We start from the raw sequence: 228,014 nt of genomic DNA on the forward strand, positions 1-228,014 counted from the left end.
ATGCTGCTGTACCTGGGCGCGACCATCGGCTGCGTGCTGGCGGGCAGCGTCAACGAGCTGATCGCCTGGCGCTTCCTGCAGGCACTCGGCGGGGCCGCCGCTTCGGTGCTGGCCAGGACCATCGTGCGGGACATCTTCTCGCTCAACGAGGCGGCCAGGACCCTGTCGCTGATGCACCTGGTGACGATGGTCGCCACGCTGGTGGCCCCTTTGGCCGGCAGCTTCCTGATGCTGGTGCACGGCTGGCGAACGATCTTCGCCGGGCTGTTCTGCTTCGCCGCGATCTGCCTGGCCGCCAGCGCGTGGAGCATTCCCGAGACCCATCCCGCCGACAGACGGGCAGGCTCCCTGGGAGTGGCCCTGGCTGGCTACTGGCACATCGCGCGAAACCCGCAGGCGCTGGCGTTCATCCTGTGCATGGGGCTGTCGTTCGGCGGCATGTTCGCCTTCATCACCGCATCGCCGTACGTCTACATCGAATATTTCGGGGTATCGACGCACCTGTATGGCTGGCTGTTCGCCCTGAACATCGCCGGGGTGATCGTGGTGACCACGCTCAACGCCCGCCTGGTGAGCCGGCTTGGCCCGTTGTCGATGCTCGGTGTCGGTGCGGCGATCGCCAGCGTGGCGGCGCTGGGGCTGGGCATCTTCGGGGCTGCGGGTGTGCTCGGCCTGAGCGAGATCGTGGTGCTGGTGGTGCTGTATGTGAGCGTCACCGGCCTGATGGGGGCGAACTGCGTGGCGAGCCTGTTGAAGCTGTTCCCCGGCAATGCCGGCGCCGCCGCCGGCCTGGCCGTCTCGACCCAGTTCGCCATGGGCGCTGCGTTCAGTGCGCTGGTGGGCAGCCTGGCCGATGGCTCGCCGCAGCCGATGTGCCTGGTCATCGCCGGCGCCGGGGCAGGGGCTGCGTTGTGCTACCTGTGGCTCAGACGGCGGGCGAAGTTGCTCGGCGAGGCGCCGGTTCCACGACCTTGCGACGACCGCGCCAGCCTGTAGAGGCGCTCAGGGGCGCCCGTCACCAGTCGTGCCCCTGGCCCAGCGACTACAAGGCGTGGTGACGGAGCTCCAGCAGCTTGTACGGCCAAGTTTGCATTCATGTCCAAGCCACATAAGGTAGCCTTCTCAACTTGACATGGAGGAAAAAGTGCAAAACAGGTATGGAAAACTCGCTTCCTGGATTTATCACCTGGATAAACCCATCGGTCACTCCTTCGGTGATCTGGAATACTATCGGCAGCGTCTGGCTGGGTGTGATGGTCCCATCCTGGAACCTGCGGTCGGCAATGGCCGGATCCTCATCCCGATGCTCGAGATGGGCCTGGCCATCGAAGGTTTCGACGCATCACAAGACATGCTCGACTACTGTCGGCAGGAATGCCTGAGTCGGGGTCTTCTCCCTACGCTGACATGCCAGACATTCGAGCAATTCAGCTACGACCGACGCTTCGCGGCCATCATCATGCCGGCGGGATCGTTTCAGTTGATTACGCAGACCGCCTCGGCAATGGCCGTGCTCACGCGCTTTCGGGATCATCTGCTGCCCGGTGGAAGGCTGATCCTGGACATTGATCCCATCGAAAGCATCGTTGCACAGGCGAGCCCCGTGCGCAGTTGGGCAGTGGGAGGTGGCGATCTACTCACGATGACCTGCCATCGGGCCGAGATCGATTACGTCAAACAAACGACCCTTTCGCATCTGCACTACCAACACTGGCGAGATAGCACGTTGCTGTCGGCAGAGCTTGATCTATTTCATTTGCGTTGGTGGGGTGTCGATGAGTTGGCATTCGCGTTGCGCGAAGCGGGTTTCGTGGATGTCGTGGTGTCGGGCGATTACCAGCATGGACGCCAACCCCGCAAGGGCGATCGGATCATCAGCTTCGAGGCGAGCCGCCCTGATGGATGAGTCGCTGGCCTAACACCGCATTCACCATTGCCCACTTTCGACCGAGGCTGTGTGAAAACTTCGACGGCGCTCAGGCTGGTTAAAAAACAGCACGACACTGTGGGAGTGGCTTGCCGGAGTGCCGGACCATCGCGAAGCAGGCGCTGCGCTGGATGGCTCCGGCTGTGCCGGTGTTCGCGGCTCAAGCCCGCTCCCACAGCGGGCGCGCCGGCTTTTAGAGCTGGAGCAATGCCGCTGACTTTCGCTCACTACCACGCAGCCTTCTTCGGTCTCGAGGTGGGCGCAGGCGGTCGGGGCTGGGATGCGTGTCATGGGCGTCTCGGCGGCTGGCAAAAGAGGTACGGTAGCCAATGTCAGCGTTCAGTGCCTTCCCCTGGGCGTCAGCCAATAGAGAATGAGCGCCTTGCCAGGCGTCGAAGCGGCCGGCTGCCGGCCTCGACGCCAGGGGGGTCAGGCTTCGCGGTAGGTGCCTTTTTGCTTGGCGGCATGAATGGCCAGGGCGTCCATGAGCGCGGGCGACAGACAGTCGTAGGGCTCAAGGCCCAGCTCGCGCAGGCGCCCGCGGATCGCCTCCATCTGCGCCGGTGGCGTGCCGCTTTCGATCACCGAGGACACGAACGCGGCAAAACCCGGTGCAGACCAGCCGGTCTGCGGGGACAGCTCGGTATGCACGAAGTCGAGGCCGTAGAACGGGTGGCCAGTGTTCTCGATGCGGCCGAACAGGTGTGCGCCGCAATCGCGGCAGGCGTGGCGCTGGATCACCGCGTTCGGGTCCACCACCTGGAGCTTCTCGCCATGGGCCTGCACGCTGACCTTGTCGCGTGGGACCACGGCCACCACCGAGAAGATCGCGCCTGCGGGCTTCCAGCACTTGGTGCAGCCACAGGCATGGTTGTGCAATGTTTGTGCGTTGACGGCGACTTGCACCTTGTCGGTCGGGCACAGGCACTGGAGGGTGCCACCGGCGAAACCGGGCTGCTCTGGTCGGATACCCTGGTCGATCGAGGGGTGTAGGTGTATGGCGTTCATGGTACTGGTCCCTCCTGGTTCTGGCGTGATAGGCGTGGCCACGGACCACGCCCAGGGTGGTCAAGCGAAATGGATGACCGTGCGGATCGACTTGCCTTCGTGCATCAGGTCGAAGGCTGTGTTGATGTCTTCCAGCCCCATCGTGTGGGTGACGAAGGGCGCCAGCTCGATCTCGCCGCGCATGGCTTCCTCGACCATGCCGGGCAACTGGCTGCGCCCTTTGACCCCACCGAAGGCGGAGCCTCTCCAACTGCGGCCGGTGACCAGTTGGAACGGTCGGGTGGAGATCTCCTTCCCGGCACCAGCGACACCGATGACGATCGACTGGCCCCAGCCACGGTGGGCCGACTCCAGGGCGGCCCGCATGACGTTGACGTTGCCGATGCACTCGAAGGTGTGGTCGATGCCCCAGCCGCTCATGTCCACGAGCACCTGCTGGATCGGCTTGTCATGGTCGTTGGGGTTGATGCAGTCGGTGGCGCCGAAGGCGCGCGCCAGCTCGAACTTGGCCGGGTTGGTGTCGATGGCGATGATGCGCCCGGCCTTGGCCTGGCGCGCTCCCTGGATCACGGCCAGGCCGATGCCGCCGAGACCGAACACGGCGACCGAGTCCCCCGGTTGCACCTTGGCGGTGTTGTGCACGGCGCCGATGCCGGTGGTGACACCGCAGCCCAGCAGGCAGACATGCTCATGGTTGGCATTGGGATTGATCTTGGCCAGCGAGACCTCGGCCACCACGGTGTACTCGCTGAAGGTCGAGCAGCCCATGTAGTGGAAGATCGGTTGCCCCTTGTAGGAGAAGCGTGTCGTGCCGTCCGGCATCAGGCCCTTGCCCTGGGTGGCGCGCACGGCTACGCACAGGTTGGTCTTGCCGGACTTGCAGAACAGGCATTCGCCGCATTCGGCGGTGTAGAGCGGTATGACATGGTCGCCGGGCTCGAGGCTGGTGACGCCTTCGCCCACTTCCACCACCACGCCAGCGCCCTCGTGACCGAGCACGGCGGGGAACACACCCTCCGGGTCGTCGCCGGAGAGGGTGAACGCGTCGGTATGGCAGACGCCGGTATGGGAGATCCTCACCAATACCTCACCTTTGCGGGGCGGGGCTACGTCGATGTCCACGATTTCAAGCGGTTTGCCTGGCTCGAAGGCAACAGCGGCACGTGATTTCATGATGGGTCCTCGATGGGTTGCCTTACGCAGCTACGATCGATCGTCGATGTATTTTCATGCCGGAGGCGTTTGTCGGCTGGGATACCAGACATCCGGCGTATGGCCAGTGTGCAGGGGAGGGTTAAATCCTGTATATGGAATTGTATGGATTTTATTATTCCAAAATCAGGAATTATCATGGTCCCCAAAAACCCATGACAGGCTTTAATGGAGCAGCAGAGAACCCGAGCGCGCGGGCTTGCCCTTTCGATCTCTGTTCTCCAAAGGGCCAGGTAATCGCTCATGAACAACGAACTGGAACTTCTGCGTATCTTCCGCACCGCCGCCGAGCATGGCAGCTTCCGTGAGGCGGCCGTGCGCCTGGGGTCTTCTCCCCAGGGTGTCACGCGCGCCATACAACGCCTGGAGCGGCACTTTGGCGAGCTGCTGTTTCACCGCAACACGCGCCAGGTACGGATCACGGTCTTCGGCGAGGGGCTGCTGGAGCGCGTGCGGCCGGCGCTCGACCAGTTCGATGAGCTGTGGCGCCCGCCAGGCGTGGGGCAGGAGGTTTGCGTGGCCGGCACGGTGCGGGTCAGCGCGCCGCACAGCCTGGGCAACCGTGCGGTGCTGCCGGCGCTGGAGCGCGTTGCCGGGCAGCACCTGGGCATCACCCTGGACGTGCGGTTGTCCGACCGCCTGAGCGCTGTGGTCGATGAGCAGATCGATGTCGGCATCAGGGTGGGGTTCCTGCACGACAGCCGTTTCGTGGCGCGCCAGGCGAGCCATATGCGGCTTCCCATTGTCGCGGCGCCGAGCCTGATCGCGCGCCTGGGGGCGCCGCAGCGGGTGGAGGACCTGGCCGGCCTGCCGGTCACGGCGTCCCTGGACGTCAACACCGGCCGGCCATGGCCCTGGTATTTCAAGGCCGGCCGACAGTGGGCGCCCACGTCACAGGCGTTCGTCGCCGATGACGCTGACATGGAGATGGGGGCGGTGCTGGCCGGGGTGGGCTTTGCCCAACTGGCCGACTACATGGTCGCCCCCCATATCGCCAGTGGCAAGCTCGTGCAGGTCTTGCCGCACGAAGAGCCGGCGGCCTGGGGGCTGTATGTCTACCGTCCCCAGCGCGGCCCTGTGCCTGCGCGGGTCAGGGTGGTCTTCGACGCGCTTCATGAGGCCGTTGGCGCGCTGCCGCGGCTGGGGTGAGGGCGTATCTGGCCCGGGCAGGGCAAAAAGCAGGTAAACCCACTACAGGCCACCTTCGGGTGGCCTTTTGGCTTTCGCGGGCAATACTTCTCTGTACAGGCGGGCGGGCTGCTAGTGGCGCGCGCCGCGGGAGGTGAGAGATGAACAAACTATCCATTGTGGGTGCCGGTATGGTGGGCGAGGCGGCGGCTCAGATCATCGCCCGGGAAGAGTTCTGTCGTGAGTTGGTGTTGATCGATGTGCAGGGCGAGTTGGCCCAGGGCAAGGCGCTGGACGTCTGGCAGGCGGCAGTCGAGTCAGGTTCCGATACCCGGGTTCACGGTGGGGCCAATGCCCAATTGCTGCAGGATTCCGACCTGGTGGTGATCACGGCGGGTGTGCCCCGCAAGCCAGGTCAGTCGCGCCAGGATGTGTTGAGTATCAATCTGCCCATTCTCGATGGGATCATGCGCGACATTAATCGTCATGCCCCGGCGGCGACGGTGTTGGTGGTGTCGAACCCAGTCGATGTGCTGACCTATCGGGCATGGTCCCTCAGTGCGCTGGGACGTGACCGGGTGTTCGGGCAGGCGGGGGTGCTGGATACCGCGCGCATGAAGTGTTTCATTGCCGAGCAGACAGGGTTTTCTGCTCGGGATATCTCGGCGCTGGTGCTGGGAGGGCATGGCGATAGCATGGTGCCGCTGATGCGGTACTGCACGGTCGGCTCGGTGCCGCTGTCCCATTTCCTGTCCAGCGAGCAGATCGAGCGGATCGTGGAGCGCACACGCCAGGGTGGCGGCGAGATCCTGGGCTTGAAGAAGCTGGGGAGCGCCTGCGATGCGCCGGGCGTGGCGATTGCGCAGATGGTGGATGCCATCGCCAATGGGCGAAACCGCATTTTGCCGGCGGTCGCGATCCTCGAGGGCGAGTACGGGCGAACGGATATTGCCATGGGGGTCCCCTGCGTGCTGGCAGAGGCGGGGATTGCGCGGGTGATCGAGTTGCCTCTGGATGCGCAGGAGCAGGCGATGTTCGACCGCTCTGCAGACCATGTGGTGCGTGATATTGCTGAAATGAAGGCTTTGTGAGCGGGGCATGAGCGTTTTTTGGGCGCCCTCGAGTTAAGGGGGCGCCTAAGCTCAGCGCACGCTATGTCTAAATCCGCGCCAGCGCCTGGGCCAGGTCGGCGCGCAGGTCCTCGACATCCTCGACCCCCACCGACAAACGCACCAGTGCATCCCCAATGCCAAGTTGCGCGCGGGTTGGTGCAGGGATGCTGGCGTGGGTCATGATCGCCGGGTGTTCGATCAGGCTTTCCACCCCACCCAGGCTCTCGGCCAGGGCGAAGATCTGTACACCTTCGAGGAAGCGCCTGGCGCCGGCCAGGTCGCTGTTCAGGTCAAGGGAAATCATCCCGCCGAACCCGCGCATCTGCCGCCGTGCCAGTTCGTGCTGCGGGTGCGACGGCAAGCCCGGGTAATAGACCCGTGCAACCTGCGGCTGACGTTCAAGCCATTGCGCCAGCTCCAGCGCATTGCAGCAGTGGCGCTCCATGCGCAGTGCCAGGGTCTTCACGCCACGCAGGGTAAGAAATGCATCGAACGGCCCGGCGATGGCCCCCACCGCGTTCTGCAGGAAGCCCATTCGCTCGTCCAGTTCGGCATTCTGCCCGACCACCGCGATGCCACCGATCACGTCGGAGTGGCCGTTCAGGTACTTGGTTGTCGAGTGCAGCACGATATCGAAGCCCAGCTCCAGCGGACGCTGTACCCACGGGCTGGCAAAGGTGTTGTCGGCCACGCAGAGGATGCCGCGCTCGCGACAGGTGCGGGCGATGGCGGCAAGGTCGGTGAGGTGTAGCAACGGGTTGCTCGGCGTCTCGACCCAGACCATCCGTGTGTCTTCTTGCAGCGCCGCTTCGAATGCCGCCAGGTCGGCCAGGTCGACGAAGCTGAAGCGATGCCCGGCGCTGCGCCGGCGCACCCGTTCGAACAGCCGGTATGTACCGCCGTACAAGTCGTTGCCGGAGACGATGTGCGCTCCCGCCTCGAGCAGTTCGAGCACGGTGGAGATCGCCGCCAGCCCGGAGGCGAAGGCGAAGGCCTGGGTACCGCCCTCAAGGTCCGCCACGCAACGCTCCAGCGCCCAGCGCGTAGGGTTGTGCGAGCGCCCGTAGTCGAGGCCCTTGTGCACGCCAGGGCTCTGCTGCGCATAGGTGGAGTTGGCGTAGATCGGCGGCATCAGTGCCCCGGTGGAAGGGTCCGGAGCCTGTCCGGCATGGATCACGCGGGTGGCGAAGGCGCGTGGTGCGCCGGTTTCATCGTGCTGGCTCATGGTAGCGACCTGCGCAGGTGATTAAGCATGTCGACGCGGGTGATCATGCCGTGGAAGCCCGAGGCGTCTTCGATGATCGCCACCAGACCACGGTCGAGCTCGGCCTGCAGTTCGGCCAGACTGGCGCCGGGAGGCAAGGTTTCGAGCTTGTCGGTCATCGCGCTGGCCACGCTCATGAGGAAGTGCGAGGCGTCGTGGTGCACGCCCAGCAGAATATCGGACTCGTCGATCACGCCGACCAGGCGCTGCCCATTCTCCAGCACCGGCAGTTGCGACACATCGGCCAGGCGCATGCGCTGGAAGGCGGTGAGCAACGTGTCGTCCGGGCTCACGCTGATCACCCGGCCATCCTCGAAGCGCCGCGCGATCAGGTCGCGCAGGTCGCCGTATCGCTTGCGCGCCAGCAAGCCCTGGTCGGTCATCCACTGGTCGTTGTAGACCTTCGACAGGTAGCGGGTGCCGGTGTCGCAGACGAAGCTGACCACACGCTTGGGCTCGGTTTGCTCGCGGCAGTAGCGCAGCGCCGCTGCCAGCAAGGTGCCGGTCGAAGAGCCGCCGAGAATGCCTTCGGCGCGCAGCAGTTGGCGGGCATGATCGAAGCTTTCTTCGTCGCTGATGGAGTAGGCCTGGCGCACACTGGAAAGGTCGGCAATAGACGGAATGAAGTCCTCGCCGATGCCCTCCACCGCCCAGGAACCGGCGGTACCGAGGGTGCCGCTACGGCTGTATTCGGCGACCACCGAGCCGAGCGGGTCCGCCAGCACCATGGCCAGGTTCGGTTGCACCCGGCGAAAGAAGCGGGTCAGCCCGGTAAGCGTGCCGGCCGAGCCGACGCCGATGGCATCCAGGTCGTGTTGGGTTTGCGCCCAGATCTCCGGCGCGGTGCTGCACTCATGGGCCAATGGGTTGGCCGGGTTGTTGAACTGGTCGGCGAAGTAGGCGTCGGGAATCTCCTGTGCCAGCCGCGCAGCGACATCCTGGTAATACTCGGGATGGCCCTTGCCGACGTCGGAGCGCGTGATGTGCACCTCGGCGCCCATCGCCTTGAGGTGCAGGACCTTCTCGGTGGACATCTTGTCCGGTACCACCAACACCACCCGGTAGCCCTTGGCGCGGCCGACCAGGGCCAGGCCGAGCCCGGTGTTGCCGGCGGTGGCCTCGACGATGGTGCCGCCAGGCCGCAGGCGGCCGTCGCGCTCGGCGGTGTCGATCATCGCCAGGCCGATGCGATCCTTGATCGAACCACCGGGGTTTTGCGATTCGAGCTTGAGGAACAGTGTGCACGGGCCGGTATCGAAGCGGCTGACGCGCACCAGCGGTGTATTGCCGATCAGTTCGAGCACGGCGGGGCGGGAGTCGTTCGGCATGTCGTCACCTCGCTGCGGGCATTCGCATTGGATGGACGGTAGCCTGCGGCGCGTCGTTGCGTGCCGGCCGCAGGTGAAGCCTCGCTTGGAACATAGGCCTGGATGGCACCGCCCGCAACCGTTGGCAGCTGGCCGGTAGCGTTGCCCGTTCTTACAGACACTGCAGTACAGTGAGTGGCGTGCCCCGGCTAGTGCGCAGGGAAATCAGGGAATCCGGATCCCCAGCGCATTCAGCGTTGCCGTATCCATTCGACCATTCACCGTCAGCGCGCTGTCCATCTGAAACGCCATCAGCGCTCCTCGGGTCGCTTTGCCCATCACCCCGTGGCAGCGGAACCACTCTTCTCATCCAGGAATACAGCCTCACCGACGTGCTCGAAGCCACGCCAGGTATCACTGTGTTGCGCAGTCGAGAACGATACAAAGCATGGCGATGTACGACCGCGTCTAGTGCTAGAGCCTATTTCGTTCCTTAATGGTTATGTTATAACATCTTTTTAAAGTGCATTGTCGAGCATACAGCAGCTACCCGTTAGCCCAGTCGCGCCTGTCGGCAAGCACCAGACGCATCACATTTCACCTCACATCAGGTGCGCCATCCCGGTGCGCAGGCTGATTACTGGAAGGATCACCATGGCCGTATCGAAGATGCGCAGCTTAGCGCTGCGCCGTCCTCTATCGTTGCTTGCATTCGGGCTTTTCCCGCTAACCGGCCTGGCCGAGGTGCTCGAGCTGGGGTCGACGGTAGTGAGTGCCACCAATACCGAGCGAACGCTGAAGGACGCCCCTGCCAGCGTGTCCGTCATCACCTCCGAGGAGCTGAGCAAGCGGCCCGTGCGGAATCTGGAGGATGCCCTGCGTGGCAGCGAAAGCCTGCAGTTCAATGGCGTTGGCATGAGTCGCCGGGGGATCAGTATCCGAGGCATGTCTAGCGAGCACTCGCTGATGCTCATCGATGGCAAGCGCATCAGCACTTCTTCCGGTGCCATCGCCCACTCCGATTTCGACCTGGGCTGGGTGCCGGTGGAGGCCATCGAGCGTATCGAGGTCGTCCGAGGCCCGATGTCATCGCTCTATGGGTCCGAGGCGCTCGGCGGTGTGGTGAATGTCATTACACGCAAGGCCACCGATATCTGGATGGGCAGCGGGATATTGGACGGCGGTATCCGTGAAGATGGCCTTGGTGGGCAAACTCATCAACTGGCTGCATACGCTGGAGGCCCTCTGATTCCCGGCGTGCTCGGGCTGACGCTGAACGGTGAGACCCAGCGTCAACAGGAAACCCCCGACTTCGATAATCCCAAGCTGTCGGAGTTGGAAGGGCGCAATGCCAACAGTGGCGGTGCAACCCTGACCTGGACACCCGATGAGGCGCAGCGCATCGACCTGGGTCATGAGAGGGGGCGCGAGCGCCGCTGGCGAAACACCGAAACCGGTGGTTCACGGTCGAGCGACTACGAATCCACCGATGTCATCGAGCGCGAACAGTGGTCGTTGGCACATGCTGGCGATTGGCAATGGGGGCACACCCAGGTTCGAGCCTACCGAAACCGATTGGACCGGAAGAACTCCCGTAGCGATGCTGTGGCTCCCACCCGCCCGCAACGTCTGACTGACAGCGTGGTGGATGGAAACCTGAGCGTGCCTCTGTTCGACATGCAGCGTGTGACCATCGGTGGCGAGTGGCGAAAGGAGGAGCTGGAAGACAGCTCTGTGAGCCACAGCGGTGAGGACCAGGCGATCCACAGAGCGCTGTTCGTCCAGGACGAAATCACCTTCAATCCCGCTTGGTCGCTGACACTGGGCAACCGCTTCGACATTCACGAGGAGTACGGCTGGGAAAATAGCCCGCGCGCCTATCTGATTCACCACTTCAGCGATAAGTTGACGTTGCGTGCCGGTATCGGCAAGGGGTTCAAGGCACCCAGCCTGAAACAGTTGTCCCCCGAGTACTCCGCCGTCGGTGGCGGTGGTCGCTTCACGATCGTTGGCAACCCCGATCTTCACCCGGAAACCAATACCGCCTATGAGTTCGGCGCTGATTATCAGGCTGACGGCTGGTCGTTGAAGGGCATGCTGTTCGAGAACGATGTGAAGGATCTGATTCAGACGGTCTGTGTCGAGAACTGCGGCATGCGTGGTCGTGAGCTGCGCAACTACGAGAATGTCGAGAAGGCGCGTATTCGTGGCATCGAGCTGGGAGGGGGTGTCGATCTCATGGCAGACCTGCACTGGGCGCTCAACTACACCTACCTGGATGCTCGAAATCGGACTGCTGGACAGCGCCTGGGCGATCGCTCGCGGCACCTCGCTAACAGCGTGTTGAAGTGGAGCCCGACGTCTGCTTTCGAGGCCCAGTTGCGTACTGAATACGTGGGAAGCCAACTGACCTATAGCAGCGACGTGGCGTACTCCTTGCCAGCCTACACTTTGTGGCACCTGGAGCTGAGCCAGAAGCTGAGCCACAACCTGACGCTGCGCGGTGGCATCGAAAACATCGGCGACGAACGCTTGGCCGACCAAAGCGAGCGCTTCACATACGCCGAGCCGGGCCGTACTTACCACATTGGTTTGGTGGCCAGCTTCTGATGCGTAGCTTGATACTCCTGCTCTGCTGCTTGAGCTGTAGCCTTGCCGCAGGGGCCACTGAGTCGTCGGCGCAGGTGCGGATGCTCAGCAGCGACTTCGTCCTCGCCGGTAAGCATGCAAGACTTGCAACGTGGGCACAGCAAACCGGCGTTCGCTTTGCCAGCCTGCAAAGCAGTGCCCTGCAGGCGCCTGATGCCGACTGGCTGGCGCCAGCGGACCTGTTGATCCTCGATACGCCGCGTCCTTCCGACCTGGCTGTTGTTCAGCAGCGGCTGGGTGACGTCTTGGAGCGGCAACCGGTGCCTTGGATCCGCGTCGGAGGAGGGCCTCCGGCGTACGGTAATCTGCCTGCACCTATCGCCATGCGCTTGATCGGCTACTACAGCCATGGTGGGGAAGCCAACCTCAAACAGCTCTTCACGCTCGTACAGCGCAGGAAGGCGGGGCTGCCTTTCGACGACTTGGCAAGGCCTGCGGAGCTACCCAAGACGGGCTTCTACCATCCCGATGCACCATCTCCCTTCGCCCGTTTGGCCGAGTACCTTGCGTGGGGGCACGATCGTTGGGAGGCGCGAGCGCCTCGAATTGCTTTTGCCATACACCGAGGGGTGATCGCTGACGGGCAATTGCAGGCCATCGATGACCTGATCCGGCGTAGCGAACGCCATGGCCAGTTACCGGTAGTCTTCTGGTTCGATGACAATAACCCGAACGCTCTGACCGAGATCTTTGCTGGGGCCAAGATACAGGCGCTGGTGAATCTGCAACACATGCAGAACGGCCCTGCGCGCAAGGCGGAGTTCCTGGTGCTCGACATGCCCGTGCTGCAGACGTTTGGACACCGAGGAGGCACCGAGGAGCAGTGGCTGGCCAGCCCGAGCGGGGTGCAAGCGCGTACAGCGGCTGCCTTCCTCAGTGTTCCGGAAGCCTGGGGCATGAGCGACCCACTGGTGCTCACGGCGCTGGACGACGGTGATCCGGTGCTCATGGTGGATCAGGCCGAAGCCCTGCTGCGAAAACTGGACCGGCTGGTTCGCCTTCGCCAGCTTCCGGCGAAGGAAAAGCGTCTCGCGCTGATGTTCTGGAACCATCCGGAAGGTGAGCGTAATCTCGCGGCTTCCCATCTCAACGTTCCAGCCAGCCTGGCTGCGCTGAGTGCATCGCTCGAGCGTGCCGGCTACGAGGTTCCAGCCACTTCGGAGAAGGTGTTGATCGATTCGGGGCAGCGACTGCTGGCAGGCTACTATCGCCCGGAGACGCTGGACCAGCTCCTGCGAGAAGGCCTGGCTGACCGCTTCCCGCTGAAAGATTACCAGGCATGGTTCAATAGCCTCCCGCAGGCTACGCGCGATGCATTGATTGCACGCTGGGGCGACCCTGCCAAGCATTGGGCGCTTCGGGAGGTGAACGGTGAGCGCCAGTTCATCATTCCCGCGATGCATCTGGGCAAGCTGCTGCTGCTTCCTCAACCTCCCAGGGCTGGAAGGCCGGGCGAGTCATACCACGACAGTAAAGTTCCGCCGGATCATCTCTATCTGGCGGTCTACCAGTATGTTCGCGAGCGCTTCCAGGCGGATGCGTTGATTCACTTCGGCACCCACGGCACCCAGGAGTGGCTACCTGGAAAAGATCGCGGGTTGTCTGTCGCTGATTACCCATTCCTGGCGGTAGGAGACATGCCAGTCTTCTATCCCTACATCCAGGACAACATCGGCGAAGCCATCCAGGCACGCCGTCGTGGCCGCGCTGTGACGATCAGTCACCAGACCCCAGCCTTCGCTCCGGCAGGCCTCTATGATGAGTTGCGTGACTTGCATCATCTGATCCACGAGTACGAGCAACTGGACGAGGGCGCGGTGCGTGAAAGAAGCGCCGAACAGATCCGGGCGGCAGTATTGAAGATGGGCATGCAGTCCGACTTCGGCTGGGATGAGGCGTCGATGCGCAAGGATTTCCCGGCCTTTCTCGCGGCGCTGCATGATCATCTGCACGAGCTCGCGCGGGGCGCCAGCCCGCTTGGGCTTCACACGTTCGGCGAGCCGGCGTCCCCGGAACATCGCTTGAGCACAGTGATGCAGCAGTTGGGCGAGCCTTACTATCGGGTGTTGGGCCTGGATCCCAGTGAGGTCTTCGCTACGGATTACCAGGACCTCCAAAAATCGCTCCCCTATAGCACACTGAAGGTCTACCTCCGGGAGGGGCGCTCGATCGACGAGGTCCGTTCGCCTGAGCTGGGAGCGCTGCTGGCCAGGGGGCGTGAACTGGATCGTCATCTGAGCGATACCCATGAGATGGCGGCTCTTCTGGCAGGGCTCGAGGGGCGCTTTGTCGCGCCCGGTTCCGGAGGGGACCCGATCCGCAATCCAGATGTGCCTAGCGGTCGCAATCTCTATGCGTTCGAAGCAGACAAGTTGCCGACAAAGGCGGCCTATGAGGCTGGCGGGGAGGCACTGGCGCAACTGATCGAGCAGTACCGGCTCGATCATCGAGGGCAAACGCCACGGAAGCTGGCGTTCAGCCTCTGGTCCTCGGAGGCGATGAGGCACCTCGGGATCGTCGAGAGTCAGGTGCTGCACGCCATGGGGCTGCGGCCGGTCTGGGATGCCGGTGGTCGCGTTGTCGCGCTGGAGGTCATTGCGCTTGGCGAGTTGGGGCGCCCCAGGATCGATGCCGTCCTGCAGGTCACCAGTGTCTATCGCGATCAGTTCGACGGGTTCATGCGCTTGCTCGCCGATGCTGCCGAGCGCTTGGCCGAACGGGATGAGCCAGGCAATGCCATCGCAGAGAACAGCCGAGCGCTGGCGGCACGGCTTCAGCAGGAACAGGGGATGCCGGCCGACCAGGCCCGGCGTTTGTCCCGTCTTCGAGTATTTGGCAACGAGCCCGGTGATTATGGGACGGGTATGTCGCAATTGGCACTGGATTCGACGAAGTGGGAAAACGACGCCGAGCTTGCCAAGCAATTTCTGCAGCGCCTGCAGTATGGATACGGGAGCCAGGAATGGGGCGTGAAGCTGAAGGCAGGCAACCTTTTCGCCGAGCAATTGAAAGGTGTCCAGGCGGCCGTCATGTCGCGCTCCTCCGAGCTCAATGGCCTGTTGTCCACGGACCACCCATTCGAGTTTCTAGGTGGCCTCTCGGCAGCCGTGAAGCACCTCGATGGCCGCAGCCCATCGCTCTATATCTCCGATCTACGCAAGGCCACTCCCCGAACCACGGGGGCCGCCCAGTTCCTGTCCACGGAGTTGCGCGGTCGTTACCTGAACCCTCACTGGATTGGTGAGATGCAGAAGGAGGGCTACGCCGGCACGCTGGAGATGCTCGACCTGGTGAACAACCTCTGGGGATGGCAAGCCACCGACCCGAACATGGTTCGTGCCGATCAGTGGCAGGCGATACATGACACCTACGTCATGGACACGCGCAGGCTTGGTTTGAATGCCTGGTTCGAACAGCACAACCCCACTGCTCAGGCCCAACTCATCGAACGAATGGTCGAGGCGATCCGCAAGGGGTACTGGGACGCCAGCGAGCAGACCCGACGCGACCTCGTCGAGCGCCGGCTGCAGCTCGAAGCGACACAGGCTGGGCCGGTTGGCCAGGAAGCAACACGCACGTTCCTCGAACAGATGGCGGCTGGCTTCGGTTTGCAAAGTGAAGGCAATCCTTCGTCAGCAGAGCCAGCCGGCGTGGCGGCGCAGGTCGTCACTGGGCAAGTCCTCGAAGAGGTGAAGCCAGACGGCGAAGAGCAACCGCAGTGGCTGCTGTGGTCAGGCCTGGTGTGCCTGCTCGGTTTTTTCGTTGCCGGTGCTACCCGGCAACGCATGACAAATTCTCGGCTTACGGAAAACGCACTATGAATGGTCTTGAAACCAGCATCTACGAACTCACTCGGCTGTTTCTCGTGCCGGTGATGCTGCTGATCCTTGCCTCGCTGGCTTATGCATTCTTCGCGTTGGGCGCTTTTGCCCTGGAGGCTTGGCAACGCCACGCAGGCCGTTACAACTCGAGGCTGGCCAGTTGGCACTGGAAGCATGGCGGCACGAGCGACGACCTGGAACTGTGGATCATGAAGCAGTTGGAGTGGCTGCGTATCACTTCGCGCAGCGCACCGATGCTCGGCCTGGTGGCCACCATGATCCCGATGGGGCCCGCTCTTCTCGCGCTGACGCGCAGTGATTCCCAAGGTATCGGAGAGAACATGGTCGTGGCGTTTTCGTCTGTGATCGTGGCCCTGGTCAGCGCCAGTATCACGTTCTTCATCCTTACCGTGCGCCGACGATGGCTGCTGCAGGAACTACGTAGCCTCGAACGAGCACAGGAGAAGGGCTAATGCGCTTTCTGGACCATGACGAGGCCGATGACCCGATCATTTCAATGGTGAATCTGATCGACCTGTTCCTGGTGGTGATCGGCATCTTGATGGTAGTCATCGTGCAGAACCCATTGAATCCCTTCAGTAAAGACAAGGTAGTGGTCATCGAGAATCCCGGTGAGGCTGACATGCGCATGTTGGTGAAGGACGGGCAGGAGCTGAAGCGCTACGAGTCCAGCGGCGAAATTGGGGAAGGGCAGGGGACCAAGGCGGGTGTTACCTATCGCCTGGCCGATGGAAAGATGATCTATGTGCCAGAGGCTGCCGACACTGAGTGACAAAGGTATCGGCTTTATGAAGAAACGACCCGTGCAGCTTACATGACGATTGCGCTCGCATGCAGTGGGGGCGGGCCTGGTGCCGACAGGTCTGTGCTACCCGCTGAAGAGCGCAACCTCACCCTTGATAGCGTCGTCCAGGTTCACGCTGTGGCCGGCGTTGGCCAGTATCGTTTGAGCGAGGTCTTGCGGCAGTGCGCTGATGTTGCGGCCGGTGCGAATGTCGGCTTCCAGCAGGCTGAGAAATGCGCCGATGGCTGGGTCTTCATGAGCCTTGTCCGCGCGGGTGACAACTACCTCGCCAACTCGCACGTTCACAGTGGTGTGTCCATGATGCCGAGACTCTTTCACAGGCTGTCCGGGTCCCCGAAGAACATCTGTATCCTCGACCTCAACCAACGCTCCGCCGGGTCGTTGTCCTGTGCACCGCGCCAGGCCATGTGCAGCTCGAAGCTACGCACATCCAGGGGCAGGTCCTCGGCACGCAGGCCGCCGGCGGCGGTCAGGGCGTCGGCGGTGTAGTCGGGCACCGTGGCGACGATGTCGGTCCCCGCCAGCAGGCTGCCCAGGCCGTTGAACTGGGGCACGGCCAGGACCACATGGCGCTTGCGACCGACCTCGTCGAGGGCTTCGTCGATAAAGCCCGAGAGGTCGCCGGCAAAGGACACCAGGGCATGCGGGCGGGCGCAGAAATCATCCAGGCTCAGGCTGCCGGGCATGCTGTCGGCACGCAGCAGCTTGGGCATGCTGCGGCGCAGCACCTTGCGCTTGGCGTTGGCCGGCAGCTCGCTGGTGTAGCTCACGCCCACCGAGATTTCTCCCGAGGCCAGCAGCGTGGGCATCAGCAGGTAGTTGACCCGGCGCACCACCAGCACGATACCCGGCGCCTCGGCCCGGATGCGCTTGAGCAACTGCGGCAGCAGGGCGAACTCGGCGTCGTCCGACAGGCCGATGCGGAACACCGAGGTGCTGGTGGCCGGGTCGAACTCGGCGGCGCGGCTGACCGCGGTAGAGATCGAGTCCAGCGCCGGCGAGAGCAGGGCGAAGATCTCGTGGGCCCGCGCCGAGGGCTCCATGCTGCGCCCGGTGCGCACGAACAGGGGGTCGTCGAACAGGTTGCGCAGGCGCGACAGCGCGGCACTGATGGCCGGCTGGCCGAGGAACAGCTTCTCGGCGGCACGGGTCACGCTGCGCTCGTGCATGAGCGTCTCGAACACGATCAGCAGGTTCAGGTCTACGCGACGCAGGTCGTTACGGTTCATCGATGCGTTTCGCCTATTCGCCTAAAGTGGGGCAGGGGTGAATCTTAAGGCCAAAGGCTGTTACCCTGCACCGGTTTCCGGGTGCCAATGCACAGATACGCCGGGAGCCCAATCAATGACAGGCATGTCGACTATTAATGGCCACTGATGGTCTAACCGTGAAAGCCCGGATAAAGTCCGTGGTAATACGAGGTTCACACAGGCGAGGTATGCGATGTCCCGCATGATCCGATTCCACAAGTTCGGTGCGGCCGATGTGCTCCGCTGCGAAGAGCAGCCCGAGCCATCCCCCGCGGCGGGCGAGGTGCAGATCCGCGTCGAGGCGATCGGCGTCAGCTGGTACGACGTGCTCTGGCGGCAGAACCTGGCGCCGTCCCAGGCGCGCCTGCCGGCGGGGATCGGTCATGAGATGGCTGGCGTGGTCACTGCGGTGGGCGAGGGGGTCGAAGACATCGCGGTGGGCGACCGAGTCGCCAGTTTCCCGGCCACCAGTGCCAACGACCACCCGGTCTATGGCGACGTCATCGTCCTGCCGCGCACGGCCATCACCCGCTACCCCGACAACCTGACGCCGATCGAAGCCAGCGTTCACTACACGCCGATGCTGATCGCCTATTTCGCCTACGTCGACCTGGCCCGGGCCAAGGCTGGCCAGACTGCCCTGGTCACCGATGCCAGCCACTGCGCGGGGCCGGCGTTCGTGCAACTGGGCAAGGCCCTGGGGCTGAAGGTGTTCGCCGCCACCAAGGCGCCGGAGCAGCGCGAGTACCTGCTGGCCCTGGGAGCCGACAAGGTGATCGTCACCGAGGAGCAGGACCTGCTGCTGCAGATCAACAAGTACACCGATGGTCGGGGCGTGGACATGGTCCTCGATGGCATGGGCGGGCCGCAGATGTCGCTGCTCGGCGATGTTCTGGCGCCGCGCGGCAGCCTGGTGCTGTACGGCCTGCAGGGCGGCAACCAGACACCCTTCCCGGCGTGCGCGGCGTTCCAGAAGAACATCCAGTTCTACGTGCACTGCATCGGCAACTTCACCGGCAAGCCGGAGCTGGGCATCAGCCAGGACCAAGTGGCCCTGCAGCGGGCCCTGCGCGACATCAACCAGTTCACCGCCGACCAACTGTTGACGCCGCAGATCGTCAAGGTCTACCCCTTCGACCAGGTGGTGGAGGCCCATCGCTACATGGACGAGTGCCCTTGTGGCGGCCGTGTCGTGCTGGACATGGGGTGAGGGTGCGTTGACGTGTTAGTCGTCTGTGGGGGCACGAAGTTGCCCCCTTTGCATGTTGGCTTTCAGATATCTCCTACAGCCTTTAAATAAACTGCTGACAGATTTAAAGGCTGCTCTTTCTTTTTTGTCCTCAATTTTTCCGCGTTCCCAAGAAATTTAAAGCAGGTTCGACCGAGCATTGTCGAAGTCGGACAGGGCTGAATGGTTTTTTTCCCTTGATCTGTATCTTTTATTCGTGCTGCAACGCTTGATAATGGCGGAGTGATAGTCATTGCAAGGAGCACCGGATGAGCTGTGGAAGGCCTTGGGGTATGGGCGAGGCGGCGGTAAACAGGGGGGAGGGGACGTCGTTTTTCTCAATGGCTTGGCGACAGCATATTGTCACTTCGAACTTTCCCAAAGCTTTGTGGGAAAAGTCCTGATAGTTGATTTTTATGTGTTTCACGCTCGACAATTTTCGCCAAGACGGCATGTCGAGAAACATGGAGTGTTCCCATGAGCAATATTCACGATCAAGCCATGCACTATATCTACCAGCAAGTTCTGGAACGTTTGCTCGCGCATATGTCCCAGGCGCAACGTGCCTCGTTGCAGTTGCTGATCCAGCGCCTGCTGGTAGCCGCCGGGGGGCCGGAACACATCGGCAGGTTCCAGTTGCTGGTGGTACACGGCGGCGACCGGCGCAGTGCCCATTTGCTGGCCAGCCTGCGGGCCGCTCAACTGAGCATCGCCGTGCGCACCCCCGATACCTTTCGCCTGCGGGTGCTGGTCGCCTGCCTGCCCTACACGGGCCAGGAGGCCCTCGGTCACCATGAGCGCTGTTTCAGCGCGCTGTTCCTGCAGGACGACCCTCGGGTGGAACTGCTCATGATGGCGGACGACAGCCTGCAGCCCTTCGACAGCCGCAGCCCAGTGGCGATGCGGCCCTGGGCAAGCGCGCGCGAAACGCTGCTGTTGTTCGGGCACCTGGCCGAGAGAAGTCCAGAGGCCTTGCTGGGCAGCCGCCTGCACCTGCAACTGGCCAACGCCGTGCGCCTGGCACTTGGCTGGAACGGCGGGGCGAGCGCGTTGGTCACGGCGCTGCCCGAACGCCAGCGACGCCGATACCTGGCTTGGGGCCGGCGGGTCCTGCGCCTGGCCGGGGAGCCGGCCCCGCAAGCCCTGGCGCAGTGCGCGGCGGCCCTGGCCGAAGGGCTGGGGCGATTGCAGGCGTTGGCCGACGCGCCCCTGGCGCCGCCCGCTAACCCGGCGCAGCCGGCGGACACCGAGGCGCCGCTGCGGGTGATCGCGGTCGATGACCTGTTGCGCCACATGCTGGCGCAGGATGGGCTCGACCGTATGCTGGGATGCCAGGCGGTTGGCCAGGCCGCGCTGGCGGGCTGCTTCGAGCCGCACCTGGTGGCCAGCCTGCGGCACCTGCAGGCGCGGTTGACCGAGCGTTATGCCCAGCGGCAACCGGCACGGTTGTCCCTCAGGGAGGCCCAGCGGGGCTGGGCGCAAAGGGCCCATGAGCCGGAGCGGGCGCGCTTTCTGCAAGCCCAGGGTCTCGACGAGGCGCAATTGGGCTGCCTGCTGTTCGCACCGTTCGCCGAGCGTGGGCGCGGCCTTGCGTTCTTCGTGCAGTGCTGCCATCCGCGCATGCGTGTGGCCCTGCCTTACCTGCACAGGGCATTGCAGGGCAAGCCGTGCCCCGAGGCGGTGAAGCGCTGGCTGGTGGATATCAGTGGCCTGTCCCTGGCGCAACTGCAGGCGATCTACCTGGGGCGGCTCGAGCCATCGGCCAGTCGATTGCTGGCTGGCCTGGCACGGCGCAGCGCCGACCTGCGGTGGCTGGCGTGCCCGTCATCGGCCTGGGAAACGGTTCGTCAGGCGGCGCCTTGATGGGCCGGTCAGTACGGGGTGAGTTCGCTTACCAGGCGGTGTACCGCTACCTCGAGGCCCTGATCGCCCAGGTCGACCCCGATGGAGACGGGCGCTTGCCCTCGCTGCGTGACCTGGCGCAACGGCTGCGTGTCTCCCTGGCCACGGTGCAGAGTGCCTACGGCCTGCTGGAGCACGAGGGACGGGTGCGCTCGGTACCCAAGTCTGGCTATTTCGTACGATTCGGCTCCAGAGAGACCGGGGTGACCTGGCCCAGGCCACAGGCCCGGCCGCTCTTCGCCTTGCCGATGCCGTCCCCGCCACCGCTCGAGCGCGCGCTGCTCGCCCAGGAACGGCGCCTGTCGCGTCAGGCAGCCCGGCGCGGGGCAGGGGACGCGCTGCTACGCAATGCCCTGGCTGCGCGCTACACCCGGTCGTCCGGGCACTACTGGAGTGCGGAGCATGTCCACCTGGGTAGCGACGTACAGGCGCTGCTGGAGACCGTGCTGCTCGCCTTGCGCTTGCGTGGGGCGACAGCACTGGTGGCTGCGCCTTGCTGCTTGCGTCTGCTGCAGGCGCTACAACGGGCCGGGATGCGTGTGATCGAGGTGCCGCTGGAGGCCGGCGGCGGTCTGGACCTGGACAGCCTGGCGCGCCTGCTGGACCGCGAACCCGTGCGTCTGGTGGTCATGCCATCGTGCCTGGGCATGCCCCTCGGGCATCTCATGCCCGTGGGCGATCAGCAGGCGATCGCGGCCTTGCTGGCGCAACATCCGGCCTGGCTGTTGGAAAACGACCTGGACAGCGAGCACTGCTACGACGGGCCGCCGGCCTCACGCCTGCGTGACTTGGCCGCCCCGCGCAGGTTGCTGGTGCTGGGGACGCTGGAGGCCACGGTCGGTGCCGAGGCGCCTTACGCCTATGTGCTGTGCCGCCACGCCGGGGTGGGCGAGGCCTGCGCCAGGCGTGGCTTCCTGCTGCCGCCCCTGCGTCAGCAGGCTCTCGCGCACCTCTATGCAAGAGGGGACATCGATGCCTGCCTGCCGGCACTGCGTGCGGCGTTGCGAGCCGGGATGGAGCGGTTGTGCCAACGGGTCGAGGCGTACCTGGGCGACCAACTGACCTTTGCCATGCCCCAGGGCGGCTGGGCGCTCTGGGTGTGCCTGCGCTACCCGGCGGACCTGCAGCATGTCCAGGAGGCGGTGGCCGGCACGGCCTTGTTGGTTGTGCCGGGCAGGTCGTTCAGCCTCCAGGGGCGCTATCGGCAGCATTTGCTGCTGATCTGGCAGGGAGAGTGTCGCGATGCGTTGGACAGGGCGTTGCGCGCGCTGGGTGGAGCCTTGGCCCAGGCACCAAGGCCGGCCAGTTGAATGTGCGGCTGCAAGGCAGCCCCAAAAATGACAACGCGCCACCTGAGTGACCGGCATCAGGGCGTCGAGGCGCATGACCGCTGATCCACGGGGCTTGCCAGTGCGCTTGGTCTGTATGTATAACCAGTGCATTTCCAGTGCCCGATCCAACACCGTGATTGCCCATTCCGTCGACGATCCCCTCTACTACCTGCACAACTTCAGGCAGGTGCTGGCCTGGGTCGAACAACGCTACGCCGACCTGCTCGATGCCCCTGAGCAGGCCTTCCTGGACGCCTTCGCCCGCCTGCCCGAGCCGGCCCAGGCGCTGCTGGTGCGCATGGTCATGCGCAAGGGCGAGCTGTTTCGCAGCGACAGGCTCGTGTATGCCGAGATCGGCGACTGTGACGTGGCGTTGCAGCCACTGATCGCGCTGGGCTGGGTCAGCGAGCACACGCCGCTTGCCCTGGAGCAGGTGTTCGCCCTGCTGCGCAAGGACGAACTGGCACAGTGCTTCGCCGCGCAACTGGAGCGACCGCGGGCGGCCAAGGCCGACCTGCTGGCGCAACTGCTGCCGCTGGAGCTGGCGGCCAGGCCCCTGGGCGAATGGTTCCCGGGGTTTGCCCCACGCATCCTGCACTGGCGCCTGCAGCCGCTGTGCGACCGTCTGCGCCTGCTGTTCTTCGGCAACCTGTACCAGGACTGGTCGGAGTTCGTCCTTGCCGACCTGGGCCTGCTGCGCTACGAGCAGGTGCCGTTCGCTGCCGATGCCCGGGCCTGGCACCAGCGCGCCGAAGTCGACCTGGCGATGGCCCTGCATGCCTGCGCCGAAGGCCTGGAGCAGGGTGAGGCCCCGGCCACGGTGCTGGCGGCGCTGGATGGCCTGCACAGCGACACGCCGTGGCTGGCCCGGCGGCGTGCGCGCCTGCTGTTCGGCCTGGGCCAGCACTGCGAGCGGATGGGTGACTGGGAGCTGGCCCTGACGGTATATGCCCGCAGCCAGCACCCTGAAGCACGGATCCGCCAGGTGCGGGTCTTGGAGCGTAGCGCTCGTTGGGCGCAGGCCCAGGCGTTGGCGCTGGAAATGGCCGAGGCGCCCGGCAACCCTCTTGAAACCCAGGCCCTGGAGCGCATGCTGCCGCGCCTGGCGCGCAAGCTCGGCGGGCCGGCGCAACCCCGCCGTCGCCCTGCGGCTTTGGAACTGATCGAACTGGAGCTGCCCGCCGAACAGGCCGGGCTGGGTGTCGAGGAGGCCGTGCGCCTGCACCTGGAGCAGGAGGGGGGAGAGGCCCATTACGTGGAAAACACCCTGTTCAACGGCCTGTTTGGCCTGCTGTGCTGGGACGCGATCTTCGCGCCGGTGCCCGGTGCTTTCTTCCACCCATTCCAGGCGGCACCGCAGGACCTGCTCGACGCCGATTTCCAGCAACGCCGTGGCGCACTGTTCGACGCCTGCCTGGGCCGGCTCGACGATGGCAGCCATCGCCAGGCCATCCGTGAGTGCTTCACGGCCAAGCAGGGCGTGCAGTCACCCTTCGTGGCCTGGTCGATGCTGACCGACCCATTGCTCGAGCAGGCCCTGGCCTGCGTGCCGGCGCAGCACCTGAAGCAGTGCTTCCTGCGCCTGTTGCAGGACATCCGCAACAACCGTGCCGGCATGCCCGACCTCATCCAGTTCTGGCCGCAGCAGGGGCGCTATCGCATGGTCGAGGTCAAGGGCCCCGGCGATCGCTTGCAGGACAGCCAGTTGCGCTGGCTGGATTTCTGCCGTGAGCACGGCCTGCCGGTAGCGGTATGCCATGTGCGCTGGCGCGAGGCGGCGGCATGACCTATACCGTGGCCGTCCGTGCCCTGTGCGAGTTCAGCGCCAAGGTCGGCGACCTTGACCTGCGCTTCACGCCATCGCCCACGGCCCAGGAGGGGATTGCCGGTCATCGTCGGGTGGCGGCCCGGCGGGGGGAGGGCTACGAGGCGGAAATAGCCCTCGAAGGGCACTACTCGGGCCTGCGGGTACGTGGTCGGGCCGACGGCTACGACCCGGAGCTCAACCGCCTGGAGGAGATCAAGACCCACCGGGGCGACCTGGGCCGCCAGCCGGCCAACCATCGCCAATTGCACTGGGCCCAGGCCAAGGTCTATGCCTGGCTGCTGTGCCAGGCCCGGCAACTGGAGGCGATCGAGGTAGCGCTGGTGTACCTGGACGTGGACAGCGACCGCCAGACCCTGATCAGCGAGCAACACCGTGCAGCAGAGCTACAGCGCTTCTTCGAGGCCCAGTGCCAGGCGTTTCTCGCCTGGGCCCAGGCGCAGTCGCGACGCATCGCCGAGCGCGACCAGGGCCTGCAGGCCCTGGGCTTTCCTTACCCGCAATTCCGCCAGGGCCAGCGTCAATTGGCCGAGACCCTGTACAAGGCCGTGAGCACCGGCCGCTGCCTGATGGCCCAGGCCAGCACCGGCATCGGCAAGACCCTCGGCACCCTGTTTCCGCTGCTCAAGGCCATGGTGCCGCAACAACTGGACAAGCTGTATTTCCTCACCGCCAAGACCCCAGGTCGGGCGCTGGCCCTCGATGCCTTGAAGCAGATCACCCGAGCCACGCCGCAACCGGCCTTGCGCACTCTCGAGCTGATCGCCCGCGACAAGGCCTGCGAGCACCCGGGCAGCGCCTGCCATGGCGAGTCGTGCCCGTTGGCCAGGGGCTTCTACGACCGCCTGCCGGCTGCCCGCGAGGCCGCCTCGCAGCAGCCATTGCTGGATCGCGCAGGCTTGCGCGAGGTGGCCCTGGCGCACCAGGTCTGCCCTTACTACCTGGGGCAGGAGATGGCCCGCTGGGTCGATGTGCTGGTGGCCGACTACAACTACTACTTCGATGCCCACGCCTTGCTGCACGCGTTGGCCCAGGCCAACCAGTGGCGGGTCGCGGTGCTGGTGGACGAGGCGCACAACCTGGTCGAGCGGGGCCGTGGCATGTACAGCGCGAGCCTCGACCAGGGCCAGTTGCAGGCCTTGCGCCAGGGCAAGCCGGCTGGGCTGGGCAGTGCCCTGGACCGGCTGAACCGGCAGTGGAACGCCCTGTACAAGACGCAACGGGCGCCGTACCAGGCCGTCGAGCAGTTGCCGGAGGCCTTCGTACGTAGCCTGCAGCACTGCATCGGGCTGATCCAGGAGCGCCTCGAGCAGGCACCCACCGAGGTGGATCCCGCGCTGTTGCAGTTCTTTTTCCAGGCCTTGCAGTTCACCCGGGTCGCCGAGCTGTTCGACGAGCACTTCATCTTCGATATCAGCCTGCGCAACGGGCCACGCAAGCGCCGCCTGGCTACCCTGTGCCTGCGTAACGTGGTCCCGGCCCGGTTGCTGGGCCCGCGCATGCGTGCGGCGCGTAGCGTGACCCTGTTTTCCGCGACCCTTGGCCCCCGGCATTTCTATGCCGACCTGCTGGGCATGCCGCCCGACACCGCCTGGCTGGAGGTTGCCGCGCCGTTTCGTGCCGAACAGCTCGAGGTGCGTATCGTCAGCCAGGTGTCGACCCGTTATCGCGAACGCCAGGCGTCGCTGGCGCCGATCGTCGAGCTGATCGCCGGGCAGTATCGGCGGATGCCCGGCAACTACCTGGCGTTCTTCAGCAGTTTCGAATATTTGGGGCAGGTCGCTGGGCTGCTGGCCGAGCGCTACCCCGACATCCCGCGCTGGGAGCAGGCGCCGGGCATGGACGAGGGCGCGCGCGAGGCCTTTCTCGCGCGCTTCGTGGCCGACGGGCAGGGCATCGGCTTCGCCGTGCTGGGCGGCGCTTTCGGCGAAGGTGTCGACCTGCCGGGCACCCGCTTGGTCGGGGCGTTCGTCGCCACCCTGGGCCTGCCCCAGGTCAATCCGGTCAATGAACAGTTCAAGCTGCGCCTGGGCAGGCAGTTCGGCGCGGGGTTCGACTATGCCTATCTCTACCCTGGCGTGCGCAAGGTGATCCAGGCGGCTGGCCGGGTCATCCGGGGCGACCAGGACCGTGGCGTGCTGCTGCTGATCGACGAGCGCTTCGCCGAGCCACGGGTGCAGCAGATGTTCCCAGGCTGGTGGCAGGCGGTTTGACTCAGCGGCCCTAATCTTCGCAAGCGTCATCGCACAGGCTTGCAACTCCCAGTACACTGCGCGTTCCAACACCTACATCCCGTTGATCTCGAGGTTCTTGCATGACGCTCAGTCCTTTGGCAGGCAAGCCGGCTCCGGCCAGCGTGCTGGTCGATATCCCCCGCCTGCTCACCGCCTATTACACCGGCCGCCCCGACGCTGCCGTGGCGGCTCAGCGCGTGGCCTTCGGCACCTCCGGGCACCGTGGCACGTCACTGGAATTGAGCTTCAACGAACACCATGTATTGGCCATTACCCAGGCCATCTGCCTGTACCGCCAGGAGAATGGCATCGACGGCCCGCTGTTCGTCGGTGCCGACACCCACGCACTGTCCGCCCCGGCCGCGGCCAGTGCCCTGGAGGTGCTGGCGGCCAACGGCGTGCAGGTGATGCTGTCCAAGGACGACGAGTACACGCCGACGCCGGCGGTGTCCCATGCCATCCTCTGCCATAACCGTGGCCGCCAGCGAGGCCTGGCCGACGGCATCGTCATCACTCCGTCGCACAACCCGCCACAGAGCGGTGGCTTCAAGTACAACCCACCCAATGGCGGCCCGGCCGACAGCGACGTGACCAAGTGGATCGAGGCCAAGGCCAACGAGTTGCTGGCCGCCGGGCTCGAGGGCGTCAAGCGCATGGACCATGCCCAGGCATTGCAGGCCAGCACCACCCAGCGCCATGACTATGTGAACAGCTACGTGGCCGACCTGGCCAACGTCATCGACTTCGAGGTGATCCGCAAGGCCGGCCTGCGCCTGGGCGTCGACCCGCTGGGCGGGGCAGGGGTGCGCTACTGGCAGGCGATCGCCGAGCACTATCGCCTGGACCTGGAGGTGGTCAACACCGAGGTCGACCCGACGTTCCGCTTCATGACCGTCGACTGGGACGGGCAGATCCGCATGGACCCTTCCTCGCCCCACGCCATGCAGGGCCTGATCGGCCTGCGCGAGCGCTTCGACGTGGCCTTCGCCTGCGACCCGGACCACGACCGTCATGGCATCGTCACCCCCGACGGCCTCTTGCAGCCGAACAACTACCTGGCGGTGGCCATCGACTACCTGTTCCGCCACCGGCCGCAGTGGCGCGCCGATGCCGCAGTGGGCAAGACCGTGGTCAGCAGCGGCCTGATCGACCGTGTCACGGCACGCCTGGGGCGCAAGCTGCATGAGGTGCCGGTGGGCTTCAAGTTCTTCGCCCAGGGGCTGTTCGATGGGACGCTGGGCTTCGGTGGCGAGGAGAGTGCCGGGGCGTCGTTCCTGCGTCGCGATGGCTCGGTGTGGACGACCGACAAGGACGGCCTGATCCCGGCATTGCTGGCGGCGGAGATGACGGCCCGCACCGGGCGCAACCCGAGCCAGGCCTATGCAGACCTCACCGAGGCGCTGGGCCGACCGTTCGCTACCCGTGTCGAAGCCAAGGCCGATGCGCGGCAGAAGGCCCTGCTGGGCAAGCTGGCACCGGAGCAGGTCACCTCCACCGAGCTCGCTGGCGAGGCGATCGAGGGGATTCTCAGCCATGCACCGGGGAATGGGCAGGCCATCGGTGGGCTGAAGGTGATGACCGCCAACGGATGGTTCGCCGCGCGGCCGTCCGGGACCGAGGATATCTACAAGATCTATGCCGAGAGCTTCGTCGACGAGGCGCATCTGCAGCGCTTGGTGCAGGAGGCGCAGGTATTGGTCGATGCTGCCATTGCCTGAGGCTGTGGCGATTCAATGATTCGGGGGCGCGAAACGCCCCCGAATGGCAGAGATGAAGTCGATCCAGCATGCCGGGGCGCGCAGGCCCCTGACGGCGCAGCCCAAGCCGCCGCGGTGTCGGTGCTGGCCAAGCCTATCGCCAGCAGCAGGCCGGCCAACAGCGTTGTAGTCTTCTTCATCGAGGCCTCGTCGGTAGCCGTTCCTTGGGTCCGGGCAAGTGTAGACGACGAGGCCCACGGGCCTGGCGGGCCCGCGTCAGACGCGGAACTGGTCCATCAGCCCCTGCTGCTGGTTGGCCAGGCTGTTGAGCGACTGGCTGACCCGCGCCGACTCGTTGGCCTGCCCGGAGAGCGACTCGGTGACGTCGCGGATGGTCGCGACGTTCCTGTTGATCTCCTCGGCCACTGCGCTCTGTTCCTCGGCCGCCGAGGCGATCTGCAGGTTCATGTCGGTGATCACCGTCACCGCCTGGCCAATGCGCTGCAATGCGGTGACCGCCTGGCCGACCTGCTCGACACCGCCCTGGGCCTGGCGGTGGCTGTTGTTCATGGCGCCGACCACCTCGCGGGTGCCGGCCTGCAAGGCCTCGATGACCTGACGGGTTTCCTCCACCGACTCCTGGGTACGCCGCGCCAGGTTGCGTACCTCGTCGGCGACCACGGCGAACCCACGCCCGGCCTCGCCGGCGCGGGCGGCTTCGATGGCGGCGTTGAGCGCCAGCAGGTTGGTCTGCTCGGCGATCGAGCGGATCACCTCCAGCACCGAACCGATCTTCTCGCTGTTGTGCGCCAGGCCCTCGACCTGGGTCATGGCGCTGCTCATGTCGGCGGCCAGGGTGTCGATGCTGCGGGTGGTGCTGTCGATCACCGCCAGCCCCTCGCGAGTGGCCTGGTCGGCGTCACGGGCCGCCTGCGCGGCCTGGGAGGCGCTGCGGGCGACGTCCTGGGCGGTGGCGCTCATCTCATGGGAGGCGGTGGCCACCTGGTCGACCTGGCGGTACTGTTGCTCCATGCCGGCGCTGGTCTGGGTGGCGATGGCCGAGGACCGGTCGGCAGTGCCACGGGCGGCCTGCACCGAGCGTTTCACTTCGGCGATGGTCGGCTGCAGCTTGTCGAGGAAACGGTTGAACCAGCCGGCCAGCTCGCCTAGCTCGTCGCGCTTGTCGTAGGCCAGGCGGCGGGTCAGGTCGCCTTCGCCGCTGGCGATATCCTTGAGCATGGCGGCAACGTCGAGGATCGGCCGGGTCACCCCGCGGGCCATCAGCCAGATCAGCAGCAGGCCGGCGAGCGCCGCCGCCAGGCCCAGGCCGAGCTCGAGCAGGGTGCCGCTGGTGTTGAGGGCATCGAGCTCCTGCTCGAGCGCCTCGGCCGGCCCGGCCAGGGCGCTTTGTGGTACGTCGAGCAGCACGCCCCATGGCCGGGCACCAGGAATCGGCGCGAAGGCGGCCAGCACTTTCAGGCGCTGCTGGTCGGCCAGCACCTGCAGCTTGCCGTCGGCGAGCCTGCGCACCAGCTCGGCGCCCTGGGCCGGGTCGGCTTGCTCGAGGCGCTGGGCCAGCTTGCTGGCATCTGCGCTGTAGCCGGCCAGCAGGCCTGCGGGGCTGAGGATGCCGACCGTGGTGCGGCCTTCGTAGAGGCTGCGGCTGGCGGCCTGGCTCAAGGCCTGCAGGCTGTTGAGGTTGATGTCCACGGAGAGGGTGGCGATCACCTTGTCGGCCACCATCAGTGGGAACACGATGCTGGTCATCAGCACCTGCTGGCCATCGATCTGGTAGAAGTATGGCTCGATCACGCAGACCTTGCGGGTACTGCGCGGGCAGGCCCACCAGCTGTTGAGCGGCTCGCCGCTGGGGCCGACCTCGGTGTTGGCCAGGTCTTGCTCGGGCAGGGCCATGGCGGTCAGTTGGCCGGCGCGCGGCTGCGACCAGTAGAGGGAGAAGCGCCCGGTCTCGTTGCTGCCCAGTTCGCTCTGGCCGGTGAACAGGTCGTCCTTGCCGTCCAGGGCGCCTTGTTCGAACACCAGGGACAGGCCGAGTAGATCAGGGTTGGCCTGCAGGGCAGTGCGCACCTGGCGGGTGAGGTCTTCGCGCAAGTCGTAGGCGTCGAGGAAACGCTTTTCGGCCTGTTCGCGCAGGAACAGCACCTGGCGGGCGAAGCCAGCCCCGTACTGGTAGGCATCCATGAACTGGCGGCTGATGTTCAGGGCCTGCACCTCGCCTTGCGACGCGATGCGCGCCTGGGCCGCCTCGCCGAGCATCTGCATGCTGCTTGCCTTGACCAGGTCGGAGCTGTGCGCCATGCGGTACAGCGAAAGGCCGACCAGCAAGGTGACGATGCCCGCCAGGCACAGGCCGGCGAGCAGGGTGATCTTCCACTGGATGGACAGTTGTCGCAAAGGCATTGGGCGAATCCCTTGTAATAGGTCTTGGGGTGAACAGTGTTTCGGCAGGATGGGCATTTTCTTTATTCAAACGTTCAATTGAATCACCCCGGCTTGCTGCCCTGTTGCGGCGCAGAGGGCTTTGACATCCGCCGGCCGCTGCTTCAGAGTGTGCGCCCTTCATAACAACATCCCCACGCCCGGCCGCTGCCTGCCCGTAGCCTGTCGCCGGTGCGCCCGCTTTTTGTCTGTCGCAACGAGGTAACCCACACCATGAATGCAGTCATTGCCGCGGTCGGCATCATGCTGATATTGAGCCTGTCCCGCGTGCATGTGGTCATCGCCCTGATCGTCGGCGCACTGGTCGGTGGCTTGGTCGGCGGCCTAGGCACCGAGGGCACGCTCAAGGCCTTCAACAGTGGTTTGGGCGGTGGCGCCACGGTGGCGCTGTCGTATGCGTTGCTGGGTGCGTTCGCGGTGGCCATCGCCAAGTCGGGCCTGGCCCATGCCCTGGCGGATCGTGCCCTGGCGGTGATCGACCGCCAGGGGCATGCCAATGGCAGCTCGCTCAAGTGGCTGCTGATCGGCCTGATGCTGGTGGTAGCGGTCTCGTCGCAGAACATCCTGCCGATCCACATCGCCTTCATCCCGCTGCTGGTGCCGCCACTGCTGTACGTGCTGACCCGCTTGCGCATCGACCGCCGGCTGATCGCCTGTGTGATCACCTTCGGCCTGATCACCCCGTACATGTTCCTGCCGGTAGGCTTCGGCAACATCTTCCTCAACGAGATCCTGCTGGCCAACGTCAGCCGCGCGGGCGTGGATGTCAGCGGGGTCAACGTCACCCAGGCCATGGCCATCCCCGCCGCGGGCATGCTCGTGGGCCTGCTGCTGGCGGTGTTCTTCAGCTACCGTCGCAAGCGCGACTACGACCTGGCGCGCATCGAGCAGGTCGAGCAGGTCAGCGTGCGCTACAACCCCCTGACCCTGCTGGTGGCGGGCGCGGCCATCGCCGCGGCGTTCATCATCCAGCTGTGGCTGGACTCGATGATCATCGGCGCCATGGTGGGCTTCCTGATCTTCTCGCTGTCGGGCATCGTGCGCTGGAAGGACACCGACGACCTGTTCACGGAAGGCATGAAGATGATGGCCATGATCGGCTTCATCATGATCGCGGCCTCGGGTTTCGCCGAGGTGATGAAGGCCACCGGCGAGGTGAAGAGCCTGGTGGAGGCGTCGGCGCGGTGGATCGACCACAGCAAGGGCATCGGCGCCTTGCTGATGTTGTTGGTGGGGCTGCTGGTGACCATGGGGATCGGCTCATCGTTCTCCACGGTGCCGATCCTGGCGGCGATCTTCGTGCCGCTGTGCGTGCAACTGGGCTTCGATCCGCTGGCCACCGTGTGCATCGTCGGCACCGCCGGGGCGCTGGGCGACGCCGGTTCGCCCGCTTCGGACTCGACCTTGGGGCCGACCTCGGGGCTCAATGTGGATGGGCAGCATCACCACATCTGGGACACCGTGGTGCCGACCTTCATCCACTACAACCTGCCGTTGCTGGCCTTCGGGTGGTTGGCGGCGATGGTGCTCTGAGGTATCGAGCCCATTGGGGGCGCGAAGCGGCCCCAGTATCGAAAAGGCTCAGCCCTTGTCCGGGAGCGGCGAGATACGGTTGAGGACGGTGCCGCCGTCCTTGCTGCGGGTCAGGTAGACGGGCAGTACCTGGGGCAGGTTGTCCACCAGCCGGTGCACTTCGCGGGTGTTGTACACGCCACTGACGCGCAGCTTGCCGGTGTTGTCGTCGGCCAGTTGCAGCGGCTTGTCCAGGTAGCGGTTGATCACCGGCAGGGCCTGGCTCAGGCTGAGGTTGTCGAGGATGAGCTTGCCGTTGCGCCAGGCCAGGTCGTTGCCGTAGTCGCCGCTCTGCGCAAGGGTCGGCTCGAAGTCGCCGGCATGGTAGCTGGCCTGCATGCCGGGGCCGAGGCGGTAGCCGCCGTCGCTGCCATTGCTGCTGACCAGCACCGAGCCTTCCACCAGGGTCACCTCGACCTGGTCCTGATACTTCCAGACGTTGAACTGGGTACCGGTGACCCGCGTCTGGCCATGCCCGGCGCGGACGATGAACGGGTGCGCGCTGTCATGTTCGACCTTGAAGAACGCCTCGCCCTTGATCAGGGTGACCTGGCGCTGGTCCTTGTAGTTCAGGTAGCGCAGCTCGGTATTGAGGTTGAGCTCGACCACGCTGCCATCGCCCAGCGTTACCTGGCGCACCTGGTCGGTGCTTTCGAAATGCTGGTAGCGATTGGGCACCCAGCCTTGTTCCCAGCCCACCCAGCCGGCCAGGGGCAAGGCGAGCAGGGCGATCGCCGCGGCGCAGGCGAACGGGCGCCAGTTGCGCTGCCGGGCGCGGGGCTTGAGCTTGGTCACGGTCGCGCTGCGTGGCAGCAGGTCGGCGGTCTGCCAGATGTCCAGCATCGCCTGGTATTCCTCGAGGTGCCGCGGGTCGGCCGCCAGCCACTGGGCGAATGCCGCCTGCTCGGCGTTCGTGCAGTCATCGGCATGCAGGCGCATGCACCAATGGGCGGCGGCGTCGGTGATGGCATCGTCTGGAGTGGGGGTGAAGCGGTCGTGGTTCATTGCGGCTCCCGGTTTTGCGCATTCTACCCCTGCGAAGGGGCTGCGAGAACCGAGATAATGGCGAATGACTATCAAATGTGCGTTTTTTCGTCTGAATAAAGGGCCGGTTCTGACACTCAACCGGCCCAATCCCGCACAGCCCGAGTTCAGAACTGCCCTGGCGCCATGCCATAGAGGCTGGCGCTACCGGCCTGGATGCTGGCTTCCAGCGCCAGGCTGCGCGGCAGCAGGCGCTGGAAGAAGAACTCGGCACAGGCCAGCTTGGCACCAAGGAACGCCGGATCCTCGTCGAGCTTGCGCTGGGCTATGGCCGCCATACGTGCCCACAGGTAGGCGTAGGCGGTCAGGCCGAACAGGTGCAGGTATTCCACTGCCGTGGCGCTGACCAGGTTGACGTCCCGAGGCGCCTGCTCCAGCAGCCATTGGCTGGTGCGCTCCAGACGCACCAGGGCCTCCAGCAGGGCATCGCGGTGCAGTGGGGCGTCGACACAGAAGGCCCGGACCTCGCTGGTGAAGGCGAACAGGGCCTGGCCGCCGTCGGCAAGGACCTTGCGCCCCAGCAGGTCGAGGGCCTGGATGCCGTTGGTGCCTTCGTAGATCTGCGCGATACGCACGTCGCGCACCCGCTGCTCCTGCCCCCATTCACGGATATAGCCGTGGCCGCCGAATACCTGCTGGCCGAGCACGCAGCTTTCCAGGCCGTTGTCGGTGAAGAACGCCTTGGCCACCGGAGTCAGCAGGGCCACCTGGCGTTGGGCGCGCTCACGCTCGCCGACGTCCTCGGCGTAGCGAGACAAGTCCAGTTGCTGGCCGACATAGGCGGCGAAGGCACGGCCGCCTTCGGTGAGCGCGCGCATGGTCAGCAGCATGCGCCGTACATCGCCGTGGTGGATGATCGGGTCGGCGATCCCGTCGCGTACCTGCGGTCCTGCGGCGGCCCGGCTTTGCAGGCGTTCGCAGGCGTAGCGCGCGGAGCTCTGGTACGAGGCCTCGGCGCAGCCGAGGCCCTGGATGCCGATGGACAGGCGCTCGTAGTTCATCATGGTGAACATCGCCGCCAGGCCGCGGTTCGCTTCGCCGACCAGGTAGCCGGTGGCCGCGTCGAAGTTCATCACGCAGGTGGCCGAGGCCTTGATACCCATCTTGTGTTCGATCGAGCCGCAGTGCGCCCCATTGCGCGCGCCCAGGCTACCGTCCGCCTCGACCAGGTACTTGGGCACCAGGAACAGCGAGATGCCCTTGGGGCCGGCCGGCGCGTCCGGCAGCCTGGCCAGCACCAGGTGGACGATGTTCTCGGTCAGGTCCTGCTCGCCGCCGGTGATGAAGATCTTGCTGCCACTGATGCGGTAACTGCCATCGACCTGGGGTTCGGCACGGGTGCGGATCAGGCCCAGGTCGGTGCCGGCCTGGGGCTCGGTCAGGCACATGGTGCCCGCCCACTGGCCGCTGTACAGCGGCGCCAGGAAGGTGGCCTTCAAGGCCTCGTCGGCATGGGCATCGATGGCCAGGCAAGTGCCGGCGCTCAGCGCCGAATACAGGCTGAAGCTGCAATCGGCGGCGTAGAGCATCTCCTCGAACAGCACGGCGAGCATCTTCGGCATGCCCATGCCGCCGTACTCGGGGTTACCGCCCAGGCCAACCCAGCCGCCTTCGCGGTAGGTCCGCCAGGCCTCGCGGAAACCGTCGGGGGTGGTCACCTGGCCGGCCTCGAAGTGCACGCCCTGTTCGTCGCCGTTGCGGCTGAGCGGGGCGATCAACTGGCCGGTGATCTTCGCTGCCTCTTCGAGGATGGCGTCGGCGGTGTCGGCATCGACCCGCTCGGCCAGCGCCGGCAGGCGGGCCCACAGGGCTTGGGCATCGAACAGGTCATGGAGAACGAAGCGCATGTCGCGCAAGGGGGCCGTGTACTGGGTCATCTGGGAGCTCTCGAATGCAAGGGAGGAATCCGCGGCGCAGGGTCGCCCACCCTGGTAGGGGGGCGACATGGCCGGTGAGGCAGGCGTTGGGGTCAGAGGGCCCTGGCCTGGTCGCGCAGGAGGTACTTCTGGATCTTGCCGGTGGAGGTCTTGGGCAGCTCACCGAAGACCACCGTCTTCGGCACCTTGAAACCGGCCAGGTGCTCGCGGCACCAGGCGATGATGTCCGCCTCGCGGGTGGCGCCGTGGCCGGGCTTGAGGGCGACGAAGGCGCAGGGCGTCTCGCCCCATTTCTCGTCCGGGCGGGCCACCACAGCTGCCTCGAGGACAGCCGGATGCCGGTAGAGGGTATCTTCGACCTCGAGGGTGGAGATGTTCTCGCCCCCGGAGATGATGATGTCCTTGAGCCGGTCCTTGATCTCGACATAGCCGTCGGCATGCCACACGGCCAGGTCGCCGGTGTGGAACCAGCCGCCGCGGAAGGCCTCGGCGGTGGCCTCGGGGTTCTTCAGGTAGCCCTTCATCACCGTGTTGCCACGCATGAAGATCTCGCCCAGGGTGTTGCCATCGCGGGGCACCGGCTGAAGGGTCTGCGGATCGGCGACCATCAGGCCATCGAGGGTCGGGTAGCGCACACCCTGGCGCGACTTGATCCGTGCTCGCTGCTCCAGGGGCTGGTCGTCCCATTCGGCGTGCCAGGCGCACACGGTCACCGGGCCGTAGACCTCGGTCAGGCCGTAGGTATGGGTGAGCTGGATGCCCATTTCCTCCACCGCGCCGATCACCTTGGCCGGTGGTGCGGCGCCGGCGACCATGGCCTGCACTGGATGGTCGATGGCCGCCTTGTCGGTCTCGGGCATGTTCACCAGGGCATTGAGCACGATGGGCGCGCCGCACAGGTGAGTGACCCGGTGCTCGCGGATGAGGGTGAGGATCTTCTGCGGGTCGACCCGGCGCAGGAACACATGGGTGCCAGCCAGGGCGGTGATGGTCCAGGGGTAGCACCAGCCGTTGCAATGAAACATCGGCAGGGTCCACAGGTACACCGGGTGATGGCCCATGGCCCAGGTGATCTGGTTGCCCAGGGCATTGAGGTAGGCGCCGCGATGGTGGTAGACCACGCCCTTGGGGTTACCGGTGGTGCCGGAGGTGTAGTTCAGCGAAATGGCCTGCCATTCGTCCTCCGGCCATTCCCAGGCGAACGCCGGGTCGCCCTCGGCGAGCAGGGCCTCGTAGTCCAGCTCGCTGACCGCGCGGCCTTCGCCGTACTCCGGGTCGTCCACGTCGACCACCAGGGGCGGGTGTTCGAGTAGGGCGAGGGCGGCTTCGATCACGGCGTGGAACTCGCGGTCGGTGATCAGCACCTTGGCCTCACCGTGCTGCAGCATGAAGGCGATGGCTTCGGCATCCAGGCGCACGTTCAGGGTGTTGAGCACCGCGCCGATCATCGGCACGGCGAAGTGCGCCTCGAGCATCGCCGGGATATTCGGCAGCATCACCGCCACCGTGTCGCCACGGCCGATGCCACGTCCGGCCAGGGCGCTGGCCAGGCGGCAGCAGCGCTCGTAGGTCTGGCGCCAGTCGCGGCGCAGGGCACCGTGGATCACTGCCGGGTAATGACCGTACACCCCGGCGGTGCGTTCGATGAAGCTCAGCGGCGTGAGGGCGACATGGTTGACAGGGGCGGGCATCAGGCCCTGGGAGAAGATCGACATGCGGTGGTCCTGTAGGGGAGGCAGGCGCAGCCTGTGCGCATGGCCCCCGGTGGCTGATTGTTAGCTCTGATCAGGGTGGGGAGCGCGCGTGGGCGCCGCTTCCCCTGTCGCATTTTTAAGCGAACCGCTATGGTAGATGGAATATCGACTATAGCAATATAGTAAAACTACTATAAGAACGAGCCCGAAACCGTGGACAAGCACCTATCCCCCTTGCTCGCCAAGGATCCCCAACCCAGCCTGCTGCTGGCGCCCGATGCCCGTCCGCTGGCCCTCAACGCGGCCCTGCAGGCGCTGATCGAAGCGGGGCCGCCGCTGGCGCGCTGGTTGCCGGCCAACAGCGCGGCGCTGGTGCGTGCCTGCCTGCGCCAGGGGCGGGCCATCGCTGAGGTGGAGGCCGAGCAGGGCGAGCGCATCCTGCTGTGGACCTTCATCCCCGACGACCGCGGCCAGCAGGTGCTGGCCCGCTGCCGCGACGCCAGCGAGGAGCGCCACGGCGCCCGCGAGGCCAGCCGAGCCCGGCGCCTGTACCGCTTGATCATCGAGAACACCACCGACCTGATCTCCCGGCACAGCCCCGATGGCCGCTTCCTCGATGCCTCGCCCGCGGCATTTCGCCTGCTCGGCCTGTGGCCGGAGCAACTGCGCGGCATGCCGGTCCGAGCCTTGCTCCATCCCCGCGAGCGGCGCCAGGCCCTGCAGCAGGCCGCTGCCGCCCTGGACCAGGATGGCTACCACACCATGACCTGCCGGGTCCGTCATGCCGCTGGCGGCTATCGCTGGTTCGAGATCGCCAGCCGGGCCATCCGCGAGACCTACACCGGCGCGGTGGTGGAGATCGTCAGCGTGTCCCGCGACATCAGCCTGCGCATCGAGGCCCAGGAGAGCCTGGCCCATGGTGCCCGGGTGGCCACCCTTGGCGAACTGGCGTCGGGCATCGCCCATGAGATCAACCAACCGCTGGCGGCGGTGGTCAACTACGCCAACGCCAGCCAGCGCTACCTGCAAGGGCTGGAACGCGACCCGCAGGCCCGCGAGCGGGTCGGCCAGGGGCTGCAGCGCATCATCGAGCAGGCTACCCATGCCGCCGAGGTCATCCGCCGCTTGCGGGCCTTTCTGCGCAAGGGACCGCGACACTTGCAGGCACTCGACATCGTCGAGGTGGCCGGCGAGGCGATGCGCCTGTGCGCCTGGGAGGCGGCGCGTGAGCAGGTCAGCATCGAGCTGCGCATGAGCGGGACCTTGCCGAGCGTGCATGCCGACCGCGTGCTGCTGGAGCAGGTACTGCTCAACCTGCTGCGCAATGCCATCGACGCCAACCGCGAGCGGCACGATGGCAAGCCCTCGCGTATCCTGCTGGGCGCCGTGCGCCAGGGCGACTGGCTGCAGGTGGAGGTCGCCGACCAAGGGCCGGGCGTGGCTGCCGAGCGTCTGGACGAGATCTTCACGCCGTTCACCACCAGCAAGGCGGACGGCCTGGGGCTCGGCCTGAGCATGAGCCGCAGCATCGTCGAGGGTTTCGGTGGCAGCCTGCAGGCGCGGCCGGGCGAGGCGGGCGGCTTGGTGTTGTGCTGCCGCCTGCCGGCGAACAAGGGATGAGGGAGGGTGAAGGTGCAAGCGAAGGTCTATGTGGTCGATGACGACCAAGGCATGCTCGATTCGACGGTCTGGCTGCTGGAGTCGGTGGGGCTGTGTGCGCTGCCGTTCACCAGCGGCCAGGCGTTCCTGGACGCCTGCGACGACCGGGGGCCGGCCTGCGTGCTCCTGGATGTGCGCATGCCTGGCCTGGGCGGGCTGGCGGTACAGGAGGCGTTGCGCGAGCGTGGGCGGCGGATCCCGGTGATCTTCGTCAGCGGGCACGCCGATGTGCCCATCGTGGTCCGTGCCTTCAAGGCCGGGGCCTGCGATTTCATCGAGAAACCCTACAACGACCAGTTGCTGCTCGACAGTGTCCAGGCGGCCTTGGGCCACGCTCGCCGCGAGCACCAGGGCAGCGAGGCGCTGGCCGCCGTGCAGGCGCGCATCGATGGGCTGACGCCGCGCGAGCGGGATGTGTTCATCCCGTTGGCCCAGGGCCTGAGCAACCGCGAGATCGCCGAGCAGCTCGGGGTCAGCGTCAAGACCGTGGACCTGTACCGGGGGCGGGTGATGAAGCGCATGCAGGCGGCAAGCCTGGCGGAGCTGGTGGGGATGGCGATTGCCTGTGGGCAGGTGCAGGCGCTGGGCTTGGCGGCTGCCCGGGTGGTTTGAGTAGCCACCTAATAAAGGTTTTGACATTCACTGCCTAGGCAGTAATATTTTTACACAATTGTTCGAGCCGACCCCGATGTCCCATTTCACCCCGGAAAATTTCCAGAGCTGCACCCTCGGCATGCTGCTGGGCCGTGCCACGTTGTTGAAGGACCGCATCCTCGATTCGCACCTGGAGGCCGACGGCATCACCGCCGCGCAGTTCAAGGTGTTGATCATCGTCGCCCAGTACCAGGTGGACACCCCGGCCGAGCTGTGCCGCTACCTGGGCCTGGACAGCGGCTCGATGACGCGCATGCTCGACCGCCTCGAGCAGAAGGGGCTGGTCCTGCGCAATCGCTGCCCGCAAGACCGTCGCCAGGTGCGCCTGGCCTTGACCCGCGAGGGCCAGCGCCTGGCCGATCGCCTGCCGCAGATCGGCGCGGCATCGATGAACGAGCTGCTCGGCGTGCTGCAACCGGAAGAACTCAAGACCCTCGAAGGCCTGTTGGCCAAGGTGCTGATCAGCGCCGGCGACCCCCTGACGATCCGCCGCTTCGGCGATCGTTGATCCCTGTCACGATTCATCCAAGGTACCGTCATGGCCACTCCCGTCGACACCACCTCCACCAGCGCGACGCCTGAAGCCTCGCGCAAGCGCAAGACCTGGCTGCTGGGCCTGTTGCTCGTGCTGGTTCTTGCCGGCGCCGCCACCTGGGCCTGGTACGCCCTGGTCGGGCGTTGGCACGAGAGCACCGACGACGCCTACGTCAACGGCAACGTGGTGGAAATCACTCCCCTGGTGACCGGCACCGTCACCAGCATCGGTGCCGACGATGGCGACCTGGTCCACGCCGGCCAGGTGCTGTTGCGCTTCGACCCGGCCGACAGCGAGGTCGCCCTGCAATCGGCCGAGGCCAGGCTGGCGCGCACCGTACGCCAGGTGCGTGGCCTGTACAGCAACGTCGATGCCCTCAAGGCCCAGGTACAGACCCGCCAGGCCGAACTGAAGAAGGCCCGGGAAAACTACCAGCGGCGCAAGGTGCTGGCCGACAGCGGGGCGATCGCCGCCGAGGAGCTTTCCCATTCCCGCGACGACCTGAGCGCCGCCCAGAGCGCCCTGGACAATGCCCGTCAGCAGCTCAGCACCAGCACTGCGCTGGTCGACGACACCGTGGTCTCCTCGCATCCCGAGGTCATGGCCGCCGCCGCCGACCTGCGCCAGGCCTACCTCGACCACGCTCGCACCACCCTGGTGGCGCCGGTGACCGGCTACGTGGCCAAGCGCACCGTGCAACTGGGTCAGCGCCTGCAGCCGGGTACCGCGACCATGGCGGTGATCCCCCTGGACCAGGTGTGGATCGACGCCAACTTCAAGGAAACCCAGCTGCGCGACATGCGCATCGGCCAGCCGGTGGAGGTCACCGCCGACCTCTACGGCAGCGCCGTGAAGTACAGCGGCACCATCGACAGCCTCGGCGCCGGTACCGGCAGCGCCTTCGCCCTGTTGCCAGCGCAGAACGCCACCGGCAACTGGATCAAGATCGTCCAGCGGGTGCCGGTACGTATTCACCTCGACCCCCAGCAACTCAAGGCGCACCCGCTGCGCATCGGCCTGTCCACCGTGGTCGAGGTCGACCTGCACGACCAGAGTGGCCCGGCCCTGGCACAGCAACCGCCGCAGCAGGCCAGCTACACCACTCAGGTGTATGACCGCCAACTGGTCGAGGCCGACCACCTGATCGCCCGGCTGATCCACGAGAACAGCGCGTCCGGCAAGACGGCCCAGCGATGAGCGACAACGCACCCGCCCAGTTCACGCCGCCGAGCCTGCTGCTGACCACCATCGGCCTGTCGCTGGCGACTTTCATGCAGGTGCTCGACACCACCATCGCCAACGTGGCCTTGCCGACCATCTCCGGCAACCTGGGGGTGAGCTACGAGCAGGGCACCTGGGTGATCACCTCGTTCGCCGTGAGCAACGCCATCGCCTTGCCGCTGACCGGTTGGCTGAGCCGGCGTTTCGGCGAGGTGAAGCTGTTCATCTGGGCCACGCTGCTGTTCGTGCTCGCCTCGTTCCTGTGCGGCATCGCCCAGTCGATGCCCGAGCTGGTGGCCTTCCGTGTGCTCCAGGGGGTGGTGGCAGGCCCGCTGTATCCGATGACCCAGACCTTGCTGATTGCGGTATACCCGCCGGCCAAGCGGGGGATGGCCCTGGCCCTGCTGGCCATGGTCACGGTGGTGGCGCCGATCGCAGGGCCGATCCTCGGCGGCTGGATCACCGACAGCTACAGCTGGCCATGGATCTTCTTCATCAACGTGCCTATCGGCCTGTTCGCCGCCGCCGTGGTGCGCCAGCAGATGCGCGCGCGGCCGGTGCTCACCAGCCGTCAGCCGATGGACTACATCGGCCTGCTGACCCTGGTCATCGGCGTCGGTGCGTTGCAGGTGGTGCTGGACAAAGGCAATGACCTGGACTGGTTCGAGTCGTCGTTCATCGTCGTTGGCAGCCTGATATCGGTGGTGTTCCTGGCGATCTTCGTGATCTGGGAGCTGACTGACCGCCATCCAGTGGTCAACCTGCGGCTGTTCGTGCACCGTAACTTTCGCATCGGCACGTTGGTGCTGGTAGGTGGCTATGCGGGGTTCTTCGGCATCAACCTGATCCTGCCGCAGTGGCTGCAGACGCAGATGGGCTACACCGCCACCTGGGCGGGCCTGGCGGTGGCGCCGATCGGCCTGTTGCCGGTGCTCATGTCGCCCTTCGTCGGCAAGTACGCCCACCGATTCGACCTGCGCCTGCTGGCGGGGCTGGCGTTCCTGGCGATCGGCACCAGTTGCTACATGCGGGCCGGCTTCACCAGCGAGGTGGACTTCCAGCACGTGGCACTGGTGCAGTTGTTCATGGGGATCGGTGTGGCGCTGTTCTTCATGCCGACCTTGAGCATCCTGTTATCGGACCTGCCGCCCCACCAGATCGCCGATGGCTCGGGCCTGGCCACGTTCCTGCGCACCCTTGGCGGCAGCTTCGCCGCCTCGCTGACCACCTGGATCTGGATTCGCCGGGCCGACCAGCACCATGCCTACCTGAGCGAGAACATCAGCCAGTACGACCCGGCCACCCGTCATGCGCTGGAGCAGTTGGGTGGGGCGAACCCGCAGAGCTACGCGCAGCTGGAGCAGATCCTCAACGGGCAGGCGTACATGATGTCGACGGTGGACTACTTCACCCTGATGACCTGGATATTCGCCGGCCTGATCCTGCTGGTATGGCTGGCGCGTCCGCCGTTCACGGCCAAGGCCGGGCCGGCTTCGGCGGGGCATTGAGCCGGTGAGCGCCCTTTAGGGGCGCTGCCCCGCCGGCATTCACAATCGGGCGCTTTTCCCCTATTGTCGAAGGTTCATTCCCAGGCAATTGGCAGGCTCATGGAGAAAGTCATCGTGATCACCGGTGCCAGCCGTGGCATCGGCGCCGCCACCGCGTTGCTGGCGGCCAGGCAAGGTTACCGTATCTGCATCAACTACCACGCCGACGACCAGGCCGCCGAACAGGTGCTCGGCCAGGTCCGCGCGCTGGGTGCCATGGCCATCGCCGTGCGTGCCGACGCCAGCGTCGAGGATGAGGTGATGCAACTGTTCCACCGTGTCGACCAGGAGCTCGGCCCGGTCACCGCGTTGGTCAACAACGCCGGCACCATCGGCCAGCAGAGCCGGGTCGAGGAAATGTCCGAGTTCCGCCTGCTCAAGGTGATGAAGTCCAACGTGGTCGGCCCGATGCTGTGCGCCAAGCATGCCCTGCTGCGCATGGCCCGGCGCCATGGCGGCCAGGGCGGCGGCATCGTCAACGTGTCGTCGGTGGCCGCGCGTCTCGGGGCGCCCAACGAATATGTCGACTACGCGGCCTCCAAGGGCGCACTGGACACCTTCACCATCGGCCTGGCCAAGGAAGTGGCGGGCGAGGGCGTGCGGGTCAACGGCGTGCGGCCGGGTTACATCCATACCGGTTTCCATGCCCTGAGCGGCGATCCCGAGCGGGTGGCCAAGCTCGAGCCGGGGCTGCCCATGGGGCGTGGCGGGCAACCCGAGGAAGTGGCAGAGGCGATCCTCTGGCTGCTGTCGGACAAGGCGTCCTATGCCACCGGCAGCTTCATCGAGCTGGGGGGCGGGCGCTAGTGTCCTGTCTCGGGAATACGCTGTTCGCTTTTGGCGGCGTCTTGGGCGCCCGGCCGGCGTTGCCACTGCTCGCCATAGCCCTGCTATGACTCGTCGCGGCGCCTTGGCCGAACACCCAAGCCACTCGCCAAAAGAGAACGTATTTCCGAGACAGGACACTAGGGCGTTTTGGGGGCGCTGTCAGCCGAACGTTCCCTGTGCCCCAGCGCAGCCCGAAGGGTCGTGTAATCCCTGCTGTCAAAACGATCGTGCGATCCGCCCCAGGGTTGCCATCGCCTGCTCCGCGCCATCGCTCCAGGGGCTGCCATAGTTCAGGCGGATGCAGTTGCCAAAGCGCCGGGTGGGCGAGAAGATCGGCCCCGGGGCGATACTGATACCCTGGGCCAGGGCCATGTGGAACAGCTTGAGCGCATCCATCCGTTCGGGCAGCTCCAGCCACAGGAAGTAGCCGCCTGTGGGCTGGCTGACCCGGGTCTGGGCCGGCAGGTGGCGGGCGATGGCGGCGAGCATGCTGGCCTGTTGCCCTTCCAGGGCGTACCGCAACTTGCGCAGGTGACGGTCATAGCCGCCATGCTGCAGGTAGTCGGCGATCGCCGCCTGGGCTGGCATCGATGCACACAGCGAGGTCATCAGCTTGAGCCGCTCGATCTTGCGGGCGAAGCGTCCGGCGGCCACCCAGCCGATGCGGTAGCCCGGTGCGAGGCTCTTGGCGAAGGAGCCGCAGTGCATCACCAGGCCTTCGCTGTCGAAGGCCTTGGCCGGCTTGGGCGCCTGCTGCGAGTAATAGAGTTCGGCGTAGACATCGTCCTCGATCAACGGCACCTGGTGGCGGCGCAGCAGCTCGACCAGTGCCTGTTTCTTCGCCTCCGGCATGCTGGCGCCCACCGGGTTCTGGAAGTTGGTCATGCACCACACGGCCTTGACCGGATGCTGCTCCAGGGCTTGCGCCAGGGCGTCCAGGTCCATGCCTTCGCGTGGTTGCACCGGGATCTCCACGGCCTTGAGCTTGAGCCGCTCCAGCACCTGCAGGCAGGCGTAGAAGGCCGGCGCCTCGATGGCCACCAGATCGCCAGGTTCGGTGACCGCCTGCAGACACAGGTTCAGGGCCTCCAGGGCGCCGTTGGTGATCAGCAGTTCCTCCATCGGCAACATCAATCCGCCAACCATGTAGCGCAGGGCGATCTGCCGGCGCAGTTGCGGGTTGCCCGGCGACAGGTCGCTGACCACCATGTGCGGGTCCATGGCCCGGCTGGCGCTGGCCAGGGAGCGTGCCAGGCGTTGCAGCGGGAACAGCCCCGGGCTGGGGAAGGCCGAGCCGAACGGCACGGTGTGCGGGTCCTTGATCGAGTCGAGGATGGAGAACACCAGGTCGCTGACGTCCACGTCGGTGGAGCCGCCGGCCGGCGCCAGGGCCTGGGGCTCGCTGAACTGGCGGGGCGCATGGGCATTGACGAAATAGCCCGAGCGCGGCCGGGCGCGGATCAGCCCACGGCGCTCGAGCAGGTAGTAGGCCTGGAACACCGTGGACGGGCTGACCCCGTGGGTTTGGCTGGCATAGCGTACCGATGGCACGCGCTGGCCCGGGCCGAGCACCCCGGAGCGGATCAGTTCGGCAATGTCGTCGGCGAATCGTTCGTAGCGTTTCATTGTGGCTGGGCCAGGCGGGGTGAAGGGCGTAGGAATGCCGCCCGGCCCAGGCAGTATGGGGTGTGCCCTGTTTTCAGTACAGACTCAGCTTGCGCGATGAAAACCGTATCAGATTGTCGCTAGATCACCGAGCCTGGCGTGCTGGCCTTCAGGTGCCGGCGGCTGTCCAGCGCGCCTGCGACGGTGAGGGCATCGGCCTCGGCTTCGGTGATCGGCACGCGCTGGCCGGCGAGCAGCGCCACGGACATGCGCAGTTGCTCGTCGGTGACGATCTCGATATCCGGGCCATCGCCCTCGATGCGCAGGTCTTCGCCGATCAGGGTGCAGCGGCGGGTGCTTTCGTCGATTTCAACGGGCATGGCGGGTTCCTCCTGGTGGCGGTCATTGGTTGTGACCGCGCAGGCATTGGGGTTGCTGCATCGTTCCGCTCGGCGGATCCGGTCGCACTCCCGGGTAGCGGTATGGTCAACGTCTTAAAGCCGTGCGGGCTCTTTCGCGGGCAAGCCCGCTCCCACATGGCCTTTGCAAACCGCATCATGTTGGCCGACTCGGAACCTGTGGGAGCGGGCCTGCCCACGAAGGGGCCCGCAACGGCGCTGGTGCGTTGCCCGATACGAGAGGGTTTCCATGGATATCTGGCCCACGGTATGGCAGGCCATTCAAGCCGAGTTCGCCGATATCGCCGACGAGCGCGAGGTCACGCAGATCCTCGTGCGCCTGCTGATGGCGGCGCTGCTGGGCGCGGTACTGGGCTTCGAGCGCGAGCACAAGGGCAAGTCCGCCGGCGTGCGCACCCATATGCTGGTGTCGCTGGGGGCTGCGTTGTTCGTGCTGGCGCCGAGCATGGCTGGGGCCGACGAACAGGCACTCAGCCGGGTGATCCAGGGGATCGTCGCCGGTATCGGTTTCCTCGGTGCCGGCACCATCCTCAAGGGCAACGGGCAGGACACCAGCCACGTGAAGGGGCTGACCACCGCCGCTGGGTTATGGATGACCGCTGCCATCGGTACCGCCGCCGGCATGGGCCGCGAGGCCACGGCGCTGATCAGTACGGTCATGGCACTGCTGGTGCTGGGCACCATGCCGCTGCTGGTGGACAAGCTGGAAGGGGAGAATGGGGAGAAGCAGGAGGAAGAGGAGGGCGGGAAGCACTGAGGGGAGCCGAAGCTCCCCTCAAAGCGTTGTTGCCTGCTCTTTTTATTATTGGAGACCGGCTTGTTGTTGTTTTTGTCAGCCCGTGCCTCGGTGTAGCGGGAGGCCCCCATCCGGGGCCAAGAGCAAACGTATTTTTTTGAGCGCTGACCTGCTTTCATCATTGCTGATCCGACCCTGACCGTCGCTACCTCGTGGTAGTTTTATTGTTCTGTGCCAGGTCGCGGGGGCATGCCCCCTGGAATGCATGTCTACTCCAAAAAAATCTGCTTGCTACGCCTCTGCCGTGTTGTTCTTGTTATGTCAGAGCCGTCATCTGTTGTTTTTATTGGGTGTCACGTTTTTGTTCTTGTTATGCCAGAAGATATAGCAGGTGCCGTGCCAACTTTTCTAATTCCTTTGAAATCAATAGCTTGCTGTGTTTGGCGAAAATCGCACCACCTGAAAATCTGTCGAATTGTTTCCCTGTTACCCGATTTTTCGCTGCCAGGTGTGTGGGCGGTAACACTCACCCACACCTATGTGACACCCGTATGACTCACTGCGCGCTGCGTGCCCGTGCCACCCGCGAGCCGTTGGCCCGGCCCAGCACGTCGCTGATGCGCTGGCCGGCGGCGATCAGCCGTTGCAGGTCGATGCCGGTGTCGATACCCAGCCCCTGCATCAGGTACACCACATCCTCGGTGGCCACGTTGCCGGTGGCACCCTTGGCATAGGGGCAGCCGCCCAGGCCCGCCACGGAGCTGTCGAACACCCGGATGCCTTCGAGCAGGCTGGCATAGACATTGGCCAGTGCCTGGCCATAGGTGTCGTGGAAATGCCCGGCCAGCCGCTCGCGCGGTACCTGCGCCGAGACCACCTCGAACAGGCGCCGGGCCTCGCCGGCGGTGCCGGTGCCGATGGTGTCGCCCAGCGACACCTCGTAGCAGCCCATGTCATGCAGGGCCCGGGCCACCGGGGCGACCTGCTTGGCGCTGACCTTGCCTTCATAAGGGCAGCCGAGTACGCAGGACACATAGCCGCGCACCTGGATGCCATGGCTACGTGCGGCCTCCATGATCGGTTCGAAGCGCTTGAGGCTGTCGCTGATCGAGCAGTTGATGTTGCGCTGGGAGAATGCCTCGGACGCAGCGGCGAACACCGCCACTTCCTTCACGCCCGCTGCCAGGGCGTCCTCGAAACCGCGCAGGTTGGGGGCCAAGGCCGCGTAGGTGACGCCGGGACGTTGCTGGATACCGGCGAACACCTCGGCGGAGCCGGCCATCTGCGGTACCCACTTGGGCGAGACGAAGCTGCCCACCTCGATATAGGAGAGCCCGGCCTCGCTGAGGTCGTCCACCAGGCGCACCTTGTCGGCGACGCTGATGGGCTGGGCTTCGTTCTGCAGGCCGTCGCGTGGGCCGACTTCGACCAGGCGGACGTTCTTGGGCAATGACATGGCGGGCTTCCTGTGGCGGGTCAACGGTTGGCGTTCTGCGTGTTCAAGGTGGCGGCCAGGGCCTGTTCGCAGCGCTCCTGGGCGGTGTCCAGCTCCAGGTGCATCTGCTGGATGTCGAGCATCTGCTGTTCCAGCTGGGCGCGGCGTTCGGCGATCTTCGCCAGCATGCTGTTGAGCTGCTTGAGGTTGCCGCTGCTGGGGTCGTACAGCTCGATCAGTTCGCGGCATTCGGCCAGGGAGAAGCCGATGCGCTTGCCGCGCAGGATGAGTTTCAGGGTGACCTTGTCACGTGCCGAGTAGATGCGCTCCAGGCCGCGGCGCTCCGGGCTCAGCAGACCCTGTTCCTCGTAGAAGCGGATCGCGCGGGTGGTGATGTCCAGTTCGCGGGACAGGTCGGAAATGCTGTAGGTCTGGCTGCTCATGCTCGGGCTCGAAAGAGGGTATGGCAGTAACCTAAATGCAGGTTGACGTATACGTCAAGCAGGCGCGTGCCGTGCCGACTGTCGATAACCCTTGGGCGTCTGCCCGCTCAGGCGCTTGAAGAAGCGCGCGAAGTAGGTCGGGTCGCTGAACCCCAGGCTGTCCGACAACTGGCCGATGCTCATGCGCGTATACACCAGGTTGCGCCGGGCCTCGAGCAACAGGCGCTGGTGCACGACCTGCAACGCGCTCTGCCCGGCCAGGTCCCGGCATAGCTGGTTGAGGCGCAGGCTGGAGACCCCCAGGCGGGCGGCGAAAGTGTCCACCGAGAGGTGCTCGCGGTAGTGCGCCTCGACCAGGCGCAAGTAGCGACCGAGCAGTTGCCGATCACGTTCGTCGCGGTTGCGCGGCAGTTGGCCGGACTGCTGGCGACGGCTGATCCAGACCATCAGCGCGGTCACCAGCGCCTGCAGCATCGCTGCCCGGGAGGGGGCGTTGCCCTGGTATTCCTGTTGCAGCGTGTCGATCAGGGCATGCAGCCGATGGCGGTCGCTGCCCAGCGGGTAGCAGGTGGCCGACGCCAGCACGGCCAGCGGTGCGCCCAGGCGTTGCTCCAGGTCCGCCACCAGCGCCGTGCCGAAGGTCAGGACATGCCCCTGGATATCGGCGCTGAAACGAAAACCATGCACGGTCAGCGGCGGCACCACCTGGATGGCCGCTTCGCAGATCTCGCTGCGCTTTCCCTCGATCTCCACCTGGGCCTGGCCGCGCTGCACGTACAGCAGCTGGAACAGCTCGGCGTGGCGATGGGGCTTGATCTCCCAGTGGTGCAGGCGGCTGCGTGCCGGGATCGACTCGCAGTGCAGCAGGTCGGTCCCCGGCCAGGCGTGGTTCTCGCCATAGAGCTGGAACAGCGGGACACCGGGGAGGCCCGACATCATGCGCGTACCTGTCCGTTAATCGAACACAATATGTAAAAGTGCAGGTAATCCATGGAATATCACACTTAATGGCCGGTTCTTGATCGTAAAAATGCAGGGGCAAACCCTAACAGCAGATGCCTGGTCACTGCCAGTCGCAGGCCGGCATCGACACGACGAGACAACAACAATGAAGACTCAGGTTGCAATCATCGGCGCCGGCCCGTCTGGCCTGCTGCTCGGCCAGCTGTTGCACAAGGCCGGTATCGACACGCTGATCCTCGAGCGCCAGACGCCCGACTACGTGCTCGGGCGCATCCGTGCCGGGGTACTGGAGCAGGGCACGGTCGAGCTGTTGCACGAGGCGGGGGTGGCCGCGCGCATGGCGCGTGAAGGGCTGGTCCACGAAGGGGTCGAGCTGCTGGTCGGCGGCCGTCGCCAGCGCTTGGATCTCAAGGCACTGACCGGCGGCAAGACGGTCATGGTCTATGGCCAGACCGAGGTCACCCGCGATTTGATGCAAGCTCGCCAGGAGAGCGGGGCGCCGATCATCTACTCGGCCAGCAACGTGCGACCCCATGGACTGGAAGGCGTGCATCCGTACCTGACGTTCGAGAAGGATGGCCAGGTGCATCGCGTCGACTGCGACTACATCGCCGGTTGCGACGGCTTTCACGGCGTGTCGCGCCAGAGCATCCCCGACGGTGTGCTCAAGCATTACGAACGGGTCTATCCGTTCGGCTGGTTGGGCCTGCTGGCCGATACGCCACCGGTCAACCACGAACTGATCTACGCCCACCACGAACGCGGTTTCGTACTGTGCAGCCAGCGCTCCCAGACCCGCAGCCGCTACTACCTGCAGGTACCGCTCGGCGAGCGGGTCGAGGACTGGAGCGACCAGCGTTTCTGGGACGAGCTCAAGACACGCCTGCCCGAGGACGTGGCGGCGCGACTGGTCACCGGCCCTGCGCTGGAAAAGAGCATCGCCCCGTTGCGCAGCCTGGTGGTCGAACCGATGCAGCATGGCCGGCTGTTCCTGGTCGGCGACGCCGCCCACATCGTCCCGCCCACCGGCGCCAAGGGCCTGAACCTCGCGGCCTCGGACGTGAACTACCTGTACCGGATCCTGGTCAAGGTCTATCGCCAGGGGCGTACCGACCTGCTGGCGCAGTACTCGCCGCTGGCCTTGCGGCGGGTGTGGAAGGGCGAGCGCTTCAGCTGGTTCATGACCCAGTTGCTGCATGATTTCGGCGAGCACAAGGATGACTGGGACCGGAAGATGCAAGAGGCCGACCGCGAGTATTTCCTGGGGTCGCCGGCTGGCTTGGCGAACATTGCCGAGAACTACGTGGGCTTGCCGTTCGAGGTGGTGGAGTAGGGCGGGGCTTGCCGGCGATGGGCGCGAAGCGGCCCTATCTCTCCAGCACTTGCACCATCTGCTGGTAACCCCGCTGCCGTGCATGCTCCAGCGCAGTGACACCATCCTTGTCGGCGATGGCCGGATCGGCCCCGGCGGCCAGCAGCCGGCGGACGATCTCCACATGGCGCGGGCCGCCATCGCCGAGGATCACCGCCTCCAGCAGGGCCGTCCAGCGCAGGCGGTTGAGGTGGTCCACGTCGACACCGGCGTCGATCAGCATCTGCACGGTCTGCACATGGCCGCGCTCGGCGGCGGGAATCAGCGCGGTACCGCCGTAGCGGTTGGTGCTCTCGAGGTCGGCGCCATGGTCCAGGGTCAGGCGCAAGATCTGGTCCAGGCCACGGGCGCCAGCATACAGGTAGGGGCTGTCGTGGATGTTGTCCTTGGCATTGACGTCGGCACCGGCCTCGATCAGCGCCTTGGCCGCCTGCACCTGGTTGGCCTGGGTCGCCACCAGCAACGCGGTGCGGCCCTGGGCATCGCGTGCCTCCAGGGGCGCGCCCTGGTCGAGCAATTGGGTGATGGCAGCTGTGTCGCCACGCTGGGCGGCCCCGTGCAGCCGGGTATCCAGGGCAGCGGCCCCGGCGTGGGCGACTAGGCTGGTGAACAGGGCAAGCAGAAGAACAGGCAGGCGCATGCGACGGGCTCCAAGGTGACGAGGCTTCATCCTAGGCAACCCGTGCAGCGGCTAGAAGTGAATTATCCGGATGACAGGCAGTGCGCTTTCGAATACCGGCCAGGCCGGTTGCCCGGCAGGGATGGCCGTGCTAGAAGTCAGGCTTGTCATTCAGAAGTTGAATGTGAACATGTCTATCAGCGTTAAATCGAATAGGGCCCTGTTCGACCTCGACCTGCTGCGCGCCATCGTCGTGGTGGCCGACTGCGGCAGCTTCACCACCGCAGCGGCGCGCTTGCACTCGACCCAGTCGACCATCAGCCAGAAAGTCCGCCGCCTGGAGGACATGGTTGGTCACCGCCTGCTGGTACGCGGCAACCGCGACGTGCTGCCCACCGACGCCGGCCAGACCCTGCTCGGTTACGCCCGGCACATGCTGGCGCTGAACGACCAGATGCTCGAGGCGCTGGCCGGGGCCATGGTCGGTGTGACCGTACGCCTGGGCGTACCCGAGGATTTCGTCGGCGGCCGTACCACCAATGCCCTGTCGGCGTTCAGCCGGCGCCATCCGCAGGTCAAGCTGGAAGTCACCAGCGGCCTGTGCCGCGACCTCAGCCAGGCCTACGACAACGGCGAGCTCGACCTGGTGCTGCTCAAGCAGCGGCGCAACAGCCGGGAGGGCGTAGCCTGCTGGCCGGAGCGCCTGCAATGGATCGACAGTGCGCGGATGCCGTCGTTCGAGCTCGACCCCATCCCCCTGGTGACCTTCCCCCCCCGTGGGCTGTACCGCGACGACATGATCACCGCCATCGAAGGCATGGGGCGGCGCTGGCGTATCAGTTTCACCAGTTCGAGCCTCAGCGGCATCCAGGCGGCTGTGGCCGATGGCATGGGCATCAGCCTGCTGCCGCCACGTGCCGCCACCGGTGAGCACCGGGTGCTGGGGGCCCAGCAAGGGCTGCCGGAGGTGGACAGCTACGAGATCGTCGTGGTGCACCGGCCGACGGCCGACGCGATGGTCAAGTCGCTGGCCGAGGTGCTCATGGAGCTGCTTGCGGCGCATGCGATCTGAGAACAGGTAGGAATTGGGGCCGCATAGCGGCCCCAAGACGGCTACAAAGGCTCAGGCCTGAACAGCGGCTTCTTCATCACCCCCTTGATCCAGACCACGGCGATCAACGACACCACCGCCAGCACCAGGCCCGCGGCGCCGAAGATCTGGGCGCTCATGTCCGGGCTGGGCGAGGCATTCCAGATCGCGTACAGCATGCCGCCGATGCCGAACAGCTGCGGCAGCGGGTAGAACGGCGTGCGGAACGGGCGCTCCAGGTGCGGGTAGCGATGGCGCAGGGCGATGACGTCGAGGTGAACGATGATGTAGGCCAGCAGCCAGGCCAGGGCAGCGGAAAGCAGCAGCAGGTTGATCGCGGCGGCATCCTGGCCCATCAGCAGGATCGGCAGGCCGGTGATCGCCGCGACGAACAGCACGGCCACCCAAGGTGTGCGCGCTCGCGGGCTGAGCTGCTTGAACTGAGGAAAGGCCTGGCCGTTGCACGCCATGCCGTAGAGCATCCGCGGGATGGCCGCCAGCGAGGTGTTGAGGGTGCTGCAGGTGGCGGTGACCGCGGCGATCACCAGGAACACCTCGCCGGTCTTGCCGAACACCGTGGTGGCGAACAGGTAATGGGGCAGGGCATCGCTGCCCAGAGCGTGCTGCGGTACCAGGAACAGCGCGCCCAGGCCGTACAGGGCGATGGTGGCGAAGATCACCGTGAGGCCGATGATCATCGAGCGTGGGATGTTGCGCTCGGGCTTGCGCGTCTCCTCCACCAGCGAGCAGACGAACTCGGCGCCGACGAAGCCCCATACCGCCAGGGCCGTCAGGGCCAGTACCCCTGCGCCCATGGGGTTCCAGTCGCCCTGCAGCAACGTGGTGGTGGTGCCGCTGGCATGGCCTTCGGCGATCGCCGCGATGCCCAGGATCAGCAGGACCACGACCATCACCACGGCCATGGCGTTCTGCAGCTTGGCGAAGACGTCGATGCCCATCAGGTTGAGCACGGTGAACAGGCCGAGCACCGCGAAGGCCACGCTGAACGGCGGGAACACGCCGGGGTAGACCTTGCCGACGATCAGGTCGAGCAACAGCAGCTCGGCCGAGAGGGCGAACATGGCCACCACCACATAGCCGGAAAAGGTCGCCAGGATCGCCGGAAAATGCCCCAGGGCCACTTCGGTGTAGCTCGACAGGCTGCCGGCGCGGGGCACCAGCAGGGCCAGTTCGGAGAACGAGCAGGCGTAGCTCAGCGCCAGCAGGTAGGCCAGCCCCAGCGGCACGATGAAACCCAGGCCGGCGGCGCCGACGCCTTGCAGCATCATCACCATCACCCCCTGGGACACCACCAGGCCGACCGCCACCGCGAGCAGCGACCCCAGCCCCAGGACCCGGCGGAAGCCGGCTTGATTCGCCTGCGCGGTGGCAGGCACGGACGCACTTGCACTCATGATGTTTCCCCGCTCGTTGTTGTTGTAGTCGCGGCAGATACTGGAGCAGGGGGCGGGATCGGAAAATTATTAAAAATGTGTTCGTTGCACAGGAAAAAACTGGGTAGGCAGGGGGCCATTGCGGGCCAGCCCCGATGCCAGGTAGTTAGGCGGCGCTTTGTCATTATTGGGGCTGCAAGGCAGCCCCACCTCCCAAAGGCCCCTACAAGGGTTCAGAAGGTCGCCTTGACCTGCAACCCCACCACCAGTGCGTTGTCGATGCTCTGCCCGGAGAATGCCCCCGGCTCGATGATGTACTGCACATCCGGGCGCAGGTTCAGCCAGGGCGTGGCCTGGTAGCCATAGCTCAGCTCGATCAACTGTTCGGCGCTGTCCAGGTCGGGGAAGTCCTGGCCGGCCTCTAGTGCGGCGTCCTGCAGTACGTCGCGGCTACGCGGGTTGGGCACGGCGCGGCCATAACCCAGCGCCAGGGTATCGCGCGGGCGCCCTGCGAACGGCTGGTACAGCACCACGCCGGCGCCATACCAGCGGGTGAATGGCGAGGCGGCCTTGCTCGAGGCCGAGTACTGGCCGAAGGCATGTAGGCGACGGCCCGGTAAACCTGGATCGTTCCACACGGCCTGGTCGACCAGCAGGTAGTGCCCGCCACGGCCGGCGACCTCCTTGTCGCTGCCGATGCGCTGCACGTTCGAGCTGTCGTAGTAGTAGCCGAGCTTGTACTCGCCCGGCAGTTCGCCCGGCAGCGTGTACACCAGCTCCACCGGGACCACGGTGCCTGTGCTGTGCTTGGGCCCCAGGTGCCAGGCGCGGCTGGAGTTGCCGTTGCTTTCTGGATCGACGTTGAACGCCGCTACGCGCAACTGCCAGGACGGCGAGAAATCGTATTTGACCCGCACGCCCAGGTGGGCGTTGGGGTAGTTGGTCCAACCGCTGCCGCCGGACATGTTCAGCGGATGGCCGCAGAAGCCGGCGTTCATGAAATTGCACAGGATGCCGCTGTCCAGGCCGCCCAGGTCGTTGCCCATGGCCATGTAGCCAAGCTTGACGTTGAGTGCCGGGGTGAAGAGGGTGCGCTCGTAGCTCAGCTCGGTCAGGCGGGTATAGAGGCCGCCGTAGTTTTCCTGGATCGGCAGGCGGTTGCCCACCAGGTCCTCGGAGGCGCTGTTGCCGCGGCGGTCGTTGATGGTCAGCTGGACCTTGCCGCCGTTGTCCAGGCCGTACAGCCTGGAGAGGTCGAACTGCACGCCGAGCTTGAGGTTCTGCGAATAGCGCGCCGAGCGGTGCAGGCCGCCGTGGGCGTTGTAGGCGGTTTCGCCGCTGTAGTCGCCGGTGAAGGTGATACCGTCCTCCACGAGTTGGTGACGCAGGCCGCCCCAGTCGCCGGTCATCGTGCTACGGGTCATGAGGTTGCCGTCGGCCAGGGCGGGGGTGCTGGCCAGGGCCAGCAGAAGGGCGGTGGGGGTATAGCGAAAAGCGCGGGACATTGCGAAATCTCGGGTGATCTGTGAAGGCGCCATCGCCGGCAAACCACCCCCCCACAAGCTGTGGAGAGCAGGTTTGCCGGCGATGGGGGTAACGCGGTCTATGGCAGTGCGTAGGCCATGACATAGTCGCCACGGTCGGTCGACTGGCGCGCGCCGCCAGCGGTGACCACGACGTACTGCTTGCCGGTCTTCGGCGACACATAGGTCATCGGGCCGCCCTGGCTGCCGACTGGCAGGCGAGCCTTCCAGATCTCCTTGCCGTTACCGCTGTCGAAGGCGCGCAGGTAGAAGTCCTGGGTGCCGGCGATGAACACCAGGCCGCCCTGGGTCGACAGGGTACCGCCGAGGGTCGGCAGGCCGATCTTGATCGGCAGGTGCATGCGGATACCCAGTGGGCCGGTGTCCTCGACGGTGCCGACCGGCACCTGCCAGGCGATCTGCCGGGTCTTCATGTCGATGGCGGTGAGGGTGCCGAAGGGTGGTGCCTGGCACGGGATGCCGGCCACCGAGAGGAAGCGGTTCTTGTTCACCGCATACGGGGTGCCTTTGAGCGGCACGGCGCCCATGCCGGTGTTCAGTGCCTCGCCACCGGAGGCGGCCTGGCCCTGGTTCTGCGAGGGGATCATCTGGATCCACAGGCCCAGGCGCATGTCGTTGACGAAGATGAAACCGTGCACCGGGTCGGTGGAGATACTGCCCCAGTTCATGCCGCCCAGCGAGCCGGGGAAGCTCAGCGACAGGTCGGTGCCTGGCGCGGTGTACAGCCCATCGTAGCGCATCTTCTTGAAGTCGATGCGGCACAGCAGTTGGTCGAACGGGGTGGCGCCCCACATGTCCGACTCGGTCAGGGTCTGCGCGCCGATCTGCGGCATGCCCACCGAGCGTGGCTGGGTTGGCGCGTAAGGCTCGTTAGGGATGTTGCCCGGCTTGACCGGCACTTCGTCGACTTGGGTCAGCGGCTGGCCAGTGGCGCGATCGAGCACGTAGATCTGCCCGGCCTTGGTGCCGATCACCAGGGCGGGCACGGTCTTGCCGTCGTCCTTGGTGAAGTCGATCAGGCTCGGCTGCATCGGCAGGTCGAAGTCCCACAGGTCGTTGTGCACGGTCTGGTACACCCACTTTTCGTTACCCGTAGTGGCGTCCAGGGCCAGCACCGAGGCGCCGTAGGTGTGGTCCAGTTTGCTGCGCTCCACGCCGTAGATGTCGGTGGACGAGGAGCCCATCGGCAGGAACACGGTGTTCATCGCCGGGTCGTAGGACATCGGTGCCCAACTGTTGGGGGTGCTGCGCACGTAGGTGCTGCCTTCGGCCGGGGCGTTGCGATCGTCCGGGTTGCCCGGGTCGAAAGCCCAGCGCATGGCCCCGGTGATCACGTCGAAACCACGGATCACGCCGCCTGGCATGTCGGTCTGGACGTTGTCGGCGACACGGCCGCCGACCACCACGGTGGTACCGGCCATCAGCGGTGCGGAAGACAGCTGGTAGTAGGAATCCGGCACGTCACCCAGGCCGGCTTTCAGGTCGACCTGGCCGTTGTTGCCAAAGCCCTGGCAGAACGCGCCGGTATCGGCATCGACGGCGATCAGGCGGCCGTCGATGGTGTTGGTCAGCAGGCGGCGCTGGCAGTTGGCGCCGGCCGGTACGCTGGCGACGGTGATCGGCGAGCTGTTCGGCTGGGTCGGCTGGGCGATCGGCGCGGTGGCGTCGAAGTAGGCCATGCCACGGCAGCGCTGCCAGACCTTGGACTGGGCATTGATCTCGTTCTTCCACAGCTCTTTGCCAGTGTCGGCATCGAGCGCGATCAGGTTGTTGTGCGGGGTGCAGATGAACACCTTGTCGCCGACCTGCAGTGGGGTCAGCTGGTCCTCGGCGCCATTGCCGTCGCTGATGGCCACGTCACCGGTGTTGTAGGTCCAGGCGACCTGCAGCTTGTCGACATTGCCGCGGTTGATCTGGTCCAGGGCGGCGAAGCGGCTGCCACCTTCGGTATTGCCGTAGTGGGCCCAGTCCTTCTGCGCCTTGCCAGGCTCGACCGGGGTCAGGCCCGGGCCGTTGCCGGTCGGCGCGACGCTCGGGTGAGCGACGAACATGTTGCCCGCGGCAACCACCAGCGCCACCGCCAGCACCCCGGCCACGCCGTAGGCACCCCGGCCGGCGCTGGCGCCGTTGGCGCGCACCAGCATCGGGTAGACCAGCGCCACCACCAGGCCGATCGCGCCGAACATGAACAGCCGCGAGAACAACGGCCAGAACTCAAGGCCGGCGTCGATCACGGCCCAGATCGCCGTGCCGACCAGGAAGGCGGCGAACAGCCAGGCCCCGGCCGGCTTGCGGCGAGCGATGAGGATACCGGCGAGGGCCATGGCCAGGCCGCCGATCAGGAAGTACCAGGAGCCGCCCAGGCCGGCCAGCTTGATGCCGCCGGCAGCCAGGAGGAGGCCGAGCAGGGCGATGATAACGCCCAGGCCGACCAGGATGAATGTCGAGGCGCCAGAGGCGCGCGGTGTGTGCTTCATTGCAGGAGTTCTCGCAGGTGGACTGCGCCCAGTTTATGCCCTTAGCAAGCTAATTAACAAGTTAGTACATAATTTCGTGAGGCTGATTGTCGCAGATGGAAAAGGGCTGAGATGATGCTAAAAGCTTGTATCGGGCTGCGAAAAGTATAGAAGACGTTGGGTTCGTGAGTGTCTTGGCGCTGTGAACTATTTGGCCTGATTCGTAGCCAGCGTTTGCTCGTAGAACACAGCCAGCCACACGGTGGTAGTACCGGCTTCGGTCCACTCCACCCGGTGTCGGCAGTGGGCCGGGATGTCCAGATGGTCGCCAGGGCGCAGCAGGCGTACCTCGGTCTCATGCTCCAGGCGCAGCCCCGCGCTGCCGCTGAGCAGCAGCACCCATTCGCCTTCGGGTTGGTCGTACCAGAAACCTGGCGGGCTGGCCTGGCCGTTGGAGACGATACGCTCGATGCGCAGGCCCGGGCGGCGCAGCAGGTCGTCGATCTGTTCGGCGGCCTGCGGATCGGGAGGGGGCAGGGCGGTGAACAGGTTGTCGGGCATGGCGCGGTCCTCGTCTTCCTGTCCTGATTGTAGGTGAGCTTCGTGGGTAGATCTTGGTGTCGGCCCGTCAGGAGATCGATCGAGGCCGCTGCGCGCCTCCAGATCTACAAAACGCCGCTTAACGAACCGGCCCCACCCTCAACGCCCCAGCGGCAAGGCCACGCCGATCAATGCGAACAAGCTCCCACAACTGCGGTTGAAGCCCCTGCCACCTTTGGCCAGCCAGGGCCGCACGCGAAACGCCAGGCGTGCCAACAGGTACTCGACAAGAAACTCCACGCTGGCGAAGGTCGCCGCCATGACCACGAACTGCAGCGCCAGCCCGCGCTGGGGGTCGATGAACTGCGGCAGGAAGGCGCCGTAGAACAGCAATACCTTTGGATTGGCCATGGCCGACAGGAAGCCCTGGCGGAACAGCCCTGCATTACCCAGGCGTGCCCCGCCGTCGGCCAGTTCCAGGCGCATCGCCGGGCTGCGCCACAGCTGGATGCCCAGCCATACCAGGTAGGCGCCGCCGACCCACTTGAGTACCTGCAGCAGCGAGGCCGAGGTGTGCAGCAGGGCGCTGAGGCCGAACATGGCCAAGGCGATCAGGGCGCTGAAGCCGAACACCCCGCCGACGATGGTGAACAGGGTGCGCCGGGCGCCGTACAGCGCGCCGTGGGTCAGGGCCAGCAGACTGTTCGGGCCAGGGGTCAGCGACAGGCCGATGCTCGCCAGCAGGTAGATGAGCCAGGTATCCAGTGCCATGGGAAATGCCTTCGTGTTTCGGGTGGCGTCAGTCTAGGGGACGGCGGCCCGATCGAAGGGTAATATCTGGACATTCTTGAGTAGTAACTGGACATGCCTGCCATGACCCCCGACATCCGTCTGTTGATCCTGCCGCTGCCGGAGTTCGCCTTGCTGCCGTTCGGTGCGTTCCTCGACAAGCTGCGTTTCAGCGCCGACGACGAGGACTACAGTCGTCAGCGCTATTGCAGCTGGACCTTGCTGGGCCTGACCGACGAGCCAGTGACCTCGAGCAGCGGGGCGGTGGTGCAGGTCGACATGACACCCGCGCAGCTCGACCTGCGCGGCTTCGACTACCTGGTGCTGTTCGGCGGGCGCAGTGCCGGTGCCACCGCAGCCCTGGCACCGCGCTACAAGGCCCTGCTCAAGCGTGCCGCCAAGGCCGGGGTGAGGTTGGTGGGAGTGGACAACGGCGCCTTTCTGCTGGCGGCCTGCGGCTTGCTCGATGGCCACAAGGTGGTGGTGCACTGGCGCCACGAGGCGGAGTTCCGGGCCTCTTTTCCGCATCTGCAGGTGTTGCCCGAGCAGTTGTACTGTTTCGACGGTGCGCGTATCACCTGCGCAGGCGGCACCGCGGCCATCGACCTGGCGGTAGAATTGCTGTCCCGTGCCTGCGGGCGGGCGCGGGCGCTCAAGGGGCTGGCCGACATGCTGGTGGACGAGACCCGCGACAGTCGCCATGCCTTGCGCTCGCTGGAGGCCGGGGCGGGGCAGGGGCGCCAGGTGCAGCGGGCCACGGCGCTGATGCGCCACCACCTGGGGGCTCGGTTGTCGATCGAGGAGGTGGCGGCGCAACTGGGTGTCAGCCGGCGCCAGCTCGATCGCCAGTTCCAGGCCAGCCATGGCATGAGCGCCAAGGCCTGGTGGCTGGAGATGCGCCTGCAACAGGCGCGTTGGCGGCTGCTCAACTCAAGCCATGGGCTGGCGCAGATTGCCGATGAGGTGGGGTTGGGGGATGCCAGCTACCTGGGCAAGTGCGTGCGGCGGCGGTTCGGCTGCTCGGCCCGGGCGTTGCGTAGGCATGGTGGCGGCGCATGAATCCATGCAGTTGGGGCCGCTTCGCGCCCCATCGCCGGCAAGCCGACTCCCACAGGGGGCTGCGGTGTTCACGAATCATGTGCCATGCAGAGGACTGTGTGGGGGGCTTGCCGGCGATGGGCTGCAAAGCAGCCCCGGGCTCGCGAAGAAACTCGCAGAGAACTTGCCTACTTTACTGCGGGGTGCCGAACAACCCGGTCCAGTAGATCCCGGCATCGCTCTTGGGGTCTACCGCATAGGCCGCGCCCAGTTCGCTGAAGTCCGGATTCATCAAGGTGGCGCAGTGCCCCGGGCTGGCCAGCCAGCCGTCGACCACCTTGCGCGGCGTGTCGCGGCCGGCGGCGATGGTCTCGCCGATCTGCCGGTACAGGTAGCCGGCCAGCTCCGCGCGATCGCCCGGGGTACGGCCGTCGTGGTCGATATGGTCGAAGAAATTCTGGTTGGCCATGGCCCGCGTGTGGTTGGCGGCCACCCCGGCCAGGGTGTTGTTCCAGCCCAGTGCCGGAGCGGCGGCGAACGGCTGCCCGCCACACTGGCGTGGTACCTTGCGGGCAGCGTTGACCTCCTGCAGCAGCTTCTGGCCCTCTTGCTGCCAGTCGCCCAGGCGTGCGCTGAGCAACGGGCGGGCCAGAACGATGCGCCAGTCGCGGCCTTCCTGGCTGACGCCGATGTCGACGAACTGCGGGTCGAGCACCACCTGGCAGAAGCTTTCCTCGATGGCGCCCATCGCCGCCCGGGCATCGCGCGGGCCCGACAGGCTGATGGCCTGGACATTGACCATCGGGTAGGCGGCGCGCGTCATGGCCTGCTGCAGGTCGCGGGTACCCTCTGGCGACAAGGCCAGGCGGGTGTCGCTGTTGAGCGGCGGCAACTCCAGCGAGGCCTCGCCGCCGCAGGGTTGGGCCTGGCTGCGGTAGGCATTGATCGAGTCGATCAGTTGCCCTTCTTCGCCGCTGAACGCCAGGGCGCTGGCGGACACGGCCAGCCCCAGTGACAGGGTGGAAAACCGGGCAACGGATGAGAGGACGCGCATGAAGATCTCCCTATGACTGGCAACGCCTCGGTGTGCGCTGCTCATCGTACACAAGCGCAGGGCTTTTGGCCCGGCCTTGTGCATGGCAAAAACGGCCGGCAATCGATTGCGCACGGCAAAAGGGTCAGTAGACCACTGGTCGCCGAGAAAGTGCAGTCATTTGCTAATAATTCGTAATTTCGGCTAGAAACAATACTCAGTCGCTGATGCGCGCTCATTTGCCAGGAAGGCCTCCACCCATTTGCACCAGGAGCCTTTCATGGCCCGAACCTGTCCTTCTCGTCCGACCTTGCTGGCCCTCTGCTGTTCCGTTGCCATCACCGCCCAGGGGGCCGATGGCCCCATCGAATTGGACCCCACCGCCGTCAGCGCCGACGCTGTCAAGGCCCCACCCGGCGCGCTGCCTGAGCCCTTCGCCGGTGGCCAGGTGGCCCGGGGCGGGCAGATGGGCGTGCTGGGCAACCAGGACATGATGGACGTGCCGTTCACCATGACCAGCTACACCTCGCAACTGATCGAGGAGCAACAGGCCGAGGACATCGGCGACGTGCTGCTCAACGACCCCTCGGTGCGCCAGTCGTTCGGCTTTGGCAACCAGTCGCAGATCTTCGTCATCCGCGGCTTGCCGCTCAATGGCGACGACGTGGCCTTCAACGGCCTGTACGGTGTGCTGCCACGGCAGATGATCGCCGCCGACGCGCTGGAGCGGGTCGAGGTGTTCAAGGGCCCCAACGCTTTCCTCAACGGCGCCAGCCCCACGGGCTCCGGCCTGGGCGGCAACGTCAACCTGCAGCCCAAGCGTGCCGGCGACACCCCGACCCGGCGCTACACCCAGGACATCAGCACCGATGGACGCCTGGGCGAGCACCTGGACCTCGGCCAGCGCTTCGGCGCCGACAACCGCTTCGGCGTGCGCCTGAACCTGTCCCAGCGCGAGGGCGAGACCGCCGTCGACGACCAGGACCAGCGCAGCAAGCTGTTCGTCGCGGGCCTGGACTACCGTGGCGAGGCCCTGCGCCTGTCCGCCGACATCGGCTACCAGAAGCAGCGGGTCAACCACATGCGCAACTCGGTGCGCCTGAACGCGGGCCTGGATGACATCCCACGGGCACCCGACGCCGACCACAACTACGGGCAGAAGTGGGCGTGGACCGAGACCGAGGACACCTTCGGCATGCTGCGCGGCGACTACGCCTTCGACGACAACTGGAGCGGCTACCTGGCCGGCGGGGTCAAACACACCCACGAGAACGGTTTCTACGGCACGCCGATCCTCACCGATGCCGGCACTGGCGCGGCCACCATCGGCGGTTCGAAGATCCCCCACAACGAGGACAACACCAGCTTCATGGGCGGCATCAACGGCCGTTTCCAGACCGGCCCGGTCAGCCACCAGCTCAATCTCGGCGCGGCGATCATCTGGACTCAGCAGGAAAACGCCTTCGTCTTCTACAACTCGCAGGCCACCAACCTCTACCGCACCGACCCACTGCCCAAGCCGACCACGCCGTCCTTCGTCGGCGGCAAGCTGGACGACCCGGGCGTGACCGGCAAGACCCGCAACCGCAGCATCGCGCTGTCCGACACCTTGGGCCTGTTCGACGACACCCTGCTGCTCACCGCCGGTGTGCGTCGCCAGCAACTGCGCGTGGAGGGCTATGCCTATGACGGCGAGGGCCCGGATGCCGGCCGTACGGCGTTCTACGACGAGTCGGTCACCACGCCGGTGTACGGCATCGTCTACAAGCTCAACCCGTCGATTTCGTTGTACGCCAACCGCATCGAAGGCCTGGCCCAGGGCCCGACCGCCTCGGGCGAGGTGGTCAACGCCGGCGAAGTCTTCCCGCCGGCCAAGACCAAGCAGATCGAGGCCGGCGTCAAGTTCGACTACCAGACCTTCGGCGCCAACCTGGCGCTGTTTCGCATCGAGCGCCCCACTGACGGCTTCGTCCAGGGCAACGTGTTCGTCCAGGATGGCGAGCAGGTCAACAAGGGCATCGAGCTGAGCGTGTTCGGCGAGCCAGTGCGGGGTTTGCGTCTGATGGCCGGCGGCACGCGCATGGACACCGAGCTGAAGAACACCCTGGACGGTGCCAACGATGGCAACCATGCGGTCGGTGTGCCGACCTTCCAGCTCAACGCCAGCGTCGACTGGGACGTCCCGGGCCTGGACGGGGTATCGCTCAATGCCCGCATGCTGCGTACCGGCGGGCAATACGCCGACCCGGCCAACAACCTCAGCCTGCCGACCTGGAACCGCTTCGACGTCGGCGCCCGCTACCGCTTCAAGGTGCAGGAAAAGGACATCACCCTGCGGGTCAACGTCGAGAACCTCAGCGACAAGAACTACTGGGCCTCGGCCAACGGCGGCTACCTGACCCAGGGCGATCCGCGCTTGGTCAAGTTCTCCGGCAGCATCGACTTCTGAGGGGGCCGCAAGCTTCAAGCCGATCGGCGCAGGATGTGATGCCTATGCCCGGCCCCACAAGCGCCGCCTGCTTTTTCTTGCAGATAAAAAAAGCCCCGCAGACCAAGGCCGGCGGGGCAAAGCGGTTGGGGGAGGAGCCAACCAAAGGAGTCGTTGAGGCGTTGAAGATCAGTGCGCGCTGGCCAGTGTCTCAGGCTGCCAGCCGCCACCGAGCGCCTTGTAGATGGCCACGATGCCCTGGTACAGCTCGACCTCGCCCTGGGCCTGGGCATCCTCGGCGCCCAGCCGTTCGCGCTCGGCATCGAGCAGCACCAGGTAGTCCACCGTCCCCTCGCGGTAGCGCACCGAGGCCAGGTCCGCCGCCTTGCGGCTGGCCTCGCTCTGGCGTATCAGCGCCAGCAGGCGTTGCTGGCGCTTGCCGTAATCGCTGAAGGCATTGGCCGACTCTTCCAGGGCCAGCAGCACCTGCTGCTCGTAGTTGGCCAGGGCGCCCTCGGCATCGGCCTTGGCGCCGCGCAGGCGGGCGCGCACGCTGCCCAGGTCGAAGGCCGCCCAGGTAATGCTCGGGCCCAGTGCCCAGGCATTGGCCGCCGACGAGCCGATCTGCGAACCACGGGCGGCGGTAAAGCCGAGAAAGCCGCTGAGGCTGACCCGGGGGAACAGGTCGGCGGTGGCCACGCCGACAGTGGCCGTGGCCGCGGCCAGTTGCCGTTCGGCGCTGCGGATGTCCGGGCGGCGGCGCAGCAGTTCGCCCGGGTCGCCCACCGGCAGGGCCTTGGCGATCGCCGGCAACTGCCGGGGCGAGAGGTCGACACCCAGGTTGTCGGGGCGCTGGCCAAGCAGGGTGGCGATGCGGTTGCGCGCGCGCACCTGCTCGGCCTGCAACTGCGGCACGGTGGCCTCGACGGCCGCCAGACGCGCATCGGCACGGACCACGTCCAGTTCGTTGCCGACCCCGGCATCGCGCAGGGTTTCGGTGATGCTGCGCGATTCCAGCTGGGTCTTGAGGTTGGCCAGGGCGATCTTTTCACGCAGCTGCGCACCACGCAGTTGGCCATAGGCGTCCACCAGCTCGGCGATCAGGCTGACCTGCAACTGCTGCAGATCGGCCGCGGCCGCGGCTTCCTGGGCTTCGCTGGCCTCGATCTGGCGTTGGATGCGGCCGAACAGGTCGAGCTCCCAGGCCATGTCCAGGCCCAGGTCATAGCGCTCGCTGTTGACCCGCCGCTCGGTCTGGCCTGGCACCTGGCCCTTGCCGATCTCGCTGCTGGCGCGGCTGGTGACCACCGGGAACGGGTCGTTCTCGGCATCCTCGCGGATCGCCCGCGCCGCCTTGAGCCGGGCGAAGGCCACGCGCAGGTCGCGGTTGCCTTGCAGCGAGGCCTGCACCAGCTGGTTCAGCACCGGGTCGTCGAACTGCTTCCACCACAGGCGCTCGAAGCGGTCGCGGTCGAAGGCCTTGGCCTGCACCGCGCTGTCGAAACGCGCAGGCTCGGTGGCCGGTGCCTGGTAGTCCGGGCCCACCGCGCAGGCCGCCAGGGCCAGCGCCAGCAGGCTCGGGGTCAGGGGTTTGAGCAGGTTCATGCATGGCTCTCCAGCGGTTGTGCGGGGGCGGCCTTGCGGGCCTGCCGGCGCTCGACGAAACGGCGGATCAGGAAGAAGAACACCGGGGTCAGGAACAGGCCGAACACGGTCACCCCGATCATCCCCGAGAACACCGCGACCCCCATGGCATGGCGCATCTCGGCACCGGCGCCGGAGGAGAACACCAGCGGCACCACCCCCATGATGAAGGCGATCGAGGTCATCAGGATCGGCCGCAAGCGCAGGCGGCAGGCTTCCAGTACCGCGGCCAGCGGGTCGAGGCCCTCGGCCTGCTTGTCCTTGGCGAACTCGACGATGAGGATGGCGTTCTTGCACGCCAGGCCCACCAGCACGATCAGGCCGATCTGGGTGAAGATGTTGTTGTCGCTGCCAGAGAGGATCACCCCGGTGATGGCCGACAGCAGGGTCATCGGCACGATCAGGATCACCGCCAGCGGCAGGCTCCAGCTCTCGTACTGGGCGGCCAGCACCAGGAAGGCCAGCAGCACGCAGAGCGGGAAGACGAACAGCGCGGTGTTGCCCGCCAGGATCTGCTGGTAGGTCAGGTCGGTCCATTCGAAGGTCATGCCGTTGGGCAACTCCTCGCGCAGCAGTTTCTCCATCGCCGCCTCGGCCTGGCCGGAGCTGTAGCCGGGCGCCGCGGCGCCGTTGATCTCGGCGGTGATGAAGCCGTTGTAGTGCATGACCCGGTCAGGCCCGGAGGTGTCGCTGACCTTGATGAAGGTCGCCAGTGGAATCATCTCGCCCAGGTTGTTGCGCACCTTCAACTGGCCGATCTGCTCGGCATCGAGGCGGAACTGCTGTTCGGCCTGGACGTTGACCTGGTAGGTACGGCCGAAGCGGTTGAAGTCGTTGGTGTACAACGAGCCCAGGTAGATCTGCAGGGTCTCGAAGATGTCGTTGATGGCCACGCCGTGGGTCTTGGCCTTCTCCCGGTCGATGGCGGCATCGACCTGCGGCACGTTGACCTGGTAGCTGGTGAACAGGCCCGCCAGTTCCGGCACCTCCTGGCTCTTGGCGATGATGTGCTGGGTCTCCTTGTACAGCGCCTCGTAGCCCAGGTTGCCGCGGTCCTCGATCTGCAGGCGGAAGCCGCCGATGGTGCCCAGGCCCTGCACGGGCGGTGGCGGGAAGATCGCGATGTAGGCGTCCTGGATGTCGGCGAACTTGGCGTTCAGCGCCGCGGCGATGGCAGCGGCCGACTGGCTCGGGTCCTTACGCTCGTCGAACGGCTTGAGCGGGGTGAACACGATGCCGCTGTTGGGGCTGTTGGTGAAACCGTTGATCGACAGGCCCGGGAAGGCCACCGAGTCGGCCACCCCCGGTTGTTCCAGGGCGATCTCGCTCATCTTCTTGATCACCGCCTCGGTGCGGTCGAGGCTGGCGGCATCCGGCAGTTGGGCGAAGGCCACCAGGTACTGCTTGTCCTGCGCCGGGACGAAGCCGGTCGGGGTGGACGAGAAGCCCAGGTAGGTCAGGCCCATGAGCCCGGCATAGACGAACAGGGCGATGCCGCTGGAGCGGATGACCCGGCGCACGCCGCCGACATAGCGGTTGCTGGCGCGATCGAAGAAACGGTTGAACGGGGCGAACAGCCAGCCGCCGAACAGCCGCTCGAGCAGGCGCGAGAAACGGTCCTTGGGCGCATGGTGTTCCTTGAGCAGCACGGCGGCCAAGGCCGGCGACAGGGTCAGCGAGTTGAACGCCGAGATCACCGTGGAAATGGCGATGGTCAGGGCGAATTGCTTGTAGAACTGCCCGGTGAGGCCGGAGATGAACGCCGCCGGCACGAACACTGCACATAGCACCAGGGCGGTGGCGATGATCGGCCCGGTCACTTCGCTCATGGCCTTCTGCGTCGCCTCCAGGGGCTTGAGGCCCAGGCCGATGTTGCGCTCGACGTTCTCCACCACGACGATGGCGTCGTCCACCACGATACCGATGGCCAGCACCAGGCCGAACAGCGACAGGGCATTGAGCGAGAAGCCGAACAGGTGCATCACCGCGAAGGTACCGATCAGCGAGACCGGCACGGCCATCAGCGGGATGATCGAGGCGCGCCAGGTCTGCAGGAACAGGATCACCACCAGCACCACCAGCACCAGGGCCTCGAACAGGGTGTGCACCACCGCCTCGATGGAGCCGCGGACGAACACGGTCGGGTCATAGACGATGCTGTAGTCCATGCCTTCGGGGAAGTCCTTCTTCAGCTCGGCCATCTTCGCCCGCACCTCGTCGGAGATCTCGATGGCGTTGGAGCCCGGGCGCTGGAAGATCGGAATGGCCACCGCCGGCTGGTTGTTCAGCAGCGAGCGCAGGGCGTACTGGCTGGAGCCCAGCTCGATGCGGGCGATGTCCTTCAGGCGGGTGATCTCGCCGTCGCTGCCGGCGCGGATGATGATGTTCTCGAATTCTTCCTCGTTGACCAGGCGGCCCTGGGTGTTGATCGACAGCTGGAAGCTGGTCGAGCCTGGGGCGGGCGGTGCGCCCAGCTGGCCGGCGGCGACCTGGCGGTTCTGCTCGCGGATCGCCGCGACCACGTCGCTGGCGGTCAGGTTGCGCGAGGCGGTCTTGTTCGGGTCGAGCCATACCCGCAGGGAGTAGTCGCCCATGCCGAACAGTTGCACGTCACCCACGCCGCCCAGGCGCGCCAGCTCGTCCTTGATGTTGAGGATGGCGTAGTTGGACAGGTACAGCATGTCGTAGCGGTCGTCCGGCGAGGTCAGGTGCACGACCATGGTCAGGTCGGGCGAGGCCTTGTCGACGGTGATGCCGATGCGCGTCACTTCCTCGGGCAGCTTGGGCTGGGTCCGGGTGACGCGGTTTTGCACCTGCACCTGGGCGTTGTCCAAGTCGGTGCCCAGGGCGAAGGTGATGGTCAGGGTCAGCTTGCCATCGGCGGTCGATTGGGAGGACATGTACAGCATGTTCTCGACGCCGGTGATGGCCTGCTCCAGGGGCGCGGCGACGGTCTCGCCGATCACCTTGGGGTTGGCGCCGGGGAAGTTGGCGCGCACCACCACGGTCGGCGGCACCACTTCCGGGTATTCGCTGATCGGCAACTGGAACAGCGAGATGCCCCCGGCGATCACCAGCACCAGCGAGAGGACGGCGGCGAAGATCGGCCGGGTGATGAAGAATTTCGAAAAGTTCATGGGTGTCGTTCCTTAACCGCGCGGTGCCTGGGCACTGGCGACTTTCACGCTGGAACCGGCCACCGCTGGCGCCGGGTTGCTGGCCTCCAGGGCCTGGCGCTGGCGGGCGAGGGTGGCGAGGGTTTCCTCGCTGGCCATCGGTGTTTCCTCGGGGGTGACCGGCGAGCCGGGGCGCACCCGCTGCAGGCCCTTGACCACGATGCGGTCGTCCTTGTGCAGGCCGTTGCGCACGATGCGCAGGCCTTCGAGTTTCGGGCCCAGCTCCACGGCGCGGTAGGTCGCCTTGTTGTCCTCGTCCATGACCAGCACGAACTTCTTGCCAAGGTCGGTACCCACGGCCTCGTCGTTGATCAGTACCGCCGAGTAGGTGGCGCTGCCGACCAGCTTCAGGCGCACGTACAGGCCCGGGGTGAACTGGCCGTCGCGGTTGTCGAACACCGCCCGGCCACGGATGGTGCCGGTGCGCGGGTTGACCTGGTTGTCGACGAAGTTCATCTGGCCCAGGTGCGGGTTGCCAGCCTCGTTGGACAGGCCCAGGTACACCGGGGTGCTCTGGCCGCGCTGGCCGTTGCGGGCCAACTGGCTGTACTTGAGGTAGACGCGCTCGTCGGCGTCGAAGTAGGCATACACCTTGTCGGTGGACACCACCGTGGTCAGCGGCGTGACGTCGGCGGTGACGATGTTGCCGGCGGTGTACTCGGCGCGGCTGACGCGGCCACTGATCGGCGCGGTGACACGGGTGAAGCTCAGGTTCAGGCGGGCCAGGTCCAGTTGTGCCTGGATCGCCGCGACACCGGCACGGGCTTCGGCGGCGGCGCTGCTGCGCGACTCGGCAAGCTCTGCGGAGATGGCGTTGCTGTCGCGCAGGCGTTCGCCACGGCGGGCCTCGTTCTCGCTGCGAATGGCGGTGGCGCGGGCCTGTTGCAACTGCGCCTCGAGGCGGCGGACCTCGGCCTGGAACGGGCGTGGGTCGATCTGGAACAGCAGGTCGCCTTGCTTGACCTGGGCGCCTTCGGTGAAGGCCACCTGGTCGATCTGCCCGGAGACGCGCGGGCGTACCTCGACGGTTTCCGGTGCCTCCAGGCGGCCGGTGAACTCGTCCCATTCATTGATCGGCTGTTCGATCACCTTGGCCACGCTGACCTTGGGCGCGGCGGGGGCCTGCGCGGCGTCCGGGGTTCGGCCGCAGGCACTGATCACCAGCACTGCCAGGACAGCGAGGGGATAGCGCAAGGGTTTGAGTGATTGTTCCATGGAGAACTCCGCCAATGTATAGAGATAGTGGGCGGATTCTGCGGGGCTGGCGCGTGGGGAACGAATCGAATGGGGCGAAGGTTATTATCACGCGCAATGATATGTCCGCTGGTGGGTAGGTCTGTTAGGAGTTCGGCGCCAAGGGCGTGCTCTATACGCTGTGCGGGTTGGCGTTGGTGAACCTGGTTGCAGATCGTGCGCAGGCAGGGCTGAGCTGGGGTTGAGGTTCCAGTCTAGTGGTGCCAGGGCGGCGCTGTCTGTCAGCGGAGGATTTGGTGAACTTGCAGCCCCTTCGCGGGCAAGCCCGCTCCCACATGGTCCTGCAAATCACATCATCTGTGAACGACTCAGCCCTGTGGGAGCGGGCTTGCCCGCGAAGGGGCTGGAAGCAGCCGCCATCCTATGAACGCTCAACCCTCGGCAAAGCGCACCAGGCGTTCCCCGTCCAGCCGGTAGCGGACCCACTCGTCCTGCGGCTCGGCCCCGAGCGACTGGTAGAAGCCGATCGCCGGCTCGTTCCAGTCCAGCACGCTCCACTCCAGGCGGCCGCAGCCGTTTTCCACGGCCTCGCGGGCGATGTGCCGCAGCAACTGGCGGCCAGCACCATCCCCACGCTGTTCAGGGGTCACATACAGGTCCTCCAGGTAGATACCATTGCGCCCCAGCCAGGTGGAATAACTGTAGAAATACACGGCAAAGCCAATGGCCCGACCATCCCGTTCGCAGATCAGGCTGCGCACCGCGCTGCCTTCGCCGAACAGGCTGTGCTCGATGTCGGCGAGGGTCGCCACCACCTCGTGGCGGGCACGCTCGTAGTCGGCCAGCTCGGTGATGAAGGCCAGGATCTGTGCGGCATCGGCAGGCACGGCGGGGCGAATGGTCAGGCTCATGGGGCTTCCTTGTGCTGGGGCAGGTTCTATCTCTGGCTCTGAAACTGTAACGGTACAGTGAGGTGTATTGGTTTAATTTCTTGTAACTGTATAGGTTGTAGGAAAAATCACTCCGCTAGTGTGGCAACACAACCCTCCTTCTGGAAGCCCGCCATGCTCGGTTCTCTCGATCTGCTCACCGCCTTCGTGCTCTTCGCCTTCGTCTCTTCGATCACTCCCGGGCCGAACAACACCATGCTGCTGGCCTCGGGGGTGAACTTCGGGGTGCGGCGTTCGATCCCGCACGCCCTGGGTATCAGCATCGGCTTCATGGTCATGGTGCTGGCGGTGGGCTTTGGCTTGGGCGAGTTGTTCAAGGCCTGGCCGCCGCTGTACAGCATCCTGCGCTACGTGGGCGCCACCTACCTGCTGTACCTGGCCTGGAAGATCGCCACCGCCGGGCCGATCGGCGGCGAGGCCGCGGGCACGGGCAAGCCGCTGGGCTTCTGGGGCGCGGCGGCGTTCCAGTGGGTCAACCCTAAAGCTTGGGTGATGGCGGTGGGGGCGATCACCACCTACACGCCGGCCCAGGGCTATGTCCTCAACGTCATCGTCATCGCCGGGTTGTTCGCCCTGGTCAACCTGCCCAGTGTCGGGGTCTGGGTGATGTTCGGCAGCGCCTTGCGCAACTTCTTGCAGAACCCGCGTTGGCTGATGCTGTTCAATGTCCTGATGGCCCTGTTGCTGGTGATTTCGCTATACCCGCTGCTGTTTGTAGAATCGGCGTTTTCTTGAACCGATGAGTACAGCAGGACGATGCAGCTGATCCCCTGGTCCCATGATTGCGCCGAAGGCTTCACCCTGCGTGGCTGGCGTTCGCCGGCAAGCGGCCGGCCATTGCTGCACTTTCTGCATGGCAACGGCTTCTGCAGCCTGGCCTACCAGCCTTTGCTGATGCGCCTGGGCGAACACTTCGACCTGTGGCTGAGCGATGTCCAGGGCCACGGCGACAGTGACCATGGCGGTGCCTTTCGTGGCTGGAACCGTAGCGCTGCGCTGGCGGTGGAGGCCTTCGAGTCCGGGCGCGGCGAGTACGGCGAGGTGCCGCGCATGGCGCTCGGCCACAGTTTCGGTGGCGTCTTGACGGGTCTGATCCTGGCGAGCGAGCCGCAGCTGTTCAGCCGCGCCGTGCTGCTCGACCCGGTGTTGTTCAGCCGGCGCATGATCGGCGTGATGGGCGCTGCCGCCCTGGTCGGCCTGCATCGGCGCCATGCCCTGGCACGCAAGGCCGCCACCCGCCGCAGCCACTGGCCCGACCGCGAGGCGGCGCTGGCTTCGCTGCAGGGGCGGGGCATCTTCAAGGGCTGGAGCGATGCGGCATTGCAGGCCTATGTGGAACACGCCATCGGCGACTGCGGCGAAGGCGTGGTGCTCAAGTGTCGTCCCAGCCGCGAGGTGGAGATCTTCAGTTCGTTCCCAGCGCGGATGTGGCCGAGCCTGGCGCAAATCCGCACACCGACGCACATCCTGCATGGCGAACAGAGCTACCCCTTCGTCGCACACTCGGTGCGGCGCCTGGCGGCCATCAACCCACAGGTGAGCGCCCAGCAGGTGCCCGGCGGGCACTGCTTCATGCAGGAAGATCCCATGGCGGCGGCGGAGCAGGTGCTGGCCTTCCTGCAGCCTTGAGCGCGTGAAAGGTCGGCTGTCCATTTCGCGACGATAGCGCGACGATTCGCGTGCGAACGACACGCGCGGATTGCTTACCCTGCCGCTCCTGCCAACCCGGATGGAGCCCTGCATGAACCAGGCGGTAACCCCCGATCCCCAACGTGCCCTCGACGATGCCCGCACCCGGCGCCGCCAGCGCTGGTGGCGCGTTGGCCTGGCTGGCTGCGCCGGCCTGGCGCTACTGGCCTACGGGGCCTACTGGTGGTTGGACGGGCGCTTTCTGGAGCAGACCGACGATGCCTATGTCCGTGCCGACTGGGCGCCGATCAGTGCCCGGGTCAGCGGCTACGTGGCCGAGGTGACGGTGGCGGACAACGCCCGAGTCAAGGCGGGCGACCTGCTGCTGCGCCTGGATGCGCGGGACTTTCGCGACCGCCTGCGCAAGGCCGAGGCGCGCCTGGCGGTGAGCGAGGCGGCGGTGCAGGTGCAGCGCATGCGCCTGCGTGCCTTCGCCGCCGAACAGGACGAGCAGGTGCAGGCCATCGCCCGTGCCGAGGCCGAGCGCGGCGCCAGCCGTGGCGAGGCGCAGCGCGCCGAGGCCGACTGGCAACGCTACCAGCGCCTGGCCCAGTGGCAGGCCACCAGCGTGCAGCGCATGGAGCAAGCCAGGGCCACGCGCATCCAGGCCCAGGCGCTGCAACGCGCCGCCGATGCCGAGCTGGCCCGCCAGCGCGCCCGGCAGCAGGTCTTGCAGCAGCAGGGCAGGCAACTGCAGGCGCAGCTGCAGCAACGCCAGGCCGATCTCGACCAGGCCCGCGCCGAGCGCGCCCTGGCCCGTAGCGCCTTGGCCGATACCGAGATCCGCGCCCCGTTCGACGGCGTGGTCGGCCAGCGCAAGGTGCGCCAGCAGCAGTACGTCACGCCAGGCTTGCCGTTGCTGGCGGTGGTACCGGTGGAGCAGGCCTATGTGGTGGCCAACTTCAAGGAGACCCAGCTGGCGCACATGCGCCCCGGGCAGCCGGTGACGCTCGAGGTCGACACCTTCGGCGAACATTGGCAGGGCACGGTGGACAGCGTCTCGCCCGGCTCCGGTGCGGTGTTCGCCTTGCTGCCGCCGGATAACGCCACCGGCAACTTCACCAAGATCGTCCAGCGTTTCCCGGTGCGCATCCACCTCGACCCCACGGCGCAGGACGCGCCCCGGCTGTTGCCGGGCATGTCGGTGATCGCCACGGTGGATACCCGAGAGACGGGCCATGGACACTGAAGACAAGGTCTCCCTGCGCGCCTGGGTGGCGGTGATCGGCGGCCTGTTCGGCTGCTTCATGGCCGGCATGAACGTACACGTCACCAGCGCCGCCCTGCCGGAGATCGAAGGGGCCCTGGGCGCCAGCTTCGAAGAGGGCTCATGGATCTCTACGGCCTACCTGGTGGCAGAGATCAGCATGATCCCGCTGACCGCCTGGCTGGTGCAGGTGTTCTCCCTGCGCCGGGTGATGCTGCTGGGTTCGTTGGTGTTTTTGCTCAGCTCGGTGAGCTGTGCCTTGGCGCCGAGCCTGGAGACGATGATCGCCCTGCGGGTGATCCAGGGGGCGTCCGGGGCGGTGCTGATCCCGCTGTCGATGCAACTGATCATCACCGAGCTGCCGGCCAGCCGCATCGCGTTGGGCATGGCCCTGTTCAGCCTGTCCAACAGCGTGGCCCAGGCGGCCGGGCCGTCCATCGGCGGCTGGTTGACCGACATGTACTCCTGGCGCTGGATCTTTCTCCTGCAGTTGCCGCCAGGCGTGGCCTTGCTGGCAGCGGTGGCCTGGTCGATCAAGGGCCAGGCGGGCGACCGCAGTGCCTTGCGCGGGGCTGACTGGCTCGGCATCGTGGCCATGGCCCTGGGGCTTGGCGCGTTGCAGGTCGTGCTGGAGGAGGGGGGACGCAAGGACTGGTTCGACTCGCGCTTCATCGTTGCCTTCAGCCTGGTGGCGGCGCTCGCCCTGGCCCTGTTCATCCAGCGCCAACTGTGGGGCGCACGGCCGTTCATCAACCTGCGCCTGCTGGGCAGCTACAACTTCGGGGTGTCCAGCCTGGCCATGGCCATCTTCGGCGCCGCGACCTTCGGCCTGGTGTTCCTGGTGCCCAACTACCTGTCCCTGGTGCAGGGCTACAGTGCCAGCGAGATCGGCAAGAGCCTGGTCGCCTATGGTCTGGTGCAGTTGCTGTTGGCGCCACTGCTGCCGCGCCTGATGCGCTGGCTCAACGCCAAGCTGCTGGTGGCCAGCGGCTTTGCCATCATGGCCCTGGGCTGCTGGCTGGGCGCGCACCTGACGGTGGATGCCGGCAGGAACGTGATCATCCCCTCCACCGTGGTGCGTGGTATCGGTCAGCCGCTGATCATGGTGGCCCTGTCGGTGCTGGCGGTGAAGGGCCTGGACAAGGCACAGGCCGGGTCTGCTTCGGCGCTGATTTCCATGCTGCGCAACCTGGGTGGCGCCGTGGGGACGGCGTTGTTGACCCAGTTGGTGTCCCTGCGCGAGCGGTTTCATTCGGTGCGGGTAGGGGAGAACCTGACGATGTTCGACGGTGCCCTGCAGCAGCGGCTGCCCATGGGCATGCTCGACCCGCAGTCGCCGGACGTGATGCAGGCCTTGGCGCTGATCGACCGCAGCGTGCGGGAGCAGGCGTACCTGATGGCGTATTCGGATGCGTTCTACCTGTCTTGCGTGGCGTTGCTGGGGTGTGCCCTGGCGTCGTTGTTGTTGCGGGGGCGGTAGCGTGGGGTTCGTTCCGGGGGCTGCTATGCAGCCCATCGCCGGCAAACGCTATCGACCTGCCGGCAGACGCCTGCCACTATTCCTTCTCCACTTCCGCCTGAACACTCGCGATGAACCGACCGGCCATTCTCCCGTTCGCCGAGAACTACCGCCACGGCGAGCGCATCGCCCCGCACTGCCACGACCGTGCCCAGTTGATCCATGCCCTGAGCGGGGTGATCACGGTCAATTCGCGCCAAGGCAGTTGGGTCGTGCCGCCCGGGCGCGGGGTATGGGTGCCGGCGGCGGTGGAGCACGACCTGCGGATCGCCGGCATGGCCCGCATGCGGACCCTGTTCGTCGACCCCGGAGCGCGTCCCGATCTGCCGGGCGAATGCCAGGTGATCGAGATTTCGCCACTGCTGCGGGAGTTGATCATCCGCGCCATGGATATCCCACCCGAGCATCCCGCCCAGGGGCGTGAAGCACGCATCATGCAGTTGATCCTCGACGAGATCCGCGTACTGCCGATCATGGCCCTGCATGTGCCCAGCCCCCGCGCCCCGCAACTGCTGGCCCTGTGCGAGGCCCTGCGCGAGGCGCCGGCCGAGGCCTGGAGCCTGGCCCGGGCAGCGGCGCACAGCGGGATCAATGGGCGAACGCTGACCCGCGCCTTCCAGCGGGAGACGGGGCTCAGCTTCGTCCAGTGGCTGCGGCGCATGCGCCTGCTGGCCAGCCTGGATGCCCTGGCGGCAGGGGCGTCGGTGCTCGAGGTCGCGCTCGACCTGGGGTACGAGAGCCCCAGTGCCTTCAGCGCGATGTTCCGCAGGACGCTGGGGGTTTCGCCTTCGGCCTACTTCGGGCGGGATCGAGCCTAGGCGATCGTCGGCTTATCGTCCCATGTGTGGAACGAACAATGCCATTTCAGCTGTCTAGCGAAAGATTGGTGCCGCCGATAAGGTTATACCCAGCCAAGAGAGGAGACTTCTCATGAAAAAGATCCTGGGTATCCACCGCAGCCCCCATGCCCATTGGGTGGGTGACGGCTTTCCGGTGCGCAGCCTGTTCACCTACGACAACCTGGCCCGGCATATCAGCCCGTTCCTGCTGCTCGACTACGCCGGCCCCCACGACTTCACGCCGACCGACGCCCGCCGTGGGGTCGGCCAGCATCCGCACCGGGGCTTCGAGACCGTGACCATCGTCTACCAGGGCGAGCTGGAACACCGTGACTCCACCGGCGCCGGCGGCCTGATCGGCCCGGGCGATGTGCAGTGGATGACCGCCGCCAACGGCATCCTTCACGAGGAGTTCCATTCGCCGGCCTTCGCCCGCAGCGGCGGTACCCTGGAGATGGTGCAGCTATGGGTCAACCTGCCGGCCCGGGACAAGCGCGCCGCCGCGGGTTACCAGACCCTGCTGGCGGCAGACATCCCGGTGCTGGCGCTGGAAGGCGATGCCGGCAGCCTGCGGGTGATCGCTGGTAGCTACCAGGGCCACCCCGGCCCGGCGCGGACCTTCACCGCCATGGATGTCTGGGACCTGCGCCTGAAAGCCGGTGCCCGCGTGCAACTGCCGGTCGCCGAGGGGCGCAATGCCGCCCTGGTGGTGTTGCGCGGTACCGTGCAGGTCAACGCTGAGCGCGAAGCCGGGCCGGCCAGCCTGGTGCTGCTGCAGCACGAGGGGGCGCATGTGCAGGTCGAGGCCTTGGAGGATGCCAGCGTGTTGCTGCTCAGCGGCGAGCCGATCGACGAACCCATCGTCGGCTACGGACCGTTCGTGATGAACAGCCAGGCGGAAATCGCCGAGTCGTTCGACGATTTCCACGCCGGACGTTTCGGCCAGATGGCCGGCGCCGGAGAGGGGGCTCGCCACTGAGGCATCGCCCCGCTGGCGCCACGGGTTGATCAACCCGACTGGCGCCAGTGCACCTCGCTGATGCCGTAGCGCTCGGCCACCGGCTTGCTGACCTTCCTGATCTTCTCCCGCCCATAGCGACCGATGCGGCCAACCCCCGCATCGCAACTGGCCCAGTGCCAGGCCTCGGCGTTGTCCATGCGCTCGGCACGAATCACGAAGGATTTGTGCTGGCCGTGCAGTTGGTAGTCGATCACGAAGAGTTTTGCGTCGATCATCGGGCATCCACATCCTTTGCGCAGGCTCGGTCACAGGCCAGGTACGGACGTACCCTGGCCCTGTCCGTGGGAATGCGCAAGGCCCGCAAAAGTTTGAAAAATATTCCCAGGGCACGACGAATGGCAACGCGGCGACCGCCCGTCGTCCCGTGCAGGCATCCGATCGAACAGTCGCCGCGCGCCTGGGTTCTTCCACTAAGGTGCTAGAGGATTCGTGCACGATCATTGTCCTGGCGCATGGTCCGCCGCTTGGATATGTGCAATATCAATTGGCACCCCGCCCGCTTAAGGCGTACTCACACACAACAGGCCATCCAGTACAGAGAGGGTCGTACCATGTCGTTGATCGGAGTTTCGATGCTAGAGCTGCGTCAGTTGATCGAGCAGGCCTGCCTGCCGGACCGCTGCGAAGTCACCTGCCCGGATGGTGTCAGCCTGACCATCCGCCTCGGCCAGGGCGACAGCCTGGACGATTGCCTGACCGTGAGCGGGATCGCGCTCGACAGCCTCAACAGCTGCCGGGACATCGCGGAGCTGGTGGCGCAGTTGCGCAAGGAACAGCGCGCGAACCACAAGCCACCGCTCAAGGCCATCGCCTGACGGCGGCCGCAGCCCGGTCAGCCAAGGCTGGCCGGGCGCACGTACTCTGGCATCAAGCCGTTGAACCAGAACAGGATCATCGACACCAGGATGGTCACCAGCACCAGCAGGCCCACGCCCCAGACGCAGGTGGCCAATAGCATGGCCTGTTCCTTGTGCAGCCGCAGGAAAGTCTGCAACCCGCCATACAAGAGCACAGTGGCATAGGCCGAGGCGGCCAGCAGGGCCACGACCGCCAGCCAACGCATCGGCACCAGGCCGACGACCCCGGCGATGAACCAGGGGGTGGCGCAGTAGGCGGCGAAGCCGATGCACTGGTTCAGGCTGGGCTGCGCATCGACCCCCCGGGACATCCAGCGAATCATCACGCCCATCAGCATCACCCCGACCACGGTGGTCGCATACAGCAGGCCGGCCAATTGCGCGGCGCTGGCCATGCTCAGGCGCACCTGTTCTTCCCCTGCCAGGCTCCAGCCGAAGGTGGTGGTGCCGACGAACAGGCACAGGGCAGGGATCAGCGCCAGGGCCAGCAGGCGGGGCAGGTATTGTTGCGGGTGGGCTTCCTCGGCGCGGCGGATGTCCAGCCAGGCTTCGGCGGGGTGGGTGAAGAGCTTGAGCAAGGGACTGTTCATGGCGTTCTCCTCGGGACGCTTGGCGAGCGTGTCCTCTTGTTATGGAGAAGCGGGTGCCCTTGGGGGTTCAGACTGTTTCGCCGCCGTTGATCGCTTCACTGCAGTTCCAGCACCAGGTTCAGGCTGCCGTCGCCACATTTGCCATGATCGCGTACCACGCCATGATAGCTGCGCCCGTCCCAGACGAAGGCGACGCTGTGGGCGCGCTCGAGCTTGTCTGGCAGTGGCGGGTTGATATGCAGGCGCAGGGCGGGGCAGCCCTGCAGGTTGAGGGCGGCGACCTGGACATGGCACTCGGCACGCTGGGCCACGGGGCCGAACAGGGTGTCGCGGACGAAGTCCAGTTCCAGGCAGGCGCTGGGCGCGCGGCAGCTCATTTTCATGGCAGCAGGCCCCGGGCATGGCACTGGGGTGACGGCATGGGCTGGCTCCTTGCGTGAAAAAATGGGCTATCTCTATTTCGATAGCCTGCTCTGGGGTGGCGTTCAAATTATTTCTGCCCATCAGGGGGCGGGGCCTGATATCGCCTGTGCATGGCAAGGGCCCTCAGGGTTGCCGCTCGGCCACGGCCCTGAGCGTGCGCAGGGTCACCATGGGGGCATCCACCACGAAGCGGTTGGCCAGCCAGCCCGGCACGTCCCCGGCAGGGTCGGCCTGCAGCTGGTAGGTCACCTCGGTCTCGCGCGCGCCCAGGGGGCGCATGATCCACTCCCCGCGCAACCGCCGTACGCGGATCTGCCCAGGCACTACCGGCACCTTGCCCGGCTCGGCGCTCAGGTGGCGCAACAGGGTGCCGTCGTCCAGCCGTTCGCTGCGTACCCGCAGCACCATGTCACGCGGGCGTGCCGGCCAGGGCAGCTCGGTGGTCAGGTAGACCCGGGTCGTGTCGCCATCGACCTCCAGCAGGCGCATCGTGGCGCAGGCGTACAGCCATTTGCAGGCGACCCGCAGATTCTCCTGCAGGTCGGCCAGGGTGCGTACGCTGGCCTTGATGCGGGTGACGCCGCGAAACCGCTGGTAGGGCGAGCCGGGTACCGCGCTCAGGTAGACATCGATGCCGTCTTCCTGGTGCGCCAGGCGCCAGTCGTCGGCCAGCAGCGTGGGCGCTGCCAGCAGGAGCAGCACGGCGAGCAATCGGTGCAAGGAGGGCATGGGGCGGCGGCCGGGTGGGAAGGCGTCAGGCAAGTATGGCCGCTGGAGGCAGAGGTGCCATGAAGATCTGCGCTGTCGAGCTGTTGGGCTGTGTTGCAGCCCGCGAACAGGGCGCCAAGCGCGCCCTGTTCGCTTACCTCAACGTTGGGGGTTGAGGGTCAGGTGCACGTGGCGGTTGACGTCCTTGTACAGCAGGTAGCTGAACGGGCCCGGGCCGCCAGAGTAGCAAGCCTGCGGGCAGAAGGCGCGCAGCCACATGAAGTCGCCGGCCTCGACCTCGACCCAGTCCTGGTTCAGGCGGTACACCGCCTTGCCTTCCAGCACGTAGAGGCCGTGTTCCATGACATGGGTCTCGGCGAACGGAATCACGCCGCCGGGCTGGAAGGTCACGATGTTCACGTGCATGTCATGGCGCATGTCGGCCATGTCGACGAAGCGGGTGGTGACCCAGCGGCCTTCGGTGCCCGGCATCTCGATGACCTGGGCCTTGTCGCGGTGGGTGACGAAGGATTCCGGAACGGCCAGGCCCTCGACCTTCTGGTAGTGCTTGCGCAGCCAGTGGAAGGTGACGTTGGCCTTGCTGTTGTTGCGCAGGCTCCACTCGGCGCCTGGGGCCAGGAAGGCATAGCCGCCCGGGACCAGGGTGTGGTGCTTGCCTTCGACGGTGATGTCGATCTCGCCTTCGACCACGAACAGCACCGCTTCGGCGTTCGGGTCCAGTTCCGGCCGCTCGCTGCCGCCTTCCGGGGCGACTTCGACGATGTACTGCGAGAAGGTCTCGGCGAAGCCGGTCAATGGGCGAGCGATGACCCACATGCGCATCTTGTCCCAGAACGGCAGGTGGCTGGTGACGATGTCACGCATCACGCCCTTGGGGATGACGGCATAGGCTTCGGTGAACATGGCACGGTCAGTCAGCAGCTCGGTCTGGGCTGGGTGCCCACCGTGGGGGGCGAAGTAGGAATGGTTCGACATGGAGGGTCTCGACTTGTTGTTCTGTCCCCGTGCCGTAAGCCGCACCGGCCGGTGCGCCGCAGGGGATGCACGGACAGAATATGAGCCTTTGCCGGGTATCCACAAATTAAATGTTGAAATATCCGGTATTCATTCACTGAATGTCGACCTGGCGCCCCGCGTGCTGTTCCGGCAGCCGGTTGCCACGGCCGAACAGCTTGTGGCGCAAGGTGCCGTCGGTATAAGCCCGAGGGTAGCGGCCACGGCGTTGCAGCTCGGGCACCAGCAGTTCGACCACGTGGCGCAGGTCGTCCGGCTGTACGGCGTAGGTCAGGTTGAAGCCGTCGATGCCGGTCTGGTCGAGCCAGTGTTCCAATTGGTCGGCGACCTCTGCGGGCGAGCCCACCAGTACCGGCCCGCGTCCGCCGAGGCCGACGAACGCGGCGGCCTCGCGCACCGTCCAGCGGCGGTTCGGGTCGGCGGCGGTGAACGCGGCCAGGGCGGTGCGGCCAGCATCGTTCTCCACGTACTCGATGGGCGCGTCGGGGTCGAGGCCGGCGAAATCGATGCCGGTCCAGCCCGACAGCAAGGCCAGGGCGGCGTCCAGGTCCACGTGCCGGCGGTAATCGGCAAAGCGCGCCTGGGCCGCTTCGTGCGTGTCGGCGACGATCAGCAGTGCCTGGGCATAGATCAGTACGTCGTCGCGGCCCCGGCCGGCCGCTTCGCTGGCCTGGCGGATACCGTCGGCGTAGCGGCGCAGCACGGTGGGGGTCGGCCCGCTGATGAACACGCACTCGGCGTGCCGCGCGGCGAACTGTTGGCCACGGGCCGAGGCGCCGGCCTGGAACAGCACCGGCGTGCGCTGGGGCGAGGGCTGGCACAGGTGCATGCCGGGCACCTGGAAGTGCTCGCCATGGTGGCCGATGGGGTGCACACGGGCAGGGTCGAGGTAGCGGCCAGTCTCGCGCTCCAGTAGCACGGCGTCGTCGTCCCAGCTTTTTTCCCAGAGCTTGTACAGCACCTGCAGGTACTCCTCGGCCAGGTCGTAGCGCTGGTCGTGGCCGAGCTGGCGCGCCAGGCCCAGGTTGCGGGCGGCGCTGTCCAGGTAGCCGGTGACGATGTTCCAGCCGACCCGGCCATCGCTCAGGTGATCGAGGGTCGACATGCGCCGGGCGAAGGGGTAGGGGTGCTCGTAGGTCAGCGAGAAGGTCACGCCGAAGCCCAGGTGCCGGGTGACGCCGGCCATGGCCGGGACTAGCAGCAGCGGGTCGTTGACCGGCACCTGCACGCCGCCGCGCAGGGCCGCCTCGGGGCTGCCCTGGTAGACGTCGTAGATGCCCAGCACGTCGGCGATGAACAGGGCATCGAACAGGCCTTGCTCGAGCAGGCGGGCCAGGTCGGTCCAGTAGTCCAGGCGGTTGAAATCCACGCTGGTGTTGCGGGGGTGGCGCCACAGGCCGGGGGACTGGTGGCTGGCGGCGTTCATGCTGAAGGCGTTGAAGCGGATCGGGCGTGGCATGCGCATCTCCTTGTCGTCAGGGCAGCACGGAAGCCGGGTAGACCGCGTCGGCCACCTGCAGCTTGCGTGGGATCAGGCCCAGGCCCTGGAAGGTATCGGCCAGCTTCTGTTGCTCGGCGACGATCTGCGGGGTGATGGCCACGGCGTTGTAGTTGCGCCGCTCGCTGGCCACTTCCAGGATGTCGGCGCTGATCCCCAGTTGTGGTGCCAGCAGGCTGGCGACTTCGGCAGGCTTGGCATTGGCCCACTGGCTGACCTTGCCCAGTTCGGCGAAGAAGGTCTTGAGCAGTTCGCGGTGCTGGTCGGCGAAGCGGGCGGTGGAGAGGTAGAAGGTGCGGTTGTTCGACAGGCCGCTGCCATCGCGCAGGTTCTTCAGGCCTGGCTGTCGCTGCGCGGCGGCGAGGAACGGGTCCCACAGGGTCACGGCCTGCACGCTGCCCGACTGCAGCGCCGCCACGGCATCGGCGGCGTTGTTGACGTAGGCGGGGGTGATGTCCTTGTAGCTCAGGCCGGCCTGCTCCAGGGCGACGGCCAGCAGGTACTGGGCGTTCCAGCCGCGGCCGGTGGCCACGCGCTTGCCCTTGAGGTCCTGGACGCTGGCGAGGTGGTCCTGCTCGCGCACCACCAGGCCGATGCCGCGCGGGTAGGGCTGCTCTGCCGCCAGGTAGACCACCGGCTTGCCGGCTGCCTGGGCGAACACCGAGGGGGCGTCGGCGGCATGGCCCAGGTCGATGGCGCCGGTGCTCAAGGCTTCGAGCAACTGCGGGCCGGCGGCGAACTCGTGCCAGCTGACCTTCACGCCCTGTGGGGCGAGGGCCTTCTCCAGGGCTCCACTGCCCTTGAGGATATTGATGCTGTTGAACTTCTGGTAGCCGATGCGCAGGGTCCTGGCCTCATCGGCCAAGGCGCTGGACCAGGGTAGCAGGGCGCTGGCGACACCGGCCAGCAGGCCGCCGAGGAGCAGGCGGTGCAGGGGAGAGAAGGCACGGGCAGGCACGGGAAGATCTCCTGGAGGGCAAGGAAAATGGCCTGCCCAGCCTAAGGAGGCGTCTGGGTGCTTTCAATTTTTTAATTCCAATTTGTTAGATTGTTTTGTTCTTTATATATCGTTTTGTTTTTCAAGGTATCCCTGCCTCCGGTGCTGCTACTGCCGTGAGCAGCAACGATTGTGGCAGTGCACGCTGCGGGTGTTGCGGCTCCTGCAGGCCGGCAAGGCGATAGCCCGCCATCTCCAGGGCGTTCAACCAACTGGACAAGGTGCGGAAATACCACGGCATGGGTGCCCACTGCCCGGCGAGCGCCACGAACGTCTCTTCGCGCCAGCCATCCTGGTAATCGCCCTCGGCCATGCTCCACGGATGCAGCGTCTGGATGATCAGCGCGCCGTCTGCGGCGAGCAGCGCGTTCAGGGCGGCGAGCAACGGAATGATGTCCTGGTGCAGCAAGGCGAAGTTGGCACAGACCAGGTCGTAGCCGCGGCCAATATCCACCTGGGACTCGGTCAGTTGCGCGTAGGTAGCCAGGTGCACGCTGGCCGGACCCGCCGCCCGCGCGGCCTCGACCAGCGTCGCATCGCCGTCCACGCCCACCGCCTCGATGCCGCGCTCGCCCAGCGCACGTAGCAGCCAACCCTCACCGCAGCCGAGGTCCAGTACCCGTTGTGGCTGCCGGCCGAGTATGGCCAGCAGGATGGCCTGGTCGGTGACTTGGCGCCGGCTTTCGATGCCGCCCTCGCGCACGGCCTGGATCCAGGCCTGCGCGTTGTGGTGCCAGGTGTGCAGGACCGTGGTTTCGCTAGGTGACATGGCGGGCGCCCGATCTGGAGGGTTGGCTGCAAAAGGATAGGCCAGGTTCGTGACCTCGTCGCAGTCGTGCCCTGGCGTCTGGGGCGTTATACTCGCGGCCCCGTTCCACTGTATCTGAGTATTCCGATGGGTCTTTGCGCAACTGCCACACCCGAACCGCGCCGCCTCGGCGCGCCGCTGATCGCCCTGGCCCTGCTGCTGGCCGGCGCCTGGTTCCTCAACCTCAACGCCGGCGCCAAGCAGGTGCTGCTGCTGATCGTCGGTGCCGCCCTGGGCTTGACGCTCTACCATGCCGCCTTCGGCTTCACCTCGGCCTGGCGGGTGTTCATCAACGAACGCCGTGGCGCCGGCCTGCGTGCGCAAATGGTCATGCTGGCCCTGGCCGTGCTGCTGTTCTTCCCGGCGCTGTCGGCTGGAAGCCTGTTCGGCACCCCGGTCACCGGGCTGGTGGCGCCGGCAGGGGTGTCGGTGGTGTTCGGTGCGTTCATCTTCGGCATCGGCATGCAACTGGGCGGCGGTTGCGCCTCCGGCACGCTGTTCACCGTCGGCGGCGGCAATGCCCGGATGCTGGTCACCTTGCTGTTCTTCATCATCGGTTCGGTGACCGCCACCCACCATGTCGACTGGTGGTTCGCCCTGCCTTCGTTCCCGGCCACGTCGATCGTCCAGACATGGGGCGTGGCGCCGGCGCTGCTGGCAAGCCTGGCGCTGTTCGGGCTGATCGCCTGGGCCACCGTGGTGCTGGAGAAGCGCCGCCACGGCCAGCTCGAAAGCCCGGTGCGCAGCGAGCACCAGGGCCTGCGCCGCTTCCTGCGCGGGCCCTGGCCGCTGCTGTGGGGCGCCGTTGCCCTGGCGTTGCTCAACTACGCCACCCTGGCCCTGGCCGGGCGCCCCTGGGGCATCACCTCGGCCTTCGCCCTGTGGGGCGCCAAGACCCTGGGCGGCCTGGGCATCGATGTCGGCAGCTGGGCCTTCTGGCAGATGCCGGGTAACGCCAAGGCCCTGGCCGCGCCCCTGTGGCAAGACATCACCACCGTGATGGACATCGGCATCGTCCTCGGCGCGCTGCTGGCCGCGGGTCTGGCCGGGCGTTTCGCACCGAGCCTGAAGATCCCGCTGCCGTCGCTGGTCGCCGCGGTGATCGGCGGCCTGTTGCTCGGCTATGGCTCGCGCCTGGCCTATGGCTGCAATATCGGCGCCTATTTCAGCGGCATCGCCTCGGGCAGCGTGCACGGCTGGCTGTGGTTGGTAGCGGCCTACACCGGCAACTTGGTCGGCGTACGCCTGCGACCGCTGTTCTTCGCGGGCGAGCGACGAGCACCGGCGCTGAGCGGCTGCTGAGCCTTCCCCCGCGCGCTGGCCGTTCAGGGCCAGCGCCACCCCGCGAGCCTGACCTGTGAGGTCAGGCTTGAGTGGAGCATCTTGAGAAATTACATTAACTAAATCTCGTAATTACTTTATAAAAATCAATTAACTTATTGTTTTCATGGAGAATTATCTTCTGGCGACAGCATGCTGGACGCACTGCTCGTAGTACGTCTGCTTGATCGCTGCCGGCTTGAGCCGCGAGCGGCTGTTGTAGGTTTGTTCGGTAATCCCGAAGGCGGTCATGCGCATCCATGGCTTGGGGAACTTGCGTGCCTGCAGTTTCTTGCGTGTGGCATACAAGGTAACGCCAGAGAGCTTGGCGTGCTGCGCCTCGGCGGCGATCTGCGAACCCCAGTTGCAGACATGGCGATCGTTCTGGTTCAAGGCCCTGGCCTGGACACCGGAAGCCACCGTGATCAACAGGCAGCCGGCGACCGTTGCTAGAAATACCCGCATGTTGCTGTCCTAAGCTTATGAAGGAAAAGGGAGTTTGCCTTCGCTTGGAGTGGCCGGGGGCCAGCAATTTGCCGTCAGGGGCCTACCAGCAGCATCGTCAGCAACACGATCCCCAGCAGTACCAGGTAGGCGCGCGCGTGCAGGCCATCGGCGATCCGCCCGACCAGCGGTGCGGCCAGGCGCATGCCCAGCCAGGCGCCGAGCACCAGGGCAGCCGCGGCCGGCAGGTCGATGAAGCCAAGATAACCATCGCCCAGGCCTCGGCCCGATGCCGGCAATACGGCATAGACCAGCGTGGCCGCCAGCGCCATGGGCAGGGAGAGCGGGTTGGCCATGGCCGTGGCGCTGAGCATGCTCGCGCCACGCCTGCGCATCAGCGGCACGGTCATCACGCTGCCGCCCACGCCGAGCAAGGCTGCCAGCGCGCCAATGGGCAGGCCGGCCAGGGTCGCACCCGCTCGGCCCAAGGGGCGCAGCCTGGCCCCTTCGTGAAGGAAGCCTGGGCGCAGCCAGCCATCGAGCAGGCTGGCCACCAGGTAGGCGACGAACACCCAACGCAGCCAGGTGCTGTCGAGGTGCAGTGCCGCGAAGGCACCGAGCAGGGCGCCCAGGGCGATGCTGGGCGCGAGCGGGCGGACCAGGCCCCAGCGCAGGCTACCCGCGCGATGATGGCGCCAGGTCGCCAGGGCGCTGCTGACGATCATCACGGCGGAGGAGGTCGCGACGGCGACCTGCATGGCGTGCTGGCCGACCAGCGAGCTGGCTTCATGGTTGGCCAGCAGCAGGGCATACAGCAGCGGTACGGCGAAGAAACCACCGCCGAAGCCGAACAGCAGGGTGGTGATACCGGCACACAGGCCGAATGCACCGAGCAATGGATACAGCATCGATCTGCCTCCCAGGCGTATGGAGGCCGGCAGCGTAGAGCGAGCAGGCTTGGCCGGCATGCGCGAATCGGCCAATAATCATCGTGTTCAGGCCAGAGGCTTCAGCCATGCGCAACATCCCCTTGGCCCAGGTCGATGCCACCCCCCGGCCTGTGTTGGCGATCGGCACCGATTACGCGCCGGGCACGCTGTTGCCCAGCCACACCCACCGGCGGGCCCAGTTTCTCTATGGCATGAGTGGGCTGATGGAGGTGCAGACCGACGATGGCTCCTGGGTCATCCCGCCGCACAACGGCGTCTGGATCCCGCCGGGCAAGCCGCACCAGGTGCGCATGCAGGGGGTGAGCACGCGCAGCCTGTACATCGAGCCGCAGGCGGCGCCGCGCGCGGGCACCTCGTGCGAGGCGCTACGGGTCAGCCCGTTGTTGCATGAGTTGCTGCTGGCCAGCGTGGAGATACCGCCGTTGTATGACGTGCAGGGGCGGGACGGGGTATTGCTGGCACTGATTCTCCATGAGCTGAGCCTAGCGCCGCGCCTGCCACTGTTCGCGCCGATACCCGCCGAGCCTCGGCTGGCGGGGCTGTGCCGGGCGTTCCTGCGTGCCCCGGACATCCGCGTCGATGCCGAGGGCTGGGCCCGGCAATCGAACCAGAGCCTGCGCACCTTCAATCGCCGGTTTCGCCAACTGACTGGCTTGTCGTTCGGTGCCTGGCGCCAGCAGGCGTGTGTGATGGCGGCAGTGACCCGGTTATCGGCGGGCGAGGCGGTCACCCGGATTGCCCTGGACCTGGGCTACGACAGCCCCAGCGCTTTTTCCAGCATGTTCCGCCGGGTCATGGGGCGGGCGCCGTCGGCGTTCAGCCGGCGCGAGGGGGGCTGAGAGAGCATTTGGGCCGCCTTGCAGCCCCAGGAGCAGGGCATTGGCAGTAGGGATAAAAAAAGATCGCGCAGACAGGCACAAGCCCGCCGCCCGTTTCCACAGGAGATGTTCTGGGACCAGCAGAGGGTGACCTGGGGAAACGGGGGCGACCTTGCGCCGCCCCGCGATCAAAGCTAACGAAGAACGGGTCAGGCCGCCTGGTTGCGCTTGACCTGGGCCTTGCGCACCTGGGCGCGGCAGGCGTCGCCGAAGGCCTGGAAGATCCTGATCGAGTCAGGGTTCTTCGCGGCCTGCCATTCCGGGTGCCACTGCACGGCGAACAGGAACGGCGAGATGCCCGGGGCGTGGATCGCCTCGACCAGGCCATCCTCGGCATGGGCGATCGGCTCGATGCCCTTGCCCAGGTTGCGCAGGCCCTGGCCATGCAGCGAGTTGACGCGGATCTCGTCGGTGCCGAGGGTCTCGCGCAGCCAGCTGCCAGGCTGGATCTTCACGCTGTGTACGGCCTGGTACTGGATCTCGACCGGGTCCTCGGGGTTTTCCCGATGGTCGTTGAAGCCAGGCTCGGCGTAGACCTTCTGGTAGATGTCGCCGCCCAGGGCGACGTTGATTTCCTGCATGCCCCGGCAGACGCCGAAGATCGGCAGGCCACGGGCGATGGCCATCTTCACCAGGGGGATGTCGAACAGGTCGCGGTCCTTGTCCTGGGCCTTGCCCGGGGTCAGGTTTTCCTGGCCGTAGAGGGCCGGGTCGATGTTGCTGCCCGCGCCGGTGAGGTAGACGCCGTCGGCCATGTCGAGGTAAGTCTCGAGGTCTTCGGTCCCGCAGCAGGTGGGGACCAGGACCGGGACGCAACCGGAGAATTCGACCAGCGGGGTGATGTATTTGTGGGTCATGACCTGGTAGTCATGGCCTTTGCGCTCCTGGGTGCCCATGGTCATCAGGACGACGGGTTTGCGCAGGGTGGGTTGCTTGTTGCCAATGTTGCTGTTGGACATATGTCACCTTAGGACAGGTTCTACCTGTCGTTGTTGTGCAGGCGCACGGCCTGGGCCTTGTGTGCGGCCTGGGGCCCCGAGCACTGCCGGCTCGCCGGAGGGGCGTTTCCGGTCGGGGCTTGATTCATAGCTTGCCAGAGCCGTTCGATATGTCAAACGACTGGCAGGGCGGTCTGGCGCCGGTTTTCGGGGGCTGCAGGGCGTACAAGCCTGAGGTGGCAAGGGTTTGGCGGAGGTTGAGGTCAATAATATTTAACGATGCAGTTGGGTCTTTGCGTGGCTGCAATGAAAGGGCGGTGCGGGCTCATTCCTGGCGGTTCGTCGGCCCGACAAGCTTGGGGCTGCTTTGCAGCCCCCCTGGTCAGTGCAGGATCTGCTTGAGAAACGCCTGCGCCCGCACCGTGCGGGGCTGGTTGAAGAACACCTCCGGCGCGCTGTCCTCGATGATCTGCCCACCTTCGAGGAACAACACGCGCTCGGCCACCTGGCGGGCGAAGCCCATCTCGTGGGTGACGCAGAGCATGGTCATGCCGGTCTGCGCCAACTGCACCAGCACGTCCAGCACCTCGGCGACCATCTCCGGGTCGAGCGCCGAGGTGGGCTCGTCGAACAGCATGATCCGCGGCTTCATGCACAGCGCCCGGGCGATGGCCACGCGCTGCTGCTGGCCGCCGGACAGCTGGCTGGGGTACTTGTGCGCCTGGTTCTCGATACCGACCTTGCGCAGGTACATCCGCGCCCGCTCCTCGGCGTCCTTGCGCGACAGGCCACGCACGCTGGTGGGCGCCAGCAGGCAGTTGTCCAGCACGCTCATGTGCGGGAACAGGTTGAAGTGCTGGAACACCATGCCGATCTCGCTGCGCACCTGGGCGGCCTGGCCAGTGGTGGCGGCCAGGTCGGTGCCGGCAACCCGGATGCTGCCTTGCTCGGCGATCTCTAGGCGATTGATGCAGCGGATCAGCGTCGACTTGCCCGAGCCGGATGGGCCGCAGAGCACGATACGCTCGCCTTCGCGTACCTCCAGGTCGATATCGCGCAGCACGTGGAAGGCGCCGTAGTGCTTGTTCAGGCCCTCGATACGGATCAGCACCGGGCGCGGGTCGGTTTCAGGGGCGAAGCTGGCAAGGCTCAGTGGGGCGGTCATCTTGTTGTTCTCCCGCATAGGTTCAGTCGAAGCGAGTGGCGCTGTAGGGCGCCGGGTCGGTGAAGGGCGCCTGCCCGGTGACCAGCTCGGCCAGCAGGCGGCCGCTGACCGGGCCCAGGGTCAGGCCGTGGTGGGCATGGCCGAAGTTGAACCACAGGTTGGCGTGGCGCGGCGCCGGGCCGATTACCGGGCGCATGTCTGGCAGGCACGGGCGCCGGCCCAGCCAGGGCCTGTCGTCGAGGCGTTCGCCCAGCGCCGGGAATAGCTTGCGCGCCAGGGCTTCGCAGCGGCCTAGCTGGATCTCGTTGCCCGGCGCATCCGCGGCGGCGAACTCGATGCCGGTGGTCAGGCGCACGCCCCGGGCCATGGGCGCCAGCACATAACCGCCCTGGGTATCGCAGATCGAGTGGCCGAGCTCGGCACCGTCGCGGGTGGCGTAATGCATGTGGTAGCCGCGCTTGATCGCCAGCGGGAAGCGGTAGCCCAGCGGTTCGAACAGCTCGGCCGACTGTGGGCCGAGGCAGGCCACCACTTCGTCGGCCTCAAGCGGGCCACGGCGGCTGTCCACCTGCCAGCGCTCGCCGAGCCAGCGCAGGCTGCGCGCATCGCCCTGCAGGAACTGCCCGCCACGCTGGACGAACAGTGCGGCATAGCCGCGGGTCAGGGCGCCGGGGTCGCTCACGGTCTTCGGGTCGAGCCAGTGGATGCCGCCCAGCACGTCGCCCTCCAGGCGCTGTTCGCGGGCTTGCAGTTGCTCGCGCTCGAGGATTTCGTACTGCAGGCCGTAGCGCGCCAGGCCGTGCAGGTCGGCCTTGGCCCGGTCGAACAGGCGTGGGTCACGGTACACCTCGATCCAGCCCTTGGCCTGCACCAGTGCACCGAGGCCGGCGGCCTCGATCAGGGCGTCGTGCTCCTCGACGCAACGTTGCACCAGCGGCAGCATGTCGGCCGCCGCGCCGGCCAGGCGCCCTGGGGCCGATTGCTGCCAGTAGCGCAACAGCCAGGGCGCGGCCTTGGGCAGGTGGACCAGGCTGTAGCGCACGTCTGGCTGGCGGTTCAGGCCATAGCGCAGCAGGGCGCCGAGGTTGCGCGGGAAGGCATAGGGAATCACGCTGGAACGCTCGATCAGCCCGGCGTTGCCATGGCTGGTGCCGCTGCCGGGCGTGTCGCGGTCGAGCAGGATCACCTGGCGTCCGCGCGCCTGCAGGTGCAGCGCGGTGCTGACGCCGACGATGCCGGCGCCGAGGACAAGGGTTTGGCAGTGCATGGGGCGTATCCTTCGGTCAGTTCAGATGGCGGCCCAGGCGGGCTTCCAGGTGTTTCAGGGCGCGCCGCACGAGTTCCACGATCACCAGGTAGAGCACGGCGGCCCACAGGTAGATCTGGAAGTCGAAGCTGCGCGAGAAGGCCAGCTTGGTCACGCCCATCAGGTCGTAGATGGTCACTAGCGAGGCGATGGCGCTGGCCTTGATCATCAGGATCAGCTCGTTGCCCAGTGGGCCGATGGCCACCAGCAGCGACTGCGGCAGGATCACCTTGAAGAAGGTGGTCGAGCGCTTCAGGCTCAGGGCCCGCGCCGCCTCGTACTGGCCGGGGGCGATGGCCAGCAGGCTGGCGCGGAAGATCTCCGCCTGGTAGGCGGCGGTGTTCAGGGTGAAGGCCAGCAGGGTGCAGTACCAGGCTTCGCGGAAGAACCACCACAGGCCCAGCTCCTGCCAGAAGCCCTTGAGCGAGCCGAGGCCGTAGTACAGCAAGAACAGCTGGGCCAGCAGCGGCGAGCCACGGAAGAAGTAGATGTAGCCGGCGGCCAGGCGTTGCAGCAGTTGGCTGCGCGACAGGCGCGCCAGGGCCAGCAGTAGGCCGAGCGCCGCGCCCAGGCTGAAGGAGATCGCCACCAGCTTGGCGGTCACCAACAGGCCGTCGAGAAAGCGCGGGCCGTAGCGCTCCAGCAGGTCGGGGTCCAGCACCATGGCCAGCCATTGTTCGACGCTCATGCCCGGGCTCCTTGCAGGTGGCGGTTGCAGCGCCGTTCGATGAGGGCGAAGACCCTGCCCGACAGCGCCGAGAACAGCAGGTAGCCCAGGCAGGCCACGCCGTAGAAGAACATCGGCTCCTTGGTCACGCTGACCGCCAGGTTGGTCTGGCGCATCAGGTCGACCAGGGAGATGGTCGACACCAGCGAGGTGTCCTTGAGCAACGACAGCCAGTTGTTGGACAGACCAGGCAGGGCGATGCGGGTGAGTTGCGGCAGCACCACCTTGAAGAACCCCGTGCGCCGGCTCAGGCCCAGGGCGGCGCAAGCCTCCACCTGGCCCTTGGGCAGGGTCTTGAAGGCGGCCAGCCAGATCTCGCTGGAAAAGGCGGCGAACACCAGGCTGAAGGCGATCATCGCGGCGAGGAAGGTGTTGATCAGCACCTCGCCTTCATAGCCCAGGGCCGCCAGCAGCGTCTGCGCGGCGATCTGGCAGCCGTAGTAGATGATCAGCAGGGTCAGCAGCTCGGGCAGGCCACGGAACACGGTGGAGAACGTGGTCGCCCAGGCGCGGGGCAGGCGCTTGCGCGAACGCGCGGCGAGGGCCACGAGCAGGCCCAGGGGCAGGCCGATGGGCAGGCAGGCCAGGGCCAGCGACAGGGTCACCAGGGCGCCGGCCAGCAGCGCCTGGCCCCAGCCGCCACTGGCGAAAGACAGCAAGGACAATTGATCGAGCATGGTGTATCTCCACACTGTCGCTATCGGGGGCGCTTCGTGCCCCTTTCGCGACGCAAGGCCGCTCCCACAGGGGTGGCGCCGAGCTCAAGAGCGGCGCAGCCTCCATGGGAGAGGGCGGTCGCAGGTCAGTTGTAGATATCGAAGTCGAAGTACTTGCTGGCGATCTTCTGGTAGGTGCCGTTGGCGACGATCTCGGCCAACGCCTGGTTCAGGCGCTGGCGCAGGGCGTCGTCGTCCTTGCGCACGGCGATGGCGGCGTTGGCCTTGGTGCCGGCGACGTCGCCGAGGATCCGGCAGCAGGCCTGGCCGTTCTTGTCCATCCACTCGTGCAGGGGGAACTTGTCGGCGATCACCCCGTCCAGGCGGCCGGAGGCCAGGTCGGCGTTGGCCTCGTCCATGGTGGGGTAGAGCTTCACGTCGGCGCCGGCCCTGGCGTAGACGTCCTCGGCGTAGATGGCCTGGGTCGAGGAAGACTGGGCGCCGATGGTATAGCCCTTGAAGTCGGTCTGGGCATCGGTGATCGGGCTGTCCTTGGCCACCGCGACGGCCAGCGGGGTGCGGTAGTAAGGGTCGCTGAAGGCGATTTTCCTGCGCCGTTCCTCGGTATCGATCATCGAGGCGACCACGGCATCGTACTTGCGGGCCATCAGCGCCGGGATGATGCCTTCCCAGTCCTGGGCCACCAGGGTGCACTCGACCTTCATCTGCGCGCACAGGGCATGGGTGATATCGATGTCGAAGCCATGCAGCTTGTTATCGGCGTCGACATAGTTGAAGGGCGGGTAGGCGCCCTCGGTGGCGAACCGCAAGGTCTCGGCACTGGCGGCGCCCGCCAGCAGCAGGGCGCACGCACCCACCACAGCCATGGTCTTTTTCATTTCGCACCTCTGTACTTGCACTCTTGCTATTGTTGTTTGCCCGCTGGCCACGAGGTGTAGCCGACGAACTCGTTATGTAGAGCGGCAGTCGCTTCCAAGCGTCTTTCAACATCGGGCCCGAGTTTCCTGCAGACCTCATTGACCATCAGGTGCACCCACGACAGCATCGCCGAGGTGGACTCCCAGAACAGGTTGAATTCGGTGGGGATGCGGAACACCTCGTCGGCGTTGGCCTCGGCCCAGTCACAGAAGGTGTCGGTCACCAAGGTGACCGGAATGCCGGCCTGGCGTGCCTTCTGGCACAGCTGCAGGGCATGGCGTGAATAGCGGCGCGCCTCGAACACCAGCAAGGCGCTGTCCTCGGCGCGGCCAAGCAAGACCTCGCCGAAGTGCCCGGCGCTGCCATCGACCAGTTGCACACCGTCGCGCAGGTACTGCATCAGGTGACTCATGCACATGGCGATGCCGCGTTCGGTCTGGAAACCGGCGACGAACACCCGCGGCTTGTCCGCCAGGCGCTGGGCCACCTGCTGCCAGGCCTGGCCACGGCTGTATTCGTGCACCCGCACCAGTGCCGCGATCTCCAGCTCCAGGCTGCCGGCGCTGTCGGCAGCTTCGCGGTTCTGGCGGTAGGCTTGCAGGCGATCCCCCACCAGCCAGGGGCCGTCGCCCAGGTCGCTCTGCAGGTCTTGCTTGAGCGCCTTGAGGTGGGCATAGCCCAGGGCGCGGCAGAAGCGGCCGACACTGGACTCGCTGACGCCCAGCTTGGCGGCGATGCTGGCCGAGGTCTGGAACGGCAGCTCGTGCAGGTTGGCGAGCATGTAGCTGGCGATCTTGCGGCCCGAGGCGGTGGCGCCGTGCAGGCTGTTCTCCAGGCGTTGCTTGATCGGTTGGCTCATGTCGCGGCTCCGGGCTGGCTGAGGCGTGGGATAGAAAATGGATGTTTTCTGTCACTAAGTCAATATTTGACAGATAACTGCCATTCGCGGGAAAGTCTTCGCCATTGCCTTACGCTGTAGCCATTCCAATGCCAAGAAAGGAGCTCCAGATGTCCGCACCTTCCGCCAGCCCCGTCGTGCGCGTGCCTTTTGCCGAGCTGCAGGCGCTGCTGCAACGTATCTTCCTGCGTCACGGCTGTTCCGAGGCGGTGGCCGCGGTGCTCGCCCACAACTGCGCCAGCGCCCAGCGCGATGGCGCCCACAGCCATGGCGTGTTCCGCATGCCCGGCTACGTCTCTACCCTGGCCAGCGGCTGGGTCGATGGCCGTGCCCAGCCCCAGGTGAGTGACGTGGCGTCGGGGTACGTGCGCGTCGACGCCGCTGGCGGTTTCGCCCAGCCGGCCCTGGCGGCGGCCCGGGCGCTGCTGGTAGAGAAGGCTCGCAGCGCCGGGATCGCGGTGCTGGCGATCCACAACTCGCACCACTTCGCCGCCCTTTGGCCGGACGTGGAGCCCTTCGCGGACGAAGGGCTGGTGGCGCTCAGCGTGGTCAACAGCATGACCTGCGTGGTGCCCCATGGGGCGCGTAAGCCGCTGTTCGGCACCAACCCCATCGCCTTTGCCGCGCCTTGCGCAGGGCATGATCCGATCGTCTTCGACATGGCCACCAGCGCCATGGCCCATGGCGACGTGCAGATCGCCGCCCGGGCGGGCGAGACGTTGCCGCCGGGCATGGGCGTGGACGCCGAGGGCCAGCCGACCTGCGACCCGGCGGCGATCCTCGAAGGCGGCGCGCTGCTGCCGTTTGGCGGGCACAAGGGCTCGGCGCTGTCGATGATGGTCGAGTTGCTGGCGGCGGCGCTGACCGGTGGGCATTTCTCCTGGGAGTTCGATTGGTCCGGGCATCCGGGGGCGAAGACGCCCTGGACCGGGCAACTGATCATCGTCATCGACCCGAGCAAGGCACAAGGGCAGCGGTTTGCCCAGCGCAGCCGGGAGCTGGTGGAGCAGATGCAGGCGGTGGGGCTGACCCGTATGCCGGGGGAGCGGCGCTACCGCGAGCGGGAGGTGGCCGAGCGGGAAGGCGTGGCACTGAGCGAGCAGGAGTTGCAGGGGCTCGAGGCGCTGGCTGGCTGACACGGCCCAATGGCCGCTCAGAGCATACCGCTGTCCTTATGTCGTGCAGGCCTGCACTGAACACCTTGCACATCAGTGATGTTCCTGCGGCGCCACTGCAGGTATCCTCGGGGGCAGCATTTCCCGAACTGTCCTGATCCAAGGAGCTGTGCGCTGTGTTCAAACATGTCGATGCCTATGCCGGCGACCCGATTCTCTCGCTGATGGAGACCTTCAAGGCCGACCCACGTGCCGACAAGGTCAACCTGAGTATCGGCCTGTACTACGATGAGGCTGGCGTGGTGCCGCAACTGGCGGCGGTGGGCGAGGTGGAGAAGCGCCTGGCCGGCCAGCCCCACGAGGCTTCCCTGTACCTGCCGATGGAAGGTCTGGCCAGCTATCGCCAGGCGATCCAGGCCCTGCTGTTCGGTGCCGATCACCCGGCGGTGGCAGGCGGTCGCGTGGCCACCGTGCAGACCGTGGGCGGCTCCGGGGCGCTGAAGGTCGGTGCGGACTTCCTCAAGCGTTACTTCCCGCAGTCCGAGGTCTGGGTCAGCAACCCGACCTGGGACAACCACCGGGCGATCTTCGAGGGCGCGGGCTTCAAGGTCCACACCTACCCGTACTTCGACCCGGCCAGCCGTGGCCTGGACTTCGCCGGCATGCTCGCCACCTTGCAGGGGCTGGCGCAGAACAGCATCGTCCTGCTGCACCCGTGCTGCCACAACCCCACTGGCGTCGACCTGGACCAGAACCAGTGGCAGCAGGTGGTCGAGGTGGTCAAGGCGCGCCAGCTGATCCCGTTCCTCGACATCGCCTACCAGGGCTTCGGCGAAGGCCTGGTGGAAGACGCCTACGCCATCCGCGAAATGGCCCGCGCCGGGGTGCCGTGCCTGGTCAGCAACTCGTTCTCGAAGATCTTCTCGCTGTACGGCGAGCGGGTAGGGGGCCTGTCGGTGGTCTGCGACGACGACGCCACCGCTCAGAGCGTGCTCGGCCAGCTCAAGGCCACCGTGCGCCGCAACTATTCCAGCCCGCCCTGCCACGGCGCCCAACTGGTCGCCGGCGTGCTCGGCGATGCCGCGCTCAATGCCCAGTGGGTGGCGGAAGTGGAAGCGATGCGCAAGCGTATCCTCGACATGCGCCAGGGGCTGGTGGACCTGCTCGGTGAACTGCTGCCGGGCCAGGACTTCCAGTTCTTCCTGCGCCAGCGCGGCATGTTCAGCTACACCGGTTTGAGCGTCGAGCAGGTACGTCGCCTGCGGGACGAGTTCGGCGTGTACCTGATCGACAGCGGCCGGGTGTGCATGTCGGGCCTGCGCCCGGCCAACCTGCGCCGTGTGGCCGAGGCATTCGCGGCCGTTCAACAGGGTTGATGCAGGCGGGCACCCTTTCGGGGTGCCTGGTCGATCACATTCGCGGGCAAGCCCGCTCCCATGATCCTGCCAGTCGTATCGTTGGCGACCGGCTCGGCCCCTGTGGGAGCGGGCTTGCCCGCGAGTGCGTTCGCCGCCAGGCTTCCTGGGTGAAGGTGCAACCCATTCCTCCAATCAGGTAACGCCTGGTTTCAGAAAATTCCCACTCAAGGTGCAACCGTCCCTCGGGCAGGGCTATGCAAGTGCAACCCAATCAGCGCACAATCGCGCCCCTCTTTTTCGGTTGAGGTGCGCGAGGCCTTGTGTTTCGCCGCTCTCAGCCTGTTGCAGTCTTGCGAGTGGAGTTGCACCCGGAATGAATGAGCAGGCCCCAAGCGTCGAACGGCGCTTCGAAGAATCGACCCCCGCCACCCTCGGCAGCTGGTCGCGACAAGACACCACCTGGATGCTGGGCCTGTTCGGCACGGCGATCGGCGCCGGAACCCTGTTCCTGCCGATCAACGCCGGCCTCGGCGGTTTCTGGCCGCTGCTGATCCTGGCCGTGCTGGCCTTCCCCATGACCTACTACGCCCACCGCGGGCTGACCCGCTTCGTGCTCTCCGGGCGCAACGGCGGCGATATCACCGAGGTGGTCGAGGAACACTTCGGCATCACGGCCGGTGCCCTGATCACCGTGTTGTACTTCTTCGCCATCTTCCCGATCCTGCTGATCTACAGCGTGGCCTTGACCAACACCGTCAGCAGCTTCATGGAACACCAGTTGCACATGACCCCGCCACCGCGGGCGCTCCTGTCGTTCCTGCTGATCTTCGGCTTGCTGCTGGTGGTGCGCTGCGGTGAACAGGCCACGGTCAAGGTCATGAGCCTGCTGGTGTACCCGTTCATCGTCGCCCTGGCGCTGCTGGCCCTGTACCTGGTGCCGCACTGGAATGGCGGCATCCTCGACAGCGCCACCCAGCTGCCGTCTGGCTCGGCCTTCCTGCACACCTTGTGGCTGGCGATCCCGGTGATGGTGTTCTCCTTCAACCACTCGCCGATCATCTCGGCCTTCGCCGTCGACCAGAAGCGTCGCTACGGCGAACATGCCGATGAGCGCAGCGGCCAGATCCTGGCCCGCGCCCATCTGCTGATGGTAGCCATGGTGCTGTTCTTCGTCTTCAGCTGCGTGCTGACCCTCAGCAGCGCCCAACTGGCCGAGGCCAAGGCGCAGAACCTGTCGATCCTGTCGTACCTGGCCAACCATTTCAGCAACCCGACCATCGCCTTCGCCGCGCCGTTGATCGCGTTCATCGCCATCGCCAAGTCGTTCCTGGGGCACTACATCGGGGCCAGCGAAGGCCTCAAGGGCATCATCGCCAAGACCGGCCTGCGCCCAGGCGCCAAGGCCATGGACCGTGTAGTCGCTGCGCTGATGCTGGTGGTGTGCTGGATCGTCGCCACCCTCAACCCGAGCATCCTGGGCATGATCGAGTCCCTCGGCGGCCCGATCATCGCTGCGCTGCTGTTCCTCATGCCGATGTACGCCATCCGCCGCGTGCCGTCGATGCGCAAGTACAGCGGCGCGCTGTCCAACGTCTTCGTCGTGGTGCTTGGCCTGATGGCCATGTCCTCGGTGGTCTACTCGGTGGTCGATAGCCTGCTGGGGTGAGGGGGCGGCTTCGAGCTGCAAGCTTCAAGTAAAAGCGACGTGGTGCGCCTTGGCTTGTCGCTTGCAGCTCGAGGGGCCACTAGGCACCCGGGCGCCTTCGTGCTTAACTCGGTGTCCTTTTCAAACCTCGCATAAGGATTCATGTCATGGCTCAAGTGACCCTCAAAGGCAGCCCCGTACAGGTCAACGGCAACCTGCCGCAGGCCGGTGCCCAGGCGCCGGCCTTCTCCCTGGTTGGCGAAGGCCTGGCCGACAAGTCGCTGAAGGACTACGCCGGCAAGCGCAAGGTGCTGAACATCTTCCCGAGCGTCGACACCCCGACCTGCGCCACCTCCGTGCGCAAGTTCAATGCCCAGGCCAACGACCTGGCCAACACCGTGGTGCTGTGCATCTCCGCCGACCTGCCGTTCGCCCAGGCGCGCTTCTGCGGCGCCGAAGGCCTGGAGAACGTGAAGAACCTGTCGACCCTGCGTGGCCGTGAGTTCCTCGAGAACTATGGCGTGGCCATCGCCGACGGCCCCCTGGCCGGCCTGGCTGCCCGCGCCGTGGTGGTGCTGGACGAGAACGACAAGGTCCTGCACAGCGAACTGGTCGGCGAAATCGCCGACGAGCCGAACTACGACGCGGCGCTGGCTGTATTGAAATAAATGTACCGGGGCTGCCGTGCAGCCCCCTGGGGTTACACCCTGTAACGGCCTGGAACGCTTTCCAGGCCGTTTTCATTTAAAGTTCAGCGTCTTGGCAACGTAAGCCGAAGGTAAATCCCTGGTAAAGGCCCTTTGCTAAAACGGTGCCAGTGCTTATCGTTCAACCTCCCCAAGCCGCCATTTCCTGAACAAGGTTCGTTCAACCCATGCAAGCTTCCGTCTCCCGTTCCCCTCGTCGCTGGCTCGTCGGCCTGCTGATCCTGCTGCTGGTGGCCCTGCTGGCCTGGTGGCTGTGGCCTGCATCGCCGGCCAACAAGGAAGCGAGCGGGCGCCCAGGCGGGCGTCCTGGCTTCGGCGCCTCCGCCGACCCGGTGCCGGTGCGCGTGGAGCCGGTGCGCGTCGGTGACTTCCCGCTGTACTACAAGGCCCTGGGCACGGTAACGGCGACCAACACGGTCAACGTGCGCAGCCGGGTGGCCGGCGAGCTGGTCAAGATCCACTTCAAGGAAGGCCAGCAGGTCAAGGCCGGCGACTTGCTTGCCGAGATCGACCCGCGCCCCTACCGCATCGCCCTGCAGCAGGCCGAAGGCACCCTGGCGCAGAACCAGGCCCAGTTGAAGAACGCCCAGGTCGACCTGGCGCGCTACAAGGGCCTGTACGCCGAGGACAGCATCGCCAAGCAGACCCTGGACACCGCCGAGGCCCAGGTGGCGCAGTTCCTGGGCCTGGTCAAGACCAACCAGGCGCAGGTCAACGATGCCCGTCTGAACCTCGAATTCACCCAGATCCGCGCGCCGATCAGCGGCCGCGTGGGCCTGCGCCAGCTCGACCTGGGCAACCTGGTGGCGGCCAACGACACCACCGCGCTGGCGGTGATCACCCAGACCGAACCGATCAACGTCGCCTTCACCCTGCCGGAGACGGAACTGGCCACCGTGCTCGAGCGCTACCGCAGCGGCGCCAGCCTGCCGGTCGAGGCCTGGGATCGTGGCGATGCCAAGCTGCAGTCCACCGGCGTGCTGGGCAGCCCGGACAACCAGATCGACACCACCACCGGCACCCTGAAGTTCAAGGCCCGCTTCGAGAACAAGGACCAGGCCCTGTTCCCCAACCAGTTCGTCAACGTGCGTCTGCTGGCCGATACCCTCAAACAGGTGGTCCTGGCCCCGGCCGCGGCGATCCAGTTCGGCAACGACGGTACCTTCGCCTACGTGGTCAATGCCCAGAACAAGGTCAACATCCGCAAGCTCAAGGTGGGTGCCAGCGATGGCGAGCGCAGCGTGATCCTCGAGGGCCTGGCCGCCGGCGATCGCCTGGTGCTCGAAGGCACCGACCGCCTGCGCGAGGGCAGCCTGGTGGACGTGGTGGAAGACAGCTCGCAAGTCCCGACCACCCCCGGCCAGCACCTGCAGGGCCAGGACGCCAAGGGCTCGGCCCAGGCCGATGAGCCGCGCAAGGCGGGCGCATGAACCTGTCGCGCCTGTTCATCCTCCGTCCAGTCGCCACCACGCTGAGCATGCTGGCCATCGTCCTGGCCGGCCTGATCGCCTACAAGCTGCTGCCGGTCTCGGCCTTGCCCCAGGTCGACTACCCGACCATCCGGGTCATGACCCTGTACCCCGGTGCCAGCCCCCAGGTGATGACCAGCGCGGTCACCGCGCCACTGGAGCGCCAGTTCGGACAGATGCCGGGGCTGACCCAGATGGCCTCGACCAGTTCCGGCGGCGCCTCGGTGCTGACCCTGCGCTTTAGCCTGGACATGAACATGGACGTCGCCGAGCAACAGGTGCAGGCCGCGATCAATGCCGCCAGCAACCTGCTGCCCAGCGACCTGCCGGCACCGCCGGTGTACAACAAGGTCAACCCGGCCGACACCCCGGTGCTGACCCTGGCCATCTCGTCGAAGACCATGCCGTTGCCCAAGCTCAACGACCTGGTCGATACCCGCGTGGCCCAGAAAATCGCCCAGATCAGCGGCGTGGGCATGGTCAGCATCGCCGGCGGCCAGCGCCAGGCGGTGCGGATCAAGGTCAACGTCGATGCCCTGGCCGCCAACGGCCTGAACCTGGACGATGTGCGCACCCTGATCGGTGCCTCCAACGTCAACCAGCCCAAGGGCAACTTCGACGGCCCGACCCGGGTGTCGATGCTCGACGCCAACGACCAGCTGCGCTCGCCCGAGGAGTACGCCAACCTCATCCTGGCCTACAACGACGGTGCACCGCTGCGCCTGAAGGACGTCGCCGAGATCGTCGACGGTGCCGAGAACGAGCGCCTGGCGGCCTGGGCCAACGAGAACCAGGCGGTGCTGCTGAACATCCAGCGCCAGCCGGGGGCCAATGTCATCGAGGTGGTCGACCGGATCAAGCAGATGCTGCCGTCGATCACCGACAACCTGCCGGCCGGCCTGGATGTCATGGTCCTCACCGACCGTACCCAGACCATCCGTGCCGCGGTCAAGGACGTGCAGCACGAGCTGCTGATCGCCATCGCCCTGGTGGTGATGGTCACCTTCGTCTTCCTGCGCCGCGTCAGCGCCACGATCATCCCGTCGATCGCCGTGCCGCTGTCGCTGATCGGCACCTTCGGCGTGATGTACCTGGCCGGTTTCTCGATCAACAACCTCACCCTCATGGCCCTGACCATCGCCACCGGTTTCGTGGTGGACGATGCCATCGTCATGCTGGAGAACATCTCCCGGCACATCGAGGAGGGCGAGACGCCGATGCAGGCGGCGCTCAAGGGCGCCCGGCAGATCGGCTTCACCCTGGTGTCGCTGACCTTCTCGCTGATCGCGGTGCTGATCCCGCTGCTGTTCATGGCCGACGTGGTCGGCCGGCTGTTCCGCGAGTTCGCCATCACCCTGGCGGTGGCGATCCTGATCTCCCTGGTGGTGTCCCTGACCCTGACGCCGATGATGTGCGCCCGCCTGCTCAAGCGCGAGCCCAAGGCCGAGGAGCAGGGGCGCTTCTACCGCGCCAGCGGCGCCTGGATCGACTGGCTGATCGAGCACTACGGCAGCGCCCTGCAGTGGGTACTCAAGCACCAGCCGCTGACCCTGATGGTGGCGGTGGCGAGCCTGGCGTTGACCGTGTTCCTCTACCTGATCGTGCCCAAGGGCTTCTTCCCGGTGCAGGACACCGGGGTGATCCAGGGCATCTCCGAGGCGCCGCAGTCGACGTCGTTCGCCGCCATGAGCGAGCGCCAGCAGGCCTTGAGCAAGGTGATTCTGCAGGACCCGGCGGTACAGAGCCTGTCGTCCTACATCGGCGTCGATGGCGACAACGCCACCCTCAACAGCGGCCGCCTGCTGATCAACCTCAAGCCCCATACCCAGCGTGACGTCACCGCCAGCGACGTGATCGACCGCCTGCAGCCGCAACTGGACAAGCTGGTGGGCATCCGCCTGTTCATGCAACCGGTGCAGGACCTGAGCATCGAGGACCGGGTCAGCCGCACCCAGTACCAGTTCAGCCTGTCCTCGCCCGATGCCGACATGCTCGCCGAATGGAGCGGCAAGCTGGTCCAGGCCCTGCAGCAACGGCCCGAGCTCATGGACGTGGCCAGCGATCTGCAGGACAAGGGCCTGCAGGTCTACCTGGTGATCGACCGCGACATGGCCAGCCGCCTCGGCATCAGCGTGTCGCAGATCACCAACGCCCTGTACGACGCCTTCGGCCAGCGGCAGATCTCCACCATCTATACCCAGGCCAGCCAATACCGCGTGGTGCTGCAGTCCCAGGCCGCGTCGAGCATCGGTCCGCAGGCGCTGGAGTCGATCCACGTCAAGGCCAGCGATGGCGGCCAGGTGCGCCTGTCGGCCCTGGCGCGCATCGAGCAGCGCCAGGCGCAACTGGCCATTTCCCATATCGGCCAGTTCCCGGCGGTGATGATGTCGTTCAACCTGGCCCACGGTGCGTCCCTGGGCGAGGCGGTCCAGGTGATCGAGCAGGTGCAGCAGCAGATCGGCATGCCGCTGGGCGTGCAGACCCGCTTCCAGGGCGCCGCCGAGGCGTTCCAGGCGTCGTTGTCGAGCACCTTGCTGCTGATCCTCGCCGCCGTGGTGACCATGTACATCGTGCTGGGCGTGCTCTACGAGAGCTACATCCACCCGGTGACCATCCTCTCGACCCTGCCATCGGCGGCGGTGGGGGCCTTGCTCGCGCTGCTGCTGAGCGGCAACGACCTGGGGATGATCGCCATCGTCGGCATCATCCTGCTGATCGGCATCGTCAAGAAGAATGCGATCATGATGATCGACTTCGCCCTGGAGGCCGAGCGCCAGCAGGGCATGAGCCCGCGCGATGCGATCTACCAGGCGGCGCTGCTGCGCTTCCGGCCGATCCTGATGACCACCCTGGCCGCGCTGTTCGGCGCCGTGCCGCTGATGCTCGCCACCGGCTCCGGCGCCGAGTTGCGCCAGCCCCTGGGCCTGGTGATGGTCGGTGGCCTGCTGGTCAGCCAGGTGCTGACGCTGTTCACCACTCCGGTCATCTACCTCTACTTCGACCGCCTTGCACGGCGCTTCGGCAAGCAGCGCCTGACGGAGGAGCCGGCATGAGCAACGGCAAGCTTCAAGCGGCCCGGGGTCGCCCATGAACCTGTCCGGCCCGTTCATCCGCCGGCCGGTGGCGACCATGCTGCTGAGCCTGGCGATCATGCTGCTCGGTGGCGTCAGTTTCGGCCTGTTGCCGGTTTCGCCGCTGCCGCAGATGGATTTCCCGGTGATCGTGGTGCAGGCCAACCTGCCGGGCGCGAGCCCCGAGGTCATGGCTGCCACCGTCGCAACGCCCCTGGAGCGCAAGCTTGGCAGCATCGCCGGGGTCAGCACCCTGACCAGCAGTTCCAACCAGGGCTCCACCCGGGTGATCATCGGCTTCGAGATGGGGCGTGACATCGACGGTGCGGCACGCGAAGTGCAGGCGGCCATCAACGCCACCCGCAACCTGTTGCCCAGCGGCATGCGCAGCATGCCCACGTACAAGAAGATCAACCCGTCCCAGGCGCCGATCATGGTGCTGTCGCTGACCTCCGACGTGCTGCAGAAAGGCCAGCTCTACGACCTGGCCGATACCATCCTGGCCCAGAGCCTGGCCCAGGTCAGCGGGGTAGGGGAAGTGCAGATCGGCGGCAGTTCCCTGCCGGCGGTGCGTATCTCCCTGGAGCCGCAGTTGCTCAACCAGTACGGCCTGTCCCTGGACGAGGTGCGCACCGCCGTGGCCAACGCCAACCAGCGCCGGCCCATGGGCTTCGTCGAGGACGCCGAGCGCAACTGGCAGGTGCGCGCCAACGACCAGCTGGAGAAGGCCAAGGACTACGAGCCCCTGGTGATCCGCCAGGAGAATGGCTCGATCCTGCGCCTGTCGGATGTCGCCAGCGTCACCGACGGCGTGGAGAACCGCTACAACAGCGGCTTCTTCAACGACCAGAGCGCCGTGCTGATGGTGGTCAACCGCCAGACCAACGCCAACATCATCGAGACCGTCGAGCAGATCAAGGCCCAGTTGCCTGCCCTGCAGTCGCTGCTGCCGGCCAGCGTCAAGCTGGACGTGGCCATGGACCGTTCGCCGGTGATCAAAGCGACCCTCAAGGAAGCCGAGCACACCCTGCTGATCGCCGTGGCCCTGGTGATCCTGGTGGTCTACCTGTTCCTCGGCAATCTGCGTGCCTCGCTGATCCCGAGCCTTGCGGTACCGGTGTCGCTGGTAGGCACCTTCGCGGTCATGTACCTGTGCGGCTTCTCCCTGAACAACCTGTCGCTGATGGCCTTGATCCTCGCCACGGGCCTGGTGGTGGACGATGCCATCGTGGTGCTGGAGAACATCTCCCGGCACATCGAGGACGGCCAGCCACCGATGCGCGCGGCCTTCCTCGGCGCCAAGGAGGTGGGCTTCACCCTGCTGTCGATGAACGTCTCGCTGGTGGCGGTGTTCGTCTCCATCCTGTTCATGGGGGGCATCGTGCGCGGCCTGTTCCAGGAGTTCTCGATCACCCTGGCGGCGGCGATCATCGTCTCGCTGGTGGTGTCCCTGACCCTCACGCCGATGCTCTGCGCACGCTGGCTCAAGCCGCACCGCGAGGAGCAGAACCGCCTGCAGCGCTGGAGCGAGCAGGTGCACCAGCGCATGGTCGGCGCCTACGACCGCAGCCTGGGCTGGGCCCTGCGCCACAAGCGCCTGACCCTGGTCAGCCTGCTGGTGACCATCGCCGTCAACATTGCCTTGTACGTGGTGGTGCCCAAGACCCTCATGCCGCAACAGGACACCGGCCAGCTGATGGGCTTCATCCGTGGCGACGACAGCCTGTCGTTCACCGTGATGCAGCCGAAGATGGAGGTCTATCGCCGGGCATTGCTGCAGGATCCGGCGGTACAGAGCGTGGCGGGCTTCATCGGTGGCAACAGCGGTACCAACAACGCCATGGTGCTGGTGCGCCTCAAACCGATCAGCGAACGCCGGATATCGGCCCAGCAGGTGATCGAGCGCCTGCGCAAGGAACTGCCCAAGGTGCCTGGCGGGCGCCTGTACCTGATGGCCGACCAGGACCTGCAACTGGGTGGCGGTGGCCGCGACCAGAGCACCTCGCAGTACCTGTACACCCTGCAGAGCGGCGACCTGGCGGCCCTGCGCGAGTGGTTCCCGAAAGTCACCGCGGCCCTGCGCGCCTTGCCGGAGCTGACCGCCATCGACGCCCGTGACGGCGCCGGCACCCAGCAGGTGACCCTGGTGGTGGACCGCGACCAGGCCAAGCGCCTGGGGATCGACATGGACATGGTCACCACGGTGTTGAACAACGCCTACAGCCAGCGCCAGATCTCGACCATCTACGACAGCCTCAACCAGTACCAGGTGGTGCTGGAGATCAACCCGAAGTACGCCTGGGACCCGAGCACCCTGGAGCAGGTCCAGGTGATCACCGCCGAGGGGGCGCGGGTGCCGCTGTCGAGCTTCGCCCGCTACGAGAACAGCCTGGCCAACGATCGGGTCAGCCACGAGGGGCAGTTCGCCTCCGAGGACATCGCCTTCGACGTCGCCGAGGGCTACAGCCCCGACCAGGCCATGGCCGCACTGGAGCGCGCGGTGGCCAAGGTCGGCCTGCCGGAGTCGGTGATCGCCAAGCTCGGCGGCACCGCCGATGCCTTTGCCAAGACCCAGGAAGGCCAGCCGTTCATGATCCTCGGCGCCCTGGTGCTGGTGTACCTGGTACTGGGCATCCTCTACGAGAGCTACATCCACCCGCTGACCATCCTCTCGACATTGCCCTCGGCCGGCGTCGGCGCTTTGCTCGCGCTCTACGCCACAGGCGGGGAGTTCAGCCTGATTTCGCTGCTGGGGCTGTTCCTGCTGATCGGCGTGGTGAAGAAGAACGCCATCTTGATGATCGACCTGGCCCTGCAGTTCGAACGCAACGACGGCATGAGCCCGGAGGAATCGATCCGCCGCGCCTGCCTGCTGCGCCTGCGCCCGATCCTGATGACCACCCTGGCCGCCATCCTCGGCGCACTGCCGCTGCTGCTCAGCCGCGCCGAGGGCGCCGAGATGCGCCAGCCCCTGGGCCTGACCATCATTGGCGGCCTGGTCTTCAGCCAGGTCCTGACCCTCTACACCACGCCTGTGGTCTACCTGTACCTCGACCGCCTGCGCCACCGCTTCAACCATTGGCGCGGCGTGCGCACCGACGCCGCACTGGAAACCCCGCTATGAACTTTGCCCAGACCCCACTTCATCGTGCCTTCACGCGGCTGACCCGCGGGCGCGGCTCGCGCCTGCTCGGCGCCGGGCTGTGCGTGGCGATGCTCAGTGCCTGTACCTTGAGCCCGGACTACCATCGGCCCGAACTGAGCACGCCGGCCCAGTTCAAGCAGGCCGAAGGCTGGACCCAGGCCAAGCCGTCCGACGCCCTGGCGCGTGGAGCCTGGTGGGAGATCTACGGCGATGCCGGGCTCAACGCGCTGGTCGAGGAGCTCAACCGCAACAACCAGACTGTCGCGCAGTACGAAGCCCAGTACCGCCAGGCCCAGGCACTGGTACGCAGCAGCCGTGGCGCGCTGTTCCCCAGCCTCGACCTGTCCGTGGGCAAGACCCGCTCGGCCCAGGGCACCGGCAGCAGCAGCTCGAGCCTGTCGAACAACAGCAGTGGTATCCGCAATACCTACAACGCCCAGCTCGGTGTGAGCTGGGAGCTGGACCTGTGGGGCAAACTGCGCGAAACGCTCAACGCCAACGAGGCCAGCGCCGAAGCCAGCTTCGCCGACCTTGCGGCGATTCGCCTGAGCCTGCAGTCGGAGCTGGTGCAGAACTACCTGCAACTGCGGGTGATCGATGAGCAGAAGCGGCTGCTGGAAGCGACCGTCGCCGCCTACGCGCGTTCATTGCGGATGAACGAGAACCAGTACCGCGCGGGCGTCGCCGGCCCGGATGCGGTGGCCCAGGCGCGGACCCAGCTCAAGAGCACCCAGGCCGACCTGATCGACCTGGCCTGGCAGCGCGCCCAGTACGAGAACGCCATCGCCGTGTTGCTGGGCAAGGCGCCGGCCGATTTCGCCCTGGCCGACAGCAACGACATCCCGGCCTTGCCGCAGATTCCCCTGGCGCTGCCGTCGCAGTTGCTGGAGCGGCGCCCGGACATCGCCTCGGCCGAGCGTAATGTGATGGCGGCCAACGCCAATATCGGCGTGGCCCGTGCGGCCTACTTCCCAGACCTGACGCTGAGCATGAGTGGCGGTTACTCCAGTAGCAGCTTCAGCAACTGGATCGAGCTGCCCAACCGCTACTGGTCGGTAGGGCCGCAACTGGCCATGACGCTGTTCGATGCCGGCAGGCGCAGTGCCGAAGTCGACCGCACGGTCGCGGTGTATGACCAGACCGTGGCGCAATACCGGCAGACCGTGCTCGATGGCTTCAGGGAAGTGGAGAACTACCTGGTGCAACTGAAGGTGTACGGGGACGAGGCGGTGGTGCGCCAGGAGGCGCTGGATGCCGCCCGCGAGTCGCTGCGCCTGACCGAGAACCAGTACCGTGCCGGGCTGATCGGCTACCTGGACGTGGTCAATGTGCAGACCACGGCGCTGAGCAACGAACGCAGCGTGCTGACCTTGCTGCAGGGGCGGTTGGTGGCCAGCGTGCAACTGATCGCCGCGCTGGGCGGCGGATGGGAAGCGCAGCAGGCGTTTGCCGAGGCGCAGGAGAGCGGACAGGACTGAGCCTGGGTTTTTTGGGGGGCGAAGCGGCACCAGTCCCCTTCCTAGAATGGATCCATTCTCATTCGCGAAAACCCGTGCGTTTCAGCAAGGCTTGAGTACAATCATCGGCTTTTTCCGGACCCACTCCGGGCCTGCCGCTGGAACTGCAAATGCTGATCGGTAGCTACTCCTCTTCGCTGGTGTTGATCTCGCTGTGCGTGGCCATCCTGGCGTCCTATACCGCCCTTGACCTCACCGGACGCATCGCCACGGCCAAGGGCCAGGCGGCCTGGCTGTGGATGGGCGGGGGCGCGTTCGCCATGGGCATCGGCATCTGGTCGATGCACTTCATCGGCATGCTCGCCTTCAGCCTGCCCATCGACCTGGGCTATGACCTGGCCCTGACCGCGCTGTCTTTGCTGATCGCCATGCTGTCGTCGGGCTTCGCCCTGTGGCTGGTCAGCCAACCGAGCCTGCCCTGGCCGTCGTTGGCGTTCGGCGCGCTGATCATGGGCGGCGGGATCGCCAGCATGCACTACACCGGCATGGCCGCGTTGCGTATGCAGCCGGGCATCGACTACGACCCGACGCTGTTCGGCGCCTCCCTGGCCATCGCCGTGGGGGCGTCGGCGGCGGCGTTGTGGATCGCCTTCCGCTTGCGCCGGCACACGCCCTACGTGCGCCAGGTACGTGGCGCGGCGGCGGTGTTGATGGGCATCGCCATCGTCGGCATGCACTACACCGGCATGGCGGCGGCCAACTTCCCCGAGGGCAGTTTCTGCGGTGCACTGGCCGGTGGCCTGCGCGGCGATGGCCTGGACTACCTGGTGCTGATCACCACCCTGGCGGTGCTCGCCGTGGCACTGCTCACCTCGGTGCTGGACGCCCGCCTGGAGGCGCGTACCGCGGAGCTGGCCCAGTCGCTGACCCTGGCCAACCAGGAACTGATCCAGCTGGCGCTGCACGACACCCTGACCGGGCTGCCCAACCGCACCCTGCTGGCAGACCGCATCGAGCAGGCCATCGGCAAGGTGGCGGAGCAGGGCGGTTGTTTCGCCCTGATGTTCATCGACCTGGATGGCTTCAAGCCGGTCAACGATGCCTTCGGTCACCATGTCGGCGACCAGTTGCTCAAGGCCGTGGCGGCGCGCCTGCGCGGCCACTTGCACAGCCAGGACACCCTGGCGCGCATCGGCGGCGATGAGTTCGTCCTGCTGGTGCAACTGCGCGAGCCGGACGATGCCATGGACGTGGCGGTCAAGCAGGTCAACCTGGTGTCGCGCCCGTTCCGCGTGGCCGAGCACGACCTGCAGCTGTCGGCGAGCCTGGGCATCGTGCTCTACCCGGGCAATGGCCAGGACCAGCACGAACTGCTGCGCAACGCCGATGCCGCCATGTACCACGCCAAGAGCGCCGGCAAGAACGGCTACAGCTTCTTCGACAGTTCGATGAACAGCAACGCCCGCCAGCAGCTGCAGTTGCTCCAGGACCTGCGCGCGGCCCTGGAGCTGGGCCAGTTCCGCCTGCACTACCAGCCCAAGTTCGATGCCGTCGCCCGCCAGCCGATCGGTGCCGAGGCATTGCTGCGCTGGGAACACCCGCAGCACGGCCTGTTGCTGCCGGAGCGCTTCATCGGGCTGGCGGAGAAGACCGGGCTGATCATTCCCATTGGCGAGTGGGTGCTCGACGAGGCCTGCCGGCAGATGCGTCAGTGGCTCGACCAGGGGCACGAGGGCTGGCGCATGGCGGTCAACCTCTCGGCCATCCAGTTCTGCCACGCTGGCCTGGTCGCCAGCGTGGCCCGCGCCCTGGAGGCCAACCGCCTGCCGCCGAACCACCTGACCCTGGAGATCACCGAGACCACCGCCATGCGCGATGCCGACGCCAGCCTGACCGTGCTGCAGAAGCTCGCCGACATGGGCGTTGACCTGTCCATCGACGATTTCGGCACGGGCTATTCCAGCCTGATGTACCTCAAGCGCCTGCCGGCCAACGAGTTGAAGATCGACCGTGGCTTCGTCCGCGACCTGGAGCAGGACAGCGACGACGCCGCGATCGTCTCGGCCATCGTCGCCCTTGGCCAGGCGCTGGGCCTGCGTATCGTCGCCGAAGGGGTGGAAACCGACCGTCAGCAGGCGTTCCTGACCCGCCTGGGATGCGATTCGCTGCAGGGCTACCTGCTCGGCCAGCCAGTGCCGGCCGAGCAGTTCATGGCCGGGCTGGACGCGACGCGCCAGCCCGAGGCGAGCTAACTGGCGTCACGCAAGGTACAGAACGGCACGAACGCCTCCATCTCGGCCTCCACGGCCTCGATGATGCGCTCGACATCGGCGGCGGCCATGATGGTCGCGCAGGGGATACCGGCGATGGCCAGCAAGGTCTCGCCGGTGGCGCGGTCGAACAATCGGGCGACCATGCTGCGCGGCGCATCCATGCTCGCCTCGAAGCCCAAGGGGTGGAAATGCCAGCGCATCACCTGGCAGGCGTTGGGGAACGTCATCTTGTTCATGCCAGCCTCCTTGTCCTGATCCTGAACGCGGTGATCGGGCGGCCGTTCGCTTGGCCGGTGGGAATGTAACGATAGCAGCTGCATCGCCAGTGTCCCGTGGAAAACATGACAAATGTGCGAACGCATGATGTCGATCACAGCCCCGGTAGGGATGACCAGGGCCAGGCCGAAGGCCCTGGCAAACGTTTTCTGCGGTGAGCGGCGGCCGAGGCGCTTGGGGCGACGTGAGTTCACTGCCCAGCGGGGTTTCGGACCAACGGTGCCGCTCGCCCGGCCTGCGTCACCCCGGCATGCCGTCGATCCGCGGGCGCAGCAGGATCGGTAGGTAATGCCAGAGGAACAGCAGCAACGCCAGGCTCCAGCCCAGCACCGACAGGCTCAGCCCCAGCGGTGTGAAAGGCGCCAGCAGCACCCGCGCCAACGCCGCCAGCTGCATCAGGGCGAAGGCCCAGGCGATGAGGGCGGGCACCTGCAGCGGGCGGCCGGTATGGCCGAGGCTGACTCGCGCCATCATCGCCACGATCAAGCCGGTCATGGCGCCGACGCTCAGGGCATGAGTGGCCAGGCTCGGGTTCAGTGCCAGCCCGGCGTGCCACAGGGCCATGCCCAGGCAGGCCAGCAGCAGCCAGGCATAGGCCAGGTGCAACGACCATAGCAGCGGTACCCGCCAGATACCCCGGGCGTGCCAGTGCGCCAAGCGTACCGCATGAAGCACGGCCAGGGCGGCGAACAAGGCGGCCAAGGGCAGGCGAGGCGTATCGCCCAGGCCGGCGACGAAGGTCAGCGGCACGGCGACGCTGAGCGCCAGGCACAGCCGGTCCAGCCAGGGGCGGGCGGGGGCGGGTGTCATATCGCCCAGGCCGCGGCGGGTGAAGAACGGAATGACCCGCCCGCCGATCACCGTCATCATCGCCGCCACCAGCCACAGGCCGGCGAAAACCCCGCGACGTTGCCACAGTTCGTCCTGGCGCAGCCAGCCAACCAGGGTCAGCCACTGGCAGGCGGCCAACAGCAGGACCAAGCCGACGATCGGGTAATTGTTGCGCAGGCGCCGCCGCACGATGGGCTGCGCCAGGGCCAGGGCGACCAGGGGCAGGAAGCTGCCTTGCACCAGTACCAGCAGCCAGCCCGGCAGGGGCAGGAACCAACTGGCCCGGCCCAGCAGCCAGAGCAGGAACAAGCCTGCCAAGGGCCGCCCGCTCAGGCCCGCGATGCCGCTCCAGTTCTGCACGGCGGTGAGCAGGAAGCCCGCGACGATGGCCGCGGCGAAGCCGTAGAGCATCTCGTGGCGGTGCCAGGCCAGCATGCCGCCGGGCGGCGTTGGTGCGAGCACGCCAAGCAGCACGCCGCTCCACAGCAGCAGGGCGACCAGGGCGAACAGGCTGCCGCCGAGGAAGAACGGACGAAAACCCAGGGCCCAGAGGGCCTGGCGCGGGCGGGAAGCGATCGGCTGGGCGAGCATGGCGGACCTTCGTTCGAACAGTGGGCATCTAATGAGGTACCATCACGAACCGTGCCATCGGCAAAAGCCTTGTATATCAAGGTGATGGCATGGTGCGGAGTCGCTATGACTCCATGTTTCGCTGTCAATTCGACATCCATAAAGGTCGAAATGACTCGCTTGATGCATTGCAGCCCCCTGCTGCGCTACAGGATCCACGTTTTGTCCGATCTTCTGCTCAATCCACTGTTGCAGTACCTGGCCCGCCTGGCGCCTTCGAGCCAGCTGACCATGCGCTACATCCTCCAGGATGCCGCCGACCGGCTGGGCTTCGTCGACTGCGATATCGCCGAGGTGCCCTGGCACCGCCTCGAACCCGGCCACGTCGTTGCCCTGGTGGCAGCGCTGCGTGCCGATGGCTATGCGCCCAATACCTCGTCCTTGTACGTCAACGCCGTGCGCGGGGTGATGAACGAGGCCTGGCGCCAGGGCCTGATCGACCATGAGCGGCTGCTGCGCATCCGCGAGGTCAAGCCGGCCAGCGGCAGCCGCCTGCCGCCGGGGCGCAACCTGCGGCGCAGCCTGATCCGTGAATTGATGGAGCTCTGCGCCGCCGACCCACGGCCGCAGGGTGTGCGCGACGCGGCGATCATCGCCTTGCTGTATGGCACGGGCATGCGCAAGTCGGAATCGGTGGACATCGACCTGGACCAGGTGGACTTCCAGGCGCGCAGCCTGCAAGTCGTGGGCAAGGGCAATCGCCAGCTGATCAAGTACGCGCCGACCTGGGCCTTCGAGAAGTTGCAGGCCTGGCTCGACCTGCGGCGCGCACAGTTGCCTGCTGGCGAGCCGGACGATCCGTTCCTGTTCAACCGTATCCGCCGTGGCAACCACATCACCCGCGCGCGGATCACCAAGCACGCCATCTACTACATCGCCCGCCAGCGCGGTGCCCAGGTAGGGGTGAAGATCATGCCGCACGATTTCCGCCGCGCCTTCATCACCCGGGTCATCGAGGAGCACGACTTGTCGATCGCCCAGAAGCTGGCGCATCACGCCAACATCCAGACCACCGCGAGCTATGACCGGCGCGACGACAACGAGCGGCGGCGGGCCGTCGACCGCTTCGACTACTGAGCTCCAGCGTGTAGTTTGAAGCGTGCAGCTGGCATTCAGTGAATGCTCGAGGCCAGTTCGAAGATCGGCATGTACATGAGGATCACGATCAGGCCGATCAGCAGGCCGATGAAGGTCATCAGCAGCGGCTCGAACAGGCGCACGAACCATTCCACCCAGCGGCCGATTTCCTGGTCGTGGAAGTCGGCGCAGCGCTCGAGCATCTCGCCGAGGTTGCCTGATTGCTCGCCAGCCCGCAGCAGGCGCAGGGACACCGGTGTCACCAGTTGCCCGGCTTCCAGTGCGTCGGACAGCGGCAGGCCTTCGCCGACCCGCTGACGGGCCTGCGCCAGGCCGGCCGCCGCGGCGCTGCCGAGCAGGCCGCGGGCCATGTCCATGGCGGTGAGGATGGGGATACCCCCCTGCAGGAGAATGCCCAGCGAACGGTAGAAGCGCGCCAGTTCGTACATCACCAGGCGTTGGTGCAGGGCGGGCCAACGGCGCACCTGGCGGCCTGCCCAGCGTCGTAGCGCTGGATGCCGGCGCAGCAGGACCAGGGCCGCGATACCGGCCAGCGTCGCCAGTGCCAGGGGCAGTCGCTGGGCGTGCAGGAACAGGCCGATCTGCATCAGCCCGCGCGACAACCAGGGCAACTCGCTGCCCATGCCTTCGAACACCAGGCTGAAGCGCGGCACCACATAGCCCAGCAGGAACAGCACCACGCCGCCGCCCACCAGCAGCAGGAGCAGGGGGTAGACCGAGGCGCCGACCAGCTTCTGCCGGACCAGGTCCAGGCGCTGGCGATAGCCGATGTAGCGGGCCAGGGCGTCGCCCAGGGCGCCGGTGCGTTCGCTCGATTGCACCAGCGCTACGTACAGGGCGGGAAACACCCGTGGCTGCTGCCCCAGGGCCTGGGACAAGGAGCGGCCCTCGTAGAGCTGGCGCACCAGCGCCTCGAGGACCTTGCGCGCCGACGCGCTGGGCGCTTTCTCGGCCAGGCTCTCCAAGGCATCGATCAGCGGCAGGCCAGCCTCGAGCAGGGTGCCCAACTCCTGGCTGAACAGCACCAGGTCGAAATCCGCCGCCCGGCGCCAGGGCAGGGCATGCAGCAGGCCGCCAGCGCCGCGCACGCTGACCACCCGCAGGCCCTGGTCCTCGGCCTGGCGGCGTGCCTGCTCGGCATCCTCGGCATCGACCTGCAACTGGACGATGCCATGCCGGCCCAGGGCCTTGAGGCTGTAGCGCATGGTTGCCTCTCCCTACTGCCAACTGGTGATTTCGGCGTTTTCCCCGTCGCCGCCAGGCTGGCCGTCCTTGCCCATGGACAGCAGGTCGTACTCGCCGCCGTTCTCGCCGGGCTGGCGATAGATGTACGGGCGGCCCCAGGGGTCATGGGGCACCGCTTTCTGCAGGTAGGGGCCCGACCAGCGTGGCTCGCCGCTGGGGGCGCTGACCAGCGCCTGCAGGCCTTGCTCGCTGCTGGGGTAGTGGCCGACCTCCAGGCGGTACAGGTCCAGGGCCTTGCCCAGGCCTTCGATCTGCGCCCGGGCCACCTTCGCTTCGGAGCGGCCGAGCTGGCTGAAATACTTGGGCGCGACGATGCCGGCCAGCAGGCCAAGCACCACCAGGACCACCAGGAGTTCGAGCAGGGTGAAGCCGCGTTGGCGGATGAATCTGCGCTGCATGGTGAAACCCTCCAGGGCGTGTGGGCAGGTCTTTGCCAGCACCATGCAACAGCCGTGCACGTCTGTTGCGCGGCCTTGCGCCATGCGGCACGGCAGGCGGCACAGTGCTTGCGTCGTAGCTGCAAACCCTGGGTTTTCCGGGGCATTTCCCCCACTTCGGGGGCTCGACGGGGAGGCGGCCGACATGCGTGGAGTCATCCTTGGGTTGATCTGGCTGGCGGCAGGGATCGCCCAGGCCGACGTGTACATTTCCCGCGACGCCCAGGGCGTCTATGTGCTGTCCAACGTGCATCGGCCAGGGCGGCACTACGAGAAGGTCATCCGCGAGTCGCTGGCCCAGGCCGGGCCCGTCGATGCCCAACTGGTCACCGGCCGGCCATACGCCGACCTGGTGGCCGCCGCGGCGCAGGCCCACGGTGTGCCCCAGGCCTTGTTGCATGCGCTGATCAAGGCCGAATCCGGCTACAACCCCAAGGCACGCTCGCCCAAGGGTGCACAGGGGCTGATGCAGCTGATGCCGGATACCGCGCGGGAAATGGGGGTCAAGGACGTGCTCGACCCGCAGGACAACCTGCAGGGCGGGGCGCGCTACCTCAAACGCATGCTCACCCTGTTCGACAACGACATCACCCTGGCGGTGGCGGCCTACAATGCCGGGCCCGAGGCGGTGCTCAGCCGTGGCCGGGTGGTGCCGCCGTTCGCCGAGACGCGCCGCTACGTGCCCAATGTGCTGAACGAGTACCGCCGGCTGCAGGGGCTGGCCGAGGATGCGCCGTTGTAGGGGGGAAAAACCACAAGAGCTCCATGGTTCCCCAACTCTGGGCTATAACCTTGAAAAAGGCGCCCACCGCTGGAGTCCGCCATGGACATCGCTCCCCGTTCTGACACTCTGGTTGTACCTAGCGACGGCGATGCCGGGGTGGTGCGCAAGCCGTTCGACCTGTTGCGCTGGTACGCCTGGGTCAGCCTGGCCATCATCGTCTCGGTGGCTGTCGGGCTGGGGCTGATTTCCAGCCGCTTCATCATCAACGAGAGCGTCGAGCGCGACGCGCTGCTCACCGCCCAGTTCATCCAGTCAATCGCCGATGCGGAAGTGCGCCATGTGGCGATCCCCAACGTGCGCACCATGGGCGAGCTGCTCGACCCGCGCATGGACCAGGCCATGCCCGACGTCGACCCGGATGCCCGGCGCAAGGCCCGGGGTGAGTTCCTCGACCACATCGCCCACCTGCCGGACATGCTGCTGGCCAACATCTATGCCCCCGACCGCACGGTGATCTGGTCGAGCAACCCGGCGCTGACCGGCAAGGTGATCGAGTCCGACGACGACCTGGAGCGGGCCTTCGAATACAAGATGCGGGTCTCGGCCAGCTACCACGACTTCGACGACGCCCGCAGCGAGCAGAAATTCGTGACCCCGCCCCAGCAGCTGTTCATCGAGAACTACATCCCGCTGTTCGATGCCGATGGCGAACGGGTTGCCGCCATGGTGGAGATCTACAAGGAACCCCACGACCTGATCGTGCGCATCGAGCATGGGCTGCTGCTGATCTGGCTGGCCATCGCCGTGGGCGCCGCGGTGGTGTACCTCGGCCTGTACGGGATCATGCGCCGTGCCGCACGCACGTTGGAGGTCCAGCAGAAGCGGCTGATCAGCAACGAGACCTTCGTGGCGCTGGGCGAGGTGTCCTCGGCGGTGGCCCACAGCCTGCGCAACCCGCTGGCCAGCATCCGTTCCAGCGCCGAGCTGGCCCAGGCCTTCGACGAAGGACCGGCGCAGAAGAACATCAGCGACATCATCAGCCAGGTCGACCGCATGGCCCAATGGGTGCGCCAGTTGCTGCAGTCGCTGCGTCCGCTCAACGACGAGGCAGTGCCGGTGGACCTGCCCCAGGCCTTGCAGGAAAGCCTGCAGGCGTTCTCCGTGCCTCTGGTGCGCAGTGGTGTGAGCCTGGATGTCTGCCCATTGCCGTCACTGCGGGTGCTGGGTCACCCGGTACTGATCGGGCAGATCTTCAACAGCCTGATCGCCAATGCCCTGGAGGCGATGGAGCAGGGTGGGCACTTGCGCGTGGAGGTGGTGCGCCAGGACCGGCGCAGCCTGACCCTGCGCCTGTCGGATACCGGCAAGGGCATGAGCGAGCAACAGCAACGCATGGCCTTTCGGCCATTCTTCACCACCAAGCAGGGTGGGTTGGGTGTGGGGCTGGTGCTGGTCAAGCGGATCATGGAGCGCTTCGGCGGCTCGATTCGCCTGAGCAGTCGTGAAGGCGAGGGGACCAGCGTCTCGCTCAGTTTCCGATTGGCCAAATCCTGATAGTTGACTTTCTATTTGCCTAGTAACTTATTGTTTTCAAATGGATTAACGGTTTTGGGGTGAACGTTACCCAAATGTGGGGAATCAACCTCGAATCAATGAGAAGTAATTTTTATATCTAATTGATAGTAAATAAAATTTTATTAAAAATCATTGCTGGCTGATTTCTTGCACAGCAGCCATGACGACCAACGGCGGCTGCAGCCGCTCTGGCGAACTGCTATCACCTTGCTACGTGCGGTAACGATACCGTGGCGACATCCACCGAAGGCCTCCAGGCGGGAACGACGCGATGCAGACGCTGGAACACGATGTCCCCGACAAGGCCTCCCTCCCATCCAGTGGGCTGGCTGCGCCGCTGCGCGAGTTCAACCTGCTGCGCTGGTTCTCCCTCATCAGCCTGCTGATCATCGCTTCGGTGGCCGGCGGGCTGGGCTACGTCTCGACCCGCTTCGTGGTGCGCGACAGCGTCGAGCGCGACGCCATGCTCACTGCCCAGTTCATCCAGGCCATGGCCCAGGCCGAAGTGCGCCATTCGCAGTTGCCGCCGGGCACCACCATGGGCGAGCTGCTCGACCCACGGCTGGACAGCCAGCACCTGCAGGTGAGCCCGGCGCTGGCGCGGTCGACCCGCACGGAGTTCCTCGACCATGTCGAGCACCTGCCCGATACCCTGCTGGCCAATGTCTATGCCCGTGATCGGACGATCGTCTGGTCCACCAATCCCCAGTTGATCGGCAAGCGCATCTCTGCCGATGGCGACCTGGACCATGCCTTCCGCTCGCGAAAGGCCGTCTCGGCGAGCTACCACCAGGCCGAGGACGACCGCGAGGAACAGAAATTCCTGCGCGAACCCCGCTACCTGTTCATCGAGAACTACATCCCGCTGTTCGACAGCCAGGGCGAGCAGGTGCTGTCGATGGTGGAGATCTACAAGGAGCCGCAGGACCTGGTGCGGCGCATCCAGCGCGGTTATGTGCTGATCTGGGTCTCGACCCTGCTGGGTGGGGCGCTGATCTACTTCGGCCTGTTCTGGATCGTGCGCCGCGCGGCGCTGTTGCTGCATCACCAGCAGGACCGCCTGGTGGCCAGCGAGACCTACGTGGCCCTGGGCGAGATGTCCTCGGCGGTGGCCCACAGCCTGCGCAACCCGCTGGCCAACATCCGCTCCAGCGCCGAGCTGGCCCAGGACATCGCCAGCGAGCCGGCGCGCAAGAACATCAACGACATCATCAGCCAGGTCGACCGCATGTCGCGCTGGGTGCGCGACCTGCTGGTGTCGCTGCGCCCGGCCAGCGACGAGGTCGAGGCGGTGGACCTGGTGGCGGCGGTGGAGGATACCCGCCTGGCCTTCGCCCAGCAGATCGAGCGCCATGGCGTGCAGTTCAGCTTCGCAGGGCCCGCATTGCAGTGGGTGGCCAGCCAGCCACTGCAACTGACGCAGATCCTCAACAGCCTGTTCGCCAATGCCCTGGAGGCGATGCCCCAGGGCGGCCACCTGCGGGCCGAGGTCAGGCGCCTGGAGGGGCAGCGGGTGCAGTTGCTGCTCAGCGACACCGGCAAGGGCATGAGCCAGCAGCAGGAGCGAATGGTGTTCAAGCCGTTCTTCACCACCAAGCAGGGCGGCCTCGGCGTGGGCCTGGCCCTGGTCAAGCGCATCATGGAACGCTTTGGCGGCTCGGTCAGCCTTCACAGCCGCGAAGAGGAAGGAACCCGCGTCAGCCTGATCTTCAATATCGCAGCGGGAGGGGACCATGGAGCCCAGCATTCTGGTGGTCGAGGATGACGAGATCCTCGCCGACAACATCCGCACCTACCTCGGCCTCAAGGGCTTCGAGGTCACGGTCTGCCACAGCGCGGAACAGGCCCTGGAGCAGGTCAGGCGGGTCCAGCCCGATGCGGTGCTGACCGACAACTCGCTGCCTGGCATGAGCGGCCATGACCTGTTGCGCAACCTGGTGGCCCAGGCGCCGGCGCTCAAGGTGATCATGATGACCGGCTATGGCAACGTCGAGGATGCCGTGCTGGCCATGAAGGAGGGTGCCTTCCACTACCTGACCAAGCCGGTGGTGCTGGCCGAACTCAAGCTGATGCTGGACAAGGCCCTGGCTGCCGAGCGCATGGAGCGCACCCTGTCGTTCTACCAGGAGCGCGAAGCGCAGCGCTCCGGCTTGCAGGCGTTGATCGGCGAATCCCCGGCCATGCAGGGCCTCAAGCACACCCTGCGGCAGTTGCTCGATGCCGAACAGCGCATGGCCAGCGGCGACCTGCCGCCGGTGCTGATCGAGGGCGAGACGGGCACCGGCAAGGAACTGGTGGCGCGTGCCTTGCATTTCGACGGCACGCGCAGCAAGGGGCCGTTCATCGAGTTCAACTGCGCCTCGATCCCTGCCAACCTGCTGGAAGCCGAGCTGTTCGGGCATGAGAAGGGGGCCTTCACCGATGCCAAGGAGCGCCGGGTGGGCCTGGTCGAGGCGGCGGACGGGGGGACGCTGTTCCTCGACGAGATCGGCGAAATGGACCTGGTGCTGCAGGCCAAGCTGCTCAAGCTGCTGGAGGATCGCTGCATCCGCCGTATCGGCGCGGTCAAGGAGCGCAAGGTCGACCTGCGGGTGATCAGCGCCACCAACTGCAACCTGGAGCAGATGGTGCAGCAGGGCAAGTTCCGTCGCGACCTGTTCTTCCGCCTGCGCATCATTGCCCTGAAGGTGCCACGGCTGTACGCCCGCGGCCAGGACATCCTGCTGCTGGCGCGGCATTTCCTCGCCTACCATGGGCGCCGCTACGGCAAGCCCAACCTGCGTTTCTCCACCGAGGCCGAGGCGCTGATGCTCGGCTACAGCTGGCCGGGCAACGTGCGCGAGCTGCGCAACATGCTCGAGCAGACGGTGCTGCTGGCGCCCACCGAGGTGATTGCTGCGCACCAGTTGAACCTGTGCATGACACTGGTCGACGAACCCCTGACCCAGGCTGCGCCACCGGTTTTCGAGGCGCCGCGGCACGAGCCGGAGGCGGGCACCAGCCTGCCGGACATGGAGCGCGACCTGGTGTGCCGGACGCTGGACCGTACCGACTGGAACGTCACCAAGTCGGCACGCTTGCTGGGGTTGTCACGGGACATGCTGCGCTATCGGATCGAGAAGCTTGGGCTGACGCGGCCGGACAAGCGGCAGTGGTGAGCGGTTGGGGCTGCACCGCAGCCCCAATGCCCCTAGCGCTGGCCATTGTCGTCAGCATCGTCCTGGCCCCGCATGCCCTCCGAACCCCCGCCATCCATCCCCGGCAGGTTGCGGTCGTCGGTTTGCTCGGCGGGCGGGCTGTCCGGGTCGTTGCCCTGGATACGCGGGTCGGTATCCCGGGGCATGGGCCTCTCGACCGGGTTGAGGGTGCTGTCGGCGCCCGGGTTGGGCGCCGGGGTGTGCGGATTGTCCGGATGGGTCGGGCCCGTGCCGACGGCAAGGGCCAGGGGCGAGGCGAGCAGGGCGGCCAGTAGGTAGGTGGCTTTCATGGGCAGGCTCCTTTGCTTGGGGAAGGAGGCCTGTAGCGCACGCGACTGCATGCGCAAGGCCTCTTCCTGCGTTGGGCCATGTCCTCGTCAGCGAGGTGCCATCACTGCGACAGGCGGTCAGACCACCAGCGACAGCAGCATGATGAAGATGATGCCGACCACCGACAGCAGGGTTTCCATCATGCTCCAGGTCTTGAAGGTCTCGGCCACGGTCATGTTGAAGTACTGCTTGACCAGCCAGAAACCGGCGTCGTTGACGTGGGAGAGGATCAGCGAGCCGGCGCCGGTGGCCAGCACCAGCAGCTCGCGGTTGACGCCCGGGACCAGGTCGATCACCGGTGCCACGATGCCCGCGCCGGTGATGGTGGCCACCGTCGCCGAACCGGTGGCGATGCGGATCACCGCTGCGACCAGCCAGGCCAGCAGGATCGGCGAGATCTGCGCCTGTACCGCCATTTCGCCGATCACGTTGCCGACACCGGTGTCCACCAGCATCTGCTTGAAGCCGCCACCGGCACCGACGATCAGCACGATCGCAGCGGTGGGGGCCAGGCTCTGGTCGAGCATTTTCATGATCTGCTGGCGCGAGAAGCCACGGGCCGCGCCGAAGGTGTAGAAGGCCAGCAGCAGGGCGGCGAGCAGGGCGCTGATGGGGTGGCCGATCAGGTCCATCCACTGGCGCACGATGTGCTCGGTCGGCAGCACCACGTCGGCGAAGGTCTTGAGCAGCATCAGCACCACCGGCAGCAGCACGGTGATCAGGGTCACGCTGAAACTCGGCAGGTTCTGCTGGTCCGACTCGCGGGCGATCTGGTCCATCAGCTCCTGGGAAGGGTTGCCGGGGATGTAACGGGAAATGAAGTTACCGAACAGCGGGCCGGCGATCACCGCGGTGGGCAGGGCCACCAGCAGGCCGTAGAAGATGGTCTTGCCGATGTCGGCGTTGAAGATGCCGATCGCCAGCAAGGGCCCCGGGTGCGGTGGCACCAGGCCATGGACCACGGACAAGCCGGCCAGCAGCGGGATGCCGATCTTCACCAGCGACACCCCCGAGCGCCGGGCGACGATGAACACCAGCGGGATCAGCAGCACGAAGCCGATCTCGAAGAACAGCGGGATGCCCACCAGGAAGGCGGCGAACATCATCGCCCAGTGCACTTTTTCTTTGCCGAAGGCCCGGATCAGCGTGCGGGCGATCTGGTCGGCGCCGCCGGAGTCGGCCATCAGCTTGCCGAGCATGGTGCCCAGGGCGAGGACGATGCCGACGAAGCCGAGCACGCCGCCGAAGCCGTCTTGGAACGACTTCATGACCTTGGCCACCGGCATGCCGGAGGTCAGGCCGAGAAAGCCGGCTGCCAGGGTCAGGGCGACGAAGGGGTGGACCTTGAAATGGGTGATCAGCAGGACGAGCCCGACGATGGTCACCAGGGCATCGAGCAGCAGGTAGGTATCAGTAGCGAGTCCGAACATGGTTCATGTGCCTCGATCTTATCGTTGTTCTTGGTCAAACGCTCGGTGCCTGATGGCACCGAGATAGCGCTGTCTTTGGTGAGCCGGGAAAACCACCGGTTCAGGCGGTCCGCGCCAGGCTCCGGTCACCGCAGGGCTTTAGCCAGGCGTGGGTCGCTTCGGCCAGGGCCTCGATCGGCCGCGTGGCATCCAGCGCCAGGGTCAGCGGTTCGCCATGGGGAGGCTCGAGGGCGGCGAACTGGCTGTCGATCAGGCTGGCCGGCATGAAGTGGCCTGGGCGGGCGAGCACGCGTTTCTCGGCTTCGGCCGGGCTCAGTTCGAGGAAGACGAAGGCCAGGCCGGGCACCGCCTGGCGAAGGGTGTCGCGATAGCGACGCTTGAGTGCGGAGCAGGTGAGGATGGGGCGTTCGCCAGCGGCGAGGGTGGCCTGCAGTTCCTGGCCCAGGCGCACCAGCCAGCCGGCACGGTCATCGTCGTCCAGGGGAATACCGGCACTCATCTTGCGGATGTTTTCGGCAGGGTGAAAGGCATCGCCTTCGATCAGGCGACCGCCGCTTCTGCTGGCAATGGCGGCCCCGACGCAGCTCTTGCCGCAGCCAGCTACGCCCATTACCACAATCGCGGACAGGGGAGAGTTCATCAGTACCTCCTGCGGGGTGAGATAGCGCTGTCTCGTGATTGACGAGGCGTTGTCGCGAGCGCCACCCTCCCGGGTGTTATTGGTCTTGTCTTTTCGCAGTATGGACGCTTGGCACATAGCCGCTACTCAAGATTACGTTGCCTGCGTCCTGAGACAGCGCTACCTTAGTGGCCGTTCCTTTTTCTGGCAAGTAGTAAAATTACAACACCCATGTCTCGCACAGGCTCGCGCACTACCGGTCGCCCCACCCTGGCTGAAGTCGCCAGGCTTTCGGGGGTTTCCCCCATCACCGCCTCGCGCGCCCTGCGCGGCGTCAGCACGGTCGCGCCGGCGCTGGTGGAAAAGGTCATGGCCGCCGCTGCCAGCCTGGGCTATGTCGCCAACCCGGCGGCACGCGCCCTGGCCTCGGCGCGCAGCCAATCGGTGGTGGTGTTGATCCCGTCGCTGTCCAACCAGTTGTTCATCGACACCCTGGAGGCCATCCACGAGGTGATGCGCCCGCGTGGGCTGGAGGTGCTGATCGGCAACTATCACTACGATATCGCCGAGGAAGAGAATCTGATCCGCAACTACCTGGCCTACCAGCCCTGCGGCATGCTGCTCACCGGCTTCGAGCGTAGCGACGCTGCCCGGCAGATGCTGGCTGCCAGCGGTGTGCCGTGCGTGCACATGATGGAGCTGGGCGGGCAGGCCGGTGCGCTGTCGGTGGGGTTCTCCCAGCAGCAGGCCGGGCGCGCCGCGGCCCGCCACCTGATCGAACGTGGCCGGCGGCGCCTGGCGTTCATCGCCGCGCAGCTCGACCCACGGGTGATGCAGCGTGCCGAAGGGTTCCGCCAGGCCCTGGCCGAGGCCGGCCTGCAGGCGCCGGAGCTGGAGTTGCTGACGCCGCAGCCTTCGTCGATCGGCCTGGGTGGCGAGTTGTTCAGCCGCTTGCTCGAGCAGGCGCCGGAGGTGGATGGGATTTTCTTCTGCAACGACGACCTGGCCCAGGGGGCGGTGCTCCAGGCCTTGCGCCAGGGCATCGAAGTGCCGCGCCAGGTGGCGATGGTCGGCTTCAACGACCTGCCGGCCTCGGCGCACATGGTGCCGCGCCTGACCTCGATCCGTACCCCGCGCGCCGCGGTCGGCCGGGGCGCGGCCCAGGCGCTGCTGGCACTGCTCGACGGCAAGCGCGTGGCGGTCGAGGAGCAGGACCTGGGGTTCGAACTGATGGTGCGCGAGAGTTCCTGAAGCCGGCGGGAGCTGGGTTGGGGCCGCTGCGCGCCCCAGGGTTTCATGACCTCGCTCAGCCGGCCCCGTCGATCGCCTCCAGCCCATCGCGCAACTGCCGCGCCAACCCCTCCAGGTTCGCCTCCAGCCGCTGGCACAGCCGCTCGGTCGGCTGCGCCTGGCCAATCGCCTGCTCGATGGCTTCGCAATCGCCTACCACGCCGCGTACCTTGAGCATCCTGGCACCACCCTTGATGCGGTGCACCAGGGCCCGCAGCGCCTGGATATCGGGTTGCGGGCCGAGACCGCGCAAGCCCTGCAGGTCTTCGGCGGTACTTTGCGCCAGTTGCGCGAGCAGGCGCCGGGTGAGTTGTTCGTCGCCCTGGGTCAGGTGGCGTAGTTGGCCGAGGTCGAACCCACTGGCGGGCTCCTCCTCGGGGGCAGCCATGGCGCCGTTGGGAGCGATCCGGGACAGGCGTGCCCTGAGCACCTGCAGGCCGATCGGCTTGAACAGGCAGTCGTCCATGCCGCTGGCCAGGCAGCGCTCGCGCTCTTCGGCCTGGGCGTTGGCGGTAACGCCGAGAATGCGGCAGGGCGGCCCTCCATGTACCTGCTCCAGCGCGCGGATACGCCGGGTCAGTTGATGGCCGTCCATCACCGGCATGCTGCAGTCGGTGATCACCAGGTCGAAGCGACCGCCCTGCCAGCGCTCCAGCGCCGCCTCGCCGTGTTCGGCCAGGGTGACCTTGTGGCCGAGGCTGCGCAACTGCTTGTCCAGCAGCATGAGGTTGGCGGGGTAGTCGTCGACTACCAGGATCTGTAATGGCCCGGCGCTCGGCTGCGCGACCGGCCCGGCTATCGGTTCGGCTACCGGCGCAGTGGCGGGCACCAGGCCAAGGTGCACCTCGACCCGGGTGCCGACCCCCGACGCGCTGTGCAGCTGCAGCTCGCCGCCCATGAGCTGGCACAGGGTGCGGCTGATCACCAGGCCCAGGCCAGCGCCCTGGCGGGCACGGTGGTTGTCGAGCTGGGCGAAGGCCTCGAACAACCTGGCCTGGTCCTGGGGGCTGATGCCGATACCGCTGTCCTGCACGTGCAGCGCCACCTGCGTGACGTGCCCGGGCGTGCTGGGGGTCAGCGCCAGCCTGACTTCGACATGGCCCTGGTCGGTGAACTTGATGGCGTTGCTCACCAGGTTGGACAGCACCTGCCTGAAACGCACCGGGTCGACCATCACCCAGGCCGGCGCCTGGGGCAGTTCGGCGCGCAAGGCCAGGCCCTTGATCCGCGCATTGCCCTCGAACACCCGCAGGGTGGCGCGCACCAGCTCGACCAGCTCGGTGGCGACCGGCTGCAAGGTCATGTGGCCGGATTCGATGCGCGAGATGTCGAGGATGTCGCCGATCAGCTCGAGCAGGCCGAGCGCCGAATCATGGGCGGTCTTGAGGCCCTGCGGGTCGCTGCGGCCCTGGCGGCTGTCCTCCAGGGCCAGCTCCAGCAGGCCGATCACGGCGTTCATCGGGGTGCGGATCTCGTGGCTCATGATCGCCAGGAAACTGCTCTTGGCCTGGCTGGCCTGTTCGGCATCGTCCTTGGCCTGGCGCAGTTGTTCGAGCAGGCCGCGGCTGAACGCCAACTGTGCCTGCAGGGCACGCTGGGCTTCGCCGCGCTGCTGGATCAACTTGCGCAGGTAGTTGTTCCAGAACACCACGCCGGCCAGCAGCGCGGCGGCCAGCACCAGCACCTGCAGCACCAGCGAGCGATAATCGCCCCACAGGCTGTCGCTGACCACCGTGCTGGTGCGCCAGCGATTGACCAACTGGTCCAGCTCCTCCGGGGGAATGCTCAGCAGGGCCTTGTCCAGGATCGATTGCAGCTGGGGCTGCCCCGGCGCCACGGCGAAGGCCGCGACCGCCGGGTCATCGCCCTGCAGCCCGGCGATGCGCAGCGTGTCCTTGAACACGTGGGCAATGTAGTAGGCCGCGGTGATATGGGGAATCAGGGCGACGTCGGCGTGGCCGCTGGCCACGGCTTCCATCAGCGTCAGGGCATTGTCCGTCTCGACCACCCGCGCCCGCGGCGCGTGCTGTTGCAGGGCGACGTGCTGGGAGGAGCCGCGCACCAGCGCCACGCGCTGCCCGTCGAGCAGCTCGCTCGCGCCGGCGTCACTGCGCGCCACTATCACCCCAGGGGTGACCAGGTAGGGGCGGGTGTAGCGCAGGCGTGCCGCTCGTCCGGGACCGTAGTCCAGCGCACCGATCATCTCGGCGTCGCCGCGCGCCACTTCGTCGACCATCTCCGGCACCGAGTCGCGCTCGAGCATCTGGAAGCGCAGCCCGGTGCGCAGGCTGATCTGCTTGAGCAGGTCGAGGGTGATGCCATTGGCCTGCTGTTGGCGATCGTTGAAGGTCAGCGGCGCCAGCGCGCTGTTGATCAGCACACGCACCGTGGGGTGGCGGGCGATCCAGTCGTGCTCTTCGTCGCTCAGGCTGGACAGGTGGCGCTCGAGCAGCAGGCTGGTGTTGCCGCTGGTCCAGCGACGTAGGATGGTCATTCGCTCGCTGTCGCTGATCCGTGCCAGCGCCTGGTCGACCAAGCGGCGCAGCCTGTGGTTGTCGTGGGCCAGGGCGAAGGCGAAGGCATCCATGGGGCCATGCACGAAGTGATCGATGCGCACCTGCCCCTGGTAGCTCTTGCCGATCAGGAAGTCGGTACTGATGGCGTCGCCGAGGTAGGCATCGGCTTCGCCCAGCGAAACGGCGGACAGGCCGGCCAGGGTCGAGCGATACAGCTGCAGTTGCGCCTGTGGGTAGAGCTCGCGCACCGAGGTTTCGGGCAGGTAGTGGTCGACCATCGCCAGGCGCAGGCCGGCCAGGTCTTCATCCTTTTGCAGCAAGCGGCCCTGGCGGGTGACGATCACCGGCAGGTCATCGGCATAGGATTGGCTCAGGGCAAGCTGGGCATCGGCCGCCTCGAAGCCGTTGGAGCTGCCGAGCAGGTCGATCTGCCCGGCATGCAGCGCCTCGATCGCCGCCTGGCGGCTGGCGAAGCGGCGGACTTCGATCGCCACGCCCAGTTGCTCGCCGATCAGCCCGGCATAGTCGGCGCTCAGGCCCTCGTAGTCGTGCTGGCTGACGTTGATCTCGAAGGGCGGGTAGTCGGGGCGGGAGCTGCCGAGCACCAGTACCTTGCGTTGCTGCAGCCATTGCCGGTCGTCCTGGGGCAGGTGCAGCGGCGGGGCGACGCTGGCCGAGCGGGCGAGCAGGTGGCGTGGCTCGGCATCGCCGAGCACCAGGCTCGGCACGCTCAGGAACATGGCCAGCAGCAGGCTCGGCAGCGTGCCTTTCATGGCGGTGGCATGGCTCAGGCGACGTTGTTGCGCTTGGCCAGGTCGACCATCTCGACCAGCGACTCGGTCTTGAGTTTCTCCATGATGCGGCCGCGGTAGGTGCTGATAGTCTTGGCGCTCAGGCTCATGCATTGGCCGATGTGCTTGTTGCTCTCGCCGCGTGCCAGTCGGCGCAGCACTTCCATCTCGCGGTTGGACAAGCTGTCCAGGCGTACGCTCTCGCTTTCCAGCGAACTGCTGTTGACCGACATCTGCGGAAAGGTCGAGTAACCCTTGACCAGGGCCTTGAGGGCGAAGACTGGCGCCTCCAGGTCCTCGTCCTTGCGCACGAAGGCGGAGATGCCGGCGTCCAGGCAGCGGCGCACGTAGAGGTCGGCGGGCTGGCCGGTCAGGGCCATGATCTTTGGCGCCGGCTCGAGCAGTTGCAAGCGCTTGATCACTTCCATGCCATCCAGCCCTGGCAGGCCGATATCGAGGATGACCACGTCGGGTTGCAATTGGCGAGCCATCTGTACCGCTTCGATGCCGCTGCCGGCTTCGCCAACGACCTGGAAGCGTTCGCGTTCGAGCAGCATGCGTACGGCCAGCCGAACGGTGGGGTGGTCATCGACCAACAGTACGGTTGTCATTGGGGAACTCCTGTCTGGGTGTGGTCCGTTTCCTGAAATCACCCAGGAATATGTCTGGGGGCCTGCGTGGCAGCGCGCAAGATACGTCGATTCAGGAGCGTTGGTAATGGCGAGTATAGGGGTGTTGAAAAAGCGAGGTTGGTTTGTTGAAAAACCCTACACGATTAAGGGGTTTCAGTAGGCGGGGGCTGGCAGCGTCTTCGGCTGATTCCTGCACAGGTATTCGCGTGCCGGAATCAGCCGACAGGTTATTGGTCCGCGGGGCGATAGAGGTGGGCGTGCCCGGCTCGGTACAGGGCTGACTCGGCGAACGGCGCATCGCCCAGCACATGGCCCACCAGGATCAGCGCCGTACGCCGGAAGCCCTTGGCCGCAGTGCGTTCAACGATGTCCTGCAAGGTACCCATGACCCAGTCCTGGTCGGGCCAGGTGGCACGATGGACCACGGCGATCGGGCAGTCGGCGCCGTAGTGCGGCAGCAGCTCGGCGATGATGCGTGCCAGGTGCTTGACGCCCAGGTGAATGGCCAGGGTACTGCGGTGCCGGGCAAGGTCGGCCAGTTGCTCGCCGGCTGGCATGGGCGAGCTGTCGCCGTAGCGGGTGAGGATCACCGTCTGTGCCACCGCCGGCAGGGTCAGCTCGCAGCCGAGCAGGGCGGCGCTGGCCGCTGTGGCGGTGACGCCGGGGACGATCTGGTAGTCGATGCCCAGCTCGCGCAGGTAGCGGATCTGCTCGCCGATGGCGCCATACAGGCTGGGGTCGCCGCTGTGCACCCTGGCCACGTCCTGGCCTTTGTCATGGGCACTGCGAATGGCGGCGATGATCTGCTCCAGGTGCAGTTCGGCGCTGTTGATCACTGTTTCGGCACGGTGCCCTTCGAGCACCGCCGGCGGCACCAGGGAGCCGGCATAGATGATCACCGGGCACTGGCGGATCAGGCGCTGGCCCTTGACCGTGATCAGTTCCGGATCGCCGGGGCCGGCGCCGATGAAGTAGACCGTCATGGGGAATCCTTGCGGGTGAGCGGGGGAGGCGATTATCCGCCACTGGCCAGGGCGAGGGTAGCCGGGCCGAGGACCTGGCGCGTTACCCGTAGGGCGGCCGGGCCCTGGGCCTGGCTGGCGAGGGCCAGGGCTGCGCTTTCGGCCACCCCCCAGCAGCCGCTGTGCTGGAAGGTGGTTGCCGAGCGGTGGCTGAGCTGGGGTTCGAAAGCGTGCAGTTGCGCGGGGCTGAACAGCACGAGGGGCAATGCCAGGCGCCTGGCCAGTTCCTGCAAGCCGGGTTCGTTGGCTTTGAGGTCGATGCTGGCGATGCCGCGCAGCAGCGCCGGGGCCAGCCCGTGCGCCGCGAGGGCCCCGCGCAGCAGGGCCTGCAGGGTGTCGGCCGGGCAGCCCTGGCGGCAGCCGAAGCCGGCGTACAACGCCGGCGCAGGAGGGGCGAGGCGCATCAGGCTTGGCTGGTGCGACGGTACAGCCAGGCGCTGAGCAGGCCCAGGGCGAGCCAGAAGGCGGCGTTGGTCACCCAGGAGGCGATCTTGAACTGGGTTTCCAAGGCTTCGGGCGCCAGGCTCTCGTGCATCGCCGGTTGCGGCGCGCCGATCAGGTGCGGCACGACCAGTAGGGCGAGGCCCAGTACCTTGAACAGCCAGTGATGGGCGAACACCAGCAGGGCCAGGCCTGCCGCGGTGGCGGCGGCGGTGCCGATCCACCAGCCCTGGCGCTGACCCAGGTCGGCAGCGGCGGTACCCGGCAGCTCTGGCGGCAGCCCCAGGGTCGGCGCCAGGCAGAACACCGCGAACCCGGCCAGGCCCCACAGTGCGCCGGTGGCCACGCGGCCCGGTTCGCGCAAGCTGTACAGGGCCGCGAGGATCAGGGCGAAACCGACCGCGACCACCAGGTTGCCGCCGGTGGTGGAGAGCAGGCGCTGCCAGCCGTCTTCCGGTGCCCAGGCTTCGGCGTCGTGTTCATGGGCGGCGACGGCATCGCCGTGGCCGTGGTGTTCGGCGACGGGGGCCGCGCTTTCATAGGTTTCCGCCTCGAGGATCAGCGGGCTGACCCACAGGCTTTGCAAGAAGGTCAGCAGCAGGGCGGCGAGCAGGCCGCTGAAGCCGGCGGTACGGGCGATGCGCTTGATCATGCAGGCGTACTCAGTGGCAAGGGAAGGCGGCGCTGTGGCGGGTATCGTGGGCGGCGTTGTGCACGGCCTCGATGTGCGAGAAACCGGCGAAGTAGATCAGGCACAGGCCCAGCAGGCTGGCGCCGGCGGCGATGACGATGCGTTGGCTGAGGCTGACGGGGGTGCTGATGCTGTGTTTGGCGCTGGTGACGGGCATGACGCTTTCCTCTGCTTTGTCATAGGCGGCGGACAAGCGCGACAGCCCCGGGCGCAACGGGCCCAGGGAGATGCGACAGCGCCCGCCCACCGCGGGGTGATCATTCGACGTCAGGCCGGTCTCCGGGCTTGCGAGGAGGAGCAGGGCTCCTGGGGGGGAGCGTCACCTTCCCATGCCCTACGACGTGGCACAGTGGTCAAGACGCTTCGCTCGCTTACCGTTGCGGGGGCAGCACCGGCGTTGTCCGACCCCTTGGGGGCCTGGGACGCACCGGTTTCCCGTTTCACCCCCGAAGGGGCACCTGAACGCAGTGCATTAGCAAATCATGGGGCGGTTTCCCCGTCAATCGCAGGATAGGCAAGGCTTTAGGGCTGCCAAGGTTGACCGCCTGCCAACCACTGCGTAGCCTTGCCGCTTCGAGGTTCTCCGGCCGCCGCCGGAGCTAAGATGGGAACGCGGTCCAAGCCGCGGCTGCCCCCGCAACTGTAAGCACTGAACAGGATCGACACAGCCACTGCGCCAGCGCGGGAAGGCGTCATCCAACCGGCCCGGGGCCGGTACGGTGCAAGCCAGGAGACCTGCCTCGAAACGCTTTCGACTTTCAACCGGGCGGGGTGATCCGGTGGCGAACGGGCCCGGCCGTGGTGGCACGAGGCTTTCGTCCTGCATGCCCGCGCCATCCTGCCAAGGGCATCGCGACATGAAAACACTGGCCAAGCTCCCCGTCACCATCGTCACTGGCTTCCTCGGCTCGGGCAAGACCACCTTGCTCCGGCACATGCTCGACAACGCCCAGGGCCGCCGCATCGCGGTCATCGTCAACGAGTTCGGCGAGCTGGGCATCGACGGCGAGATCCTCAAGCAGTGCAGCATCGGCTGCACCGAGGAAGAGGCCAGCGGCCGCGTCTACGAACTGGCCAACGGCTGCCTGTGCTGCACCGTGCAGGAAGAGTTCTTCCCGGTGATGCGCGAACTGGTGGCACGCCGTGGCGACCTGGACCACATCCTCATCGAAACCAGCGGCCTGGCCCTGCCCAAGCCGCTGGTGCAGGCCTTCCAGTGGCCGGAAATCCGCAATGCCTGCACGGTCGATGCGGTGATCACCGTGGTCGACAGCCCGGCGGTGGCGGCGGGTACCTTCGCTGCCTACCCAGAGCAAGTGGACGCCCAGCGCAAGCTCGACCCCAACCTGGACCACGAGTCGCCGCTGCACGAGCTGTTCGCCGACCAGTTGGCCAGCGCCGACCTGGTGGTCCTGAACAAGGCCGATCTGATCGATGCCGAAGGCCTGGCCAAGGTCCGCGCCGAGGTGGCCGAGGAACTGCCGCCGGCGGTCAAGGTGATCGAGGCCAGCAGCGGGCGCCTGCCGCTGGAGGTGCTGCTTGGCGTGGGCGCCGAGGCCGAGGCGCACATCGATGGCCGGCGCACCCACCACGATGCCCATCACGCTGGCGAAGATCACGACGATCATGACCATGACGCCTTCGACTCGATCTCCATCGACCTGCCCGAGGCCGACGAAAGCTTGCTGCTCGACGCCTTGACGCAACTGGTGGTGGAGTTCGGCATCCTGCGCGCCAAGGGCTTCGCGGCCATTCCCGGCAAGCCGATGCGTCTGCTGGTGCAGGGCGTGGGGACCCGTTTCGACAAACACTTCGACCGCGCCTGGCGTGCCGACGAGCCTCGCCTGACGCGCCTGGTGCTGATCGGCCAGGACCTGGATGCCGTGCAACTGGAGGCGCGCCTGCGCCAGGCCCTGGGCGCCTGATCCATGCACCTGCTGCGGACCCAGCCCGGCGGCTTCGTGCCGGACGACAGCATCGCCGACCTCGGCCAGACGCCCGCTGAGCTGGTGATCCTCTGCAGCGGCGACTCGCACCTGGCGCTGCTGGCGGAAACCGCCGAGCAGTTGCCAGACGACTTCCCCAGCCTGCGCCTGGCCAACCCCATGCAGGTGCAGAACCACGCCTCGGTCGACCTCTACGTCGACCAGGTGCTGCGCCACGCCAAGGTGATCCTGGTGTCGCTGCACGGCGGGGTCGGCTACTGGCGCTATGGCGTCGAGCAACTGGTCGAGCTGGCCAACCGCGGTGTACGGCTGATCCTGGTGCCAGGCGATGACCGCCCCGACCCCGAGCTGACCGGCCTGGGCACGGTGACCGGCGAGCAGGCCGAACGGCTCTGGCACTACCTGCGCCAGGGCGGCAAGGCCAATGCCCTGAACCTGTTCAACTGCCTGGCCAGCCTGTGGCTGGGGCGTACCTATGCCTGGGACGAACCGCAGCCGCTGCCGCGCACGGCGGTGTATCACCCCGCCAAGGCCAGCGCCACGCTCGAGGACTGGTACGGCCAGTGGCACCCGCAGCAGCCGGTGGCGCCGCTGCTGTTCTACCGCTCGCACCTGCAGGCGGCCAACACCGCCTTCATCGATACCTTCTGCACACGTTTGCAGGCGATGGGCCTGAACCCGCTGCCGATCGCTGTGGCCAGCCTCAAGGAGCGCGCCTGCCTCGACCAGGTCGAGGCCTGGCTGGACGAGGTCGGCGCCGACGTGGTGATCAACACCACCGGTTTTGCCCTGTCCAGCCCGGAGCAGCCCAACCTGCGCCCGTTGCGTCGCGACGTCCCGGTGTTGCAGGCGATCTGCGCCCAGGACAACCAGCCGGGCTGGGAGGCCAGCGAACAGGGCCTGGGCGCCCGTGACCTGGCCATGCATATCGCCTTGCCGGAGCTGGACGGGCGCATCATCACCCGGCCGGTCAGCTTCAAGGACCTGGCCTGGCGCAGCGAGCGCAGCCAGTCGGACGTGGTCTGCTACAGGGCCCACCCTGAGCGCATGGACTTCGTCGCCGAGCTGGCGCGGCGCTGGGTGGAACTGGCGCGCCTGCCCAACCCGCAGAAGCGCGTGGCGCTGGTGCTGGCCAACTACCCGACCCGCGACGGGCGCATCGGCAACGGCGTGGGCCTGGATACCCCCGGCGCGGCCCTGAACATCCTCCGCGCCTTGCAGGCCGAGGGCTACCCGGTGGCTGGCCTGCCCGACAGCGGCACCGCGCTGATCCAGCAATTGCTGGGCGGCGTGAGCAACGACCTGGAGCACCTCGACCAGCGCCCCTGCGCCCAGAGCCTGGCCCTGGCCGACTACCAGGCGGCCTTCGCCGACCTGCCCGAGGCCAACCAGCAGGCGGTGCTGGCGCGCTGGGGCGCCCCTGAACAAGACCCGATGTACCGCAGCGGGCGCATGATGATCGCCGGCCTGCGCTACGGCCTGACGTTCGTCGGCATCCAGCCGGCCCGGGGCTACCAGGTGGACCCCAGCGCCGTGTACCACGACCCCGACCTGGTGCCGCCCCATGGCTACCTGGCGTTCCACTTCTGGCTGCGCAATGGTTTCGCCGCCGACGCGGTGATCCACGTCGGCAAGCACGGCAACCTGGAGTGGCTGCCCGGCAAGGGCGTCGGCCTGTCGGCCCAGTGCTGGCCAGATGCCTTGCTCGGGCCGCTGCCCAACATCTACCCGTTCATCGTCAACGACCCAGGCGAGGGCGCCCAGGCCAAGCGGCGTACCCAGGCGGTGATCATCGACCACCTGATGCCGCCGCTGACCCGTGCCGAGACCTACGGCCCGCTGCGCGACCTGGAGCGCCTGGCCGATGAATACTACGAAGCGCAACTGCTCGACCCACGCCGTGCCCGGGAGCTGCAGCGCGACATCCTCGAGTTGCTCAAAGCCAACCACATCGACCGTGAGTTGCAACTGGAAGGCCAGTTGGACGATGCGGCACTCTGGCTGCCACGGCTGGACACCTATCTGTGCGACCTGAAGGAGTCGCAGATCCGCGATGGCCTGCATGTGTTCGGCCAATCGCCCGAAGGGCGGCTGCGCAGCGATACCCTGCTGGCCCTGGTACGTGTCGAGCGTGGTGACGGCAAGGGCGGCAATGCCAGCCTCATCCGTACCCTGGCCAAGGCCCTGGCGCTGAGCTTCGATCCCCTGGACTGCGACCTCGGCCAGCCCTGGCAGGGGCCGCGCCCGGCCATACTGGAGGCGCTGGCCCCACCCCCCTGGCGGACCTGCGGCGATACCCGCGAACGCCTCGAACTGCTGGCCCTGGCGCTGATCGAGCAAGGGCTGGACGGCTGCCTGCAACTGCCCGACGAGGCCCCCTGGCAGCCGGTGCGCAGTGTGCTGCAGACGCTGGTCGAGTCGGTGGCGCCGAACCTCGATGGCTGCGGTGCGGCTGAGCTCGATGGCCTGCTCGCCGCCTTGGCCGGGCGTTTCGTCCCGGCCGGCCCCAGTGGTGCACCGAGCCGGGGGCGCCTGGACGTACTGCCCACCGGGCGCAACTTCTATACCGTGGACGTGCGCAACCTGCCCACCACCACTGCTTGGCGCCTGGGTTTCGCCTCGGCCAACCTGATCCTCGAGCGTCACCTGCAGGACCATGGCGACCACCTGCGCCAGTTGGGGCTGTCGGTGTGGGGCACGGCGACCATGCGTACCGGTGGCGACGATATCGCCCAAGCCATGGCGTTGATGGGCGTGCGCCCGGTATGGGCCACTGGCAGCCAGCGGGTCGACGACTTCGAGATCCTGCCCCTGAGCCTGCTCGACCGCCCACGGGTGGACGTGACCCTGCGTGTCTCGGGTTTCTTTCGCGATGCCTTCGGCAACCTGATCCGCCTGTTCGACGCGGCGGTGCAGGCCGTGGCGGCCCTGGACGAACCCGACGACCTCAACCCCCTGGCGGCCCGGGTGCGTGCCGAGCGCGAGGCGCTGCTGGCCGCGGGCGCGGACGCCGAGCAGGCGGCGCGTCAGGCAGGCTGGCGCGTGTTCGGCGCCAAGCCCGGGGCCTACGGCGCCGGGGTGCAGAACGCCATCGATGGGCGTCTGTGGCACAACCGCGACGACCTGGCCGAGGTCTACCTCAACCATGGCGGTTATGCCTACGGCGGTGCCGACGACGGTACGCCGGCCCGTGCCGAATTCGCCCGACGCCTGGGCCAGGTGCAGGCGGTGCTGCAGAACCAGGACAACCACGAGCATGACCTGCTCGATTCCAACGACTACTACCAATTCCAGGGCGGCATGCTGGCGGCGGCCGAGACCCTGGCAGACGCCACGGTGGCCAGCTACCACGGCGATCACAGCCAGGCCGACCGGCCACGTATCCGTACCCTCAAGGAAGAACTCAACCGGGTCATCCGCGCCCGCGCGCTCAACCCCAAGTGGATCGAAGGCGCCAAGCGCCACGGCTACAAAGGTGCCTTCGAACTGGCAGCGACGGTCGACAACCTGTTCGCCTTCGATGCCACCACGCACCTGATCGACGACCATCACTATCAGTCCCTGGCCGACGCCTACGTGCTCGACCCGGCGACCCGCGATTTCATGCGCCAGCACAACCCCGACGCCTTGCGCGACCTCACCGAACGCTTGCTGGAGGCCCAGCAGCGTGGCCTCTGGCAGGCTCCGGGCGCGTATCGCGAGGCCCTCGAGGAGCAACTGCTGGACGGCGAGGAACAGGCCTGACATGAGCGAACCCCTGCAATTTCCACTGGCTGCCGTGGTCGGCGCCGACGACCTCAAGCTGGCCCTGTGCCTGACGGCCATCGACCCGAAGATCGGCGGTGTGCTGATCGAAGGCCCGCGCGGCATGGCCAAGAGCACCCTGGCCCGGGGCCTCGCCGACCTGCTGGGCGAAGGCCCCTTCGTGACCCTGCCGCTGGGGGCGACCGAGGAGCGGCTGGTCGGCACCCTCGACCTGGATGCCGCGCTGGGGCAGGGCAAGGCCCAGTTTTCCCCGGGCGTGCTGGCCCAGGCCGACGGCGGCGTGCTCTACGTCGATGAAGTCAATCTGCTGCCCGACCCCCTGGTGGACCTGCTGCTCGACGTGGCGGCCAGCGGCACCAATCGTATCGAGCGCGACGGCATTTCCCATCGCCATGCGGCGCGCTTCGTGCTGATCGGCACCATGAACCCGGAGGAAGGCGAGCTGCGCCCGCAGTTGCTCGACCGCTTCGGCCTCAACGTCGCCCTCGAAGGGCTGGCGCAACCCGAGGCACGTCAGCAGATCATCCGCCGGCGCCTGGCCTTCGACAGCGATCCGCAGGCCTTTTGCGCGCAATGGGCCCAGGCCCAGGCGCAATTGCGTGAGCGCTGCCACGGCGCGCGCCAGCGCCTGGAGCGCATCCCGCTGGACGACCAGGCCCTGGCCTGGATCACCGAACGCTGTTTCGCCGCTGGCGTGGACGGCCTGCGCGCCGACCTGGTCTGGCTGCGTGCGGCCCGGGCCCACGCTGCCTGGCGCGGGGGCGAAACGATCGGGCAAGACGACGTGCAGGCGGTAGCGGAGTTCGCCTTGCGTCACCGGCGCCGCGCCTCGCCGCCGGACACGCCCCCCCATGCGGCAACCAGTGCCGGCAATGGGCAGACCGAGCTTCAGGGTGGGCCGGGCGATTGGGGGGCGTTGCCGCCGCAGGCCGTGCCCAGCGGTGCCCGGCGCGAGGTGCCGAACTGGGCAAAAAAGCCCTGAGCATTCGCCAGCCCGACGCGTTGGCGGCGGATGCCAGGCCCCGCGTCGGAAAGCTGGCAGGTGCGCCCCGTGGACGAGCGCGGATGGCGGGTGCGGGAAAGGTGGCCTGGTTGCCGACCCTGCTCAAGGGCCGGCCCCGCCAGCGCCAGGACCTGTGCTGGCAGCAGCGCCAGGCCCAGGCGCCGGAATTATGGCTGGTGATCGTCGATGCCTCGGCCTCCACCCGTCGTCACCAGGCCTTGGCCCAGGCCAAGGGGCTGCTGGCCGAACTGTTCGATCAGGCCTACCGCCAGCGTGCACGCCTGGCCCTGGTGACCGCTAGCGGCGGCGCACCGCGCTGGCAGCGCCAGGGGCTCAAGGCGTCGGGGGCATTGCAACCCTGGTTGCAGGCGCTGGGGGCGGGGGGCGGCACACCGCTGATCGCGGCACTGGAGCAGGCGCACCAGTGGCTGCTGGCCCGGGGCAAGCGTCACCCCCAGGAGACACAACGCTGCCTGGTGCTCACCGATGGCCGCCTGCAACGCTGGAACGCACCACGGCCGATGCCCTGCGCGACCGTGCTGGTGGACATGGAGCTGACAGCGGTACGTCTGGGGCGGGCACAGCGGCTGGCCGAACAACTGCAGGCCGAATACCGGCACATCCAGCAGTTCAGGGTACGTGACTGATTAAAGAAGGGAAGTCGCGCCTGCGGCGCAATGTCGCAATAAAGAAAGTTGCCAGGCCAGGGCGGTAGAAAGTTGCACAAGTGCGTGGCTCGGCACGCACTTGCAAGTGGCCGCGATATTACTTGGGCATCGACCAGGGTTGCAGGTCGTAACCTTTTTCGCAAAGTTCGGCGCGTACTTCCTCGATCAGGCAGGCCCACTGCGCGGGGTCGGAATAGATACGCGAGGAAACTTGCTTGCTGCCGATACGGGTGCTGGTCCGGTCGATCACTGCCAGGCTCAGCTCACCAGTGCCATTGGGTGCATCCCAGGCTACGCACTGGAAGGGTTCGAAGGCGTGGTCGGCGATCAGCAGTGCTTCGTTGACACGGAGCGGGGCATTCATGGTTCGGTCTCTCTATGGTCCCAAACAGCGAAATGAAGTCCGCGTTGCTCAAGGTCGAAGGTAGGCAGCGCGGGGTTACTTGTACTGATGCTCCATGTTGGGGGTGAAGTCACAGGGTCGTTGAAATTTTTTTTAGTCTGCAAAAGTGTTGCCGTGGCCTGTGCCGCCTGTGACGTCGATAACTTTGAAAAATTCCCGGATGACCCGCTGATGACAGCAACCGGCAGACAAACGGTAGTGGGGAGCGTCAGGTTCATTGCTACTGTTAATTCGGGCGCTGCAACTTACTGTTTCTACGTGAAAAACCAAAAATTGGCGCCAAGGAACGGTCATGCTCGAAACCGCCTCTCAACGCCGCTTGCTGATCGTCGATCCCTGCGACGACTGCCACCGTCTACTACCGGGCCTGCGAAGCGTCGGCTGGGATGTACACAGCTGTACCCTGTCGGCCGCGCTGGAGCATCGCTGCGATGTCGGCCTGCTGCGTCTGCAGGCCTCGCACCTGCGTCACCCCGATGCGGTCAAGGACATGATCAAGCGCAGCAACACCGAATGGATCGCCGTGCTCAGCGCCGAGGAGCTGCGCATGCAGAACGTCGGGGATTTCGTCTGCGAGTGGTTCTTCGATTTCCACACCCTGCCGTTCGATGTGTCGCGGGTCCAGGTCACCTTGGGCCGTGCCTTCGGCATGGCGCGCCTGCGCGGCAAGGGCTCGGTGCGGGTGGACGAGCCGGAGCACGAGCTGCTGGGCGACAGCCGGCCGATCCGCGAACTGCGCAAGTTGCTGGGCAAGCTGGCGCCCACCGAGTCGCCGGTGCTGATCCGTGGCGAGAGCGGGACGGGCAAGGAGCTGGTGGCGCGCACCCTGCATCGGCAATCGCTACGGTGTGACAAGCCCTTCATCGCGATCAACTGCGGCGCCATTCCCGAACACCTGATCCAGTCCGAGCTGTTCGGCCACGAGAAAGGTGCTTTCACCGGTGCCCACCAGCGCAAGGTGGGACGCATCGAGGCGGCCAACGGCGGCACTTTGTTCCTCGACGAGATCGGCGACCTGCCCCTGGAATTACAGGCCAACCTGCTGCGCTTTCTGCAGGAGAAGCACATCGAAAGGGTGGGCGGGGACCAGCCGATCCCGGTGGACGTGCGGGTATTGGCCGCGACCCACGTGGACCTGGAGAAAGCCATCGAGCAGGGACGTTTCCGTGAAGACCTCTATTACCGGCTCAACGTCCTGCAAGTGGTCACCGCACCGCTGCGTGATCGGCATGGCGATTTGTCGATGCTGGCCAGCCACTTCGCCCATTTCTACAGCCTGGAGACCGGCCGCCGGCCGCGCTCGTTCAGCGACAGCGCCTTGGCGGCGATGGGCCGGCACGACTGGCCAGGCAACGTGCGCGAGCTGGCCAACCGGGTGCGGCGCGGGTTGGTGCTGGCCGAGGGGCGGCAGATCGAGGCCCAGGACCTGGGCTTGCAGACCCTGGAGCAGGAAGATCAGCCGCTGGGCACCCTGGAGGACTACAAGCACCGGGCCGAGCGCCAGGCCCTGTGCGACGTGCTCAGCCGGCACAGCGACAACCTGAGCATCGCCGCCAAGGTGCTGGGGGTTTCCCGGCCCACCTTCTACCGCTTGCTGCACAAGCACCAGATCCGCTGATAGCGTGGGCGGAGCCTGCCTGCGCAGCGTTCAGCCAGAGTGGGCGACTCGCCCGTCCTGGAATTCCTCGACCGTCTCGTCTTCCCCCGGCAACGCAGTGATCACACTGAAGTCGCTGACCTCGACCTTGCCTCCGCCATAACCCAGCAGGTGGAAGGAAAACGCCTTGCGCTGGGAAGGGTTGTCGAAGCTGAACTCCAGCACCAGCGGCTTCTTGGTGGTCACTCTCATCTCTTCGGGCAGCCCGAGCGGCACGTCCTGTTCGAACTCCTTGGCCTTGAGGCGGATGTAGGCCACGTGCCGTGGGTCGAGGGAGCGCACCTTGAGCCGTACGCGGGTATGGGAGCCTTCGGGCATCTCCAGGTACTGGGCGCCGATCAGGTTGTCGGCCCAGTCGTCGCGGATGCGCTTGTGCAGTGGGATGGCGGCCGGGCCACCGAACTGGTAGCGCAGGTTGAGCGGGGTTTGCAGCAGGGACTGGTCCAGTGCGCTGGCCAAGGCCGTGAGCTGCTGGCCTGTGGCTTCGTCACCGCGGCCGAGGTATTTGGCGCGATCGGCGATGAAGCCTTGGCTGGCATAACGCCGGCAGCGCTGCTGGAAATCGCACTCGGTCAGGGTGCCGTGGCCGTCGTGGTAGCGCAGCATGCCGTTGGTGAAGGAAATCATCTCGCGGCCGCTGTCGTAGTCGCGAAACAGCGAGCGGCCGCCCAGGGCTGCCGGGATCGGCAGGCTGAAGTAGTCGAGCAGGGAGGCGGCCAGGTCGACATGGCCATAGGTGCCCTGCTTGATGCGTGGCAACTGCGCCTGTTCCGGGGCCAGGGTCAGGTTGAAACCCCAGGACGAGGCCAGGCGTACGCCATCGATGCCGTGGGACTCGTCGGAGGTGATGACCACCAGGGTGTCTTTCAACACGCCCTGGCGCTCCAGGTCGTCGAGGAAGCGGCCCAGGGCATCGTCCAGGTAGGCCACTGCCGCCTGCTTGGGTGTGGCGTAGCGGCGCAGGTAGTGCGCCGGTGCCGAATAGGGCTGGTGCGTGCCGACGGTCAGCAGGGTCAGCATCCAGGGTTGTTTCTGCTTGCGCAGCTTTGCCACGTACGCCTGGGCGCCTTCGAAGAAGGCCCGGTCGTCCTTGCCCCAGGGGAAGTCGAGGTAGTTGGCGTTGCGGAACCATTCCTGGCCGTGGACCGAGTCGAAGCCGATGTGCGGCATGATCCGGTCCTTGGCCATGAAACGCAGGCCCGCGCCTTGCAGGTAGTGGGTGGTGAAGCCGGCTTGGCGCAACTGGGCCGGCAGGCAGGCCTGGTTGCGCAGGTCCTGGGTCAGCAGTTCGACGCCCTTGGGCGTGCCGTTGGCCATCTTGTCGTAGTCGCCGCAGAGCATGGCGTACAGGCCACGGATGGTCTGGTGGGTGTGCAACACGTAGTCGGGCGTGTTCATGCCGCGCTCGGCCCAGCGGCTGAGGTTGGGCATGAGCTCTTCGTCGAAGCGGCTGTGCAGGGCCTGGCGGTTGGCGCGTACGTAGGCGCCGGGGATGCCTTCGAGGGTGATCACCAGCAGGTTGCGGGCCTGACCGGGTGTGGCGAGCAGTTTGCGGCCGTTGAGGTCCGACTGCACCAGGCCGGCGGTGGGCAGGGGGGGGACCGTCGGCTCGTCGCCCAGCCAGCCACGGGCCTGGCGCTGCAGGTCGCCGACGCCAGCGGATAGAAGTTGGTGCGGCAGGTTGTACTGGCGCCACTGGTCGGCCTCGGAGGGGACCAGGTGCTGGCTGGCCCAGTGCGCGCCCAGCAGTAGCAAGGGGATGGCCCAGGCCTTGCGCGACAACGCCATGGCAGGCCGGCCGCGGCTGCGCCAGACGGCCAGCAGCCAGGCCGCCAGGCCCGCGACCAGGACCCAGGGCAGCCATGGGTGGGCGAGGGCGCCGCCGGTGGAATTCTCCATGAACTGTGGGTCGAGCAGGTAGGTCAGGTCGGCGCTGGTGGGCAGCCTGCCCACGGCACTGACCAGTTCCGCCGAGCCCACCATCAAGGCGCCCCAGGCCAACAGTACCGGCAATGCCAGCCACCAGGCACGGCGGTGCAGCAGCAGGAGCAGCAGGCTGCCGATGGCCAGGTCGGACAGGTAGCCGAGCGGGTCGGACCAGCCGAGCAGGGCTCGGATGCCCAGGGGAAGCGCCAGTACCAGGCCCGCCAGGGCGAGCAGCCGGGTGCGGGGATGGCCGAGCCTATCGTTCACAAAAAAAGTTCCTTCTTGCCATGAAGCTGTCACAGAGATGTGCTCCATGATAACAGGCGCTCGGCAGAAGGCGGGGGTTACAGGACGGCCTGCCGCTTGGGCGGGGCGTGGGTGGGGCAGAGGAACTGCGGGCCAAGCTCCGCTCTCCCTGCATAATCGCATCTTCAGACGATCCACTCGGACCTTGTGGGAGCGGGCTTGCCCGCGAACAAGGGCGAAGCCCTTGCCAGGCACCGGTGGTGTCGGGAGGGCCGCTGGCCGGCCAGGCAGGGCCTCCCGGGCCGGCTCAGAAGTAGTACGGGAACTTCAGGCTGAAGGTGAAATCCGGGGCGTCGTCGGTCAAGCCGATCGCCAGGTTCGGCACGATGGTCAGGTTGTCGGTGGCCGCCAGGGTCATGCCGATGTTGAAGTAGGCGGCGTTGGCGTCGCTGCTCTTGACGTCGGCCCAGCGGTCGCCGGTTTCCGCCGACTTGATCCGCGAGCGGCGGGCGATCAGGTCGGAGACCGAGAACGACATGGACATCTTCTCGTTGAGGGCGAAGGCGATACCGGCACCGATCTGGAAGCTGTCGCCGATCTTCACCTTGCCCGGCACTTTCTGGTTGACCGTGGAGCTGACGTCGCTGAACGACTCCTCGAAGGTGTGGGTATACGACAGGCTGCCGAACAGCACCGCCGGATCGTAGGTCTTGACCAGCGAGATCCCCGGGGTGATCGACCAGACACCGTTGCCGGTGGGCAGGTCCTCGGGGTAGCTGAGGTTGTCGTTCTCCGCGTCGCGCAGCAGCTTGATGCCGAACGGGTCCTTGCCGGTGGGCGCCTTGACCCGCACGCTGAACACCGCATCGGGGGTGTTCTCCGACTCGTCGAGGAACTTGTAGGCGATGCCGAAGTTGACGTCGCCCAGGGTCGGGTCGCGGGTGACGGTGTGCTCGGAAACCCCCTGGGCGTTGCCGCCGACGCCGCCGGATTGGTAGGTCGACTCGCGGTAGACGATCGGCACGTTGACGTCAAACTGCCAGCGCTGGTCGTAGTTGTAGCGGGCGGTCAGGTCCAGGGTCCAGTTGTCGGCCTTGATCCGGTCCAGGTTGATGTTGCCCAGGAAGATCGAGTCCAGCGCCAGGAAACCGTTGAGGATCAGCTGGCGGGTGTCGTAGCGGGCATAGGTGATGCCGGTCTCGACACTGAACTTGCCGCCGCCGAAGAAGCCGCTGGCCTCGTCGTACAGGTTGGAAACGCTCTGCGCCGGTTCCGAATCTTCCTTGAGCGACTCACCGTAGGAAGAGCCTGTGCCGGAGGCGGCGATGGCCTGGTTGTTGCGCGGCTGCGAGGCGGGTGAACGGGTCAGGCGTTGGGGTTGCGGCGTGGCGGGCTGTTCCTCCACCTGGCGGACCCGCTGTTCCAGGACCATCAGGGCCTGCTGTTGGGCCTCGTAGCGCGCCTTGAGCGCCGCCAGTTCGGCTTTGAGGGCTTCCACCTGGGGATCGGCTGCCGCGTACAGCAGCGAAGAAGGTAACAGGGTCCCCAGGCAGACAACTGCTTTCAACGACATCGAACGATGCATAAGTTAGCCGTCCCTTCCAACTGCGATGATTGAGACGAAGCGTAGATCAATATCCCGAGATCCGTAGGCCCTTGAGCTGATCAAGGTTGCAGTTCAGCGCACCGGCCGAAGGCAGGTTGTCGCGCAGCACCACGTTGAGCTGGGTCAGGTTGTTGACCGCGTTGCTGCCGCCGAGCAAGGTGGTGGTCTGCAACAGGCCGCCATTGGACAGGCGTTGCAGGCTCTGCCCCTGGTTGTTGTTGGCCTGGATGGACATCTGGATGCCCTTGCCGGTGTTCGACACGCTGAGGGTGCCGGCGTTGTTGCTGTTGGTCAGGGTGGTGCCGGCGGCCAGGACCTGGCCTTGCGGCACGGCCGTGGGCGCCTTGCCGCCTTCGCTGACGTTGATGGCCACGTCGTTGTAGGCGCTATTGTTGTCGCCGGCGGCACGTACCGATTGGGTCACCCCCTGGGTATTGACCAGCCCGGCGCCGCCGTTGACCAGGCCGTTGCCGCGCCCGGGCGCCGCGCCGCTGCCGTTGTCCCCGGACATGGACACGTAGAACTGGGGCTTGAAGGTGTTCTGCTGGACCTGCAAGGTCGTGGTCGCGCCGATACGGTCACCGGCGGCGTTCTGCCAGGTACTGCTCATGACCACGCCGAAACTGATGATCCGCCCGGGCATCACATAACGCCCACGCAGCTCGGCCAGTTCCTGGTCCTTGATCTCGATGGGCTTGAACAATTGCGCCTGGGCGGGGAGGCTGGTGGCCAGGCACGCGGCGACCAGCCAGGTGGTAGTCTTCATCGCTGCTCCCCGGGGCTCCATGCCCCTTGTAATCATTAGAAGAAATCGCTCTGGATGAAGCCGAACTCCATCAACTGCGCGTCATCCACCGGGTAGAAACCGTTGATACGGTTGCGGGCGGTCACCGGCGCCGGCGGGTCGAGTAGGGCGTTGGCCTTGTCGTAGCCAGGGCCTATGACGGCGAAGATGATGCCGTTCCAGCCTTTTACGAAATCGTCGAAGGTGTAGCGTTTGTGGCCCAGCACCGGGTCGCCGATGTAGACCCAGCCCTTGTCGATGCGCTGCAGCACGACGAAGTGCTTGTAGCCACGGATGTCCATCAGCACCACCACCGGGATGCTCACCCGGTGCAGGCTGTCGGGGTCGACGCGGTAGCCACGGGCACGCATGCCGATGCTTTCCACGTAGCGCTTCATGTCGAGCATGGAAAAGCCCTGGACCTGGACGGTGTCCTGGTCGGAATGGGCGAGCATGCCTTCGATGACCTGGTGCTCATCCACGTCCAGCCAGTAGGCCTGCTTGAGGATGGTCGCCAGGGCGGCGGCGCCGCAGCTGAAATCGGTCTTCTGTTGCACCAGGTCGGCGAAGCGCCGCTCCCGTATGCTCTGCACCGGCTTGTACACGAGGGTACCGCCAGGCAGTGCCGCGATAGGCATCTGCGCGGCCTCGACGATGCCGGCAAGGAACACGAGCGTGGCAAGCAGGACAATGCGCATGACCCTCTCCACCTGGCAGAGACAGGGAAAGGGGCCCCGAAGGGCCCCGATCGACTGGTGTTACATGCAGGCTTTGCAACCTGCGGCGATGGACAGCGAGTTGCTCTGCTGGTTGCCGGAACCGGCCGAGACGTTGGCACCGACGTTGCCCGACACGCCGTTGAGCGAGTTGGACATGACGGCAGTGTTGGTCACAGGGTTTTTCCAGCCGTTGGGGGTCAGGACCTGGTAGGAGGCGACGCCAGCCAGGCCGAAGGTGCCCTCTTCGTGGAACTTCAGAGGATCCTTGTCGACCTTGCCGCCTTTGTGGCCATGGCCACCGCTGCGTTCGTCTTCCACGTAGCCCCAGCCGTTACCCTCGTAGCTGCCCCAGGCGGCGAAGCCTGCATGCAGGGTGTCCTTGCTGTAGGTGCGGTCGGCGTTGTTCTGCACGTTCAGGCCACTGGTGGTCTGGTTGGCACCGGCGCTGGCCACGGCCACACGGCCGCCGGACACGGCGATCGCCAGGTTGTTTTTCTGCTGGTTGAAGTCGCCAGCGGTGACGTTGACGCCGATGTTGCCCGAGCTGCCATTGGCCGAATTGGTCAGGCTGGCGTTGTTGTAGGTGGAGTAGTTGGCAACGGTGTTGCCGCCGTTGGTCTGGGTCGCGGTGGACAGGGCCATGGCGCTGCCGAAGATGAAGTTTTCGTCGGCGGTGGCGATGGCGGCGACGTTGTCCTGCTGGTTGCCGTCACCGGCGGCCACGTTGGCGCCCAGGTTGCCTTGGGAGCCGTTGGCGGAGCTGTCCATCCGGGCATCGTTGCGGGTGGCCTGGTTGAGCACCTGGTTGCCACCATTGCTCTGGATGTCGGTCACGGTGGCGGCGGAGCCGGCAGTGATCAGCAGTTGCAGGAGCAGGTTGTCGTTGTTGTTGTGGCCGTTATGGCCGCCGTTGTGGCCACCGTGGTTGTCGTGACCACGTCCGCCGGCTTGTGCAGCAACTGCCATGACCGCAGCGAGGGCGAATACCAGAGGCTTGAGTGCCATTTTTGGTTTCATGGTGTTTCTCCGCTTTTCGTTGTTAAGTGTTGTGTTGCCACTCGGGTCAATCCGCGACCCGTACGCTCAGGGTGTTGGCCATTCGGTTGCCCACCCCGGCGCTCTGATTCAACTGGATCACTCCGCGGCTGCCGGTGAAGGCCTGGTCACTGGTGGTGACCTGGCGACTGCCGGGTGCGCGATCAGTTGCGTCGGAGCCGTTGGCCAGCGAGACGTTCTGCTGGCTGAGAAGGTTGTCGTCGATGCTTTGCGGCGCGGCGCTGATGCCGATCCGCACGGCATTGGCCTGTTGCGTGGCGGCACCGGCGGACTGGTTGATGCCGAGCATGCCGCTGCCGTGGCTGAAGGCATTGCCGCTGATGCTGGCGCGGGCATCCAGTGCCGGATTGGCCTGGAAGTCGCTGCGCTGGCGGATCTGCGTCGAGGCGTTGGCCTGGGTGCCGATGGCGATCGCCCGGGCGTTGGCCTGTTGCAGGGCATCGCCGGCGGCCTGGTTGATGCTCAGGTTGCCCTGGTAGGCGCGGCCACTGGCATCGAGGGTGGCGTTGTCCACCACCGGCGATGCGGCCAAGGCATGGCCTGCGGAGGCAGCCAGGCACAGCAGGGAGAGGGTGAGTGCGCGCATGTCATTGGCCCCGGGTCAGGATCTGCAGCGGCGCCAGGCCGCGCTGGACGTTCTGGTTGACCGTGTTGGCGATGCTGTTGCCGCCACTGGCACCAGCGGCCGAACCGCCGGCCATGCCCGGCAGTTGCGACTGGACGGTGCCCATGCCGCGCAGGTTGCCTGAGTGGTCGGGGGTGAGCATGCGGTTAAAGGTCGAGCCACTGGCCACGTTGGCGAAGTCACCATCGGTCAGCTCGTTGGTCTGGGCGATCACCCGAGGCGACTGGTCGGTGTTGACGGTGGTGGGGTAGGGGTCGGGTGTGCCGGTCGCTCGGGCGGCCTGGCGGGCCTGGACGTCGCGGGTCAGGACGATGATCCCGTTGCCGCCGGCCTCGGCCGGAAGAGGAAGGGTTGCGGCGGTCAGGCAACCCAGGACAAGCAGTGCAGGCAGTGTATTGTTCTTGTTCCCCACGGCGATGCTCCCTTTCTCTGTACGCTGGCCCTTGAGCGTTGGCAGAGGTAGAGCGAAAGCCGTGCCGCTTTTGCTTTTTGCTTGTTAATCAATAGCTTGTGGTGTGAACAGGGCGATGCCGGTGTTGACCTGTGTCACGGTTGATACACCACGGCCCCCGGTGAGCCGCCAAGCGTTGAAGAACCTGGCCCCGAGGGCTATTCGCAGCGCTGTATCAGCCCTGAGACACTTCCCCCGGATTTGCGTCAGCGGCCCCAGAAATGGGGCTTTGCGTCCCCGTCGCTGTATCAGCGCGTTAACACTCGGTGGCACAGGCTGGCAGCTGGCCATCGAGCAGCTTCGACACCGCGGCCAGGGCCTGGGCCTGACGTTGCGGCCAGCCGCCCTCGATCACCTGCAGCGGCTGGCGGTGGCGGCGTAGCCAGTCCAGGCTGTCGGCGAAGAACGCCTGGCGCTGCGGCAGGCCAGGCTGGCAGCGCTGGCCGTCGCCGACCCAGTCGACGCCGTGCGGGCTGAGCAGCAGGTGCAGGTCGTAGCGGCGTGCGAGCAGGGCTTGTTCGATCCAGGGCGGGCAGTCGCCGAACAGCACGCGGCTCCAGAGCAGGTTGCTGAGCAGGTGGGTGTCGAGGATCAGCAGTTCGGGTGCCTGCTGGCGGGCCAGGTCTTCCCAGGCGAGCTGGCCGCGGGCGATCGTCGGAATATCGGCGTAGCAGGTATCGCGTTGCTCGCGATCGATGAAGTGACGCACGTACTCGCCCACCACCAGGCCACCGAAATGCGCCTGGAGCTCGCCGCTGAGCCAGCTCTTGCCGCTGGACTCGGGGCCGCACAGCACCAGGACCTTCATGCGGCGCAGGCCAGCGCCGGGTCGCGCCGCCATTCCAGCCAGCCGCGCAAGGCGATGAGGGTGAACAGGGCATAGAGCGCGGCGGTCAGGTACAGGGCCTTGTGCAGGAACAGGCCGACGAAGACCACGTCCACCACGACCCACAGCGCCCAGCACTGCAGGCGCTTCTGCGCCATCCACAGCTGCGCCACCAGGCTCAGGCCGGTCAGGGTGGCATCCAGCCAGGGTTGGGCGGCGTCGGTCCAGTGCGCCATGGCCGCGCCCAGGCCCAGGCCGGCCAGCAGGCCGATCCCCAGGCCGCCAAGCAACGGCGCGGTGCCGAGGCGGGTCACCTGGCGCGCGTCCTCGACCCGGTCCGGGCGCGTCCATTGCCACCAGCCATAGAGCTGCAGCACGGCATAGACCAGTTGCAGGAGCATGTCGGAATACAGCTTCACCTCGTAGAAGACCCAGCTGTAGAGCAACACCATCACCAGGCCGATCGGCCAGCACCAGGGGTTCTGCTTGACCGTGAGCCATACGGCGATGACGCCGAGCGCGGCGGCGAAGAGTTCGAGGCCGGACATCGGCGATCCTTGGGGGAGGGAAAGGGCGCGATTGTAGCTTGTGGGGCGGGGAAGGTGAATCGTGGGGCGGCTTCGAGGTGACCGCCTTATGCAGGAGGTGTTCGGTCTGGCCTATTCGCGGGCAAGCCCGCACCCACATGGCCCTGCAAGCCGCATCATACGCGATCTACTCGGAACCTGTGACGGTTGACGCAGGACCCTGTGGGAGCGGGCTTGCCCGCGAAGGGCCGCAGAGCGGCCCCAGGCTACAAGGCTCAGACCCGAAACTGGCGCAGCAACTGCTCCAACTCCTCGCTCAGCCGCGCCAGGGCCGCCCCGGCATCGCGCGACTGCAACGCCGCCTCGGCGGTCTGCTGGGACAACCCGGCGGTATCGAGGACATTGCGGTTGATCTCTTCGACCACATGGGACTGCTGCAAGGTCGCGCTGGCGATCGAGGCATTGAGCGCGGTCAGGTTGTGCAGCGCCTGGCTGATCGCGTCCAGGCTGCTGCCGGCTTCGCGGGCCTGCTCGACGGTCTGGCGCGAGGCCTCGGCGCTGGTGTCGATGGCCCTGACCGCCGCTTCCGACTGGCCTTGCAGGTGCTCGATCATGGTCTGGATCTCGGCGGTCGACTGCGCGGTGCGCTGGGCCAGCAGGCGCACCTCGTCGGCGACCACGGCGAAGCCACGGCCCTGCTCGCCGGCGCGAGCCGCCTCGATGGCGGCATTGAGGGCGAGCAGGTTGGTCTGTTCGGCGATCGAGCGGATCACTTCCAGCACGCCGCCGATCCGGGTGCTGTGCCCGGCCAGTTCACGGATCACCTGGACTGCCTGGTCGATCGTGGTCGAAAGCCGGTCGATCTGCTGCAGGCTGCCGTGGATCGCCTGCTGGCCGTGGCCGACCTGCTGTTGCGCGGCGCGCATCTCGCTGGCGGCCTGTTCGGCGGTCTTGGCCACGTCCTGCACGGCGTAGGTGACTTCGTTGACAGCGGTGGCGACCTGGTCCATCTGCAGCGACTGCTGGGCGCTGCGCTCCTGGGCGGAGCCTGCGTTGTCGCCGACGTGGCTGGCGGACTGGGCCAGGGCATGGGCGGCCCCCTGCAGTTGGCCGACCACGCCCTGCAGCTTGCCGTTGAAGTGATTGAAGTGCTCGCCCAGGTGGGTGATCTCGTCGCGGCCATGGGTGTCCAGGCGCCGGGTCAGGTCGCTCTCGCCGCTGGCGATGTTGCCCATGGCGTGCACCGCCTCCTGCAACGGGCGGGCGATGCTGCGGGCGATGAGCACGACCAGCAGGGCCATCAGCAGGGCGATCCCCAGGCCCACCAGGGACGCATCGCGCACCTGGCGGGCGAATTCGGCCTGCACGTCATCGATGTACACGCCCGAGCCGATGATCCAGCCCCAAGGCTCGAACAGTTGGATGTAGGAGGTTTTGGCCACGGCCTCGCTGGCGCCGGGCTTGGGCCAGCGGTAGTCGACCGGGCCTGCGCCCTGGCTGCGGGCCAGGGCGACCATCTCGTTGAACACGGCGAAGCCGTCGGGGTCGCGGACGGCGGAGAGGTCCTGGCCGTCGAGCTTGGGGTTGACGGGATGCATGACCATCCTCGGCCCCAGGTCATTGATCCAGAAATAGTCGTCCTTGTCGTAGCGCAGGCCGCGTATCACCTGCAACGCCTGTTGCTGGGCGGCCTCGCGGCCCAGCGTGCCGGCCGCTTCCAGGCCCTGGTAGTAGGCCAGCACGCCGGCGGCGGTCTGCACCACGTGGCGGGTCTTCTCGGCCTTGGCCTGGTACAGGCTGCCGTGCAACTGGCGCAACATCAGCAGGCCGAGGATCACCAGCATGGCCACCGCCACCACCAGGATCAACGACAGGCGCCGGCTGATCGACATCGACCTCAGGGTCTTCATGAGTGCTCACTCCCGTATTCGTTCTTGTTATCAGGCGCATCCAAGCACGCTTTCGCGGCGGCCACACACTCGACCAAGGGCTAAGTGCCTGGCGCGGCGATCCGTGTTGCATGCGGCACAAGCCATTGGCAGGCCGCTCTGATAGGATCTCGGCCGCGCAAGATGAAACCTTTAGGCTCGCCGAACTTTTCCACTGGCTTGGCGATCGACTGTCGCTGTAATACAGCCGGGCCGTGCGCGGCAATTCATAAGCAAATCAAGAACAAGGGGCCTGCACGCCGCAGTGCCTCATTGGGGGAACGATGGATTTTTGGAATGCCTTCCAGGCAATCATCTTGGGGATCGTCGAGGGATTGACGGAGTTTCTGCCGATCTCCAGTACCGGCCACCAGATCATCGTGGCCGACCTGATCGGCTTCGGTGGCGAGCGCGCCATGGCCTTCAACATCATCATCCAGCTGGGGGCGATCCTGGCGGTGGTGTGGGAGTTTCGCCGCAAGATCTTCGACGTGGTGCTTGGCCTGTCGAGCCAGCCCACGGCGCGCCGTTTCACCAGCAACCTGCTGCTGGCCTTCCTGCCGGCGGTGGTGCTGGGGGTGCTGTTCGCCGACCTGATTCACGCCTACCTGTTCAACCCGATCACCGTGGCCGCGGCCCTGGTGCTGGGCGGGGTGATCATGCTCTGGGCCGAGCGACGCGAGCATCGCATCGAGGTCGACCATGTCGACGACATGCGCTGGAGCCATGCCTTGAAGATCGGCTTCGTCCAGTGCCTGGCCATGATCCCAGGGACCTCGCGCTCGGGCTCGACGATCATCGGCGGGCTGCTGTTCGGCCTGTCGCGCAAGGCCGCCACCGAGTTCTCGTTCTTCCTGGCGATGCCGACCATGGTGGGTGCTGCGGTGTATTCGGGCTACAAGTACCGCGAGCTGTTCCAGCCGGACGACCTGCCGGTGTTCGCCATCGGCTTCGTGGTCTCGTTCATCTTCGCCATGATCGCCGTGCGTGGCCTGCTCAAGTTCATCGCCAACCACAGCTATGCGGTGTTCGCCTGGTACCGTATCGTCTTCGGCCTGCTGATCCTGGCGACTTGGCAGTTCGGCTGGGTCGACTGGGCCACGGCGCAGGGCTGACATGGCGCGGGTGCAGAGTGCGGCACGGCGCGGCGCCGGCCGCGAGGCAGCGGGCGTGCGCAACCTGCGCCTGAAGCTGCTGGCGTTGGCCGGATTGTGCCTGCTGCCGGGGCTGGGCGCGGCGCAGATGGCCTGGAGTGGGCAGTCCTGGCTGCCGCTGGCGCTCTATCCAGCGGTGAGCCTGGTCAGCCTGCTGCTCTACTGGCAGGACAAGCACCAGGCCCGTACCCAGGCCTGGCGTACGCCGGAGAAGGTGTTGCATGCCAGTGAGCTGTGCGGCGGCTGGCCGGGGGCTCTGCTGGCCCAGCAACTGTTCCGCCACAAGACGCGCAAGCTGTCGTATCAGTTGACCTTCTGGGGCATCGTTGGCTTGCACCAGGTGTTCTGGATCGACCATCTGGTGCTGGGCGGGCGCTGGCTGGGGTTCATGGGCGTTAGTGGTTGAGCTGGCGTCGTCCCCATCGCCGACAAGCCCCCACGGATTTCTGTGCATGGCGCAGATTCGGGAACACCGCTGGCCCGTGTGGGAGCCGGCTTGCCGGCGGATGGGCCGGCTCTGACAGCATCGGTGTATGGCAAGGGCTGCGCCCTTGTTCGCGGGCAAGCCCGCTCCCACACGGGCCCTGCAAGCCACCCATGCGTGATCGGCTTGGCGCCACAGTGGCACAGGGCTCGGATTTGCGAGCAGCACTGCTTCACCGGGGTGAGTCGAGCACACATGATGCGGTTTGCAGGGACCTGTGGGGGCTTGCTGGCGATGGGCTGCAAAGCTGTCCCCAAGCCCCCTCACTCGATCAGCAACCCCGCCTGCAACCGCCTGGGCAGCCGCCTCACCACCAACTGGTGCGAGCGCTGCAACAGCTCGCACAGCTCTTCGCGCCCCATGGGGTAGGGCGGTGCCATGCTGATCCAGCGTGCCCGTGCCAGGTAGGGCGCCGGGCGGATGCCAGGGCGGTCGCAGTAGCCGAGGAACAGGTCGTCGGCCACCTTGAACGACAACCCCGCTCCCGCCAGGTCGAGCACCGCGAACATCTTGTTGCCTGCCACCGAGAACACCCGGATACCGCCCCACTTGTAGTCTTCCCGTGCCCCGGGCAGCCCCAGGCAGAAGGCCGCCACTTCGTCCGGTGTCATCTTCCTAGACATAGCGCTCTCCACAACCCTCGAACGACGCCGCCAGGTGGTCGATCCACACGCGCATCGCCGGCAGCAGCCCACGCCGGTGAGGGTAGACCGCCTGCAGCCACCCGCCTGGCAGCGACCAGTCAGGCAGCAGGCGTACCAGTTCGCCACGCTCCAGTTCCTCTTCGCAGAACATGCTCGGCAGGGCCGTGAAGCCCAGCCCGGCGCGCACGGCCGCCTTGCGCACGACGAAGTCGTCGATGGCCAGGCGTGGCTCCAGCGCCACTTCCTGTTGCTGGTCATTTGACCCGATCAGGCGAAAATGCACCAGCCGATCGGCCTCGGTCGCCCCCAGCACCGGCAGGCTGGCCAGCTCCGACGGGTCTTGCAGGTGGTCGGCGAAGCCCGGGGCGGCCACCAACTGCATCTGTGCCTGGCGCAGCCGGCGCGTGACCAGGGCCGGTTCTTCGTCGCCCAGGTCCCGCACCCGCAGGGCCACGTCGATGCCCTCGGAAATCAGGTCGACCCGGCGGTTGAGCAAGACCATGTCCAGCTGTACCAGCGGGTACTGTGCGAGGAAGCGGCTGATGACCTCTGGCAGCAAGGCATGGGCCAGGGCCACCGGGCACGACACCCGCAGGCGCCCGCGCGGCTCGCTGCTCATGCTCGCCACCACTTCGTCGGCGGCCTCTGCCTCCAGCAGCATCGCCTGGCAATGGTGCAGGTAGCGCTCGCCCACGACGGTCAGCTTCAGTTGCCGGGTGGTGCGCTGCAGCAGTCGGGTGCCCAGGCGCTCTTCCAGCTCGGCGATACGCCGCGACAGGCGCGACTTGGGGATGCCTAACTGGCGGCCGGCGGCGGCGAAACCACCGGCCTCGACCACCTTGGCGAAGTAGAACAGGTCATTGAAGTCTTGCATTGGCGTATCTCATCGTTCCATACATAGGACAAACTAATGCATTTTTGCAGGCTTATCAGTCATTCGATGGGCCTATAGGATTCTCTCCATCGTGATCGCCCACCGCCGCGGTCTTCATTCACAGGAGAGTCCCATGAAACTGTTGCATATCGATTCGAGCATCCTGGGCGACAATTCCGCCTCCCGCCAGCTCAGCCGCGAAGTGGTCGAGGCCTGGAAAGCCGCCGACCCGAGCATCGAGGTGGTCTATCGCGACTTGGCCGCCGACGCCATCGCCCACTTCTCCGCCGCCACCCTGGTCGCCGCCGGCACCCCCGAGGACATGCGCGACGCCGCCCAGGCCTTCGAGGCCAAGCTGAGCCAGGAAACCCTGGACGAATTCCTCGCCGCCGACGCCGTGGTGATCGGTGCGCCGATGTACAACTTCACCGTGCCGACCCAGCTCAAGGCCTGGATCGACCGCATCGCCGTCGCCGGCAAGACCTTCCGCTACACCGAAGCCGGCCCGGAGGGCCTGTGCGGCGACAAGAAGGTGATCCTGGTCTCCACCTCCGGTGGCCTGCACCATGGCCAGCCAACTGGCGTCGGCCACGAGGAGTTCCTCAAGGTCCTGCTTGGCTTCATCGGCATCACCGACCTGGAGATCGTCCGCGCCCATGGCCTGGCCTACGGCCCGGAGCAGCGCAGCCAGGCCATCGACGCCGCCCAGGCGCGGATCGCCAACGAGCTGTTCGCCGCCGCGTGATCGTGGTCTTGTAGAAAACCGGCTGGCGCCTCGTGCGTCAGCCGGTTTTTTCATGGGGCTTGCAAGCGTCGGCCACGGCGGGCGAGCAACAGGCTCAGGCCCACCCCTGCCAGGGCGAGCAGGGCGGCGGCACAGAAGATCGAGGCATAGCCCAGGTGCACGGCCACCGCGCCCATCACCGGGCCGGCGATGGCCAGGGCCAGGTCGAAGAACACCGCATAGGCGCCGAGCCCTGCACCTCGGCTGCTGCTGGGCACCTGCCTGATCGCCTCCACGCCCAGGGCCGGATACACCAGCGACAGGCCGAAGCCGGTGAGGCCGGCGCCGAGCAGCGCCCAGGCCGGCGAGGGCGCCAGCCACAGCAAGGTCAGCCCCAGCACCTCGGTGGCCATGCAGGCGATGGCCACGTTGTAGCCGCCGAAGCGGTTGACCGCGTTGACGAACAGCAGCCGGGAGAGGATGAAGCACAGGCCGAAGGCGCTCAGGCACCAGGCCGCGCCAACCCAGCCGCGTTCCAGGTAATAGAGGGTGACGAAGGTGGTCAGGGTGCCATAGCCGATCGACGCCAGGGTCAGCCCCAGGCCACAGGGCGCCACCCGGCCGAAAGCCGACCAGAAGGGCAGCCGCTCGCCCTGCACGACCACCGCGTTCGGCCGGGTACGCAGCACTAGCAAGGCGAGCAGGGCCAGTGCCAGCAGGGCCGGGCCGAGTGCACTGAAGCCCAGCCCGTCCACCAGCAGCACGCCTGCCGGCGCGCCGATGGCGATGGCGCCATAGGAGGCGATGCCGTTCCAGGAGATCACCCGCGCCGTGTGCTCGCTGCCCACCTGGCCGATCCCCCAACTCAAGGTGGCCACGCCGATCAGCCCCTGGGCGATGCCCAGCAGCAGTCGCCCACCCAGCAGCAGCAACAGGCTCAGCCAGGGCAGGGCGAGGGTCCAGGCCGAGAGCAGGGTCAGCACGCCGCAACCGGCGATGCCGTACAAGCCATAACGGATCGCCCGCTTGCCGCCCAGGCCGTCCGCCACCCGTCCGGCGAAAGGCCGGCTGAGCAGGGTGGCCAGGTATTGCAGGCCAATGGTCAGCCCGGCGATCACCGCACCGAAACCCAGTCGGTCGTGCACGTAGCTGGGCAGCACGGCGATCGGCAGGCCGATGCAGAGGAAGGCGATGAAGGTATAGAAGACGATCGAAAGGATCTGCTGGGTGATGCCGAAGGTGCTGCTGGGGGCGGGCTGATGCGCGGTCATGGGCTCGTTCGCGGGTGGGCGGTGGGGCAGGAGCCCATCATGGCGGGTGCCGGATGGAAAAGAAAGCAGGCTAACGATTTTTTCGTCTGCCGGTCAGTCGGGTGGGGCTTGAGGCCTTGGGGCCGCAAGCGGCCCCAGGCACGACCAAGCGATGCCGGACGAGGTCAGACCACGACCCCCTGGCTACGCAGGTAATCGTCGTAGGTGCCGCTGAAGTCCACCACTCCATCCGCCGTCAGCTCGATGATCCGGGTGGCCAGCGACGACACGAACTCGCGGTCATGGCTGACGAACAGCAAGGTCCCTGGGTAGTTCTCCAGGGCCAGGTTCAGCGCCTCGATCGACTCCATGTCCAAGTGGTTGGTCGGTTCGTCCATCACCAGCACGTTGGGCTTTTGCAGGATCAGCTTGCCGAACAGCATGCGGCCCTGCTCACCACCGGAGATCACCTTCACCGACTTGAGGATCTCGTCGTTGGAGAACAGCATGCGCCCCAGGGTGCCGCGGATCAGCTGTTCGCCCTGGGTCCACTGGCCCATCCAGTCGAACAGGCTCAGGTCCTCCTCGAAGTCATGGGCGTGGTCCTGGGCGTAGTAGCCCACCTCGGCGCTGTCGGTCCACTTCACCGCACCGGCGTCCGGCGTCGTCTCGCCGACCAGGGTACGCAACAGGGTGGTCTTGCCGATGCCGTTGGGGCCGATGATCGCCACCCGCTCGCCGGCTTCGACGACGAAACTGAAATCCTTGAACAGCACCTTGTCGTCGAAGGCCTTGGCCATCTTCTCCACGGTCACCGCCTGGCGGTGCAGCTTCTTGGTCTGTTCGAAGCGGATGAACGGGCTGACCCGGCTCGAAGGCTTGACCTCGGCCAGCTGGATCTTGTCGATCTGCCGTGCCCGCGAGGTGGCCTGCTTGGCCTTGGAGGCGTTGGCCGAGAAGCGGCTGACGAAGCTCTGCAACTCGGCGATCTGCGCCTTTTTCTTGGCGTTGTCGGCCAGCAGCTGCTCGCGGGCCTGGGTGGCTGCGGTCATGTACTCGTCGTAGTTGCCCGGGAACAGGCGCAGCTCACCGTAGTCCAGGTCGGCCATGTGAGTGCAGACGCTGTTGAGGAAGTGCCGGTCGTGGGAAATGATCACCATGGTGCTGTTGCGCGCCGTCAGCACGTTTTCCAGCCAGCGGATGGTGTTGATGTCCAGGTGGTTGGTCGGCTCGTCGAGCAGCAGCACGTCCGGATCCGAGAACAGCGCCTGGGCCAGCAGCACCCGCAGCTTCCAGCCCGGCGCCACTTCGCTCATCGGGCCGAAGTGCTGCTCCAGCGGAATCCCCAGGCCCAGCAGCAGTTCACCCGCACGGGACTCGGCGGTGTAGCCGTCCATCTCGGCGAATTCGGTTTCCAGCTCGGCGACGGCCATGCCGTCTTCCTCGGTCATTTCCGGCAGGGAGTAGATGCGATCGCGCTCGGCCTTGACCTTCCACAGCTGCTCGTGGCCCATGATCACCGTGTCGATCACGGTGAATTCCTCGTAGGCGAACTGGTCCTGGCGCAGCTTGCCCAGGCGGGTGTTGGGTTCGAGCATCACCTGGCCCGCGGACGGCTCCAGGTCGCCGCCGAGGATCTTCATGAAGGTCGACTTGCCGCAGCCGTTGGCGCCGATCAGGCCGTAGCGGTTGCCGTTGTTGAATTTGACCGAGACGTTTTCGAAGAGCGGCTTGGCGCCGAATTGCATGGTGATGTTGGCGGTAGAAATCAAGTGCTTGTCCTGCGGGGGTTCCAGAGGTGTATTTAGGCCCCTCTCGTGCGTTTTGGGCCAATTTCGGGCCAATTCGACTCGGGGCGGCAGCTTCTCCAGCTCCCTCCAGTCCGAGGAGGAGCTGATCCATTTCGCGTAGGTAGAGAGCAACATCTCGACGCAGTGGCTGAGCGGGTTGGCGATGAACGCGAGGTTCATTCCAGCTATCAGGCACAGGGGTGCGTAGGTGTGGCGGGTGTCGTACTGCCGGCGTTCACGGATGTCCAGCGCCTTGGGCGCTGCTTTGAAGGGGCGGATTGTAACACTTGGCTCGTTGATCCACAGCCCACCTTTGCTTGGCTGGAAGACGAAGGGGCTGACCGGATTGGCCGATTTGGAAGCCATGCGCTTCAAGTTTGCCACTCGCCGGGCCTGGCTGACGGCATTGAGCGCCCGCTCGTTGAGCAGGATGGTTCGGTGATTCTTGGTCTTGGTGCGCTCTTGTGGCGCTCGATTGATGATGATCCGGCGTATGACTGCAGTTCGCTCCTCCAGATCGACGTCATCCCACTGAAGGCCCATTGCCTCACCAGGCCGAACCCCCGTGAAGAAGCAGAACTCGAAGAAGGCTGCGTAGATTTGGGAGTACTTGCGCAGGCTGCCGTAAAGGTGAGCAATGATCGCTTCCGCCTCGGTCCTGGTGTATGGATCGACGACCTTCTTTACGGCCTTTGGCTTGTCCAGGGAAGCAGTCGGGTTCTTGGCGATCAGCCCGTCCAGCACGGCCGTTTTGAATACGCTCGACAACTTGATGATCGCGTTTCGCTTCACACCTACTGAAGTCCACTGAATCTGCGAGATGACGCTGCGGAGCAGGGTCGTTGCCCTTTGGTCGCGTCCAGGCGGTCGGGCTGATGCCGAACTCCTGGATCTGCTTTGACGCGATGTGACCCTGCGAGCGCATCAAGGCGATCACCCGTAGCGCGGCCTCCTTCCAGGGTGTGAGGCTCACCGGCGAGGGGACTCCGGCCTGATGCGCGCCAACCACCATTGGCACTCGGCAACGTTCTGCCGGGTTCCAGTCGAACAGGTGCAGGTACTCTTCATTGACGAAGAAAGACATCCAGTCCCGGTTATTCAGGCAGCGGATATCGAACTCCCATCCGGACTTGTCGCCGCCACGATGCATCCAGCGGGGAAGCAAGACCGGAACACCGAGCAGGCCCAGCATGCGGCCGATACCGTGACTGGCATCGCTGGCCTTGCCGACGATCACCAGGCGGTGGTCAGGGCCTGGGCGGCCGTAGAAGTTTTCGTAGTCCTTCGGCAGGATCTGGTCGGCCACCTTCGCATTGAGGGTCATCTTCGCCTCGATGCCGATCTGCCGACCGCTGGTGTGCACGGCGAGGATGTCGAAGCCTGCAGCCTCGGGATAGCAAGTCCAATCGGCCTGCTTGTTCATCGACTGGATGAAGGCCGCGCACAACTCGGCCTCCGTCTTGATCGGTGTCCTTTCGAGCATGTCGATTCCTTGGCCGCCATATCGCGGCAGTGAATGGAGGGGAGAGGGGCTACAGCAGAAAAGAGTACGGATGTACTCCTTCAGGGTTCGTCGTACTCAGCCAGCGGGGTGTGGACGATGCCGATCAGCTTTGTGTCGAGCGCTGGCTTGCGCTCCAGGGCGCCCCGGGCGTTCCACAGCTGGAGGGCCAGGTCGATGGGATCATCCCATCCGGTTTCCATGGCCTTCTGGAACGCGGCGTTGAAGGCGGCGAGGTCGGCGTCTTTGTCTGTTGTGCTCGGCCCCGCGCTGGTGGATAGGCCGCAGGAGAGTAGCCATGAAGCTTAAATTTGAAACTACCAAAAGTGGCCATGTTGTAGTCGTCGGCATCGGCCTGGGTGAGCAGGCGCCTGTTGCTGTCGCAACGGCGCCGATCAGAACTCAGAAAATTCGCGATTGCAAGAAGGTCAGCATGTCCAAGTAGTTGGCCTGATTACCGCCCTGAACCTGCGTTGCCTTATAGGATTCCAGATTTTCCCATAGGGATTGTCGGTCAATGGAGTCAAGCTTAGTAATTTCGTTAATGATCGCGCCGAGGGTATTGAGAGTCACCGCCGATACTGTGTTGGCAGCCTGCTCCAAAGCGGTGAGACGGTTTTCTATGTTTTGCATTTGACCTCCTAGGTCATCATGCCCCAGTCCATGGGCTTTCCGGCAACGGACTGGGGCGGTTCGTTGGAGGCACAACGCTACTGCGCCTGGATCCAATCATGTCAATGACGGTATGAATGTGAATCCTGACCGGACTAGAAACGTGTTGCCAGCTCAGGCGCCGAAGGCTCCGCCACCTGCTCCGAGCCCCAAGAAAGATTGATCGTTTGAAGCCCAGCCCCGCGCTGGGCTTTTTGCGTCTGGCGCCGGCCCGCGCCTAGCTGTCGCCGCGCCACGAGATGGCTTAGTCGAGGCTGTTCTCTCGCTCTGCTTCAGCGTCCTGTGCATCGAACATCGCAGCCATGGTCTCGGTGTGCTTCTTCTGAGTGGTCGAGTAAAACATGCATCGGTTTAAGAGAAATCTTTCATGCTTCGGGCCGAGACGAGGTGATCGGGCTCTACCTCCAGTACCTCAACTCGACCATTACGCGAGCTGGTCACCTCAATCGTGTAGCTCGCGATCGTGCCGTCGACGCGCTCAGTGTGGCCGAGGCATTTGAAGGTGAGGGTGGGTTCGGTCATGCTGGGCTCCAGAGGCTGCCGTAGGGCTGGCCGTGTATACACATGGACCCCATTCTATAAGCTATAGAATGGGGTCCATGTGTATGGGGCGAGTGGGAAAGATCCGGCGCTTGGCCGGGCTCACTGGAGCAGGGCGAGGTTATGCGTGAGCAGCCTCTTGCTCCGGCACCAGTCGCACCTCAACGCGTTGGCCCAGTGCACGAGCGGCGCTGGCTAGGGTCGCCAGCGTCATGCCTGGGTCGTCTTGGTCTAGTGCGCGGTCCACTGCGGTACGACTGGTGTGCATGCGCGCAGCCAGGGCTTTCTTTGTCACCTTCTGGCTTTTCATGGCTTCAGCGATTTGCCAAGAGATGACTCGCTTGAGGGCAGCAGCGGACACTTCCTCTGCGAGACCTTGCTCTGCAAGGAAATCGTCGAAATCGGAGCCGATGTGCTGGTTCATTGCTTGTTCCTCTCTAGTGTTGCTTTGCGTTGCCTGGCGGTTTCCAAGTCAGACGCGGGTGTTTTCTGGCTCTTCTTGATGAAGCCGTGAAGCAGAACCATGACGTTCCCGTCCACGGTGAAGAGCACGCGGGCGATGGTATCGACTAGGTTGACCCTGACCTCCCAGAGGCCTTTATCAAGCTTTCTGACAACTGGCATTCCGATTGGCCAGCCGATCTGGACCGTTTTGATTTCTGTTCCGATCATCCGCTTGTGATCGCGAGGCAGGTCGGTCAGCCATTCGCGCACCGGCTCATTGCCCGCTTCCGTGCGATAAAAACTGACGTGCAATGTTGGTGGGATTTCACTCATGTGTTGAGTGTACCAAAAATGGTGCGTTACGCAACGTTCGGCGGGAGTTCGTCAAGGATATGGGTGGATTCGGCAGGAGCAGGGCGGCCCGGCGCTTGGCCGGGCTTGGGGTTACCGGAAATTTCTCTCGACAATCAGGTCGTAACAGCGGCGAACGACGGTCGCGAAGTACAGGCCGCTTAGCCAGAGCAGACCTACAAAGCCAGCGGCAAGCATCGCGTCGAGGTTGATTGCATGGTCTCGTGACCAGTTGAGCATTTCCACTGTCACGCTGCCCGACACCCAGAGGTAGTAGGCCCCTACGGCGCAGCTAGGGATGCCTATCAGTAATAGCTTCCAATCGCTCAGCTCCGCGTAGGTGTACTTTTTGCGGGTACGGAAAGCAGTGGACATTTTCTTCAGTAGCTTCATGTGCGTACTCCGTTTGCCATTGACGACCTGGGTGAAAGCAAAGCTGAACCCGCGAAAAATCGTTGGTTAAAAAATGAGCGGCGCTTGGGCGGGCTTGGTTTACTGCTTTTTCAGAAGCTGAACGAGCTTTTCGTACGCACCTGGCATCTCAGCTTCAAGCTGAGCAAGCATGTCTGGGTTTTTGTCGTACTTCATCTTCAACCCCATCGCGATGATTTGCTGAACGGCGTCGTTGAAGCTGATGCTGGACTGCTCGGCGAACTCATCAATCTTTGACGATTCCTCTTCAGTGAGCATCAGTGTGATTTCACGACCTTCGTCATCGGAGGAGTCACCTGACAGCGCTTCGGGAGTCGTGTCCAGTGCGTCCGCTAGCTTCATCAGCACAGCCAGCCGAGGCTTTGCCTTTCCTGCTTCGTACCTAGATATCTGAGACCAGGTTAAGGGGAGACGCTTTCGAAGGTGTCCTTATTCATTAGCTTATTTTTCATCACGCTCAGCTTTGCCATATGTACCGAGCTGATGATGGCCTCTGCCGTCTTGTTCCATTTGAACGGCTTGGCCGAATGCTCGTTGTGAGCCGTGATGAATTGGCGGATCGCGGCTTTCAGGTCAGGAACGCTGGTGAAGACACCTCGATACAGCGCCCGTCTCTCCAACTGCGAGAACCAGCCTTCCACTGCGTTCAGCCAAGACGCGCTGGTCGGCGTGAAGTGCAGCTTGAAGCGCGGGTGTTTTTCCAGCCAATCCCTGATTGCAGCGGTTTTGTGGGTCGAGCTGTTATCCAGGATGACATGAAGATCCAGCCCAGCTGGCGTGCTGCGGTCAATCTGTCGGAGAAAATCCAGAAATTCCTTGGCCCGGTGCCGCTGGGTGATCCGGCCCATGACCTCGCCGGTCATGATATCGAACGCTGCATACAGGCTTGCTGTGCCATGGCGCTAGTAATCATGCGTTCGCCGCTCAATCTGACTGAGCCGGCAGGCAGGCTCAATCAATACTCCTCCATGGATGAGCATGAGTTTGCACCCGGCGAGCCCATTTGCCAGGTTCAGTTACGACTGTTCAGCTTGGCGATATGGCAGTCAGTGAGATGTGAATAGCCGAGGCTAGGGTTTTGATTGATCTTTGTACGGGAATCCCGTACTTTTGGCTTATGCGAACAGTGATCGAAACGCCAACATTCCAAAAAAAACGCCGCCAAGCTTTGGTGTGATGACGAACGCGTGGCGTTCATCGATTGGATCGCAGCCAACCCCTTGGCCGGTGATGTAATTCCCGGAGCAGAGGGGGCGAGAAAGGTACGTTGGGCGCGCGCAGGCTCGGGCAAGTCTGGCGGTGCAAGAGTGATTTACTTCACCTGACAGAAGATGAAATCGTGTTGCTGGTTACGGTCTATGCAAAGGCCGAGCGCTCCAACATGAGCCCAGCTGAAATCAGCAAGGTGGTGTGATATGCGTGACATTGATATTGAAGCTGTTGCCAAGGCCATTGAGGCTGATGCGGGTGAGGCGGTACCTGATCTGCGTCAAGCGCTCAAGGAGGCGAAAATGGGTGCCGGGCGAGTCACTACGCCCGAGCAAATCTTGGTGCGTCAAGCGCGTGAGCGTTCTGGTCTGACCCAGGCCTCTTTTGCCGAACGTATCGCCACACCAGTGGCCACCCTTCGCGACTGGGAGCAAGGCCGCTTCGTGCCGCCTGGCGGTGTGCTATGTCTGATGCGACTGATTGTTAAGCACCCTGAGTTGTCGCAAGAATTAGCTGCCCAGTGACCCATCAATAGTCGGGAAACCGACACCCCAATGCACCGAGGCTTTGTCCACCGCCGGTCCGAAAGGACGGCGGTGGCAGGCTCGGGTCGCTCCCGAAAGTGAACGCGACATGGCCAGCCCTAGCCAGGCCGATGCTGATCCGACCATCCAGCTGGCCGACGAGATCATGGCTCGCGTTGAGGATATTCGGCTGCCAACGGGGGCGCTGGACAATGAAGGACTGCCGGTCACTGTCTCTGCCCGCGAGCTGCTGGTCCAGGCCGACGAAAACATCGCCCCGTGGCGGGGAAGCGGATCACCGCGGAAGTGTGGTGCATCATCTGCTGTTCGATGACCGCGACTATGCAAGCCTCGGGCACCTGATCAAATGCAACCCCGCCATCAAGACCCGGGCAGACCGCGATGCCCTGCGCCAGGCGCTGCAGTGCGACCGTATCGATGTCATCGGGACCGATCATGCACCGCACACACTGACGCAGAAGCAACGCTCCTACGCGTTGGCGCCCGCTGGATTGCCGCTGGTCCAGCATGCATTACCGGCACTGTTCGAGTTGGTCGAGGAGGGCGTGCTGTCGGTTGCCCAACTGGTGCGCAAGACCAGTCACTCGGTCGCTGACCTGTTCGCAATCCAGGGCAGGGGATATTTGCGCGAAGGCTACTGGGCAGACCTGGTCTTGATCGAACGCCTGCCCGAGCCTCGGGCCGTCACCCTCGATCCGGTGCTGGCCCACTGTCAGTGGACGCCGTTCATCCAGCATCGGTTTCATCATCGGGTGACCACCACCCTGGTGTCCGGTCAGCTTGCCTGGCATGGCGGCCGGGTGGTCGACAGCTGCCAGGGGTTGCCGTTGGTGTTCCACTCGCAACGGTCTGGTTGAGGTTGCACAAGGGACGGTCTTCCTCGAGGGCGCGAACATGGGCGAAGCCCGTGCCATACAGCTCGGTGTCCTCTTCGCGGGTAATTCAGATAAAAAATACTTATAAATCAATTAAGTATTCAAAGCTCTATAGAAAGTAGTTGAAGATTGGATCTTGCAATGGCAAAGGATGCGCTGTGACGGGGTGATTGCGAGATGGGAATGATTTGCGTTAATGTTATGTTATTACGTAATCGGAGACTCCCATGCAAGTACTATCGTCACTCAAGCAAGCCAAGCGCCGTCATCGTGATTGCCAGGTAGTCAAACGCCGCGGAAGGATCTATGTGATCTGCAAATCCAATCCTCGTTTCAAGGCGCGACAGGGAGGAGTGAAGAAGAAGCGGGGCTAGCCGATGGGCCGCCCGTTTTGGCCCTGCAAACCGCATCATGCGTGATCGACTCAGACCCTGTGGGTCGCGATGGGCTGCAAAGCAGCCCCAATGCCGCTCGGCGGGCAGGCATTGGGGCCATCGTCACGCCGCACGGCGCAGCGCCTCGACCAGCGCCGCCTTGCGCATGGTCGAGCGTCCGGCGATGTTCTGCTTGCGCGCCCGGTCCATCAGCTCGGCCTTGCTCATGTCCTCCAGGTGCTGGCCGGGCCGTGGCACGCCGCGGCGGGTGGCGGCGGCGCGCTTGGCCGAGGACTCACGAGCCTTCTCCTTGGCCTGCGGGCTTTTCTTCTGCCCGGAGCCGCCCTTGCGCTCGCCACCGCCGGACTGCTTGTTGACCGTCGCCCAGGCCCGCGCCTCGGCTTCGTCCTTGGGCACGCCCTTGGCCTCGTAGCTTTCCTCGATGTGCTCGGCCTTGCGTTTTTGCTTGTCGGTGTACTTGTCTTTGTCTCCACGTGGCATGGTCGTTCTCCTTCGGTTCAATGGGTCTGCCAGATGCCGTCGTTGCGCTCGCAGTCGGTGCGGGCCTGAGCCAGGCTCGGGGTGTCGTAGTAGTAGGTGATGACCCGGGCGTCCTTGGGCACCGCCGGGTGGGTCGGGGGCTGGTCGCGACCGATGGATTTCGGGTTGGCCAGCGATTCCTGGGTCAAGGGCGCGATGCAACTGCCGACGCTGCCATCGGCGCAGCGCGAAACCGGGTGCTTGCGGGTATTGACCATCTCCTTGCTCTCGTTGCTGCACGACCAGGCGATGGCCTCGGCGGGCATGTCGCTGAAGCTGTAGCAGGTGCGCCGCTCCACGGGCGTCACCGCATCGCTGGAGGAGCGGGTGAAGACCTCGCAGGCCTCGGCCAGCACCTGGGTGCTGACCAGGCTGCCCAGCATCAGCAGCAGAACGGGAAAACGCATGGCACACCTCCTGGCCTCGCGGCCGTCGTCAGGTCTTGCGCAATGTCGCTTTGCCGCGCCGGCGCATGGCCTTGGCGCGCTTTTCCAGCACCAGGTAGACCAGCACCGCCAGCAACAGCGGAATCAGGTAGTACAACGTGCGGTAACCCAGCAACGCGGCCACCAGGCTGCTCTGGCCGAGCTGGCCGTGGAGCAGGGCGAGGAACACCGCCTCCAGCACCCCGAGCCCGGCGGGAATGTGCGCCACCACCCCGGCCACGCAACTGATCAGCAGGATGCCCAGGATCGATGGGAAGAACAGCTCTTGGGGCAGCAGCCAGTGGATCAACGCCGCCATCAGCGCCCAGTTGCTCGCGCCCAAGGTCACCTGGCAGAGCGCCAGGCGCAGCGACGGCAGGGTGATTTCATGCGCGCGCAGACGCCAGGTGCGCCGCTTGGCGAAACCGCAGGCCAGCAGGTAGCCCAGCGCCACGGCCAGCAACAGGAAACCGATGAGTTGCAGGCCGACGACGCCCACCGCCCAGTCGTCCGGAAGCTTGACCAGGCGCAGGGCGAACACCGTGCCCGCCAGCAGCATGTAGCCGACCCAGTTGGTCAACAGCCCCAGGGTCAGGATCCGCGTGATGGTCGGCGTGTCCAGGCCCAGGCGGCTGTACAGCCGGTAGCGCAGGGCCACGCCGCCGACCCAGGTGGTGAAGTTGAGGTTGAAGGCATAGCAGACGAACGCCACCGGCAATACCTGGCGCACGGGCAAATGGTGGCCGGTATAGGCACGGCCGAGCAGGTCGTAGCTGGCGAACACCAGGTAGCTGGCCAGGGCCAGGGCCAGGCCCACCGCCAGAGTCGCGGGCTTGTAGGCCAGCAGCGACTGGCGCACTTCGCTCCAGTCCAGGTTGCGCGCCAGCATGTACAGCAGCGCCGGCACCAGCACCAGGAACGCCAGGGTGAGCAGGCGCTTGCCCCAGGTCTGCCATGGCTTTCGCTCCATCAGGTCTTGCCCTCGTGGTAGGTGGACTCGTCTTCCTGGGTCGGGCGCAGCGATTGCAGTTCCTGGCGATGGGCCGGGAACCAGCCGGCGATCCGCGGGAAATGGCGGATGATGTGGAAGCACAGGAAGATCAGCGGCGCCCGCCACCAGTAGCCACGGATCATCCGCTCCAGGGTGACCGCCCTGCATTGCTGGCTGGCCAGTTCGCTCAGGTGCCGGTACAGCTGCTGGTTGAACGCGCGGTCGCGGATCAGCAGGTTGGCCTCCAGGTTGAATGACAGGCTCAACGGGTCGAGGTTGCTCGAACCCACCGTGGCCCATTCCTCGTCCACCAGCGCGACCTTGCCGTGCAAGGGGCGCTGGCAATATTCGTGGATGCGCACGCCGTCGCGCAGCAGGTAGTTGTACAGCAATCGCGACAGGGCCCTGACCCAGCGCATGTCTGGCTGCCCCTGGAGGATCAAGGTCACCTCCACGCCCCGTCGGGCGGCATTGCGTAGTTCGCGCATCAACCGGTAGCCGGGGAAGAAGTAGGCGTTGGCCACCAGGATGCGCCGGCGCGCCAGGCGAAAGCCCTCCAGGTAATAGGCCTCGATGTCGTTGCGATGACGGCCGTTGTCGCGTTCGGCCAACACGGCGCTGGCCTGGCCGCAGGGCTGGGTGACCGGGCGCACTTGGCTCGGCGGCTGCAGTACTGGCGCCAACAGGCGGCGGCTGGAGGCATGCAACTGGACGACCACCGGGCCGGTGACTTCCACGGCATAGTCCTGCTTGGCCATCGGGCCATAGTCGCCGAGGTGGTCGGCGCTGTAGTTGATGCCGCCGATGAATGCCCGCTTGCCGTCGATCACCACGATCTTGCGGTGCAGGCGGCGGAACAGGTTGGTGCGCATGCCCGCCAGGCGCGGGTGCGGGTCGAAGGCATGGAAGCGGATGCCGACCTCGGTCATGGCCGAGACGAAGCTATCCGGCAGGTCGGCGGTGCCGTAGCCGTCGGCGGCCACCTCGACCCGTACACCTCGCCGGGCGGCATCGATCAGCACCTGCTGCAGCTGTTGGCCGACCTTGTCGTCGTAGATGATGAAGGTTTCCAGCAGGATCTCTTCCCGCGCCTGGGCCATGGCCTCGAACACGCGCGGGTAGTACTGCTCGCCGTTGATCAGCAGCTCGACATGGTTGCCATCCACCCAGGGTCTGTTCACAGGCTCACCTCTGCCGCCAAGGGCGCATGGTCGGAGAGGTGCGACCAGGGGTACTTGGACAGGACCTGGGCCGCGCACGGCATGGCGTTGCGCAGGTAGATGCGGTCCAGGCGCAGTAGCGGCAGGCGCGACGGGAAGCTGCGCGCCGGTGTGCCGAAGTGTTCCCCGAAGGCTTCCACCAGGCGCTGGGACAGCACTGCATCGGCCTTCAGCCGCCAGTCGTTGAAGTCACCGGCGACGATCACCGGGGCCTTGGGCGGCAGGCTGTCGAGCAGCTCCAGCAGCAGGCGTACCTGGCTCTGCCGGTGGGCCTCGCGCAAGCCCAGGTGCACGCAGACGGCATGCACTTGCTCGTGCCCGGGCACCTCCAGCCGGCAATGCAACAGGCCGCGCTGCTCGTTGCCTTGGATCGACACGTCGAGATTGTGGTACTCGGCGATGGGAAACTTCGACAGCAGGGCATTGCCGTGGTCGCCGTGGGGGTACACGGCGTTGCGCCCATAGGCGAACTGCGGCCACATGCTGTCGGCGAGGAACTCGTACTGGGGTGTGGCCGGCCAGGCCGGATGGCGCAGGGCGTGTTCCTGGTGGCTACCGTGTACCTCCTGGAGAAACACCAGGTCGGCGCCGGTGGCACGCACCGCCTCGCGCAGCTCGGGCAGGATGAAGCGTCGGTTGAACAGGGTGAAGCCCTTATGCACGTTGATGGTCAGCACGTTCAGCCGATGCACGGCGGTGACCCGGTCGATGATGCAGCGGGGGGCGGGCAGGGTCTTGTTCACAGCTCGACCTCCGGTTCCACGCCCGGCTCGGTGAGCAGCTCGCCGTCCAGCTTGAGCCTTTCCAGCAAGCGCCGGGCGTCGTAGGGCGCGTGGACTTTCTGGTCGTTGTCGAAATAGCAGTAGACGTCCCGTGAGGCCCGCTTGCGCGGGGCGCGCTGGACGACCAGCTGGGCATCGTCGGGCTGTCCGCCCCGGCTCCAGGCTTCGATGCGCGCCTGCCAGCGGCGCAGGGCACGGGCGGTATAGCCGCTGCTGTAGAGCTCGACGTCGCCGTGCAGGCGCAGGTAGACGAAATCGGCCGTCACATCCTCGACATAGGGCCACTTGCCTGCGCTGTCGGCCACCACCAGGGCGACGTTGTGGCGGCGCAACAGCTCGACGAAGGCCGTACAGCAGAAGCTGTCGTGGCGGATCTCCACGGCATGGCGCAGGGCCCCGTCACCCTTGAGCGCGGTGGCGCCGTTGCCCTTCAGCTGTTCGCTGCACTGCTCGGCGCAAGCCCGTGCGGCCTTGCGCCGGTGCGGCAGCAACTCGAGGAAATGGCTGAAGCGCGCCTCGTCGTACCTGAGGCTCGGCGGAAACTGCCAGAGGATCGGCCCCAACTTGTCGCCCAGCAGCAACGGCCCGGAGGCGAAGAAGTTGGCCAGCGGCTGCTCGATCTCCTTGAGCCGTCGCACATGGGTGATGTAGCGCGGCGCCTTGACCGAGAAGACGAAGCCCTCGGGTGTCTGGTCGTGCCAGTTGCGGTAGCGCTCGGGTGTTTGCAGGGCGTAGAACGAGCCGTTGATCTCGATACTGTTGACCGCCCGCGAGGCGAACGCCAGTTCGTCGTCCTGGCGCAGGCCGGTGGGGTAGAAATCCTTGCGCCAGGGGCCATAGCGCCAACCGGAAATGCCAATGCGGATCTCGCTCACGGTGCCTTCCTTCGCTCGTGGAGGATATCGCCCGCGTCCTGGAAAACCTGGCCACGGATGCGGGCAGCTCTTGAATGTGCGACTGGGCAGGCGTGGCCAGGTTCAGCAGGATTGACGAGTGGCCTTTCGGTCGTGGCTTGGGGTTGGGCTGCAAAGCAGCCCCTGGGTTTCAACCACGGCGCTCACAATTGGAACTTTGCCGTGGCCTGTCTCTCCACCGGATGCCGGGGCCGCGAAACCGCGCCTCGTCAGCCAGAGGAGAACCTGCGATGAAGACCGACGACGCTTTCGACGAACTGCACGAACTGCCCGGTACGACCCAGCCGCAGCCGATCGACGACGAGCCGGAGGTCCTGCCGGACGACCCCGACCTGCAAGGCCTGCCCGGCGAGGACAAGCTGCCGGGCTGAGGCCCAGGCAGCGCGGGAGGACCGCCAACATGAAATTCGACCGCTTCGCCCAATGGCTGGCCAACTGGTCCGGCCGCCCGCTGACCTTCGCCATCGCCCTCGTAGTGATCCTGGCCTGGGGCGTGAGCGGGCCGTTGTTCGACTTCAATGACACCTGGCAACTGGTGATCAACACCTCGACCACCATCGTCACCTTCCTCATGGTGTTCCTGATCCAGAACACCCAGAACCGCGACAACGACGAACTGCACATCAAGATCGACGAGCTGCTGCGCACCACCCGCAAGGCGCACAAGGCCTTGCTCGACCTGGAAGACATGGACCCGGCCCAGCTGCATGCACTGCGCAAGCAGTACCAGCGCCTGGGCGAGCAGGGCGAGCGAGACGATGCGGCCCACCCGCCTCGCGATGGCGAAGCGGGCTGAAGGCCAGCCCGTTCCACTGGAATGATCTGCCAACCCTGGAGGCACGCATGGCCAGACACATCATCCATTACACCGGCCCGATCAACTCATCCACCTGCGGCAACCTGATCAACACCTGTTCCCGTGCCCTGCAGCAGGGCGCCGAGGTGCTGCAGGTCAACATCGCCACCATGGGCGGGGAGTGCAGCTACGGTTTCACCCTGTACAACTTCCTGCGCTCGCTGCCGGTGCCGGTGCACACCCACAACCTGGGCACGGTGGAGTCCATGGGCAACATCCTGTTCCTGGCCGGCGAGCGCCGTACCGCCTGCGCCATGAGCAAGTTCCTGTTCCATCCGTTCCACTGGACCCTGCATGGCTCGGTGGACCATGCCCGGATGGCCGAATACGCCATGAGCCTGGACTACGACCTGCAGCTCTACGCGCAGATCGTCGCCGAGCGCACCCAGGGCGCCACCGAGGTGCTCGACGTGCCCCGCTACCTGATGGCCTATCCGCGTATCCTCGGGGCCAAGGAAGCGTTGCAGAGCGGGATGATCCATGCCATCGACGAGATGCCGATCGCAGCGGATGCCTGCCAGTGGAGCGTGCATGCCTAGGGGCCTCGGGAGTTCATTCTCGGGCCGCGCCCATCGCATCCTGTGCCTTGGGCTCGCGAACTCCGCTTGTGGGTTTTCTTGCCATGACGGCAGATGACGGTGGCGCGATGCCCTGAATGTCGTGCCCGATCCGCCACCGGCCGGATGAGCGGTCAGTAGGGCACCGAGCCGCTCAACGCCTCGATCGCCTCCACCAGTTCGTCATAACCCACCGGCTTGTTCAGGTGGCGGTCGAAGCCGGATTGCCGCGACTTGTACTGGTCGGCGCTGGCGCCATAGCCGGTCAGGGCGATGGCTGGCGTGTAGCGCAGGTGGGCATGGCCGCGTAGCGCCTTGATCAGGGCGTGGCCGTCCATGCCCGGCATGCCGATGTCAGAGAGGATGATGTCGTAGCGCTCGCCGCCGGCGGCTTCCAGCGCCGCGCGTGGGTCGCTGTAGGCCTGCACGTCGGCGCTCTCCATTTCCAGCAACTGCTGCATCACCTCCAGCACCTCGATCGAGTCGTCCACCAGCAGCACCCGGATACCGCTCAAGCGGCCCTCGGCCTGCTGCTCGCCGGCCGGGGCACAGGCGGGTTGGTCGGCGTCGCACAACGGCAGGCACACGACGAAGGTGCAGCCCTTGCCGAGCCCCGGCGAGCTGGCCTGGACGCTGCCGCCATGGGCCTGCACCAGCTGGCGCACCAGCGAAAGGCCAATCCCCAGCCCCTCGCGGCTGTGGCCGACCGGTTGCGGGACCCCCTGGTTGAACAGGTCGAAGATGCACTCCAGGCTCTGCTCGCTCAGGCCGATGCCCTGGTCGATCACCTGCAGGCAGGCCTGCTCGCCCTGGCGGCCCAGCACCAGGCGGATGTCGCTGCCAGTGGGGCTGAACTTCAAGGCATTGTTGAGCAGGTTCCAGATGATTTGCTCCAGGCGCGTGCTGTCGCCCTCGATGAACAGCGCCTGGTCATCGGCCGGCATCTCCAGCACCACGTTGCAGGGGTGCTGTTCGCTGACCACCACCGCATGGATGCCCCGCAGGATGGCGCACAGGTCCACCGGCTCGGTCTTGAGCTTGAGCTTGCCGGTGCGGATGCGTGCCACGTCGAGCAGGTCGTCGATGATCCGCGCCTGGCTGGACACCGCGTCGCAGATGGTGCCAACCGCCTTGCTGGCGGCGCTGGTGTGCTTCACCGACGGCAGGCGGCGGAGGATCTCGGCGTTGAGCTGGATCAGGTTCAGCGGGTGCTTGAGCTCATGGGACATGATGGCGAAGAACTCGTCCTTCATGTGGCTGGTGTTCTGCGACTCGGCCAGTTGCTTGCTCTGCTCGTCGTGCAGGCGCTTGTGCCCGGTCAGGTCGCGGGCGATCTTGACGTAGCCGCGCAAGCTGCTGCCCTTGAGCAGGGAGATCTCGCCGCTGCAGTAGAACCGGCTGCCATCCTTGCGCACCTGCCAGCGCTCGTCCTGGCCGCGACCGTTGAGCCGGGCCGCGCGCAGCTCACGCTCCGGCACGCCCTCGCGGCGGTCCTGCTCGGTGAAGATCAATGCGTAGTGGCGGCCGATCACCTCGGCCTTGGCGTAGCCGAAGATCAGCGTCGCGCCGGTGTTCCAGTCGGTGACCAGGCCGTGCTCGTCGAGCAGGATGATGGCGAAGTCATGGGTGCTCTCGGCCACCAGGCGCATGCGTTCCTCGCCCAGGCGCAACCGCTCCTCGGCGGCGCGGCCCTTGCTGATGTCGATGAAGGTCAGCACCGTGCCGTCGATCTTCTGCTCGCTGGAGCGGTAGGGCAGCAGGCGTGCCAGGTACCAGCGCTGGTTCTCGCCGCCCACCTCGCGCTCGATGGTGGTCTCGCCCTGGGCCACGGCGCGGGCGTCGTCGGCCAGCTCCGGGTAGTCCAGGCGGTGGGTGATGTCGAGCAGGGAGCGGCCGGTGTCGACCGGCAGCATGTTGAAGATGTCGGTGGCGCGTGGGGTGAACCAGCGGATGTGCAGGTTGCGGTCGACGAACACCGTGGCGATGGCGGTGGAGGCGATCAGGTTGCTCAGGTAGTCGTTGACCTTGTCGGTTTCCTCGACCTTGTTCTTGAGTTCGTAGTTGACCGTCAGCAGCTCTTCGTTGATCGACTGCAGCTCTTCCTTGCTGGTCTCCAACTCCTCGCTGGCCGAGCGCAACTCCTCGTTGATGGCTTGCATCTCTTCGTTGGAGGCGGTCAGCTCCTCGCTGGAGATCTCCGACTGCTCGATGGTTTCCTGCAATTGCAGGCGGGTGCGTTGCAGCTCGCGCTCCAGGTTGGCCAGGACCATGCTGTCGGTCTGGCGGATGCCGCTGGCCGGCAGCAGTGATGGGTCTGGCAGGCGCTCCTCGAAGACCACCAGCAGGTACTCGCTGGCACTGGGCTCGTCCTTGTGCGGCTGGACCACCACTTCCACCTGCAGCCTGCGCTCGCCCTCGACCAGCTCCACCGGCCGCGAGGTGACCGCCTGGGAGCCCTGGCGGGCCTGGAACAGCGTGCTGCGCAAGGCCAGGCGCAGGGGTGGCAGGACCAGGTTGAGCAGGTTGCGGCTGGGTTCGCCGCCTACCAGGTGCAGGAAACGGCCGACCCCTTCGCTCATGTGCAGGATGTTGCCGTCGCCGTCGACGATCAGGCTCGGAGGCGTGCGCCGGGCCAGGGCACGGTGGTGCACCTCGGCGTAGGACAGCTTGCGCCCGGGGCGGGCCTTGGTGCGGTTGTCCGGGATCGGTGCCTGCACCTCGGCGCCGGGCAACTCGCGCCCGGAGCGCCGGCTGGCGGGGTTGGTCGCACGGGCCCGGAAGATCCGGTTGCGCTTGTCCACCGGGGTGAACAGCTCGCCGGCCACGTCGGCCGACTCGGACGAACCGAGGAACAGGTAACCGCCAGGGCGCAGGGCGAAATGGAACATCTGCAGGATGTCGTGCTGCACCTCGCGGTCCAGGTAGATCAGCAGGTTGCGGCAGACCACCAGGTCGATCTGCGAGAAGGGCGGGTCGGACAGCAGGTTGTGGCGGGCGAACAGGACCTTCTCGCGGATTTCCTTGCGTACCCGGTAGTGCTGGTCTTCCTTGACGAAGAACTGGCGCAGCCGTGCCGGCGGCACGTCGGTGACGATCGCCTCGGGGTAGCTGCCACTGCGGGCGAAGGTGATGGCGCGTTCGTCCAGGTCGGTGGCGAACACCTGCACTTTGGCCGCGCGCTGCTCCACGGCCAGTTGCTCGCAGACCAGCATGGCCAGGCTGTAGGCCTCTTCGCCGGTGGAGCAGCCAGCCGACCAGACGCGGATCTCGGCCGGGCCGTCGCCGCTTTCGCCGTCGCTGACCAGCTCGGGCAGCACATGGCGCTCCAGCGCCTCGAAGGCTTCGCGGTCGCGGAAGAAGTTGGTCACGCCGATCAGCATGTCGGCCAGCAGCGCCGCGGACTCCTCCGGGTGCTGCTCCAGGTAGCGGTAGTAGGCGGCAAGGTCGGCCTGGCCGGTGACGTGCAAGCGCCGCTCGAGGCGGCGCAGCACGGTGGCGCGCTTGTAGTGCTGGAAGTCGTGGCCGGTATTGGTGCGCAACAGCAGCAGGATCTCCTCCAGCAGCGGCTCGGCCTGACGCGCGTCGCCACGGCGGCTGCCCAGCGCCGGCGGCAGGGTGTCGTCCTCGATTTCCGGCAGCCGGACCTGGCGGGCGTTGTGCCACAGTTCCATGAGCTTCTGCGGCATGTCGGCCACCGGCAGCACCAGGTCGACCATGCCGGTCTCCAGCGCCGCGCGGGGCATGCCATCGTACTGGGCATCGTCCGGCGCCTGCACCAGGGTCACGCCGCCTTGCTCCTTGATCCGCGACAGGCCCACCGCGCCATCGGCACCGGTGCCCGAAAGCACCACGCAGAAGGCGTGGTCCTTGTGCACGTCGGCCAGGTCGCGGAAGAACAGGTCGATGGCCACATGGTCGCCACGTCGGCGGTTGGCCGGGCTGACCCGCAGGTAGCCGTCGTTGGTGGACAGGCGGTTGGCCGGGGAAATCACATAGACATGGTTGCGCTCGATGGGCACCGGCTCGCTGACCTGGCGCACCGGCATGGCGGTGGTTTCCTGGATGATGCGGTCGGCCACGCTCTGGTGGTCGGGAGACAGGTGCAGCACCACGACGAAGGCCATGCCGCAGTCGGCAGGCATCTGCCGGAAGAAGGTGCAGATGGCCTCGAGGCCACCTGCCGAGGCGCCGATGCCAACCACCGGGAAGTCCAGGTGGCTGGGGCTCAGCGCTGGGTTCTGCGGGGCGGCTGGGGACTGCTTGGAGGACGACTTCATGGAACGGAGCCTTGTACAGACCTGAAGGTTCGGCCCTTGGAAGCATCGCCGGGCGTGTGATGCGCGATTATAGGCCGCCCTTCGGCTCAGCGGCGAGCGATCGCCGGTGAACGCGCGCCAAAGCTCTGGTCGATCAGCGCCAGGTGCTCCAGGGCCTCCTCGTAGCGTTCGGCGGCCTTGCGCCGCAGCGACTGGTAGTGGTCGAAGCGACCGGCATCCAGGCCGGGGCGCTCGAGCAGGGCGAAGGCCGCGTGGTCGAGCTGGTAGGCCTGGGCGAACAGGCGCTGGTTCTGCTCCAGGGCGAGCTGGCGGCAGGCCTGGCGGGTGGCGTGGGTCGGTGTCATGACGGTCTTCCTGGTGTTGGGGGAACGGCATCCTGAGGTGTGACAGCGGCTGGGGCGGGGAAGTGCGAAAAAACTGCGGGCAAGCCATTCGGGGCCGCTGCGCGCCCCATCGCCGGCAAGCGTCCCTGCGCCAGACGCTGGCGCACAAGCTTTTGGCCAAGCGGGCGTTTGGCGCCACTCGTCAGCCCTGGGCCATGTCGATTGAGCAGAGGCCGCCAGCGCCGGTTCGGAAGTACTGCATGGCGCAATTCCGTGCCAAGCCAATTCCACTAGCAAGGAGAAACGACATGGCGCGTGACCAAGAGCGATCCGGCCAACGTGGCGGCACCAAGGAAACCAACCCGGGCAATTTCGCCAACGACCGCGAAAAAGCCTCCCGCGCCGGCCACAAAGGCGGCCAGAACTCCGGGGGCAACTTCGCCAATGACCGTGAGCGCGCTTCCGAGGCCGGCCGCAAGGGTGGCCAGCACAGCCACGGCGGCGGCCACAACCGGTGAAGGCCTGCGTTCGCTGAGGCCCGGCGCTGAACCGGCCGGGCAGCGATCCGGGGTGGTGGCCAGGGGCCGCCGCCCCGGATCGATCCATACCCTCCTGGCACAGGGATGCAGGCCGCGGCGAGGGTTTCAGCCCACTCATTCACATTGTTCGACAATCTTTTGAATCTTCACGGAAAACCCCGATCAATCAGGAAGTCATCCATGGAGAAGAGGAGGGCCCCTACGATGCCAACCCCACAGCTGTACATCATCGACTATCGACTGCATGGCGAGCAGCGCAGCTTCATCATTCGCCTGGAACGCATGGACAACGCCGAGGCCTGGCATTGGGCCAGCTGTGATGCCGGGGTCGGGATCATTCCGAAATTCGGGCGGGAGCGGATCAGGAAAGTGAGCCGGCCGATGGCCGAGCGCTACGGGATCACCGAGGTGAGTTGGCGCTTGTCGGGCAGCGGGGCGCAGTTCGTGCCGAAGTCCGGGCCCGGGGTGGCGGCAGCCTTGCCGGGCGATTCGCCGTTGCCAGGGGAGGGGGAAGCTGCGGTCATTGCCTGATCGTCGATTGTCTTGTTTGTCTGTACCAGCCCTATCCTCCCACAGGTACTCCATCGCGTCTGAGGGCAGTGGGAAACCTGTGGAAGCCGGCGCGAAGCGGCCGCAAAACTGGCAGCAAGGCTTGCCCGAGAAGGGGCCACCCCCCGCATAATGGCGGCTGCCTTCTCTAATCCGGTTCAGGGAGAACACATGCTGGCTTCGCTGTTCGCCGTCCTGGCGCCTGTCTTCATCGTCGCCGGCATCGGCTATGCCTGGGCCCGCCGCGGGCTCGACTACCCGACCGAGTTCATCGCCGGGATCGTCATGACGGTCGGCACTCCGTCCCTGGTGCTGTCGACCCTGAGCCGCACCGACCTCGACCCGACGGCTTTCGCCAGCATGGCCCTGGGCTGCGTGCTGTGCATGCTCGGCATGGCCCTGGCCGGCCTGTTGGTCTGCCGTGCGTCGGGCCAGCACTGGCGAGTGCTGCTGCCGGCCTTCATGTTCCCCAACACCGGCAACATGGGGCTGCCGATCAGCCTGTATGCCTTCGGCGAACACGGGCTGGCCCTGGCCGTGGCGTTCTTCCTGACCCTGTCGATCTTCCAGTTCACCGTGGGCCTGGCCATGTCCGGCAGCGCTGCGTCGTTCAAGGCGTTGCTGCGCAACCCGATCGTGATCAGCCTGGTCGGGGCCATGCCGATCATCTTCCTCGACCTGGAGCTGCCGCGCTGGCTGGCCAACACCGTCGACCTGCTGGGCGGCATGACCATCCCGCTGATGCTGCTGACCCTGGGCGTGTCACTGGCCAGCATCCGCCTGCGCCATGTAGGCAACGGCCTGCTGCTCGGCGGGCTGCGCATCGTGCTGGGGGCGGCGGTGGGTTGGGGCGTGGGCGCGGCGCTCGGCCTGGAGCCGCTGGAGCGGGCGGTGCTGGTGGTGCAGTCGTCGATGCCGGTGGCGGTGTTCAACTACCTGCTGGCGGTGCGGGCGAACCGTTCGCCGGAGCAGGTGGCCAACCTGGTGATGTGCTCGACGGTGCTGTCGTTCGCCTGGTTGCCGGCAGTGCTGGCCTGGTGGTTGTAGACGCAGGGCGGGCCCTGCGCCTCGGATGGCTACTTGCCGAACAGCCGCTCGTGCACCCAGCCCTTGTTGGTCAGGACCATGGCACGGGTTTCCTTCAGCGGCGTCTGGGCGCTGGCGACGATCTTGTCCAGGCCCGAGATGCCGGCCTTGACGTTGTCATCGCCGGCCCACGCGGGCAGGTCGGTGACCTTGTAGGCGTAGGTCACGCGGGAGATCTGCTGGCCCATCATCTCGCCCGGCTCGCTGAACCGCTCGATGGCGGTGACCTGGGCCTTGCCGAAGCACAGGCCGCCAGAGGTGGTGCCGTTCATCCTCTGCTGCGCATCGGCCTTGTAGTACTTGCGGCCTTCGTCGGTCAGGTCGTAGGCGTAGTAGATGTCGGTGCGGGCCGGCTGCCACAGGCGCTCGGGCACTTGCGTGCGGGAGATCTCCTTTTCGCTGACCACGCCGACCTGGGCCAGGGCATGCAGCGCCTTGTTGGTGCCGTTGAGGTCGAAGTCGCGGGTCTTGGTCGGGAACGAGGTGATCACGAAGCAGCGGGGGTACTGGGTGTCGAGGTAGGCCTGGGCGGCCTTCTGGAAATTGGCCTCGCTGGCATCCTTGGTATCCGAGCAGCCGGCCAAGGTGGCCAGCAGTGCCAGCGGTACGATCTTCCTGTGCATGGTAAAGCGTCCTTGATTGCGAAGGTAAGGCTCCGGCGTGGCCGGCGGGCAGAATTAGAACCCGCGGGCCAGAGGGTGCGCAATCATGGCAGGACGGCATCTGCGCAATCGGCGGGCCCCATCACTGATGGGGCACATCCCGCGTGCGCAGCTTCTGCGGCAGGGCGAACAGCACCAGGGCGACGGTGACCAGGCAGGTCAGGGCGATCAGGTACAGCGCCGGGGTGGTACTGCCGGTCAGGTCGCGGATGCGCCCCACCAGCACCGGGCTGACGATGCCGCCCAACTGGCCAAGGGTGTTGATCAGGGCGATACCACCGGCAGCCCCGGCGCCAGCGCCGGCCAGCAGTTTCGGCGGCAGCGCCCAGAAGCTCGGGATCGAGGCCACCACGCCAGCCCCGAGCAGGCCCAGGGAGAGGATCAGCAGCGGCGTGTTGTCATCGAACAGCCCGGCGCAGAGGAAACCCAGCGCCCCGAGGGCGACCAGCCCGGCGGTGAACCAGCGGCGTTCTCCGGTGGCGTCCGACAGCCTGCCGCAGATCACCATGGCAATGGCGCCGCAGATATAGGGCACCGCGGTGAGCAGGCCGATCATCGACGGGTTCTCGGTACCCGCGCTGCGGATCAGCTGTGGTGCCCAGAAGTTCAGGCCATAGGAGGCGATCTGGATCAGGAAGTAGATCAGCCCCAAGGTCAGGAAGCCGGGAATACGGATCGCTTGCAGCAGCGAGCCCTGGCCGTGGGCGGCCTGGGGCGGGTCGATGCGCGAGAGCAGCAGTTGTTTCTCCCGGGCGTCCAGCCAGCCGGCATCCTCGACACGGTCCTTGAGCAGGGTCAGCACCAGCAGGCCGAGGCCGACGCAGGGCAGGCCGCCGAGCAGGAACAGCCAGTGCCAGCCGCGGATCTGCATCACCCCGTCGAGGTGGTCGAGCACGAGCCCCGAGAAGGGGGCGCCGAACAACCCGGCGAAGGCCGAGGCGAGAAACAGCAGCGAGGTGATGCGGCCCCGGTAGTGACGCGGGAACCACAGGGTCAGGTAGTACAGCACGCCCGGCGCGAAGCCGGCTTCCATGGCGCCGATGATGAAGCGCAGGGCATAGAACTGCCACTCGCTGGTGACGAACACCATGGCCGCGGTGGCCAGGCCCCAGGAGATCATGATGCGGGCGATCCAGCGGCGCGCGCCGACCTTGTACAGCATCAGGTTGCTGGGCACCTCGAACAGCACATAGCCGACCACGAACAGGCTGGCGCCCAGGCCGTAGGCGGTATCGCTGAAGCCAAGGTCGGTTTGCAACTGGAACTTGGCGAAGCTGATGTTGATGCGGTCGAAGAAGGCGAACAGGTAGCAGACCATGATCAGCGGCATCAGCCGCCAGGCGACCTTGCGCACCAGGGCTTTTTCGCTGTCGGCGCCATCGCTGGCGCCCAGTTGCAGGGCGGAAAGACTCATCGTTCATTCTCCAGTCGGCCGCACTACAGGCGGCCCTGTTGTTCTTGTTGTCTGGTGGGGGCCGGGGGCCCCCGGATGGCGCGGTGTTTCAGCCGGGCAGGTGCTCCGGCAACGGGTGCAGGTCGCAATTGCGTCCGGCCTTGGCCAGTTGCCCGGGCACCTCGTGGCCGAGCAGCGCCGGCAGGCTGCGTGACAGGCTCAGCAGGCCGTCCAGATCGATGCCGGTGGGGATGCCGGTTTCGGCGCACAGGTTGACCAGGTCCTCGCTGCAGATGTTGCCCGAGGCGCCTGGGGCGAAGGGGCAGCCACCGAGCCCGCCGAGGGCCGCGTCGAAACGCCGGGCCCCGGCTTCGTAGGCGGCCAGTACGTTGCACAGGCCCAGGCCACGGGTGTTATGAAAGTGCAGGGTGAGCATGGCCGCGGGCAGGCGTTCCAGGCTACGCCGCACCAGGCGCGCGACCTGGCGCGGGTTGGCCATGCCGGTGGTATCGGCCAGGGTCACGCCTTGCACGCCCAGTTCGAGGTAGGCATCGAGCAGGCGCAGCACCAGGTCTTCGTCGATATGCCCTTCGAACGGGCAGCCGAAGGCGGTGGCGACCGTGGCATTGAGGCTGACCGAGCGCCCGTGCACCGCCTGGACGATGTCGCCGAAACCGGCCAGGGACTGCTCGCGGCGCATGCGCATGTTCGCCAGGTTGTGCGACTGGCTGGCCGAGAGCACCAGGTTCAGCTCGTCGGCGCCGGCGGCCAGGGCGCGTTCGGCGCCCTTGAGGTTGGGCACCAGGGCGACGTAGACCACCCCGGGCTGGCGGCGGATGCCACGGAACACCTCGTCGCCGTCGCGCAGCGCCGGGATCGCCTTGGGCGAGACGAACGAGCCCGCCTCGATACGCGAGAACCCCAGGCCCGAGAGACCGTCAATGAGCTCGATCTTCTCTTCGGTGGGCACCCAGGTCGGTTCGATCTGCAGGCCGTCGCGGGGGGCGACTTCCTGGATCAGCATGAAGTCGGGATTGGCCGGGATCATTGCACCACCCCCTCGGTACGCAGGCGGGCGATGTCGTCCTCGCCCAGGCCGATGCCCGCGAGCAGGGCATCGGTGTGTTCACCCAGCGCCGGGCCTTGCCAGTCGACCCGCCCTGGGGTGGCGGACAGCTTGGGCACGATGCCCGGCATGCGCACCGGGGTACCGTCTGGCAGTTGGCTGTCGAGCAGCATGCCGCGCGCCTGGTAGTGCGGGTCGGCGACGATGTCGGCGACCGAGTAGATGCGCCCGGCAGGAACCTCGGCGGCCTCCAGCGCGGCCAGCACCTGCGCGATGGGATGGCGACGGGTCCAGCCCTCGATCGCCTCGTCGAGCAGCGCGGCCTGGGCGGCGCGGCCATCGTTGTGGGCGAACTCGGCGGCCTCGGCCAGGTCCGGACGGCCAATGGTGTGCATCAGGCGGCGGAAGATCGGGTCGCTGTTGCCGGCGATGACCACGAAGGCGCCGTCGGCGGTGCGGTAGGTGTTCGACGGTGCGATGCCGGGCAGGGCACCGCCGCTGCGCTCGCGTACATGGCCGAGCAGGTCGTATTCGGGGACCAGGCTCTCCATCAGGTTGAACACGCTTTCCACCAGCGACACATCCACCACCTGGCCTTCGCCACCGTTGGCGCGCACGTTGAACAGCGAGAGCAGGGCGCCCATGACGGCGTGCAGCGAGGCCAGCGAATCACCCAGGCTGACGCCGGCGCGGGCCGGGGCCGAGCCCGGTTCGCCGGTGGTGTAGCGGATGCCGCCCATGGCCTCGCCGATGGCGCCGAAGCCTGGGCGGTCGCGGTAGGGACCGCTCTGGCCGTAGCCAGAGATGCGCACCAGGGTCAGCCTGGGGTTCAGCGCGTGCAGCACGTCCCAGCCCAGGCCGAGTTTCTCCAGGGCGCCGGGGCGCAGGTTCTCGATCAGTACATCGGTGTCTTGCAACAGGCGCTTGACGATCTCCAGGCCTTCGGCGGCCTTGAGGTCGAGCGCCAGGGATTTCTTGTTGCGCGACTGCAGGTACCACCAGAGCGAGGTGCCCTGGTGCAGCTTTCGCCACTTGCGAAGGGGATCGCCCTGGCCGAGGGCTTCGATCTTGATTACTTCGGCACCGAACTCACCGAGCAGGCGAGCGGCGAACGGGGCGGCGATCAGTGTGCCTATTTCCAGGACCCTGATACCTTCGAGTGGGGCGGGCATGGTGCGTACCTCTTGTTCTTGGACTATGTGCCAGAGGCTACGGCGACGCGGGCGAGGGCACCAATCCTGTGTCGGCAACTACCGTTCGCCAAATGCGAACGGTCGAGGTGTCCGGTGAGCCTGTCAGCCCATTCTCAACCCCTGTCACCGCGCAAATGCTCGAACAGCAGCCGGCTGACCGGCGACAGCGAGTCGAGGTCGCGCGCCACCAGCAGCAGCTCGCGCTCGGCCCAGTCGTCGCTGAGCGCCACGGCCTGGAGCCCCAGCGCACCGCCGAACAGCTCGAAGGCCTGGCGCGGCAGGATGCCCACGCCCATGTCTGCCTGCACCATGCGGCACACGGCATCGAAGCTCGGCACATGGATACGCAGGCGCAGCACCTTGCCGGCACGGCGCGCCGCCTCATGGGTGCGCATGTTGATGGAACTGGCCGCGTGCAGGCCGACGAAGTCGTTGTCCAGGGCATCGACGAAGGCCACCTGGCCATGCCCTGCCAGCGGGTGCCCGGCGCGCAGCACCAGCACCAGCTGGTCGCGCTTGTAGCGCACCTTGAGCAGCTCGCGGGTGTCGCTGTCGCTGGAGCAGATCCCCAGGTCGGCGACCCCGTCGAGCAGGCCCTGGATCACGCCGTTGCTCGGCCGCTCCTCCAGGTCCACCTTGATCCGCTCGTGGTGCGCGCAGAACAGCGCCAGGTCCTCGGGCAGGAACTGGATGATCGCCGACAGGTTGGCGAGCATGCGCACGTAGCCGCGCACGCCCTGCAGGTGCTCACCCAGCTCCAGGCCGATCTTCTCCAGGTTGAACAGCATGCGCCGGGCATGGTGGAGCAGGGTCTCGCCGGCTGGGGTCAACTGCATGCCACGGGCCTGGCGGACGAACAGTGGCGAGCCCAGGGCCCCCTCGAGCTCGTTCAGGCGCTTGCTCGCCGCCGAGACCGCGATGGCCTCGCGGGTGGCGGCGCGGGTCAGGCTGCCTTCCTCGTGGATGGCCACGAACAGTTGCAGGGTGACCAGGTCGAGGCGGCGGATCAGGTTGTTCAGTTGCATGGGGACAACTCCGGCAGGCAGGGCGTGCGTGCGCGACAGTAAACGCTGGGGCGATGTTTGTCATGGCCTGTGCGTGAGCCGGCAAGGCGCCGTGCGTCATCCATACTGCAGTGATCGGCGGCCTGGAAGCTCTTCGGGGGGGGGGGCCGCGCTTCTGAGCCAGGGGGCCCATGGACAATCGCTCACCGACCCGGCTGGACCCGCCGCCACCGTACAAGGCCGCTGCGCCAGCCGGCGGCTGGCAGCGCTGGTTGCCCGGCCTGCGCCTGTTGCGCCACTACCCGCCGGGCTGCCTGCCCCGGGACCTGCTCGCCGGCCTGGTGCTGACGGCCATGCTGGTGCCGGTCGGTATCGCCTACGCACAGGCCGCGGGCGTGCCGGGCATCTACGGCCTGTACGCCACCATCGTCCCCTTGCTCGCCTATGCGCTGTTCGGGCCCAGCCGCATCCTGGTGCTGGGGCCGGACTCGGCGCTGGTGCCCATCATCCTGGCCGTCGTGCTGCCCTTGGCCGCCGGCGACCCGATGCGCGCGATCGCCCTGGCCAGTGCCATGGCCCTGGTGTCGGGGCTGATCTGCATCGCTGCCGGCCTGCTGCGGCTGGGGTTCGTCACCGAGCTGTTGTCCAAGCCGATCCGCTACGGCTACATGAACGGCATCGCCCTCACGGTACTGATCAGCCAGACGCCCAAGCTGTTCGGTATCTCCAGCCAGAGCAGCGGCCCGCTGGGCGATACCACGCAACTGCTGCGCGCCTTGCTCGATGGCGCGGCCAACTGGCACGCCTTCGCGTTGGGCGCCGCGACCCTGGCAATCATCCTCGCGTGCAAGCGCTACGAGCGGGTGCCGGGCATTCTCATCGCCGTGCTGCTCGCGACCCTGGCCACTGGTGGACTGGGCCTGGAGGCCAGCCATGGGGTGGCGGTGGTCGGCGCGCTGCCCGAGGGGCTGCCGGGGTTCTCCCTGCCTTTGATCGGCCTGGGTGACCTGGCCACCGTGCTGATCGGCGGTGCCGCGGTGGCGCTGGTGTCGTTCGCCGATACCAGCGTGCTGTCGCGTACCTACGCCGCCCGGACCCGCACCCAGGTCGACCCCAACCAGGAAATGTTCGGCCTGGGCCTGGCGAACCTCGCGACCGGGTTGTTCCAGGGCATTCCGGTCAGCAGCAGTTCGTCACGCACGCCGGTGGCCGAAGCGGCAGGGGCGAAGACCCAACTGGCCGGTGTGGTCGGTGCGCTGGGCGTGGCGCTGCTGCTGTTGCTGGCGCCCGACCTGCTGCACCACCTGCCGGAAAGCGCCCTGGCGGCGGTGGTCATCGCGGCGGCGATTGGCTTGTTCGAATTCAAGGACCTGCGGCGCATCTACCGCATTCAGCGCTGGGAGTTCTGGCTGTCGATCACCTGCTTCGTCGGCGTGGCGGTGTTCGGTGCGGTTCCAGGCATCGGCCTGGCGGTGGTCATCGCGGTGATCGAGTTCCTCTGGGATGGCTGGCGCCCGCACTATGCCGTGCTTGGCCGGGTCGCCGGCATTCGCGGCTACCACGACGTGTCGCGCTACCCCCATGCCCGACGGGTGCCGGGGCTGGTGCTGTTTCGCTGGGATGCGCCGTTGTTCTTCGCCAATGCCGAGCTGTTCCAGCGCTGCGTGCTGGACGCCGTCGCCGACGCCGGGGCCGGGGTGCGGCGGGTGGTGGTGGCGGCGGAGCCGGTCACCAGCGTGGACGTGACCTCGGCCGACATGCTCGTCGAGCTGGAGCAATTGCTGCGCAATGCGGGCATCGAGCTGCACCTGGCGGAGGTGAAAGACCCGGTGAAGGACAAGCTGCTGCGCCTGGAGGTGCTCAGCCATATCGGCACCGACATCTTCCACCCAACGGTGGGGGCGGCGGTGGATGACTACCTGGATGACCATGGCGTGGACTGGACGCCCTGAGTATTGGGGGCTGCAAAGCAGCCCCCAATGGCCAGCCGTCACTGCTCCCGCGTATCGATACTGACCACCACCGACATCCCCGGCCGCAGCCGCTGTGCCTCGGGCTGGTCGGGGTCGACGGTGATCCGTACCGGGATCCGCTGGGCGATCTTGACGAAGTTGCCGGTGGCGTTGTCCGCCTGCAACAGGGCGAACTCCGAGCCGGTGGCCGGCGAGATCTGCTGCACGTGGCCGCGCAACCGCAAATGATCGAGGGCATCGACGGTGAAGGTCGCCGGCTGGCCGATGCGCACGTTGGCCATCTGCGTTTCCTTCATGTTGGCGATCACCCACAGGGTATCGGGCACCAGCGCCATCAGTTGCGCGCCCGGGTTGACGTAGGCCCCCAGGCGGGTGCCGATCTGCCCCAGCTGGCCATCGCGCGGGGCCGTCACCCGGGTGTTGTCCAGGTCGATGCGGGCCAGCTCCACGGCGGCCTTGGCATTCTCCACCGCCGCTTCCAGGGCAGCGCGGTTGACGATCACCGTCTCCCGGTCCTGGCGGGCGATCTCCAGCGCCGCCCTGGCCTGGGCCAGGCTGGCGATCGCCGCGGCATGGCTGGCCCGGCTCAGGTCCAGTTCACGCTGGGACACCGAGCCATCGCTGACCAGCGCCTCGTTGCGCCGCAGGTCGGCCTGGGCCTTGGCGGCCTGCGCCGCAGCATCGTCGATGGCCGCCTGGCGCTGGGCGATGGTGGCCTCGGCGCTCTTGCGCTGCTGCAGGTTGTTGGCCAGTGCCGCCTGCTGCTGTTGCAACTGGGCGATGGACTGGGCCAGGCGCTGCGTGTAGATGCGGTCGTCCAGGCGCACCAGCAGGTCGCCAGCCTTGACGAACTGGAAGTCGTGCACCGGCACCTCGACAATATAGCCGCCCAGCTGTGGGCCGATGATCGTCACCTGGCCACGCACCAGGGCGTTCTCGGTACTTTCGATGGCGCTGCTGAACGGCGGCAGGCGCCAGGCATAGAGCACCAGCAGGATGCCGGCCAGGGCCACGCAGGCGAAGCTGACCGACGAGAGGATGCGCACGCGCCGCGAGCGTACCGGGCTGCTCGGCTCGCTGGGTGGCGTGGTGCCTTCCGGGGTCTCGGCGATGGCGGTGGTGGTCGTGGACTGGGTCGGTTGGGTCATCGGGTCGAAGCGCCACTGGTGGTGTCGGGGGAGGGGGCCTGCCGGGTCGCGTACTTGACCCAGCTGCCGCGGATGAGGATCCAGATCATGGTCGCGACGGCAATGGCGCCGATCAGCATGAAGACATCGTTATAGGCGAGGATATTGGCCTCGCGGGTGGCCGCGTTGGCCAGCAGGCGCATGCCGACCTCGTTGCGCAGGGCCGGGTCATGGATGATGCCGGCGTAGCTGGCGCCGCCACCTTGGACCCGCGCCGCGACCAACGGTTCGAGGGCGCTCAGCTGGTCGACCAGGTTGCTGGAGTGGAACTTCTCGCGCACGGTCTGGAAGGTGCCCAGCAGGGCCGAGCCGATCAAGCCGCCGAGGTTGTTGCAGATCCCGAACATCACCGAGAAGCTCACCAGATTGCGCGGGTTGGTGCGCACATGGCTGATGCCCAGGGCCATGGACGGGCCGAGGAAGAAGGTGCTGCCGAAGGCCAGCATGAACTGGCTCAGGTACATCTGCCCGGGGCGCGTCAGGTTGCTCGAGGCACTGTCCATGAAGGCCCCGGTGGCCATCGCCGCCAGCGAGATGAACAGCGGCGTGACCAGGTGCGCGGGGTTGATGGTCAGGGCGCTGGTGACCAGCCCGCAGACCGCGCCCAGCAGCATGATCGCGTACAGGGTGCGCATCTGCTCGCTGCCCATGTTCAACCCCTGCAGGAAGCCCACCGCGCCGGTGGACTGTTCCGAGGTGACCATGCGGATCAGGATCACGCACAGGGCCAGGCGGATCACCGCGGCGCTGCCCAGCCAGCGGGTCATCAGCAAGGGGTTGCGGCGGTTGTGCTCGATGGCCAGCCCCGAGCACACCAGGGCGATGGACGCAGCCAGGGCCACGCCGATCCACGGCGCGTCCAGCCACCAGTCGATGCGCCCCAGCGACAGCACGGCGCAGAGCAGGGCGGTGCCGCTGGCCATCAACGAGAAGGTCAGGAAGTCCAGCGGTTCGAAGGTCTTGAAGCGGTCGCCCGGCGGCAGCTTGAGCAGCAGCACGCAGCCCAGCGCGGCCAGCGCCAGGCCCAGCTCGAACAGGTACAGGCCGCGCCACTCGGCGATCTGCAGCAAGTCCTCGGAGAACACCCGGGCCAGCGGTACCGCCAGCTGCGAGGCACCCAGGCCCAGCACCATGGCCTTCAGGCGCCACTGCGCGGGGAAGGCCTGGATCATGTAGTACAGGCCCAGCGAGCTCAGCGCCGCCCCGACCATGCCGTGGGCCGCGCGCACGGCGATGGCCGAGTTCAGGTCGTTGACGAACAGGTGGGCGAAGGTCACCAGGGCATAGAGCACCAGGAACACTTCGGTGAAGGCGCGCAGGCCGAACTCCTGGCGGAACTTCACCAGCAGCAGGTTCATCGACACGTTGGTCATCACGAAGGCGGCGGGCAGCCAGGCCATTTCCGCGCTGGTCGCGCCCAGGGCGCCTTGCAGGAACGGCAGGTTGGCGACCACCAGGGCGTTGCCCAAACCACCGGTGATGGCCACCAGCAGGCCGACCACGCCAAAGGCCAGGCGCTTGGCCGGGGCATGCAAAGGGGTCGATGGCGAGCCGGGCAGGCTGGGCTTTTCGTGGGGAAGCCACTGGCGTGGCGCGTATTTGTCCATGCGTGATGCGGTGCCTTGGTTCGCGTGGGGAAACTCTACGCGACAACCCAGGCCAAGGAAAACACCTACGCGACCACGGCCAGGGCTACGCCCCGCTGCGCTTGTTCTCCAACCAGGGGGCGAACCAGCGTGTGACCTGGGGCATGAAGATATACACCACCAGCAGCACGATGCTGAGCGTGATCAGCACGTTGCTGGCCACATAACCCCCCAGCCAGGGCCAGCGGGCGAACAGCGGCTGCCACAGCAGCGGCACGCCCAGGCTCAGGGGTAGGATCACCAGGAAGGTGACGCAGGCCTGCTTCCAGCGCACCGGCGCGCTGCCTTGCTCGGAGGGCGTGAACCAGAACTCGCGGTCGGCGTTCGCCTCGGTGCGGTCGCCATCGACCAGCAGCGGGGCCACTTGCGCGACCAGTTGGCGACGCTCGTCGGAGTCGAGCCAGCCCTGCAGTTGGGCAGTGCTGGCGAAGCGAATGACGGAGGTGAATTGATGCTGGCCGGCGTCGCGGTTACGCATCACATCGACGCCGAGGTGGCCCGGGTAGCGCTTGGCCGTGGCCACGGTGCGGCGCAGCCACTGCTCATAGTCCTGTTCCGCGCCTTGTTTCACACAGTGGCGTACCAGCAATGTCGCGACATCTTGAGACAGGTCATGGGTCATCGGGCCGCCCTCGGTTTGCGGTGCTGGTGACTACGCTAGCCTCGTCCGTGCGAGGTTTCTTGAATGAATGTGCCGGCTTTGCACCTATGTGCCCTGCTCGTCGTTGCCGTGTCGCTGGGCGCGACGCCAGCTGGCCGGCGCGACGCCAACCTGTTTGAGGAACACCCGGGAAAGGTGCGACTGGTCGGCGAAACCGCATTCCAGGCCGATCTGCGACAGGGGCAGGTGGCTCTGCGTCATCAGCGTCTTGGCCTTGTCGATACGCAGCTTCATCAGCCATTCATGGGGAGACAGGCCGGTGCTGCGCTTGAAGGCCCGGGTGAAATAGCTGCGCGACAGCGAGCATTCCTGCGCCAGGCGTTCGACCGAAAGGCCCTCGACCAAGTGGCTGGCGATCATCTCCTTGGCCCGGCGCAACTGCCAAGGGCACAGTCCCTTGCCGTTCTCGTTGGCCAGCACGGCCTTGCCGTAGCGATCGTCGAGGTGGGTGAGCAGGGCGAGCACCACCTGGTCGATGAACAGCTGGTTGGCTTCGCCGGGCTGGGTCATCGCTGGCAGCAAGGCTTGGGACAGGTAGTAGCTGACCGGATCGACCTGGCTCAGGACCCGCTCCAGCCCTTGGTCCGTCGGGCTGCCAGCTTCGTAGAACAACGAGCGGATCGTGTGGCGTGGCACGGTGAACCTGATGTTGTCGTAGGCCGCCAGGTGCTGGCAGCGCAACTCATCGCCCAGGTAGGCGATGGACACGCTCTGGCGTGCGTGGCCGCCGACAAAGGCCAGGTCGCGGCCACGCCACAGCTTGTGCGCGGCGAAATCCTGAAGCTGGACGATGACGGTGTAGGCGTCGGCACAGGGAATGTCCAGGCGAAGCTCGGGGTCGGGGTGATCTTCGCGATTGCGCACGATCGAGTAGTTCCCTGGTTGCGCCATATGAGAAGCCTTCCCCGGGTTCGTCGGGCGCTTGGCTGGCAACGTAAAGCGCATGGGCGTGCTCCTTCCCTTCAGAGTTCCACTCAGGGCCAAGGGGCTGGGTGGCAGCCTCGCTTGGCCAAGGCCTGCCAAGCATAGTATTGAGAACGGCCGATACGCTGAATAGAATGAATGGCATTTCATGCATGCCATTTTTTCGATGAAAAACCTTCCAGACCTGGAAGCCTGGGCGATCTTCGCCCAGGTCGCCAACAGTGGTTCATTCGCCGGTGCCGCGCAGGTGCTGGGCATCTCCCAGCCGACGGTGTCCAAGGCCATCGGCCGGCTGGAGCGGCGCCTGGGCGCCGCGCTGCTGCATCGCACCTCGCGCCGCCTGGAGCTGACCAGCACGGGCCAGCAGGCTTGGGAGCGTGCCCAGCGCATCCTGGAGGAGGGGCGCGCCGCCGAAGCGCAGGCCTCCCAGCAGGCCAACGTGGCGAAGGGGCGGATACGCCTGGCGGCGCCCATGTCGTTCGGCCTGAAGTACCTCGCGGCGTTGCTGCCGGTCTTTCAACAGCGCTACCCGCAGATCGAGCTCGACCTGTCCCTGGACGATCGCATCGTCGACGTGGTGGCTGGCCGTTACGATGTCGCGCTGCGCATCGCCGAGCTGCCGGACTCCACGCTCAGGTCTCGCCGGCTTTGCGCCGTGCGCCGCCCCTTGGTGGCCACGCCGGCCTACCTGGCGCGCCACGGGCGACCGCAGCATCCGCGGGACCTGGGGCAGCACCAGTGCCTGATCTACACCAACCTGCCCACGCCCGAGCGCTGGACGTTTCGCCATGCGACCCAGGGTGATTTCAGCGTGCCGGTGCAGGGGAGCCTGCGCAGCAACAATGCCGACCTGCTGGGGCCTGCCTTGCTCGCCAGCCAGGGCCTGGCCCTGCAGCCGGAGTTCATCGTCTGGGAGGCGCTGCAGGCGGGTGTGTTGGAAGAGGTGCTGCCCGACTGGCGATTCGCCGATATCGCCATCCACCTGGTCACACCGCCCGGCAGCTTCCGGCCCGCTCGTGTCACGCTGCTGCTGGAGTTTCTGGCGGCTCATCTGTCCATCGCGCCTTGGGCCCGGGCCGGGCAGTTGAGTGGCGATTTGTAGCCCTGGGGCGCGAAGCGGCCCCCAGCGCTGGCCGACATTGCCACCAGGGCACAAACATACAAATCAGGATCATTCGTACAAGAAGCTGCCAAGGCACATGCCACACAGTCTGGGCTCGACAACACAACCAGAGGCTGTATCCCATGGCTATCGCAAAAGCTGCGCCTGGCAAGACCCTGCTCGATCCGAGCAACCACACCCTGATCATGATCGATCATCAGTCGCAGATGTCCTTCGCCACCAAGTCGATCGATGCGGTGACGCTGCGCAACAACGCCGCGCTGGTGTCCAAGGCCGCCAGGGAGTTCAAGGTGTCGACGATCCTCACCACCGTGGCGGAAAAAAGCTTCTCCGGGCCGATCTTCGATGAGATCCGCTCGGTATTCCCCGAACACAAGGTGATCGACCGCACCACCATGAATACCTGGGAAGATGAACGCATCGCCGTCGAGGTCAATGCATTCGGCAAGAACAAGATCGTTCTCGCCGGCCTGTGGACCTCGGTGTGCATCGTCGGTCCGGCCCTGTCGGCGCTGGACCAGGGCTTCGAGGTCTATGTCATCGCCGATGCCTGTGGCGATGTCTCCAACGAAGCGCACCAGCACGCCATGGAGCGCATGATCCAGCTGGGCGCGCGTCCCATGACGTCGCTGCAATACCTGCTCGAGCTGCAGCGCGACTGGGCCCGGGGCGAAACCTATAACGAGACCGTGCAGACCTCCATCGCCCATGGTGGCGCCTATGGCCTGGGCCTGATCTACGCCAAGACCATGTTCAACGCCTCCGAAGGCCACTGATCGGAACAGGCTCGCCGGTGGCGCCATGGGCGCTGCCGCGGGCCGTTCATTCCAGCGATGGCGGGCTATGCTGACTCCGACCCGTGCGGCCTGCGAACCGCTTGCCGTCTGCTTGGAGCGGCCGTGCCACGCCATCGGTGCCGACCTGTGTCGGCCTTGCGAGTAGAACGCCATGAACCAGGACCCACCCAACGACAGCCGTCGCCACTTCCTTGCCGCTACCACCGTACTCGGGGCCGCGGGCGCGCTCTGGTCCTCGTTGCCTTTCGCCAGCGCCAGCGACCCGGCCCATGCCAACCATTCAGGGGGTTCCATGACCGCCGATCTGATTCTTTTCAATGGCCGTTTGCATACCGTCGATCCCGAAAAACCCAGTGCCACGGCCGTGGCCATCAAGGATGGCCGCTTCATCGCGGTCGGCAGCGATGCCGAGGCGATGGCCTTGCGCGGCGCCGCGACCCGCACCATCGACCTTAACCGGCGCACCGTGGTTCCCGGCCTGAACGACTCCCACCTGCACCTGATCCGCGGGGGGCTCAACTACAACCTCGAGCTGCGCTGGGAGGGCGTGCCGTCCCTGGCCGATGCCCTGCGCATGCTCAAGGACCAGGCCGACCGCACCCCCGCACCGCAGTGGGTGAGGGTGGTCGGTGGCTGGACCGAGTTCCAGTTCGCCGAGAAACGCATGCCGACGCTGGAGGAACTGAACAAGGCGGCGCCCGACACGCCGGTGTTCGTGCTCCACCTGTACGACCGCGCCTTGCTCAACCGTGCAGCGCTCAAGGTCGTCGGCTACGACCGCAACACGCCGAACCCGCCCGGCGGCGAGATCCAGCGCGATGCCAGCGGCGAGCCGACCGGCATGCTGATCGCCCGCCCCAACGCGATGATCCTCTACGCCACCCTGGCCAAGGGGCCGAAGTTGCCATTGGAGTACCAGGTCAACTCCACCCGCCAGTTCATGCGCGAACTGAACCGTCTTGGCCTCACCAGTGCCATCGATGCCGGCGGTGGTTTCCAGAACTATCCCGACGACTACCAGGTCATCCAGGAACTGGCCGACAAAGGCCAGTTGACCGTGCGCATCGCCTACAACCTGTTCACCCAGAAGCCCAAGGAAGAACTGGCCGACTTCCAGAACTGGAGCAAGCTGGTCAAGCCCGGCGACGGCTCCGACTTCTTCCGCCACAACGGCGCAGGGGAGATGCTGGTGTTCTCCGCCGCCGACTTCGAGGACTTCCTCGAACCGCGCCCGGACCTGCCGGCGACCATGGAGCAGGAACTGGAGCCGGTGGTTCGCCACCTGGTGGAGCAGCGCTGGCCGTTCCGCCTGCACGCGACCTACGACGAGTCCATCTCGCGCATGCTCGATGTGTTCGAGAAGGTCGACCGCGATATCCCGTTCAATGGCCTGCCATGGTTCTTCGACCATGCCGAAACGGTCAGCCCGAGGAACATCGAGCGCATCCGGGCGCTGGGCGGCGGTATCGCCATCCAGCATCGCATGGCCTTCCAGGGCGAGTACTTCGTCGACCGCTACGGCGCCAAGGCCGCCGAGACGACGCCGCCGATCCAGCGCATGCTCGCCGAAGGCGTGCCGGTGGGGGCGGGGACCGACGCCACCCGGGTGGCCAGCTACAACCCCTGGACCGTCCTGTACTGGCTGGTCAGCGGCAAGACCGTGGGTGGCCTTGAGTTGTACCCCCAGGGCCTTGGGCGCGATACCGCCCTGCAGCTGTTCACCCAGGGCAGCGCCTGGTTCTCCAGCGAACAGGGCAAGAAGGGGCAGATCAAGATCGGCCAGTTCGCCGACCTGATCGCGCTGTCCGCCGACTACTTCAGCGTCGAGGAAGAGGCGATCAAGTGGCTGGAGTCGGTGCTCACGGTGGTGGATGGCAAGGTCGTCCATGCCGCGGCGGAGTTCGACAAGCTGGCACCGCCGGCCCTGCCGGTGATGCCGGACTGGTCCCCGGTGAACAAGGTGCCAGGGCACTGGAAACCGGCGGCGCCGCTGACGGCGCAGGTGCACCAGTGCGTAGGCGCCTGCGCGGTGCATGCGCACCAGCACGACAGGGCGCGGCGCGCCAATGTACCGGTCAGCGACTACCAGGGTTTCTGGGGCGCGTTCGGCTGCTCTTGCTTCGCCTTCTGACCTTGCACCGCGGGCCGGGTCGCCGGCCCGCGTGTTTCCCTGGAGATCCTCTGCAAATGGCAATCATGGCCCGGCACATGGCCAGCAGCGCGCTCGTGCTCGCGAGCCTGCACGCCAGCGCAGAACCTGCCGTGACCGGCACGGAGCAGGGCACGTGGTCGCTGCTCAGCCGGAACTTCTTTCTTCACAACGACTTTCGCCATGCCCCAGGCGCGCCCCAGGGCTACCAACGGGAATGGGCCCAAGGCTTCATCGCAACGCTCGAGTCCGGCTTCACGCCCGGGACGGTTGGCCTGGGCATCGATGCCCATGGCTTTCTCGGGATCAAGCTCGATGGCGGGCGAGGGCATGCCGGTACCGGTCTGCTGCCTCACGACAGCGGGGGAGACAATGCCGACGACTATGCCGATGCGGGGGCTGCAGTGAAGCTGCGCGTGGGCCAGAGCCTGCTCAGCTACGGCGAGATGACGGTGCAGACCCCCGTGCTCGATACCGGCGACAAGCGCCTGCAACCGGAATATGCCACCGGCGTGCTGCTCGATAGCCAAGAACGCGAAGGCCTGCGCTTGCAGGCCGGGCGTTTTACCCGCTTCAAGCGGCAGAACGGCAGTTCGGGGCATGATGACTTCGCCGGCTACGGGGCAACGACCGAAGGGGCCGCCCTCGGTTTTGCCGGGGCCACCTTCGCGCCTGGCAACGGCCTGGGCACGGCGGTCTACCTGGCGCAACTGGACGACACCTGGCGCCAGGGCTACCTGAACCTGAATCTCGCCCAGGGCCCGTGGAGCCTGGACGGCAATCTCTACAAGACCCTCGACCAAGGCCGCGCCCGGGCCGGGGCCATCGACACCCTGGCCTACAGCCTGCAGGCCCGCTATGCCTTCAGCGGCCAGGCGCTGTCGGTGGCGTACCAGCACATCCACGGCGACACGCCGTTCGACTTCATCGGTGGCGACTCGATCTACCTGGCCAACTCGATCAAGTACGCTGACTTCAACGGCCCGCACGAGCGCTCCTGGCAACTGCGCTACGACCTCGACCTGGCGGCATTCGCCATCCCTGGGCTGACCTTCATGGCCCGTTATGTCAGCGGCCGCAACATCGACGGCAGCCATGCCCCGGCGGGCGGCGCCTACAATCCCTGGGACCGGTCGAGCGACAGCTACCAGCCTTTGCAAGGCAAGGGCGGGCGCCACTGGGAGCGCGACCTCGACCTGCGCTACACCTTCAGTGCCGGCGTGGCGAAGGACCTGTCCCTGTCCGTGTCGCACGTCAGCCACCGGGGCAACCGGGCACAGGGCGGCGATGACATCGATCGCTTGTACCTGGTTGTCGAATATCCACTCAACGGTTGGTTCTGACCCATGAACGCACCTGTCCCGAGCGCCTGGAGCCCCTTGCGCCAAACCACCTTCCGCTGGCTATGGCTGGCCAGCATCGCCTCGAACATCGGCACCTGGATGCACGAAGTCGGTGCCGGCTGGCTGATGACGTCCCTGTCCGCCAACCCGCTGCATGTCGCCCTGGTCCAGGTCGCCGGCGCCTTGCCGATGTTCTTCCTGGCATTGCCGGCTGGCGCGTTGGCCGACATCGTCGACAAACGCAGGTATCTGTTGGGGGTGCAGCTGTGGATGGCGACCATCGCCGTGCTGCTGGCGGGGTTGAGCCTGTCGGGGTTGATCGGGGTCTGGCTGCTGCTGACGCTGACCCTGTGCATGGGCATCGGCACGGCGCTGATGATGCCCGCCTGGAGCGCGACGACGCCTGAGTTGGTGGACAAGGCCGACCTGCCGGCGGCCGTCGCGCTCTCCAGCGTGGGCGTCAACCTGGCACGAGCCATCGGCCCTGCCATCGCCGGCGCCTTGGTCAGCCTGGTTGGCCCCTGGCTGACCTTCGCACTCAATGGCGTGTCGTTCTTCGCGGTGATCCTGGTGTTGCTGACCTGGAAGCGCGAGCCGTCGCCCAGCGTCCTGCCGGCCGAACGGTTGTTCGGCGCGCTGCGCGCCGGCTGGCGCTACAGCCGCAGTTCGCGCCCGCTGCAGGCGGTCCTGGTACGGGCGTTCGCCTTCTTCGTCGGGGCCAGCGCCGGTACCTCGTTGTTGCCGCTGGTGGTGCGCACGCAGATGCAAGGCGATGCCACCGTGTTCGGCCTGCTGCTGGCCAGTGTCGGTGTCGGCGCCGTGCTGGGCGCGATGAAACTGCCCGACTTGCGCGCTCGTCTGGGCACCGAACGCCTGGTCATGCTGGCCACTGTGCTCTACGTCCTGGTGCTGCTGGCGCTGGCGACCTTCCGCAGCCTGTACGTGCTGGTGCCGGTGATGTTCCTCAGCGGCGTGGCGTGGATCGCCGTGTTGTCCAGCTTCCAGGTCGCGGCCCAGACCTCGGTGCCGGCCTGGGTACGTGCGCGGGGCCTGGCCGTGTACATCCTGGTGTTCTTCGGCAGCATGGCCGCCGGCGGCACGCTCTGGGGCGTCGTTGCCAGCCACGCGGGGATTTCCCTGGCACTGGTGGTCGCCGGTGGCGTCCTGCTGCTCGGGTTGCTGGCCAACCTCCGTTACCGGCTGCCGAGCACCGAGGCCGATGACGTGGCGCCTTCGCTGCACTGGCCCGCGCCGATCCTTGCGCAAGGGATGGACCAGGAGCGTGGCCCGGTCATGGTCACCCTCGACTATGACATCGACCCCGACCACGCGGCCGCCTTCCAGGCTGCGATGCAGGAGGTGCGCGGCATGCGCAAACGCAATGGCGCGGTGTCCTGGGGGCTGGTCCAGGACAGCGAGAACCCGCGCCATTGGCTGGAGTTCTTCGTCGACGAGTCCTGGCTCGAACACCTTCGGCATCACCAGCGGGTGACCCGCGCGGAGCTGAAGATCGAGGCGGCTGCCCGGCGGTTCCAGGCTACCGGGGTCGAGGTGCGGATCCGGCATTTCATCCATGGGGCGGGGAAGGGGGATTGAGTGGGGCGCGAGCGGATCGTCTTTACGATGGGCGGCGCCTGATAGATCCTGAGGCTGCGCGGCAGCCATGGATGGCCGTTGAAATGGCCTATTCCTTCAGAACACCTGCCGACAGTTCCAGTGCCCCGCGCCCCCCTCGGCGCAGGCACGCAAGCAACCCAAGCCAGGGGATATCGGTGATCTGTACCAGCGCCTTGGGCATCACACGCACTTCGCCTGCCGTGCCCCCGGCAGGCCCACCGTCCGGCAGGTACACCAGCAGCCACTCGTCGAGGGCTTCGAGCACCAGGCAGAAACGGTAGCCATCGTTTTCCGCAAGCAACCCGACCTTCGCCCCGTCGATGTTCTCCATGCCAGTGAGGCGGGCCGTTGCATCCTTGAGCAACTGGTAGCCAGGCAGGTTACCCAGGACGCGGTTTTCCAGCCCTTGCAGGACCCTGGCGGCAAATGCGGTGCGCGCCAGCAGCCCGGCAACGAAGCACAGGCAGCCCAGGGCGATGACAGCGACGATCGAAACCGCGGTGACGCCCGCGATGCTGAAGCCGGCGAAGAACGGCAGCACCTTCTGCAAGGGCGCGCTCAGCAAATGGATCGCCTTCTCGATCAGCACCACCACCAGCACCAGGGGGAGGATGAACAGTACGCCGCCCGCTATCGTGGTCTTGACGAATTGGAACATGGTGGCCTCCAGGGCAGGGTCCAGGGGGAAGCGGTATCAGTCTTCAGGCGCCTTTTCGTCGCCCACGAGCCTGGCGATCAGCGGGTCGCCATATTCCTTGCGATGTTCCGAAGGGGTCATGTCGAACCAGCGTTGATGGGCACGGCAGAACGAGGTGGTGCGCCGATAGCCCAGCTCGCTGGCGATCTGGCCGACGCTCAGGCTGGTCGTGCGCAGCATGTGCTCGGCCTGGCGGCGGCGGATACGGTCCAGGTGCGCCTCGAAGTCCACGCCATCGCGGGCCAGCCGTCGCTGGAGCGTGCGCGGGTGCAGGTCGAGCGCTTGCGCCACCTGCTCCAAGGTGCAGCGGTGGCTGGGCAACATTGTCTGGATCCGGCGCTCGACCTGTGCGCACAGGTCGTCGGCCTGGCTGTCGTGGGTCTCGAGGTAGAAGCGCACGATCGAATGCAGCACCGCGTCATGGCGTATGCACGGCTCACGCAGGATTTCCGGGGGCAAGAACAGGCAGTTGTGCTCCTGTTGGAACATCACCGGGCAGTCGAAGTAACGCTGGTAGCCGTCTGGTTCGCCCAGCGGCGCATGCCGGAAGGTCACCGCTCGCGGGCGGAACACCGTGCCGTGCAGCTCGCCGACCAGCAGCCGCGCCGCCAGCACCGATTTTTCGACGATCTGCGGCGTCTCTTCGGAGCCGGGCAGGGAGTTGTGGAAATACAGCAGGGCCTGGCCTGGGCGATGCTCGAGCCGATAGTGGATCGATGGGCTGTAGTTGCGCATGTAGCGGATCACGGCGACCAGGGCCTGGCCGATGGTAGGTGCCGAAGTGGCCAGGTGGCGGAGCGGCCCCATGAGCGTGGAGCCCTGGCGCTTGCCGAGCTCCAGGCCGAACTGGGGCAGGCTCAAGGCATGTGCGCTGCCTTCGAAGAGCTGCACCAGGTTTTTGTAGGGCAGGGTTTTCTCGTAGCTCCCGACGACGTCGAGGTCGATGCGCAGCGGACGCAGGAAGTCACGCTGCGACCTGCCGTATTCAGCCAGGAGCTCGCCAAATTGAAGCAGTGCGGTACCGCGGATGCTGTCCATGATTCATCACGCCTGAGTTGTCATTCCCTGGAGGAAGGCGAGGGGCTGGCCCGCTGCGACCACCGGCGCGCAGCGGGCCGCACAGTTTATTTCTTCAGGGCCTGGAAGGACTTGACCATGTCCTGTGCCCAGCCATCGAGCACGGCCCGTGCATCCTTGGCCTGCATGACCTGGGACGAGTTGTCCAGGTCGGCCCCGGCGCCTTTGCGCACGACCTCGGCAACCACCTCGTTGGTATTGCCGTCGAGGAACGCCGCCTCGGTGGCGATGCTGGTGTCCTGGTCACGAATGCCCGTCGCCGTGCTGATGCCCGCCGCCACCAGGGCGATCGGGATGACCTCGTAAGGACGCAGCCCTTTGGTGGAGGCACTGACCCCGGTGATCGCCGGGCGTACGACCAGCACGCCGTGACCCGGGCTCTGCGCCAGGGGCAGGACCTTGGAGAACTGGGTCTTCAGCGCCTGGTCGTAGTACTGGGTGATGCCCTGCAAGGTCGATTGCGGTATTTTTTCGGTCGGTTGCGGCCTCGGATAGAGCTGGCTGGGTTCGATGTAGATGCTGGTATAGCTGTTCACATCGACGCCTGGCTTGATCCAGCGCATGACCGGGGCGCCACTGGGCGATTTCTCTTCCTTCAGGATGCTGTAGTCCTTGAGGAAGCCAGAGTATTGATCGGGCTCCACGTACTTACTCGCGCAACCGGAAAGCAGTAGCGAGGAAAGGCACAGGGTTGAAGCGATCGACTTGAGTTTCATGGGGTTTCTCCTGATGACAGTCAGCATTCTCTGCAGCCATGCGTAGTGCGTGTTGGGTCTCGCTCTCAAAAGCGCCAGGTCGCTCCACCTCCGATGATGTGCAAGGCACTGTTGTCGTAGCTGCCTGACAGCGTGTTGCCCGAGCGTGCCTTGGTTTGTTCCACGTCCATATCGCCCAGCCAGATCAGGGTATAGGCCAGGTGCAGGTCGAGGCCTTCGTCGACCTGGTAGTTGATGCCGGTCGCCAGGCGCCAGGCCTCGCCCATGGGGTTGTCGACCGTGCGGTCGTCATCGTCCACCGCGGAGCTGTCGTACCCCAGCCCCAGGCTCCAGCGTACCCGGGGCGTGGCCTGGTACATGGCACCGATCGAGGCATGCCAGGTGTCCTTGTACTTGCGATCGACCGTACGGCTGACGCCACCGCCGTTGGCGTCCACGTCGACCCCGACATCGCCGAAGTCGCTCCAGTCCTGCCAGCCGAGGCTGCCGAGCAGTTTCCATTGCTCGTCGAGGTCGTGCGCCACGCTGAAGGTCACGGTCTGCGGCACGTTGAGGTCCAGCTCCAGGGAGTCGAGGCGACGCAAGCCGGCATTGAGGAGCGGGTTGCTGATGTTGCGCACATGAGGGCTGTCCTCGAACTCCAGCTTGATCTTGCTGGTGTAGGCCAGGCCCACGGTCGTGCGCGGGGACAGTTGGTAGAGCACGCCGAGGTTGACGCCGGTACCGACGTCGGTGTCCTGGTATTCCAGCTGGCCGTCCGGGCGGTTCCGCAGGCCCAGCAGGTTGTTGTTGATCGCCATTTCGGTGCGGTAGTAGCCATACATGATGCGTGGACCGATACCGACGGAAAGCTCGTCGGTGAACTTGTACGCCAGGGTCGGCTGGAACGAGACACCGATGACCGCAGCCTCCTGGGTGAAGTAGCGACCGGCCCAGTCATCATCGTAGTCCAGTGCCAGGCCGAAGTTCCCGTACATGCCGAAGCCGATCGCCGCCCGGTCGTCGAGCTGATGGCTGATGAACAGGCTTGCGCCGGGCAGGTACTCCAGGCCATTGCCCCCTTCGTTGCCCTCGAACTGATTGTCGCCACCGCGCGAGAAGCGCAGGTCGCCGAGGATCACCTGGGCGTTGGCACTGACCTGGGTGCCTTGCAGCTGGGTGATGCCTGCCGGGTTGTTCATCAATACGCTGGGATCGGTGGCCAGTGCGGCGGATCCGGCATTGGCCAGGCCGTTCCCTTCCTGCCCGGTTTCATAGATGAAGATGCCACCGGCGGACGCGTGGCTGGCGGTGAGCAGGAGTGCGCAGGCCAGTGCCCGGCGCAAGGCCGGGCAGGGCGATAGGGGGCCGGGAACCGGCGTGCAAGCAGCGTCCAGCGACGTGTCGTCCTTCGCGCTGTTGGCTACAGGTGCCCTGTGGGCTCGGTGCTTGTTCGTCATGTCGTTTCAGTGCTCTTGTCCGTAGTGAAATGACAGGGTCTCGTTGGGCAATGGCAGAAGAAATCAATCGAGAATCTGCAGGTTCAGGCCAAGGAATATCTGCCATCGTGGTTGCCCGGGGCCGTCATCGGCCACTGAAAACTGAGGTTCGATAAAGAAGTTGTAGACGGTCTTGTCTTTCTTGATGACCTGGCCAATGCCGATGCCCAGGGGAACGCTGTAGGCGTCGTTCTCGAAGTTGTACGACCAGATGGGTGTGGAACGCAGGTAGGTGCCCTTGCCCAACTGATAGAACGCAAAGGGCTGGAACGCTGCGGCATTGACGTCTTCACGGTTGTCATTGCCGGCGAAGCTGTGTTGCCAGGACAGCAGGTAGCCATACTGAAAAACCGGGGAACTGGCATTGAACAGGACGTTGACCAGGCCGCCCGACCATCGCTCGCTGCCCAACTCGTCCTTGCTGGCCGTGGGCGCCGTGACCTGTGGCCCAACACCGAAGCTGACGGCAGGATTACCGACATCCAGCAGATAGGCGGCGAACACGTTCAGGTCGCCGATGCCGGTTTCCTTGTGCCCGTTGGGCGGGGTTGGAAAGGTATTGACCGGCAGCGAGGCGCGCAGCAGCCATTTGCTATCGCCAAGGTCGAATGGCTTGGCAAAGCGAAACCAGGCCTGGTTGGCCGTTTCGTCCGACTCGCTCAGGTCCCCGATGTAGTAGTTCTGGATATTGAAGGCCGTCATGTTCGCCAATGGGTTGTTGGCCTGGGCAGCGCCGTCGCCCCCTTCGGCCGCATTCACGGCGCTGGCGGCAAGCAGTATCGAGCAATAGCCGCTCCAGCACGCTGCATTTCTGGACATGAACACCTCCCTGTCTTCCCATGGCCCTGTCAAGCCTAGTCGGGCACTTGAAAAAGGAGGCAGGGCATCGACGGACGCCGCTGCCCTGCCTTGACGCCGGACTGCGTCAATGGAGCAATCAGGGCATTACACCGGGGAACCAGAATTCGAAGTTGTCCATGTCGTTCATCAACTCATCGAGTTTGCCTTGCGCACCCTCCATCCCAGGCAATAGTGTTCTTGTCTATTCAACGGTGTAGCGAGGGCGATCATGACAAGCTCCTTTTGCTAGGGGGCGCTCTACCGTTGTCGGTAATTGCCAGCGGTATGTTTCGTACTGCTGGGCAAGGGTAGCTGCATTTCCTGGCGTCCATGCAGGCCAGGGTTGTCTTTTCGCGACAGGGTCGGCGGAAGGCAAAAGGTTCAAAAAGATGAGTACGGACCATCATCTTTGGACGACAGGTCTCGCCACACCCCATTCGATGTAAAAACCAGCAAATACTCGGCAGAACACGTGGCGGGATGAATGGCACACGCCTGCCCATGGCGAAGTAGGTGTGTCGCAAGATGCACATGGGGGCACGCTGTTTTATCAGTGACCGACCGCCGCTTCTTTATCCTGGAGTTGCGACTGGCGATGTTCCAATGGCGTACAACCGTACCAACGCGCATGGGCCCGGCAGAATGAAGCGGTACGTCGATAGCCAAGTTCCTGGGCGATCTGCGTAACGCTCAACGCGGTGTTTTGCAACAAGGACCTGGCCTGTCGGCACCGCGTCTGCTCCACCAGGTACTCGAACTCGACCCCTTCGTTCGCCAGGCGTCGCTGCAGGGTCCTGGCATGCAGGCCGAGCATCTGCGCGACTTGCTCGAGGCTGCAGCGTTGCCTGGGCAGCAGTATCTGGATCTGCTGGCCGACCTTGGCCTGCAGGTCGTCTTCACCCATGCAGTGTGCCTCGAGATAGAACCGCAGGATGTCATGCAGCACGGGGTCGTACTGACTGCAAGGCTGTTGCAAGTCCTCCGAGGCCAGGGTCAGCGCGTTGTGCGCCTGGCGAAACAACACCGGGCAGTCGAAATAACGCTGGTAGACCGCCCGCGTGGCCTGGGGCGGATGCCGAAAGAGCACGCTCTTGGGCTTGAACACAGTGCCAAGCAGTTCGCTGACCAGCAGGCTGCCGTGCAGTATCGACTTTTCGACGATCTGTGGCGTCTCCATGCCGCACGGCAGGGCATTGTCAAAATACAGCAGGGCCTGGCCGGGCCGTCGCTCCAGGCTGTAGTGAATCGCTGGGCTGTAGACGTGCATGTAGCGCAGGACAGCGACCAGCGCATCGCCCACGGTCGCCGCCGAACGGGCCAGGTGCTGCAACGGCCCGAGCAGCGAGGAGCCTTGGCGTGTCGCCAGCTCCAGGCCGAACTCGGGCATCTGCAGGGCCTGTGCGCTGTCCTCGAAGATGTGCACCAGGCTCTTGTAGGAGAACTGCTTTTCGTAGTTGCCGACCACATCCAGGGGGACCTGGTGGGGCACCAGGAAGTCGCGCATCGAGGCACCATGGCTGGCGAGCAACTCGCCGAACTGCAGGAATGCGGTACCGCGAATGCTGTCCATATCTTCGTCTTGTCTTCACATGACAGGGGTTCGAACGCAGCGCCTTGAGTATGGTCGCGGATACGCAGGCCTGCGGGAGGAACCGACGATCGTGCATTTGATCCGGCGCGGCATGCCATTAAAGGCCAGGTCGTCGGCTAGCCACCAGCAGTGCTTGGAGCATTTGCGACAGGTGTCTCAGTGCACCGAGCAAAGGCTCAGAAACCACTTTCACGCATGAAGACTGCCGCCAGGTGCATCAGGCCATTGGCCAGCAGGCTGCGGCGCTGGCCTTCGATCTGCAGGTGGCCACGGGTTTCGTGGAGAGTGGGTGGCGGCGCATCGAGCTGGACCAGCAAGTGGAACAGCGGTGCGGCAGGTACCAGCGCATCGCCCTGGCCAACCACCTCCAGCGGCCCGCCGTGACGGGACGCCAGGGCCGACTGGGCCAGTTGGCTGATGCGCGTCGTGCCAATCTGCAGGACCTGGCCGCTGATAGCCTGGGGCACGCCTTCCGGATAGAACCGCACCGGGCTGCCTTCTTGCAGCCGTTGCAGGTCGTCCGGCCCGACATAGGCGTCCACCTGCCAACTGCGCGGGTCGATGAGCACACCCAGCGGCTCGCGGGTGCCGATCCACTGGCCGCTGTGCCAGTCGGGGTTGAGGTCCAGCCATTGCCCGGCGAACGGCGCCTTCAGGTTCAAGCGGGCGATCTCCGAACGTGCGGCGCGCACCTCCTGGTACTGCACGCCATAGCGCTGGCGGGTGGCGGCGGCCTCGGCGAGCCCGGCCGGGTCGGCGAGCAAGCCAGCCAGGCGCGCGCTGTAGCCGCGCATGCCAGCTTCGTTGCCGACCAGGCGGGTGGTGATGTCGGGCTGGCTCAGCACCACCAGGGTTTGCCCGGCTTGCACCGCTCCCGCCTCGCGCATCTCCTGCAGCATGGCCGGGAAGGGGGCGTACAGGCGAAGCTGATGCTCAGCGCGGGCCAGGCCCACGGCATGGATCTGGCTGCGCCAGGGCACGGCGACCAGCAGCAGGATCATGCCAAGCGCGCCCCAGAGCAGGTGCCGGCGGCTGGGACGCACGTCCTTGCGGTGTTGCCACCAGTGTTTGAGTTCGCGCCAGATCGGCTGCAGGATGAACCAGGCGATTTCCACGGCGAAAAGAAAGATCCCGAGCAGTTTGAAGAAGAACAGGTACACCGTGACCGCGATGCCGAGGAACAGCACCAGCCGGTATACCCAGGTCAACAGGGCAAAGGTCACCAGCAGCCTGCGGCGAGCGGCCGGAAACGGCTCCGGCCAGGGCTCGTCCAGGCCCAGCAAAGTGCGCCGCAGCGTCACCTTGGCCACGGCCGTGGCGCGTTCGTGCAGGTTGGGGAAGTCCAGCAGGTCCGAAAGAATGAAATAACCATCGAAACGCATGAACGGGCTGGCATTGAGCGCCAGGGACAGCGCCCAACTGGTGGTGGCCAGGTAGAGCAGGGCATTGCGCAGCGGGCCAGGGTCGCACAGCGCCCAACCCAGGGTGGCCAGGCCCGCCAGGCCCAGCTCGGTGAGAATGCCTGCGCTGGAGATCGCCAGGCGCTGCCGGGGGCTGCGCAGCTTCCAGCTCTCGCCGGTATCGGTGTAGAGCATCGGCCACATCACCACGAAGGCGATGCCCATGTGCGCCACCTTCAGCCCCAGGCGCGTGGCGACCAGGGCGTGCCCGAGCTCATGGAGAGTCTTGGCCACGACCAGGGCCAGGGCGAAGCTGAGCAGCCCCTCGGTGGAAAACGACTCCACCACGTCATGACGGAAGGTATCCCATTGGTGCGCCACCAGGACGATCCCCAGCAGGCCCAGGCTCACCACCAGCAAGCCCGTGACGGGATGGAACAGCCAGCCCAGGCCCTGCGCCAGGCGCCGCAGGTGGCGCTGCGGGTGCATCAGGGGAATGCGAAAGAACAGGTAGTGGTGCAACCACCACTTCCAGGTCAGCCATTGGCGGCCTTCGCCGGCCTGGCGCAGGCGCTCCAGCGCCTGCGCGCCGGGGCGTACCAGTTGGTGGCGCTCGAGAAAGGCACGAAAACCCAGCACCTGTTCCGGATCGGGCTTGAGCGCGGTCTGTTCGGCGATCTGCTCGGCGATGCGCCGTGGCGTCTGTTCCCAGCGCAACAGGCATTCGAACTCCAGCCAGCCGATGCGGAAGAAGCGGTTGGTGACGCTGTCGTGAAGCACCCAGACCGGTTCGCCTTCGCTGTTGCAGTGGGTCTGGGCGATGTCGAGGTCATCGCGCAGCGGTGGCGTGGGCAGGTCTTCGGCGTTCGTGTTCATCACCAACCGGTCCAGGCGCGGGCGGCGGCCAGGGGCCGGCGCAACAGGTAGTAACCCAGGGGCACGCGCTCGCCGTACAGCTTGGCCGTGCCATGCAGGCCCAGGCGTGCATGGGCCGGTGTACCCTCGACGCTGGCCAGCAGTCGGTAGGAGGCGACGCCATCGTCGCCCGGGCGCGCCTCGTAGCTAGTCTCCAGGATAGCGCCATGCAACGGCGAGAGTGGGTAGGCGGTGAGGAACAGGGTCACGGGGGCACCGCTGTCCAGGGCAATCGCATCGGCCACCGGCAGGTGGATGCGCAGGCCCGGCAGGCGTGGGTCGGCGACCTGGAGAATGCGTTCGCCGATGACCACCGGTTTGCCCAGCCAATCATTGGGGTCGCTGTACACGGCGACCCCGGCGCGCGGCGAGAGTACCGTCGTGCGCGCCAGCTGTGCCTGCACGGCGGCCAGTTCGGCACGGCGTTGCCGCAGCGTGCCGGTGAGGACTGCCAGCTCACCCTTGCTTTGCGGGTTGTCGAAGGCGCGCTGGTTGGCCGCCAGCAGTTCGGCGTCGGCCACCGCGACCTCCTTGGCCAGCACCTCGGCGCGGCTGCGCAAGGTAGTTTCGTCGAGCGCGAACAGCGGCGTGCCGACCTCGACCGGCTGGTTCGGCCGCACCAGCATGCGGGCAATGACCCCGTCGATCGGCGAGCTGATCACCTGGGCATTGCGCGATACCACTTCGGCCGGGGCCAGGGCGGTTTGCCGTACCGGTACCAGCAACAAGGCGGCCAGCACCCCCAGCCCGACCAGCGCTTGGCGTCGGCTCGGGCGCCAGAAGCGCAGCGGTCGGGGCTTGCCGAAGGCCGCCCAGCAGTGCGCCCAGGTCTGGAACACGCCCTGCAACAGGTTCACCAGCGAGGGCGCCGGCGCTTCGTCGAGCAAGAACAGCAGCAGCCCCAGGCGTTGGCCATGGCGGTCCTGCAGCGGGATGCACCACAACCCGCTGGGCCACCATTCGGCCCAGCCATCGGCGATGTCCTCGGGCAGCGCCAGGCCCTCGCGCGGCAGCCAGGTCGGCGTCGGCTCGCTCAGCCGCTGGTTGAGCCAGTGGCTCGCACGGCGTAGCCAGACCAGGTAGGGCGAGTCCTCGGTGGGGCGCGCCAGGCCGGAAATGCACAGCAACTCCAGGTGCCCACCATGCTGGGCAAGGACCAGGGCCTGGCGAAAACGCAGCAGGGCATAGAGATCGTTGGCCATGGAGAAGGCCAGGGCATTGACGCTTTCGGCGGCCAGCGCACGGTCCCGCAGGCTGGCCAGGCTCAGCAGCAGTTGCGGCGGCGGCAGTATTTCACTCATGGCGGCCTACTCGTGTGCTGCGGGAAAGCGTGCGATCCCGCTCATGCCCGCGACCAGCTCCGGGTAGGCCGCGTCGAGGCGGGCCTCCAGCTCGACGGTCTGGGCCACGGCATCGACCCGTGCGTTGATCGCGCTGACCTTGGCCGGATAGCGCTTGCCGGTCTCGTGGATCTGCACCTCCAGGGGCATGTCGGCCTCGAGCTGGGGGAGCAGGGTGGAGGGTACGTTCAGGCGCACCTTGAGTGCGCTGTCGCTGACCAGGTCGAACAACGGCGCGCCGGCCTGCACGGTCTGGTAGGGCTTGACGTAGACCTTGACCACGCGGCCGCCGAACGGGGCCTGCACCTGGCAATAGCCGGCCTGGGCCTTGGCCAGCGTCAGGGCGCCTTCGGCCTTGCTCACCTCGGTGTTGGCCATGGCCACCTCCAGGTCGCCGGCGGCATCGAGCTTGCGCAGGTTGCGCTTGGCGGCGAGGTTCTGTCGGGCCATGCTCAGCTCGGCGCCGGCCACCTTGGCCCGGGCCTGTACTTCGACGCATTGCAGCTGGGCCAGGGTGGCGTTCTTGTCGACGTGCTGACCCAGGCTGGCCTTGAGCTCGCCCAGGGTGCCGTTCATCTGGCTGGACAAGGTGGTCTCCAGGTCCGAGGCTAGCAGCACACGAATGGCGTTGGCATCGTCCTCGGCCAGCGGCGGACGGGTATCGCCCGGCTCGCTGGCGAACGCCGACGGCACGCAGGCCAGGCACAACAGCAACAGGGCCGACGACAGGGGCTTATGGCTTGGCGACATCGACGTTTCCTTGGTTGCGGGCGGTGAGCAGGTGGCTGCTGGTCTGTTGCTCCAGGGTGCGCTGGATCTGCTGGGCCAGTGTCTTGATGTCGTGGTCCTCCACCTTGTCTGGCAGTACGGCGAAGCCGACCGAGTTGTACAGCCGGCCCCAGGCGGCCTGGGCATCGGAATAGGCGGCCTCGCGCTGGTAGCGCGAGAGCAGGTAACGGCCCTCGGCACGGATCAGTTCGAGCTCGGTGCCCAGGGCCGCGCTGCGGGCCTTCTGCGCATAGTCGAGCAGGCTCTTGTCGACCCGCAGGCTGTCATCGGCGAACTGCACCTCCTGGCTGGCCAGTTGATAGCGCAACAGGCCCACCCGCACCTGGGTGAGGATCGCCATGGACAGTGCGGTGCGGCGCATGTCGTCGGTCTTGGCCTGACTCTCCTCGGCGGTCTTGAGCGCCGGGTACTGCAGCAGGCGCAGCAGGTTCACCGAGACCTGCAGGCCGGTGTCGTTCCAGTGATTGTTGTACAGGTACTTGTTGGAGTCGTAGGTGTAGCTGTAGTTGACGCTGACGTTGGGCCACAGCTGGGCCTTGGCGATCTTCAGGTCGTTCTGGTCGACCCGCTTGCGGTACCACTCCTCCATGATTTCCGGGCGGTTGCGCAAGGACATCTGCTCCAGTGCATCGACGCTCTGGGTCACCTGGGGCAGCGGTGCCTCGAGGGTATCGGCCAGTTCCATCCGCGAATTGGGCGGCAACGACATCAAGGCCGCCAGTTCGGCACGGGCGAACTCCAGATCCTGGCGGCGCACGGTGAGCATGTACACCGAGTCGAGCAGGGCTCGCTGGTAGGCGAGGATGTCCTGGCGTGGCAGCAAACCCTTGCTCTCGGCCTCGCGGGCGGCGGTCAGGGCGCGGTGGGTGCGCATCAGCAGGCTGTCCACCTCCGGCAGCAGGCGCTGGGCGCCGAGGGCGCGCCAGTAGGCATTGCGCACGTCCTGCAGGACGTTCTGGGCCACCCGCTCGCGGCGCTCCTCGGCCATGAGGATCTGGTCGGCCTTCTGCTGCGTGCGGTAGTAGGCCACGCCGAAGTCCAGCAGGCTCCAGCTCAGCCCGAGGCTGTCGATGGTGCGGTAGCGCTCCTCGGAGGTGGACGGGCGCAAGCTGACCTCGCGGTCCTGGATGCCGATGGAGGTGCCACCGGAGTCGTTGTTGCGTCCGGCGTAGCCGGCCGAGGCCACCAGCCGCGGCAGCATCTCGTGGGCGGTGACGTCGCGCAGGTCCGAGGCCAAGGCGCTCTCCAGCAGCTTCAGGCGGTAGTCGAGGTTGTACTTCAGGGCCCTGGCAGCGGCCTCGTAGAAGGTGATCGGCGTGGTGACCGGCTCCTGCTCCTGGTACATGCGCGCCTGGTCGTCGATGACCCGCTGGCGCATGTGCTGTTCATCGTAGGGCTCGGCTTCCTTCAGGGCCGAACAGGCGCCCAGCAGCAGGCTGGCGGCGATGAGTGCACTCAAGGCATTGACACGATATCCAGGCATAGACGGTCCTTGATTTACGCGTGGTCGTTTCGGGTTGTTCACTGGGGCTGTCCTCGGCGCTGTGCGGCCTCTTGCAGCTGCGCGCGCAGGCCGGGAGCGGTCTGCGGTCGGTCGGTCCTCGGCACCAGGTCGCTGGGCAGCGGGGCCCACAGCGACGGGTCGCTGAGCAAGCCGTCGGCGCTCAGGCCGGTCACCCCATTGCGGCCCTGCACCCACAGGGCGTCGAACTCGCTCATCTGCCGGCTTTCGGCAACGGCGGCCGCCACGAACTGCCCCGGCACCAGGCCCAGGTCGGCGGCGATGCTGGAGCTGATTTCCGGCGTGGCGAACAGGCTTGCGGCATTGCCGTTGGCACCACGGATGATCTGCTGGCGTACCAGTTCGATGCGGCGGATCTCCGGTTCCACGTACACGGCCGGCTCGAAGTCCAGCAACGGCTCTACGAAGGGTTGGCGCCCGGCGTCGAGGTCCCGATAAGGCCCCGGTGGAATGTAGGGCGAGGCGATGTCCAGGGTGATGGTCAGTTGCGCCTGGTCGGTGGCCCCGGCCCGGTCGGCGATGGTGTAGGTGAAGAGGTCCTGCAGGACCTGGCCCAGGCCAGCCGCGGCGAGAACCTGCGGGTTGCGCTGGTCGATGGTGTAGGTGTAGCTGCCATCGGCATTGAGCGTGAGGAAACCGTAGCGCCCGGCCAGTACCTGGCCGATGGCGCCCTGGGTACCGCTGGCCGCTTCGGCACCCGTGCGCACGCCGACCACGGTCAGGCGGTCGCCGTTGTCGACGTCGCTGTCATTGGGCAGGACATTGCCACGGGTCTGCGGCGCCTGGACCTGGTCACTGGCGACATTGCTGTCGTCGCGCGCCACCGGGTTGTCATCGGCGCCCTGCACGGTCACGCTCAGCCGAGCCGAGGAGGTCGCGCCGGCGGTATCGCGCATCTGGTAGGTGAAGACCTCGCGCAGGGTTTCCCCAGCACTGCGCAGGGCCTGCACACGCGGGTCGGCATTGTTCACTTCGTAGCGGTAGCTGCCATCGGCGTTGAGCCGCAGGGTGCCATAGCGCCCCTGCAGCAGTGCGCCAGCCGCCACCGATTGCCCGGTTTCGCTGCTCACGCGCAAGACCTGGCGGGTTTCGCCGTTGGCCACGCTGTCCACGTCCTGGTCGTTGTCCAGGACGTTGCCGGTCGGGTCGACGCCGGGGCGGGTGTTGGCCACGCCACCGGCCTCGACGGCGATGGCCGCGTCGTCTTGTGCGACGGGGGTGTCGTTGGCGCCACGGATGACGATCACCAGTTGCGTGCTGGCCGTGGAGGTCCAGCGGTCCTCGACGACGTAGGTGAATACGTCCGTCAGGGTCTGAGCGCCGGTGCGCAGGGCCTGCACGGCCGGGTTATCGTTGTCCAGCTGGTAGTGCCAGCGGCCATCGGCATTGAGCACCAGGGTGCCGTACTGGCCCTTGAGCGGCTGCCCAGGCACACCATCGGGGGGGCCGCTGGGGTCGGCGCCGGTGCGGATCTCGACCACCGTCATCGAGTCGCCTTCGGCGTCGATGTCGTTGCCCAGCACGTTGCCGCTGGGATCGACCCCTGGGGTCGCGTTGTCAAGGCCGCCAGCCTCGAGCGCTTGGGCGGTGTCCGGGTTGGCATCGGGCGGCGAGTTCAGGGCGAAGACCACGACGTGGAGCTGCGCCAGGTCGACCAGGCCGCCGCCGTCACGGACCTCGTAGGTGAAGTAGTCGTCGAGGGTTTCCAGCAGCCCCAGTGCCTGCACCACCGGGTTGTTATTGTCGACACGGTAAGTGAAGCTGCCATCTGCACCGATGATCAACTGCCCGTAGAGACCATCGATGAGGGTGCCGTTGCTGTTGTCGGTGCCGGCATCGACCTCCGTCAGCGTGCCGCCGGTTTGCTCCTGGCCACTGCGGATGCCGCTGACCTGCTTGCTGTCGCCGGCGTCCACGTCGGTGTCGTTGCCCAGCACGTTGCCGCTGGGGTCGAAGCCATTGTTGATGTTCGGTTTGGCCGCCAGGGCCAGGGCCAGATCATCGTTGGCCACGGGCGCGTCGTAGGCACCGTGCAGGGTGATGGTGAGCTGGGCGATGTCGGTGGCCCCGGCGCTGTCGCGCATCCGGTAGGTGAAGGTCTCGACCAGCGTCTCGCCGGCCTTGAGGGCTTGCACCCGGGCATCGAGGTTGTTCACCTGGTAGCTGTAGTCGCCGTTGGCGTTGAGGGTCAGCACGCCATACTGGCCATTGACCACCTGGCTGCCGCTGACACCGGTGAAAGTACCACCGGTTGCCTCGGTGCCCGTGCGGATGGCATCGACCTGCTTGCTGTCGCCGGCGTCCACGTCGGTGTCGTTGCCCAGCACGTTGCCGCTGGGGTCGACCCCTGGCATGCCGTTGGCGGTCCCCCCGCGCTCGGTGGCGTCGGCACGGTCATTCACGGCCACGGGGTTGTCGTTGCGACCCTGTAGGGTGATGGTCAGGGTGGCGGTGGCCGTGGCCCCGGAAAGGTCGCGAAGGGTATAGACGAACTGCTCTTGCAGCGTGTCGCCGGCGGTGCGCAGTGCCTGGACCAACGGATTGTCGTTGTCGAGGATATAGCTGAAGCTGCCGTCGGCGTTCAGCGTCAAGGTGCCATAGTTGGTGGTGAAGGCCTGGCCGACGGTACCAATGCCCAGGCCTTGGCGGAACCCGGTCACACTGAGCGCGTCGCCGGCGTCCACGTCGGTGTCGTTGCCCAGTACATTGCCGCTGGCGTTGCTGCCGGGGGTACCGTTGGCCACGCCACCGGCTTCGACAGCCGTGGCGCTGTCGTCGCGTGCCACCGGGGTGTCGTTGGCACCGGTGATGGTGATGCGCAGGGTGGCCTGGTCGGTGGCCAGGGCGGCATCGATCACGGTGTAGGTGAAGGTGTCGACCAGGGTATCGGCACTCGTGCGCAGTGCCTGCACGTTCGGGTTGTCGTTGTCCAGGCGGTAGCGGTAGCTGCCATCGGTATTGAGGGTCAGCCAGCCATAGGTACCGCGCAGCTCGACACCGAGGCTGCCGGCCGTGCCACCGCCGTTCTCGGCACCGGTGCGCACGGCGCTGACGGCGCTGGTTTCGCCGTTGGCGACGAAATCCACATCCTGGTCATTGGTCAGCACGTTACCGCTTGGGTCGGTCCCGGGCTGGTTGTTCTGGCTGCCGCCGGCCTCTATCGCTGTTGCGCTGTCATCCGCGGCCACCGGATTGTCGTTCTGGCCGTCGATGAGGATGAACAGGAACGCCGGTGTGGAGAAACCGCCCTGGCCGTCGCTGAGGATGTAGCTGAAGGTGTCGATCAGGTGGTCGCTATCGCTGCGCAGCCCTTGCACCTCGGGGTTGTCGTTGTCGAGCACATAGTCGTAGGTGCCGTCGGGGTTGATGGTCAGGATGCCGTACTGGCCTTGCAGCGTGGTGGCGCCGTCGACCGGCGTGCCCGGCGGCGTCGTACCTGTGCCGATGAACGCCACGTCGATCGGGTCGCCATCGGGGTCTACCGCCGTGCGGGTCACGTCGCCGCTGGGGTCGATACCGGGCAACTGGTTGTTCACGCCGCCTTGTTCCACGGCACGGCCCACCACGATCTGCGCCACGGGTGGATCGTTGACGCCATGGATGGTGATGACCAGCTGGGCGCGGTCGGTGAGGCCTTCGCTGTCGGTGATCTCGTAGGTGTAGATCACTTGCAGGGTTTGCCCGGCGTTCAACCCCTGGATCGTGGCGTTGTCGCTGTTGACATCGAAGGTGAAGGCGCCGTTGGCACCGATGGTCAGGCTGCCGAAGGCGTTCGGGTCGGTGACCTGGATGCCATTCTGCTGCGCGTAGGTCGCCAGGATCACGGTGCCGTTGCTGGCGTCGGTACCGGCCGCCACTGCGGTCATGCCGGGGTTGGAGAGTTCGGTCGCCGAACTGATGCCGGTGACGCGCAACTGGGTGCTGGGGCGGTCGATACGGTCGACGTCGGTGTCCACGCCATTGCCGCCAGGCTGGTCGATGTTTCCCGGCCGGCTGGGAAAGAGGATCACGTTGCCGCTGGGGTTGCTTTCCAGGGTCGGGTCATTGGTGGCGCCGGCCTGGGCCACGGCCTGGTCGTCGCTGGCCACGGGGTTGTCGTAGGCGCCGTCGATGGTGATGCGCAGTTCGGCCAGGTCGCTGAGGTTGCCCGCGTCGGTGACCCGGTAGGTGAAGTATTCGAACAACTGGTCTTCGGCGCCAAGGCGCTGCACCGCTGTGTTGTCGTTGTTCACCACATAGGTGTAACTGCCATCGGCATTGATGGTCAGGCTGCCATAGGTGCCGTCGATGACCACCGGCGCGTCGCGGGTGACCTCGACGATGCTACCGCTGGCGCTTTCGCGCAGGGCGCGGATACCGGTGACCGTCCGGGTCTCGCCGAACTGGTCGACATCGCTGTCGTTGGCCAGGACGTTGCCGGTGGCGTCGCTGCCAGGCGTGCCGTTGTCGATGCCCCCGGCTTCGACCGCCTGGCCGACATCGTTCTCTGCCACCGGGGCGTCGTTGGCGCCTTGCAGGGTGATGGTGAGGGTGGCGATGCTGGTGGCGCCCGCCAGGTCGCCGATGGTGTAGGTGAAGACTTCCTGCAGGGTGTTGCCGGAAAGGCGCAAGGCCTGTACCTCGGGGTCGTCGTTGTCGACGATGTAGGTGGTACCGCCGGAGGCGGAAATGATCAGCACGCCATGGGCACCGACGATCTGTATCTCGCCGTCGTCCGGCACCGCCTGTTGCAGACCGCCCTGCAGCCCGGCACTGATCACCTTGATGACATCGTCGTTGGTGGCGATATCGACATCGCTGTCGTTGTTCAGCACGTTGCCGGTGGGGTTGTTGCCGGGCGTCTGGTTGTTCGTGCCACCTGCCTCGATGGCCGTGGCGACATCGGGGAGGGCGATGGGGGTATCGTTCACCGGGTCGATCACCAGCACTACCGAGTCGCTGTCGCTCAGCGCATCCTGCGGGTCCTGCCCGGGGATGCCGTCACCGTCGGCATCGCCCGCGTTGCCATGGTCGTTGGTGACCATGGTCAGGGTTTCGCTGGTACGGGCGCTGTTGAAGTCCTGGTTGCCCTTGTAATAGACCTGCGCCAGCCAGGTGTTGAGCTGTGACAGGGTGCCGGTGAGGGTCAGGCTGCTGCTGGCTCCGCCGGGAGGCGTGTCGTTCGGCCCGGGTGGGGTGGCGGTCTGCCATAGCACGCCGTGCTGGACCGTCAGCGTGACGGACAAGATGCCGCTGCCGGCATCCGGGTCGGTCACGGCCAGGCCGGCCAGGTGCAGCACGGTATCCTCCTGGCCACGTTGCTCGGGGAGGGTATTGATCGGTGCCTCGTTCAGGTGCACGTAACCGGCATCGGCCGTGCCGACGGCGCCCTCGGCCAGGGTGACGCTGACAGCGCCCAGGCCGCTGGCATTGGTGCCGGTGTCGCTGTCGATGCGCACCTGGAAACGGTTGTCGGCCGCGAGCTGGAACGCGGGCGGAACCACGACCAGGTAGTTGCCGGCTGGCAGCAGGGCGAACTGGTAGCGACCGGAGCTGTCGGTCAGGGTGGTGAAGATGCGGTCGTCGGCGCTACCGAAGAGGCCATCGGCACCGGCCCAGGTCAGTTGCACGCTCTGCCCGCCGAGGCCGGGGCCATCGGGGGTGATGCTGTCGGTCGCCGAGTCGGTGTCGTTCCACAGCGTGCCTTGCACCAGGCCCAGGCCGGCGCCTTCGCTGAGGATGTAGTTGTTCAGCCCCGCACCGCCATCCTGCCCGGTGCGCTCGCCGTCGGCGCTGCCGGCACTGCCGGGCAGCGAGCCGCCCCAGCCGCCGGTCTCGAAGCTGCTCGGCAGGCTGGTCCAGGTCAGGACCGCGGCACTGGCGGCGTTATCGGGCACCACGGTGTTGGGGACCGTGACGCGGTAGATCACCTGCACCTGGTCGCCGACCGCCAGGCGATCGAAGTCGACCGACAGGGCGCCGCTGGTGCTGATGCCGATCCCGTCCGGCAGGTTGGCCAGGTCCACCGCCGTGCCATTGATCAGCAGGCTCTGTACCTGGTAGTCGCTGCCATCGGGGAACTGGTCCTGCAGGTGGACGTTGTAGGCCGGCACCTCGCCGTTCTGGGTGAAACGCACGGAGACGGTGGCGGTGGTGCTGTCGACACCGGGCTGGATGTCGATGACCTGCTTGTCCAGGCCGGTGAAGCCGGGTTCCACCACGTGCTCGAAAAGAATGTCGCTCTTGCCGCGATCGACGTCCTGGCCGGGCAGCCCCACATGCTCGAAGGCCTGTATGCCGAGGGCGGCGCCGTTCTGGTTGGCGGCCACGTTGGTGACGCGCACGTTGAATTCGAGGATCACGCCTTCGATGTTGTCGTCGGTGGTCTCGGTGTTGGTGAGGTTGCCCAGGTTGAAGGTCACCGTCTGGCTGCCATCGGCATGGGTGACGATGTTCAGGTTGGTCGAATTGCCATCGAAGATGCCGCTGGGCGCGATGCCGCTGAGGTTGGCATCGAGGGGCTGGGCCACCGCGCTGTTCTGGTCGCCCGGCATCCAGATGCTGCCGCCGCTGACGAGGTCGGCATCGGTGGCAAGGCCATTGAGCGAGTCGGACACCAGGGCGATCAGGATGTTGTTGAGCTCGGCGGGGATGAACGCCAGCCCGGCGTCCAGTTCGATACGGATCTGGTAGTTGGGGTTATCGCCGGTGGGCACCAGTACGGCCACGCGGTAGCGGATCACTTCGCCCACCGCGACATTCTCGCTGATGCCGGCGGTGTTCGTGGTGCCGCTGGTGTCGACCGGTGGCGGGGTGTCCGGCAGCCCCCCGACGTGGGAGATGCGGATGCCATTGCTGACCGGGAACAGCAGGGTGGAGTCCAGGCGGTAGTCGTTCAGCGTGCCGCCGTTGAGCACGCCATCGGCCCCGCTGCGCTCACCGGCGTTGGCCCCATCGAGGCTGCTCCAGCGCACCTGGGCATCATTGGCGAAGGCTGCCTCGCCTGCTGCCGAGGCGTTCACGGTCCCGCGCAGGTGCAGGACGATGCTGCCGCCCTTGGCGATGTCGATGTTGGCACCGGAGGCGCTCAGCAGTTGGCCGCCCTGGATGATAAAGTCCGGGCCGCCGTTGTTGGTAGCGCCCTGGTAGAGGACGCTGGTCAAGCTCACGCCATCGAGCTCGCTGGGCAGGTTGTCGAGGAAGCTGATGTCGTAGGCGTTGTAGTCGTTGGCGCCATTGCCGTTGCGAAGGGTGATGGTGAAGTCGATCACGTCGCCTTCGTCAAAGCCGCCGAAGTCGGGCGTGGTGTCGATGGTCTGGGTGATCTGCAGGGTCGGTTCGCGAAGGGTGACGGTGGGCGCGCCACCGCTGAGGTTGACCTGGCGGTCCACGGCGGTTCCGCCGTTGGCTACGTCGCCGTCGATATCCTGGTAATGCAGGTTGGCGCTGTTCTGCAGCGACCGGTTGGCCTGGTTGCCGATCTCGTTGCTGGCGACCAGGCGCACGCGGATGATGAAGGCGTTGTTGCCGGTGTCGTTGTCGGCGCTGGTGGCGAACACGCTGAAGGTGAAGCGCGCATCGACGCCATCGGCGCCCAGGGTCCCACCGACCCCACTGATGCCGCTGATGACCACGTTGCCGGCGAAGTCCTGGCTCAGGCTGCCACCGCTTGCAGCCGCCGTGAGGATCTGCAGGTAGCCCAGGTTGTCGTTGAACGTGGTGTCCAGGCGCATGCCCGGGGGGATCAGGTCGTCGATGCTGAGGTTGTGCGTGCTGCCCTCCGGCAGCCGGACGATGATGTCGTAGAGCATGCTCTCGCCGACCACCAGGTCGCTGCCGCTGGTATGGCTGGCGCTGGAGTCGCCGTTGTCCAGGCTGCCGCCCGCGAAGGTCTTGCTGATCACCGGTGCGGCCACCTGCTGGTTGGCGATTTCGCTCAGGTCCACGGGGGTGAAGTCGGTGCCGCCCTCGACGCTGGCATAGTTGCTCAGCGTAGCCGTGCTGCTCAGGGTGCGGCTGGCGGCGACATTGGCGTTGACGGTGACGTCGTAGGTGATGACGACGATGTTCTGGCCACTGCTGTCGGCGGTCGTGCCCGTGCGCCCGGGCAGCAAGGTGGGCTGGGCATCGGCATCGAGGAAGGTGATCTGGTTGCCAGTGACGCTGTAGTCCACGCCCAGGCGCAACAGAGTGCCGTCGCCTCGGTAGATCTGCAGGTTGGCGGCCGCCAGGCTGCCGCCGACGAAGGCCAGGTCAGGGGGGAGGGTAATGCGGGTCACCACGTCGTAGGCGCCGCCGCCACCGCTGTTTTCGATGGCCGTGGCCAGGCGCAGCAGGTCACCGCCATCGATCCCGCTGACATTGCCATCGATGGCCGACAGGTCGCTGAGGGTGCCGGTGAAGGGTAGGCCGCTGCTGCCGGGCGGGGCCCAGCTGCCGCTGGTGCCGGTGACCGTACCGTTGCTGCTGGAGACCACGCCGTGGCGGATGTCCAGCACTGGTTCAGCGACCGAGACCACCACGGCCACGTCCGAGCTCAGCAGGGGCGTCTTGTCGAGGGTGGTGGTCTGGCTGGACTGGGCCAGCACATCCAGCGAGCGCTGGTCGGCGAAGGGCTGGTCGCCTACGCGCAGGGTGAAGGTCAGCTCGATGCGCCCACCGACGATCTGGTCGATGGCGTACTCACCGAAGTCGAACACCACCGAGTTGCCGGGTCCGCTGGACACCGTGACCGCCCGCGACGGGGCGCTGTCGCCAGGGCCGAAGCTCCACTGGCCGACACCATTGCCGATGCTCCAGGTCAGGCCACTGACATCCAGTAGCGGCAGGGGCAGGTAGGCCGTGAGCTGGAAGTTCTCGTAGTCGCCGGTGACCAGGTCGTAGGACAGCTGGAAGGTCACCAGGTCGCCGGGGCGTATCTCGCCGTTGCTCGGTGGTGTGGTGCCGTTGACACGCAAGATATCGATATCGACCTGGCTGGTGGGCACCGTGCTGAGGCTACTGGAGCCGTCGCTCTGGTCGCTGCCCTGGTTCACCGCATCGAGCAGCACGGTAGCGGTCAGGGTGGCGTCGTTGCCGACGCTGTCGCCCTCGTTGATGTCAGGGTGTGGCGGGTGGTTGCCGACATAGGCCTGGCTGATCAGCGTGTTGTAGCTGATCACCGCGGTGGTGGCCGCGGTACGGGTGGTGTCGAAGGCCAGGTCGCCGAACAGGGCGCCGAAGGTATCGGAGGCCCGGCGCAGGGACTCGGCGATGTCGATCACCAGCGTGGTGGTGCCATCGGCGTTCGTCGTCTGGGTGTAGACGAGCTCGATTGTGCCACTGGCACCGTCCTGGCTCACCGTCATGGTCAGTGGGCCGCTGATCACCTGGCCGTCAGCGACGGTGTCGACGATGCTGAACTGACCGTTCTGCAGGATGTTGCTGCCGAAGGCGAAATAGTCAGACAGCGCCACGTCGAGCACATAGCGCAGGGTATCGCCCGGGCTCAGGCCGGTGGTGCCGGTGTCGGTCTGCAGCACCGCGTGCTTTTGCAGGGTGATGGACTTGGCGACGAACTGGGCACCGCTGCCGTCGCCGGTGGCGGTGAAGTCCACCTCGGTGGCCGGTGGCGTGATATCGCGAGGGTCCAGCGGGGTCCATTCCCCGGTGGCGGTGGGGGTACCGAAGTTGATGGTCACCGGGTTGCCGGTGTTCGGGTCGAGTACCGCAGTGCCCGCGCCGCCAATCTCGGGGACATAGAAGGTCACCGTGGACGTGGCGGGTACGCTGAGGGTGGCGTAGGTGACGCTGTAGGAGGTGATGAATACGCTATCGCTGTCGATCGCCGCGGCGATCAACGTCGGGTTGGTCAGCACGGTGCCGTTGCGCAAGGTGATGGAGGTCAGGGTTCCGCCTGGTCCGGGGGTGATCGCCGTGACCTGCACCTGGTCCGGTATGTCCTGGGTGACGACCACGTCATGCAGGGTCTGGCCGTTCGCTGGGGTGACGGTGACGGTCTGGTCGTGGGTGAAATTGGGGCCGGTGGCGGTTTCGCCTTCGGTCATGTCCAGGTTCTGGGTCAGTTCCACCAGGGTGGGGTTGACCACCAGGGCATGCAGGGCGGCCTCCACCAGGCTGGGGTCGACGGTGGGGTTGTTCAGCGAGTCGTTGCCGTACTCGAAGCCTGCACGGGCATTGATGGTCAGGGTAGGGCTGCCATTGGTGTTGCTGGTGTCGGCCAGGTCGCTCAGGCGCGCAGTGACCTGCAGGGTGATGTCCGGCTGGTCCTGGGACACGCTGGCATAAGGAATTTGCAGAACCACGAGCTGGTCGCCCGGGCGCATGCCCACGCTGGCGGCGCTGATCACCAGAGGTTGGCCGTCGGCGCCCTTGGCCAGCGGGTGGGTGGCGTTGCCGGCGGCGTCGAAGGTGATCACATGGCTGTTGATCGCCTGGCCCAGGTACGTGGCCCCGACGAAGCTGATGCCGTCGTCACCGTCCTTGCCGGTGCTCGGCAGGAACAGATCGACATAGGGGGCGTAGCCGACCTGGCTGGCGGCATTGCGCAGGCTCACCTCGAAGGTGAAGGTATCGCCGATCAGCACGTCGCTGCCGGGCATGCTGATGCTGGTTGTCGGCGCGGCATCGGCCAGCAGGCCCTGGAACTGCTCCAGGCTGGTGACGGAAAGGGCGATGCGCTTGTCGATGTCGCCGTTGCGCACCTCCAGCGCCCAGTCGCCACCTGCGGCGCGGCTGCCGGTGGCATTGCTGGAGGCACCGACGTCGGCGCCGGTCCACTGCGCCAGGCGATCCACCAGGGCCTGGCCGGCAGCGCCGGCACCGATGTCGCAGCCATAGAGCTGGATGTCGGCACCGGTGTTGAGCGTTGCCTGCCACTGGCCAAGGGTGCTGCCGAACGGGTCGAGGTTGGCGGCGCTGAAGGTCTGGTTGCCCAGGGTGAACTGCCCGGACGCGCCGTGGGAGAACACCTGGATCGAGTCGACCTTGCCCAGTTGGGCAAGCGCCGCACTGATGGCCGCCAGGGCATCCTGGCCGCTGTCGACCACCAGGGTGACGGTACCGGCGCCAAGGCCGGCGGTCAGTTGCTCGCGGTTTTCCACGCGGCTGTCGAGCACCACCAGGGTCTGCGCCGGGGCCGCTGCCTGGCCATTGGTCGCCCGCTGGCCGGCGGGCGCCGGGGTGGCGTCCACCTGCGGGGTGTCGCCGCTGTCATGGTGCTGCTGGTCGGCAGCGGCGCTTGCAGCGGCGCCATCGAACAGGATCCTGGGCTCCAGGGCCAAGACCTGGCTGTGCGGGCGGAAGACCTTTGCGTTGCGTCCAATGTCCATTTCGTAACCCATCCAGAAAGAAGGGGCGGCCTGTGCCGATGGCGAGCCCCAGGTGCTTCGGCCAGATCAGTGTTCGCTCGAGCGGGGCTCGGCCAGCTCGGCAGCCGGCGGGGTGGCGACAGTCGGCGGGGCGACCGGCGTCTGCCCCACCCAGGAATTGAACAGTTCATAGCCGACAGCCAGGACCACGGGGCCGATGAACAGCCCGATGAAGCCGTTGCTGATCATGCCGCCCAGGGCGCCGATCAATACCACGGGCATGGGCACGGAAACGCCGCGGCCGAGCATCAAGGGCTTGAGCACGTTATCCGACAGCCCCGCCGCGATGGTCCAGACGGTGAAGATGATGGTCGCGGCGCTGACCCCATCCTGGCTGATCACATAGATGACGATGGGCAGGGTGACCAGCAGCACCGGCAGTTGCATGATGCCGAGCAACAGCACCAGCAAGGCCAGCAGCCCGGCACCAGGGACGCCCATCACCACCAGGCCGACACCGACCAGCAGCATCTGGATGAACGCGATCCCGACCACGCCCTGGGCCACTGCACGGATGGTGGCGGCGCACAGGCTGGCCAGCTCGGCGCCGCGCTCGGGGGTGAACACCCGCTGGGAGATGGCCACGGCCCTGCGGGCGCTGTGCTCGCTGTTGGCCAGGAACAGGCCGGCGATGATCAGTGCCAGGACGAACACCAGGACCCCGCTGCCGACGCCGGCCAGCTTGAGCAGGACCAGGCGGCTCAGGTCCTTCAGGTGCGGGGCGGCTTGCTGGAAGGCCCACGACAGGTCCTCGGAGGCGTGCAACCAGATGCGAAACAGCGGCTCACCGATCAGTGGCCACGCCTGCACGCTCTCATTGGGTGGCGGGATGGCGAGGTTCCATTCGTGGACCGAGCGCAGGGCGGCCTGCACCGAGCTGGCCATGGATTCGCCGAGAAAACCCAAGGGGACCATGAGACACAGCAGGATCAGCAGTACCACCAGGATCGCGGCCTTGCCCAGGGAAACACCAAGCAGCCTGGCGAGGCGGGCATTGAGCGGGCTCAGCGTGACCGCCAGGATCACGGCCCAGAGCATGACGCTCAGGAAGGGGTGGAAGATCTGGTAGCAGAACACCGCCAGGACGACGATCAGGCCCGCCCGTATCAACACATCCAGGAGTTCCTTCGGGCTGGTGGTGCCGGTGTTTTTTTCGCTTGCCATGGTCCGCTTGGGTCCTGTGCCGGTCCGCTTGACGCTCCTAGTCTGGATCATGCGGGCACAGTGTTCTTTTTCGATGTTTTCCGATCGCGACAGGTTGTACGTGGCATATTGCAACCAAACCTTGCCCGGGCACATGCAACAAAACGTAACTCACTGATTGTGCGGGCTTTGGGGTAGCGCGAACGAGGGGCTGGCCCTGGCCATACAGCGGTGGTGTCAGGGCCGTTCGCGGGCAAGCCCGCTCCCACAGGGGCCTTGTGTCAACCGTATGTTCTCTGTGCGACAGCGCGGCCGAAGGGCTGCATGACGCATGGTGGGCGAACGCCGCTGGCCCCTGTGGGAGCCGGCTTGCCGGCGATGGAGCGCGCAGCGGCCCCAGATGGCAGCAGGGCGGCACGAGAACGGCAGGCCAACATTGTCGCGTATTGGATATAGCCAGAATGCCAATGAGCGAAATTTGACTACGCTAGAGCCCATTCGATCGGTAAAACGCGAAGCAGATCACTGAGGGACGGGGAGCGTGGGGATGAGGTGCTGGACCAGCATGAGGTCGCTGCTGTTGCTCGGTGCGTTGTTGTCGATGTTCATTACCGTCCTGCCCCTTGCCGCTGCCGACGACGCGGTTTCGGTGGAAGGTGCGCCGGGGCAGCCTGCCGACTTGAAGATCGCCAACCGGTCGATCATGACCTTTCACGCCTCCTTGCTGGGCGAGACACCTGCCGCCCGGGCCAGACGGGCCGCCGCGGTGATCGAGGAGGCGTTGCAGAGCGCCGACGACGCGCTGCCAGTGCGCGTGGAGCCCATCTTGCACAGCTACCTGGTCCTGCTGGGGGATCGGCGGGCATTTATCGTCGCCCCCCTGGATGTAGCCGGGGACGGCGGGGTGCGCGAAGCCGCCGAGCAGGCCGCGCGGAACCTGCGCACCGTGGTGGCGGAAACCGGCCAGGCGCGTAGCCTGCATTTCCTGCTGGTCGCCGCGGGCTATTCAGTGCTGGCGACCTTCCTCTACCTGTTGCTGCTCAAGGGCACTCGTGCCCTGCGGCGCAAGCTGTTGGGCCTGCTGCCACCGCTGATGGGCAAGCATTCGCAGATGTTCCGGGTCGGGCGCATGCCGTTGTTCGACCTGCAGAACCTCTACTACCTGGTCGACCGCCTGCTGTGGCTGCTGTACTGGCTGCTGTTGCTGCTGTTCAGCTACCAGTGGATGAGCTTCGTGCTGTCGCAGTTCCCCTATACCCGGCCATGGGGCGAAAGCCTCAATGTGTACCTGTTGCAACTGGTCCGCTATCTGCTCACCGGCATGCTCGACGCGATTCCGGGAATCGCCGTGGCGGTGGCGATCTTCTTCATCGCCCGCGGCGCCAGCGGCTTCTGCAAGCGTGCCCTGCAGCGCATGTCGCGCCCCGGCACGATCCGCTGGTTGACGGCCGAGACCCTGCAACCCACCACCCGCCTGGTGTCGCTGGCCATCTGGCTGTTCGCGCTGGTCATGGCCTACCCGTACCTGCCGGGATCGGACAGCGATGCGTTCAAGGGGGTGTCGGTGCTGCTGGGGCTGATGATCTCGCTGGGCGCTACCAGCGTGGTCGGCCAGGGGGTCGCCGGCCTGATCCTGACCTACACCCGTACCCTGCGGGCGGGAGAGTTCGTGCGCGTGGGCGACTACGAGGGCACGGTGATGCAGGTGGGCATGTTCACCACCACCATTCGCACCGGCCTGGGCGAGGTGCTGACGCTGCCCAACTCGATGATCACAGGCTCGGTCACCAAGAATTACTCACGCATCGTCCAGGGCCAGGGCTATGTCGTCGATACCGTGGTCACCATCGGCTACGACACACCCTGGCGTCAGGTTCACGCCATGCTGATCGAAGCCGCGCGGCGCACCCACGGGATTCTCGAGCAGCCCGCGCCGCAGGTGTTCCAGACGGCGCTCAGCGACTTCTATCCTGAGTACCGCCTGGTCGCCCAGGCGGTCCCCAGCGAGCCTCGGCCACGCGCCGAGTTGCTGAGCATGCTGCATGCCAATATCCAGGACGTGTTCAACGAGTATGGGGTGCAGATCATGTCGCCTCACTACCTGGCGGATCCGCCAGAGGCCAAGTGCGTCCCCAGGGAGCGCTGGCACATGGCGCCGGCAGCGCCGGAGCAGGATGAATGACGCCTCGAACGCCATGCCGTACCGATTCATCACCCTCATCCCAGCATGAGTAAGGAAACCGTGTGTATTGTCGTCCCCTGATCGTGTCGTTGTGCCTGCTGATGTTCGCCCCCATCGCCAGCTGGGCGCAGCAGGCCGGGAAGTCGCCGGCCCAGGCGAAGGAAGCCGAGGGCTACGCCGAAGCCTCCAGTTGCCAGGGCTGCCACCAGGTGCAGGCGGGGCAATGGAAGGACTCGGACCATGCCTGGGCCATGCGTGTCGCCAATGCCGACAGCGTCCTGGGAGCCTTCGATGGGCGTACCTTCGACGATGCTGGGGTCCAGGCACGTTTTCACCGCAAGGGCGGCCGCTACTTCGTCCACACGGAAGGCGCCGACGGCAAGCCTGCGGATTTCCAGGTGCGCTACACGTTTGGCTACTACCCGTTACAACAGTACCTGGTGGAGTTCCCCGGAGGGCGGTTGCAGGCGCTGACCATCGCGTGGGATAGCCGCACACGGGAGGAGGGCGGCCAGCGTTGGTTCTCCCTGTACCCCGGGCAGCGTTTCGCGCCCGATGATGCCCTGCACTGGACCGGACGCTACCAGAACTGGAACGCCATGTGCGCCGACTGCCACTCGACCCGCCTGCTCAAGCACTACGACGACCAGCACGACAGCTACGCCACCACCTGGCAGGAACAGACCGTCGGCTGCCAGGGCTGCCATGGCCCGGCGCAGGCCCATGTGGACTGGGCCAAGCAGGCCAAGGGCGAAGGCAAGGCCTCTGCCTCGGCCGCACAGATGGGCTTGAAGGTCGATTTCAAGGCCCTGGACAACAAGGGGTTGGTCGAGCAATGCGCCTTCTGCCACAGCCGCCGGCAATCCCTGGGTATGGGCCAGCAGCCCGGCAAACCGCAACTCGATGCCTCGCTACCGGCCACCTTGCGTGAGGGCATGTACCACGCCGACGGCCAGATCGATGGCGAGGTGTACGTCTACGGCTCGTTCTCCCAGAGCAAGATGTTCGCCGCCGGGGTGGGTTGCACCGATTGTCACGACCCGCACACCACCCGGGTGAAGATCCAGGGCAATGGACTTTGCCAGCAATGCCACAACCCCCATCCGCCCATCAGCCGCTTCCCCAGCCTGCAAGGCAAGGACTACGACAGCCCGGAGCATCACCATCATGCCCAGGGCTCGGCCGGTGCGCAGTGCGTGAACTGCCACATGCCGAGCAAGACCTACATGGTCGTCGACCCCCGGCGCGACCACAGTTTGCGGGTGCCGCGGCCAGACCTTGCGGACAAGTCCGCCAGCCCGGATGCCTGCACGGCGTGCCACACCGACAAGCAACCCGCCTGGGCGGCCACGGCGATCCAGGACTGGTTCGGCACGCCCCAGCGTCCGTCCCATTACGGCGAGACATTCCATGCCGTGCGCAGCGGCCAGGGCGATCGGTTGAGCCTGCTGACCGCGATCATCGCCGATATCGGCAAGCCCCCGATCGTTCGGGCCACCGCCGCTCAACAACTGACCGAGCTCGGCGCCCCGGCCATCACACCGTTGAGCTGGGCGCTCAACTCCAAGGAAGGGGTGGTACGCGCCTACGCCGCCGCCGGCTTCGCCCGTGTACCTGAACAATCGCGCATCCAGCGATTGCTGCCATTGCTGGACGACCCTCTGCTGGCCGTGCGTGACGAGGCCCTGCGCGCCTTGGCCGACGTGCAACCGCAAGCACTTGCAGCCGAGCGCCGGGAGGCGTTCAAGGCGCAGTTGGCCGACTATGAGCGGCGTTTGCGCGACAACGCCGACCTGCCCGGCGGCAGGCTCAACCTGGCGGTGCTGCTGCAACGCCTCGGGCGGCAGCCGGAAGCCATCGAGCAATACCGCCAGGCCCTGCGCCTGGATGCGCATTTCTCTCCCGCCCGGGTCAACCTGGTGACGCTGTACAGCGGTGCAGGTCAGCTCGACGAGGCGCAGGTGCTGCTGCGCGAAGGCCTTGCGCTGAAGGACATGCCGGCCAGCGACCACGGGAACCTCGCCTACATGCTGGCCTTGCTGCTGGTCGAGCAGGGCAAGGCCGACGAAGGCCTGGAGTGGCTGGGCGTGGCCGCCCGGGAGATGCCCGGCAATGCCCGAGTGCACTACAACCAGGGGTTGCTGTTGGCCCAGATGAACCGGCGTGACGAGGCGTTGCAGACGCTGCGCAAAGGCCTGGAGGGCTCGCCCGAAGACCCAGACCTGCTCTATGCGCTGGTTTACCTGCATGCGACGGCCGGCGAGGCGAGCCTGGCCGAACAGTATGCGCAGCGCATGCGCGCGGTGGCTCCGGACGATCCTCGTTTGCCTCCGGCGCGACAGTGACTCGAGGGCGCCCAGGGTGTTCTTTACACGACACGCCCTGGGTGACTTTTCGATGGCGAACAATGACCTGTGAGCTAGAGTTACCACGCATCTTCATCTGCACCGTGGCATGGGCAGTGTGCCGGTTGGTTTCGGCAGGTCGCTGGCAGGGAAGTCGGTTCACCGGGTGATTGACGCAACTCAAGGACAACGACGCATGAGCATTCGTGATGAGATCGCCGGCCTGCAGGCCCAGGTCGGGCTTCAGGTCCTCGGCCAGGAGCAGACCATTGGCCATATCATGCTGGGCCTTCTGGCCAATGGTCATGTACTGCTGGAGAGCCTGCCCGGCCTGGCCAAGACCCGTACGGTCAAGGCCCTGGCCACCCACCTGGATGCGCGCATGAGCCGTATCCAGTTCACCCCCGACCTGCTGCCCTCGGACATCACCGGCGGCGAGATCCTGCAGCAGACCGAGGCCGGCAACCAGCTCAGGTTCCAGCCAGGCCCGCTGTTCGGCAACGTGATCCTGGCCGACGAGATCAACCGGGCGCCGGCCAAGGTCCAGGCGGCGCTGCTGGAGGCCATGGAAGAGCGGCAGATCACCGTGTCCGGGCAGACCCACGCGATGCCGGGGCTGTTCATGGTCCTGGCGACGCAGAACCCCATCGAGCAAGAGGGGACTTACCCACTGCCCGAGGCGCAGATGGACCGCTTCCTGATGAAACTGCTCATCGACTACCCGAAGGTCGAGGATGAAGCCCACGTCCTGCGTCTGGTCCGCAGCGAAGACCAGCGCCAGCAGGCCGGGGTCGGCGGCGAGCCGGCAGCGCCCATGGCGCAGGAGACGATCTTCGCGGCACGGCGTGAAGTCGGTTCGGTGCACGTATCCGAGGCGATCGACCGCTACCTGGTCGACCTGATCAACGCGACCCGCCACCCGGCCGACTACGACGCCGACCTGCAGCGCTGGATCAAGGTCGGCGCCAGCCCGCGCGGCGGTATCGGCCTGGACCGCGTCGCCCGGGCCCACGCCTGGTTGTCCGGCAGCGACTATGTGACGCCCGACGATGTGCGCTCGGTGCTGCACCCGGTACTGCGCCACCGCTTGCTGCTGTCGTATGACGCCGTGGCCGATGGTGTCAGCGCCGACCAGGTGCTGGACCGTCTGCTCGACACTGTTGCAATCCCTGCCTGAAGGGGAGGTCGCCATGCCCGTTGTCGCCGACGGCGCGGTCTACGCCTCGCTGGAGCAATTGATGCTGCTGGAGCACCGCGTGCGCGGCTTGAGCTTCCTGTCGCGCCAGCCATTGTCCAGCGTGCTCTCCGGCAACCATGCCGCACGCTTGCGTGGCCGTGGGCTGAGTTTCGACGAGCTGCGCCAGTACACGCCCGGCGACGACCTGCGCCACCTCGACTGGCGCGCCTCGTTGCGCTACAGCAAGCCGTTCGTGCGCAGCTACACCGAGGAGCGCGACCGCCCGACGCTGGTGCTGGTGGACCAGCGCATGAGCATGTATTTCGGCTCGCAGCGTGTGTTCAAATCGGTCACCGCCGCCGAACTGGGGGCGATCGGTGCCTGGATGGCCCTTCACGCAGGCGATCGGGTCGGGGGCCTGGTGTTCGGCGACAAGGACATCGAGTCGATCCGGCCATTGCGCAGCCGGGCCCGGGTCGAGGCCCTGTGCGCGGCGATCGTCCGGCATAACCACAGGCTTCATGCCATGCAGGCCGACGACGAGCAAGCGGGCCAGCTCGACCGGGTATTGCGCCACTGCCTGGGCATCGCAGGGCATGACCATCTGATCGTCATCATCAGCGATTTTGCCGGCGTGACGGAGCAGACCTTGCAGTTGCTGCGCCAACTGGCCGCTCATAACGACGTGCTGGCCCTGCAGGTGTTCGATCCCATTGCCTTGCAGGTGCCAGACCGTGGACGGTTGACCGTGACCCAAGGCCAGGTACAGGTCGAGCTGGAGATAGAGCGTCGCCAGGTCAACCGGCCGCTGGGCGATTTTCTCGCCGGGCGGCTGAAGGATGTCGCCACGCTGCTGCGGCGCAGCCAGGTGCCGTTGATGATGTTCAGCACCGGGCGCGACAGCCTCGAGCAGCTGCGCGCTGAACTGGGACGGCTGACGGCGGTGGCACGATGACCAAGGTGGCCGCGCCGAACATCGACCAGTTGCGCGAATTGGCCTTGCCGCCAATGCCCGTCAGCTACTGGCCGCAGACCTGGGGTTGGCTGGCCGTGTTGCTGGTCCTGCTGGCGATCGCCGCAGGGTTGGTCACTTGGCGCTACCTGCGCTGGCGCCGCAACCTCTATCGCCGCGAGGCGCTGGCGCGCCTGGAGGTGCTGGTGCAGACGTCGAACGATCCCTTGCAACGCCTGGCGGCACTGCGCGAGGTCCCGCAGTTGCTCAAGCGCGTGGCCCTGTCGATGCCCGCGCCGGAGGCCGTGGCCACGCTGCGTGGGCAAGACTGGCAGGCATTCTTGCAGCGCCACAGCCGCGCACCGCTGCCAGAGTGGTTCGCCGAACGCCTGGCGCTGCTGGCCTATGCGCCAGCCGAGCGGGTACTGGCTTTGCCTGAGGCGGATCTCCAGGCCTTGCTGGCGACCTCCCGACACTGGATCGAGGTGCACCGTGTGGCAGCTTGACTACCCCTGGTTGCTGCTGTTGCTGCCGTTGCCCTGGCTGGCCCGCCGTTACCTGGGCACCTACCGGGAATCACGCAGCGCCCTGCGGGTACCGTTCTTCGCCGCCATGAGCCGGGCCGTGGGCCAGGAACCCGGCAGTGCCCGTGCCGAGGGCGATCGCTGGCAACTGCCGTTGAACCTGCTAGTCTGGGGCCTGGTGCTGCTGGCCTGCGCACGGCCGGTACTGGTGGAAAAACCCATCGAGCGCGAGCTGCCAGTGCGCGACCTGATGCTGGCGATCGACATTTCCCAGTCCATGGCCACCACCGACTACGACGACCCTTCCGGGCAACGGGTGGACCGCCTGCAGGCCGTCAAAGGGGTGGTACGCGCGTTCATCGACCGGCGCAAGGACGACCGTATCGGCCTGATCGTGTTCGGCACCGCGGCCTATCCGCAGGCGCCGCTGACGCTGGACCATGCCAGCCTGGGCATCCTGCTCGACGAAGTCGGCATCGGCATGGCCGGGCCGAACACCGCCCTGGGCGACGCCATCGGCCTGACCATCAAGTTGCTGGACAAGGCCAAGGAACAAGAAAAGGTGTTGATCGTGCTGACCGATGGCAACGACACCGGTAGCGCGATCACGCCCGACCATGCCGCGCGCATGGCTCGGGAGCGCGGCATCGTGGTGCACACCATAGGCATCGGCGACCCCGAGGCCAGCGGCGAGGCCAAGGTCGACCTGCAGGCCCTCCAGGCCATCGCCCAGCAGACAGGCGGGCGTTTTTTCCATGCCGGTGACCGTGCCGCGTTGCAGGAGGTCTATGCCACCCTCGACCGGATCACGCCCCATCGGGTCAAGACCTTCAGCCACCAGCCCAGGCGCGAGCTGTTCTGCTGGCCACTGGGCGCGGCGCTGCTGGCATTGTTGCTCGGCCATGGTATGGCGGCCCTGGCCACGGCACGCCGTGCAGGCAAAGGGCAAGCCACGGAGCGCTGACATGGATATCGACCTGAGCGCCTTTCATTTCCTTCGCCCCTTGTGGCTGTCGACCATCGTCGCGGGCCTGCTTTTGCCCTGGTTATGGACGCGCCGGCATGACCTGTTGCG

Annotated in this window: 185 protein-coding genes, 8 pseudogenes and 2 riboswitches (2 of these 195 cut by a window edge); of the genes and pseudogenes, 80 read left to right on the forward strand and 113 right to left on the reverse strand. The window is 66.1% G+C overall.

All coding sequences use genetic code 11. The annotated features are described in order from the left end of the window. Positions 1–996 carry the 3' portion of a Bcr/CflA family multidrug efflux MFS transporter gene (locus ABFA30_RS14575; RefSeq protein WP_410045587.1) on the forward strand. It extends 234 nt beyond the left edge of the window, so 996 of the gene's 1,230 nt are visible here — the last part of the coding sequence; its start codon lies off the left edge, out of view; the stop codon is at positions 994–996. A 148-nt stretch (positions 997–1,144) separates the two neighbouring features. Then, entirely contained in the window at positions 1,145–1,906 is a 762-nt protein-coding gene (locus tag ABFA30_RS14580) for a class I SAM-dependent methyltransferase (RefSeq protein WP_410045588.1), read from the forward strand. A gap of 450 nt (positions 1,907–2,356) precedes the next feature. On the opposite strand, the gene gfa is transcribed toward ABFA30_RS14580, so the two are convergent. Beyond that, positions 2,357–2,935 carry an S-(hydroxymethyl)glutathione synthase gene (gfa, locus tag ABFA30_RS14585; RefSeq protein ID WP_225789011.1) on the reverse strand — a complete coding sequence of 193 codons (579 nt, stop codon included), beginning with the start codon at positions 2,933–2,935 and terminating at the stop codon, positions 2,357–2,359. A 60-nt stretch (positions 2,936–2,995) separates the two neighbouring features. After that, positions 2,996–4,108 (reverse strand): S-(hydroxymethyl)glutathione dehydrogenase/class III alcohol dehydrogenase, encoded by a 1,113-nt coding sequence (locus ABFA30_RS14590; RefSeq protein WP_225789012.1) that lies wholly within the window; start codon positions 4,106–4,108, stop codon positions 2,996–2,998. A gap of 282 nt (positions 4,109–4,390) precedes the next feature. Here ABFA30_RS14590 and ABFA30_RS14595 point away from each other — a divergent pair, with 282 nt between their 5' ends. Both ABFA30_RS14595 and ABFA30_RS14600 read left to right on the forward strand, forming a co-directional pair. Beyond that, positions 4,391–5,296: a LysR family transcriptional regulator gene (locus ABFA30_RS14595; RefSeq protein ID WP_410045589.1), complete on the forward strand. Its 906-nt coding sequence runs from the start codon at positions 4,391–4,393 to the stop codon at positions 5,294–5,296. Positions 5,297–5,436: 140 nt separating this feature from the next. Further along, the gene (locus ABFA30_RS14600) at positions 5,437–6,366 is read left to right on the forward strand and encodes a malate dehydrogenase (protein WP_253104485.1); all 930 of its coding nucleotides are present in this window, start codon (positions 5,437–5,439) and stop codon (positions 6,364–6,366) included. Positions 6,367–6,433: 67 nt separating this feature from the next. Here ABFA30_RS14600 and ABFA30_RS14605 read toward each other — a convergent pair whose 3' ends face one another. The 3 genes and pseudogenes from ABFA30_RS14605 to ABFA30_RS14615 form a co-directional block, all read right to left on the reverse strand. Next, positions 6,434–7,612: a cystathionine gamma-synthase gene (locus ABFA30_RS14605; protein ID WP_410045590.1), complete on the reverse strand. Its 1,179-nt coding sequence runs from the start codon at positions 7,610–7,612 to the stop codon at positions 6,434–6,436. Next, positions 7,609–8,979, reverse strand: a complete 1,371-nt coding sequence (locus ABFA30_RS14610; RefSeq protein WP_410045591.1) for a pyridoxal-phosphate dependent enzyme — start codon at positions 8,977–8,979, stop codon at positions 7,609–7,611. Before ABFA30_RS14610 ends, ABFA30_RS14605 begins: the two co-directional genes overlap by 4 nt. 204 nt (positions 8,980–9,183) lie before the next feature. Beyond that, positions 9,184–9,303 (reverse strand): annotated as a pseudogene (locus tag ABFA30_RS14615) (peptidoglycan-binding domain-containing protein); the annotation flags it as partial. A 324-nt stretch (positions 9,304–9,627) separates the two neighbouring features. Here ABFA30_RS14615 and ABFA30_RS14620 point away from each other — a divergent pair. The 4 genes from ABFA30_RS14620 to ABFA30_RS14635 are packed head-to-tail and all read left to right on the forward strand — an operon-like array spanning position 9,628 to position 16,221. Beyond that, on the forward strand, positions 9,628–11,568 hold the full coding sequence (locus tag ABFA30_RS14620; protein ID WP_253104494.1) for a TonB-dependent receptor domain-containing protein: 1,941 nt from the start codon (positions 9,628–9,630) through the stop codon (positions 11,566–11,568). Further along, the gene (cobN, locus tag ABFA30_RS14625) at positions 11,568–15,428 is read left to right on the forward strand and encodes a cobaltochelatase subunit CobN (RefSeq protein ID WP_410045592.1); all 3,861 of its coding nucleotides are present in this window, start codon (positions 11,568–11,570) and stop codon (positions 15,426–15,428) included. Before ABFA30_RS14620 ends, cobN (ABFA30_RS14625) begins: the two co-directional genes overlap by 1 nt. Further along, positions 15,425–15,901, forward strand: a complete 477-nt coding sequence (locus ABFA30_RS14630; RefSeq protein ID WP_410045593.1) for a MotA/TolQ/ExbB proton channel family protein — start codon at positions 15,425–15,427, stop codon at positions 15,899–15,901. Before cobN (ABFA30_RS14625) ends, ABFA30_RS14630 begins: the two co-directional genes overlap by 4 nt. Beyond that, complete coding sequence (locus ABFA30_RS14635) at positions 15,901–16,221, forward strand: DUF2149 domain-containing protein (RefSeq protein ID WP_368815550.1); 321 nt, start codon at positions 15,901–15,903, stop codon at positions 16,219–16,221. Before ABFA30_RS14630 ends, ABFA30_RS14635 begins: the two co-directional genes overlap by 1 nt. Positions 16,222–16,317: 96 nt before the next feature. Here ABFA30_RS14635 and ABFA30_RS14640 read toward each other — a convergent pair. Then, positions 16,318–16,530: pseudogene (locus ABFA30_RS14640) on the reverse strand (AbrB family transcriptional regulator); the annotation flags it as partial. 38 nt (positions 16,531–16,568) lie between these two features. Next, positions 16,569–17,483, reverse strand: a complete 915-nt coding sequence (locus ABFA30_RS14645; RefSeq protein WP_225789020.1) for a LysR family transcriptional regulator — start codon at positions 17,481–17,483, stop codon at positions 16,569–16,571. Between the two features lie 214 nt (positions 17,484–17,697). Here ABFA30_RS14645 and ABFA30_RS14650 point away from each other — a divergent pair, with 214 nt between their 5' ends. The 6 genes from ABFA30_RS14650 (at position 17,698) to pgm (ending at position 27,742) form a co-directional block, all read left to right on the forward strand. Continuing rightward, positions 17,698–18,714 (forward strand): zinc-dependent alcohol dehydrogenase family protein, encoded by a 1,017-nt coding sequence (locus ABFA30_RS14650; protein ID WP_225789021.1) that lies wholly within the window; start codon positions 17,698–17,700, stop codon positions 18,712–18,714. Between the two features lie 495 nt (positions 18,715–19,209). Then, on the forward strand, positions 19,210–20,595 hold the full coding sequence (locus ABFA30_RS14655) for a hypothetical protein (RefSeq protein WP_410045594.1): 1,386 nt from the start codon (positions 19,210–19,212) through the stop codon (positions 20,593–20,595). Then, positions 20,595–21,944 carry a PLP-dependent aminotransferase family protein gene (locus ABFA30_RS14660; RefSeq protein ID WP_410045595.1) on the forward strand — a complete coding sequence of 450 codons (1,350 nt, stop codon included), beginning with the start codon at positions 20,595–20,597 and terminating at the stop codon, positions 21,942–21,944. Before ABFA30_RS14655 ends, ABFA30_RS14660 begins: the two co-directional genes overlap by 1 nt. A 154-nt stretch (positions 21,945–22,098) precedes the next feature. Beyond that, on the forward strand, positions 22,099–23,751 hold the full coding sequence (locus ABFA30_RS14665) for a VRR-NUC domain-containing protein (protein WP_253080222.1): 1,653 nt from the start codon (positions 22,099–22,101) through the stop codon (positions 23,749–23,751). Beyond that, positions 23,748–26,003, forward strand: coding sequence for an ATP-dependent DNA helicase (locus ABFA30_RS14670; protein ID WP_225789025.1), 2,256 nt, complete (start codon positions 23,748–23,750; stop codon positions 26,001–26,003). Before ABFA30_RS14665 ends, ABFA30_RS14670 begins: the two co-directional genes overlap by 4 nt. A 101-nt stretch (positions 26,004–26,104) precedes the next feature. After that, on the forward strand, positions 26,105–27,742 hold the full coding sequence (gene pgm, locus ABFA30_RS14675) for a phosphoglucomutase (alpha-D-glucose-1,6-bisphosphate-dependent) (RefSeq protein WP_225789026.1): 1,638 nt from the start codon (positions 26,105–26,107) through the stop codon (positions 27,740–27,742). A 255-nt stretch (positions 27,743–27,997) separates the two neighbouring features. Here pgm and ABFA30_RS14680 read toward each other — a convergent pair whose 3' ends face one another. Together ABFA30_RS14680 and ABFA30_RS14685 are read right to left on the reverse strand one after the other, a co-directional pair. After that, entirely contained in the window at positions 27,998–28,753 is a 756-nt protein-coding gene (locus tag ABFA30_RS14680; protein WP_410046045.1) for a methyl-accepting chemotaxis protein, read from the reverse strand. 102 nt (positions 28,754–28,855) lie between these two features. Beyond that, positions 28,856–30,199: pseudogene (locus ABFA30_RS14685) on the reverse strand (HAMP domain-containing protein); the annotation flags it as partial. A gap of 195 nt (positions 30,200–30,394) precedes the next feature. Between ABFA30_RS14685 and ABFA30_RS14690 the strand changes: the two are divergent. Further along, complete coding sequence (locus ABFA30_RS14690; protein ID WP_225789028.1) at positions 30,395–31,714, forward strand: Na+/H+ antiporter family protein; 1,320 nt, start codon at positions 30,395–30,397, stop codon at positions 31,712–31,714. Between the two features lie 48 nt (positions 31,715–31,762). Here the strand turns inward: ABFA30_RS14690 and ABFA30_RS14695 are convergent, their stop codons facing one another. The 3 genes from ABFA30_RS14695 to ABFA30_RS14705 form a co-directional block, all read right to left on the reverse strand. Beyond that, positions 31,763–32,758, reverse strand: coding sequence for a FecR family protein (locus ABFA30_RS14695; protein ID WP_225789029.1), 996 nt, complete (start codon positions 32,756–32,758; stop codon positions 31,763–31,765). Positions 32,759–32,904: 146 nt separating this feature from the next. Beyond that, positions 32,905–34,674, reverse strand: coding sequence for an acyl-CoA dehydrogenase C-terminal domain-containing protein (locus tag ABFA30_RS14700; protein ID WP_253080226.1), 1,770 nt, complete (start codon positions 34,672–34,674; stop codon positions 32,905–32,907). A 92-nt stretch (positions 34,675–34,766) separates the two neighbouring features. After that, positions 34,767–36,389, reverse strand: a complete 1,623-nt coding sequence (locus ABFA30_RS14705; RefSeq protein ID WP_253080227.1) for an acyl-CoA synthetase — start codon at positions 36,387–36,389, stop codon at positions 34,767–34,769. A 192-nt stretch (positions 36,390–36,581) separates the two neighbouring features. Between ABFA30_RS14705 and ABFA30_RS14710 the strand changes: the two genes are divergently transcribed. The 6 genes from ABFA30_RS14710 (at position 36,582) to ABFA30_RS14735 (ending at position 42,791) form a co-directional block, all read left to right on the forward strand. Then, positions 36,582–37,988 carry a sensor histidine kinase gene (locus ABFA30_RS14710; RefSeq protein ID WP_225789032.1) on the forward strand — a complete coding sequence of 469 codons (1,407 nt, stop codon included), beginning with the start codon at positions 36,582–36,584 and terminating at the stop codon, positions 37,986–37,988. Between the two features lie 12 nt (positions 37,989–38,000). Next, positions 38,001–38,639 carry a response regulator transcription factor gene (locus ABFA30_RS14715; protein WP_225789033.1) on the forward strand — a complete coding sequence of 213 codons (639 nt, stop codon included), beginning with the start codon at positions 38,001–38,003 and terminating at the stop codon, positions 38,637–38,639. A gap of 76 nt (positions 38,640–38,715) precedes the next feature. Next, complete coding sequence (locus ABFA30_RS14720; RefSeq protein WP_225789034.1) at positions 38,716–39,189, forward strand: MarR family winged helix-turn-helix transcriptional regulator; 474 nt, start codon at positions 38,716–38,718, stop codon at positions 39,187–39,189. Between the two features lie 30 nt (positions 39,190–39,219). Continuing rightward, on the forward strand, positions 39,220–40,413 hold the full coding sequence (locus tag ABFA30_RS14725) for an HlyD family efflux transporter periplasmic adaptor subunit (RefSeq protein ID WP_225789035.1): 1,194 nt from the start codon (positions 39,220–39,222) through the stop codon (positions 40,411–40,413). After that, on the forward strand, positions 40,410–41,945 hold the full coding sequence (locus ABFA30_RS14730) for a DHA2 family efflux MFS transporter permease subunit (RefSeq protein ID WP_225789036.1): 1,536 nt from the start codon (positions 40,410–40,412) through the stop codon (positions 41,943–41,945). The genes ABFA30_RS14725 and ABFA30_RS14730 overlap by 4 nt, the downstream gene beginning before the upstream one ends. 99 nt (positions 41,946–42,044) lie before the next feature. After that, positions 42,045–42,791: an SDR family oxidoreductase gene (locus ABFA30_RS14735; RefSeq protein WP_410045596.1), complete on the forward strand. Its 747-nt coding sequence runs from the start codon at positions 42,045–42,047 to the stop codon at positions 42,789–42,791. A gap of 237 nt (positions 42,792–43,028) precedes the next feature. On the opposite strand, the gene mapR is transcribed toward ABFA30_RS14735, so the two are convergent. Both mapR and ABFA30_RS14745 read right to left on the reverse strand, forming a co-directional pair. Beyond that, positions 43,029–44,438 (reverse strand): GntR family transcriptional regulator MpaR, encoded by a 1,410-nt coding sequence (gene mapR / locus ABFA30_RS14740; RefSeq protein WP_225789038.1) that lies wholly within the window; start codon positions 44,436–44,438, stop codon positions 43,029–43,031. 119 nt (positions 44,439–44,557) lie between these two features. Beyond that, positions 44,558–44,797, reverse strand: coding sequence for a DUF3203 family protein (locus ABFA30_RS14745; protein ID WP_225789039.1), 240 nt, complete (start codon positions 44,795–44,797; stop codon positions 44,558–44,560). A gap of 268 nt (positions 44,798–45,065) precedes the next feature. On the opposite strand from ABFA30_RS14745, the gene ABFA30_RS14750 reads away from it, so the two are divergent. Beyond that, positions 45,066–45,593 (forward strand): MgtC/SapB family protein, encoded by a 528-nt coding sequence (locus ABFA30_RS14750; protein ID WP_225789040.1) that lies wholly within the window; start codon positions 45,066–45,068, stop codon positions 45,591–45,593. A gap of 535 nt (positions 45,594–46,128) precedes the next feature. Here the strand turns inward: ABFA30_RS14750 and ABFA30_RS14755 are convergent. From ABFA30_RS14755 to ABFA30_RS14765, 3 genes are read right to left on the reverse strand one after another with little or no spacing between them, the layout of a single operon-like run. After that, entirely contained in the window at positions 46,129–47,028 is a 900-nt protein-coding gene (locus ABFA30_RS14755; RefSeq protein WP_410045597.1) for a hydroxymethylglutaryl-CoA lyase, read from the reverse strand. Between the two features lie 20 nt (positions 47,029–47,048). Further along, positions 47,049–47,450 carry a MerR family transcriptional regulator gene (locus tag ABFA30_RS14760; protein ID WP_225789042.1) on the reverse strand — a complete coding sequence of 134 codons (402 nt, stop codon included), beginning with the start codon at positions 47,448–47,450 and terminating at the stop codon, positions 47,049–47,051. Positions 47,451–47,504: 54 nt separating this feature from the next. Beyond that, positions 47,505–48,389 carry a helix-turn-helix domain-containing protein gene (locus ABFA30_RS14765; RefSeq protein ID WP_410045598.1) on the reverse strand — a complete coding sequence of 295 codons (885 nt, stop codon included), beginning with the start codon at positions 48,387–48,389 and terminating at the stop codon, positions 47,505–47,507. A 169-nt stretch (positions 48,390–48,558) separates the two neighbouring features. Between ABFA30_RS14765 and pobA the strand changes: the two genes are divergently transcribed. Beyond that, positions 48,559–49,746: a 4-hydroxybenzoate 3-monooxygenase gene (pobA, locus tag ABFA30_RS14770; RefSeq protein ID WP_225789044.1), complete on the forward strand. Its 1,188-nt coding sequence runs from the start codon at positions 48,559–48,561 to the stop codon at positions 49,744–49,746. Between the two features lie 34 nt (positions 49,747–49,780). Here the strand turns inward: pobA and ABFA30_RS14775 are convergent, their stop codons facing one another. Beyond that, a complete protein-coding gene (locus ABFA30_RS14775) occupies positions 49,781–50,425 on the reverse strand; it encodes an ankyrin repeat domain-containing protein (protein ID WP_410045599.1) in 645 nt (214 codons plus the stop codon). 169 nt (positions 50,426–50,594) lie between these two features. On the opposite strand from ABFA30_RS14775, the gene ABFA30_RS14780 reads away from it, so the two are divergent. After that, complete coding sequence (locus tag ABFA30_RS14780) at positions 50,595–51,476, forward strand: LysR substrate-binding domain-containing protein (protein WP_225789046.1); 882 nt, start codon at positions 50,595–50,597, stop codon at positions 51,474–51,476. Positions 51,477–51,517: 41 nt separating this feature from the next. Here the strand turns inward: ABFA30_RS14780 and ABFA30_RS14785 are convergent, their stop codons facing one another. From ABFA30_RS14785 to ABFA30_RS14805, 5 genes are all read right to left on the reverse strand, one after another. After that, positions 51,518–52,891, reverse strand: a complete 1,374-nt coding sequence (locus ABFA30_RS14785; RefSeq protein ID WP_410046046.1) for an APC family permease — start codon at positions 52,889–52,891, stop codon at positions 51,518–51,520. 230 nt (positions 52,892–53,121) lie between these two features. Continuing rightward, positions 53,122–54,393, reverse strand: coding sequence for a carbohydrate porin (locus ABFA30_RS14790; protein ID WP_410045600.1), 1,272 nt, complete (start codon positions 54,391–54,393; stop codon positions 53,122–53,124). A gap of 98 nt (positions 54,394–54,491) precedes the next feature. Continuing rightward, positions 54,492–56,909, reverse strand: coding sequence for a glucose/quinate/shikimate family membrane-bound PQQ-dependent dehydrogenase (locus ABFA30_RS14795; RefSeq protein WP_410045601.1), 2,418 nt, complete (start codon positions 56,907–56,909; stop codon positions 54,492–54,494). Between the two features lie 186 nt (positions 56,910–57,095). Beyond that, positions 57,096–57,449, reverse strand: a complete 354-nt coding sequence (locus ABFA30_RS14800) for a cupin (protein WP_225789050.1) — start codon at positions 57,447–57,449, stop codon at positions 57,096–57,098. A gap of 138 nt (positions 57,450–57,587) precedes the next feature. Continuing rightward, complete coding sequence (locus ABFA30_RS14805; RefSeq protein ID WP_225789051.1) at positions 57,588–58,199, reverse strand: LysE family translocator; 612 nt, start codon at positions 58,197–58,199, stop codon at positions 57,588–57,590. Positions 58,200–58,301: 102 nt separating this feature from the next. Here ABFA30_RS14805 and ABFA30_RS14810 point away from each other — a divergent pair, with 102 nt between their 5' ends. Continuing rightward, entirely contained in the window at positions 58,302–59,276 is a 975-nt protein-coding gene (locus ABFA30_RS14810; RefSeq protein WP_410045602.1) for a GlxA family transcriptional regulator, read from the forward strand. A gap of 172 nt (positions 59,277–59,448) precedes the next feature. Here ABFA30_RS14810 and ABFA30_RS14815 read toward each other — a convergent pair whose 3' ends face one another. Then, positions 59,449–60,309, reverse strand: a complete 861-nt coding sequence (locus tag ABFA30_RS14815; RefSeq protein ID WP_410045603.1) for a CAP domain-containing protein — start codon at positions 60,307–60,309, stop codon at positions 59,449–59,451. A gap of 259 nt (positions 60,310–60,568) precedes the next feature. On the opposite strand from ABFA30_RS14815, the gene ABFA30_RS14820 reads away from it, so the two are divergent. Beyond that, positions 60,569–62,737 carry a TonB-dependent receptor gene (locus ABFA30_RS14820; RefSeq protein WP_410045604.1) on the forward strand — a complete coding sequence of 723 codons (2,169 nt, stop codon included), beginning with the start codon at positions 60,569–60,571 and terminating at the stop codon, positions 62,735–62,737. Positions 62,738–62,905: 168 nt separating this feature from the next. Here ABFA30_RS14820 and ABFA30_RS14825 read toward each other — a convergent pair whose 3' ends face one another. The 4 genes from ABFA30_RS14825 to ABFA30_RS14840 all read right to left on the reverse strand — a co-directional run bounded on the left by ABFA30_RS14825 (position 62,906) and on the right by ABFA30_RS14840 (position 69,641). Further along, positions 62,906–64,321: an efflux transporter outer membrane subunit gene (locus ABFA30_RS14825; RefSeq protein WP_410045605.1), complete on the reverse strand. Its 1,416-nt coding sequence runs from the start codon at positions 64,319–64,321 to the stop codon at positions 62,906–62,908. Beyond that, the gene (locus ABFA30_RS14830) at positions 64,318–67,497 is read right to left on the reverse strand and encodes an efflux RND transporter permease subunit (protein WP_225789056.1); all 3,180 of its coding nucleotides are present in this window, start codon (positions 67,495–67,497) and stop codon (positions 64,318–64,320) included. Before ABFA30_RS14830 ends, ABFA30_RS14825 begins: the two co-directional genes overlap by 4 nt. 12 nt (positions 67,498–67,509) lie before the next feature. Then, on the reverse strand, positions 67,510–68,751 hold the full coding sequence (gene mexE / locus ABFA30_RS14835) for a multidrug efflux RND transporter periplasmic adaptor subunit MexE (protein ID WP_410045606.1): 1,242 nt from the start codon (positions 68,749–68,751) through the stop codon (positions 67,510–67,512). Positions 68,752–69,161: 410 nt separating this feature from the next. Next, positions 69,162–69,641 carry a GNAT family N-acetyltransferase gene (locus ABFA30_RS14840; RefSeq protein ID WP_225789058.1) on the reverse strand — a complete coding sequence of 160 codons (480 nt, stop codon included), beginning with the start codon at positions 69,639–69,641 and terminating at the stop codon, positions 69,162–69,164. Between the two features lie 153 nt (positions 69,642–69,794). On the opposite strand from ABFA30_RS14840, the gene ABFA30_RS14845 reads away from it, so the two are divergent. The 6 genes from ABFA30_RS14845 to ABFA30_RS14870 all read left to right on the forward strand — a co-directional run bounded on the left by ABFA30_RS14845 (position 69,795) and on the right by ABFA30_RS14870 (position 75,913). Then, positions 69,795–70,415, forward strand: a complete 621-nt coding sequence (locus ABFA30_RS14845; protein WP_225789059.1) for a LysE family translocator — start codon at positions 69,795–69,797, stop codon at positions 70,413–70,415. A gap of 21 nt (positions 70,416–70,436) precedes the next feature. Further along, positions 70,437–71,309, forward strand: coding sequence for an alpha/beta fold hydrolase (locus ABFA30_RS14850; RefSeq protein ID WP_410045607.1), 873 nt, complete (start codon positions 70,437–70,439; stop codon positions 71,307–71,309). A 112-nt stretch (positions 71,310–71,421) separates the two neighbouring features. Continuing rightward, positions 71,422–72,558 (forward strand): HlyD family efflux transporter periplasmic adaptor subunit, encoded by a 1,137-nt coding sequence (locus ABFA30_RS14855; RefSeq protein WP_410045608.1) that lies wholly within the window; start codon positions 71,422–71,424, stop codon positions 72,556–72,558. After that, positions 72,548–74,056 (forward strand): MDR family MFS transporter, encoded by a 1,509-nt coding sequence (locus ABFA30_RS14860; protein WP_410045609.1) that lies wholly within the window; start codon positions 72,548–72,550, stop codon positions 74,054–74,056. Before ABFA30_RS14855 ends, ABFA30_RS14860 begins: the two co-directional genes overlap by 11 nt. A 110-nt stretch (positions 74,057–74,166) precedes the next feature. Continuing rightward, positions 74,167–74,913: an AraC family transcriptional regulator gene (locus ABFA30_RS14865; RefSeq protein WP_410045610.1), complete on the forward strand. Its 747-nt coding sequence runs from the start codon at positions 74,167–74,169 to the stop codon at positions 74,911–74,913. A 112-nt stretch (positions 74,914–75,025) separates the two neighbouring features. Continuing rightward, complete coding sequence (locus ABFA30_RS14870; protein WP_410045611.1) at positions 75,026–75,913, forward strand: pirin family protein; 888 nt, start codon at positions 75,026–75,028, stop codon at positions 75,911–75,913. Positions 75,914–75,942: 29 nt separating this feature from the next. Here ABFA30_RS14870 and ABFA30_RS14875 read toward each other — a convergent pair whose 3' ends face one another. Beyond that, positions 75,943–76,170 (reverse strand): DUF6555 family protein, encoded by a 228-nt coding sequence (locus ABFA30_RS14875; protein WP_225789062.1) that lies wholly within the window; start codon positions 76,168–76,170, stop codon positions 75,943–75,945. 336 nt (positions 76,171–76,506) lie between these two features. On the opposite strand from ABFA30_RS14875, the gene ABFA30_RS14880 reads away from it, so the two are divergent. Next, positions 76,507–76,770, forward strand: coding sequence for a DUF1652 domain-containing protein (locus ABFA30_RS14880; protein WP_225789063.1), 264 nt, complete (start codon positions 76,507–76,509; stop codon positions 76,768–76,770). 17 nt (positions 76,771–76,787) lie between these two features. Here the strand turns inward: ABFA30_RS14880 and ABFA30_RS14885 are convergent, their stop codons facing one another. From ABFA30_RS14885 to ABFA30_RS14915, 7 genes are all read right to left on the reverse strand, one after another. Then, a complete protein-coding gene (locus tag ABFA30_RS14885) occupies positions 76,788–77,402 on the reverse strand; it encodes a Yip1 family protein (protein ID WP_410045612.1) in 615 nt (204 codons plus the stop codon). 95 nt (positions 77,403–77,497) lie between these two features. Next, positions 77,498–77,785: a hypothetical protein gene (locus ABFA30_RS14890; RefSeq protein WP_253080236.1), complete on the reverse strand. Its 288-nt coding sequence runs from the start codon at positions 77,783–77,785 to the stop codon at positions 77,498–77,500. Positions 77,786–77,948: 163 nt separating this feature from the next. Beyond that, a complete protein-coding gene (locus ABFA30_RS14895) occupies positions 77,949–78,554 on the reverse strand; it encodes an START domain-containing protein (protein WP_410045613.1) in 606 nt (201 codons plus the stop codon). A 138-nt stretch (positions 78,555–78,692) separates the two neighbouring features. Further along, positions 78,693–79,529: a bifunctional allantoicase/(S)-ureidoglycine aminohydrolase gene (locus ABFA30_RS14900; protein WP_225789066.1), complete on the reverse strand. Its 837-nt coding sequence runs from the start codon at positions 79,527–79,529 to the stop codon at positions 78,693–78,695. A gap of 133 nt (positions 79,530–79,662) precedes the next feature. Then, entirely contained in the window at positions 79,663–81,027 is a 1,365-nt protein-coding gene (locus ABFA30_RS14905) for an LLM class flavin-dependent oxidoreductase (protein WP_410045614.1), read from the reverse strand. Between the two features lie 16 nt (positions 81,028–81,043). Then, on the reverse strand, positions 81,044–82,024 hold the full coding sequence (locus ABFA30_RS14910; protein ID WP_410045615.1) for an aliphatic sulfonate ABC transporter substrate-binding protein: 981 nt from the start codon (positions 82,022–82,024) through the stop codon (positions 81,044–81,046). 121 nt (positions 82,025–82,145) lie between these two features. Beyond that, the gene (locus tag ABFA30_RS14915; RefSeq protein ID WP_410045616.1) at positions 82,146–82,832 is read right to left on the reverse strand and encodes a class I SAM-dependent methyltransferase; all 687 of its coding nucleotides are present in this window, start codon (positions 82,830–82,832) and stop codon (positions 82,146–82,148) included. 126 nt (positions 82,833–82,958) lie between these two features. Between ABFA30_RS14915 and ABFA30_RS14920 the strand changes: the two genes are divergently transcribed. Then, positions 82,959–84,173: a YeeE/YedE family protein gene (locus ABFA30_RS14920; protein WP_225789070.1), complete on the forward strand. Its 1,215-nt coding sequence runs from the start codon at positions 82,959–82,961 to the stop codon at positions 84,171–84,173. 153 nt (positions 84,174–84,326) lie between these two features. Here the strand turns inward: ABFA30_RS14920 and ABFA30_RS14925 are convergent, their stop codons facing one another. Beyond that, positions 84,327–84,656: a hypothetical protein gene (locus ABFA30_RS14925; RefSeq protein WP_225789071.1), complete on the reverse strand. Its 330-nt coding sequence runs from the start codon at positions 84,654–84,656 to the stop codon at positions 84,327–84,329. A 74-nt stretch (positions 84,657–84,730) separates the two neighbouring features. Continuing rightward, on the reverse strand, positions 84,731–85,543 hold the full coding sequence (locus ABFA30_RS14930) for a sulfite exporter TauE/SafE family protein (RefSeq protein WP_225789072.1): 813 nt from the start codon (positions 85,541–85,543) through the stop codon (positions 84,731–84,733). 107 nt (positions 85,544–85,650) lie between these two features. On the opposite strand from ABFA30_RS14930, the gene ABFA30_RS14935 reads away from it, so the two are divergent. Continuing rightward, positions 85,651–86,424: an AraC family transcriptional regulator gene (locus ABFA30_RS14935; protein ID WP_225789073.1), complete on the forward strand. Its 774-nt coding sequence runs from the start codon at positions 85,651–85,653 to the stop codon at positions 86,422–86,424. Between the two features lie 188 nt (positions 86,425–86,612). On the opposite strand, the gene ABFA30_RS14940 is transcribed toward ABFA30_RS14935, so the two are convergent. From ABFA30_RS14940 to ABFA30_RS14970, 7 genes are all read right to left on the reverse strand, one after another. Continuing rightward, complete coding sequence (locus ABFA30_RS14940; protein ID WP_225789074.1) at positions 86,613–87,422, reverse strand: gamma-glutamyl-gamma-aminobutyrate hydrolase family protein; 810 nt, start codon at positions 87,420–87,422, stop codon at positions 86,613–86,615. A 361-nt stretch (positions 87,423–87,783) separates the two neighbouring features. Further along, entirely contained in the window at positions 87,784–88,566 is a 783-nt protein-coding gene (locus tag ABFA30_RS14945; RefSeq protein WP_410045617.1) for an amino acid ABC transporter ATP-binding protein, read from the reverse strand. 22 nt (positions 88,567–88,588) lie between these two features. Next, positions 88,589–89,833, reverse strand: coding sequence for an NAD(P)/FAD-dependent oxidoreductase (locus ABFA30_RS14950; RefSeq protein ID WP_410045618.1), 1,245 nt, complete (start codon positions 89,831–89,833; stop codon positions 88,589–88,591). A 16-nt stretch (positions 89,834–89,849) separates the two neighbouring features. Continuing rightward, positions 89,850–90,560 (reverse strand): ABC transporter permease, encoded by a 711-nt coding sequence (locus ABFA30_RS14955; protein WP_368815576.1) that lies wholly within the window; start codon positions 90,558–90,560, stop codon positions 89,850–89,852. Further along, on the reverse strand, positions 90,557–91,276 hold the full coding sequence (locus tag ABFA30_RS14960) for an ABC transporter permease (RefSeq protein ID WP_253080239.1): 720 nt from the start codon (positions 91,274–91,276) through the stop codon (positions 90,557–90,559). The genes ABFA30_RS14955 and ABFA30_RS14960 overlap by 4 nt, the downstream gene beginning before the upstream one ends. 125 nt (positions 91,277–91,401) lie before the next feature. Next, complete coding sequence (locus ABFA30_RS14965) at positions 91,402–92,154, reverse strand: transporter substrate-binding domain-containing protein (RefSeq protein ID WP_368815577.1); 753 nt, start codon at positions 92,152–92,154, stop codon at positions 91,402–91,404. A gap of 26 nt (positions 92,155–92,180) precedes the next feature. Then, on the reverse strand, positions 92,181–93,053 hold the full coding sequence (locus tag ABFA30_RS14970; protein WP_410045619.1) for a MurR/RpiR family transcriptional regulator: 873 nt from the start codon (positions 93,051–93,053) through the stop codon (positions 92,181–92,183). 149 nt (positions 93,054–93,202) lie between these two features. On the opposite strand from ABFA30_RS14970, the gene ABFA30_RS14975 reads away from it, so the two are divergent. From ABFA30_RS14975 to ABFA30_RS15015, 9 genes are all read left to right on the forward strand, one after another. Then, positions 93,203–94,228 carry an Ldh family oxidoreductase gene (locus ABFA30_RS14975; protein WP_225789080.1) on the forward strand — a complete coding sequence of 342 codons (1,026 nt, stop codon included), beginning with the start codon at positions 93,203–93,205 and terminating at the stop codon, positions 94,226–94,228. A 155-nt stretch (positions 94,229–94,383) separates the two neighbouring features. Continuing rightward, positions 94,384–95,583 (forward strand): aromatic amino acid transaminase, encoded by a 1,200-nt coding sequence (locus tag ABFA30_RS14980; protein WP_225789081.1) that lies wholly within the window; start codon positions 94,384–94,386, stop codon positions 95,581–95,583. Positions 95,584–95,938: 355 nt separating this feature from the next. Next, positions 95,939–97,231, forward strand: a complete 1,293-nt coding sequence (locus tag ABFA30_RS14985; RefSeq protein ID WP_253080242.1) for a serine/threonine transporter — start codon at positions 95,939–95,941, stop codon at positions 97,229–97,231. Between the two features lie 146 nt (positions 97,232–97,377). Beyond that, a complete protein-coding gene (tpx, locus tag ABFA30_RS14990) occupies positions 97,378–97,878 on the forward strand; it encodes a thiol peroxidase (RefSeq protein ID WP_225789083.1) in 501 nt (166 codons plus the stop codon). A gap of 206 nt (positions 97,879–98,084) precedes the next feature. Beyond that, positions 98,085–99,347 carry an MdtA/MuxA family multidrug efflux RND transporter periplasmic adaptor subunit gene (locus tag ABFA30_RS14995; RefSeq protein ID WP_225789084.1) on the forward strand — a complete coding sequence of 421 codons (1,263 nt, stop codon included), beginning with the start codon at positions 98,085–98,087 and terminating at the stop codon, positions 99,345–99,347. Next, positions 99,344–102,439 carry an MdtB/MuxB family multidrug efflux RND transporter permease subunit gene (locus tag ABFA30_RS15000; protein WP_410045620.1) on the forward strand — a complete coding sequence of 1,032 codons (3,096 nt, stop codon included), beginning with the start codon at positions 99,344–99,346 and terminating at the stop codon, positions 102,437–102,439. The genes ABFA30_RS14995 and ABFA30_RS15000 overlap by 4 nt, the downstream gene beginning before the upstream one ends. Before the next feature lie 34 nt (positions 102,440–102,473). Beyond that, positions 102,474–105,581 (forward strand): efflux RND transporter permease subunit, encoded by a 3,108-nt coding sequence (locus ABFA30_RS15005; RefSeq protein WP_225789086.1) that lies wholly within the window; start codon positions 102,474–102,476, stop codon positions 105,579–105,581. Beyond that, the gene (locus ABFA30_RS15010) at positions 105,578–107,080 is read left to right on the forward strand and encodes an efflux transporter outer membrane subunit (RefSeq protein WP_225789087.1); all 1,503 of its coding nucleotides are present in this window, start codon (positions 105,578–105,580) and stop codon (positions 107,078–107,080) included. Before ABFA30_RS15005 ends, ABFA30_RS15010 begins: the two co-directional genes overlap by 4 nt. Before the next feature lie 149 nt (positions 107,081–107,229). Continuing rightward, positions 107,230–109,311 (forward strand): putative bifunctional diguanylate cyclase/phosphodiesterase, encoded by a 2,082-nt coding sequence (locus ABFA30_RS15015; RefSeq protein WP_225789088.1) that lies wholly within the window; start codon positions 107,230–107,232, stop codon positions 109,309–109,311. Here ABFA30_RS15015 and ABFA30_RS15020 read toward each other — a convergent pair. Both ABFA30_RS15020 and ABFA30_RS15025 read right to left on the reverse strand, forming a co-directional pair. Further along, positions 109,308–109,568, reverse strand: a complete 261-nt coding sequence (locus tag ABFA30_RS15020; protein ID WP_225789089.1) for a DUF1652 domain-containing protein — start codon at positions 109,566–109,568, stop codon at positions 109,308–109,310. The genes ABFA30_RS15015 and ABFA30_RS15020 overlap by 4 nt on opposite strands. A gap of 280 nt (positions 109,569–109,848) precedes the next feature. Beyond that, entirely contained in the window at positions 109,849–111,030 is a 1,182-nt protein-coding gene (locus tag ABFA30_RS15025; protein WP_410045621.1) for an NnrS family protein, read from the reverse strand. 201 nt (positions 111,031–111,231) lie between these two features. Here ABFA30_RS15025 and xerC point away from each other — a divergent pair, with 201 nt between their 5' ends. Further along, the gene (gene xerC, locus ABFA30_RS15030; protein ID WP_225789091.1) at positions 111,232–112,146 is read left to right on the forward strand and encodes a tyrosine recombinase XerC; all 915 of its coding nucleotides are present in this window, start codon (positions 111,232–111,234) and stop codon (positions 112,144–112,146) included. A 35-nt stretch (positions 112,147–112,181) separates the two neighbouring features. On the opposite strand, the gene ABFA30_RS15035 is transcribed toward xerC, so the two are convergent. Both ABFA30_RS15035 and gspG read right to left on the reverse strand, forming a co-directional pair. Next, a complete protein-coding gene (locus tag ABFA30_RS15035) occupies positions 112,182–113,372 on the reverse strand; it encodes a type II secretion system F family protein (protein WP_225789092.1) in 1,191 nt (396 codons plus the stop codon). 12 nt (positions 113,373–113,384) lie between these two features. Beyond that, positions 113,385–113,810 (reverse strand): type II secretion system major pseudopilin GspG, encoded by a 426-nt coding sequence (gspG, locus tag ABFA30_RS15040; RefSeq protein WP_410045622.1) that lies wholly within the window; start codon positions 113,808–113,810, stop codon positions 113,385–113,387. A gap of 184 nt (positions 113,811–113,994) precedes the next feature. On the opposite strand from gspG, the gene ABFA30_RS15045 reads away from it, so the two are divergent. From ABFA30_RS15045 to ABFA30_RS15060, 4 genes are all read left to right on the forward strand, one after another. Further along, positions 113,995–114,591, forward strand: a complete 597-nt coding sequence (locus ABFA30_RS15045; RefSeq protein ID WP_225789094.1) for a lytic transglycosylase domain-containing protein — start codon at positions 113,995–113,997, stop codon at positions 114,589–114,591. An 81-nt stretch (positions 114,592–114,672) separates the two neighbouring features. Beyond that, positions 114,673–116,127, forward strand: a complete 1,455-nt coding sequence (locus tag ABFA30_RS15050) for a sensor histidine kinase (RefSeq protein WP_410045623.1) — start codon at positions 114,673–114,675, stop codon at positions 116,125–116,127. Between the two features lie 292 nt (positions 116,128–116,419). Continuing rightward, positions 116,420–117,913, forward strand: a complete 1,494-nt coding sequence (locus ABFA30_RS15055; protein WP_225789096.1) for a sensor histidine kinase — start codon at positions 116,420–116,422, stop codon at positions 117,911–117,913. Further along, positions 117,882–119,306, forward strand: coding sequence for a sigma-54-dependent transcriptional regulator (locus ABFA30_RS15060; protein WP_410045624.1), 1,425 nt, complete (start codon positions 117,882–117,884; stop codon positions 119,304–119,306). The genes ABFA30_RS15055 and ABFA30_RS15060 overlap by 32 nt, the downstream gene beginning before the upstream one ends. A gap of 32 nt (positions 119,307–119,338) precedes the next feature. Here the strand turns inward: ABFA30_RS15060 and ABFA30_RS15065 are convergent, their stop codons facing one another. From ABFA30_RS15065 to ABFA30_RS15075, 3 genes are all read right to left on the reverse strand, one after another. Beyond that, the gene (locus ABFA30_RS15065) at positions 119,339–119,635 is read right to left on the reverse strand and encodes a hypothetical protein (RefSeq protein ID WP_410045625.1); all 297 of its coding nucleotides are present in this window, start codon (positions 119,633–119,635) and stop codon (positions 119,339–119,341) included. Between the two features lie 117 nt (positions 119,636–119,752). After that, positions 119,753–121,105: a GntP family permease gene (locus tag ABFA30_RS15070; RefSeq protein ID WP_253080247.1), complete on the reverse strand. Its 1,353-nt coding sequence runs from the start codon at positions 121,103–121,105 to the stop codon at positions 119,753–119,755. 100 nt (positions 121,106–121,205) lie between these two features. Next, positions 121,206–121,745, reverse strand: a complete 540-nt coding sequence (locus ABFA30_RS15075) for a gluconokinase (protein WP_225789099.1) — start codon at positions 121,743–121,745, stop codon at positions 121,206–121,208. A gap of 210 nt (positions 121,746–121,955) precedes the next feature. On the opposite strand from ABFA30_RS15075, the gene ABFA30_RS15080 reads away from it, so the two are divergent. Continuing rightward, the gene (locus ABFA30_RS15080) at positions 121,956–122,975 is read left to right on the forward strand and encodes a LacI family DNA-binding transcriptional regulator (RefSeq protein ID WP_368816722.1); all 1,020 of its coding nucleotides are present in this window, start codon (positions 121,956–121,958) and stop codon (positions 122,973–122,975) included. Positions 122,976–123,030: 55 nt separating this feature from the next. Here ABFA30_RS15080 and ABFA30_RS15085 read toward each other — a convergent pair whose 3' ends face one another. From ABFA30_RS15085 to ABFA30_RS15110, 6 genes are all read right to left on the reverse strand, one after another. Beyond that, complete coding sequence (locus ABFA30_RS15085) at positions 123,031–126,303, reverse strand: transporter substrate-binding domain-containing protein (protein WP_410045626.1); 3,273 nt, start codon at positions 126,301–126,303, stop codon at positions 123,031–123,033. Positions 126,304–126,317: 14 nt separating this feature from the next. After that, complete coding sequence (locus ABFA30_RS15090; RefSeq protein ID WP_225789102.1) at positions 126,318–126,932, reverse strand: response regulator transcription factor; 615 nt, start codon at positions 126,930–126,932, stop codon at positions 126,318–126,320. 248 nt (positions 126,933–127,180) lie between these two features. After that, positions 127,181–127,936 carry a precorrin-4 C(11)-methyltransferase gene (gene cobM / locus ABFA30_RS15095; protein ID WP_225789103.1) on the reverse strand — a complete coding sequence of 252 codons (756 nt, stop codon included), beginning with the start codon at positions 127,934–127,936 and terminating at the stop codon, positions 127,181–127,183. A gap of 32 nt (positions 127,937–127,968) precedes the next feature. Then, the gene (locus ABFA30_RS15100; RefSeq protein WP_225789104.1) at positions 127,969–128,379 is read right to left on the reverse strand and encodes a cobalamin biosynthesis protein; all 411 of its coding nucleotides are present in this window, start codon (positions 128,377–128,379) and stop codon (positions 127,969–127,971) included. Next, the gene (locus ABFA30_RS15105) at positions 128,379–129,068 is read right to left on the reverse strand and encodes a CbtA family protein (protein WP_368816718.1); all 690 of its coding nucleotides are present in this window, start codon (positions 129,066–129,068) and stop codon (positions 128,379–128,381) included. The genes ABFA30_RS15100 and ABFA30_RS15105 overlap by 1 nt, the downstream gene beginning before the upstream one ends. A gap of 10 nt (positions 129,069–129,078) precedes the next feature. Further along, positions 129,079–129,264: a CbtB-domain containing protein gene (locus ABFA30_RS15110; protein WP_225789106.1), complete on the reverse strand. Its 186-nt coding sequence runs from the start codon at positions 129,262–129,264 to the stop codon at positions 129,079–129,081. A 95-nt stretch (positions 129,265–129,359) separates the two neighbouring features. Continuing rightward, positions 129,360–129,584: riboswitch (cobalamin riboswitch) on the reverse strand. 82 nt (positions 129,585–129,666) lie between these two features. Further along, a riboswitch (cobalamin riboswitch) is annotated at positions 129,667–129,865 on the forward strand. A 99-nt stretch (positions 129,866–129,964) separates the two neighbouring features. Between ABFA30_RS15110 and cobW the strand changes: the two genes are divergently transcribed. From cobW to ABFA30_RS15130, 4 genes are all read left to right on the forward strand, one after another. Continuing rightward, on the forward strand, positions 129,965–131,032 hold the full coding sequence (gene cobW, locus ABFA30_RS15115; protein ID WP_253102448.1) for a cobalamin biosynthesis protein CobW: 1,068 nt from the start codon (positions 129,965–129,967) through the stop codon (positions 131,030–131,032). A gap of 3 nt (positions 131,033–131,035) precedes the next feature. Beyond that, a complete protein-coding gene (gene cobN, locus ABFA30_RS15120) occupies positions 131,036–134,797 on the forward strand; it encodes a cobaltochelatase subunit CobN (RefSeq protein WP_225789108.1) in 3,762 nt (1,253 codons plus the stop codon). A gap of 1 nt (position 134,798) precedes the next feature. Further along, positions 134,799–135,800, forward strand: a complete 1,002-nt coding sequence (locus ABFA30_RS15125; RefSeq protein ID WP_225789109.1) for an ATP-binding protein — start codon at positions 134,799–134,801, stop codon at positions 135,798–135,800. Between the two features lie 83 nt (positions 135,801–135,883). Beyond that, positions 135,884–136,468, forward strand: coding sequence for a vWA domain-containing protein (locus ABFA30_RS15130; RefSeq protein ID WP_410045627.1), 585 nt, complete (start codon positions 135,884–135,886; stop codon positions 136,466–136,468). Positions 136,469–136,586: 118 nt separating this feature from the next. Here the strand turns inward: ABFA30_RS15130 and ABFA30_RS15135 are convergent, their stop codons facing one another. Continuing rightward, positions 136,587–136,853 carry a hypothetical protein gene (locus ABFA30_RS15135; protein ID WP_016392598.1) on the reverse strand — a complete coding sequence of 89 codons (267 nt, stop codon included), beginning with the start codon at positions 136,851–136,853 and terminating at the stop codon, positions 136,587–136,589. A gap of 331 nt (positions 136,854–137,184) precedes the next feature. On the opposite strand from ABFA30_RS15135, the gene ABFA30_RS15140 reads away from it, so the two are divergent. Beyond that, entirely contained in the window at positions 137,185–138,510 is a 1,326-nt protein-coding gene (locus ABFA30_RS15140; RefSeq protein ID WP_368816802.1) for a sigma 54-interacting transcriptional regulator, read from the forward strand. A gap of 30 nt (positions 138,511–138,540) precedes the next feature. Here ABFA30_RS15140 and ABFA30_RS15145 read toward each other — a convergent pair whose 3' ends face one another. The 11 genes and pseudogenes from ABFA30_RS15145 to ABFA30_RS15195 form a co-directional block, all read right to left on the reverse strand. After that, entirely contained in the window at positions 138,541–140,742 is a 2,202-nt protein-coding gene (locus tag ABFA30_RS15145; RefSeq protein ID WP_410045628.1) for an LTA synthase family protein, read from the reverse strand. 286 nt (positions 140,743–141,028) lie between these two features. Next, a complete protein-coding gene (locus tag ABFA30_RS15150; protein ID WP_225787721.1) occupies positions 141,029–142,306 on the reverse strand; it encodes a hypothetical protein in 1,278 nt (425 codons plus the stop codon). Between the two features lie 46 nt (positions 142,307–142,352). Continuing rightward, the gene (locus ABFA30_RS15155) at positions 142,353–143,093 is read right to left on the reverse strand and encodes a hypothetical protein (RefSeq protein ID WP_225787722.1); all 741 of its coding nucleotides are present in this window, start codon (positions 143,091–143,093) and stop codon (positions 142,353–142,355) included. Positions 143,094–143,128: 35 nt separating this feature from the next. Further along, entirely contained in the window at positions 143,129–143,809 is a 681-nt protein-coding gene (locus tag ABFA30_RS15160) for a C39 family peptidase (RefSeq protein WP_225787723.1), read from the reverse strand. Positions 143,810–143,869: 60 nt separating this feature from the next. After that, on the reverse strand, positions 143,870–144,847 hold the full coding sequence (locus tag ABFA30_RS15165) for a heme utilization protein (protein WP_225787724.1): 978 nt from the start codon (positions 144,845–144,847) through the stop codon (positions 143,870–143,872). Between the two features lie 46 nt (positions 144,848–144,893). After that, positions 144,894–145,472, reverse strand: a complete 579-nt coding sequence (locus tag ABFA30_RS15170) for an adhesin (RefSeq protein ID WP_225787725.1) — start codon at positions 145,470–145,472, stop codon at positions 144,894–144,896. Between the two features lies 1 nt (position 145,473). Then, positions 145,474–145,923, reverse strand: a complete 450-nt coding sequence (locus ABFA30_RS15175; RefSeq protein ID WP_225787726.1) for a hypothetical protein — start codon at positions 145,921–145,923, stop codon at positions 145,474–145,476. A 295-nt stretch (positions 145,924–146,218) separates the two neighbouring features. Further along, a complete protein-coding gene (locus tag ABFA30_RS15180) occupies positions 146,219–146,770 on the reverse strand; it encodes an AAA family ATPase (RefSeq protein WP_225787965.1) in 552 nt (183 codons plus the stop codon). Beyond that, entirely contained in the window at positions 146,767–147,336 is a 570-nt protein-coding gene (gene pnuC, locus ABFA30_RS15185; RefSeq protein WP_225787727.1) for a nicotinamide riboside transporter PnuC, read from the reverse strand. Before pnuC ends, ABFA30_RS15180 begins: the two co-directional genes overlap by 4 nt. Positions 147,337–147,590: 254 nt before the next feature. Continuing rightward, complete coding sequence (locus ABFA30_RS15190; RefSeq protein ID WP_410046047.1) at positions 147,591–148,325, reverse strand: methyl-accepting chemotaxis protein; 735 nt, start codon at positions 148,323–148,325, stop codon at positions 147,591–147,593. Positions 148,326–148,463: 138 nt separating this feature from the next. Continuing rightward, positions 148,464–149,225: pseudogene (locus ABFA30_RS15195) on the reverse strand (cache domain-containing protein); the annotation flags it as partial. Between the two features lie 302 nt (positions 149,226–149,527). Between ABFA30_RS15195 and ABFA30_RS15200 the strand changes: the two are divergent. Both ABFA30_RS15200 and ABFA30_RS15205 read left to right on the forward strand, forming a co-directional pair. Beyond that, positions 149,528–150,358 (forward strand): undecaprenyl-diphosphate phosphatase, encoded by an 831-nt coding sequence (locus tag ABFA30_RS15200; RefSeq protein ID WP_225787728.1) that lies wholly within the window; start codon positions 149,528–149,530, stop codon positions 150,356–150,358. Between the two features lies 1 nt (position 150,359). Further along, entirely contained in the window at positions 150,360–150,803 is a 444-nt protein-coding gene (locus tag ABFA30_RS15205) for a DUF1294 domain-containing protein (RefSeq protein WP_225787729.1), read from the forward strand. A gap of 341 nt (positions 150,804–151,144) precedes the next feature. Here the strand turns inward: ABFA30_RS15205 and ABFA30_RS15210 are convergent, their stop codons facing one another. Both ABFA30_RS15210 and ABFA30_RS15215 read right to left on the reverse strand, forming a co-directional pair. After that, positions 151,145–151,492: an MmcQ/YjbR family DNA-binding protein gene (locus ABFA30_RS15210; RefSeq protein WP_225787966.1), complete on the reverse strand. Its 348-nt coding sequence runs from the start codon at positions 151,490–151,492 to the stop codon at positions 151,145–151,147. A 4-nt stretch (positions 151,493–151,496) separates the two neighbouring features. After that, a complete protein-coding gene (locus tag ABFA30_RS15215) occupies positions 151,497–152,399 on the reverse strand; it encodes a LysR substrate-binding domain-containing protein (protein WP_410045629.1) in 903 nt (300 codons plus the stop codon). 133 nt (positions 152,400–152,532) lie between these two features. Between ABFA30_RS15215 and ABFA30_RS15220 the strand changes: the two genes are divergently transcribed. Then, complete coding sequence (locus ABFA30_RS15220) at positions 152,533–153,144, forward strand: FMN-dependent NADH-azoreductase (protein WP_225787731.1); 612 nt, start codon at positions 152,533–152,535, stop codon at positions 153,142–153,144. 50 nt (positions 153,145–153,194) lie between these two features. On the opposite strand, the gene ABFA30_RS15225 is transcribed toward ABFA30_RS15220, so the two are convergent. The 12 genes and pseudogenes from ABFA30_RS15225 to ABFA30_RS15280 all read right to left on the reverse strand — a co-directional run. Beyond that, complete coding sequence (locus ABFA30_RS15225) at positions 153,195–154,394, reverse strand: MFS transporter (RefSeq protein ID WP_368816356.1); 1,200 nt, start codon at positions 154,392–154,394, stop codon at positions 153,195–153,197. 164 nt (positions 154,395–154,558) lie between these two features. Continuing rightward, the gene (locus ABFA30_RS15230) at positions 154,559–156,145 is read right to left on the reverse strand and encodes an ABC-F family ATPase (RefSeq protein WP_225787967.1); all 1,587 of its coding nucleotides are present in this window, start codon (positions 156,143–156,145) and stop codon (positions 154,559–154,561) included. 219 nt (positions 156,146–156,364) lie between these two features. Next, positions 156,365–156,805: pseudogene (locus ABFA30_RS15235) on the reverse strand (tyrosine-type recombinase/integrase); the annotation flags it as partial. Continuing rightward, a complete protein-coding gene (locus ABFA30_RS15240) occupies positions 156,711–157,646 on the reverse strand; it encodes a hypothetical protein (protein WP_410045630.1) in 936 nt (311 codons plus the stop codon). The pseudogene ABFA30_RS15235 and the gene ABFA30_RS15240, both read right to left, overlap by 95 nt. Positions 157,647–157,726: 80 nt before the next feature. After that, positions 157,727–157,867, reverse strand: a complete 141-nt coding sequence (locus tag ABFA30_RS15245) for a hypothetical protein (protein ID WP_253081750.1) — start codon at positions 157,865–157,867, stop codon at positions 157,727–157,729. Positions 157,868–158,066: 199 nt separating this feature from the next. Further along, positions 158,067–158,297: a hypothetical protein gene (locus ABFA30_RS15250; RefSeq protein ID WP_253102640.1), complete on the reverse strand. Its 231-nt coding sequence runs from the start codon at positions 158,295–158,297 to the stop codon at positions 158,067–158,069. A 390-nt stretch (positions 158,298–158,687) separates the two neighbouring features. Continuing rightward, positions 158,688–158,858 (reverse strand): hypothetical protein, encoded by a 171-nt coding sequence (locus tag ABFA30_RS15255; protein ID WP_253080519.1) that lies wholly within the window; start codon positions 158,856–158,858, stop codon positions 158,688–158,690. Positions 158,859–158,997: 139 nt separating this feature from the next. Beyond that, positions 158,998–159,300, reverse strand: coding sequence for an XRE family transcriptional regulator (locus ABFA30_RS15260; RefSeq protein WP_186663749.1), 303 nt, complete (start codon positions 159,298–159,300; stop codon positions 158,998–159,000). Continuing rightward, on the reverse strand, positions 159,297–159,653 hold the full coding sequence (locus tag ABFA30_RS15265; protein ID WP_225787733.1) for a type II toxin-antitoxin system RelE/ParE family toxin: 357 nt from the start codon (positions 159,651–159,653) through the stop codon (positions 159,297–159,299). Before ABFA30_RS15265 ends, ABFA30_RS15260 begins: the two co-directional genes overlap by 4 nt. A gap of 111 nt (positions 159,654–159,764) precedes the next feature. Further along, entirely contained in the window at positions 159,765–160,064 is a 300-nt protein-coding gene (locus ABFA30_RS15270) for a hypothetical protein (RefSeq protein ID WP_368816668.1), read from the reverse strand. A 99-nt stretch (positions 160,065–160,163) separates the two neighbouring features. Beyond that, the gene (locus tag ABFA30_RS15275) at positions 160,164–160,493 is read right to left on the reverse strand and encodes a helix-turn-helix domain-containing protein (protein WP_368816671.1); all 330 of its coding nucleotides are present in this window, start codon (positions 160,491–160,493) and stop codon (positions 160,164–160,166) included. Between the two features lie 11 nt (positions 160,494–160,504). Then, a pseudogene (locus tag ABFA30_RS15280) lies at positions 160,505–161,044 on the reverse strand (IS630 family transposase); the annotation flags it as partial. A 474-nt stretch (positions 161,045–161,518) separates the two neighbouring features. Here ABFA30_RS15280 and ABFA30_RS15285 point away from each other — a divergent pair. The 3 genes and pseudogenes from ABFA30_RS15285 (at position 161,519) to ykgO (ending at position 163,106) form a co-directional block, all read left to right on the forward strand. Next, positions 161,519–161,836, forward strand: a complete 318-nt coding sequence (locus ABFA30_RS15285) for a helix-turn-helix domain-containing protein (protein ID WP_368816669.1) — start codon at positions 161,519–161,521, stop codon at positions 161,834–161,836. 273 nt (positions 161,837–162,109) lie between these two features. Further along, a pseudogene (locus tag ABFA30_RS15290) lies at positions 162,110–162,714 on the forward strand (amidohydrolase family protein); the annotation flags it as partial. 245 nt (positions 162,715–162,959) lie between these two features. Continuing rightward, positions 162,960–163,106, forward strand: coding sequence for a type B 50S ribosomal protein L36 (ykgO, locus tag ABFA30_RS15295; RefSeq protein ID WP_023632134.1), 147 nt, complete (start codon positions 162,960–162,962; stop codon positions 163,104–163,106). 123 nt (positions 163,107–163,229) lie between these two features. Here ykgO and ABFA30_RS15300 read toward each other — a convergent pair whose 3' ends face one another. Genes ABFA30_RS15300 through ABFA30_RS15325 form a run of 6 tightly spaced genes read right to left on the reverse strand, consistent with a single transcriptional unit; the run spans position 163,230 to position 167,939 of the window. Further along, positions 163,230–163,607, reverse strand: coding sequence for a termination factor Rho (locus tag ABFA30_RS15300; RefSeq protein WP_410045631.1), 378 nt, complete (start codon positions 163,605–163,607; stop codon positions 163,230–163,232). A gap of 17 nt (positions 163,608–163,624) precedes the next feature. Next, positions 163,625–164,053, reverse strand: a complete 429-nt coding sequence (locus ABFA30_RS15305; RefSeq protein ID WP_225787738.1) for a hypothetical protein — start codon at positions 164,051–164,053, stop codon at positions 163,625–163,627. 28 nt (positions 164,054–164,081) lie between these two features. After that, complete coding sequence (locus ABFA30_RS15310; RefSeq protein ID WP_410045632.1) at positions 164,082–165,041, reverse strand: lysylphosphatidylglycerol synthase domain-containing protein; 960 nt, start codon at positions 165,039–165,041, stop codon at positions 164,082–164,084. Next, on the reverse strand, positions 165,041–166,243 hold the full coding sequence (clsB, locus tag ABFA30_RS15315; RefSeq protein ID WP_410045633.1) for a cardiolipin synthase ClsB: 1,203 nt from the start codon (positions 166,241–166,243) through the stop codon (positions 165,041–165,043). The genes ABFA30_RS15310 and clsB overlap by 1 nt, the downstream gene beginning before the upstream one ends. Continuing rightward, positions 166,240–167,025 (reverse strand): endonuclease/exonuclease/phosphatase family protein, encoded by a 786-nt coding sequence (locus tag ABFA30_RS15320; protein WP_253080524.1) that lies wholly within the window; start codon positions 167,023–167,025, stop codon positions 166,240–166,242. The genes clsB and ABFA30_RS15320 overlap by 4 nt, the downstream gene beginning before the upstream one ends. Next, positions 167,022–167,939, reverse strand: coding sequence for a DUF72 domain-containing protein (locus ABFA30_RS15325; RefSeq protein ID WP_225787742.1), 918 nt, complete (start codon positions 167,937–167,939; stop codon positions 167,022–167,024). Before ABFA30_RS15325 ends, ABFA30_RS15320 begins: the two co-directional genes overlap by 4 nt. 269 nt (positions 167,940–168,208) lie before the next feature. Between ABFA30_RS15325 and ABFA30_RS15330 the strand changes: the two genes are divergently transcribed. Genes ABFA30_RS15330 through ABFA30_RS15340 form a run of 3 tightly spaced genes read left to right on the forward strand, consistent with a single transcriptional unit; the run spans position 168,209 to position 169,373 of the window. Beyond that, positions 168,209–168,349, forward strand: coding sequence for a hypothetical protein (locus tag ABFA30_RS15330; protein ID WP_225787743.1), 141 nt, complete (start codon positions 168,209–168,211; stop codon positions 168,347–168,349). 29 nt (positions 168,350–168,378) lie between these two features. After that, a complete protein-coding gene (locus ABFA30_RS15335) occupies positions 168,379–168,774 on the forward strand; it encodes a low affinity iron permease family protein (protein ID WP_225787744.1) in 396 nt (131 codons plus the stop codon). Positions 168,775–168,821: 47 nt separating this feature from the next. After that, a complete protein-coding gene (locus ABFA30_RS15340; protein ID WP_225787745.1) occupies positions 168,822–169,373 on the forward strand; it encodes an ATP-dependent Clp protease proteolytic subunit in 552 nt (183 codons plus the stop codon). 152 nt (positions 169,374–169,525) lie between these two features. On the opposite strand, the gene ABFA30_RS15345 is transcribed toward ABFA30_RS15340, so the two are convergent. After that, the gene (locus tag ABFA30_RS15345) at positions 169,526–173,668 is read right to left on the reverse strand and encodes a CheR family methyltransferase (RefSeq protein WP_253080527.1); all 4,143 of its coding nucleotides are present in this window, start codon (positions 173,666–173,668) and stop codon (positions 169,526–169,528) included. An 86-nt stretch (positions 173,669–173,754) separates the two neighbouring features. Further along, positions 173,755–174,012 carry a hypothetical protein gene (locus ABFA30_RS15350; protein ID WP_225787747.1) on the reverse strand — a complete coding sequence of 86 codons (258 nt, stop codon included), beginning with the start codon at positions 174,010–174,012 and terminating at the stop codon, positions 173,755–173,757. Positions 174,013–174,353: 341 nt separating this feature from the next. Between ABFA30_RS15350 and ABFA30_RS15355 the strand changes: the two are divergent. The 3 genes and pseudogenes from ABFA30_RS15355 to ABFA30_RS15365 all read left to right on the forward strand — a co-directional run. Beyond that, a pseudogene (locus ABFA30_RS15355) lies at positions 174,354–174,509 on the forward strand (general stress protein); the annotation flags it as partial. A 225-nt stretch (positions 174,510–174,734) separates the two neighbouring features. Then, on the forward strand, positions 174,735–175,061 hold the full coding sequence (locus ABFA30_RS15360; RefSeq protein WP_225787749.1) for a DUF6555 family protein: 327 nt from the start codon (positions 174,735–174,737) through the stop codon (positions 175,059–175,061). A 189-nt stretch (positions 175,062–175,250) separates the two neighbouring features. Further along, the gene (locus ABFA30_RS15365; protein ID WP_225787750.1) at positions 175,251–176,126 is read left to right on the forward strand and encodes an AEC family transporter; all 876 of its coding nucleotides are present in this window, start codon (positions 175,251–175,253) and stop codon (positions 176,124–176,126) included. A 29-nt stretch (positions 176,127–176,155) separates the two neighbouring features. Here ABFA30_RS15365 and ABFA30_RS15370 read toward each other — a convergent pair whose 3' ends face one another. The 5 genes from ABFA30_RS15370 to ABFA30_RS15390 all read right to left on the reverse strand — a co-directional run bounded on the left by ABFA30_RS15370 (position 176,156) and on the right by ABFA30_RS15390 (position 181,504). Continuing rightward, entirely contained in the window at positions 176,156–176,788 is a 633-nt protein-coding gene (locus tag ABFA30_RS15370; RefSeq protein ID WP_225787751.1) for a hypothetical protein, read from the reverse strand. Positions 176,789–176,909: 121 nt separating this feature from the next. Next, complete coding sequence (locus ABFA30_RS15375) at positions 176,910–178,241, reverse strand: MFS transporter (RefSeq protein WP_225787752.1); 1,332 nt, start codon at positions 178,239–178,241, stop codon at positions 176,910–176,912. A gap of 88 nt (positions 178,242–178,329) precedes the next feature. Continuing rightward, positions 178,330–179,268, reverse strand: coding sequence for a hydroxymethylglutaryl-CoA lyase (locus ABFA30_RS15380; RefSeq protein ID WP_225787753.1), 939 nt, complete (start codon positions 179,266–179,268; stop codon positions 178,330–178,332). Then, entirely contained in the window at positions 179,265–180,458 is a 1,194-nt protein-coding gene (locus ABFA30_RS15385; protein ID WP_225787754.1) for a CaiB/BaiF CoA transferase family protein, read from the reverse strand. The genes ABFA30_RS15380 and ABFA30_RS15385 overlap by 4 nt, the downstream gene beginning before the upstream one ends. A 134-nt stretch (positions 180,459–180,592) precedes the next feature. Next, positions 180,593–181,504, reverse strand: a complete 912-nt coding sequence (locus ABFA30_RS15390) for a LysR family transcriptional regulator (protein ID WP_225787755.1) — start codon at positions 181,502–181,504, stop codon at positions 180,593–180,595. A gap of 170 nt (positions 181,505–181,674) precedes the next feature. Here ABFA30_RS15390 and ABFA30_RS15395 point away from each other — a divergent pair, with 170 nt between their 5' ends. Then, on the forward strand, positions 181,675–183,435 hold the full coding sequence (locus ABFA30_RS15395) for a SulP family inorganic anion transporter (protein WP_410045634.1): 1,761 nt from the start codon (positions 181,675–181,677) through the stop codon (positions 183,433–183,435). Between the two features lie 38 nt (positions 183,436–183,473). Here ABFA30_RS15395 and ABFA30_RS15400 read toward each other — a convergent pair whose 3' ends face one another. From ABFA30_RS15400 to ABFA30_RS15415, 4 genes are all read right to left on the reverse strand, one after another. Further along, on the reverse strand, positions 183,474–184,604 hold the full coding sequence (locus tag ABFA30_RS15400) for an HlyD family secretion protein (RefSeq protein ID WP_410045635.1): 1,131 nt from the start codon (positions 184,602–184,604) through the stop codon (positions 183,474–183,476). After that, positions 184,601–186,250, reverse strand: a complete 1,650-nt coding sequence (locus tag ABFA30_RS15405) for an MFS transporter (RefSeq protein WP_225787758.1) — start codon at positions 186,248–186,250, stop codon at positions 184,601–184,603. Before ABFA30_RS15405 ends, ABFA30_RS15400 begins: the two co-directional genes overlap by 4 nt. A gap of 85 nt (positions 186,251–186,335) precedes the next feature. Continuing rightward, on the reverse strand, positions 186,336–186,911 hold the full coding sequence (locus ABFA30_RS15410) for an antibiotic biosynthesis monooxygenase (protein WP_225787759.1): 576 nt from the start codon (positions 186,909–186,911) through the stop codon (positions 186,336–186,338). 84 nt (positions 186,912–186,995) lie between these two features. Next, positions 186,996–187,841: a helix-turn-helix domain-containing protein gene (locus tag ABFA30_RS15415; protein ID WP_253080532.1), complete on the reverse strand. Its 846-nt coding sequence runs from the start codon at positions 187,839–187,841 to the stop codon at positions 186,996–186,998. 181 nt (positions 187,842–188,022) lie between these two features. Here ABFA30_RS15415 and ABFA30_RS15420 point away from each other — a divergent pair, with 181 nt between their 5' ends. The 5 genes from ABFA30_RS15420 (at position 188,023) to ABFA30_RS15440 (ending at position 194,882) form a co-directional block, all read left to right on the forward strand. Continuing rightward, entirely contained in the window at positions 188,023–188,976 is a 954-nt protein-coding gene (locus ABFA30_RS15420) for a LysR substrate-binding domain-containing protein (RefSeq protein WP_410045636.1), read from the forward strand. Between the two features lie 143 nt (positions 188,977–189,119). Next, a complete protein-coding gene (locus ABFA30_RS15425; protein ID WP_225787762.1) occupies positions 189,120–189,773 on the forward strand; it encodes a hydrolase in 654 nt (217 codons plus the stop codon). Between the two features lie 172 nt (positions 189,774–189,945). Beyond that, positions 189,946–191,925 carry an amidohydrolase gene (locus tag ABFA30_RS15430; protein ID WP_410045637.1) on the forward strand — a complete coding sequence of 660 codons (1,980 nt, stop codon included), beginning with the start codon at positions 189,946–189,948 and terminating at the stop codon, positions 191,923–191,925. A 56-nt stretch (positions 191,926–191,981) separates the two neighbouring features. Further along, positions 191,982–193,286 (forward strand): OprD family porin, encoded by a 1,305-nt coding sequence (locus tag ABFA30_RS15435; protein ID WP_410045638.1) that lies wholly within the window; start codon positions 191,982–191,984, stop codon positions 193,284–193,286. A 3-nt stretch (positions 193,287–193,289) separates the two neighbouring features. Then, positions 193,290–194,882 carry an MFS transporter gene (locus ABFA30_RS15440; protein ID WP_368816265.1) on the forward strand — a complete coding sequence of 531 codons (1,593 nt, stop codon included), beginning with the start codon at positions 193,290–193,292 and terminating at the stop codon, positions 194,880–194,882. Positions 194,883–194,970: 88 nt separating this feature from the next. Here the strand turns inward: ABFA30_RS15440 and ABFA30_RS15445 are convergent, their stop codons facing one another. The 12 genes from ABFA30_RS15445 to ABFA30_RS15500 form a co-directional block, all read right to left on the reverse strand. Then, positions 194,971–195,561, reverse strand: a complete 591-nt coding sequence (locus ABFA30_RS15445; protein ID WP_253080535.1) for a hypothetical protein — start codon at positions 195,559–195,561, stop codon at positions 194,971–194,973. Positions 195,562–195,597: 36 nt separating this feature from the next. Beyond that, entirely contained in the window at positions 195,598–196,638 is a 1,041-nt protein-coding gene (locus ABFA30_RS15450) for an AraC family transcriptional regulator (RefSeq protein WP_253102634.1), read from the reverse strand. An 86-nt stretch (positions 196,639–196,724) separates the two neighbouring features. Next, a complete protein-coding gene (locus ABFA30_RS15455; protein WP_225787767.1) occupies positions 196,725–197,393 on the reverse strand; it encodes a DUF3313 domain-containing protein in 669 nt (222 codons plus the stop codon). Between the two features lie 65 nt (positions 197,394–197,458). Then, a complete protein-coding gene (locus ABFA30_RS15460; RefSeq protein WP_253090773.1) occupies positions 197,459–198,832 on the reverse strand; it encodes an OmpP1/FadL family transporter in 1,374 nt (457 codons plus the stop codon). Between the two features lie 63 nt (positions 198,833–198,895). After that, positions 198,896–199,690 (reverse strand): hypothetical protein, encoded by a 795-nt coding sequence (locus tag ABFA30_RS15465; protein ID WP_368816266.1) that lies wholly within the window; start codon positions 199,688–199,690, stop codon positions 198,896–198,898. Between the two features lie 571 nt (positions 199,691–200,261). Then, a complete protein-coding gene (locus ABFA30_RS15470) occupies positions 200,262–201,281 on the reverse strand; it encodes an AraC family transcriptional regulator ligand-binding domain-containing protein (RefSeq protein ID WP_410045639.1) in 1,020 nt (339 codons plus the stop codon). 197 nt (positions 201,282–201,478) lie between these two features. Further along, on the reverse strand, positions 201,479–203,578 hold the full coding sequence (locus ABFA30_RS15475) for a site-2 protease family protein (RefSeq protein ID WP_410045640.1): 2,100 nt from the start codon (positions 203,576–203,578) through the stop codon (positions 201,479–201,481). Continuing rightward, positions 203,578–204,918: an efflux RND transporter periplasmic adaptor subunit gene (locus tag ABFA30_RS15480; RefSeq protein ID WP_410045641.1), complete on the reverse strand. Its 1,341-nt coding sequence runs from the start codon at positions 204,916–204,918 to the stop codon at positions 203,578–203,580. The genes ABFA30_RS15475 and ABFA30_RS15480 overlap by 1 nt, the downstream gene beginning before the upstream one ends. Positions 204,919–204,924: 6 nt before the next feature. After that, positions 204,925–205,707 (reverse strand): efflux RND transporter periplasmic adaptor subunit, encoded by a 783-nt coding sequence (locus ABFA30_RS15485; RefSeq protein WP_410045642.1) that lies wholly within the window; start codon positions 205,705–205,707, stop codon positions 204,925–204,927. Next, positions 205,691–207,229: a TolC family protein gene (locus ABFA30_RS15490; RefSeq protein WP_410045643.1), complete on the reverse strand. Its 1,539-nt coding sequence runs from the start codon at positions 207,227–207,229 to the stop codon at positions 205,691–205,693. The genes ABFA30_RS15485 and ABFA30_RS15490 overlap by 17 nt, the downstream gene beginning before the upstream one ends. A 38-nt stretch (positions 207,230–207,267) precedes the next feature. Beyond that, positions 207,268–218,577 (reverse strand): VCBS domain-containing protein, encoded by an 11,310-nt coding sequence (locus ABFA30_RS15495; RefSeq protein ID WP_410045644.1) that lies wholly within the window; start codon positions 218,575–218,577, stop codon positions 207,268–207,270. 66 nt (positions 218,578–218,643) lie between these two features. Beyond that, positions 218,644–219,780, reverse strand: a complete 1,137-nt coding sequence (locus ABFA30_RS15500) for an AI-2E family transporter (protein WP_368816271.1) — start codon at positions 219,778–219,780, stop codon at positions 218,644–218,646. Between the two features lie 544 nt (positions 219,781–220,324). Between ABFA30_RS15500 and ABFA30_RS15505 the strand changes: the two genes are divergently transcribed. The 7 genes from ABFA30_RS15505 to ABFA30_RS15535 form a co-directional block, all read left to right on the forward strand. After that, entirely contained in the window at positions 220,325–221,941 is a 1,617-nt protein-coding gene (locus ABFA30_RS15505) for a mechanosensitive ion channel family protein (protein WP_410045645.1), read from the forward strand. A 101-nt stretch (positions 221,942–222,042) separates the two neighbouring features. Beyond that, the gene (locus ABFA30_RS15510; RefSeq protein ID WP_410046048.1) at positions 222,043–224,286 is read left to right on the forward strand and encodes a tetratricopeptide repeat protein; all 2,244 of its coding nucleotides are present in this window, start codon (positions 222,043–222,045) and stop codon (positions 224,284–224,286) included. A 196-nt stretch (positions 224,287–224,482) separates the two neighbouring features. Beyond that, positions 224,483–225,463 carry an AAA family ATPase gene (locus ABFA30_RS15515; RefSeq protein ID WP_225787770.1) on the forward strand — a complete coding sequence of 327 codons (981 nt, stop codon included), beginning with the start codon at positions 224,483–224,485 and terminating at the stop codon, positions 225,461–225,463. A gap of 13 nt (positions 225,464–225,476) precedes the next feature. After that, positions 225,477–226,418: a DUF58 domain-containing protein gene (locus ABFA30_RS15520; protein ID WP_225787771.1), complete on the forward strand. Its 942-nt coding sequence runs from the start codon at positions 225,477–225,479 to the stop codon at positions 226,416–226,418. After that, a complete protein-coding gene (locus tag ABFA30_RS15525) occupies positions 226,415–226,921 on the forward strand; it encodes a DUF4381 domain-containing protein (RefSeq protein WP_225787772.1) in 507 nt (168 codons plus the stop codon). Before ABFA30_RS15520 ends, ABFA30_RS15525 begins: the two co-directional genes overlap by 4 nt. Further along, complete coding sequence (locus ABFA30_RS15530; protein WP_225787773.1) at positions 226,908–227,903, forward strand: vWA domain-containing protein; 996 nt, start codon at positions 226,908–226,910, stop codon at positions 227,901–227,903. Before ABFA30_RS15525 ends, ABFA30_RS15530 begins: the two co-directional genes overlap by 14 nt. A 1-nt stretch (position 227,904) precedes the next feature. Then, a protein-coding gene (locus ABFA30_RS15535) for a VWA domain-containing protein (RefSeq protein ID WP_410045646.1) crosses the window boundary here: on the forward strand, positions 227,905–228,014 show its beginning. The gene runs 1,489 nt beyond the window's last position; the window shows 110 of its 1,599 coding nt (coding positions 1–110); it begins with the start codon at positions 227,905–227,907; its stop codon lies off the right edge, out of view.

The sequence above is a fragment of the Pseudomonas sp. HLMP genome (genome assembly GCF_046365545.1).
In the GTDB taxonomy this organism is placed as follows: Bacteria; Pseudomonadota; Gammaproteobacteria; order Pseudomonadales; family Pseudomonadaceae; genus Aquipseudomonas; species Aquipseudomonas guariconensis_B.

What these genes read in the sequence shown, in the direction of transcription:
- gfa (WP_225789011.1), bottom strand. Translation starts at nt 2,935, where the DNA reads ATGAACGCCATACACCTACACCCCTCGATCGACCAGGGTATCCGACCA.
- ABFA30_RS14590 (WP_225789012.1), bottom strand. Translation starts at nt 4,108, where the DNA reads ATGAAATCACGTGCCGCTGTTGCCTTCGAGCCAGGCAAACCGCTTGAA.
- ABFA30_RS14595 (WP_410045589.1), top strand. Translation starts at nt 4,391, where the DNA reads ATGAACAACGAACTGGAACTTCTGCGTATCTTCCGCACCGCCGCCGAG.
- ABFA30_RS14600 (WP_253104485.1), top strand. Translation starts at nt 5,437, where the DNA reads ATGAACAAACTATCCATTGTGGGTGCCGGTATGGTGGGCGAGGCGGCG.
- ABFA30_RS14605 (WP_410045590.1), bottom strand. Translation starts at nt 7,612, where the DNA reads ATGAGCCAGCACGATGAAACCGGCGCACCACGCGCCTTCGCCACCCGC.
- ABFA30_RS14610 (WP_410045591.1), bottom strand. Translation starts at nt 8,979, where the DNA reads ATGCCGAACGACTCCCGCCCCGCCGTGCTCGAACTGATCGGCAATACA.
- ABFA30_RS14620 (WP_253104494.1), top strand. Translation starts at nt 9,628, where the DNA reads ATGCGCAGCTTAGCGCTGCGCCGTCCTCTATCGTTGCTTGCATTCGGG.
- cobN (WP_410045592.1), top strand. Translation starts at nt 11,568, where the DNA reads ATGCGTAGCTTGATACTCCTGCTCTGCTGCTTGAGCTGTAGCCTTGCC.
- ABFA30_RS14630 (WP_410045593.1), top strand. Translation starts at nt 15,425, where the DNA reads ATGAATGGTCTTGAAACCAGCATCTACGAACTCACTCGGCTGTTTCTC.
- ABFA30_RS14635 (WP_368815550.1), top strand. Translation starts at nt 15,901, where the DNA reads ATGCGCTTTCTGGACCATGACGAGGCCGATGACCCGATCATTTCAATG.
- ABFA30_RS14645 (WP_225789020.1), bottom strand. Translation starts at nt 17,483, where the DNA reads ATGAACCGTAACGACCTGCGTCGCGTAGACCTGAACCTGCTGATCGTG.
- ABFA30_RS14650 (WP_225789021.1), top strand. Translation starts at nt 17,698, where the DNA reads ATGTCCCGCATGATCCGATTCCACAAGTTCGGTGCGGCCGATGTGCTC.
- ABFA30_RS14655 (WP_410045594.1), top strand. Translation starts at nt 19,210, where the DNA reads ATGAGCAATATTCACGATCAAGCCATGCACTATATCTACCAGCAAGTT.
- ABFA30_RS14660 (WP_410045595.1), top strand. Translation starts at nt 20,595, where the DNA reads ATGGGCCGGTCAGTACGGGGTGAGTTCGCTTACCAGGCGGTGTACCGC.
- ABFA30_RS14670 (WP_225789025.1), top strand. Translation starts at nt 23,748, where the DNA reads ATGACCTATACCGTGGCCGTCCGTGCCCTGTGCGAGTTCAGCGCCAAG.
- pgm (WP_225789026.1), top strand. Translation starts at nt 26,105, where the DNA reads ATGACGCTCAGTCCTTTGGCAGGCAAGCCGGCTCCGGCCAGCGTGCTG.
- ABFA30_RS14680 (WP_410046045.1), bottom strand. Translation starts at nt 28,753, where the DNA reads ATGGAGCAACAGTACCGCCAGGTCGACCAGGTGGCCACCGCCTCCCAT.
- ABFA30_RS14690 (WP_225789028.1), top strand. Translation starts at nt 30,395, where the DNA reads ATGAATGCAGTCATTGCCGCGGTCGGCATCATGCTGATATTGAGCCTG.
- ABFA30_RS14695 (WP_225789029.1), bottom strand. Translation starts at nt 32,758, where the DNA reads ATGAACCACGACCGCTTCACCCCCACTCCAGACGATGCCATCACCGAC.
- ABFA30_RS14700 (WP_253080226.1), bottom strand. Translation starts at nt 34,674, where the DNA reads ATGACCCAGTACACGGCCCCCTTGCGCGACATGCGCTTCGTTCTCCAT.
- ABFA30_RS14705 (WP_253080227.1), bottom strand. Translation starts at nt 36,389, where the DNA reads ATGTCGATCTTCTCCCAGGGCCTGATGCCCGCCCCTGTCAACCATGTC.
- ABFA30_RS14720 (WP_225789034.1), top strand. Translation starts at nt 38,716, where the DNA reads ATGTCCCATTTCACCCCGGAAAATTTCCAGAGCTGCACCCTCGGCATG.
- ABFA30_RS14725 (WP_225789035.1), top strand. Translation starts at nt 39,220, where the DNA reads ATGGCCACTCCCGTCGACACCACCTCCACCAGCGCGACGCCTGAAGCC.
- ABFA30_RS14730 (WP_225789036.1), top strand. Translation starts at nt 40,410, where the DNA reads ATGAGCGACAACGCACCCGCCCAGTTCACGCCGCCGAGCCTGCTGCTG.
- ABFA30_RS14735 (WP_410045596.1), top strand. Translation starts at nt 42,045, where the DNA reads ATGGAGAAAGTCATCGTGATCACCGGTGCCAGCCGTGGCATCGGCGCC.
- mapR (WP_225789038.1), bottom strand. Translation starts at nt 44,438, where the DNA reads ATGAAACGCTACGAACGATTCGCCGACGACATTGCCGAACTGATCCGC.
- ABFA30_RS14745 (WP_225789039.1), bottom strand. Translation starts at nt 44,797, where the DNA reads ATGCCCGTTGAAATCGACGAAAGCACCCGCCGCTGCACCCTGATCGGC.
- ABFA30_RS14750 (WP_225789040.1), top strand. Translation starts at nt 45,066, where the DNA reads ATGGATATCTGGCCCACGGTATGGCAGGCCATTCAAGCCGAGTTCGCC.
- ABFA30_RS14755 (WP_410045597.1), bottom strand. Translation starts at nt 47,028, where the DNA reads ATGTCATTGCCCAAGAACGTCCGCCTGGTCGAAGTCGGCCCACGCGAC.
- ABFA30_RS14760 (WP_225789042.1), bottom strand. Translation starts at nt 47,450, where the DNA reads ATGAGCAGCCAGACCTACAGCATTTCCGACCTGTCCCGCGAACTGGAC.
- ABFA30_RS14765 (WP_410045598.1), bottom strand. Translation starts at nt 48,389, where the DNA reads ATGATGTCGGGCCTCCCCGGTGTCCCGCTGTTCCAGCTCTATGGCGAG.
- pobA (WP_225789044.1), top strand. Translation starts at nt 48,559, where the DNA reads ATGAAGACTCAGGTTGCAATCATCGGCGCCGGCCCGTCTGGCCTGCTG.
- ABFA30_RS14775 (WP_410045599.1), bottom strand. Translation starts at nt 50,425, where the DNA reads ATGCGCCTGCCTGTTCTTCTGCTTGCCCTGTTCACCAGCCTAGTCGCC.
- ABFA30_RS14780 (WP_225789046.1), top strand. Translation starts at nt 50,595, where the DNA reads ATGTCTATCAGCGTTAAATCGAATAGGGCCCTGTTCGACCTCGACCTG.
- ABFA30_RS14790 (WP_410045600.1), bottom strand. Translation starts at nt 54,393, where the DNA reads ATGTCCCGCGCTTTTCGCTATACCCCCACCGCCCTTCTGCTGGCCCTG.
- ABFA30_RS14795 (WP_410045601.1), bottom strand. Translation starts at nt 56,909, where the DNA reads ATGAAGCACACACCGCGCGCCTCTGGCGCCTCGACATTCATCCTGGTC.
- ABFA30_RS14800 (WP_225789050.1), bottom strand. Translation starts at nt 57,449, where the DNA reads ATGCCCGACAACCTGTTCACCGCCCTGCCCCCTCCCGATCCGCAGGCC.
- ABFA30_RS14805 (WP_225789051.1), bottom strand. Translation starts at nt 58,199, where the DNA reads ATGGCACTGGATACCTGGCTCATCTACCTGCTGGCGAGCATCGGCCTG.
- ABFA30_RS14810 (WP_410045602.1), top strand. Translation starts at nt 58,302, where the DNA reads ATGACCCCCGACATCCGTCTGTTGATCCTGCCGCTGCCGGAGTTCGCC.
- ABFA30_RS14815 (WP_410045603.1), bottom strand. Translation starts at nt 60,309, where the DNA reads ATGCGCGTCCTCTCATCCGTTGCCCGGTTTTCCACCCTGTCACTGGGG.
- ABFA30_RS14820 (WP_410045604.1), top strand. Translation starts at nt 60,569, where the DNA reads ATGGCCCGAACCTGTCCTTCTCGTCCGACCTTGCTGGCCCTCTGCTGT.
- ABFA30_RS14825 (WP_410045605.1), bottom strand. Translation starts at nt 64,321, where the DNA reads ATGAACCTGCTCAAACCCCTGACCCCGAGCCTGCTGGCGCTGGCCCTG.
- ABFA30_RS14830 (WP_225789056.1), bottom strand. Translation starts at nt 67,497, where the DNA reads ATGAACTTTTCGAAATTCTTCATCACCCGGCCGATCTTCGCCGCCGTC.
- mexE (WP_410045606.1), bottom strand. Translation starts at nt 68,751, where the DNA reads ATGGAACAATCACTCAAACCCTTGCGCTATCCCCTCGCTGTCCTGGCA.
- ABFA30_RS14840 (WP_225789058.1), bottom strand. Translation starts at nt 69,641, where the DNA reads ATGAGCCTGACCATTCGCCCCGCCGTGCCTGCCGATGCCGCACAGATC.
- ABFA30_RS14845 (WP_225789059.1), top strand. Translation starts at nt 69,795, where the DNA reads ATGCTCGGTTCTCTCGATCTGCTCACCGCCTTCGTGCTCTTCGCCTTC.
- ABFA30_RS14850 (WP_410045607.1), top strand. Translation starts at nt 70,437, where the DNA reads ATGCAGCTGATCCCCTGGTCCCATGATTGCGCCGAAGGCTTCACCCTG.
- ABFA30_RS14855 (WP_410045608.1), top strand. Translation starts at nt 71,422, where the DNA reads ATGAACCAGGCGGTAACCCCCGATCCCCAACGTGCCCTCGACGATGCC.
- ABFA30_RS14860 (WP_410045609.1), top strand. Translation starts at nt 72,548, where the DNA reads ATGGACACTGAAGACAAGGTCTCCCTGCGCGCCTGGGTGGCGGTGATC.
- ABFA30_RS14865 (WP_410045610.1), top strand. Translation starts at nt 74,167, where the DNA reads ATGAACCGACCGGCCATTCTCCCGTTCGCCGAGAACTACCGCCACGGC.
- ABFA30_RS14870 (WP_410045611.1), top strand. Translation starts at nt 75,026, where the DNA reads ATGAAAAAGATCCTGGGTATCCACCGCAGCCCCCATGCCCATTGGGTG.
- ABFA30_RS14875 (WP_225789062.1), bottom strand. Translation starts at nt 76,170, where the DNA reads ATGATCGACGCAAAACTCTTCGTGATCGACTACCAACTGCACGGCCAG.
- ABFA30_RS14880 (WP_225789063.1), top strand. Translation starts at nt 76,507, where the DNA reads ATGTCGTTGATCGGAGTTTCGATGCTAGAGCTGCGTCAGTTGATCGAG.
- ABFA30_RS14885 (WP_410045612.1), bottom strand. Translation starts at nt 77,402, where the DNA reads ATGAACAGTCCCTTGCTCAAGCTCTTCACCCACCCCGCCGAAGCCTGG.
- ABFA30_RS14890 (WP_253080236.1), bottom strand. Translation starts at nt 77,785, where the DNA reads ATGAAAATGAGCTGCCGCGCGCCCAGCGCCTGCCTGGAACTGGACTTC.
- ABFA30_RS14895 (WP_410045613.1), bottom strand. Translation starts at nt 78,554, where the DNA reads ATGCCCTCCTTGCACCGATTGCTCGCCGTGCTGCTCCTGCTGGCAGCG.
- ABFA30_RS14900 (WP_225789066.1), bottom strand. Translation starts at nt 79,529, where the DNA reads ATGTCGAACCATTCCTACTTCGCCCCCCACGGTGGGCACCCAGCCCAG.
- ABFA30_RS14905 (WP_410045614.1), bottom strand. Translation starts at nt 81,027, where the DNA reads ATGCCACGCCCGATCCGCTTCAACGCCTTCAGCATGAACGCCGCCAGC.
- ABFA30_RS14915 (WP_410045616.1), bottom strand. Translation starts at nt 82,832, where the DNA reads ATGTCACCTAGCGAAACCACGGTCCTGCACACCTGGCACCACAACGCG.
- ABFA30_RS14920 (WP_225789070.1), top strand. Translation starts at nt 82,959, where the DNA reads ATGGGTCTTTGCGCAACTGCCACACCCGAACCGCGCCGCCTCGGCGCG.
- ABFA30_RS14925 (WP_225789071.1), bottom strand. Translation starts at nt 84,656, where the DNA reads ATGCGGGTATTTCTAGCAACGGTCGCCGGCTGCCTGTTGATCACGGTG.
- ABFA30_RS14930 (WP_225789072.1), bottom strand. Translation starts at nt 85,543, where the DNA reads ATGCTGTATCCATTGCTCGGTGCATTCGGCCTGTGTGCCGGTATCACC.
- ABFA30_RS14935 (WP_225789073.1), top strand. Translation starts at nt 85,651, where the DNA reads ATGCGCAACATCCCCTTGGCCCAGGTCGATGCCACCCCCCGGCCTGTG.
- ABFA30_RS14940 (WP_225789074.1), bottom strand. Translation starts at nt 87,422, where the DNA reads ATGTCCAACAGCAACATTGGCAACAAGCAACCCACCCTGCGCAAACCC.
- ABFA30_RS14945 (WP_410045617.1), bottom strand. Translation starts at nt 88,566, where the DNA reads ATGACCGCCCCACTGAGCCTTGCCAGCTTCGCCCCTGAAACCGACCCG.
- ABFA30_RS14950 (WP_410045618.1), bottom strand. Translation starts at nt 89,833, where the DNA reads ATGCACTGCCAAACCCTTGTCCTCGGCGCCGGCATCGTCGGCGTCAGC.
- ABFA30_RS14955 (WP_368815576.1), bottom strand. Translation starts at nt 90,560, where the DNA reads ATGAGCGTCGAACAATGGCTGGCCATGGTGCTGGACCCCGACCTGCTG.
- ABFA30_RS14960 (WP_253080239.1), bottom strand. Translation starts at nt 91,276, where the DNA reads ATGCTCGATCAATTGTCCTTGCTGTCTTTCGCCAGTGGCGGCTGGGGC.
- ABFA30_RS14965 (WP_368815577.1), bottom strand. Translation starts at nt 92,154, where the DNA reads ATGAAAAAGACCATGGCTGTGGTGGGTGCGTGCGCCCTGCTGCTGGCG.
- ABFA30_RS14970 (WP_410045619.1), bottom strand. Translation starts at nt 93,053, where the DNA reads ATGAGCCAACCGATCAAGCAACGCCTGGAGAACAGCCTGCACGGCGCC.
- ABFA30_RS14975 (WP_225789080.1), top strand. Translation starts at nt 93,203, where the DNA reads ATGTCCGCACCTTCCGCCAGCCCCGTCGTGCGCGTGCCTTTTGCCGAG.
- ABFA30_RS14985 (WP_253080242.1), top strand. Translation starts at nt 95,939, where the DNA reads ATGAATGAGCAGGCCCCAAGCGTCGAACGGCGCTTCGAAGAATCGACC.
- tpx (WP_225789083.1), top strand. Translation starts at nt 97,378, where the DNA reads ATGGCTCAAGTGACCCTCAAAGGCAGCCCCGTACAGGTCAACGGCAAC.
- ABFA30_RS14995 (WP_225789084.1), top strand. Translation starts at nt 98,085, where the DNA reads ATGCAAGCTTCCGTCTCCCGTTCCCCTCGTCGCTGGCTCGTCGGCCTG.
- ABFA30_RS15000 (WP_410045620.1), top strand. Translation starts at nt 99,344, where the DNA reads ATGAACCTGTCGCGCCTGTTCATCCTCCGTCCAGTCGCCACCACGCTG.
- ABFA30_RS15005 (WP_225789086.1), top strand. Translation starts at nt 102,474, where the DNA reads ATGAACCTGTCCGGCCCGTTCATCCGCCGGCCGGTGGCGACCATGCTG.
- ABFA30_RS15010 (WP_225789087.1), top strand. Translation starts at nt 105,578, where the DNA reads ATGAACTTTGCCCAGACCCCACTTCATCGTGCCTTCACGCGGCTGACC.
- ABFA30_RS15015 (WP_225789088.1), top strand. Translation starts at nt 107,230, where the DNA reads ATGCTGATCGGTAGCTACTCCTCTTCGCTGGTGTTGATCTCGCTGTGC.
- ABFA30_RS15020 (WP_225789089.1), bottom strand. Translation starts at nt 109,568, where the DNA reads ATGAACAAGATGACGTTCCCCAACGCCTGCCAGGTGATGCGCTGGCAT.
- ABFA30_RS15025 (WP_410045621.1), bottom strand. Translation starts at nt 111,030, where the DNA reads ATGCTCGCCCAGCCGATCGCTTCCCGCCCGCGCCAGGCCCTCTGGGCC.
- ABFA30_RS15035 (WP_225789092.1), bottom strand. Translation starts at nt 113,372, where the DNA reads ATGCGCTACAGCCTCAAGGCCCTGGGCCGGCATGGCATCGTCCAGTTG.
- gspG (WP_410045622.1), bottom strand. Translation starts at nt 113,810, where the DNA reads ATGCAGCGCAGATTCATCCGCCAACGCGGCTTCACCCTGCTCGAACTC.
- ABFA30_RS15045 (WP_225789094.1), top strand. Translation starts at nt 113,995, where the DNA reads ATGCGTGGAGTCATCCTTGGGTTGATCTGGCTGGCGGCAGGGATCGCC.
- ABFA30_RS15050 (WP_410045623.1), top strand. Translation starts at nt 114,673, where the DNA reads ATGGACATCGCTCCCCGTTCTGACACTCTGGTTGTACCTAGCGACGGC.
- ABFA30_RS15055 (WP_225789096.1), top strand. Translation starts at nt 116,420, where the DNA reads ATGCAGACGCTGGAACACGATGTCCCCGACAAGGCCTCCCTCCCATCC.
- ABFA30_RS15060 (WP_410045624.1), top strand. Translation starts at nt 117,882, where the DNA reads ATGGAGCCCAGCATTCTGGTGGTCGAGGATGACGAGATCCTCGCCGAC.
- ABFA30_RS15065 (WP_410045625.1), bottom strand. Translation starts at nt 119,635, where the DNA reads ATGAAAGCCACCTACCTACTGGCCGCCCTGCTCGCCTCGCCCCTGGCC.
- ABFA30_RS15070 (WP_253080247.1), bottom strand. Translation starts at nt 121,105, where the DNA reads ATGTTCGGACTCGCTACTGATACCTACCTGCTGCTCGATGCCCTGGTG.
- ABFA30_RS15075 (WP_225789099.1), bottom strand. Translation starts at nt 121,745, where the DNA reads ATGAACTCTCCCCTGTCCGCGATTGTGGTAATGGGCGTAGCTGGCTGC.
- ABFA30_RS15080 (WP_368816722.1), top strand. Translation starts at nt 121,956, where the DNA reads ATGTCTCGCACAGGCTCGCGCACTACCGGTCGCCCCACCCTGGCTGAA.
- ABFA30_RS15085 (WP_410045626.1), bottom strand. Translation starts at nt 126,303, where the DNA reads ATGAAAGGCACGCTGCCGAGCCTGCTGCTGGCCATGTTCCTGAGCGTG.
- ABFA30_RS15090 (WP_225789102.1), bottom strand. Translation starts at nt 126,932, where the DNA reads ATGACAACCGTACTGTTGGTCGATGACCACCCCACCGTTCGGCTGGCC.
- cobM (WP_225789103.1), bottom strand. Translation starts at nt 127,936, where the DNA reads ATGACGGTCTACTTCATCGGCGCCGGCCCCGGCGATCCGGAACTGATC.
- ABFA30_RS15100 (WP_225789104.1), bottom strand. Translation starts at nt 128,379, where the DNA reads ATGCGCCTCGCCCCTCCTGCGCCGGCGTTGTACGCCGGCTTCGGCTGC.
- ABFA30_RS15105 (WP_368816718.1), bottom strand. Translation starts at nt 129,068, where the DNA reads ATGATCAAGCGCATCGCCCGTACCGCCGGCTTCAGCGGCCTGCTCGCC.
- ABFA30_RS15110 (WP_225789106.1), bottom strand. Translation starts at nt 129,264, where the DNA reads ATGCCCGTCACCAGCGCCAAACACAGCATCAGCACCCCCGTCAGCCTC.
- cobW (WP_253102448.1), top strand. Translation starts at nt 129,965, where the DNA reads ATGAAAACACTGGCCAAGCTCCCCGTCACCATCGTCACTGGCTTCCTC.
- cobN (WP_225789108.1), top strand. Translation starts at nt 131,036, where the DNA reads ATGCACCTGCTGCGGACCCAGCCCGGCGGCTTCGTGCCGGACGACAGC.
- ABFA30_RS15125 (WP_225789109.1), top strand. Translation starts at nt 134,799, where the DNA reads ATGAGCGAACCCCTGCAATTTCCACTGGCTGCCGTGGTCGGCGCCGAC.
- ABFA30_RS15130 (WP_410045627.1), top strand. Translation starts at nt 135,884, where the DNA reads ATGGCGGGTGCGGGAAAGGTGGCCTGGTTGCCGACCCTGCTCAAGGGC.
- ABFA30_RS15135 (WP_016392598.1), bottom strand. Translation starts at nt 136,853, where the DNA reads ATGAATGCCCCGCTCCGTGTCAACGAAGCACTGCTGATCGCCGACCAC.
- ABFA30_RS15140 (WP_368816802.1), top strand. Translation starts at nt 137,185, where the DNA reads ATGCTCGAAACCGCCTCTCAACGCCGCTTGCTGATCGTCGATCCCTGC.
- ABFA30_RS15150 (WP_225787721.1), bottom strand. Translation starts at nt 142,306, where the DNA reads ATGCATCGTTCGATGTCGTTGAAAGCAGTTGTCTGCCTGGGGACCCTG.
- ABFA30_RS15155 (WP_225787722.1), bottom strand. Translation starts at nt 143,093, where the DNA reads ATGAAGACTACCACCTGGCTGGTCGCCGCGTGCCTGGCCACCAGCCTC.
- ABFA30_RS15160 (WP_225787723.1), bottom strand. Translation starts at nt 143,809, where the DNA reads ATGCGCATTGTCCTGCTTGCCACGCTCGTGTTCCTTGCCGGCATCGTC.
- ABFA30_RS15165 (WP_225787724.1), bottom strand. Translation starts at nt 144,847, where the DNA reads ATGAAACCAAAAATGGCACTCAAGCCTCTGGTATTCGCCCTCGCTGCG.
- ABFA30_RS15170 (WP_225787725.1), bottom strand. Translation starts at nt 145,472, where the DNA reads ATGCGCGCACTCACCCTCTCCCTGCTGTGCCTGGCTGCCTCCGCAGGC.
- ABFA30_RS15180 (WP_225787965.1), bottom strand. Translation starts at nt 146,770, where the DNA reads ATGAAGGTCCTGGTGCTGTGCGGCCCCGAGTCCAGCGGCAAGAGCTGG.
- pnuC (WP_225787727.1), bottom strand. Translation starts at nt 147,336, where the DNA reads ATGTCCGGCCTCGAACTCTTCGCCGCCGCGCTCGGCGTCATCGCCGTA.
- ABFA30_RS15190 (WP_410046047.1), bottom strand. Translation starts at nt 148,325, where the DNA reads ATGGACCAGGTCGCCACCGCTGTCAACGAAGTCACCTACGCCGTGCAG.
- ABFA30_RS15200 (WP_225787728.1), top strand. Translation starts at nt 149,528, where the DNA reads ATGGATTTTTGGAATGCCTTCCAGGCAATCATCTTGGGGATCGTCGAG.
- ABFA30_RS15205 (WP_225787729.1), top strand. Translation starts at nt 150,360, where the DNA reads ATGGCGCGGGTGCAGAGTGCGGCACGGCGCGGCGCCGGCCGCGAGGCA.
- ABFA30_RS15210 (WP_225787966.1), bottom strand. Translation starts at nt 151,492, where the DNA reads ATGACACCGGACGAAGTGGCGGCCTTCTGCCTGGGGCTGCCCGGGGCA.
- ABFA30_RS15215 (WP_410045629.1), bottom strand. Translation starts at nt 152,399, where the DNA reads ATGCAAGACTTCAATGACCTGTTCTACTTCGCCAAGGTGGTCGAGGCC.
- ABFA30_RS15220 (WP_225787731.1), top strand. Translation starts at nt 152,533, where the DNA reads ATGAAACTGTTGCATATCGATTCGAGCATCCTGGGCGACAATTCCGCC.
- ABFA30_RS15225 (WP_368816356.1), bottom strand. Translation starts at nt 154,394, where the DNA reads ATGACCGCGCATCAGCCCGCCCCCAGCAGCACCTTCGGCATCACCCAG.
- ABFA30_RS15240 (WP_410045630.1), bottom strand. Translation starts at nt 157,646, where the DNA reads ATGCTCGAAAGGACACCGATCAAGACGGAGGCCGAGTTGTGCGCGGCC.
- ABFA30_RS15245 (WP_253081750.1), bottom strand. Translation starts at nt 157,867, where the DNA reads ATGGAAACCGGATGGGATGATCCCATCGACCTGGCCCTCCAGCTGTGG.
- ABFA30_RS15250 (WP_253102640.1), bottom strand. Translation starts at nt 158,297, where the DNA reads ATGCAAAACATAGAAAACCGTCTCACCGCTTTGGAGCAGGCTGCCAAC.
- ABFA30_RS15255 (WP_253080519.1), bottom strand. Translation starts at nt 158,858, where the DNA reads ATGACCGAACCCACCCTCACCTTCAAATGCCTCGGCCACACTGAGCGC.
- ABFA30_RS15260 (WP_186663749.1), bottom strand. Translation starts at nt 159,300, where the DNA reads ATGAACCAGCACATCGGCTCCGATTTCGACGATTTCCTTGCAGAGCAA.
- ABFA30_RS15265 (WP_225787733.1), bottom strand. Translation starts at nt 159,653, where the DNA reads ATGAGTGAAATCCCACCAACATTGCACGTCAGTTTTTATCGCACGGAA.
- ABFA30_RS15270 (WP_368816668.1), bottom strand. Translation starts at nt 160,064, where the DNA reads ATGAAGCTACTGAAGAAAATGTCCACTGCTTTCCGTACCCGCAAAAAG.
- ABFA30_RS15285 (WP_368816669.1), top strand. Translation starts at nt 161,519, where the DNA reads ATGCGTGACATTGATATTGAAGCTGTTGCCAAGGCCATTGAGGCTGAT.
- ykgO (WP_023632134.1), top strand. Translation starts at nt 162,960, where the DNA reads ATGCAAGTACTATCGTCACTCAAGCAAGCCAAGCGCCGTCATCGTGAT.
- ABFA30_RS15300 (WP_410045631.1), bottom strand. Translation starts at nt 163,607, where the DNA reads ATGCCACGTGGAGACAAAGACAAGTACACCGACAAGCAAAAACGCAAG.
- ABFA30_RS15305 (WP_225787738.1), bottom strand. Translation starts at nt 164,053, where the DNA reads ATGCGTTTTCCCGTTCTGCTGCTGATGCTGGGCAGCCTGGTCAGCACC.
- ABFA30_RS15310 (WP_410045632.1), bottom strand. Translation starts at nt 165,041, where the DNA reads ATGGAGCGAAAGCCATGGCAGACCTGGGGCAAGCGCCTGCTCACCCTG.
- ABFA30_RS15330 (WP_225787743.1), top strand. Translation starts at nt 168,209, where the DNA reads ATGAAGACCGACGACGCTTTCGACGAACTGCACGAACTGCCCGGTACG.
- ABFA30_RS15335 (WP_225787744.1), top strand. Translation starts at nt 168,379, where the DNA reads ATGAAATTCGACCGCTTCGCCCAATGGCTGGCCAACTGGTCCGGCCGC.
- ABFA30_RS15340 (WP_225787745.1), top strand. Translation starts at nt 168,822, where the DNA reads ATGGCCAGACACATCATCCATTACACCGGCCCGATCAACTCATCCACC.
- ABFA30_RS15345 (WP_253080527.1), bottom strand. Translation starts at nt 173,668, where the DNA reads ATGAAGTCGTCCTCCAAGCAGTCCCCAGCCGCCCCGCAGAACCCAGCG.
- ABFA30_RS15350 (WP_225787747.1), bottom strand. Translation starts at nt 174,012, where the DNA reads ATGACACCGACCCACGCCACCCGCCAGGCCTGCCGCCAGCTCGCCCTG.
- ABFA30_RS15360 (WP_225787749.1), top strand. Translation starts at nt 174,735, where the DNA reads ATGCCAACCCCACAGCTGTACATCATCGACTATCGACTGCATGGCGAG.
- ABFA30_RS15365 (WP_225787750.1), top strand. Translation starts at nt 175,251, where the DNA reads ATGCTGGCTTCGCTGTTCGCCGTCCTGGCGCCTGTCTTCATCGTCGCC.
- ABFA30_RS15370 (WP_225787751.1), bottom strand. Translation starts at nt 176,788, where the DNA reads ATGCACAGGAAGATCGTACCGCTGGCACTGCTGGCCACCTTGGCCGGC.
- ABFA30_RS15375 (WP_225787752.1), bottom strand. Translation starts at nt 178,241, where the DNA reads ATGAGTCTTTCCGCCCTGCAACTGGGCGCCAGCGATGGCGCCGACAGC.
- ABFA30_RS15380 (WP_225787753.1), bottom strand. Translation starts at nt 179,268, where the DNA reads ATGATCCCGGCCAATCCCGACTTCATGCTGATCCAGGAAGTCGCCCCC.
- ABFA30_RS15385 (WP_225787754.1), bottom strand. Translation starts at nt 180,458, where the DNA reads ATGCCCGCCCCACTCGAAGGTATCAGGGTCCTGGAAATAGGCACACTG.
- ABFA30_RS15390 (WP_225787755.1), bottom strand. Translation starts at nt 181,504, where the DNA reads ATGCAACTGAACAACCTGATCCGCCGCCTCGACCTGGTCACCCTGCAA.
- ABFA30_RS15395 (WP_410045634.1), top strand. Translation starts at nt 181,675, where the DNA reads ATGGACAATCGCTCACCGACCCGGCTGGACCCGCCGCCACCGTACAAG.
- ABFA30_RS15400 (WP_410045635.1), bottom strand. Translation starts at nt 184,604, where the DNA reads ATGACCCAACCGACCCAGTCCACGACCACCACCGCCATCGCCGAGACC.
- ABFA30_RS15405 (WP_225787758.1), bottom strand. Translation starts at nt 186,250, where the DNA reads ATGGACAAATACGCGCCACGCCAGTGGCTTCCCCACGAAAAGCCCAGC.
- ABFA30_RS15410 (WP_225787759.1), bottom strand. Translation starts at nt 186,911, where the DNA reads ATGACCCATGACCTGTCTCAAGATGTCGCGACATTGCTGGTACGCCAC.
- ABFA30_RS15415 (WP_253080532.1), bottom strand. Translation starts at nt 187,841, where the DNA reads ATGGCGCAACCAGGGAACTACTCGATCGTGCGCAATCGCGAAGATCAC.
- ABFA30_RS15420 (WP_410045636.1), top strand. Translation starts at nt 188,023, where the DNA reads ATGCATGCCATTTTTTCGATGAAAAACCTTCCAGACCTGGAAGCCTGG.
- ABFA30_RS15425 (WP_225787762.1), top strand. Translation starts at nt 189,120, where the DNA reads ATGGCTATCGCAAAAGCTGCGCCTGGCAAGACCCTGCTCGATCCGAGC.
- ABFA30_RS15430 (WP_410045637.1), top strand. Translation starts at nt 189,946, where the DNA reads ATGAACCAGGACCCACCCAACGACAGCCGTCGCCACTTCCTTGCCGCT.
- ABFA30_RS15435 (WP_410045638.1), top strand. Translation starts at nt 191,982, where the DNA reads ATGGCAATCATGGCCCGGCACATGGCCAGCAGCGCGCTCGTGCTCGCG.
- ABFA30_RS15440 (WP_368816265.1), top strand. Translation starts at nt 193,290, where the DNA reads ATGAACGCACCTGTCCCGAGCGCCTGGAGCCCCTTGCGCCAAACCACC.
- ABFA30_RS15445 (WP_253080535.1), bottom strand. Translation starts at nt 195,561, where the DNA reads ATGTTCCAATTCGTCAAGACCACGATAGCGGGCGGCGTACTGTTCATC.
- ABFA30_RS15450 (WP_253102634.1), bottom strand. Translation starts at nt 196,638, where the DNA reads ATGGACAGCATCCGCGGTACCGCACTGCTTCAATTTGGCGAGCTCCTG.
- ABFA30_RS15455 (WP_225787767.1), bottom strand. Translation starts at nt 197,393, where the DNA reads ATGAAACTCAAGTCGATCGCTTCAACCCTGTGCCTTTCCTCGCTACTG.
- ABFA30_RS15460 (WP_253090773.1), bottom strand. Translation starts at nt 198,832, where the DNA reads ATGACGAACAAGCACCGAGCCCACAGGGCACCTGTAGCCAACAGCGCG.
- ABFA30_RS15465 (WP_368816266.1), bottom strand. Translation starts at nt 199,690, where the DNA reads ATGTCCAGAAATGCAGCGTGCTGGAGCGGCTATTGCTCGATACTGCTT.
- ABFA30_RS15470 (WP_410045639.1), bottom strand. Translation starts at nt 201,281, where the DNA reads ATGGACAGCATTCGCGGTACCGCATTCCTGCAGTTCGGCGAGTTGCTC.
- ABFA30_RS15475 (WP_410045640.1), bottom strand. Translation starts at nt 203,578, where the DNA reads ATGAACACGAACGCCGAAGACCTGCCCACGCCACCGCTGCGCGATGAC.
- ABFA30_RS15480 (WP_410045641.1), bottom strand. Translation starts at nt 204,918, where the DNA reads ATGAGTGAAATACTGCCGCCGCCGCAACTGCTGCTGAGCCTGGCCAGC.
- ABFA30_RS15485 (WP_410045642.1), bottom strand. Translation starts at nt 205,707, where the DNA reads ATGTCGCCAAGCCATAAGCCCCTGTCGTCGGCCCTGTTGCTGTTGTGC.
- ABFA30_RS15490 (WP_410045643.1), bottom strand. Translation starts at nt 207,229, where the DNA reads ATGCCTGGATATCGTGTCAATGCCTTGAGTGCACTCATCGCCGCCAGC.
- ABFA30_RS15495 (WP_410045644.1), bottom strand. Translation starts at nt 218,577, where the DNA reads ATGGACATTGGACGCAACGCAAAGGTCTTCCGCCCGCACAGCCAGGTC.
- ABFA30_RS15500 (WP_368816271.1), bottom strand. Translation starts at nt 219,780, where the DNA reads ATGGCAAGCGAAAAAAACACCGGCACCACCAGCCCGAAGGAACTCCTG.
- ABFA30_RS15505 (WP_410045645.1), top strand. Translation starts at nt 220,325, where the DNA reads ATGAGGTCGCTGCTGTTGCTCGGTGCGTTGTTGTCGATGTTCATTACC.
- ABFA30_RS15510 (WP_410046048.1), top strand. Translation starts at nt 222,043, where the DNA reads ATGTTCGCCCCCATCGCCAGCTGGGCGCAGCAGGCCGGGAAGTCGCCG.
- ABFA30_RS15515 (WP_225787770.1), top strand. Translation starts at nt 224,483, where the DNA reads ATGAGCATTCGTGATGAGATCGCCGGCCTGCAGGCCCAGGTCGGGCTT.
- ABFA30_RS15520 (WP_225787771.1), top strand. Translation starts at nt 225,477, where the DNA reads ATGCCCGTTGTCGCCGACGGCGCGGTCTACGCCTCGCTGGAGCAATTG.
- ABFA30_RS15525 (WP_225787772.1), top strand. Translation starts at nt 226,415, where the DNA reads ATGACCAAGGTGGCCGCGCCGAACATCGACCAGTTGCGCGAATTGGCC.